This window comes from Thermococcus prieurii, assembly GCF_054657655.1.
In genome coordinates this window covers 1,263,636-1,480,923 of sequence record NZ_BAAHYH010000002.1, presented here as the reverse complement: position 1 = coordinate 1,480,923, position 217,288 = coordinate 1,263,636, and the positions used below count along the sequence as shown (strand labels likewise).

Here is a 217,288-nt window from a genome sequence, read left to right as displayed (position 1 = left end):
CCTCTTCTCAAGGAAGTGCCTCTTTCCTCCAGGAGTGTTGGTGGTCCAGGCTCCGTAGGGGGTTGAGCTCGAACGCTGAATCCCGGTGTTCATGTAAGCCTCGTTGTCGTACATTATGTAAACGGCATCGTGGCCCCTCTCGAGGAATCCACTCAAAGCCTGAAGGCCTATGTCAGCGGTTCCACCGTCGCCGGCCCAGCCGACGACCATAACCCCGTCGTCGCCCTTGACCTTTATTCCCCTCGCTTTGAGTGCCGCCTCGATACCGCTTATGACCGCTCCGGTGGTCTCGAAGGCGGTGTGGAAGAGGTTAGCGTCAAGCGCGGTGTAGGGCCAGGGACCGGCGATGATGGTCGAACAGCACGCTGGGATGACGAAGATGGTCTTCCTGCCGTAGGCCTTGAGGACGTACCTTATTCCGAGCGAGGCGCCACAGCCCTGGCAGGCCGTGTGGCCGGCAAAGAAGTGCTCCTCAGCTGGGATGCTCAGCCTTTTTCTAACGTTCTCGGGAATCTCCATCGTTCTCACCTCTTGAGGTGGTACCACTCAACCTCTCTATCGAGCTTTCCTGCCTCGATAACCTTCTTCATGTTCTCCGCTATGGCCCTGACGTCTCCAACCGTGAAGTCCCTGCCGCCGAGTCCTACGATGTAGTTCTTGATTATCGGCCTGGCGTCGGTGCTGTAGAGGACGCCCTTGGACTCGTTGAAGAGTATGCCCTCCTGGCCGAAGGAGTAGTTCCTGTCGAGGACAGCTATGCCCCTGACGCTCTCGGCTATCTCCCTCAGTTCTTCCTTCGGGAACGGCCTGAACCATCTAACCTTCGCGTAGCCGACCTTGTAGCCCTCTTTCCTGAGCAGCTCCACGGCTTCCTTAACGGTTCCCATGAGCGAGCCCATGCCCATGAAGACGAAGTCAGCATCGTCAACGTAGCCCTTCTCAATCATCTCGCTGTAGTCCCTGCCAAAGCGCTCGCCGAACTCCTTACCGACGTCCTTGATGACCTTGACTGCGTCCTCCATGGCCTTGGCAATCTTGTACCTGAACTCGTAGTAGTCGTTCGGCCCACCGAGGGCTCCGACCGAGAACGGCTGGCTGAAGTCCGCTAAGTCGTAGAGGGGCTTCCTCGGCGGAAGGAACTCGTCAACGAGCTCCTGCGGAATCATCTCGACGACGTCGTAGGTGTGGCTCAGTATGAAGGCGCTCTCCACTATCATCGCGGGAAGGTTGACCCTCTCGGCCACCTTGAAGGCCATCAGAACGCCATCGTAGACTTCCTGGTTGTTCTCGGCGTAGAACTGCATCCAGCCGGTGTCGCGCTGGGCGAGACTGTCGGTCTGGTCGTCCCAGACGCTCCATGGGGGAGCCATGGCCCTGTTAACGTCAACCATTACAACCGGGAGCCTCGCACCGCTCGCCCAGTGGAGCATCTCATGCATCAAAGCCAGACCCTGGGCGGAGGTTGCAGTGAAAGCTCTGGCGCCGGCGGCGGAAGCACCTATACAGGCCGCCATCGCGGAGTGCTCGCTCTCGACGGGGACGTACTGAATATCAGCTTCGCCGTTGGCTATAAACTCGGCTATCTTCTCGATGATGCTCGTCTGCGGGGTGATTGGGTAAGCGGCGACGACCTGAACGCGGGCGTGCTTGGCCGCGTAGGCAGCTGCATAGTTACCGCTCACAACCTTCCTAATCGGCTTGTACTCCGCCATATCACTTCTCCTCCTTTTCCATCGTTATCGCGTTGGTCGGGCACTCGTTCGCACAAATACCGCATCCCTTACAGTAGTCGTAGTCTATCCCTACGTAGCCGTCCTCGCGAATGTAGATTGCAGGCTCGGGGCAGAACTTCCAGCAGATGTAGCACTTGACGCACTTGTCGTCGTCCACGACGGGTATGAAGGTCCTCCAGTCACCTGTGAAGTTGCTGAGGGTCGTTCCAAGGGTTATAGGCGCCTCGGGGTACTGCTCCACTGAGGTGAAGACGAGTTTCTCAGCCTGGGCTTTCTTTTCTCCAAACAAGGTGTTCAACTTTACCACCACCCGCCTCGGTTAAGGAAGGGAAGAGAAGATTAGAGCTCGTAAACGGTAGTCTTGTTGAAGGCCTCTTCGGCGGCCTTAGCGTTCTTCTCGCCGAGGGTTCCTGAGAAGGTCTCTTTGATGGCCTCCTGGACGTACTTGAGCTCGACGACGCCGGTGGCCTTGGCGACGGCACCGAGGATGGCCGTGTTGGTAATCGGGAGGCCGAGTATGTCGAGAGCTATCGTGGTGGCGTCGACGAGGGCCAGCTTGGCCGGCTTCTTCTTGAGCTTCTCAAGGACCTCCTCCTTGCTCTTCTCGGTGTTGACGATAACGATTCCGCCCTCCTTAAGGCCGGCAGTGACGTCGACGGTGTCGAGAAGGCTCGGGTCGAGGACGACGACGATGTCGGGCTCGTAAATCTGGGTCTTAATCCTTATCGGCTTGTCGTCAATTCTGGTGAAGGCAGTAACCGGCGCTCCACGCCTCTCAACACCGAAGAAGGGGAACGCTTGGACGTACTTTCCCTGCTTGAAGGCAGCAGAGGCTAAGATGTTGGCGGCCGTAACGGCACCCTGTCCACCCCTACCGTGAAAACGTATCTCAATCATCTTCCCTGCCTCCTGTGGGTTTTTCACCCTCAGTTAGTCCGAAAGGTTTATTTAGGTTTCGGTATCGTGTTAAGGAACCCTAAACGGGATTTTCTGGGTAAGGGTGAACTTTGAATTCCTCCGATGGTTTTTTCCGCTCATCGATTCTCGAAAACTTTTTGAGTACTATATAGACTATATAGCCAGTGATGAGGGATGGAGGGACTTGCAATAGCCATACTGGCAGTGGCATTCTACATAGCGTGGAACATAGGCTCCAACGATTCAGCGAACGCCATGGGGACCGCGGTCGGCTCCGGGATACTGAGCTTCCGCCAGGCGACGCTCACGATAGCGATATTCGTGGTCCTCGGGGCTTACCTGAAGGGCTACAAGGTCATGAAGACCGTCGGAGAGGGCATAGTTCCGGAGGGCTTTCTCACGATGGAGATGGCATTGATAGCGCTCCTCGCCGCCGGAATCTGGGTCACGATAGCAACCGTGAGGGGCCTTCCAGTCTCCACGACCCAGTCGATAGTCGGCGGTGTTATAGGCGTCGGTCTCGCCATGAAGGCCCCGGTGAACTGGTTCACCCTCGGGAAGATAGCGGCCGCGTGGGTCATCTCACCGATACTCTCGGGAATCCTCGCCGCGATACTCTACAAGTTCTATTCCAAGGTGATTTCGGAAATCAAGAGCGTCTCGACGATTGAAGCCCTCTACAAGGCCCTCGCGATTCTCGGTGGCTCATACATGGCCTTCAACTTCGGAACCAACGAGGTCGCGAACGCCTCGGGCCCGATAGTGGGGGCGGGCTTTCTGGAGCCCAAGACGGCCGGCGTTCTCGTCGCGATAAGCCTGGCCATTGGCTCTCTTACCTTCAGCTACGCGGTGATGCACACCGTTGGAAAGAAGATAACCGCCCTCGGCCCGATTTCAGCCTTCGCGGCCCAGTTCGGTTCTGCAATATCGGTCAGCCTCGCGAACTTCCTCGGACTGCCTGTCAGCTCAAGCCAGTCAATAGTCGGCGGCGTTGTCGGGGTTGGCCTGCTCGCGGGTCAGGGCGTTGAAAAGAGAGTAATCAAGGACATCCTCTTCGGCTGGGTCGCGACGCCTTTAACGGCCATCGTGATTTCCTTCGTCCTCGTCAAGCTCTTCAGCATCGCCGGGATGCTTTGACCGCTCTATCCTCACCCCCATTCTCGTGAGCTCCTTCAGCATGCCGGTCTGGACGTAGGCCTTAATCCTCGTTACGTCGCTGTACTCAACCGACAGGACCTCACCAACCGAGCTCAGAAAGGCCATCACCGCCGGAACCCTTGAGGGGTCTTCAACAACTATCTCAAAGGCCCCGTACTTGGGGAGCTTGAGGAGAACCCGTTCGAGGAGAGAGTAGAGCTCGTCGAGCTGTTTCTCCTTGGCCGAAACTTTCGCCACTCCCTCAATCGAGACCCCGAGGTTCTCGCTCAGCTCAGTCAGGAGCCTCGCCTTCTCCTCGGCATCTTCCAGTTCAATCAGGTCAACCTTGTTGAGGACAACGACCAATGGCTTGTCGAGGGCCTTGAGCTCGCGGAGAACGTTTACCGACGCCCGGAACTTCCTCGCTATCTCGCGCCAGGGCTCGCTCGAATCGAGGACGAGAAGAACTATGTCGGCCTTGACAATCTCCTCCAGCGTCGAGTGAAAGGCCTCAACTATGAAAGGTGGCAGTCCGTCTATGAAGCCGACCGTGTCAGTGACGAGAACCCTCTTGCTCCCGAGCTTGAAGCGCCTCGTCGTCGTGTCGAGGGTCGTGAACATCTGGTTCCTCGCTTCCACGCTCTCCCCAGCTAAGGCGTTGAGGAGCGTTGACTTTCCAGCGTTCGTGTATCCGGCAAGAGAGACGAGGATAAAGCCGACCTCCTCGCGCTTCTTCCTCCTGACCTCGCGCTCGGCCTTGACCCGCTCAAGCTCCTTCCTTATCTTGCCCATTCTGTATCTGATGTGCTTGAGGTATTGCTGGGTCTGATACTCACCCATTCCCTTGAAACCGGCCCTGTCGCCGAGCTTTATCCGCCGTATTGCTTCCTTCACGAGCGGGACCTCGTACTGGAGGCTCGCGAGTTCCACCTGAAGTTTGGCCTCCTTTGAGTGGGCCCGCTTTTCGAAAATCTCAAGGACAAGCTGCCAGCGGTCGATGACCTCAACTTTAAGTTCTTTCCAGAGGTTGTAGGCTTGAGAAGGCGTTAAGCGGTTCGCAAAAACCACCTTGTCCGGTTTGAGCTCTCTGACGAGTTCCTTAAGCTCCTCCAGCTTCCCCTTTCCGATGTTGTAGCGCGGATGCTCCTCCCTGTTCTGCTCAAGAACGGCCAGAACCTCGTAACCGGCGCTCCTCAAGAGCTCCTCGAACTCCTCCCTGCTGAGCCTCTCCCTTCGCGAGTACCTTATGACGCCTACTGCCCTCATCGTCCACCCATCGGAGGGGCCCTTAATAACCTTTGGGCTAAGCTTAAATCCTAACGCACCGTAATAGAGAGGGGGGAGACTATGCTGGGTTTGACGCTTCTCGCCGTGCTAAAAGGTGGCGATATCATAGTTGACAAGGAGGGCCTTAGAAAAGATTTGCTCGCATGGCGCCTCAAGGAAGTTCGGGCGCTGGTCGAGGAGTACGACAAGGTCTTCAAGGTTCTGCTCGAACTGTTGAACGACGAGAACCCCCACGTGCGTGCCAACGTGGTTCAAGTGCTTATAGACATGCTCTCCGAGGGAAAGCTCGACGGTGAGAGGAAGAAGCTCGCGCTGGACACGGTTCTTGGGCTCGTGAAGGACGACGATGAGCGGGTGGCGCTGAAGGCGCTGGAGTTCATAAACGCACTCCTCGAAACCGGCGAGCTCACCGACGAGGAGTACGAGAGGGTCACCGGGGCCCTGAAGGACGTGGTGAAGTCCGGAATGCCCGTCCTCGGCGAGTACGCGGCAGAAGGACTTGGAAAGCTCGGCGCAAAGGTGGCGAAGATAGCGTACAAGATTATCCGCTGGCTGTTCTCGCTCATAGGGTCGAGCAAGAAGAGGGAAGTTCAGAGCGCGGCGATAACAGCCCTTACTGAAATGGCGATGAAGACCGACGATAGAAAGGTCCTGAACGAAGTTTTCGACGGGATAGCCGATTTACTTGCCCATCCCGACCCATACGTCGTTGAGAGGGCACTGTACTCTATCGAGAGGATGCTCTCCCGCGAGAAGGATATAAGCACGAGGAACAAGCTGAAGGCAATAACGAGGATAAAGGAGCTTAAGGGAGACGTCAAGCTCGGTGTCAAGGCGTCGCAGGTTCTTGAGAAGCTCGAGAAAAGCGCGGTAACGAGTGAGGAAGCAATGGACGAGACCGAAGCCAAGAAGAGGCTCGAAATAAGCCAGTACAGTATAGACGACATAGAGAGGCTCTTGGATGCTGGGAAAACCGAGATAGTGGCGGAGATGGCGAAGCTCGACCCAGAGGTCATGGACAGGGTTCTCGGCATGCTGGAGAGCGACGACTACAGCAGGAGAATGGACGCGCTCTGGATTGTGGCAAGGCTGACAAGCCATCTGACACCGAGCGACGCATACAGAATTCTCCCGGTCCTCGGTGACTTCCTGAAGAGCAAGAACCCCTGGGCAAGGGAAACGGCGGCAAAAGTCCTAGCGGACATCTACGCCCTCTACCCGGGAACCTCCAAGTTCTTCAGCAGTTTACTCGACACACTTCTAAAGTCTGGTAATGAGAGGGACATCGAGGGAGCCCTCGAGCTCATGGCAAGGCTAACGGACAGGGTGCCCTCTGAGGAAATGCTCTCGGGTATGCTCAAGCTCGTTCTAAAACTGCTTGAGGATGAGAAAACGAGGGGAATAACCCTCCGCGTGATTGCGAGGGAAGCCCAGAAGCTCCTCGACCTCGACACGGAGGACCTCTTCGCGCTGGAGGACAAGCTGAAGGAGCTCTACGGAAAGGACGGGGGCAAGTACGACCAGATAATAGCCGGGCTGATAGACGTTATAGACGACATCCTAAAGATGCGCAGGCAGGGAATCGTGGTAAACGAGTAGTTGGGAACGTTTCGTTCAAGAAAGCCTTTAAGATTTTTCCTCCCAACAAATAGCGGTGATTCCCATGGAGAACACAGAGGTTGAGGTCAAGCTTAAGGAGATTGAGGAGCTCCTTGACAGGCTTGGGAAGGAGCACCCGAAGGAGATTGCCGCGTTCTCAAGGTTCCTCCGCGAGACCCTCGACAACAAGGCCCTCACAACCAGGGAGAAGGAGCTCATAGCGCTTGCCCTCGGCATCGCCCAGGGCTGTGAGTGGTGCATCTACCTCCACACCCAGAAAGCTTTGGAGGCGGGGGCGAAGCCAGAGGAGCTCATAGAGGCCGGTTTGGTCGCAGTTCTCATGGCCGGAGGCCCGGCTCTGATGCACCTCATACCGCTCATGAAGGCAATAGAGAAGTTCAAGAAGGAGTGATTACTCCCCGCTCAGCTTGAGGATGGCCTCCGCTATGTCACCTTTCGTTTCTTTCAAGGTCTTAAGCGCGGTTTCCCTGTCAACGCCGGCCTGCTCCATGACGAGCTCGATGTCCTCCTCTGGAATCTCTATGACCTCCCTTACCTCCTCGCTTCCAGGAACAATCTGGTAGGTCTTCTCGCCCTGGACGACCATAACGGTAACGACGGGGTCCTTAAGGACGATTTCCTTGCCCTCAAGCTTAAGAACGACCTCCTTAACGCCCTCCATCTCCTCCATCTTTATTCCGAACTGGCGCATGAGCTTCTTCATCTGCCTGGGGTTCATTCCCATCATCTCAACCACCGGCTAAGGTTCGTTGCGACTCTTAAAAAGGTTGGCAGGGCAACGTTTAATTTAGGGTTCCACCAAGGAAACGCCGGCGAGTTAAAGTGGCTCCCGCCCCACTTCCCGATGGCTCATCACCACCGTCCGACCTGAGCTGGACAAAGGTCGTTCTGATGTTCGTGGTCGCGGTGATTTCAGGGGTTCTGATATACTTCGCGGGCGACCTGATGGAGCGCCACGCCCAGCGGAAAGAAAAGGAAATTGAAGAGGAACTAAAGGAGCTCGAAGACTCCGGAGACGTCTACTGACCCCTGAAGGTAAGCTTGAGGAGCGGTGGTGTAACGAGGGTGCTCAGGAATATCATCAAGACTATCACGAGGTAGGCGTCGCTCCCGACTATGCCGGCCTTCATCGCTATCGCCAGCATCGCGAGCTCGACGCCCATTCTCGGAATCATTCCAACGCCGACGCGCAGGGCTTCCCTCGGGCTTATGCCGCCGATTAGCGCCCCGATTCCACAGCCGATTACCTTGCTCGCTATCGCCACGAGGCTGAAGAGAATGGCAAAGAGGCCAGCACTCTTCAGGTCTTTAACGGGTATGTTCATGCCCACGTCGACGAAGAACAGGGGGACGAAGACCGAATGCGCTATTATCCTTGAGTGCTCGAAAATCGGCTTTCTGAACTCAGTTTCGCTCAGCGCGAGGCCGAGCAAGTAGGCACCCAAGATAGAGGCTAGGTTCATGTGCTCCGCAAGGTAGGCGAAAGCGAAGAGAGCGGCCATCGAGAGGGTAACCGTCGAATCTGCGAAGCCTATCCTCACGACCTTCCTAAGGGCGTAGTCGAGGACCCTCGGCATCGCGAAGACCATCAGGGCTATGAAAACGCCAACCTTAACGAGGATTTCCGCCAGGCTCAGGACACTGACGCCCCCGGAGACGAGGGACGATATCACAACGGTAAGGACGATTATGCCGAGTATGTCGTCAACTATCGCCGCGGTGAGGATTGTGGTCCCCTCCCGGCTCTTCAGCCTGTCCATTTCCATCAGAACCCTGACGGTAAGGCTGACGCTCGTCGGAGTCGTTAGGGCGCCGTAGAGGAGGGCCTGGTCGAAGCCCTTGAAGGGGTAAGCGATACCAAAGCCCATCGCGAAGGACACCAAAACCCCAAACACGGCCACAGAAATCCCGCTTCTGCCGGCTTCCCTCATCTCCTCCACGCTGCTCTCAAGGCCCGCGAGGAAGAGGAGCATCAAAACCCCTATCATGGAGATGTCCTTCACTTCCTCCGTCGGCGGGAACGCCAACCCGAGGAGGATTCCGCCGACTATCTGGCCGAGAACCACGGGCTGGCCAATCCTTGAGAACAGCCAGCCGAATGTTTCCGCCGTTAAAAGCATGAGCGCGAGGTAGAGGATTAGCTCGATCAACTTCCTCACCGCGCGAAGACCCTGAGCAAGCGTATGACGCTCTGAGCCGAGAAGGTTCCGACGACTTTCTTCTTCTCAACAACCGGGAACTGCCTCACGCCGGTTTCCATCATCATACTTAGGGCGTAGCCGAGCGTATCGTTCGGGGAGAGCGTTATGGGCCGGGTGTTCATTATCTCCTTCACCGGCCTCTCCCAGTCGAAGTGGGCCTCCCTGAGGGCGTCGATGCCGACGAGAACGTAATCGGACGGAGGAAGGAGGAGGTTTATTATCTCGTCAACGGATATGAAGCCGAGCAGTTTTCCGGATTCGTCGGTTACGACGGCGCAGGTTCTGTGCTCAAGGCCCTTGATTAGGTCCTCGACCCTGTCGTCCGGCTTGAGGCGGAGGAACTTCTCCTCCATCGCAAGCTTTATCGGCATCTTGGAGAGCTTCGCTATGTTCAGCTTTGGCTTTTCCTCGTCCAAGGCAATCCCCGAAGAAAAGGTAGGGAAGGAGAGCTTAAAAGGTTAATTCTCAGGGAAGTGCGAGGTCTCCTCGTTGGCCTTAAGGATTCTCTGTCTGTACTCCTCGTACTTTTTCCTCGCTTCTTCTGCCTTCTCCGCCTCGCCGAGGTACTCGTAGGCCTCTGCAACGTGCTTCCACCACATTGGGTCCTCCTCCGCCTCCTTGAGGCAGTACTCGAGGAACTTCTGGTAAGCCTCGCGGGCCAGCTCCTCTCTGCCGAGCTTCCTCGCTATGTTGCCGACGTCCTCCCAGAAGACGCCCTCCTCCTGGGCCTCCTTGGTGTAGTACTCAAGGGCCTTCTCCCAGGCTTCCCTGGCCTTCTCCTCGTTTCCAAGCTCCTCGTAGAGCTTGGCAACATCTTCCCAGAACCAGGGCTCCTCCTCGGCGTACTTTTCAAGCGCCTTGGCGGCCCTCTCCATGTTTCCAGCTTTCTTCCAGTACTCGTGGGCCTCCTTCAGGTAGTAGGTGTCCTTCTCCTTCTCGTAGAGCTTTTCGTAGAGCTCAGCGGCCTTCTCGTACTTCCCGGCCTTCTCGTAGGCCCACGCCGCGCTCTCAAGCCAGCCGAGCTTCAGGTACATCTCAGCCGCCTTCTCGTAGTTTCCAGCCTTCTCGTACTTCCTCGCGGCCTGCTTGTAGCGTCCCATCCTCTCAAGTTTTTCAGCAGAGCGGAAGCGGTCCGCTATGCTCAAATCGGGCTCGCTTATGTACCATATTCCAAAGGCAAAGAGTAGGATGAAGAAAGCTATTATAGCACCGACGATTTTGAGGTTCTGCCATGTGAGCACGAGATAGGAGCCGTAACCCGCTATCGCCGTCAGGACTGCCAGAACTGCCCCATACTTCCAGCTCTCGGCATAGAGGGTCAGCGCCGTGAAGAAGAGCAGCGCGAGCGTGAAACCGACGAAGCCTATCGCGAGGACCACTTGCACCAGCTTCCAGAAGCCCCATTCGTAGACTATGAAGCCGGCTACCGCCAAAACAGCAATGAGGAAGCCGGTTATGTAGGCTTTCAACTTGTCCATTCTTTCACCCCCTCAAGTTCGAGCAGGAACTTCTTCTCTTCAATCCCGGAGCTGTAGTAGCCTATGCCGTCGCTCGCCACCACCCGATGACAGGGGACGATTATCGGGTAAGGGTTCCTTTTCATCGCCCCACCGACGGCTCTCGGCGACGTTCCCAGGGCTTTTGCAAGGCTACCGTAGGTTATGACGGCTCCTCTTTTAACGTTTTTCGTGAGCCACTCGTAAACGCGTCTCTCAAAGGGCGTTACACCCTCGAAGGAGAGCTCGGGCAGGACTTTCTCGTTATCGAGCTCCCCAATCATAACGCGATAAACGAGCTCGGTGTAATTGCTCGGCTGGACGTCGAGGGAAACGCCAACGTTTCTCCTCCGCAGGAACTCGGCGAGGTTTCTAACCCGTCCCAAAAGCTCGCCCCTCGTGAAGGCGAAGCTTATTCCCTGAATCCTCCCGTGAAAGATTACCCCAATCCAGACGTCCCGGCCGTTGACCCTAAACCTCTCCACCGCGAGCATTCAGCATTCCTCCAGCCTCTTAACGGCCCTTCTCAGCGGGCCTATGAGAGTGTGCACCTCCCGGCCGTAGAGGAAAGCCTTACCAATAGCTTTCCTGAAGACCTTGACGAAGACAGCTCGCCTCTCCACATCCTTCGGATAGTTGAGAACGTTTAAAAGCTCGGCCCACACCCTAACGAGCGCCTCCTTTTCATCTCTCGTCGCAGGTTTTAAGGCTTCGACGGAGGGCTCGGGCCTGTTCTTTGAGAGCTCGTAGAGGATAACCGCGACCGCCTGAGCTAAGTTCATAACGGGATAATCCTCACTCGTCGGAATCGTGACGATTAGGTCGAGCCTCTCAAGCTCCTCGTTCTTCAAACCGATGCTCTCCCGGCCGAAGAAGAGACCGACCTCGCCGGTGTAGCCCTTCAGGGTTTCCCTCAGCCCCCAGGGGTAAAGCGGTGCGCGGTAGGGTATGAACCTCTTTCCCGGCTTTCCGGTGGTTCCGACGGTCAAATCGAACAGCTCTAAGGCTTCGTCAAAGGTATCCACGATGAGCGCGTTTTCGAGGACGTCCCTTGCGTGGACCGCATAGCTGTAGCTCTCCTCTGTCAGGTTTGGATTCACAAGGACTAACCGGGAGAAGCCGAAGTTCTTCATCGTCCGCGCCACCATGCCTATGTTCGCCGGCCCCTCAGGTTCGACGAGAACGACCGAGAGCATCGGTATGCATTTAAGGAGGACTCTTTAAACGCTTGCGGTGGGAGCATGGAGTGGATACCTTACCTGTACCTTCCGCTCATCGTTCCGGCGGTGAAGAAAAAGGCCAGACCCTTCTCGGCCGGTGCAGTTCTCGCCTTCGCGCTGATTTATCCGCTCGGGGAAGAGGAGAGGTACGCGCTAATGGCTCTCTCGGCCCTCATTCTGGCCCTTGGCTATCCCTACGAGAAACAGCCGGTGAAGTTCTGGGAGCGCTTCATCAACGCGGTAATCGGGGGAACTGGTCTCGCCATAGCGCTCGGCCTCTACAACCTCGGGAGCATGGAGGCGGTTCTCGGGGTTGCAGTTCCGTTCCTCCTCCTGAGGAACAGGGTTCTATCTTCCTTCGGACTCCTCCCGGCGTCGGCGCTCTACCTAATCGGGGCTTACCAGGTTTCCGAGAGGGTTAAGCTGGCCCTCTTCGCGCTGGTTTACGTTTACTCGCTCAACCACCTGAGAAAGCTCCTGAGGTGAGAGGATGAGGATTTACGTGCTCGGAGCTGGAAGCATAGGCTCCCTCTTAGGCGCGCTTTTGGCGAGGGCCGGAAACGACGTCCTGCTCATAGGACGAGAGGAGCAGGTTAAAGCCGTAAACGAGAACGGACTGAAGGTTACAGGAATAGAGGAGTTCGATGTGAAGGTCAAGGCTTCCCTCCACGCGCCGGACGAGCCACCGGACCTGCTCCTCCTCACTACCAAGTCCTACTCAACGAAGACCACCTTGGAGTGCGCGAGGAACTGCATAGGGCCGGAAACGTGGGTCCTGAGCGTCCAGAACGGCCTCGGAAACGAGGAGTTAGCCTTAAAGCTGACGCCCAACGTCATCGGGGGAATAACAACCAACGGCGCGATGCTCGTTGACTGGGGCGTCGTCAGGTGGACGGGGAAGGGGATAACCGTCATCGGGAAGTACCCGACGGGGAAGGCTGAATTCGTCGAGGAGGTCGCGAAAGTCTTCAACGAGGCAGGGGTAGAGACGAGCGTAACCGAGAACGCAATCGGCTGGAAGTGGGCCAAGGCGATAGTAAATTCCGTCATAAACGGACTCGGGACGGTTCTGGAGGTCAAGAACGGGGCCCTGCGCGACGTCCCGGAACTGGAGGGAATCTCGATAGAGATAGCGCGGGAAGGGTGTATGGTTGCGCAGCAACTCGGAATTGAGTTTGAAATCCACCCCCTCGAACTGCTCTGGGACACGATAGAGAGAACCCGGGAGAACTACAACTCGACGCTTCAGGACATAATGAGGGGCAGGAGAACCGAGGTGGACTACATTCACGGCAAAATCGTTGAATATGCTCACTCCGTCGGCCTCGAGGCCCCGAGGAACGAACTCCTGTGGGCACTCATCAAAGGGAAGGAAAACCTAAATAGGGGTAGCGGCAAAGTTTGAAACGGGGGTGTAAAGATGGCCATCTTCGGCGGTAAGGAGAGCAACGTTTTTGACGCCATAAACAGGCATCTCAACGTCGTTTACGAAACCGTCAAGGCCTTTGAGAGGCTCATCGAGGCTTACCTAGACGGTGATTTCGACGGTGCAAAGGACCTTGAGGAGAGGGTAACCCTGCTCGAGAGCGAGGCCGACAAGCTCAGGAGGAGCATCGAGCTCATGCTCTACGAGGGGGCCTTTCTGCCCGCCAGCAGGGGAGATTACGTAAGGCTGAGCGAGCTGGTAGACCAGGTGGCAGACGCGGCCGAAAGCGCGGCCCACACGTTGATTCTCGCCAAGCCGAGGGTTCCCGAGGAGCTCAAAGAGGAGATAATGGCCCTCGTGAAGGAGGCAGTAAAAACCTACGAGAGGCTCATGGAAGCGGTAAAGGCCCTCAACGAGGACGTTGACAGGGCTTTGGAGCTCTCAAAAGAAACTGAGGACCTGGAGGAGAACGCTGACAAGGTCGAGTACAAGCTCAAGGCGATGGTTTTTGACAGTGAGACGATAACAACCTACGCAAAACTAATATGGAACCAGGTCCTCACGAAGGTTGGCGACATAGCCGACCGAGCGGAGGATGCCTCCGACCAAGTAATGCTGATGGCAATAAAACGGAGGGGGTGAAAGCATGAAGGTTCTCGTTGCGGCGCCACTGCACGAGAAAGCTTTGGAGGTTTTGAAGAACGCCGGTTTTGAAGTTCTTTACGAGGAGTACCCGGACGAGGAAAGGTTAGTAGAGCTCGTCCGCGATGTTGACGCGATTATCGTTAGGAGCAAGCCGAAGGTGACGAGAAAGGTCATCGAAAACGCTCCCAAGCTCAAGGTCATCGGAAGAGCCGGCGTCGGCCTGGACAACATAGACCTCGAGGCCGCGAAGGAGAGGGGCATTAAGGTCGTCAACAGCCCCGGAGCGAGCTCAAGGAGCGTTGCCGAGCTCGTCTTTGGTCTGCTCTTTGCAGTTGCCAGAAAGGTGGCCTTCGCCGACAGGAAGATGAGGGAAGGCGTCTGGGCCAAGAAGCAGTGCCTTGGAATCGAGCTCGAGGGCAAGACGATGGGTATAATCGGCTTCGGAAGGATAGGCTACGAGGTGGCCAAGATAGCGAAGGCCTTCGGAATGAACGTTCTCCTCTACGACCCGAGGCCGAACGAGGAGCGCGCGAAGGAAGTCGGTGGAAGGTTCGTCGAGCTGGAGACGCTTTTGAAGGAGAGCGACGTGGTAACGCTCCACGTCCCGCTCATCGATGCCACCTACCACCTCATAAACGAGGAGAGGCTCAAGCTCATGAAGAAGACCGCTATCCTCATAAACGCCGCCCGTGGCCCCGTTGTTGACACCAACGCCCTCGTCAAGGCCCTTCAGGAGGGCTGGATTTACGGAGCGGGTCTTGACGTCTTCGAGGAGGAGCCTCTCCCGAAGGACCACCCACTAACTAAGCTCGACAACGTCGTTCTAACCCCGCACATCGGAGCCTCCACCGAGGAGGCCCAGATGAGGGCCGGCGTTCAGGTCGCGGAGCAGATAGTCGAGATTCTGAAGGGCTGAGGCCCTTTTCCTTATTACTTCCCAATTCTGACGCCCGCTAAGCAGGTTCGGTGCTCTGGAGCAGAAACTACCGGTGTGGTATGATAGTTTGGGTGAAATGTTTACCAGTATAGTGGTAGAGTTTTGAGGAAAAGTTTACCAGTATGGTGGTAAACTTTATAGGGAGTTCGCACCAGTTTAGACCATGAAGGCAGAGGAACTCAAGCGTGTTTTGGCGGACCAGTGGGAGACCCTCCGCGAGAAGCTCGAAAGGGAGAACATCGTCGAGAGGGAGCTGAAGGAGAAGATAGTGAAGAACTTCAGCCCAACGGCCCACATAATAACGGGGCCGAGGCGCTCTGGAAAGTCCGTTCTTTCGGCATCCCTGCCGGGCAGGCCACTCTACGTGAACTTCGAGGACCCCGCGATGGCAGGGTTCGGCGTGGGGGACTACAAGGAGTTACTCAAAGCTGGCTACGAGCTCCTCGGCGAGTTCGACTACATAGTCCTCGACGAGGTTCAGGAAGTTGAAGGCTGGGAGCGAATGGTCTCAATTCTGAGGGAGAGCTATCCCACCGTCGTTACGGGGAGCAACGCTCGCCTCCTCTCGCGGGAGTTCTCAACCTACCTAACCGGCCGATACCTAAGCTATACCCTCCTCCCGTTTTCGTTCAGGGAGTTCTTGGCTTACAGGGGGATTAAGCCTGAGGTAATGACTACGCGGGACGAGGCAAGGGTAAAGAGAGCCCTAACGGAGTACATCGAGCGCGGGGGATTTCCAGAGGCACTGCGCTTCGGCAGGGAGTACCTCGTGAACCTCTACAACGACATAATCACGAGGGACGTTATAGTCCGCTACGGCGTTAGAAACGTCCGCGAGCTGAAGGAGGTCGCGTTCTATCTCTTCTCGAACTTCGCGGGCAGGTTTACCTACAGCAAGACGAGGAACGTTCTTGGAATCGGCAACGTCGAGACGGTCAAGAACTACGTCGAGTACCTGCAGTCGGCCTACCTGATATTCGAGCTTCCTAAGTTCTCCTTCAAGCCGAAGGAAGTCGTGAGAAGCGATAAGAAAGTCTATGCAATCGACACTGGAATGCTCAACGCCGTTCTACCAAAGGTTTCCGAGAACATCGGCAGACTCATGGAGAACGTTGTTTTCCTCGAGCTCCTAAGGCTCAAACATTACTGGAGGCCAAGGCTTGAGCTCTACTACTACAGGGACGCCAAGGGCGAAGTGGACTTCGTCGCCAAGGAGAACGGAAGTGTTGAGTTAATTCAGGTCACCTACGCCTCGGACGAGGGAGAGATAGCAAAGAGGGAGCTGGAAAACCTATTCAGAGTTATGGAACTCTTCGGCGTGAAAACCGGGACGCTCGTGACGTGGGACTGCTCGGGAGAGATAACGGGGGACGGACTGAGGGTTAACGCCGTTCCCCTCTGGAAGTGGCTTTTAAATTCTCGCGTCAATCTTTTTAACTCTTGAACCCAGTCTTAGACAGGTGAGTGCCTATTGATAGAGGCAATCGTCGAGGCGATAAGACTGGCCGTTACGAGGATTCCGGACGACGTCGTTTCCGCTTTGAGGAAAGCCTACGAGCGTGAGGAAAACGGGGCCGCGCGCTTCAACCTTGAGAACATCCTGAGGGCGGTGGAGATTGGCAGAACCGAGTCCATACCCGTCTGCCAGGACACGGGGACGCTCACCTTCTTCGTGAAAGTCGGCCTGGACAGTCCGTTTCTGGGGGAAATCGAGGGGGCAATAGTGGAAGCCACGAGGCTCGCCACGAAGGAGGTCCCGCTCAGGCCCAACGCGGTAGACGTTCTCACGGGAAAGAACTCGGGCGACAACACGGGCAGGGGCGTTCCGGTAATCCACTGGGAGCTTGTTGAAGGTGATGAAATCGAGATGGCGGTTCTGCCGAAGGGCGGCGGGAGCGAGAACTGTTCGGCTTTAGCCATGCTCACCCCTGGCGAGGGCTGGGAAGGGGTTAGGCGCTTCGTGGTCGGGAGGGTTAAGGCCTGCGGCGGAAAGCCCTGTCCCCCGGTTGTTCTGGGCATAGGCGTCGGCGGAGGTGCCGATTACTCCCTCCTGCTGGCGAAGAAGGCCCTCCTCAGGAGGGTCGGCGAGAGGAACCCCGATGAAAGGATTGCGGAAATCGAGGGGGAGCTTTTGGAGGAAATCAACGCCATCGGAGTCGGCCCGATGGGAATGGGAGGAAGGACGACCGCTCTGGACGTGAAGATAGAGGTCGCCCACAGGCACCCGGCGAGCTTTCCCGTCGGCTTAATCGTCCAGTGCTGGGCCAACCGGAGGGCTTTTCTCAGGATAAAGCCCGACGGGAGGGTCGAGGTGTGGCAGTGAAGCTGAGAACACCGCTGAGCGAAGAGGAAATTCTAAAGCTGAATGCAGGGGACGTAGTTTACCTATCGGGAGAAATCGTCACCGCGAGGGACTCGGCCCACAGGCGGATTCTGAGCATGCAGAGGGAAGAGCTCCCGTTTAATCCAGAGGGGGCGGTGATCTACCACTGCGGGCCTGTCGTGAGGGAGACGGAGAGGGGCTACGAGATAGTGTCCGCCGGGCCGACGACGAGCGCGAGGATGAACCGCTACCTCGATGAAATTCTCGGCCTGGGCGTCAGGGGGATAATCGGGAAGGGTGGAATGAGCGTTGAGCCGTTCAGGGGCAGAGCCGTCTACTTCGCCTTCACCGGTGGAGCCGGCTCGCTCGCCGCCAAAAGCATAAAGCGCGTTAAGGCCGTCCACTGGCTCGACCTTGGAGTTCCAGAGGCGCTATGGGTCCTCGAGGTGGAGGACTTCCCCCTGATCGTGGCTATCGACGCGCACGGGAACTCGCTCTACTGAAGGAACTCTCCGAACTCGGGGAACCTCTTGAGCAGTTCCTCCAGGGTCTTTCCTTCCGCAAGCTCGAACTCGTCCCACTCGAAGGCCGGCGAGACCGTGCATCCAACGAGGACGTGTTCTGAAAGCGGTCTCGCCGCCTGCCACGCCCCGGCCGGGACGACGGCGAAAGCTTTAACGCCCTCCCTGACGCGGCCGAGACGCACCCTGTGGAGCTCCTTGTCGGCCCAGACCAGCTCGAGCTCGCCCTCGTAGACGTGCCATATCTCGTCCGAGAGAACCCTGTGCGGCCTGCTCACCTCGCCGCGGGGAAGGAGGAAGTAGATGGCGCTCACGGCGCCCCTCTCCCTCCCGTTCCGGAGGACCTTCACGGGTGAGCGGTAGACCTCGGCGTACCAGCCGCCCTCGGGGTGCTTCTCCATGTCCAAGAGGTTTATCAGCTCATCGGCGCGCGCCATAGGCCTTCCGCCCCTCGTTGAGGGGAACTATGTTTTCCTCGTAGAACTCCCTCCACCTTCTAACCCCCTCGGCGACCTCCTCCGGATTAACGCGAACCCTCGCAACGCCCTCCTTTATGGCTTCCTCCGCGACAGCCTTCGCCACCGCCGGATGAACGTCGGAGTGAAAAGGTGACGGGATTATCTCCTCCTCGCTCGGCTCTATCACGGAAGCCATCGCCTTCGAGGCTTCAATTATCATCCCGTCCGTTATCGTCCTAGCCCTCACGTCGAGAGCTCCCCTGAAAATCGCCGGAAAGCCGAGGAGGTTGTTTATCTGGTTTGGATAATCGCTCCTTCCCGTTGCCACAATCCTCGCGCCGGCCTTTTTGGCGTTTTCCGGCAGTATCTCCGGAACGGGATTGGCGAGGGGAAAGACTATCGCGTCGTCGACCATGCTCCTTATCCACTCGGGCTTTATGACGCCCGGCCCCGGCCTTGTGAAGGAGATGAGAACGTCCACCCCGTCAAGAGCCTCTGCCGGACCTCCCTCTACGGCCTCGCCGTTGGTCCTCGCGAGGAGTTCGCCCCTGTATGGAAACAGCTCCTCGAGGGGCAAATCCGGTGTCAGAATCCTCGGCTCCCCGTTCACGAGCTCGACGACCCGGACGTTTTCCGGCTTAACGCCGGCTTTTACAAGGAGTCTGAGCGTCGCGAAACCGGCCGCCCCAGCTCCGAAGAGCGCAACGCTTATCTCGTTAAGCCTCTTGCCGACTACCTTGAGGGCGTTGATTAAGCCGGCTAAAACGACGCTCGCCGTGCCCTGCTGGTCGTCGTGGAAGACCGGGATATCCAGCTCGTTGCGGAGTCTTTCGAGGATGTAGAAGCACTTCGGCGAGGCTATGTCTTCAAGGTTTATCCCGCCGAAGGACGGGGAGACGGTTTTAACGACCTCTATGAACCTTTCCGGGTCCTTCTCTGCTAAAACGAGCGGGAACGCGTCAACGCCGCCGAAGGCCTTGAAGAGCAGGGCCTTGCCCTCCATCACCGGGAGCGCGCCCAGAGGTCCGATGTCGCCGAGTCCTAAAACCCTCGTCCCGTCACTAATTACCGCTATCGTATTTCCTCTGTTGGTGTATTCAAAGGCTTTCTCGGGCTCCTCCGCTATCTCGCGCGAGACCTCGGCGACGCCGGGGGTGTAAGCTAAGGGGAGGGTTTCCCTCATGAGCGGGACCTTCGGGATTACCTCAACCTTCCCATTGCCGATGAAGTTACCCCTGTGAAAATCCCTCGCGTCCATTCGACCACCGAAAGGATTGGCATAGAGAAGTTAAAATGCCTTTCGATAGAAAGAAAAATTAACGAAAAAGCGTCAGGGGCCGATTAGCTCATCACGGCTCAGCCACCTACCCTCACATCATCCGCCGAGGCCGAGGGCGTCGCGAATCCAGAGCGGTATTAAGCCAATCTTGGGTATGACGAGCTCGGCCTTGGCCTCAACGGCGTAGGCGGGAGCACAACCGGCTATGTAGCCGTTCGGCAGCTGAACCTCAAGCATTCCCTCCGGAGTCGGATACGGGGGGTCCGGAACGGGGTTGTTGTCGCCCCAGGTTACGAAGCACTTCTCGGGCTTCCCGTTGATTTTAACCGTGTAAATGTAGCGGACGCGGTGGATTATCGGGTACTCGTAGCCTGGACGCTTGTAGACTATCACATCGCCGACCTTTACCTGGTCGGGATTCGTCACACCCTTGAGGAGAACCACATCTCCCCTGTAAAAGACGGGTTCCATCGAGCCGCTGACGACAATGACGAGGGGAGAGCTTGTGTGAAGGGCCACTTTAAGGCCCGCCTGGATTCCAAAGACGACCAAGATTGCCACCAAAAACCAAGCTACTTCCTTCTTCCACTCCTCCATTTCAAGGCCTCCATGTACGTGGCGATTCTAACGGCGATGGCCCCTATAGCGGTGCAGGTTTCGAGGCTGACCCTCTTCCCCGTGATGTCCATATGATGACGTGCCAACTTAAAGGTTTCCTTCGGCAGGCCGTGCCGTCCGAGTCCTATGAGGAGAAGAAAACGCTCACCGCTGAGGGCTCTCTCCGCCAGTTCAAGGGGTGTGATTTCTTTTTCTTCATATGGCTTTCTCGTAGTTGCCACTGGAGTTCCAAACTGGGGCGGAAATCCCCTCTTTGGAAAATCAAGAAGATGAAATCTGTTTCCTTGCGCGAGTTCGATGAGGTACCTGCCGCCCTCACCTATCGTCGTGTGCTCGCTGACCTCCTGGGCAACGTCGAGGGGCTTTCCATCGAGAGGGAAGCCGATTAGGGCCAGGTGAAAGCCGTAGGCGTAAGCTATAGGCGCGGAGCGGGCTATCGCACGCAGGTGGGCCTCGTGAAGCCTTCTGGCGTCGTATGTGTTGTAGAGGGCTAGAGTTAGCATAGGCATGTTGGACGAACTCCGGGAACGTTTATAAGGATTTGGAAATAAATTAAAAGTTGTCATGACCGACGTCGAAGAGATTAAAGCCTTGGCAGAGAGGGGGCAGTTTGAGGACGCGCTTGAGAGGGTGTGGGACTTAGAGGATGAGCTGGACCAGATTGAGGCCCTCATCAACGTTGCCCTCGCCATACGACGGAAAGGCGGTCCCGAGGACTGGATTCCGGGAATCCTCGAGGACGCAGAGTACATAGCCGAGCACTCGAAGGACCCATACGTTAGGGCCATAGGGTACGGCATAATTGCCTTCGCCTTCCACGCCCTCGGTTATTACAAGGAGGCAGCCGAGACCTTCAACACCGCCATAGAGGAGGCCGGCAAGATTAGGGATTCCCTGTTAAAAGGGGAAGCCATAGCGACGATAGCGTACTACGTTGCCACGACCGGCGATGCCAAAATGGCCATGGGCCTCTTCGACGTGGCCTTCGACGTTATAGCCAGGGCGGAGGTAGAATACAGGGCTAAAGTTGACGGCCTTCTCAAGACAGCCGAACTCATGGAGAACGCCGGCGATGCGCTGTTCTCTAAGAACGCAATAGGCTTTTACAGGACCGCATTTGACATCTTCGACAAGCTCCACGTGAACCAGAGGGCCGGCGTCACAGAAAAGAAGCTCCAGCTCGCCGAGATAATGAGCGAGACTGGGTTGCCGGAGATAAGGCGCGCCCTGCTCGAGGGACGCTACCACTACGCGCTGGCTTTGATAAGGAGGAAGTTCAAGGGTGCGTCGAAGCTCATTGGAGAACTCGAGGCGGCCCTTTGGATGAAGCGCGTAAACGAGCCGACTTACGTAGAGGTTATTGAAGAGGCACTCCGCGAAGCCGGTAACGTTGAGCTCTCACCGGCGAGCGCCCAGAGGGTGGCGATGCTCCTGACCCAGCTCGGAAGCCTCAGGGACGCGCTGACCTTCGCGGAGATGATAGATGACCCGGGAAGGAAGAGCAGTGCCCTCAGGGGAATAGCGATTGCCCTCGCCGAGAGGGAGGAGTACGACGAGGCCAAAAAGGTGGCCGAGTCAATACCCTTACCCGAGGTCAGGGCGGAAACCTTAAGGGACGTCGAGATGATGTCCCTTGGGTGAGCCCATGATTTTCGACGCACACTCGGATTTGCCCACCTTCATCTACGACGAGAGGAAGGCAGGGAAAACGCGCGTCCTCGAAGGGAACTGGCACTTCTTCAACGGCTGGGTTAGCTCAAGGGTTATGGCGATATGGACGAGGCCGGACAGGCGAAAGGACGCAACCACTTACGGTTTCGAGGTCCTGAACGCTTTTCTAAGGGACGTCGAGGAGAGCGAGCGCTTCGAGCTCGTGAGGAACGTTGAGGAGATGAGAAAAACCATAGAGGACGGAAGGGTCGCCCTCTGGCTCGGCCTCGAAGGGGGAGAGCCAATAGGCGAGAGTTTAGAGCTCCTCGAGGTCTTTTACCGCCTTGGACTCCGCGTTCTAACGCTTACTTGGAGCCTCAGAAACGCGATAGGCGACGGCGTCTTCGAGAGAACGAACGGAGGCCTTACCAACTTCGGCATTGAAGTCGTCGGCAAGGCCGAGGAGCTTGGAATAGTCATAGATCTCAGCCACATAAACGAGGCCGGCTTCTGGGACGCGCTGAGCGTTACTTCCTTCCCGGTCATAGCGTCACACTCCAACGCGAGAAAGCTCTGCGACCACCCGAGAAACCTGACCGACGAGCAGTTGAAGGCGATAGCTGAGAGGGACGGCGTCGTTGGGGCGGTTGCAATACCGAGCTTTATCGATAAGGAGAGGCCGACGCTGGAAAGGTACGTCGAGCACATAGCCTACATGGTCGACCTCATCGGCTACAAACACGTCGGCCTCGGCTTCGACTTCGTCTACTACCTGAGCGGCTGGAGCGGGAGGAGTGTCGAGGGCTTTGAGGATGAATCGAAGATTCCTGCGCTCATTGAAAAGCTGAGGGAAAACTTCAGCGAGAAAGAGGTGGAAGCGATAACCTTCAGGAACTTTGAGAGGGTTTTTGAGAGGGTGACCTAAGGCCTCCTAAGGAAAGGAGGTATCCCTAGGTGGTCCCTGCTGTTGGAGAAGCGCACGAAGCCGAGGAAACGCACCTCCCCAGTAAACCTCGTGGAGAGCATGCTGAAAATCCCCGACCGCTCAGCAGCAGAGCGGGCGGACTCCCTGGCGAATTCCACCTCAAGTACGGGGGGCCGGTAGACTCCAAGCATTATATCAAGCTCCCTGTCCGAGGCACCCTCAGTTCTTCCTTTTCTGAAGGAGTCGAGGGCCGGGCCGAGGACGTTCCTCGCCTCAGCCTCCCCAAGGACCCGCTCCTTGAGCTCCCTCGACCAGCCGCTCCAAGCCAAGTGACCGGAGTAGCCCAGAAAATAGCCGAGTAAATAGGCCTTTCTAACTGGATTTTCCTCCACCTGGATTTCTGCCACTGTCACAGGCTTTCTTCGGAACCTCCTCATATGAGCGGCCCCCTGACGGAGAGTCCGCGAGAACCGAACTCAACACGGTACATCCTGGTCTCGTGGTTCGTCCTGCGCATCTTGAGCACTTGGAGGGCCCTAACCATCTTGACCCCATCGAGGTAGTAGTGGAGCATTATGACGCCATCGACGAGGTAGTGCTCCTCGGTGTAGCGGTCGAGCTCAGTCAGCTCGGCAACGAGGACGCTTGTTATTTTTAGGTCCTCAATCGTCCTAAGAAACGTCGCCAGCTCGGCCCTCTTCTCAGCCGGGTCGGTTGTCGGGAAGTCTATGGCGGTAAGAGGGTCTATGACGAGACGCGAAATCTTCGCCTCCCTAGCGAGGTCTTTGATGCGGAACATGACACTACTCCACTGGGGTGGTTTGGCTGTAGAACCCCAGAGCTCCTTTCCGAGGTCGTAGAGGATTAGGTTTCCCCTGGCAACGTGGTCCCTCACCTCAGGGTCAAAGCGCTCGAAGTCCTTCAAAACCTCCTCGGGATTGTGGACGAGGGACATATAAGCGACCCTCTCGCCGTTTCTCGCACCTTCCACGAGGAACTGCATGGCAAAGGTGGTCTTCCCGCTTCCAGGAGGACCCGTGACAAGGTAAGCCTTCCCAGGGACGAAACCGCCCTCGATGAGCTCGTCAAAGCCGGGAATTCCCGTGCGAACCCTCTCGCCAACTTTCATCGTCCCATCCTCCCTCTTGTTAATGAATGGGCAAAACTATATAAAAAGGTGTCCCACCCTGTGTGAGGGAATACCATGGACAACTACTTCCTAACGGCCCAGGACGCGAGGAGGATGCTCCTTTCAAGGGGAACCATCAGGCTCAACCTCGACCTCAGGAGGACCAACAGGACGTGGGAGATAAAGCTGGAGAACAACGAGTTCATCTTCCCCGACGGAACGCGCGTTTCGAGAGACATCATCGAGAGGATAGCGAGGGACGAGGGGGCCGTTTACTTTGTGAGGGGAGGGGGCGTCTACAAGGCCGCCATCGCTGGAGAGCACTTCTACAAGCTCGTCCCGACGATTCCGCCGACGATTGAGATAAACGGCATCAGGATGCACAGGACGAAGGGAGTAAACCCGCTCCAGGACACGAGGAACAAGGTGAACGCTGTTAAGCCGAAGGAGGGCGAGACGGTCTTGGATACCTGCATGGGGCTCGGTTACACTGCTATAGAGGCCTCAAAGAGGGGAGCCTACGTCATAACAATCGAGAAGGACAAAAACGTCATCGAGCTGGCGAAGATAAACCCCTGGAGCCGGGAGCTCTTTACGGGCGGTAAAATCCAGGTGATTCACGGCGACGCCTTTGAAGTCGTGAAGAAGTTCAAGGACGAGAGCTTCGATGTAGTTATCCACGACCCACCGCGCTTTTCTTTAGCAGGCCAGCTCTACTCGGAGGAGTTCTACCGCGAGCTCTTCAGGGTTTTGAAGCCCGGCGGAAGGCTCTTCCACTACGTTGGAAATCCGGGGAAGAGATACCGCAGAAAGGACCTCCAGAAGGGCGTGATGGAACGGTTGAGGAGGGCGGGCTTCGTCGGCGTTAAGCGCGTTGAAGAGGCACTTGGAATCGTGGCGAGAAAACCGGAAAAGAAGGAGAAGTCATAGCCTTTGGAAAACGCGGTACATTACGGGGTCGGGAATCCTGTACTTCCCATGTCCAACAGACTCAAGGAAACCGTAGTCAATCAGCCGGTTGATGTAGTTCCTTAGGGATTTGTCGTCAACGCCAACTTTTCTTTTAATCTCTTCGAACCTTGCATAGCCAAACCCCTCGCTAAGCTCCGCGACTGCTTTCATTACGAGCTCGTACCTCGGGGACAGCTTGGTGAGTTCTCTAAACTCAGAGGTCACGTATGCCATCGCCTTCTCAAGAACCCTCTCAACGGCCTCATCGTGCGTCAGGCCATCAACCCTTGAAGCCCCGTAGTGAACGAGCCAACCGGGAACCCCGTCGAGGGTTTGAATAGCGGAGAGCAATTCCTTGTCATCAACGGGCTTACCAACCTCCTCAAAGCCCCGTTCAAGGAACTCAAGGCTTTCCGAGGGGTTAAAACGGGGAAGACGAATCCTGACCTCATACCTCCCAAACAACGGTGAAGAGCCGTCGTAGAGCTTCAAAAAGTTCTCAAGAACGCCAACCTGCGAGCCCGTGAAGACGAGGACAATGTTCTGAAGGGCATCGAGAACCCATGCAAAGAACCGAGTCATGTCTTCGTTTGAAAACCTGAGGTACTGGGCCTCGTCGAAGGCGACTATAACAGGATTTTCCACCCCGTTCAGGAGGGAGAAAACCTCAACGAGGTCCGGCTTATCGCCAATGTCGAACTCAACGGGACCGAGCTTAACGCCCCTTACCTTTGAGAGCACGCTACCTATGACGTTGCGTCCGAGGAGGGCCCTGTAGACCTGCTCGGCTATGACCTTCTGAGGATACCTTGAGTTCAGAGAAGTTGCCGCACGGGTATCTATTACTATGTGTGGAATTCCATCATCGGCGAATTCGTTGAGGGAAGCGTAGAGGAAGCTGGTCTTGCCTATCCTCCTCGGTCCGGTAATTAGAATGAAGTTCCTACCCTTTCTCACGGCATCTCTAAAAATCAAATACTCCGCCTTCCTGCCGAAGAGCTCGCGGATTGATGTCTTGGGACGAACATCAAACAACATTTAAGGACACCCCCCGAAAAGGGGGATGTCCAAAGGTGTATATTAAGGTTTCTCCTTCAGTATCTTCTCAACGTCGAAGCCCTCTTCGTACTTCCTGAGCTTCCTCTCGAAGAACTCGATGAAGAGCTTGTAGCGCTTCGAGCGGTGCTTCGGGCTTCCGCGGATGCTGTGGCCGTGCGGGCCCCTCTTGAAGACGGCTATGTAGGCTTCCTTGCCGAGGTCCTTCAGCACGTTGTAGAACATCAGGCTCTGGTCGAGCGGACAGCGGTAGTCCTCGAGCGAGTGTATGAGCAGTATCGGGGCCTTCACGTTCTTCGCGTAGAACAGCGGGCTGAGCTTCCTGAAGTTCTCGTTCTCCAGTGGATTCGGCCCTATGACCTCAACGTCGAACCAGAGGCCTATGTCCGAGAAAGCATAACTGGTCAGCCAGTAGCTTATGCCGTTCTCGCTGATTCCGGCCTTGAAGAGGTCGCTCTGCGTTAGCGCCCAGTTGGTCATGAAGCCGCCGTAGCTTATGCCTGTTATGCCAACCCTCTCCCTGTCGGCCTGGGGCTCGAGCTTGAGGAACTCCTCTATACCTGCCATTATGTCCTCGAAGTCCTCCAGGCCGGTCCTCTCGAGGACGCGGAGCGCGAAGTCCTCGTCGTAACCGTCGCTGCCGCGCGGGTTGACGTAGACAACATAGTAGCCCTTGTTCGCCATCAGCTGCATCTCGTAGACGAAGCGGTGGCCGTACATTCCCTTCGGCCCGCCGTGAACGAAGACTATCACCGGGGCCTTCTCGTCCTCCTTGAGCTCAGGTTTGAGGTACCAACCGTCTATCTCAAGGTCCTTGCTCTTAAAGCGGAAGTGCCTCGGCTCGAAGGTCCTGAGCTTCCTGAATATCGGCCCGTTGTAGTCGGTGACCTGCTTGAGCTCGCCGTCGTAGAGGTAGAGCTCGCCTATCCTCGTTGCCGTCATTATGAGGAGAAGAGCCTTCCCGTTGCTGACATCGAGACCGTAAATCCAGTGGTCGCCAACGACGACCCTCTCGGCCTTCCCGTCCCAGAGCCAGAGGTGAACGCTGCCAGCGTCTGGAGTTAGGAAGTAGACCTTGCCCTCGGTGAGCTTCGCGCCCCAGACGTCGAGCGGTCCCTCGTAAACGGGCTTAAGCTCGCCGTCGTAGATGTAAAGCCAGTCGTGCTCGCTGATGAACCGCTTTTCCTTTTTGCCCCTAAGGAGAATCACCTTTCCGTCGGAGTCAACCGCCTCGAAGGAAACGCGCTCGAAGAGCTTCTCCTCGTTTCCGTCCTTCCAGAGGTAGATGTCGTAGAACTTGAAGAGGGCAGGCTTACCGTCCTCGCGGTGCGGAACGTTGATGAGTATTCCATCCCCGTGCCATATGCCGGAACTGAAGCGGGGCTTCTCGAACTCCTCTATGATTTCCTCCGCCTCGGTGTCGAGGACCCAGAAGGTCGTCTTCTCGCCGTCGAGGAAGCCCATGCTGTCGAACCAGAAGGGAACGTCGTCGTCGAAGACGAAGTCGTCATCATCGTGCCTCTTGAAGCCGACTATCAATAGCCTCCTCGAGTCGTCGTTCCACTGGAGGGAGCGAATGTTCTTGGCGGAGAGAACCTTCTTGGCACTCATCGTCTCAAGCTCGGCAATCCAGACCTCTGTTTCCTTCTTCTCCTCGTTGGGCCTCGTGAAGGCAAGTTTGCTCCCGTCCGGTGAGAGCCTCGGCATGGAGGCGTTCTCAATGAAGCGCCTTGAGCTGGTCTCAAGGTCCTCAACGACTATCGTGCTCTCGTACCTGTTGTCTTTCATGTTGACCTTGGTCAGGGTGTACGCTATTCTGCTCCCTTCAATCCTCGGGTCGTTCAAGTAGGCGAACCGAGAAAAGGTCTTCTCGTTCCATTCGATACTGCTCATAACGCTATCACCGAATTATGATAAGCGCCTAGGTATATAAGCTTAACCCCAATGGACAGCAACGGACGCTGGGAACCTTTAAAAGGGGCCCACCGATAGTGCATGGACAGGTGGGAGAATGAAGGAAACGAGCGCCATAGCGATAATCCTCGCCGTGGGAATAGGCGTTTCATTGCTCCTGAAGAACTACATAGGAATCGCCATAGCGGCCTTCGGGATACCGGCGTACCTCGCCTACACCGCCCGTGAACAGAACATACTCGCGAAGTCGAGACTCTACGACAGGGACCTGTTCCTCATGATCGGCATCGCGGTTGTCGTGATTCTAATCTTCAACTACTTCCTCGACCCGAGGATTGGGCTCATAGCCCTCGCCATCATCGTTCCGCTCCTGGCTCTCTACGCCGACAGGCTAAAGGCCGGAAAGAAGGCCCAGAAGGCGTGAAAGCTTTCCGGTTCTCTTGTACTCCCTCAGCGCTTCTTTTACCTCCTCCCTGAAACCCTCGTCGAGATTGAACTTCACGTAGAGCCTCTCAGAAATCGCGTTTCTGCCGACGAAGAGCATCGAAAAGGCCGAGGTTAGGTTGTTCGGCTTCCTCCAGCCGGCCTTCTCAAAGTCTATGATGTAAACGCCCTTACCGACGATGATGTGCTTGCCACCCTGAATCTGGCCGTGGTCGAGGTAGAGCCTGTCGAGCAGGGCCGTTTTCTCGGCTATCCCGAAGAGGTGGGGCTTTTCAAGGTCGGCGTAGAGAACAGGCTCACCCTCGGCGAACTCCCTGACGAGGTATGGCAGACCTTCAAAAACTCCCGTGAAGAGGAGCGGGGGTGTGATTCCGAAGGGCTCTATAGTTTTTAGTATCCTCGCCTCCTTTTCGAAGTTGTTCCTCGGCGAATCCGGCCTCTGGAGCTTCACGAGGGCCTTTCTTCCTTTGAACTCGCCGAGGAAGACGAGACCCGTAGTGCCTTTGGAGAACGGCCTAACCTCCTCGAAGCCGAGGTCTCGCAGATGGTTTAGAAACCGCTCCAGTTTTTTACGACCGATGATGTTCTCGAACCCCATTCTCGATAAGCTTAAATAGGTCGCGGGTTAAATATTTTTGGTGATAGCCCATGGTGACGGCTTTTATTTTGATGGTTACGGCCGCTGGAAAGGAAAGGGAAGTTATGGAGAAGCTTCTCGCCATGCCAGAAGTTAAGGAGGCCTACGTTGTTTACGGCGAGTACGACTTGGTCGTTAAAGTCGAGACAGACACTCTCAAGGACCTCGACCAGTTCATAACCGAGAAGATAAGGCGCATGCCGGAAATCCAGATGACCTCGACGATGATAGCCATCTGATTCTCTCGTTCTTCTCTCGCATTATTCTCCGCAAAGCATTCTCAGAATGAAAAGAGGAAACAGTGGGAGTTACTTGTTCATCATCAGCCTTATCCTCTCGGCGGCGTCCTTGGCCTTGTCCGAGATGTTGCTGAGAGTTCTGGCGACGTTGAGCAGGTATATCCCAGTTCCCCAGTTGAACTTCTCGGCGTTCTCGAAAACGAGCCTCATCAACTGAGTGTCGAGTTCGTCTATGGTTTTTTCAACATCTTCGATGGCGTGGATTAACTCGTACTCTCTCTCAATTTCCTTCTCTGCGAAACCGCTTTCTATAACCCTATCCATCTGAACAATAGCCTCGTGGACAAGCTTCGCGGCGTTTATGCTCTCTGTTCCCATCGCCAACATGACATCTTTTATTTCCTTTGGAATCCCGTCCGGCTTTCCTACCAGCAACCACTTCGCGGTGTCCTCAGCGGAATCGGCAACCTTGTCCTGCATATGGAGGTAGATAAGGACGTCCTCTCGCGAGACCGCCATCATAAGCTTCGAGCTGAGCGAATCGCGGATTTCTTCCTTTATCCTGTCCGCTATGTCCTCAAGCCTATCCACCTCAATTGCCAGGTCCCGCATCTCCTCGTAGTTACCGCTGTACCATGCATTAAGGGCCTTTTCGAGTGTCTCTACCGTTTGGTAAACTACTTCCGAGTGCTTTATCAGAGGCTTGAAGGGGCTCTTCGCGAAGAGTTTGGTCCATACCTGCACGGTATCACCCCACGAGCATTAAGACCTTGAATATGACGGCGCTTATCGCGGCCGCCACAGGAACCGTCACAAACCATGAGATTATTATATCCTTCAGGATTGAAGTGTTTATCGCTTTGATTCCCCTGGCAAGACCGACGCCAACGACCGCACCGACGACAGTGTGGGTCGTTGAAATCGGCATTCCCAGCCAGCTGGCCACGAGTATGACCGTTGCCGCCGAGAAGTCTATGGAGAAGCCCCTTGTGTTCGTCAGCTCGGTAATCCTTTTCCCAACCGTCTCCATAACCTTGTAGCCGTACATGAAGATTCCAACCGCTATACCGAGACCACCCATGGCCATAATCCACTTCGGAACCGGAACCTTCATTCCGGCCATCCCCATCGTTATAACGGCGTAGGCGGCCGCTATCGGACCGACTGCGTTGGCGACGTCGTTCGAGCCGTGGGCAAGAGCAACGTAAGCGGAGGTAACGACCTGAACCTTTCGGAAGATGCTCTCGACTCCGATGTAGGGGTCGCTGGGTTTGAAGTGAAGCTTAATCAGGAGGTAGCTCAGAATAAAGACGACGATTCCAGTTGGAATCCCGTAGAAAAGGACGCCATGAACGAGGTTTTTGCCATGGAGAACCTTGATGTAGAACATGGTTCCTATTACGACAAAGGCCAGCCCAATCCAGAAGGGGGCCCAGTAGCGTGCGCTTTTCACCGGGTCCTTCCGAACGAGGATGCTTCGTCTAACGGCCTTGAAAACGAAGAACGCAACGATTGCACCGAATATCGGCGAGAGAATCCAGCTGAGAACGACCTGGCCGAGCTTACCCCAGTCCACTATGCTCGTGCCCGCGTAGACGAGTCCGTAGCCGACGACGCCGCCGATGATTGAGTGAGTCGTCGAGACGGGAAGGCCGTTGTAAGTGGCGAAGATTAGCCAGATGCTCGCCGCGAGGAGGGCCGCCAGCGACCCGTAAACTATCACCCAAGGGTCGTGAATCATGTTGACGTTTAGGATTCCCTTCCTTATCGTCTCCGCAACGCTCTTTCCAAAGAAGTACGCGCCCGTGAAGTTCATAACACCCGCTATAACCGCGGCCTGCTTCGGCGTTATGGCCTTCGCACCGACGGCGGTTCCCATTGAGTTGGCAACGTCGTTGGCACCGATGTTCCAGGCCATCCAGAATCCGAGGATGATTGTAGCGATCAGCCACGGGTCCATCCACACCACCGGGCGAAACTAAATTGAATCAAATAAATATCTTGCCGCAATAAAATATAGCCCACTAAATGTCTCTATATAGACACAAATAGAATAAATAAAAAAGTTCAAGTGGAAACCTTGACCACCTTTATGTCAATCCTTCCATCGGGTTCCATCGTCAGGATAACGTAGTGGTGGAAGCCGCCCTCGTTAGGCGGGGCGTAGAGAGGAGCACCGCCACCACCCGTTATGATAAAGTGAACGCCGTCGTAGGTTCCGTTCCAGTATAAGTGGATGTGGCTGAAGATTCCGAAGGCGTTGTACTCCTTCATAAGCTTTAGGAGTTCCTTCGCGCTCTCCTCGCTCATCGCGTGGTCGTCTCCCCCGGGTCTCGGGTCGTAGGGCGGTGCGTGCATAACGACGACCGGCCTCTCACCGCGCTCCTTGGCTACCTCAAACTGCTTCTTAAGCCAAGCGAACTGCTCGTCGGTCAGGCTGTAGTCGTTGTCCACATCGTCCGCGAAGATGTAGCGGTAGTTTCCGAGGCTGAAGGCGTAATCAGTCGGGCCGAAGAGGTAGTGGAAGATGCTCACCCCCTCACCCTGGTACTCGTGGTTTCCGGCCGCTATGAAGATGGGCTTGTTCCAGTGCCAGACCTTCATAAGCTCGGCCCACTGGTAGATTGTGCCGGAGTAAACGAGGTCGCCACCGTCTATGACGAAGGCCCCACTCTCCTTGTTGATGTCAGCCATTATCTTGAGGAAGACCGCCGGAGGCTTGTCGCCGCTCGCCGGCCTGTGGTCACCGAAAGCGAGGACGCGGTATTCGCTGACGTTCTTTGCGTGAATTGAGAAGCTCGGCTCACTCGTCCTGAACTCTATCGTGGTGTTGTCGAGGACTTTGGTTCCCTCGGGGAGAACCATGAGTTCTGGGTTGACGTTCTCGATGACGTAGGTCAGCTGGACGTTCTTCGGGTTCTCAACCTTCACGGTGACGTTGAAGCCGAGGGCCCTTATGTAGACCGTCGTGCCGTTGACGAGCCTTATGAAGCCGCCGCTGACGGTGACGTTCTCGCCTTTCACAACCCTCCAGTAGTAGTTGAAGGGCTCGTCGTAGAGGAGCTGGTAGAGCTCGTAGTGCTCGTCTTTATCCGGGACCCCATTGAAATTCACATCACCAATCTCCTTAAGGAGAATTCCCTCGAAGGAATCGGAGCGAACGACAGCGTTGGGGTCGACCGAAATCTTCCCGTCCTTAAGCTCCCTGAGGAAGTAAAGCGAAGCACCGACGCCGGCCCTGCTCGTCCCTGTGACGACCATGACGGAGCCGTTCTCGGAGTTGAGAACCGCTATCGCACCGAGCCAGGGACCGGGGAGATGGGTTCCGTACTTGTAGGCGATGTAGCCGAAGGGTTCAATCTCCCGAACCTGAACGGGTTTTCCGAAGAGTATCCTTGAACTGACCTCGTCCCCGGGCGAGAGAACGACTATACCGCTTCCCTTGAACTGGGAGAAGGGCTCGACCCTTGCGTTCGGGAAGTAGTGCTTAACCAGGCTTCCATAGCCGTCGCTGACGTAGAACGTCTCGTTGAAGAGCTTCCACCAGCCCCCAATGATCTTTCCTGTGGGATACTTGGCGAAGTTAATCCCAGTGGGCTGGGGGGTTGATGTTGTTGAGCTCTGCGTCTGGGTTGAACCTATGCATCCACCGGCCAGAACGACCAGAACCAAAACAAGTGCAATCAAACGCCTCATGCAACCACCCGCTGAAACTCTATGTTAGCCTTAAAAGCGTGAAGGTTTAAATATGAATCCGTCTAAATCTGAGCGGTGATACCATGTTCGTCGGGCACTACAAGGACGTCCCCGAGAAGGACACCGGTTTTGAAGGCGTGACCATAAGGTGGCTCGTTTCTCCGAAGCTCGGAGCGAAGAACTTCGCGATGCGCTACTTCGTCATGAAGAAGGGCGCCGAGATTCCGATACACCAGCACGACTGGGAGCACGAGATTTTCATCATGAAGGGAGAGGGAATAATAACCAACGGAAAGGAGGAGCACCACGTTAAAGCTGGAAACTTCCTCTACGTCCCGCCCAACGAGCCCCACGGCTACAAGGCCCTAACTGACACCTTCGAGTTCCTCTGCCTCATCCCGGCCAAGAAAGAAGCCATCCCCGAGGAGGAGTGGGCTTAACGGCGGTAGTACTTCTTCAGCTTTTTCCTTTTGATTGCGAGCAGTGAAGGTTTGGCCCACTTGGGCCTCGGAGGCTCTTCTTCAAGGAGTATGAGGGCAATCTCGTAGGCCAGGCTACCTATGATGAACAGGAAGATGAGGAGGACTATCAGGGGAGTGTAGTACCAGACCATGCCAATCTTCGGAATCACTAGAATTACCTTCCCTATAACCTGGTTCGGATAAACGCGCCAGGGGTCAGTGTACTTTCGGTTGTCACCCTTCGTCACGAAGTAGATTCTGCCGGATTCATCGGTTTTTATTGCCACGATTCGGTGAGAGATTCTATAAGTTGAGCTTCCTATGTGAACCTCGTAGAGTATCACGTCGCCGACGTGAAGCTCGGATGGAGAAACCGGCCTTGTAACCACGAGGTCGCCGGGGTTTATATGGGGCTTCATTGAGTCCGTCAAGATAACGACGTACTGGAAGCCGAAGACGAAGTGGAGGACTAACACAAGGACGAGGAAACCCACCAAAAGATAAGAGAGAAGAGAAAAGGGGTCGGGGCGATGGTTCATTTAAAACCCCCATCAGCTAACGGAAACCTGCTTGCCAGCGATGACAAGGGAGACCTTGGTTATGTAGTTACTCCCGAGGTTTATGTTGAGGTTTGAGACTGTTATTGTGGTCTGGTCTGCTTTGATTGAACCAGTTTGTGATATAACGTTTCCATTATCAAGCGTTACGTAGAACGTCCAGGTTCCATTCACACCAGGACCCTTGTCGAGGGTTATAGTAGCCCCAGTTATCACCGGCTCGTTCGATGAAAACACCCAGTTCACCGCGGCTTTGGTTGTATCAACGGCAACAGTACTGTTGGCACCGCCACCGACCTTCTGGACGGTTATGCCAATCCTCGGAACGGCGAGGGCGGTTCCGATTAGAGTGAGAACCAGCACAAACACAAGTGGAATTAAACGCTTCTTTGCGTTCCTCCTCATTCAAGCCACCTCCGTTTTAACCCTCAAAAGATGTGGAAACGGTGGTATAAATAGTTTTCTAAAATGAACCTTAATGGTTCGATTTCTGCATTAGATTGAACACAATTAAAACCAAAAGTTCTTGAGAAATCCCCAAAGAGACGTCAAGAAAACTCAATCCTCCACAGGAACGCCCCTTAGGTAAGTGGAGCCGGCCCAAGTGACCTTGACCTCAATGAACTCTCCTGCCTCCCCAGTATTGAGGATTACCTCCTTGTAGTTGAATGTTCTCCCCTCGACCCCACCCTTCTTGCCAGGACCGTGGACGAGAACCTCAACGGTCCTGCCGACGTAGGCCCTGTTTATCTCGTAGGATATCTGAAGCCTCAGGCGGTGCAAAAGCCTCGATCGCTCCTTGACGAGCCAGCCCGGCAACTGCTTCCACCTTGCCGCTATAGTTCCAGGCCTCGCTGAGTAGCGGGAGACGTTAATCTTGTCCGGCTTAATCCGCTTTACAAGCTCGACCGTGTTCCGGAAGGCCTCATCGGTCTCCCCCGGGAAGCCAACTATGATGTCGGTGTTGAGGTTCAAGTCCGGAATCTCCTTCCTGAAGGCACGAACTATCTCCTCGAACTCCTCAACGGTGTAGGTTCTCCCCATCCGTCTAAGAACTTCGTTATCGCCGCTCTGGACAGGCAGGTGGAGGAAGCGGTAAACCTTCTCGTCCCGATAGGCGTCAATCAGCTCGTCGAGGAACTTGAGAACGTGGTTGGGGTTCATCATGCCGACCCTAACTCGAAACTCCCCTTCGATGGCCGTTATCTCGTCGAGGAGCTCAGCCAAGTTCGTCCCGATGTCGAAGCCGTAGCAACCGGTGTCCTCGCTCGATAGAATAATCTCCCTGTAACCCCTCGCTAGGGCTTCCTTCACCCACTTGAGGACAAGTTCAGGCTTGTAACTCTTGAGGACCCCCCTTGCGAAGCGCGTCGCGCAGTATGTGCATGCATTAAGGCAACCCTCGCTTATCGGGACGACGAAGGCAACGCCGGGCTTCCAGAGGCGCGGGAGTTCGAGCTTGTCAGGGTTCCTCTCGCGCCAGCCCTCAACACTTACGAGCTTCCCACCGCGCTCGGCAACGTCAATTGCTTCAGCGATTCTGTCTATGCTCTTAACCCCCAAGATTCCGGAGACACGCGGGTCTATTACATCGGGGTTGACGTGGACGAGACAGCCGGTAACGATTACCCTCTTCCCGGAACCGAGGAGCTCCTTAATTCTTTTCGCCATCTTGAGCTCGGTCGGGTCTTTAACCGCGCAGGTGTTGACGACGACGTAAGCGGCCCGCTCCGGAGTCTCGACTAACTCGTGGCCCGCTTTCAGAAGAAGGGCCTCCATTATCTCGCCGTCTGCCTTGTTCCTTGAGCAACCGTAGCTCTCGACGTGAACTTTAACCATCGGTGGGCGCTCTAAGAACGGCCTTAAAAAATGTATGGTTCAGAAGTGAGAACTCGCGTTGGAATAATCAGGGGGAGGTCAGTATGTTTAGTAACACCCTGAGACGTAAGGACACATCGTTTTAGCTATAATTTTTGCCATCTCGTAGTTGTAGATGGGCTGAAGCGTTGGGTCCTCCGTGCGCAGTTTTATCATGGACTCCAAGACCGCGTCACCGTGCTTAAAGTACCATCCCACGGCGTCCCGAATGTAGAGAGACGTTAGTGGGTCCCGATGGCAGGCATTAATTGACTCCAAGGCCTCATGCCTCAGGCGAAGAACCATCCTGACTTTCTCCGCTGGAGTTTTCAGGGTGGCAAAAGTTGAATTGAGGGCCTCAAACTCGTCGAGATGCTCGTCTATCGCGATTGCGTACAGCAGGTGGTAAATGGCGGCTGAATAATAGCCTTTCTCAACTCCTAGGAGCCCCCGCTTTTTGTGGTAATCCTTCCAGTCACACGCCACCTTTAGCATTGTTTCCTCGAATTCGCACGGGACATCAACCCTTGAGAGATTACCCACGAGCGTGTGCACGTTATCTCTAAGCCCGGTGGGACTGTAGGTGCCAGGGGTTAAGTGGTTCATGAGAGCCTCCGAGTCCGTCAAAAAGCTCCTAGCGAACTCCAAGTAAGCCACCACCCAACTTCCGAGTATGCTCATGTTCTCAAACTCTTGGGGCGCTGTAGGGTTAGGTATCTCAGCAAGCTTTTTCAGAAAGTCGCGGGATTGGTTCAGGAAAATCTCAGCCTTGATGAGATTGTCCTCCACCACAAAGCCTGTTATAAGGTAGTCCGTGAAGTTAATCCCTCTTCCCAACGTTTGTTTCCACTTTTCGGCCGTTTTGTTCTGTAATGCTTCCACGCTTTGAAATTGTCCACGGATGTACTCAAGGAACTCCGTACGGTTTGAGAGTACAAGGGTTGAGCCCAAGTAGTCAGCGGCGAGTATTGCACAGCTCCTGCCCTCTGTGAGGGCAGCGTAAAACTGACCCCTGTGTTGATACGAATAGGTCTCGTTAAGGCAGACATTGATGTCTTTTATTTCATCATCTGAGGCATTTAGCTTGAGAAGCATCTCCCTAAGCTCCAGAACCCGCTCAATGGCACGTTCAACGTCTTCGTCATCCACCTTTTGATTCAGATACGCCCAATGAGTGGAATCGTAGCTCAGCTTAAACTTCTCAAGTTCCGTTTGAACCAGGTTAAGGGTGTTGTTGAGCTCTACTTTCTCCCTTACTGTCCTCTCGTGTTGAATATACTTTGAGTAGGCTAAGAACCCGAAAACCACCAGAAAAAGAAGGAAGAGGACCTTCGTTTTCATGATTATCCCCCTTCAATCCTGCCCGGATTGGCATAGTAGACTCTTGTCTTCACAGTTATACGGGCGATTCTTGTTGTTTTTCCAAGAACCGAAGTGGGACCAACACTTTTTCCTTCAGGGAAGATTGGAACGCTGTTATGGGAGTACTCCGCAACGTATAATGTCGCGCCGCCGCTTATTTCAAATTTATAATCCCCCTCCTCGGGATTTGTTATAATCCACGTTACCCCCATGCCATAATCGGTACCCCTAAATCTAGAGTCTCCGTAGAAGTTAATGGTTATTTTACTAACATCGAAAGCTACATCCCCAGAGGTCTTGATGGTGTAGCTATTTTTCTCACTCTTACCCAGACTTGATACAAGATCTGCAAAGCTTGGTAGTCCCAAGAGTTCAGCCAATTTATCCACAGCCTTTTTGAAGAACTCCGCATATGTATTCTCTAAGTCCGAGTGCCCATACCGGCATCAACGACAAAAATCCCGTTTCTTCCTGACACCACACCTACATAGGTGTCAGATGATGGCTTAGTGACTCTCACTGAAATCCAGTGACCACTGCTTACAGGGAAATAATAATGATTCCATCCACTTTTCCACCCGCTACCAAGTTTCACCCTTAGGAAAAAGACCTGCGGGAGTGTCACGACACCATCTTGATTAATCACCGCTACCTTCGGGAGATATGTAGAAGCAACCCCAACTTTGCCCACGAAATGGTCATATTGGTAGTATGGACTGGAGTCACTCACCCTTGTCTCCGGCTTAGCGGCACTGACTACTCCCCCGATAGAACCCAAAATCAGCAACCCATCAGCAAACCCAAAAGTTTCCTCCACATTATGGAGTCCCCCATATGCAAAGTTTTCGTTATAATATCACGTGTTAATCTTTATAAAATTTTCCTTAATGTACATTGTAATCAAATATTTTCATCTGAAGTAGCAAAAAGGAATACGTTCAACTCAAGACAAAAAGACTCAGGCTTACGCTTTAAACTTTAGAAGACAATCATAAAGGGCATACAAGGATAAGAGGAAAAGGGAAAAGAATCACTCGATGACCGAGGCGAAGGCGAACTTCCTCTTAACGGAGTTAATCACAATCTCAACCTCGTCTCCGACCTGGGTGTTCGGGACGAATATCACGAAGCCCTGAATCTTGGCGATTCCATCGCCGCCCTTTCCAAGGCTCTCAATCTTGACCTTGTAGCGCTCTCCAACCTTAACGGGGGCCTCGCTTCCATAGTCCCTTCCATATCCATATCTATCTCCGTACATTCACAACACAACCTACACATTTCTGGAACCCTCTCGAAAGACTCCGAGAAGAGTCCCATTGGGAAGTAGGTTCGAGGGTATATAAAGCTTTGCATAAACGTTAACGAACATTTAAGTCCATTGAGGGAGATTAACAACCCTTGTTCAAAACCAAAGCGTTAGACAACTGTTTTAAGCATCTACGACCAAGGTGGTTTGTGCAAATGCTAAAAATTCTCGGGGTGATAATGTGAAGGTCCCCATCGTGTGCCCCTACTGTGGCGTCGGCTGTCGGCTCTACATCGAGCGGACGCCGAGCGGTTACAGGCTGGATTACGCTGATGACATACCTGGCATCCCCAACGAGAACGGAAGCCTCTGTCCAAAGGGCAACGCCGTCCTCGATTTGCTCTCGAAGGACAGGCTCAGGAAACCCCTCAAGGCGAAGGAAGAAGGTAAGTTCGTCGAGGTGAGCTGGGATGAAGCCATCCGGGAGGTCGCCAAGAGGCTGAGGGAGATAGCTAAAGACGACCCGAATCAACTTATGTTCTTCGGCTCGGCAAAGACCTACAACGAGCCGAACTACCTCATTCAAAAGCTGGCCAGAATGCTCGGGACCAACAACATCGACCACTGCGCCCGCCTATGCCACTCCTCGACCGTTGCCGGACTGAAAGCTGTTTTCGGAGCGGGGGCGATGACGAACACCTACCGCGACATCGAGAGGGCGGACGTGATAATGATTTGGGGCCACAACTACGCCGAAACCCACCCCGTCGGCTTCCGCTACGTCATCAAGGCGAAGGAGAGGGGCGCGAAGGTCATCGTCGTCGACCCGAGGTTTACAAAAACTGCGTGGTTCTCCGACATCTTCCTCCAGCTTTACCCAGGAACGGACATAGCACTCGCCAACGGCCTGATGCACGTCATCATAAAGCATGGCCTCTACGACAAGGAGTTCGTTGAGAAGAGAACCGTTGGCTTTGCGGAGCTGAAGAAGACCGTCGAGGAGTATACGCCCGAGAGGGTCGAGGAGATAACCGGTGTCCCCGCGGAGCTGATAGAGGAGGCGGCGGTTACCTTTGCGAGAGCCGAGAACGCGGTGGTTACCTGGGCAATGGGGCTAACCCAGTCGGTTCACGGCTACGACAACGTCAGGGCAGTTGCGACGCTTATAGCAATCACCGGCCACATAGGGAAACCGGGAAACGGAGCCTCTCCAATGCGCGGCCAGAACAACGTCCAGGGAGCCTGCGACCTCGGCGTTCTCCCGAACGTCTTCCCCGGCTATCAGGCGGTAACAGACGAGGAAAAGAGGAGGTTCTTCGAGGAGTTCTGGGGAACTGAGCTGAGCGGTGAGGTCGGCCTTACGACGGTTGAGGCGACGCACGAGGCCCTGAGGGGGAAGCTGAAGGCCTACTACATTGTCGGCGAGAACCCGGTGATAAGCGAGGCAAACTCAAAGAACGCCGTCAAGGCCCTTAGAAAGCTCGAGTTCCTCGTCGTTCAGGACATATTCCCGACCGAGACGGCGAGGTTGGCGGACATCGTTCTGCCGGCAACTTCGATGCTCGAGAACGATGGCTCGCTAACCAACACCGAGAGGCGCGTGCAGTGGAGCTTCAAGGCAATCGAACCGCCGGGGGAGGCGAGGCCGGACTGGTGGATAGTGGGCGAGGTCGGAAAGGCCCTCGGTTTCACCGGAAGCGGGCCGAAGGGCTTCGTCTACCGCTCGGCGGAGGACGTTCTGAGGGAGATAAACGCCTGCACGCCCCAGTACAGGGGCATAACGCCTAAGAGGCTCAAGGCCAACCTGGCGGGAATCCACTGGCCGTGTCCGAGCGAGGAACACCCGGGAACGCCCCTGCTCTACACCGAGCGCTTCCTAACGCCGGACGGAAGGGCCCACCTTACCCCTGTGGAGCACAGACCCCCGGCCGAAACGCCCGACGAGGAATACCCGCTCATCCTGACGACGACGCGCTACGTCGGGCACTTCCACACGCTGACGATGACGGGGAGGAGCGAGCTCCTGAGGAAGCGCTGGAGGGAGCCGTTCCTTGAGGTCCACCCGGGCGATGCAAGACGTTTCGGGCTTGAGGATAACGGCTGGGCGCTCATAGAGACGAGGCGCGGGAGATACGTCGCGAGGGTGAAGGTTACCAAAGCTGTGAAGCCCGGAGTTGTCGCGATTCCCTGGCACTGGGGGGCCAACGTCCTGACCAACGACGCCCTAGATCCCGTTGCAAAGATTCCAGACACTAAAGCCTGCGCCTGCCGCGTTAAGCCCGTTGGAGAGGCCGAGGCGAGGCGGATTCTGGAGGGGCTGAAGGCCGAGGGGGTGGTAGCTTGAGCGGGATTCTAATCGACCCAGGCAGGTGCATAGCCTGCAGGGCCTGCGAGGTTGCCTGCGAGAGAGAACATGGAAGGAGCTTCATTACCGTTTTTGAGTTTGAAAGCTCGGCCGTTCCGCTGAACTGTCGCCACTGTGAGAAGGCGCCGTGCATAGATGCCTGTCCGACCGGGGCGCTCTTCAGGGACAAGGATGGGGCCGTTATGGTGGACGTCAAGAAGTGCATAGGCTGTGACATGTGCCTCCTGGCCTGTCCCTTCGGTATTCCGGAAATTGCCGGGAAGGTCATGGTGAAGTGCGACCTCTGTCCCGAAAGAAGGGCCGAGGGGAAGCTCCCGCTCTGCGTCCAGACCTGTCCGACGGGGGCTTTGAGCTACGTCGAGCCCAACGAATTCTCCGCGGGAAGAAGGAAGGCCTACGCCGAGAGGCTCGCCCTCAGGAGGGCTGAGAATGCGCCCGGTCTTTGACTGGGAGAGGTGCATAGGCTGTCTCGCCTGTGTGAGGGCCTGCAAAACCGGAGCCCTGAGCTACAGGGACGAAAACGGGGTTAGACGGATAGCCTTCGAGCCGAGGCTCTGCGACGGTGACCTGCTCTGCGTTGAGGTGTGCCCGGTAAACGCGGTGAAGGGCTTCCCAAACCACGAGAGCGGGGAGAGTTCGGTCACCTTCGAGCTGGCGCGCTGTGAGAACTGCGGAAGGCTGATGAATTTCACTGTTAAGGAGGTTGAATGGGCCAAAGGAAAAGGCTACTACGAGGTTTTTCTCTGTCGGGAGTGCAGAAAAGCTTTTTCGGTTGAAAAAATTCTCCTGGAGGGTTCCGTATGGAGGGTATGAACTTCGCCTTTCACTGCCTCAAAAGGCCCGAACTGACCGGAAAGAGGGTGGCGATAATAGGCGCCGGCCCCGCAGGTTTGGCGGCGGCCGGCTACCTCTCCTGTAAGGGCCACGAGGTTCACGTCTACGACAAACTGCCCGAGCCGGGTGGCTTGATGCTCTTCGGGATTCCCGAGTTCAGGATTCCCGTGGAGAGGGTCAGGCTCGGATACAGGGACCTTGCAGAGCGCATGGGCGTCGTTTTCCACACGGGAGTCAAGGTCGTCTCCGGTGGGAGGAAGGATGAGGGCGACGAGTTCGTCGAGAAGACCGTTGACTTTGAGGAGCTTGTGAGGAACTTCGACGCCGTTTTGATAGCAACTGGAACGTGGCGCTCCTGGGTGGCAGACATTCCGGGAACAGAGCTTGAAGGCGTCTTCAAGGCCCTTGAGTACCTCTTCAGGATAAAGAGCGCCAAGCTCGGCCACATGGACTGGAGCGAGGTGCCCGAGATAGAGGGCAGGAGGGTAATGGTCGTCGGAGCCGGCCATACTGCCTGCGACGCCGCTTTGGAGAGCCTCCTGATGGGGGCAGAGAAGGTCTACATGAGCTACCGCAGGACGATAAGGGAAGCTCCAGCTGGAAGCTACGAAATAAACCTCCTCCGTGAGAGGGGCGTTGAGTGGCTCGAGCTGACGATGCCGAAGAGAATCATCGGCGAGAACGGAAAGGTCAAAGCGGTGGAGCTCATAAGGACGAAGCTCAGCGAGCCGGACGAGAGCGGAAGGAGGAGGCCCGTCCCGGTAGAGGGAAGCGAGTTCACGGTCGACGTGGACTACATCGTCTTCGCGATAGGGCAGACGCCGACGCCACCCTTCGGCGAGAACTGCGGAATAGCGACCGACAGAAAGGGCAGAATCGTCGTGGATTCAAGGCACATGACGAGCAGGGAGGGAATCTTCGCGGCCGGAGACGTTGTTCTGGGTCCCTCACTCGTAGGCAGGGCAACGAAAGACGGCCTCTACGCCGGAAGAGACATGCACCTCTGGCTGATGGAGGTGAGAGCATGAAGCTCCTCGTGGATTTCAACGCCTGCATAGGTTGCGAGACCTGTGAAGGAGTGTGCGACTTCATTCACGACGGAAGGCCCAACATAAGGGTGGTTTTCGCGAGCAACGGTGTCGGCGTCCCGATTAACTGCCGTCACTGCGACGACGCACCCTGTATGGCGGTATGTCCAGTAAACGCCATCACCCGCGATAAAGACGGGGCCGTGATAATCAACGAGGAGAAGTGCATAGGTTGCCTGATGTGCCTCTCGGTCTGCCCGTTCGGGGCGATAGGCTACGAGCCGGTCGTTAAAGTTGTTTACAAGTGCGACATGTGCGCCGAGAGAAGGGCCGGGGGTTTGAAGCCGGCCTGCAATGAGATGTGTCCCGCCAATGCCATCTACTACGGCCCCGACGGCGGGGAGGAGAAGAGGGCAAAGGTTGCAGAACTTATAGCCATGGAAAGGGACGGTCAAGGTATTTAACCTTTGGTTTAAAACAAGCTGTTCCCTACCTTTGTTTTCAATTATAAGCTTTGGAAAAGCGTTTTAAGTAAAATAAAGAACTGAAAATCGAGAGCTAAAAGAAAACTCCGTTGGAGGTGGTAATTTGCCTTTCCTAGTCGCGTTCGTCTTCGCCTATATCCTGTGGCTCATCTTAACGGCAGGAACGAAGGGACTGCTCTGGAACACGCAGGAGCTGATAGCGGGGCTGATATTTGCCGTTATCGTCGGATACACCACGAAAGACATAGTTGGCGATAAGGCAACGCGTTTCCTGAACCCCAAAAAGTGGGTTCTGGGGATAGCCTACGCACCCGTTCTCTTCTGGGGCATGGTGAAGGCAAACCTCGACGTTGCCTACAGGGTCATAACAGGGAAGATAAGGCCCGGAATAGTCAGGGTTCCAGTCGACCTCGAAAACGACGCCCAGTACACGATTCTAGCGAACTCAATAACCCTCACCCCCGGAACACTCACCATAGACGCAATCCCGGAGGAGAAAGCACTCTACGTCCATTGGATTAACATCCCCGAAGGTCTTGAGAGGCCCCAGAACTCCGAGCCCGTTTCCGGGCCCTTCGAGAAGTGGGCGAGGAGGTTGGGAAGATGATTGCCCCGGAGTTCTTCTACGCCGCCGTGATAATAGCAATCGGGGGACTAATCTGCGTTCTACGGGCGATGATAGGACCAACTGTCCCAGACAGGGTCGTTGGGGTGGACACGCTCAACACCATAGTGGTCGCGTTAATGGTTCTCCTCGGAGCGGCCTACGACAGGACAATCTACATCGACATAGCCATCGTCTACGCATTCCTGAGTTACATAGGAACGCTCATAATCGCGAGATACCTTCAGGGGGGATTGGAATGAGCTCGGTTGATTACTTGGTTTACGCCTTCCTCGCCGTCAGCGTGACGTTCAACATGCTCGGGAGCATAGCCCTCCACCGCTTCCCGGACGTTTATACCAGACTTCACGGAGCTACCAAGTGCACGACCTTCGGAACGATATTTGCCGTTCTGGCCGTTGTAACCCACGCCCTCTACAGGCTTCACGTCACCGGCGACCCCAAGTACCTCCAGATGGCCCTCCACAGCCTCGTCGCGTTGATAGCGCTCCTCCTCACGAACCCCGTCGGAGCGCATGCAATAGCGAAAGCCGCGCACCTGAGCGGTTACAAGCCGGCTAAAGCGGTCGTTGACGCCTACGAGGAGAAGCTCGGGGGTGAGGAGGAATGAAGCCCATCACCATTGACATGACGATTCAGGCGATAATACTAATCGGCGTCCTCATCACGGCTTACCTCACGATTCGCTTTAGGGACCTGCTCGCCGCTGCACTCATGTCCGCGGCGATGAGCTTGCTACTCAGCCTTGAGTTCTACATGCTCCACGCGCCGGACGTTGCGATAGCCGAGGCAGCGGTTGGAGCCGGCGTGGTTACGGCGGTTGTGGTTTACGGCATAGCCAAGACCGACCGGTGGGAGGTGGAACCGTGAAGAGAACCATCGCTTACCTGTCACTGCTCTTCATCCTCGGGGTTCTACTCTACATAGCCAACCCCAACTACGGCCTCGTCTTCGGGCCAGGGGGAAAGGAGTGGCTAACACTCCGCTACACCGATAACTACTACATCCAGCACGGTGTCCAGGAAGTCGGCGGTATGAACATAGTCACCGACATAGTGTTCGATTACCGTGGGTACGATACGATTGGAGAGGCGACCGTCCTGTTCACGGCCATAGCCGGCGCGATTGCTCTTCTGAGGCCCTGGAGGAGGGATGAGAAATGAGGCCGAGGTGCGGTAGCGATATGGGGCTCATCGTCAGGACCTCGGCGAGGGCCATAATCCCGCTCATAGGCATCTTCGGAGCCTACATCGTCATGCACGGTCACCTGACACCGGGAGGTGGCTTCCAGGGAGGAGCGACGATAGCCGGTGCGGGAATACTGTTCCTCGTCTCCTTCGGCCTCGACGAGATGAAGAAGCACTACAACAAGAGCCTGTACTCAGCCCTTGAAGGCATCGGCGGTCTCGTCTTCCTCGGTGCCGCGATGCTCGGCATGAGCGTGGCGTTCTTCTACAACACGCTCTGGCACAACGGCCCGTTCTTCAACGGAAAGCCCGGAACGCTTCTCTCCGCCGGATTCCTGCCGATAATGAACCTCGCCGTTGGCCTTAAGGTCTTCACCGGCCTCGTCAGCGCGCTTACGGCCATAGCCATGTACAGGAGGTGGAAGTCATGATTCAGTTCCAGTTCATCACGGCATTCCTGCTCATAGTCCTCGGAGTTTATGCCTTCCTCGCGAAGAGGAACCTCATCAAGCTGATTCTTGCCCTGGACATCATAGACTCCGGAATACACCTGCTCCTCATAAGCCTCGGCTACCGCATAGAGCTCAACGAAATCCCGACCGCGCCGATTTACACCGGCTACGAGACGCTGAAGAGCCCGATGGTCGGCCCGCTTCCACAGGCCTTAGTCCTCACGAGCATAGTCATCGGCGTCTGTGTCCTCTCGCTCGCGGTCGCGCTCACGATAAACGCCTACCGCCACTACGGAACCCTTGACGTGAGAGCTCTAAGGAGGTTGAGGGGATGAACGGGCACGAGATACTTCCCTACCTCATAATCATCCCGCTCTTCGGAGCGTTCTCGATGCCGATAGTGAACCTCATCGGCAGGAAGGCGAGGGAGGCGTGGGCCGTCATAATCACCGGCGCCACCTTAGCGGTGGGCTCGGCGCTCTTCTACTCGGTCTGGGAGAACAAGAGCATAATCGTCTACACCCTCGGAGCCAAGAGCCCGCTCGGACAGGGCGTCAGCTTCCCGATAAGGATAGTCTGGGAGGTCGACCTCTTCGGCGCGATAATGGTTCTAATGGTAACGCTCGTGGGCTTCCTCGCGGTGGTTTACTCCCTCGGCTACATGAAGCACGACACCGGCCTCGACAAGTACTACACCCTCATCATAATCCTCGAGCTCGGAATGCTGGGCATAGCGATAACCGGCGACCTCTTCAACTTCTACGTCTTCCTTGAAATCATGAGCATAGCAAGCTACGCGCTGGTGGCCTTTAGGAACGACACCTGGGAGGGCATTGAAGCCGGCATCAAGTACATGTTCGTCGGCTCGATAGCGAGTTCGTTCATCTTACTCGGCATAGCGCTCCTTTACGGCCAGTACGGAACGCTGACGATGAGCTATCTGGCAGTTAAGCTCGCCCAGAACCCGACGGTCACGGCGAAGGTCGCGTTAGCTCTCTTCATCACGGGACTCCTCTTCAAGAGCGGTGCCTCTCCGGTCCACATGTGGCTGGCAGACGCGCACCCGGCCGCGCCGAGCTCGATAAGCGCGATGCTCTCGGGTCTCGTCATAAAGATAGGCGGAATCTACGCTTTAACCAGGATACTCTTCAGCATCTACGGACACAGCGTCAGCATGAAAACCGTCGGCTGGGTCATCATAATCTTCGCCTGCATAACCCTCATAGTCGGCAACGCGATGGCGGTAGTCCAGAACGACATGAAGCGTCTCTTAGCCTACTCCTCGGTCGGCCAGATAGGCTACATCCTCCTCGGCCTTGGAATCGGCTTAGCCGCTTATGGAAGCCAGACCGGCGAGATAGCGATGGCGGGAGCGATTTACCACACCTTCAACCACGCGCTCATGAAGGCCCTCCTCTTCCTGATTGCTGGCGTCGTGATTCACCAGCTCGGCACGAGGGACCTCAACGAGCTGAGCGGCTTAGCTAAGACCATGCCGAAGACAACTTTCGCCTTCCTCATCGGAGCGGCCGCGATAATAGGAATGCCTCCGCTCAACGGCTTCGCGAGCAAGTGGCTCATCTACGAGAGTTCAGCCATATTCAACCCGATACTCGGTGCGATAGCGATAATCGGAACGGCATTCTGTACGGCAGCATACGTCAAGGTGCTCTACACCTTCTTCGGCAGGCCGAACGAGAGGGTCATGAAGGCCAGAGACCCAGAGGGAAGCATGCTCTGGCCGATAATAATCCTCGCGGTCGCGATAGTCGTCATGGGACTCTTCCCCTGGCAGATAAGCGACAAGGTCATGATTCCTGCAGTTAAAGCCCTTGAGAACCAGCTGGCGTACATAAGCGCGGTCCTGGGAGGTGCGTGAAGATGTTCGGCTACTGGGATGCACTTTACTTCGTCCTCGTTTTCATCGTCGGGCTCATCTTGGCTTACCTCCTCGACCAGTGGGCGAAGAGGAGCGGAATGGGAACGAAGGAAGTCGGCGACGGGACGAAGATATTCATCAGCGGTGAGGACCCAGAGAAGGTTATTCCGGGCTTCGAGCACCTGGAGGGCCACTACACGGGAAGAAACGTTATGTGGGGGCTGACCTATGCCCTCAAGCGCTTCTTCACCATCCTCAAGGCCGACCACACCGGACTGCTGACCGACTACGTGAGCTACCTCGTCATCGTTACGGCCTTCGTGATGGGGGTATTGCTCATCTGGGGGTGAAGGAAAATGATGCTCATGCGTGGGTTTGAACGAGATAAAAGAAACCCAATCACGATTGGAGCGCTTGGGGAGACCCCAAAACTTCCGCGAGCGCTTGCGAAGGCAAGGGCTCATAGGGGGTGATTGAGAGTGAGCATCAAAGTTCCCGCCAACAACTCAAACTCATCGGAGCGCGAGAGGCTCGAGAAAAGAATCGCCCAGCTGTGCCGTTACATCGGAAAATCTCCCTGGGTCTTCCACGTGAACACGGGCTCGTGCAACGGCTGTGACATCGAAATCATAGCCGCGCTAACGCCACGCTACGACGCGGAGCGCTTCGGAGTCAAGCTCGTCGGCAGTCCGAGACATGCGGACATACTCCTCGTAACAGGGCCCGTAACCAATCAAAGCCTTGAGAGGGTCAAGCTCGTCTACGAGCAGACCCCAGAGCCGAAGATAGTTATAGCAGTCGGCTCGTGCCCAACGGGCGGAAGCGTGTTCTACGAGAGCCCCTTCACCAACGCACCGCTGAGCAATGTGATTCCGGTGGATGTTTACGTTCCGGGCTGTCCGCCGAGGCCAGAGGCGATACTTCACGGCGTCGTTCTCGCGCTTGAGAAGCTGGCCAAACTCTTGAAGGGGGGTTCCGAAGAATGACGCCGTTTGGGGAGGTTCACAATCATTACGCGCCCGAAGGGCGCTATAGAGAGGTGAACGCTGGAAAGTGGCCATTTAAAAAGCCCCCCGTCCGCCATAACGCCCAGTTGGTTAGTAAAAGGCTTTCCGCGAGCGCTTGCGCAAGCAAGGGCTCTTCGGAGGTGAAAGAATGAGTGAGATTAACGATAACGCTAACGTAGAGAAAGCTCAGGAGGAGGTTAAAGAACCAACCAAAGCCGAGAATGTCGCGAAGGCGATAGCGGAGCGCTTTCCAAACGCCCAGGTTGAGGTCAAGACCAACAAGTGGGGGCGCGAGAGGGTCTGGGTGAGAATCGACAGGGAAAGCTACCGCGAGCTGATGAGGTTCATAAAGGAGCTCGACGGCGAGGCCCACTACTCGATAGGCATCGAGCAGGACTGGGGGGATGACCTGGGCTTCCTCAGTCACCTTGTGATTTACTACGACGACGCCCCTGCCGTTTCACTGCTCATAGACGTCCACGCGCCGAAGGACGACCCAACGCTCCCCAACATCAGTGATATCTTCCCGATAGCGCTCCAGTTCGAGAGGGAAGGAATGGAGATGGTTGGCATAGACTTTGAAAATGCACCGGACAAGAGGAGGCTCTTCCTGCCGGAGGACTTCCCCGAAGGCATCTATCCACTCCGCCTCGACGACAAGGGCGTTCCCGAGGAGATGGTGCACAACGCGGGCCACCCCTATTACCCCAAGGGAGGTGCTAAGAAATGACAAAGGTTGAATACTGGGTCAAGATACCCTTCGGTCCGATTCACCCCGGTCTGGAGGAGCCCGAGAAGTTCATACTCACCCTCGACGGCGAGAGGATAGTTGACGTTGACGTCAAGCTCGGTTACAACCTGCGCGGAATCCAGTGGATAGCCCTCAGGAGGAACTACGTCCAGATAATGTACCTAGCCGAGAGGATGTGCGGGATATGCAGTTTCTCCCACAACCACACCTACACGAGGGCCGTTGAAGAAGCGGCCGGAATAGAGGTGCCAGAGAGGGCAGAGTACATCCGCGTAATCGTCGGCGAGCTTGAGAGGATTCACAGCCACCTGCTCAACCTCGGCGTTTTAGCTCACGACATAGGCTACGATACAGTGCTCCACCTCACCTGGCTCGCCCGTGAGAAGGTCATGGACACACTTGAGGCAGTTGCCGGAAACCGCGTCAACTACTCAATGGTAACCATCGGAGGCGTCAGGAGGGACATAGACGAGAAGAGGAGAAGAATAATCCTCGACATGATAAAGTACTACAAGGAGGTCTTCCCGCAGATTGAAGATATTTTCCTCCACGACCCGACGATAGAGGCCCGTTTCAGGGACACCGCTGTTATAAGCAAGCGCGTGGCGCTGGAACAGGGAGCCGTCGGGCCGACTGGAAGGGGAAGCGGAATCCGCGACGACGCGCGCTGGAGCGAGAGGCTCGGCGTTTATCCGGATTTGGGAATAAAGCCCGTCATGCCCCAGGATGTAACTGGAGAGAGGCCCAGAGGAGATGTATTCGACAGGATGGCGGTAAGGGTTGGCGAGCTGTGGCAGAGTTTGGAGCTCATAGAGCACGCCCTGGACCAGATGCCGGACGGAAAAATCAAGACCTTCCCCAAGGACAACGTTCTCGTCGCCAAGCTCAGGATAATGGTGGACGGGGAAGGCATTGGAAGGTACGAGGCTCCGAGGGGTGAGCTGATTCACTACGTCCGCGGAAAGAAGGGAAGCGACAAGCCCCTCCGCTGGAAGCCGAGGGAGCCGACGTTCCCGAACCTCTTCGCGGTCGCCGAGGGCGTCAAGGGAGACCAGGTTGCGGACTTCGTGGTGGCGGTTGCCTCAATAGACCCGTGCCTGAGCTGTACGGACAGGGTTGCAGTTGTGGAAGACGGAAAGAAGAGAATCCTAACCGAAAAGGACCTCCTGAAGGCCTCGATAAAGAAGACGCGCGAGATTAATCCGGAGATAAAGGGAGACCCGACCCCTGTGGGGTTCGGCTGTTCGAGGTGATGCTCATGGACGTGATGGGAAACATCGTTTACCCGATTGCGGGCCTGCTCGGGCTTTACGGCTTCGTCTCACTGGCCTCTCTCCTCTGGGAGGGAATAGACAGGAAGTTAGTTGCGAGAATGCAGAGGCGCGTTGGACCACCGCTGATACAGCCGTTCTACGACTTCCTCAAGCTGATGAGCAAGGAAACTATAGTCCCAAACACGGCAAACTACATGTTCAGGGCCGCGCCGGTTTTGGCACTGGCAACGGCGATAGCGCTCCTGGCTTACACGCCGATGGGCTTTACTCCGGTACTGGCTTCGAAGGGCGACGTCATCGTCTTCATCTACCTATTAGCACTCATCAGCTTCTTCAAGATAGTTGGAGCGATAAGCTCAGGCAGTCCCTACGCGAAAATCGGAGCGGCGAGGGAAGCGACGATAATGGTGTCCAGGGAACCGGCCATGATGCTGGCAATCTTTGCGATAATGTGGCGCCTCGGAAAGCTCGGCGTTGACAAGCCCTTCAGCATGGGAATCTTCTACCAGCACAACATCTGGGAGATAGGGACGCCGATGAGCTTCGTGGGAGCGATAATACTCCTCTACGTCTTCTGCGTCTGGCTGGCCAGCGAGATAGAGGTCGGGTTCTTCAACATACCGGATGCGGAGGAGGAGATAGCCGAGGGACTGCTCGTCGAGTACAGCGGAAGGTATCTGGCGTTGCTCAAGCTTACGAAGGCTCTCAAAGCCTACATAGCGGCTTCCCTGGTGGTTGCGATATTCTTCCCATGGGGAATAGCGGGCTACTTCGGCCTGACGGGCCTTTCAGCGGACGTCGTTAACCTGCTCTTCCACACGCTGAAGGTCTTCATCCTGCTCTTCGTCGTCGGAAGCGTCTTCAGGGCCGTAACCGGAAGGCTGAAGATAACCCAGGCGGTGGACTTCCTCTGGAGGAACGTCTTCCTGGCTTCGCTCGTCGGCTCCCTCCTCCTCGCGATGGAGGTGATAATGTGAGGGCACCTATCTTAGTTCCAACGGTGCTCAGGAACCTAGCCAAAAAGCCAGCGACCAACCTCTTTCCGAAGACCGAACCCGTGCCCGTGCCGGAGAACTTCAGGGGCCAGCTTAAGTACAACGTCGACAAGTGCGTTGGCTGTAGGATGTGCGTCACCGTCTGCCCGGCGGGGGTCTTCGTCTACTTGGCGGACATCAGGAAGGTGGCGCTGTGGACTGGAAGGTGCGTTTACTGTGCCCAGTGCGTTGACGTCTGCCCGACGGGAGCTCTGGAGATGAGCGACGAGTTTCTGCTCGCGAGCTACGACAACTACGACGACAAGTTCATCCCTCTAAAGGAGGAGAAGATAGAGGAGATACGGAAGAAACTGGAGGAGCAGAAGAAGGCCAAGGAAAAGGCCAAAGCCGAGAAGGCCAAGACCGAGAAAAAGGGGTCAAAGTAACCCCTTCTTTTTTCTCCACTCGTAGAGTGCCTTTAATGCCGAGTAATGGCCCTTCTCAACGTCCGCAAGGTAGAGGTAGACCTTTTTGAGCTCCTCGTTATCGGTTTCCTCCGCCAGCTTCCGATAAATCGTCTCGGCGAGCTTTTCAGCTTCCATAGCGTTAATGAGAACGTCCTCAAGGTCCTCGACCTTCCAGAACTTGCCGAGAACGTGGGTTCCCTCAACGCTCGGAACGTTCACCTCAATCAACTCGTCGCCGTATTTCTCCCGGTAAATCTTGTAGAGCTCGTCTCCGTGGCCCTTGGACTCCTTGCCGAGCCTTTCAAAGGTCTCGTAGACTTCCTTGGGAAGGCCGAGCTCCTTGGCTCTCTCCGCCAGCTTCAGGTAGGTCTCGGCCTCCTCGTATTCGCCCTTAATCCAGTAGCTGAGCAGTTCGCGCTCGTTGAGCTTCTTAATTTCCTCCAGAACCTCAACCACCATGTCAACCACCCAACCGTTCGTATTCCCTCTTCAGGGCCTCGTAGTGGCCCCTCTCCACGTCGGCGAGCTTGAGGTAGAGTTCTCTTAACCGCTCATCCCCAACTTTTTCGGCGAGGGCTTTGTAGGCGTTCATCGCTATGAGCTCGCTCTCCATAGCGGTTTCAAGGACCCCCTTAACCTGGTCGGCCCTTTCAAAGCGGTCGAGAACGGGCAGAACCTCAAGGGGAGGGATTTCCGTTGACGGCTCCCTGCCGAAAGAGGCTTTGAACTCCCCCCTGAGCTCAACTGCGTGCCTCTCTGAGTCCTCACTCAGCCTGAGAAAAGTCTCCACGAGGCTCTCTGGAAGCCCAAGGTTCTTAGCTCTCTCGGCCAGCTTGCGATAAAACTCGGCCTCCTCCAGCTCGCTGGCTATCCAGTAGGCCAAGGCCTCCTCGTAGCTCAGCTTCTGAAGTCTCTCGATGACATCATCGACGTCCAGCATTCCAACCCCCGGAATAATTTGTCGGCGGGCCTAATAAGCTTTTGTCAGCGAACGAGCCATATCGCCAGGAACATCGCGATGTAGGCTAGAAGGCCCAGGATAACGTGAACGTAGAGGAAGACCCGCTTCCACCTCGGCGAGAGAAAGTAGAGGGCGCCGGTAACGAGGGTTAGGGTCATGAGGGCGAAGCTGAGGTAGCCGAGAGTGTTGTGGTCAACCATGCCTCCCCACCGGAAAGACGTAGAGCGGAGCACCTTCAGTTCCAAGGAGCGAGGCAACCTCACCGTCGTGGAAAGCCCCGACCGCGACCGTTCCGAGGCCTAAAGCAGTTGCCTGAAGGTAGACGTTCTGGCCGATGTGGCCGGCCTCCATGTGAACGTACCGGATTCCCCTCTCACCGTAGACGTCAGTTGTTCTCTCGTAGAAGGCGACGAGAACGATGTCAACGGGGGCGCTACCGACCCATTCCTGGTCGAGGCAGGCCCTCTGGAGCTCCATCCGATAGTCACCGGGCTTTACCAGCTCAAGGGCGTGTTTCCCGGGGATGTAGCAGTAAATTCCTGGTTTAAGGCCCTCAACCTTGCCAACGACGACGTAGACCTCGAAGGGATAAGTAGCGCCCGCGCTCGGGGCCGAGCGATAGCCCTTTGAACTCGTTATTCCCTGAGCCGACCAGAGGAGCTGTGAGAGCTCTTCAAGGGTTAGGGGCTCGTCACGGTAGGAGCGGACGCTCCTCCTCTTCGCTATCGCCTCCTCAACGCTCATCTCACCCCTTAAACGGGGCTCTGGAAGGGACACAACCTCGCCCGAGGCCGTCTCAACGGTCTCAAACCTCGGGCCCGGCTTGAAGATTAGCAGTAGCGGGAGAACGAGGGCCAGCGCCAAGGTCATGTAGGCAACCTTCCGGAGCATGTGATTAGTTGGCACCCGAACTATTTATTCCTTCACCTCAAAGCGGAGAACCTCGCCCTTCCGGACGAGGCCGATTCCGGACCTTTTGCCAAGGACTTCGACGAGAACCGTGTAATCGGGCTCGCTCAGGTTGACCTTCAGGTTGTAGCGCTCGACGAGGAGCGAGCCGAGTTTGACTTCGAGCTCCCTCTGGGAGAGCCGTTTATTCCCGCGAACCCTGGCCCGGACGGCGAAGGTTCCGTCTATCGCTTTCCCCAGCTCGAGGACGGCCTTCTCTATCTCCTCCCACCTGGCCGGAACGAGCCTTTCGATGGGGATTACTCTCTGTATCGCCTGCGTCTCGAAGTTCCTCAGCCGTTCGAGGACCTCTTCCTTTGTTAGGGGGGTTTCAGCTAAAAGAACGCCCCGCCAGTCCGTTCCTTTAACTCTCACCTTTCCCAGTGCCCACTCCAGTTCGAGTATCGCGTCGCCCTCCCTGCCGGGCGGTGCCGTTACGAGGAGAATCATTTCCGCTCACCGATGAACAGGTTTTTATATTGAAAGGCCTTAAACACTTCGGTGGGTGAAATGGAGGGTCTTAAGCTTTACCAGTCATACGAGGTTTACGGCCTCTCGGCCAATCCCTTTGAACAGCTCGCCAGCGAAGGAATAACCGACGTCGAGAGCATTCACGTTTATCAGGAGATAGACATGCGCCTCCAGATGATTGTTTCGGAGGTAATAGGCAACAAAAGCTCGATAGCGCTCAGCATCGTCGGGCCTCTTGGAATGGGTAAAACGCAGAGGCTGAAAACGCTCGCGAAGGCGATAGATGAGAACAAAGGCAAGGCGATATACGTCAAGGTCGATACCAACGACATCCTCAAGCTCACGCGCGACATCTTCTACGCGCTAAAACCACCGAAGAGCAGGACGAACATATTCCTTGAGAACCTTTCGAGAAAGCTCGGCTTCATCGACAGGCTTGAGAAGATGCTCAGCGATTCGAAGGAGTACAAGAGCAGGGACATCGCTGAGCTCCTCGTCGAGCAGATGAGCAAGTATCCCTACTGCGCGCTCCTCCTGGACGAGCTGGAGAACATGGGGAGCGCGAGGGAGCACGAGAAGATTCAGTTCTTCGAGATGCTGAGGCACTTCATAAGCACGATGCCGAAGGGCTGTATCGTTGCCTTCGCCTGCGTCCCAGAGGCCTATGAGGAGTACACGAAGATATTCCCAGCCTTCTTCATGCGCCTTCACTACGAGTTCAAGCTCCGCCCGATGAGCCTCGACGAGACGTTTGAGCTCGTGAAGAAGAGGCTCAACCGCGTTCGCATAAGGGACACCGATGACCCTCTGTATCCCTTCACGGAGGAGGCAATAAGGCTAATCCACCAGCTCGGGAAGGGCAACCCGAGGCAGATTTTAAGGCTCCTCCACTACGTCCTCAGCGAGTCCGCGAAGCACAAGTTCGACCCGATTGACGATTACGTGGTCACAACGATTCTTGAGGAGCCCAAGAGCCTTGAGGAGTACCTGACGAGGATTCCGAAGGAGTACAAGGACCTGGTTGAGGCGATAGTGTTTGAGTTCAACGGCGGGCCGGTGAGCTACATACAGGTCGCCAAGGTCGTCAAGAAGCCGGGAATGCAGGTCTACGACAAGCTGAACGAGCTCATACGGCTGGGCTTCCTCGTCGGCGACCCGAAGGGCAACTACAAGGTTCCAGACTACGTCAGAAAGTTTTTAGAGGAGGGGCAGGCGGAGAAGCTGAAGGGTGAGTGAGTTGCCGAACTACGATACCCACGTGCTCAGCGGAATAGTGACCTACCCAATAGCGGTGCTCATCGGCGAGCTCCTGAAGGTCTACGCCAAGCTACCGATTGAGTTAACCGCAACGGCACTAATCCTTGGATATGCGTTCTACGTCCTGGGAAGCGATTTACCCGACATGGACCACCCGGACGCGCTGATTCACAGGGGCTCAAAGCCGATAGTCAGCGTCGCCGCTGGAAGCGCCGTCTTCCTATGGGCCAGGGGATTCGTTCACATGAACCCGGCGTGGCTCGACCCCGTCGTCTCGTGGGTCGCGGGTGCACTGGCAGGGCTCGTCGCGTGGTACGCCTTCACGTGGCTCATGCCGAAGCACAGAGGAATAGTCCACTCGCTACTCTTCGCGGGAATCTACGGGCTTCTAGCGTTCCTTTTGGTCGAGTACGGCCTCAAGATGTCAACGGGCGAGGGAATCTTCGTCGGTTTAAGTGCTTTCCTCGGCTACACCCTCCACCTAACCCTCGACCGCTCGGTTAAGCTGGTTTAGTTTTACCCATTTTTGGGCAACAATGCTTTTAAATAACCCACTTTAGGAAAGCGCGGAGGTGGGAGAGATGTTCAGCCTTGGAGGATTCTCACGCGGTGGTGAGTACGAGAAGAAGCTCTGGGACGTCCTCATCATCGGAGCTGGCCCAGCGGGCTTTACGGCGGCGATATACGCCAAGCGCTTCGGCCTCGACACGCTGATTATCAGCAAGGACCTGGGCGGAAACATGGCCCTTACAGACCTCATAGAGAACTACCCCGGCTTCCCCGAGGGAATCAGCGGTTCGGACCTGACCAACAGGATGCACGAGCACGTCAAGAGGCTCGGCGTTGATATAATCTTCGACGAGGTTGAGAGGATTGACCCGGCCGAGTGCGCCTACTACGAGGGCCCGTGCAAGTTCACCGTGAAGACCAAAAACGGCAAGGAGTACCGCGGAAAGACGATAATCATAGCGGTCGGAGCCTCGCCGAGGAAGCTCAAGGTTCCGGGCGAGGCCGAGCTCACGGGAAGGGGCGTTTCGTACTGCGCCACCTGCGACGGCCCGCTCTTCAAGGGCAAGAAAGTCATCGTCGTCGGTGGTGGAAACACGGCCCTTCAGGAGGCCCTCTACCTCAAGAGCATCGGCGTTGACGTCACCCTCGTACACAGGAGGCAGAAGTTCAGGGCTGACAAGATACTGCAGGACCGCTTCAAGGAGAGCGGGATTCCGGCGATACTCGACACCGTCGTCACCGAGATAATCGGAAAGGACAAGGTCGAGGCTGTGAGGCTGAAGAACGTCAAGACCGGCGAGGAGAAAGAGATGAAGGTCGATGGAGTCTTCATCTTCATCGGCTACGAGCCAAAAACGGATTTCGTCAAGCACCTCGGCATAACCGACGACTACGGCTACATTCCGGTTGACATGCACATGCGCACGAAGGTGCCAGGCATATTCGCGGCCGGCGACATAACCAACGTCTTCAAGCAGATAGCGGTCGCGGTCGGCCAGGGAGCCATCGCGGCAAATTCCGCCAAGGAGTTCCTCGAGAAGTGGGGAGAGAAGAACGGGGAGTGATTAACCTCTCTACTCTTTCATTCTCCGTGAGACGAAGAGAGTGCTATGCTCCAACACACCTTTAAACGCGGGCAGGGAAAGTTTTCTATCAAACGTTTTCGTTCTTCAGTTTTCACTACATAATAACCGAATTAAAATACCTACCAAAGCCCACTACTTTCGTCCCCCCATATTCATTCGGGACTTCCAGAATTCACAACTTTAGTGGAACTTATCGAAAAACTTTCGGTCAAAGATGTTCATTATTGAGCATAGAGTTATATAGCCGAACGTTGAGCTTCGGCCGGTGATTAACATGGTGGTTAGACCGAACGTTAAGGAACTCCCCGGGCCAAAGGCCAAGGAGGTAATCGAGAGGAACTTCAAGTACCTCGCCACTACAACCCAGGACCCCGAAAACCTTCCGATAGTCATCGAGCGCGGTGAGGGAATAAGGGTTTACGACGTTGACGGAAACGTCTTCTACGACTTCGCGAGCGGTGTTGGAGTTATAAACGTCGGCCACGCCCACCCGCGCGTCGTCGAGGCTATAAAGAAGCAGGCCGAGAAGTTCACCCACTACTCGCTCACCGACTTCTTCTACGAGAACGCCGTTGTTTTGGCCGAGAAGCTCACGAGCCTCGCCCCGGGCGACTTTGAGAAGAAGGTCGTTTACAGCAACAGCGGTGCCGAGGCCAACGAGGCCGCTATGAAGCTCGTCAAGTACGGAACCGGGAGGAAGCAGTTCTTAGCCTTTTACCACGCCTTCCACGGAAGGACCCAGGCCGTTCTCAGCCTTACCGCCAGCAAGTGGGTCCAGCAGGACGGCTTCTTCCCGACCATGCCGGGCGTTACCCACATACCCTACCCGAACCCCTACAGGAACACCTGGGGAATTGACGGTTACGACGAGCCCGACGAGCTCATAAACCGCGTTCTCGACTTCATAGAGGAGTACGTCTTCAGGCACGTCCCGCCCCACGAGGTTGGCGCGATATTCTTCGAGCCGATACAGGGTGAAGGTGGCTACGTCGTCCCGCCGAAGAACTTCTTCAAGGAGCTCAAGAAGTTCGCCGACGAGTACGGAATACTCCTCGCCGACGACGAGGTTCAGATGGGCATAGGCAGGACCGGAAAGTTCTGGGCCATCGAGCACTTCGGAGTCGAGCCCGACCTCATCCAGTTCGGCAAGGCCATCGGCGGTGGACTCCCGCTCGCCGGTGTCGTCCACAGGAAGGATATAAGCTTCGACAAGCCCGGAAGGCACGCGACCACCTTCGGTGGCAACCCCGTCGCGATAGCGGCTGGAATAGAGGTCGTCGAGATTGTTAAGGAGCTCCTCCCGCACGTCCAGGAGGTCGGCGACTACCTCCATAAGATACTCGAGGAGCTTAAGGAGAACTACGAGGTCATAGGAGACGCCCGTGGCCTCGGTCTCGCGCAGGCCGTCGAGATTGTCAAGAGCAAGGACACCAAGGAGAAGTACCCCGAGCTCAGGGACAGAATCGTCGGAGAGGCGGCGAAGCGCGGTCTCGTCCTCCTCGGCTGTGGCGACAACAGCATCCGCTTCATACCGCCACTCATCGTCACCAAGGAAGAGATAGACGTCGCGATGGAGATATTCGAGGACGCCCTCAAGGCCGCCCTCAAGTGAAGTTTTTAACCCCTTCCCCCTTTTCTACTTCGGTGGTTGGATGGACGAAGCCCTTAGAGAACTCGCCGGCTATGCCCCATACGCGTTTATTCTCGCAATAGCGGTCTTCGGTCTCTACCTGTGGCTTAACCGCTCTAAGTTCAGAAGTGTAAACATGATAGCGGTCGCAGGGATTTCAACGGCCCTCGTTGCGGTTGCAACGAAAGTAATCAACGTTCCAGTACCTGCCACGGGCGGGTACATAAACTTCGGTGACACCATGGTCATGTTCGTTGCAATGGTCTTCGGGCCCATCATTGGGGCCTTTGCCGGAGGCGTCGGCTCAGCCATTGGAGATGTCATCTCAGGTTATCCAGGTTGGTCCCCCATAACACTAATCATCAAGGGTATCGAAGGCCTCGCCGTCGGCTACATCGCCCAGAAGCTCGAAGGGACCGCCGGCCTCATAGTAGCAGGAACGATAGGCGGAATCCTCATGGTCTCGGGCTATTTCATCTTCGAGTACTACGCCTTTGGCTTCACCGCAGCGTACTCGGAACTCCCCGGAAACCTAGTGCAGGCTGTGACGGGAATAATCGTCGGAACCGGGCTCGCAAACGCAATAAAGAAAAGATATCCCGAGGTCGAGAGCCTGCTCTAAACGTCAAGCTTCTCTATTTCTTCCCAGACCCTCTTCTCCTCAAGGAAAGGCTCAACCGAGATTCTGCGCGAGGCCTTCTTTATCTGACCCAGGTAGGCCGAGTCAGCTACAACCGCATCATAGCCGAGCTCTTCTATGCGGTAAATGCGTAGACCGAGGGACGTGAGGAACTCCTTTGTATGCTCTATAAAACCCGGGCCGGCGAGCATTATGTCCGGGTTCATGCCCTCATTCTTAAGCTCCTCAATGGCCCGAACAACAACGTCCCCAATCTCCTTCATTTTGGGGCACCTTCCACGATTTTTACACCGCTCGACGTGCCAATCCTGTTGGCCCCGGCCTCAATCATCTCAACGGCCTTCTCGTAGGTCCTGATTCCACCAGCCGCTTTAACGCCCATCTCGGGACCAACTACCTTTCTCATCAGCATGACGTCCTCAACAGTCGCTCCCCCTGTTCCGAAGCCGGTGGAAGTTTTCACGAAGTCCGCTCCGGCCTCTTTTGCCAGCTCACAGGCCTTGACCTTCTCCTCCTCGGTGAGATAGCAGGTCTCGATTATGACCTTGACCTTTGCGCCGTTCTCGTGGGCGACCTTGACGACCTCCGCTATGTCCCTCTTCACGTAGTCGTAGTCTTTATCCTTAAGCGCGCCTACGTTGATGACCATATCCAGTTCATCGGCACCGTCTTCCAAAGCCCTCTTGGCCTCAAAGACCTTGACCTCCGTTGGAGTGGCACCGAGCGGGAAGCCTATGACGCTCGCGACCTTAACGTCTGCCTGCTTCTCGCGCAGGTAGTCCTTGGCGAGCTTGACGCGGTAGGGGTTCACGCAGACGGCGTAGAAACCGTACTGAATCGCCTCATCGCAGAGCCTGATGATGTCCTCCCTAGTTGCATAGGGCTTGAGGTTGGTGTGGTCAATATAACGAGCGATTTCTCGAGCGTTCATCAATGACCACCTAAAGTCGGTAGCTTGGAAGAACTATTTAGCGTTTTCCCCCGCTCATTTGGAGAAAAACCAGGACTATGGAGAATTTTCAAAGGGCATCGAGCTTCCTCAGGACCGAGACAAGGCGCTTCCCCATTTCAGGGTCTCCAAGGTCAGGCTCAACTTCACCCCTCGTTATCATCTCAAGAACCTTAACCGCGTTGTCCCAGCCCTCCTCGAGGGTTCTTCCCTTCGGGATAGGATTCCTAAGAACATGCCAGCGGCCGGTTTCCTCAGAGTAGACGAGGACCCTCGGGATGTAGTCGATATCCATGAACGTGTTGTCGAGACTCAGTTCGATTCTGAGGCCGTCCAGCTCGATGTAGCCTTCCTCAAGGAGCTTCCTCTTCCAGTCCATGTTCCGGCCTTGACGGGGCAGTTTAAAAGCCCATCGCCAACTTTATATTTGGGAAGGAAAAATATCACCCGAGGTGATTAGCATGGAGAACCCGTTCGAGATTACGGCGGTTATAGCGAGGGAAATCCTCGACAGCAGGGGAAACCCAACGGTCGAGGTTGAGGTTTACACGCCGGTCAGCATGGGGCGCGCTGCAGTTCCCAGCGGTGCCTCAACCGGAACCCACGAGGCGGTCGAGCTCCGCGACGGCGGAAAGCGCTACCACGGAAAGGGCGTCAAAAGGGCCGTTGAGAACGTCAACAAGATAATCGCCCCCGAAATCATCGGAATGGACGTCACCTGGCAGAGGGACATCGACACCCTCATGATTGAGCTCGACGGCACCGAGAACAAGAGCAACCTCGGAGCCAACGCAATCCTCGGTGTTTCTCTGGCCGTTGCCAAGGCCGCAGCGAACGCCCTCGGGTTGCCGCTCTACCAGTACATCGGCGGAACCAACGCCTACGTCATGCCGGTTCCGATGAGCAACGTCATCAACGGCGGTGTCCACGCGGGCAACGAGCTGGACTTCCAGGAGTTCATGATAATGCCCGTTGGGGCCGACTCCTTCAGGGAAGGCATAAGGTGGGTTTCCGAGACCTACCACACCCTCAAGAAGGTCATAGCCGAGAAGTACGGCAAGAACGCTGTCAACGTCGGCGACGAGGGTGGATTCGCCCCGCCCCTCAAGGAGCCGAGTGAAGCCCTCGACCTCCTCACCGAGGCCATTGAGGAGACCGGCTACAAGGTCGGCGACGAGATAGCCTTCGCCCTCGACCCCGCATCGAGCGAGTTCTACGACGAGAAGCTCGGCAAGTACGTCGTTGGTGGAAAGGAGTACGACCGTGGGGAACTCCTTGAACTCTACAGAGAGCTTGTGAGCAAGTACCCGATAGTCTCCCTCGAGGACCCGTTCCACGAGGAGGACTGGGAGGGCTTCGTCGAGATAACGAAGGAGCTCGGAAGAAAGATACAGATAGTCGGCGATGACATCTTCGTCACCAACCCCAAGAGGATAAGGAAGGCCATCGAGCTCGGCGCGGCAAACGCGCTCCTCCTCAAGGTCAACCAGATTGGAACGCTCAGCGAAGCTATCGACGCCGCTTACACCGCCTACCGCGCCGGCTACGGCGTCGTCGTCTCACACCGCTCGGGAGAGACCGACGACCCCTTCATAGCGGACCTCGCGGTCGCAATAAACGCCGGCCAGATAAAGACCGGCGCCCCAGCCAGGATGGACAGGAACGCCAAGTACAACCAGCTCATACGTATCGAGGAGGAACTCGAGGGAATAGCCTACTATCCGGGCAAGAAATTCCACAACCCGTTCCTCTGAAGCCTCCAGTTAGGGTTTTAACCCCCTCTTCTCATTTCATTTGGGTGCTTTGATGAGGGAAAGAAAGCTCAAAAGTATCCAAACCCTTCATTCTCATTACAACCCCCAACGGTGATTTAAATGAAAAAACTAAAAATCTACATCCCTGGAATCAAATTCCCCTCGCAGGACCGGGGGGTTTCACCCCCCACGTCCTTGCTAACCCCCTCCCCCCGAAGGTGGGGCTTCGCCCCACATAAGCCGGGAAACTACGTTTCCCGAACCCTTCCTTCTCCTTTAAACACCGGAGGGGGCTCCGCCCCCTACAACCACCAGGGGTGAGTTAAATGAAGAAACTAAAAATTTACATTCCTGGAGTTAAGTTTCCATCAATCTCTCTCACCGGAAACTACTGCGCGCTCAACTGCGCCCACTGCGGGAGGCACTACCTTGAGGGCATGAAGAAGCCAACGCGAAAGGAGCTCCTGAACTTCTGCCTCGACCTCGAGCGCTCCGGCGGGCGGGGCTGTCTGCTGAGCGGGGGGATGGATTCACGCCTGAAGGTGCCGATTGACAAGTACGCGGACGAAGTGAGGGAGATTAAGAGGAGAACGAACCTGAAGCTCAACGCCCACGTCGGATTCATAGACGAGAGCGATTTGGAGTGGTTGAAATACGTTGATGTCGTTTCCCTCGACTTCGTCGGCGATGACGGCGTGATAAGGCGAGTTTACAGGATAGATAAAACCGTAGAAGATTACATCCACATAGTTGAACTTCTGACTGAGAACGGAATTCGTGTGGCGCCCCACATAACGATAGGCCTCGACTTCGGGAGAATCCACTGGGAGTACCGGGCGATTGACCTCCTCGCTCAGTACCCGATAGACGTCCTAGTGCTGGACGTTCTCATCCCGACGAAGGGGACGGAGATGGAAAACGTCCCAAAACCGGGCGTTGAGGAGAGTCTGAAGGTCGTCGAGTACGCGCGCGAGCGCTTTAACGGGGAGCTGAGCATAGGCTGCATGCGGCCAACGGGAAGATGGCGGGTGGAATTCGACAGGGGGGCTGTTCTGAAAGGAGTTGACAGATTGACGAATCCGCCGAGGAAGGTCATCGAGTGGGCGAAAACAGTGAGGGACGTCGAGATAATCTACGAGTGCTGTGTTATGTGACCGCCCCAACGAACCGCTCGATGTATCGCACCGTCGCCCGGGCCAGTGACGAGCGGCCGTTAACGCGCTCAATCAGGGCGTTTATCGAATTCCTGCCCTCAACGAGAACCCCCAAGGCGAGTTCAATGAATTCTCGCGCGCCCATTCTGTAGGCCCTGCCATTGTCGAAAATCCAGGCCAAGAACTTACCTTCCCTGATGAGTGCCGCATGAACGGTCGGGTCAAAGGCTCCAAAGTCCATGTCCACGTAGAGTTTGACCTTCGGTCGTGTTCCCCCTGCCCAGTCGGGGAGCTCTCCGACGGGCTTCAGAATATTTTTGGGAACCATCCTGCCGTCCCCTGCAGGCGTTTTAACTCCAGGCCCTCCGATGAACTTCCTGAACTCGTTCTCCCTTCCGAGCGCGTATAAAATTCCAGCTATGAAGTTCCCAAGGAAGAGAGGGAAGCTTACGGTGGCGGAGAGAACGCTGATGTTCCTGGGAACCACGGTTAGGAGTGAAGGATTCCCAATCCAGTGACCCTTAACGGGCAGGTGGTGCTTGAGAACATTATCAAAGTCAAAGAGCACCTCTGTCCACTCCAAAAGCTCGTCCACGCTTTTAGCGGTTGAATACGGGCTCGTTCCTGGAAGATACCAGTACCAGCAAATCCCCAGAGCACTTTGAGGGGTCATGTCTCACACCCAGTTGTCCAGTTCCTTAGGTTTGACTTGTTTCACCAGCCATTCAATTCAATATGGATAACGGTTGTTGTACTCAAGCCTTAAGTATGCTAATCACAACCTCAGCATCTAAGGAAGTCTCCAAAGCCCTCCACTGGCTTTCTATCAAACATGAAGCAGATGTAGGTATCAACGCCCATCTTCTCCCGCCTGTGCTTTGAAGTATTCCTCAGCCCTCTTAAGCAGTTCTTCGTTCTCGACCTTCCGGCCGAGGGGTTTGAAGACGAGACTGGTGATGTCCGAACTGAACCAGTCCTCATACTCGAGCACTTCCCCGTAAAGGTCATCGTCCAATAACCCCTCTCCAACCGTGAGGAGCACTTTATACCCCTCTACACCCAAACCCCTGACAAAAACATATAAGCCAGACTCGCCAACCAGCTCGTAGAGACCATCCTCCAGCCCAAGAATGTCTTCCCTGATGACGGTTAAGTCCGAGGGAAGGACTTCGAGCTTTTTCCTCCTCACTATCTCAGCCAACCGCTCGTACAGGAGGAACTGGTTGTAGTCACCGAACACGTCCCTAAGCTTTTCATGCCCGTAGAGGTAACCGCAGATGAGAACTGCCCCTGTCCTCGCCAGTTTCTTGAGGAACTTCATAAGTTCGGAACTCAGGACAAAATCAAACCCGCTCGTCCACGCCTCAATCTGGACGAGTGTTATGCTTCCCCTCGAGTACGTTTCAACGCTGGCCAGGGCTATCACCCTTCCTCCCCACTCCCGCGTGGTCTTCATTCCATAATCAATGTCCCCAACTTCCACCAGTCGGAATCCCCTCGTATCATAAAACTTGAACCACTCCTTATTCCCCTCATCACCCCCGTACCGCTTTTTCCCAACGTACTTGAACTCGCGCGAGATGTTCTCAAGCACTTCCTCCCACGGTTTATCGAACACCGCAACGATGCTCTTACAATCTCCCATAGCAATCACTCGACGCTCCGGTTTGTGCCTTAAAGATACCCTCGGCCCGTTTGAGGAGGAACTTGTCCTCAATCCTCCGGCCGATACGTTTAAAGGGAAGTCCAACAAGTTTCAAACTGAACCATGCTTTGTCCTCTAAGAGGTCGCGATAGCACTCCTCGTCGGTTAAATCACTCTCCCTAATTGAAACGAGCAGTTTATAGCTGTCCAGACTTTTAATGAGCACGTACTCCCCCTCTTCCCTCCCGGGCCTTTCAAGTAACTCATAGAGCCCGTCCTCAAGGTCGAGGAGTTCTTTCTTCACTACAGTAAGGCCAGATGGAAGAACCTCAAGCTTTCCGAGCTTAACGGTTTTGACTAACCATTCGTACAGGAGGAACTGGTTGTCTTCTTCAAAGCCTGCATCTCTGAGGTCGTGGTCGTCCGTGTAACCGCAGATGAGGACCGCCCCAGCCCGCATCAGCTTTCCGAGGAACTTCATAAGTTCAGAACTCAGGACGAACATCCACCTGCCGGTGGAGACTCCAATCTGGAGGAGTGTTATGTCATCCTTCGAGTACGTTTCAACCTCAAGCCAGTCAAGGGAGTCTCCCTCGGTGGTTTTCAGCTCGTAGTGCAGTTCCCCCACTGCAACAAGTCTAAAGCCCCTCATGTCAAAGATGAACTTCAGGTGCTCCTCCCTTTCCTCCCGCTGGTACGCGAGTTCGCGGGTGTACCTGAACTCGCGGGGGAGGTTCTCAAGCACTTCCTCCCAAGGCTCATCAAACACGGCGAGGGTATAATACGTGGTCCCCATGTCACTCCCCCCCGATTCATAAACGGAAAGAAGGTAAAAAGGTTCAGTCGAATTCTGAAGCAAGGTAACGCACTTCAACGTCCACACCAAACCGGGACTTTATCTCCTTTGGCAGGTACTGGGTGTAGTAATAGTAGTCCCTTATGTTCTCAATGCCCCCTGCATAGTACACTTCAATCTTTCTGATTCCCTTACTGATGGCGTACTCAGCGTACTTTGCAAGCTGTTCCTCGCTTATTTTATGTGCGTTTCTCTTGCACTCTATCAGCACGGTCTCCGACCCTTTCTCCACGATTATGTCAATTTCAGTCTTTCCCGCTGATGTTACCACGTCCTTCTCAACCTCATCTATTGTCCACCCGCTCTTCTTGAGGTGGCTCACGACCTCTGCCTCGTAGAGGGGGCCTAAAGTTTTCTCATCTCTGAGGTCCGCATTGATTCTCTTAATTAGTTTTTTCCCTCCATTATCAATGTTACTCACGTCATCGAGTATTCTCTCAAGCTTTTTGACGTTCCAGCCCCTGTCAATGATATACTTACGGGCATCTTTGCTTTTTATCCCCAAGTCGTAGAGTTTCTGCATCGCTCCTACTACGCTGTCAAAGTCTTCTCCTTTCTTCAATCCTCCGTCCTTGACCACGTATTTTTCAACTATTTTTGAGATGTACTCGTTCCCAAGCTTGTTCGCCACCCATTCAGCTGCCTCCTTGGAGGCGTATGTGATTTCCTTGACGACTTTGTTGTCCTTGAACAGGCCGATTAGCACTTTATTGTGACTGATGACTTTAATTCCGAGTTTTGCCCCCTTAATTCCAAGCTTTTCTGCAATCTTCTCCGGGTCAATGAACATCGTGACAGCATCATAGACCGAGGCAACTTTGGGAGAAACATAACGCTCAAGGAACCAGTGTGCGGCCTGGTCAAGTACTATAATACCAATCGGAATCCACGCAAACTGCGGTTTGATATCGTTTCCCTTCTTTCCTTCCCCGCTGAAATTCTGCGGAACCTTTACTGTGTCGTTTACCGTGCTATTGTTCACAAGGTTTGCAGTTGCACTAGCCCCACTGACGCTCATTCCAAGGAATAGCAACACAAGAGCTAAAGCAAGAAACCGCTTCCAACCCATGTAGTCACCTCAAGTATTGTTCACATGGATAATAAATCCTAAACTTAAAAGTTTTTCTACAAAACATATTAACATAATAGAGACAATCAAAAAGAAATTACTGCTTCACATGAAGTTCAGATTACAACCATCAAAACAGGAAAATTAAAGAACCTCCAGAAGCCAGAAACCCCTAGAAATCCCAAGAAAATCACCGCATACAACTGGAGCAACTAAGCTCAAGAGGAAAATGCAGGGCTCATCAAACCTCGCATCATCACAAAATCAGAAAGGAGAACGCCAATCATCGCCCCTAAGGTTCCTCCTTAACCGTAACGAATGACACCATCGTAACGGTCTGCTCGATTCCCTTAATCTCTCTGAGCTTGTCAACGACTATTTTACCGACTTCCTCCGAGCTGGGGGCGCGGACCTTTATGAGGAGGTCCCACTCACCGGCTATGATGTGCACCTCGTAGACCCCTTCGAGCGCAGCTATCCTCTCGGCGACCTGCCTCTGGGTCAAGCCAGAGTCGGGGTCGTATCTGGCGAGTATGAAGGCCGTCGTGCCGAGGTTGAGCTTCTTGTAGTTGGGCTTGACCGTGAACTTCTCTATTATCCCCTCGTCGAGGAGCCGCCTAATCCGGTAGTGAACCGTCGTCCTCGGGATTCCGAGCTTCTTGCTGAGGCTCGCTATGTTCTCCCTCGCGTTCTCGCGCAGTTCCTTCAAAAGCCTAAGGTCGATGGCATCAAGGTTGCCCGTCATCGCGACCCCCTTCGTCATCTATTCAACTCCAATCGCATGGGATTGATGAGAAGGCTTATTTAAAGATTTTCCCTTAGCCATTGGGCAAAGGCCTTCAGCGCCCGTCCCCTGTGGGAGATTTCGTTCTTCTCCTCGGTTGTCATTTCGGCAAAGGTCTTACCGAATCCATCGGGCTTGAAGATTGGGTCGAAACCGAAACCGCCACTGCCCCTCGGCTCGGTCGTTATTTCACCGTCGACCCTCCCGGTGAAGATGTGAAGCTCGCCGTCCCAGTAGGCTATGACGCTCTTGAAGTAGGCTCTCCTGTTGGTTTCTCCCTTGAGGAGCTTGAGGATTCCGTTGTAGCCAAGGGTCTTGTAAACGTAGGCCGAGTAGACCCCAGGGAAGCCTTTGAGCGCCTCTACGAAGAGGCCCGAGTCGTCGAGGAAGAAGGGGCCCTCTATTCTCTCCGCCAGCCATTTCGCACCGTATTCGGCGACTTCCTCAAGGGTGTCCGCCTGTATCTCAGGATACTCAAAGTGGAGCTGGTAGACCTCAACTCCAAGGGGCTCGAAGTACTTCCGGACTTCCTCAACCTTGCCGGGGTTGGAGGTTATGAACGCCAGCCTCATAAGACCACCGGAGAAGAGGGGAAAAGAGGGGTTAAAAGGTTTAGTCAAGGGTGTAGCCAATTTTCTGAACGAGCTCCCTGCGCTCCTTCTTCTGCTCCTCGGTCTCTATTTTGTTGGCTGCCTTGCCGTCAACCACTCCAAGGACGCTCCGCCCGAGGTCGGTCTCGGCAACGATGACCTGGAAGGGGTTCTCGCTTGCCCCGTAGACCATAGCCACCGCTGGGTGGTTCTTGACGGTGTTGAGGACGTTTATCGGGAAGGCGTTCCTCATAAGGATTACGAAGACATGACCCGCGCCGATTTTCACGGCGTTCTTCGCCGCTAATTCTTCAAGCTCCTTGTCGTTTCCGGTGTATCTGGTAAGCTGTGGTTTCGCCTCGTTCATGGCTATGCCGAACTTTATTCCCGGGACGGCGGTAAGAAGGGCCCTCGCGAGGTCGTCAACGGTGAATATCGAGAAGTTGCCCTGTCCGATTATGACCTCGACCCCCTCGGGTTTTTCGATGTCGACAACCTCTATCTTCACCATGGGCACCACCGGAAGAATTTAATACTCCAGTGATATAACTTTTTCCGCCCCGGTGGTGCCGGTAATGGGAGGTATAAACACAGATGAAATAGAATTCCTTGTCGAGCTTCTTGAGAAGTACCCTCTTGAAAGCCTCCGAAGGATAGCGTCGGCTGAGGGGTTAGATTATTACAGGTTGAAAAGAATTTACGATAAGTATTATAGCAAATACCTCGTCGTGAGCGCGACGTACAACATAAGGCTCCTCGGTCTGAAAAGCTTCGTTGGGTTTCTGAGCGTTCCTTCTGACAGGCTCATTGAAGTCGCCGTTAGAATGACCAAAAACCCCTTCATCGGCTACGTCAACCCGGCCTTCGGCTTTAAAAACGGCCTGTCCGTGATATTCTACGTCCCAAAGGACCAGGTGAAGGATGTAGACGAGATGCTCTCAAAGTACTCCGATGACTTCGAGTACTACGAGGTCTGGGCCTATCCACCACCGGAGGAGCCCAAGGAGTGGGGTGACTGGGAGCTGAGCTACGACTACGCAATCCTCATGGACATCCTGAAGTGGGACGCGCGGACGCCTATGAAGAGGATAGCCGAGCGTCTCGGGAAGACGAGACCAACGATAAGGTACATGATTGAGCGGCTGAGGGAGAAGAACATCCTCATTGGGTTTTACCCACTCCTTGATATGAACATCCACGACAGGGGGGTTATAGGGATAACGAAGAAGCTGGACGAAGAGGTGTTGGAGAAGTTCAGGGAGTACGAGATTACCGTCGGCTACCTGCCGGGGGAGGGATACCTTCTTGAATGGCTCTTCTCATCGAAGGAGGACATGGGAAGCAAGATACTAGAGTTCAGCGGCTACGTGGAAAAGCTCCTGATAGAGTACTTCGAGCCGACTTTCAAGGAGCTCAACGACAACAACAAGAGGACCGCGTTTCAGAGGATGGTAAAAGAGGACGGGAGCGGATACCGCTCAATCGTTGAGTTTTAGAGGAGCATCTGACAGTACTCCATGCCGTCTATTTCACCGGTCGCCCGGTACTCAAGCGACCTGCAGTCATGGCAGATGTACCTAAACGGGCACGTGGAACACGCCTCTATCTTGTCCTTCGTCATCCTCCAGAACTGGCGGAGGCGCTTCTTCCTGACGGCCTCCTTGAGGGTCATTCTGGTAACGTCCCCAACCACGTAGTTCCTGAGGAGCGGGCAGGGAAGGACGTAGCCGTCGGCGGTAACTGCAACGGTTCCGGCGAGGCAGTCGTGGTAGCGCTCGGTGCTCGGATTGTGAATCCTGCGGAGCTCGATAACGTTGAAAGTGAGCGTCCTTGCCGACCCTGGGAACAGAACGTCCAGGTACACCTCACCGCTGAAGTTGCCGAGGAAGGGGCCGGCGCGGAATTCCTCGGGAGGAACCGTGACAAGGGCACCGAAAAGCCAGGGGTACGGTGAAAGCTCGTCAAGGGTGTGCTCGGGGTAACTGAGCTCGGCTATGAAGTTGACACCCTCAACAGGTGTGACCTCATCGAGGTCCTCAAGAAGAACCACCGCGTAGACCTCTGGAAACTCGAGCTCGCTCGCAAACACTACGAGAGCCATGAGCACATCTAAGCTGTCGTAGTTGGTCAGCCAGACTTCCTTTCCGCCGAGTTTCCTGAACTCGAGGAGCAGCTCCTTCATCCTCTCAAGGCTCATCGGCTCCCTGCGGAGGATGAACCTGTTGTTACCGATGCAACCGATGGAGCGGGGAATTCCCTCAACTTCCGAAAACTTTCCCCTACCAGCGCCAAGCTGGAGGATAAGCCTCTCAACTTTACCGTTGTGGGGCCTGTTACTCCACGGGGGTTTCCCGACGGATGTTACGGACAGCCTCGGGACCCCTTGGGACACACCTTTATACTCCACCCTCTCCATGATTGACACCAGTAGGATGGTAGAAGTCACCATATTTATACTTTTTCTATTCGAATTTTGCTAACTATCAACAAGAGTATGCAAAAAGTGGAGAAATCAGACCGGAACCTGCCTGTCACCCTCGACCCAGAAGGTCCCATCCTCAGTGACTTCCTTCTTCCACACGGGGACCCGTTTCTTAACCTCGTCTATCGCCCACGAACAGGCCTCAAAGGCCTCCTTTCTGTGCTTTGCGCTGGCCACTATCAGAATCGTGTCCTCTCCAACGGGCAACTCGCCGTAGCGGTGCCATATAAGCATGTCGAGAATCGGAAAACTCGACAGCGCCTCCTCCCTTATTCTGGCCATCTCCGCCTCAGCCATCTCCGGGTAGGCCTCGTAGATGAGCCTTTCAACTTTCTTACCGTGGCTCTCGTTCCTGACCTGGCCGAGGAAGACAACGTAGGCCCCGCTCTCAGGGACGCGGAGGAGTTTTACAGCCTCGTCGACGCTGAAAGGTTCCTTTGTCAGTCTGACCTTCACGACGACCACCTAAGGGAGTACCTCCGGAAAGTTTAAAGTTTTCATCTCTGAGCGGGGAGAGGTGAGAGCATGAAAAAACTTGCGATACTCCTCATCGCCCTCCTAGTTATCTCGGCTGGGTGTATAGGAAGCCAGGGAGGGGAAAAAGGAGGAAGCCAGACAAAATCACCAAGCCAAACCAATGTCGCTACTACTTCAAGCGGGCATGCGGGGGAGAAAAAACACGCGGAAATCACACCGATGGCTATCCTCACGTCGATACACCAGTACACCTACGAAGAGAACGCGAGTGTGCAGCTCAGAATAACGATTAAAACAGGGAACACAACCCAGAGGACCAACGCCAGCATGGGAATCCTGGAGAGGGGCTACGTAGACCTCCTCGGAAAAAGGGCCAAAATCGTCACCCGAACGGTAACCAAGCCGGACAACGTTACCCTGAAAATGACCAGGGTGATAATAGGTGGCACGGTCTACACAGAAACCCTTGGACGAACTGGAGTCAGCAACGACACGTCCTTCTGGAGAATAAACCCTGTAAGCTTAGCTAAGGAACTCCTGAAGCTCACACCGATAGGCAACTACACCGAGAACGGAACTCGTGTCCTCGTTTACTCCGTTCCTGGGGACGTACTGCTACCGATGGCCCGGCTCTACTTCACAAATCCCGGGATGAACACTACGGTGACGGATGCGACCGCAGAGCTGTACTTCTCAAACGGCGCCTTCAAGGGAATGAAACTCGTCTTCAGCGTTAGAGCGACGGCCGCGGTCGAAGGCATGAACGGAAAAATGACCGTCATTGAAGTCGGCTCGTGGAGAGGAACCGTTAGAATAACCTCGGTCAACAAAATGGAGGAAGTGAAAGCCCCGTCTACCTGAGCTCGACGACATCAAAGGTGTTGTAGGCCAGGTCCACGAGGAGGAGCTTGTTCATCAGGGGCTCGCCGAGACCCGTGAGGAGCTTTATGACCTCCATCGCCTGGATTGAGCCGATAACGCCTGCCGTTGCCCCGATTATGGGGAACTTTCCCTTCTTTTCCCTGACATTCGGAAAAATCTCGCGCAAGCTCTTCGTCTTTCCGGGAACTATCGTCGTTACCTGGCCGAACGTTCCTTCGACGGCACCGTGAACGAGAGGAACCCCCTTTTTCTGCGAGTACTCGTCGAGGAGAAAGCGCGTCTCGAAGTTATCGAGGCAGTCAACGATGACGTCAACGCCCTTAAGGACCTCCTCAACGTTCTCCACCGTGAGCTTCCCGACGAAAGTCTCTATCCTTATGTCGGAGTTGAAGCGTTCCAGCTTCCACTTTGCTGAGAGGGGCTTTGGGTTCCTTCCAACGTCCTCCTCCCAGTGGAGTATCTGCCTGTTGAGGTTGCTGAGCTCCGGCTTCTGGTCGTCTATGAGGAGGAGCGTCCCGATTCCGGCTGCCGCCAGGTAGTAGGCAACCGGACTCCCGAGACCGCCGACGCCGACGACGGCCACCTTGGCCTTCTTCAGCTTCTCCTGCCCCTCCGTTCCAAAAATCATTATCTGCCTGTCGTAGCGCTCAAGTTCCCTCTCGCTCAGCATCTCAACCACCGCTCACCGGGGGGAATATCGCAACGATGTCGCCGTCACGAAGAACTTCATCAAAGCGGACGTACCTTCCGTTCCGCGAGACGTTGACGTCGGCCAAGTCGTCGTCCTCGGCGAAGACCTCGTTCTTGAGAACCGGGTGCCTCTCCTTGAGGATTTCTATCAGCTCCCGCACCGTTATCCCGTCTGGGACTTCGAGTTCCTCCTCGCTCTTGCCGACGAGGGAGCGGTAGCGGGCGAAGTAGCGAACGGTAACCTTCATTTCGACCACCTGGGAAAGTTGGAGGGGAAGTTAAAAAGGGTTGCTGGAACCGAGTTGGGTAATTTCACAAGTCGTCGAACCATCGTATGGAATGGCCGAATCCATGCACGTCATGTTAGCAATCACGCTGCCCGTCGGCTCCACCTCCACCGTTGCAGTGCTCCTCTCCGACATTCTTCGGCTTGCCGTCGTAGTTATCCCAAGCGTTGCCTGTAAGTTTATTTCCCTCTTAGGGTATTCCTCACCTCCTCAAACATTAGATACACTCCGAATATCAGTAGTACTGAGGCACTCACCTCAATCCAATTGGAAGTGGAAACACCTTCTATGGATGGGTTTAAGGAAAAGAATCCTAAAAGAAGGACTCCAAAGTATCTCAGCCTCGAATCTGCGTTCTGAGCAACTGGCCCCCTGCTTAGACCGTAACGGACTAACAGCACAAAGCCATGGAGAACCAAGAGAACCGCTAACAGCAGGGCCGCCCCAACGGTTCCAATAAAGAAAACACTGACAAGTATTACTGCCAGATTAACCAAGAGAAGAATTTTAGCTGGAGTGGAGAGGCCACCAGCGTTCTTGCGACTTACCATCCATAGCATGACCACCCAAACGTAAAGCACTGAAAGGCTCACGCTGGCGAGAGTAAGCGCTACTTTTATATCAGTAGAAACATAGAGAAGAAAAAGGGAAATAAGGTAAATGATTACGCCTGTCCATTTCATTTTCTATCACCCCTATGGCCTACCCAAGACGCCATGCCATATGACACCATATAGAAATCCTAAAGTGCCCCCAATTGCTGCCCCTGCAGCGGCACCTGCTCCAGTTCCAGCGCCGGGCAGGATACTACCAACGATTGCTCCAACACTAGCCCCTATCACAACCCCTGCCACGGTGTCCGCAACAATGTGCTGGACAATGCTGTTTAATTCCACCGATATTCTCACATACTGAGTTGCACTATAAGCCAATGGCCACGTGTTGCCCTGGGAATCTACTATGTAGGGTTTGCCATTGGCATACACCGTAAAGTTCACCTGTACAGGGACCCTTGTTCCAGCCAAGTCTTTTAGTTCAACTCCAATACCCAGGACTCCATTCTCAGGAAGTGTATCATGGAAATTTAGTTTGAATTTTCCAGTACCCCCTGGTGGAACAGTGTGAATCATTATGTCTTTCGTATAAGAGGGTGTTAAATCTCTTGTATATTTTGTTCTAAGAACGTGGGCTTCAACATCAATACGGGTAACCTTCCAGCTAACGTCGGTGGGGTTCGTGAAGTACACATCGCACGTCATGTCCAGCACCAGATTTCCCTTCTTTGCAGATAATACCATGTTACTACAATCCATAGACGCTTTCTGAACCGTTGGAGGCTCCACCTCCACCGTCGCTGTGCTCTTCTCGACTTCCCCAGAGATGCTCGCAGTCAAAGTATAAGTGTGCTTCCCAACCCCATAAACCTTCAAACTGAAGGCATCAACCGAGTAATTACCCGCACCCTTAGGAACAAACCTGTTGAACTCTTTAATCACCGCTCCCCCATCGTCGGTTACCTTGAAATGAACGTTCAACCCACCACTCGCAAAGTTCCAGGCCTTCACTGTGAAATACACCGTCCCACCACCCTTGAGCTCCTCCGGAAACGCCTCAAGCTTCACCGCAAACTCATGAGAGGGACCCAGAACATTCACCTCCCCACTCCGCGAGTCCTCGAGGATGCTGTTCCCGTTGTTGGAGGTGTGGGCCTGGACGCTCCAAGCGTAATCCCCGTCACTGGACGGAACCCACGTGAACGTCACGGTGGCGGTTCCGCCGGAGGGGACGCCGACGGTCTTGTATTTCCTCCAGGAGTTGCCGACGGAGATTGAGACGTCCACGTTCTTTTTCTCCTTGTAGTTGTTCTTGAGCTTGACCGTGAACTTAACGGGCTTTCCCACCTTGGCAGGGCTTGGGGAGACCGACACGCCAAGGATTTAAACGCTGCCCCCCGAAACGGGCGTTGCCCTGACATCGAGAGTTCCCTGGGAGGTCTTGGAGTACTGGCCGAAGTAGAGGGTTCCGGAGTATCCGAAGCTTCCAGTACTGCTGAACGTGTTGGAGAACACTGTAATGGTTTCTCCGGAGTTGGGACCGAGGGAGAGGGAACCGGTTACGGTCTTGGTAAAGCTGTTGCCCGGGGATGTTGGGCACTGAACGTACAGGCGGTAGTTGAAGGAAACCGCTTTGTTGTTCCCGTTGTACACGTAAATCTTGAACTTCACGTTGGTGCCGACGAGTACGGGCGAGGCCGGGTCGGTGAAAACGGAAAACGTCACCTTTGAGGGGTCGATGGTGGACTTAAGGTTGATGACCTTGTGGTAGTCCTCGGTTACGGTAACGTTCCGTATACCCGCGCCTATGGCAGATGTGTTGAAACCCTCCGTCGGGCGCGGGGTGGGCACCGACTTGCCGGTTATGGTGACCGTTCCGGCAACGGAGACGGTTGAAGCGCCGTTCCCATAGATTCTGGAGCTCACAATGCTTGACACAGTTTTAACTTCATCATCCGGATGCACGTAGCCAACCGCAACCTGGTACGAAAGCCCGCTTCCGTGGAACATCACCTTCACGTCGCTGACCACGTTGTTGACCGCCCTGAAGTGCACAACGACGCGGTAGGTGGCGTAGGTTCCGGTAGCCTCAACGGGGATAACGTCCACTCCCTCAATTACTATGTACCCGTAGTTGCTGTCCACGTCCAGGGCAAACTTCTTCAGGAGGTCCTTACGGTTGTTGAGGTTACCGAAGGACGTCTTTGATGAACCGGACGGCTTGGAAGAAATGTCACCCACCAGACACCTTCCCCCAATGCAGGGGTTAGGTGGGTTGGGACTTGGATTCGGGTTAATACTAGTCTCATCATGGTAATACACCACCAGTGCATCCTTGAGCTCCGCGACCTTCTGGTTCAAAAGCCCCTTGAGCTCCGGATTTCTGTTCCCCATGCTCATAGCCTCGACGATGACGTAAACCTGACGGGTGAGGTTGTAGGCCTTCAGGGCAGAGGGCCAGTAGTAGGAGTATCCAAAAACAGAATTTCCAACCCTGTGAACGTTTTGTACTACAACGCCACCACTACTGACAAAGGTAGTTCCTGAAGAGTATAGTGGAGGCATCAATATACTGTGTATGTATCTGATGATATTCTTAAGGCTAGAGTTCATCCCCGAGACGTTGTCCTCGAGGTACGCGGTGTAGAATGACACCCAATCCCTGGAGATTCCGGGAAGGATTTTCTTGGGATAGCTACCGTACGCCTTTAAAGCCTGCTCCTTCGTCTCCTTTGGGTGCGCCCACTTCCATTTCTCGAGAGCCCAGCTCTCGTAGGAGGCGTACTTAAACCCGACTATCACGAACGCCCTAGAGAAGTTTGTGAGGAATGAGCCCATGTCAAAGCCAGTAGTTATGTTGTCTGCGTTCTTAGCTATGTACTCCTGAAGGGCTTTAATCTCTTCATCGGTCCAACCCTGAGATTTAAGCTCCTTAACGGTTTGGGAAGGAAGGCCGTTCTTCTTTATGTCCTCAGCCATCTTCCTGAGTTCCCCAGCGGAGTACTTGAGCTTTACCCCAGCTTTCCTGAGCTCCCCAAGGGCCAACATACCTGCGCCGAGACGTTCGCGGCGTTTTTCTCTCCAATCCGGGAGTTGTTGATGAGCTCCCTGGCGGCGGTTGCGTTGATGTGCCCTGCATTTGCGCTCTCGTTCACAACGCCAACGAGGTACGCTTCACGGTACAGAACGTTCCAGAACTGGGTGTAAGCGTCGTTCTTCGAGACTGGAGCCCCCAAGACTGTTCCCCCGACGGTTGCACTACTGAAAACAACCCCAAACATCAAACTTACCAACAGTATTGCGACAACACGACGCACGTGGAACCACCACATTGAATATAGTATTAAAGACTAAAAACTTTTTTTATACGGATTTTGCAAACTACTTGAAATAGTATGTAAAAACCGGAGAGTTGGGGAGCTACCAGGGGACGCTCTTCCAGCCCATCTTGTAGGCGAAGTAGTTGGCCCCCCAGTGGATGAAGGGTGAGACGACGAGGAGGAATATAATCTGCCCGCTGGAGAGGGTCTTGACAGGGTAGGCGAAGGCCAGGGCGCTTATGAGAAAGCCGAGCTGGTCAAGGCCTATCGCCGGGGCACCGCGCGGGAGGTTCGCGCGCCTTTTGAAGAAGCTACCCACGAGGTCACCGACGAGCGCACCAAAGGAGAGCAGGAAGGCCAGCTTAACCGCAGTCCCGAGGGAACCGTAGAAGTCAGGCGTTATGAAGTACTGAATTACCCCGACGAGCGTTCCAATCGCAACACCGCCTATGAAGCCTCGCCAGGTCTTCCCGTCGCCGAGAAGCCTTCTCCCATCCCTCCACTTCCGCCCACCGTCTATCGGCCTTCCCCCTCCAACGAGGACCGGGGAGGCGTTGGCAAAGTAAGCCGGAAGTATGTACCAGAACGCCCAAAATATGGACTCCAGCCCCATTCTACCACCAAGGAAATAAGCCGGGAACCTTTTATAAGGGTTGAGGGGGTAGAGCTAGAAAAGGTGGTTGCCATGATAAGGAAGCTCGTTGCAATAGTGCTCTTGGCGTTGCTCCTCTGGGGGGCTTACGTTACCTACGCATTCCTGAGCTCACCTCCAAAGTTCAAAGCCCACTGGGGCAACGTGACCGAGGCCACGACGGAGCTCATTATCACGGGCGAGTGGAGCAAACCCGTCATCCTTCCGGTCTCGATGAACAACGTAACCCTGAAGTTCATGGGCATTGAACTCGGGGGAACCAAAAACGTGTTCATATCATCCAAGAACAGCACGGTGGTTCTGAGTCTTGACAACAGGAACCTGGTGCGAGCTCTGTTCAAGTACCTTGACAGCGGGCAGAATGGAACGGCGCTGATTTCCTTCAGCGGCAGGTTTCTAAAGGTCATCCCGTTCAGGTTCACGGTGAAGAGGAAGATAACGTTAAACGTACTCAAGGAGCTTAACTTTACTTCAAAGAGCAGGCCAATCCTCGGCGGTCTCGTGTACACGCCGGCGTTGCTGGGAACGAAAGTCAGCTGGGGAGGAGAGAAAGGAAACGAGGGCATACTAATCGTGGACATGGACTTCTACAACCCCAACTCGTTCCCGATTCCGGTTGCGAACCTCACGTTCGACCTGTACGCTGACGGAATCAAGGTTGGAAGGGGCTACCTCCCAAAGGCCACGGTGATTCCCGCCAACGGATACGCAACCGTCAGGGCGGTGATAGAGCTCGACAAGACCGTGCTGCCGGAGGTCTGGGCCATCCACGTAAAGAACGGCGAGGAAAGCACCGTGCGTGTGGAGTTAAACCTCTCAGTAAACGTTCTTGGAAAAGCAATCCAAATACCTCTCCAGACTGAGGAGAAAGTCGTGAAGACCGACATAATCGGAGAGATAAACAGAGCCTTATCCCAACTAACGAGGGGATGAGCTTTTAAGGTCATGCCCTCCCTTCCCCTTTACGGTGAGGGATATGAACATCAAGGAAATCCACGAATTCCTGAACAGGATGTGGGACGACATCTTCACGCTCAACGAGGAGCTAAAGGGAGAGCTTCCGGGGAAGGGCTTCAAGGTAGAGGACGTTGAGGAAGCCTTCGGGGCCTACATCTTCATAGACGGCCGCTGGGAGCTCATGAAGTACCCACATCCGGCCTTCGAAATAAAGCCCCAGATTGAGGTCGGGGCAACCCCGGAGAGCTACTACTTCGTCGTCGCGATTCCGAAGGAGAGAATAAGCGAGGGGTTCCTGGGCATCTTCCTTGAACTCTTCCCGAGGAGCTTCATCTACGGCGCCAAGAACTTCCTGAGCGACGTCTACAACTGGAGGCGCGACGGAAGGGTCTCGCCGAGAGAAGTTCTTGAGAGGATTGAAGGGAGCGACGAGAAGGTCTTCCAGTTCGAGGCGAACTTCGGAAGTTTAGAGGCGCTCAAAAAAGGCCTTGAGAGGCTGATTGACGTTGGAAGGGAATGGGAAATCTTCGACCTTTGAGGCCTTTCCGGCGGAGCTTCAAGAGTACTACCGTAAGCTCTTCGGGAAAGAGGCAGAGGAAATAATGGCATCGCTCAGAACGCCGGTCGAGAAGTACTACATCCGCGTAAACACCCTCAAGACGAGCAGGGACAAGCTGATGCGAATCCTCAGGCGGGAGGGGCTGAAGCCGAAGAGGAGCCCCTACCTCAGGGAGGGCATCTACTTCGAGAGGGAAGGCCCCAACTTTCCAGACGACTACGAGCCGGGGCTGAAGGTCGTCAGGGCCAACAAGTTCGCGAGCGAGAGCGTCTACCAGGGGGCGAACCTCTACGCTCCCGGCGTCCTTCAGGCAGACAAGAGCATAAAGCCCGGCGACGAGGTCGAGATTAGGGACCCCAAGGGACTTCTCGTCGGGATTGGGATTGCCAAAATGAGCGCCAAGGAAATGATAGTTTCGACGAGGGGTTTGGCCGTTGAGGTTACGACTCCAAAGTTCAAACTTCCCAGTTTGAGCGAGCTGGAGAGCTTTAAGGAGGGCCTCTTCTACGCCCAGAGCCTGCCGTCCATGGTGGTCGCCCACGTCCTCGAGCCGAGCGAGGAAGAATTAATAATCGACATGGCGGCCGCTCCCGGCGGAAAGACGAGCCACATAGCGCAACTCCTCCAGAACAGGGGTGAAATCATCGCGATTGACAAATCCAGAAACAGGCTTAGGAAGATGGAGGAGGAACTCCAAAGGCTCGGCGTCAAGAACGTGAGGCTTGTGAGGATGGACGCGAGGAAACTGCCGGAGCTCGGGCTTCAGGCCGATAAGATACTCCTCGACGCCCCGTGCACCGCCCTGGGAATAAGGCCGAAGCTCTGGGAGAGCAGGACGCCGAGGGACATAATCGCGACGGCTCGATACCAGAGGGCCTTCATCTGGGCCGCGATAAAGTCCCTCCGCCCGGGTGGGGTTCTGGTTTACTCGACCTGCACACTCAGTTATGAGGAGAACGAGGCAAACGTTAAGTTCATGCTCGAGAAAGGCTTAAAGCTGGAGGAGCAGGCTATCTTCATAGGCTCAGAGGGGCTGGGACTCGAGAAGGTCCAGCGCTTCTATCCCAACAGGCATCTAACCCAAGGCTTCTTCATAGCAAGGCTCAGGAAGGTGTGAGCATGAAGAAGTACTCCCTCCTGGCCGTGGGAATAGCAATAATTGCGCTCCTCCTCTGGTGGGCCGGGATAAGGGACGTAGTGGAGATTCTAAGGGGGGCAAGGCTCGACTACTTCCTGCTCGCGGTTCTCATGTACGTCCTCGGGCTCCTGTCGTGGGGTCTGCGCTGGCGCGTTCTCCTCAACGCCCTTGGAGTGCGGGCGAGCTTCACGAAGATACTCCTGGCTTTGCTCGCGGGGATATTCGTCAACAACGTCACGCCGGGGGCGAGGGGCGGTGGAGAGCCCGTCAGGATGTACTTCCTGGCAAAGGAAACGGAGAAGCCCTACGGCCAGGTGTTCGCGACGGTTATGATGGACAGAATCCTCGACCTTATTCCGGTCGTTACAATGCTGGCCTTCTCAACGGCCTACGTCTACAGGCTCGGCTCGCTTTCGCTGACTGCAGTTTTGGTTCTCCTCGACATCGTCTTTGCAGGCATCATCCTGTTCACCCTCGGAATCCTGCTGAGCGAGAAGAAAACAAAGGGGGCCCTCTACTGGCTCTTCGGACTTTTCGAAAGACTCACACCGAGGAAAGCCGAGAAGTACCGCGACAAATTCCAGAGAGCTGTTGAAGTTGACGTACCGAGGTTCCAGAGCGATTTCCGATTCTTGATGGGGCACAAAGGCGTGTTCCTGCTCGCGCTGGTTTACTCAACGGCATCCTGGTTCTTCACGGTTCTGAGGACCTACTACTCCTTCAGGGCCATTAACTACCCGGTTTCCATCGTGGACGTTATGGTCGTCCAGATGGTCGGGATAGTGGTCGGAATGCTGAGCGTCATCCCCGGTGGGGCGGGCATAATCGAGACCGTGAACTCGGGAATCTACGTCCTCCTGGGGATAAACAAGGAGATAGCAGTCACCGCGACGCTCCTCGACAGGTTAATTTCATACTGGATTCCAACGGCCCTCGGGGCCCTCGTGACGACGCACTTCGGGACAAAGCTGAGGAGAAAAGGTTTAATTGGGAGAGACCGTAAATAAGGGGGATTGTCATGAGGTTCGGTGTCGTAGCCCGAAGGGACAGGGCAGAGGCTCTAAAGCTGGCCTACCGCGTCTACGATTTTCTCAAGGTCAGCGGTTACGATGTCGTGGTTGATGAGGACACCTACAGGCATCTAAGGGAGTTCGATGAGTCGGACGTTCTCCCCCTCGAGGACTTCGACGTGGACTTCATAATCGTCATAGGCGGGGACGGGACAATCCTGAGGGTAGAGCACAAAACGAGGAGGGACATACCAATCCTCGGTGTCAACATGGGTACCCTCGGCTTCCTCACGGAGGTCGAACCCCACGAGACGTTCTTCGCAATAAGCAAGCTGATTGAAGGGGAGTATCACATAGACGAGCGCATAAAGCTGAGAACTTACCTCGATGGGGAAGCCAGCGTCCCCGATGCCCTCAACGAGGTGGCAATACTCACGGGGATTCCAGGCAAGATAATCCACCTCCGCTACTACATTGATGGGGGCTTGGCGGACGAGATTCGCGCGGACGGGCTCATAATATCGACGCCCACAGGTTCCACTGGCTACGCGATGAGCGCTGGGGGGCCCTTTGTTGACCCGAGGCTCAGCGTTATGGTTATAGCTCCCCTCGCGCCAATAGCACTGAGCTCGAGGCCGATGGTAGTGCCGGCGGAGAGCAGGATAGACGTAAAAAATATGGCCCTAAAGAGGGAGATAGTGCTCGCCATAGACGGCCAGTTCTATACCTACCTGCCCCCCGAAACTGAGATAACGATAAGGCTCTCACCGAGGAAGGCAAAGTTCGTGCGCTTCACGGATGAAATCTACCCGAAGTACACCCTTAGGCTCAAGAAGAGGTTTTAAAGGGGCTCGAACTCCTTGAGGAGGAGCGCTTTCTCCTGCTCGCTCAGAACGGAGTCGTCAACGAAGATTACGAGACCAGAGCCGTGCTGGAGAACGACGTGGTCCTTGAGGTTCGTTAGGAACTTGAAGACAGTTCTGAAGTCGTTGTAGAGGAGCAGGTACTCCACACAGTCGATTAGAACCGCCGAGCCGGGGTTGTCGCGAACGAAGCGGAGAATGACGTCGTGGAGGACGTGAAGTGCGGTCGGATTGACGCCCTCAGAAACTTGGGTCACCCAGACGGTGGAAACGTTATCGAAACCCTCGTACATCCCGGGAGACCGAGTAACAGCCAGAACTGGAAAGTTGGCGCTCTTAAGGAGCTCTATAACGTCCAAGAGTCTGTTTTTGGAGAAGACAACGTGGGCGCCGAGGGCGGATTTCTGACCAACCTTCGGAGGGGACGGGATGTAGCGGCTCTCGACGAGCCGTATGTAGTAAAGGTTGGTGTAAATTATGCCCAGAATTGAGACCAGGTAGACGGCAATCTCAAAATACCACGCGGACCGCGCACAACAGAAATCATCAACTATATCAACGATTCTTCCCAGCTCCGCAAGTCCAAGGAAGATAACGGAGTACTTCACCATCGTGTTAAGCTCGGGGTCGTACCTGTTTCTTCGCCTCAACATGAACAGGAAGGCGTAACCTATCGCAAGGGCGAGGACGATGTCCATGATGAAAACGTAGTAAGGAACAATCAGCCCCATGTCACCTCGACCTCGTCCGTTCTGAACTTCTGCTTGACGACAGTTTCCTCTAGCGAGAACCTGATTCCGGCTTTGAACATCCTCAGGCCGGTGTAGGCTATCATCGCCCCGTTGTCCCTGCAGAGGTCGTAGGGGGGGACAAAGAACTCAATGCCCCTGTCCTCGGCCATGATTTTGAGCATCTCACGGAGGCGGTTGTTGGCGGCAACTCCACCGACGAGAACGACCTCATCTTTGCCGGTGTGGGCTATTGCTCTCTCAGTGACCTCAACGAGGGCAGAAAAGGCCGTCTCCTGGAAGGCGTAGGCCAAATCCTCGACGCGGTACTTGCCGGTGCGGTACTTCCTGACGGCCTCGGTCAGAACCCCGGAGAAGCTCAAATCCATTCCCTTGACCGCGTAGGGGAGCTCGATGTAGCGCTCACCTTTAAGCGCGAGCCTCTCAATCTTCGGACCGCCGGGAAAGCCGATGCCAAGTTCTCTCGCGAAGGTGTCTATCGCGTTGCCTATTCCGATGTCGAGGGTCTCGCCGAAGACGCGGTAGCGACCGCCTTCCAAAGCTAAAACCTGAGTGTTTCCGCCGCTCACGTAGAGCCCGACGGGGTCTTTAACCCCGAACATCTTGGTTATCTCGACGTGGGCTATGCAGTGGTTTACCCCAACGATTGGCTTGCCGTACTTTATCGCCAAAGCTCTAGCGGCCGTCGCCACAACCCTCAGAGCCGGACCGAGACCGGGCCCCTGGGAGAAGGCTATAACGTCAACGTCCTCCATCGTTATTCCAGCCCTCTGAAGGGCCTTTCTAAGAAGGGGCTTGAGAAGGCGCGCGTGATGCTCGGCGGCTTCCTTCGGGTGGATTCCGCCCTTTTCGGTTGTGAGAGTGTCGAATACGTTGGCAAGGACTTCCTTCTCAGTCACGATGCCTATGCCGAGAGTGTGTGCGGTTCCCTCTATACCGAGCGCTATCATGACGGTCGAAAAATGAAGGGTGAGAGTATAAAAGGCTACCGGATGGTGAACATTTCAAAACAAAAAGTAGAAAAATCATCCACGAAGCGCCAGCCACCTCAACGCTCTCGCGGCGCGCTCCGGTGTGGGGAAGTTCTTGATTCCATTCTCCTCAAGGAGCTTTACCCCGCCGCGGACCAGCTCACCGGCCATGAAGTTAACCACAACCGGCTTGTCGCAGTCGGCATTGATTACCGCCTTCGCTATCTCCTCGCTTGGAATGAAAATCGGCGGGACACAGATTACCAAGAAGGCATCAACGTTCTCGTCCTTACAAACGACCTCAATCGTTCTCTTATAGCGCTCGTAGTCCGCGTCCGCTATTAAGTCAATCGGATTTCTGATGGAGCACTGGGGCGGGAGGAAGGAGCGGAGCTTCTCGAGGGTCTCATCACTCAGCTTGGCTATTTCAAGGCCGAGCTTTTCCAGTTTGTCGGTGGCCAGAACGCCAGGTCCTCCCGAGTTTGTGATTACGGCAACGCGCCTTCCAGCTCTGGGATACATTTCAAATGCCTTCGCGGCATCAAAGAGTTCTTCCATCTCTTCGACCTCTATCGCCCCGGCCTGCTTAAATGCAGCCCGATAGATTTCGTAACTTCCAGCCAGGGAGCCAGTATGGCTTACCGCCGCTTTAGCCCCGCTCTCGCTCTTTCCGGCCTTGAGGACTATAACCGGCTTCCTCTCGCTCGCGTAGCGGAGGGCCCTCAGGAAGCGTCTGCCGTCCTTAACTCCCTCGATGTAGAGAGCTATCGCCCTGGTGTTCTCATCGTCCGCGAAGTACTCAAGGAAGTCGCTCTCGTTCAGGTCGGAGGCGTTTCCATAGGAAACGAAGGCGGAAAAGCCAATCCCCTCGTCGTTGCCCATAGCCAACGCCGCACCGCCGAAGGCACCGCTCTGGCTGATTAAGGCCAGTCCGCCGGGTTCAACTCTAACCTCAAAGGAGCCGAAGAACTTCCCGTGGACGCCGAAGATTCCGGCGCAGTTGGGACCTATAACGCGGACGCCGTGCTTCTTGGCTTTCTCAACGAGTTCGCGCTCGAGTTCATCGTTCCCGACCTCCGAGAAGCCCGCCGAGATGACGACGGCACCCCTGATCAGCGGGCCGATTTCATCGATTAGAGCAGGAACGAACCTGGCGGGAATCGCTATTATAGCGGTATCAACCGGCTCCTCAAGCCTCTCGCGGATTCGGAAGGTCCTTCCGGCGACTTCAACGGCCCCGCCCTTCGGGTTGACAGGAATGATTTCTCCCTCAAAGCCACCCTCGACGATGTTCCTGAGGATTTCGTAGGCTATCGCGCCTTTCTTGAAGGAACCGAAGACCGCAACGCTCCTGGGATAGAAAAAGAAGTCAAGACTCATCATCCTCACCTCCAGAAGGCTCTACCCCACCGTCCGACCGGGAATTGAGCTCGGACCCGTTTTCAGAGGGTTCCTCGAGCCCCGCGGACTCTCCAGAGGATACAGGCTCTTCCTCAGAAGCCCGGTCGGACTGGGATTCCTGAGGCTCCGATTCGCTTTCGGATGCCGTGCCGCCCCTCTTACGCCTCCACAGGAAAAAGCCGGCAATCCCCACACCGATACCCACGAGGATGAGTGCATAAAGCCTGTAATCCGTTCTCTCCTGCGTGAACGTCAGTATAACCGTCCCGTTGGGGCCGAGGATGTAGCTGCCGTGAACCACTGTAATGTTGTCAAAGGGGCCCGGAAACTTCAGCGTCACGGTCCAAATCCTCTTGTTACCCTTGTCGGTGTAAGCAGTTGGGCCCCAGACGACGCCAACGACACGAACGCCGTTTGTAATGTATTTGGCGGAGATGCCAACGACGTGCATGTGTTTCCTGAAGTCATCGATGAGCATCTCAACGACCGGAGCGGGAGGTTTAAGTCCAACGAACGTGGCGTTGAACTGAACGTAGTGCGTTGTCGGGTCAAACGTAAGAACGACGCTCTTCTTGGTTGAGTTAACGAAGTGAACGAAGAGGTACGTCATGCTGTAAACGCTCATGGAGGGTATGTAATCCCCCTTGAACCAAGTCAGGGTGTTCTGGTTAGTTTCCCCGGGCTTTGGAGAGGCCGAGTGAAGGTAGTACCCCGAGGGCAGGAACACCGTTAGCTTGCCCCAGCGGAGGGGATAAACGTGGCCTGAGACGTTGACCGTCAGGGGTCCCGCGAGGGGGGTTGATAGGTAAGTGCCGTTCGGGAAGAAAAACGGTGTCACGAGGAAGGAAACTATCGCTGACCAGTTCTTACCAACGTAAACCGGGTCGCCGCCCTGGGGCATATAAAACTTTGGTGAGATGCCGTGGGCCTTCAGGCGCTCCTCAAACGTGCTACGGAGAGGCTTATAGACGGAGTCGTAGATGAAGTCATGGAACTCCTTGCGGGCGAGCGTTTCGTTCTCCTTGGCGATTTCGTTGAAGTGCTCAATCAACGTTTTGTTCGAGAGTTGCAGGTAAACGTTTACGACGCCGTAGAGTTCAAACGTACCATTGACGGATGCTTGACCTGTCCGAATGTAGATGATTGTACTGAACGGACTCTGGGTCGCCTTGGTCGCACCAACACCGGGAAACCAAGACGTGAGGAGGATAAACGCCAAAAGAACGACTGCTAACTTACGCACCATCATTGTTTCCACCCCGACGGTGTTCGGCCGGCCGATAAAAAAGCTTATTGGTTCTCAAACCTAATGAAAATCATGAGAAAGTTCAGAAAAGTCGTCGTCGGCGGGACCTTCGACAGGCTCCACCTCGGTCACAAGGCCCTGCTGAGGAAGGCCTTCGAGGTCGGCAGAATAGTTTACGTCGGCCTAACTTCGGACGAGATGATTAGGGACAAACCCTACGCCGAGAAGATACTCCCATACGAACTCCGCTTGAGAGACTTGCTCAAGTTCTTCGACGTCAACGGCTACACGAACTACCGCGTTATCAAAATCCACAACGCGATAGGCTTCGCGGGAGAGATGAAGAGCCTCGAAGCCATAGTCGTCAGCGAGGAGACCTACAAGGGCGCCCTGATAGTGAACAGAGCCAGGGAGGAGCGCGGGCTTAAACCGCTCGAGATAGTCGTGATTCCGATAATAAGGAGCTCCCTCGGGCCGAAGATAAGCTCCTCTCTGATAAGGGCCGGTTTGATAGACCCCTTCGGGAGACCGCTCCAGTGGAAACAAAACTCCCCGAAAGACGTTTAAGGAGAAAGAACTTAACACCAACGGTGATACCCATGGTGAAGCTGAAGGAGCCTATTATAGCGATTAACTTCAAGACCTACATCGAGGCGACCGGGAAGAGGGCGCTGGAGATAGCGAAGGCCGCTGAGAAGGTCTACAAGGAGACCGGAATAACTATAGTTGTCGCGCCCCAGCTCGCGGACCTGAGGATGATAGCTGAGAACGTTGAAATTCCGGTTTTTGCCCAGCACATCGACCCGATTAAGCCCGGAAGTCACACCGGCCACGTCCTCCCCGAGGCGGTAAAGGAAGCCGGAGCCGTTGGAACGCTCCTCAACCACTCCGAGAACAGGATGATTCTGGCCGACCTTGAGGCGAGCATTAGAAGGGCGGAAGAAGTTGGTCTCATGACGATGGTCTGCTCCAACAACCCGGCCGTTTCCGCGGCGGTCGCAGCCCTCGGCCCGGACTACGTTGCCGTCGAGCCACCGGAGCTCATAGGAACGGGAATCCCCGTCAGCAAGGCCAAGCCGGAAGTCATAACCAACACCGTTGAGCTGGTCAAGAAGGTCAACCCCGAGGTTAAGGTCCTCACCGGGGCAGGAATCAGCACAGGCGAGGACGTGAAGAAGGCTCTGGAGCTTGGAAGCGTTGGGGTTCTCCTCGCGAGCGGTGTTACTAAAGCCAAAGACCCCGAGAAGGCGATAAGGGACTTGGTGTCGCTGATTCTCTGAGTTTACCGTTTCTATCATTTTCATTGACGAAAATCATCAAATTCCAGTTTAGAAAGAACCCTCAGAAAGTTTTCCATGAACGCCTGAAACTCAGATTCGGCCGGCCTTGTGAGAACCAGCTCAAGCTCCTTTTCCATGAGCTCAGAGGCAACGTTGAACTTGCCAGCCCGAATTGACGCCAGATTCACCCGGAGGTTTTCAGCCGTCCTTTCCGGACTGAACCTCATACTAAACCGTATCTTCTCAATGGCTTCATCAATAACATTAGAGTAATCATAACCAGCTCTGTAAAGCATGAAAACATCGTAGAAATCCCTCAACTTTTGAATCCTCCGGGTTAAAATAGCCCTAATCTTCTCGGCTAAGATTTCCTCGGGGCAATAAGCCGTGACGGGAAGCGCTGAGTACCGCTCAAGCTCCTCAAAGAAGTATGCCTTTTCGTCGTTAGTCAATTTAACACCCTCAAGAAGCGTCTTAGCCATTACCTCCTTCTCCTCAAACAGCACTGGTTCGAAAAAGTTGACCTCAATCTTCACGACCTCACCCGTTGGCATGAAGAGGTGGAAAAAGACTATCTTCCTGTTTTCGTTTCCCTCAAAGTGAACGAAGTTCCTATTGTAAGAGTTTCCTTCAAAAGGCCTAAAGTACAAGCCAAGTTCTTCAGCGGTGTAAGCGAGCTTCTCCGAGAGCCACCTCACCTCAGAGCTTATCAGCTTTCTTCTCTCCGAGCGAGAGGGCCTGCCTCTCAGCGGAAACGTGAAGTCGAGGTCAACGCTGAAACGGTAATAGCCCAAGTAACACTTGACCAAGCACGTTCCGCCCTTGAACAAGTACCGCCCGTGGAACCTCTCTTCTCCATAAAGTTCCCACAAGATTGCATGCAGGAGGACGTCTCTTTTCACAAGTAACGGTTTTTCAATGCCGGTCTTCCGGATTATGAAGCCCGTGAACTCATTGCCTGGAAACAATTGCTTCAACCTCCCGTTGAACTGACTTCGGGTATGCTTTAGAGTATTCCATCAGCTTTTCTTTTTTGGCCTTTGCAAGGTATTCCTGCACAACGGCATCTGCATTAAGGCGTTTATTATACCGTTTTAAGTAAATGAAGTCCAACAGAGTCTTTTCTAAGTCTGAATACTGGATTTTTCTGCGTTTAACCACTCCAAAGCCCAAGAGAGATTCCTTCAGCTTGACGAACTGAACCTCCTCGCCAAGAACTGTAATAGGTTTTGGCCTAGTTATCACAGGCGTTATTAGGAAAATCCGGGAGTAATACTCGTAGGTTGCCCCGTTCAGTCTCAGGGACGTGTACAGGCCGAAGTACCACTTTAGGTCCAGCTTATTCATTGCCTTTGCGATTAAAGTCATTGGGTCTGGTGTCCTTCCAAACTTGTATTCTTCAAGTGTCTTCACGTAGTAAACTCCGCGCAGGATTCTAACGAGGTAGCCTCGACTTATGTAGTAGTTCACAATGTATTCAAAGTTCTCTCCAAATCTTTCACAAACTTCTCTAAGCTCTTCCTTGGTGATTACCCTTCCACCGTACCTTGAGAGAATGTACTGAGTTATGAGCTTCATGTTTAGAGTTATCAACTAACCATTAAAAAAGTTAATGGTTGATTAATGAAAGATGAGACCACGGAAACATTGAGCTCAAGATTTATAAGCCTGGACTCGGCTTTTCTATCGGGCAGCCCCGTGGTGTAGCGGCCAAGCATGCGGGACTTTGGATCCCGCGACCCGGGTTCGAATCCCGGCGGGGCTACCATACCACTCGTTTTCACAATGCAAGAAAAGGATGAAGGAAAAAAAGGTAATTAGCGGGCTGTATACCCGCCATCAACTACCAGTTCCGCCCCTGTTATAAAGCGGGACTCATCGGATGCGAGGAACAGAACCGCATAGGCAACGTCTATAGGCTCACCCACGAAACCGATGGGGTTCTGCTGGGCAAAAATCGCCCTGCACCGCTCTTCATCATCGACCCCGAACTTTTTGCATGCCTTCTTGAGCATTGGCGTCCATATACTGCCAGGATGAACTGAGTTGACGCGTATTCCATACTTCGCATAGAGCAGGGCATCAGTCTTGGCCATCAATCGTATAGCTCCCTTTGAGGCATGGTACGGCGGAATCCCCGGAGAACCAACGATGCCGTAGATTGATGAGATGTTAACGATGCTACCCCCACCGTTTTTAATCATGTACGGAACGGCGTGTTTCGTGCAGAAGAACGTTCCCTTGACGTTGATGTTCATTACGTAGTCCCATTCCTCCTCGGTCAGCTCGTGAGTGGGCTTGTCGGGGCCGGAAACACCTGCATTGTTAACGAGGATGTCAAGCTTACCAAACTCGTCAACGACTTCCCGAAAAACCCTCTCAACTTCAGCCTCGTTGCTCACATCAAGCTTCCAGAACTTGGCAGTGCCTCCCTCCGCGAGTATATCTTCGACAACTTTCCTGCCCTTCTCCTCGCTTCTTCCGGTTACGGCCACTTTGGCACCTTCCTTGGCGAGTAGCTTTGCTATGGCCGCTCCAATACCTGACGTCGAGCCCGTAACTATTGCAACTTTGCCTTCAACCCGTCCCATACACAACACCACCTAAAGACAATATACATAATCCTCAGCCGAGAGGTATATAAAGATTACACAAGAAAAATATGAAGTTTAAATCAAGTAAGTTGAGGTTTCAAAACGCAAACTCCTCGACGCTGAACTGCTCGACGACCCTCTCGAAGTCGCTCTCCGGCGCGTAAACGAATCCGCAGCGGGTGCACTTCAAAACGCCGTTCTCCTCCGCGAGCGGCGAGAAGCAGACCGGACAGCGGTACTCCTCTCGCCTCAAAGAGTCATAAACTTCATCTCTCATGACGAGCAGGTTGAGCTCGCTCTCCCAGTCCTCGTGGAGCATTCCCCAGTAGGGGGTCTCGACGGGGTAGAAGTCCTCGAGGATTAGGGCCCTAATCCCTATCCCTCTGATTCCCGGCGGAAGTTTTTCAGCCGGCTCGATGGAAACGACGAACTGGTCGTAGAACTCGATGTTCTCCGCCCTAACGGTTAAACCCCTCGACAGCCTTGAACGGAGAGGAATCACCTGGAGGAACAGGCTTTCCCGCTCGACGTCCCAGCTCGCGCTTATCGAAACGCTCCCCTTCACGAAGAACTGGGTTACCGAGCGCTCGTCTCTCTGCTCGCCGGTGAAGGAAAAGCCCAGCTTCCTCATCGCCCTTCCGAGGAAGTTCGGCCTGGGGAGCTTTCCATAATTAATCAGATACTCCCCTACCCAGCCGGCCAGGGGCATGGAGTAGCCGACGAAGGTCTGCCTCTCGACGCGCAGGTAGGCGACGCTGGGGAGGAGCTTGAACTGGTCGAGCATCGGAAGAACTAAGGGGAGGAACTATAAATAGCTAACTCCCGAAGAACTCGTCAAGGCTTATGCGCTTCTTCCGCTTTGCCTTCGCCCTCTCCTTCTTGACTTCCTTCTTGAGGTCTTTCGACTTCTCGGCCCTGGGCTTCTTCTCCCTCTTGGCCTCGCTCTCTGCCTTCGCTTTCTTCGCCTTCCCGTTCTTCCCGTTGAAGCCGTCGAGGTAGCCGTTCTTTCCGTTCGAGGAGCCGGTGCGCTCCTTAATCATCTTCTCGCACACATCTGCCGAGAAGCCGAGTAAGGTCCTCTGCTTTTCAGGCAAGACCGTCTCAAAGAGCGTCTTTATGTCCTTCTCGGTCAGGCAAATCCTCTGCCTCGTGTAGTCCTTGACCTTGTAGCGGGTAACCAGCATCTTCGCTGTGGGCAGGTACTTCTCAACCGCGCCTTTGCTCACCGTCAGGACGATTTTTCCACCGCACTTCGGACAGCGCCCGATGAGCGGAGGCCTCCGATATTTCGTGTTGCACTTCACACAGCGGAACTCCTGCCTCGTAAAGCTCCTCAGGTTGCCCCTCAAATCTGGAATCAGGTGGGAGTTGAGTATTGTCTCAGCAACGTGGTGCTCATCGACCGCGCGAATGCGCTCCGCCAAAGCGAGCTGTCTCTCGACCTTCTCGACCATGTCGCCGAGCTGTTTGTACAGGCTCATCTTCGGGCCGAGGCCGATGTCGTCGGTGTCGTGGGTGAACTTTATGCCCTCGTACATCTCCGGCCTGCCGAGTCTATCTTCAACGCGCTCGATGAACTTGATTTCCTTCGGCGATTTCATCTCGTAGGTGGCTTCATAGAACTCAAGGGGATAATAGCGGACGACATCCATGTTGTGAACCTCGCTGTCCACCTCGCGCGGGTCGAGCCTCGTCGTAACGACCAGCGGTGCGTCCATCTTTCCACCGCGCTTCTCTGGGAGATAGTACTTGCTGAAGTTTAGGAGCGCATCGAGGAGGAGCATAACAGCATCCTCATCCCCGTCGCATTGATGTGTTACAATATTTTCATTTATTAGCACATTATGATAGCTTTTAGCATTCAATGAGAACACAAAGTCGTCTTTAGGCTTAAGATATTCGACGCGCTTAACTTTAACAATCCAGCCCATCTTGTGTGAGTATCTGTCCCTGTTGTTTGTTTTGGCCGAATGAGTTGAATAGACAGAACTCTTGCGCTTACTTATGAACCCTATTTCTCTAAAGAACACATGGTAGTGCTCACCCGCAATGTTCAACGCATAAACTGTTGAGACTGGAACTTCGCTTCCACGTTCAATGTGGTAGAGCCTGCCACGAGCGTTTCCCCTGTTGGCATTCTTATCGAGGGTATAATATCCCCTGATTCCGAATTTCGAAAGCAGTAACGTTTCAATGTCCTCAAGGAGGGCCTTATTGACGCTGTAAACTACTACCCTCGGGACTGTGCTGAGAGCACTTCCGTCGCCCTCAAAGTATGCCCTCAGCATCTCCGCAACGGCGTCTTTCGGTAGTGTGTAAACCAGAGAAGGAACGCGTTTTGTGTGGGCGTTTCTTCCAGCACTGAGAACCTCTGTGAAGAGCAGATAAAGAATACGCGAGCCGACGGTAACTTTCTCCCCGCGCTCGTATATCTTGAAGCCCTCTCCAAAGGCATCTCTCAGTGCCCTCTTGAGATCCTCGCGAACTTCATCGTCCACTATCGAGAAGCTTACCTGGTAAACGCTGTTGCTTTCCCTCGCGTAGCCCTCGGCGAGGTAATAGCCAAGAACCCGCATCAGGGGCTTTATTGGGACAAAGCGCTCGATTGTAACCTTATCCCTCTTGAAAGCGAGCCGGCAGTCGGGAACGTCTTTAATTGATAGGTCTCTCTCTTTGAGAACGTCGAGCAGTACTGAAAGCGGTAGGGAGTCCCTGCGGAGGTAATCGTATTTGACTTCAGCTCCAATCGAGGAAAGCCAGTTCGAAAGCCCGCGAACCATTATGGAGTCCCAGAGGGATTTGAACTTCTCGTCAGCGAAGGCCTCCAACAGGTCAAGGTTTTCAAGGGAAACTTCCTCGAACTCAAGTCTCGGAACGAGTATTCTATCGCCCTCCTTCACCTCGAAGGCCCTCTTCTCCACGAACTTACCGTTTTCGTAGACGAGAACCGGGTGGTCAACGGTCGTCTCGAAGCTCCTTCCAAGCTCAAGCTCGAAACGGATGAGATGGTCGGTGCTTGGAGCTTTTATGACGTCCTCGATGTCGGTGAGAACGACCTTCCCGCTCTCGGGGTCGAAGGAGTAGACCTTAACGTCCCTCTTCGGCGTCCTTCTCACGTAGACCATGTTCTCGTAGCTTTCCCCTTCAAACAGCTCGTAGAGCTCACGGAGCGTTATCCTTGCAGGTTTGCCGTCAATCTGGACCAAGATTCTCGTATCGCCCGGGAAGCAGTTCCTCCTCTTCGCCGCATGATAGTACGGGTGCGCGTAGCCGACCAAAACGTCGGAGAAGCCGATTATCCTGCCGATGATTCCGGCAGAGGTGTGTGGGGCAAGACCTATGACGAGGTGGCCTATCAAATCCTCCATCTTCTCGGCGTTGTAGAACCTCGGCAGGCCGTAGAACTTCTCGAGCAGGTCATCGACGAAGCGCGCGACCTTGAGGAGGTACTTCCCCGCCTCGTAGGAGAGGATTATGTCCTGGACCTTCAGCTCAACTATCTGGTCGTCCCGTTCAAGCGGTTTGCCCTCGAAGTCGTGCGTATAGCCGAGCTCGCGAAGCTTTTCAACGCTTACACCTATCTCCTTCGGCTTGAAGTGGGTTATTGGAGCATCTGTCGCGTCGAAACGGATTGTACCGTCCTTGAAAACGTAGACGTCGTTCTTAACCCTCAGAAGGCCCTTTTCAAGGGGTTCGGCCATTTTGTAGCCGGAGGTCATACCCTTGACGCCCTTGAGCCTGTCGATGCCGTAGACCTTGACGTTGTCCATGGCCCGTCTTAGCAGTTCGGAGGGCTTTATCTCCCGCTGGGCGTAGGGCTTCAGCTCGACGTCGCAACGCGGACAGCGGAAGCCGAACTCCTTCGCCTCGCTCTCGGGATAATCAACGTTGCACTTGGGGCAGTGCCAGAGGAGTTCCTTCCTCGTCCCGCAGACAGGACAGAGGTGCTCCGGGCCGGTATGACCACATTCGGGACACTTGAAGAAGGCTATCTCGACTCTGGCGGTTTTTCCTTCCTCCGCGGCCTTCTTGATGTCCCTGCTCTGGCCTCCAGCCAAACCAATCGGAAAGAGCACCTGGACGGGGGGCTTCATCTTCCTCTCCTTGGCCTTCTCGGGCCTGCCCATTCTCGCGCCAATCCAGCTTATTCCCCTGTCACGAAGCTTTATCGGGTTGTTCTCGTTGATGATGTCGATGACCGTGAAGAAGGGCCTGGCCTTGAACTCCCACTCGAGGTTGCCGAGGGGCGTTAGCAGGGCCGAGCTCCAAGGGTAGTCCACGACGATGACCTTTCTTCTGTCCTCAGTTCTTTCGAGCCTGTGGGGCAGGCCGAGGAGCTCAAGGTAGCGCTTGATTTGGGGGTCGTTTTCGAGGATTACCTTTCTCGCGAACTTCAGCTTTCTGAACTCGTCCCACTCGATTTGGGCGTTGAGAAGGGCCCTCTGGAGTTCTTCAACTTCCTCCGGCTTCAGCGTGTTCCAGTAGAGGGTGTAGTAGGGGTGGAAGGGTATGTCCAGAACCTTCGAGAGGTGTATCGCCAGCTCAACGCTCGGCCTAACCCTGAGCGGGTCCCTCAAAAGGCTCTCAAGGAAATCGGGGTCTATCTCAAGGTATTCGGCCGCTTCCTCAACGGCCTCGCGCGGGTTGTCGGAGAACGGCTTGAGCTCGACCTCGTAGAGCTCCTCGATTGCCTTGGCAAGCTCCTGAATCCACCACTCCTCGGCATAGTTCGCAGGAAGAAGCGTCTGGTTGTTCTCAACGAAGTCTCCGAAGTTGATGAGCGCGTCGCCAACGTACAGAATCTCATCAAGGTCGTTTCTGATCTTTAGAGCAGTCTCGTAGTCGTCAACCCGTATAACACTTCCGTCCTTGAGCTTGACTATCGGCCCTTCCACCGTTGTTGCAGGCGTTACGATACAGCCCTTTCCGGGCCTCTCGGTTTTCATCTGCGTGCCTATCGCTATGAACTCGTCGAGGATAAGCATCGTCGCTGGATTGACGCTCCACGTCGCGAAGCCGCTGACGCGACTCCTTCCATAGCGCAGGCGGAAGCCACCGTTGGTCGATGGCTCGGCGAAGAGGGGCCTGCCACCGATTATCTCCTTCGTGTACTTCTTGTTCGGGGCTATGTTTGCCTTAAACTTCTCGTAAAGCTCATAGTAGAAGCCCTTCTCGACCTTCTCGGCGACTTCCTCCTTTGCTCCGGAAGCTTCGGCCTTGGATTCATCCGCCTTGAGTTCCTCGGAGCTCTTGCCCTTCTCTTTGGCCTCCACGAACTCCTTTATCCAGTCCCAGCCTTCCACGCCCATCTTATCTATGTACTTGACGAGCTTCTTGGCCTTCTGGAGGACACCTTCGGCCAAAACGAGAATCGCTCCACCACGCAGGTGGTTGGTCTCAACGCCGGGAACGTTCCTGTGGGAGACCTCGACTTTATCTGTCTCTTCGCCGGTTATCTCGATGGGAATGTTCCTCATCGCGAGCCTTACCTCATCGGCTTCCGGATGATACTGCAGTCTCGTAACGGCCCTGTGGTAGAGGTCTATCTCCTCGACCATCCTCTCAATGTGCTCCTCGCTCGGCTTGAAGCGGTCGAGGCCGAGCTTTTTCCTCACGTAGTCTCCAACGAGGACGCTCAACGCCTGCGCCGTTCCGCCGGAGCTCCTTATCGGGCCGGCGTAGTAGAGGGCCAGGTACTCGCTGTTATCGGCCCAGGTGTTGCGCTTGATTTTGACGTCAGCTATTCCCTCGAGCGGAGCCGAGACGATACCCTCTGTGAGTATCGCGAGGGCAGTTCTGACGGCCTGCTCCGCGTACTTCTCCTTGCTCCCGAGGTCGCCGAACTTGCCCTCGATGATTTCATCAACGACCTTCAGCGCGGCGAGCTCCTTTCCGTACTCCTTGACGAGAACCCTAATCCTCTCGGCGACGCCCGGCGGGCCTACGAGGCTCTCAACACGGCCGGCCATGTCGGTTGCCTGAGGAACCTCAACGTCGAGACTGGGGTCCTTCCCCTGAGAGCGGGCCTTCCTCGCTATCTCATAGGCCCTGTCTATTTCGCTCTGGAGTGATTCGAAGTAAGCCTTCATCTCGGGTGAGTAGAGCTCCTCCCCCATTCAAACCCCCTCGCAGAACTGGTCAAAGCTCACAACGGCCCTCAAGCGGGCCGTCTCAACGTCTATTATTGGAACGCGCGCCGGAGTGGGGACTATGTTGACCATCTTCTGGAACTCGGTCTGGGCCTGCCAGGTTCCGCTGTTGATGACGAAGACTCCGTTGTAAACCCTGTGCTCCATAACGTGGACGTGGCCGGCCTGGAAGAGGTCCGGAACGCTCTCGATGACGAGCGTGTCCTCGGGGTCGGGAGCGATGGGAACCTTGTTTCCAAAGGTCGGCGCGAGGTGGCGGAGCTTGAGAAGGTCAACCATCGCCTCAGCGGGCTTGTGGTGCGTTCTTCCGGGGATGAAGTCAACGACGTCCTCTATGCCCCTTCCGTGGGCGATGAGGAACTCCCTGCCGTGAAGGTTTATTACCGCGGGGTTGCTGATGATGACGACGTTCTTGAGCTTGTATATGGGCTTGGCGTATTCTTCATAAAAGCCGGGCTGTGGAAGTGCGGTTCTCGCGGCGTCGTGGTTGCCCGGGCCGATGAACATGGTTATATGCTCCGGAACGTTGCGGAGGAGATTGGCCAACGCCTCGTACTGGTCAAAGATGTCTGGAATGGCCAGCTCGTTGTACTGGCCGGGATAGATGCCGACGCCGTCAACGACGTCACCGCCGATTATCATGTACTTAATCCTGCTCACGAGCTCCTCCTCGGCCCTGCTGTTGACCTCACCGTTGAGCCACTCGAGGAACTTCTCAAAGGCCTTCTCGCAGAACTTGTTCGAGCCGACGTGAATGTCGCTCAGCAGAATCGCGTAGACCTTCTCTTCCAGTGGAGGCTTCTGCTTTCTGAACTTCGGCACGTCGGGAAGGAAGACGCGGTTTGCGAAGAAGATTCCCCTGCCCGGCTGACCGCGGAAGGCAACGACCGAATCGGGCATTATCGCGTTGTAGGCCTGGGAAGCGTTCTCCTTGTCCCTGCCGAGGAAGACCTTAACCCGCCCGGTTGCATCTTCCACCTCGAACATGTATCCCTTCGCCGTTTCGCGCTTGTCGTTGACGAGACCGATTATCGTGACCTCGTCGTCCCGGACATAGCTCAGCTTCGCAATGTCTATGACAGTTCCAATTTCAGGGTTCTCGCGGAAGATTCTGCGCATCTTCCTGAGCCTCGACTTGAAGTAGCTCGAATAGGCTTGAATTATTATCTCGCCCTCTTTACTTGAAGCATTCTTGACCTTCGGGGCCTCGAACTTCACGTTCTTGACGTCGAAGGTGAGCTCCCACTCGTCGGGAATCTCCTTCGCGCGGTAGTGGAAGCCCTCCCTGGGCTTTATCACGACATCTTTGTATGTCGAGTAGCTCTTCTCACCCTCGACGTCCTCGCCGACGTACGCTATGGGAATCCCGTAGTCTCCGTAGACGATTTTGGGCTTCACCCCGTTTCCATTCTCGCCGTTCTCGTAGTACTCCTCACTGTCGGCGTAGTTTCCATAGCCGTTGCCGTTTCCATTAGACTCCAGTGGAAGTGAGTCCTCGACGACCCCGGTTAGTGGCTCATCTGAAGAGCCGACGGGCTCATCTTCGAGCTTCGCAGGTTCAAGAGTTCCAGTGGAAACAAAACTCTCCCCCTCAGAAATCTCGCTGGAGATTGGTTCTTCAACAAGATTATAGGTAGGAGATTGCTCCAATTCAGGGACAGTTCCAGTAGAAATCGAAGTCTCGCTAACAATTTCAGCGGGTTCAACGATTTCTTCCCCAGGAGAGGCCGTGGCAACCTCGCTTTCCACAACATCTCCAGTGGAAATAGAACCCGATGCTTCCGCGGATTCAACGTCTTCAGAAGAAGGAATTTCTTCGGGCCGAGAGGCTGTAACAGTTTCAGAAACGGGAGTTTCGGTAGATTCAGCAAAGTCCTCATGTATGTTCTCCTGAGAGGCCTCAAGAGGCTCTTCTTCAGAGACCTCAGCAGGGGTCTGCTCGGTGAGCTCTCCAGTGGAAAAGAGACCCTTCTCGGAGAGGAAGGCCTCGGCTATGGAGGAGTCTATGACGAAGGTCCCCCGAGCTTTGGCGAACTTTATCAGCTCTGCCAGAGTGAAGTCCCTCTTGTAGCGGGGTTCGAGGAGGTAGTAGGCTGATGGGGTTATCAGGTAGTTGTTCTTGATTAAATCCTCAATCAGCATCAGAACAACCTCCTCTGCTTGGAGAGGGTGAGGGTGAGCAGGCTCCTAACCTGCTCGTCGTGGCGGTAGATGTTCTTAACCATATAAGGGGTGACGTTTAGCCTTATCTCCTTGGTCCTGCCGTAGCGCCCCTTGCTCACGACCTTGGCGTTGATTATGCCGAGCATGTCGAGCTCGTTGATTAAATCGCTTACGCGCCTCTGGGTTAGGGGCTCAACGTCGAGATGGTCGCAGAGGGACTTGTAGACGGAGTAAACGTCGCCGGTGTTGGCAGGTAGCTCACCGTTCTCGTCGAGCATGACTATCGCGTAGAGGAGGACCTTCGAGTGAAGCGGGAGGGTCTTTATGACTTCCTCCATCGTGTCCTGCTCAATCTTCTCCTGTGCCTTCCAGACGTGTCGTTCAGTTACTTTGCTCGCCCCCTCGCGCTCCGCTATTTCACCAGCGACGCGGAGCAAATCCAGAGCCCTCCTCGCGTCGCCGTGCTCGCGAGCGGCCAAAGCGGCACAGAGTGGCACTACCGCATCGTCGAGAACGCCCTCGTAGAAGGCCTCCTTTGCGCGTTGCATGAGAATGTCCCGGAGCTGGTTGGCGTCGTAGGGCGGGAAAACGACTTCCTCCTCACTCAAACTTGACAGAACGCGGGCGTCGAGATACTCCTTGAACTTGAGGTCGTTTGAGATGCCGATTATGCTGACCTTCGCTTTTGAGAGTTCCGTGTTTATCCTCGTGAGGGAGTAGAGTATGTCGTCCCCGCTCTTCTTGATGAGCTTGTCTATCTCGTCCAGAACGATTATTACAAAGCGCTCCTTCGCGTCTATAACCTCCTTCAGCTTGGCGTAGACCTCATCGGTCGGCCAGCCGACGAGGGGAACCTCCACACCACTTTCAGCCTTGAAGTGGTTGACTATCCTCGCGAGAACGCGGTAGTGGGTGTCGACTATCTCGCAGTTGATGTAGATGACCTCGACGGGAATGTTGTACTTCTCGGATATCTTCTTTAGTTCTTCGGTTACGAATTTCACCGTCACGGTTTTACCGGTTCCGGTCTTGCCGTAGACGAAGACGTTCGAGGGCGTTTCACCCCGTAAAACCGGAACGAGAATATGGGCCAGCTCGTCAATCTGCTCATGCCTGTGAGGGAGTTCCTTTGGCGTGTAGCTGTGCCTCAGGACTTCCTTGTTCTTGAAAATCTTCTTGGCGTGGAGGTACTTCTCGAATATCGACGTCAGGTAGTCGCCCCTGTCTCCCATGGCTCCCATCTCCACCGGAAATCATACTCTAACGCCGTATTACCGTCGTAATCAGACGCATAAAGAGGAACATTTCGTCAACATATCCAATACTATCTGTATTTAATTCAACATATTTCCAGAGATTTCGTATATTGTACTAGGTCTCCACCGGAAGCACCGGATACAGTGGAAAGCATAGCAAGTGTGGAGTCCGGGTTTATATGCCTTGTTGAACAGGAGAATGTAAAAGAGAGCAGTAAGAAAAGGAAAGTTGTTCTTAGAGGTAGCCCCTATCCGGCTCTTCTGGGAGGACCTCAGCGAGGAGTGCCAGCGCGTCCTTTTCCTGCATCCCCACCCTTGAAACCAGGAAATCAAGAAGGTCGTCCCTGCTTGCACCCTTGCGAAGTCTCTCGTAGACCATCTCAAGCACGCGCTCCTTTAGCAGGGCCTCAAACTCCTCCTCGAGGTTGAGCGCCGAAACGGCTGAGAGCAGACCAACGAGAAGGGCCGAGAGGGCGTCGTTGAACTCCGCCTTGCCGAGGTCTGACGTGTCTAGGTCAACAGCCAGGTAAACGTCGTCGTTCATGCCCATGAGGAGGAACTTCATCAGGTTAATTTCAGCGTTCAGCCGAAGGAGCGCATGGTAGACCTTGAGCTTTTCGTCCTTGGTCATGGAAAACGTTTCAAGACCCATAGGGGCCAGCAGCCGTATGAAGCCCTCACCGAAGGATACCAGCAGGGTGAAGGGCATCTTTGGATGCTCTGCCACATAGAGGTTCGGTTCAAGTTGCTTAACCTCCCAGGGCAGGTCCACGATGTCGTTGGCGTCATCTCTGCCGGAGCGCAACCACTCAAGGACTACGTCCCTAATCTCCACGGGAACCACCAACTGAAATACGGCGTTGGTGAATTAATGGTTTGCCCTTCCAGAGGAAACGGAGAAATCAAATGCACAGAGATGTGCACGAAATTTTGCATTTGGAAACCCGAAACAAATTAAGATTGGTTATTTCCACTGAAAGAAAAATGAACATGTATGGCCATCGAAAGATGAACACCAAAGAACAGTTTAGTTCATTTTAATTAAACAGCAATGATTGCAAAATTGGAAAAGTTAAACAGTCCGTATCCCCCCCAGAGTTTTGTTTCCAGTGGAGCGGGCTTTTGAGGCTTCCCACAAGAGACCGACTTAAAGTTGACAAAAAGCTCCCATTTTTTTTGTAGGTGTCAGTTTTTATATCTTTCTATGAACAACCAACTAAATTAACGTGGATAATGCATAAGAATTTTGAACGATATAATAAAATTCCACACAATTAATTGAACGATTCAACAGCTACGTACTTAAACAATCTCCCTAAATCTCTGTTACCTTTAACTACTCCACTAAAACCGTCCTTTTTTCGAAAATGGGTTCCAGTGGAAATGAAACTCTGGGGGGTCTTTTCGATGAGTATCGAAAAAGACCTTTGTTTCCACTGGAAAAACTGTTCTAGGTGGTATTTTAATGACCATTGCTGAATCGTTTTGAGTATGGGGCACATTTTTAAGGTTCGAGTGGAAATGGAACCCATGCTTCCTGTTACCGTTGTGAGGCGACTGCTCCGCGTAAGGGTCAAGGTGAGCAGAAACCGGTTAATCCAGATAGCCTTTGCGGTCCTGCTCCTGGCAATAGCATTTGCAACCGCGTTTGCTTACTTTGAGGGCGTTGACTTCTTCACGGCCTTCTACTGGGCAGTCATAACGATGGCGACCATAGGCTACGGCGACGTTACGCCGAAGACCGAGGCGGGGAGAATCGTTGCGATGATTGCTTCTGTTGCCGGAATCTCGACTTTCACGGCCCTCGTTTCCCTTCTGGCCGAGAACTTTATTTCCTCATCCATTAGGAGGATGATGGGCATGCACCGGGTTAACTACTCCAACCACTACCTTGTAATTGGGCAGGGGAGTAGCGTTTCAACCTGCGTTAACGAACTTATCGGCGCAATCGAGCGCGGTGAGCTAAAGCTGGCCCCTCTTGTTGTTGTCTTCCCAAACGAGGAGGAGCGCAAGAAGGTTGAGCTTCCAGAGGAAATAGAGGTCCTCATAGGTGACCCCACCAACAGGGAGACACTCGAACGGGCCCGTGTTGAAACGGCTTCCCACGTAATCTTGGCCCTCGAAGACGACTCAAAGGCAGTCTTCGTGACCCTTATGGTAAAGAGAATGTCCAGCGCAAAGGTTCTCGTCGAGGTCCTGAGCGAGGAGAGCGTTGAGCTCCTTAGGGGTGCCGGTGCGGATAGGGTCATCGTGAGCAGAAGCTTGGCGGGAAGGCTTCTCGCGAGTTCCGTCTTCGAGCCTGAGGTGGTTGACGTTATAGACGACATAACGAGCTCGGTTAAGGGCTACGACGTCACCGTGATGGACGGACGGGACTTCTGGGGCAGGCCGTACATAGAAGCCCTCCGTGAGCTCAAGGAGACAAAGGACCTGTTTCTTCTGGGCTACTACCGGGATGGCCCGGTTCTCAATCCCCCGCTCGACGAGCCGATTCCTGAGGGTGCCAGACTGATAGTTCTGAGGGGCTCCATTTCCACTGGAAAATCCTGAGCTTGTGGTCTATCTTCCGTAGTTCTCTTTTTTCTGGGCTTTTCAGTAAAATCTGAGTGTTTTTAAAGTTCATTTTTCGAAACGGGCGAAAGTCTTAAAAGATTGTCTTCCCGATTTTTCCGGGAAAAGTTATTTAACCCCCGAACTTTACCTCACTTAAGGGTATTCCCGGGTGAGTCTTATGGCGAAGAAGAAGGTTGAAGAGGTTAAAGAGCTTGAGGAGTTCGAGGAGCTTGAAATAGCCGAAAGCTCACCGTCATCGTCCTCAAAGAAGAAAAAGGAAAAAGAAATCAGAACCCTTGAGGATTTGCCTGGTGTTGGTCCAGCCACCGCTGAGAAGCTTCGCGAGGCCGGCTACGACAGCATAGAGGCCATAGCCGTCGCTTCACCGCTCGAGCTCAAGGAGATAGCCGGAATTAGTGAAGGTGCCGCGCTCAAGATAATCCAGGCCGCTAGGGAAGCCGCGAACATCGGAACCTTCATGCGCGCCGACGAGTACATGGAGAAGAGAAAGACCATCGGCAAGATTTCCACTGGAAGCAAGAGCCTCGACAAGCTCCTCGGCGGTGGAATAGAGACGCAGGCCATAACCGAGGTCTTCGGTGAGTTCGGAAGCGGCAAGTGCTTCGCCAAGGACACCCTCGTCTACTACGAGAACGACACCCTCGTTCACTTCGAGACAATCGAGGAGATGTATGAGAAGTACCGCGCTTTGAACGGTGAAGTTCCATTCGACACTGGCTTTGCGGTTCCACTGGCAACGGTGAGCGTTTACACCTTCGACCCCTCAACCGGGAGAATAAGGCGCACCAAGGCGTCCTACCTGTACCGCGAGAGGGTTAGGAAGATACTTCAGCTCAACCTGTCCCGCGGAAGGACGTTCAGGATAACAGCGGTGCACCCGGTTCTCGTCTTCAGAAACGGCCTTGAGTGGGTTCGCGCTGGAGAGCTCAGGGAGGGCGATGTTGTAGTTGGCGTTCGCAAGGTTCCAGCGAATTCAAAGAAGGTGCCCGATGAGCGGGCCTATTTCCTCGGCCTCTTCGTTGCGGAGGGGACATCGAACCCGCTCTCCATAACGACGTCCTCTGAAGGGCTCAGGGATTTCGTAGTTGAGTTCATCAAGCGCCACGACGGCTACGAACCCAGGGTTGAAGTTAGGCGCGGCCTCTACAGGATACTCCTACGCAAGAAAACTGCCGAGTGGCTTGGGGAGCTCTCCTCCTCGAACGCTCAAAGCAAAGCAGTTCCGGAAGAAATACTCAATGGTGATGAGGACGCGATAGTGAGCTTCCTCGCAGGCTATCTTGATGGAGACGGCCACGTTGCAAAATCCCACGTTGAATTTGTAACGAAGAGCGGAGACCTCGCACATGGCCTGGTTTTCCTACTGAAGCGCCTTGGCATCTCGCCTGTGGTCTCGGAGAAGGAAATCAATGGCGAAACATACCACCGGATTTTCATAACCGGCGAGGACAGGGCCTCTTTCAGTGCGGTCCTTAGGGGTTCTCTGCTCAAGAACTCGGAGCTTCCTGACGGTGGCGTTGGAAGGTACCCCCCCGTCGTTGCCCGGTACTTGGCCGCTCTTTACAGGCACTTCAGACTGCCCAAGAGGGACAACGAAACCGCATACCACGTACTGACCCGCAGTAAGAACGTCTGGTTCACCGAGGCAACCCTGGAAAGAATCGAGGACTACTTCAGGGATGCTCTCAACAGGCTTGAGCTGGCAAAGAACGCTGTTGAACGCGGAGAAAAACCGGAACTTCCGTTCCCGTGGACTGCCCTTAGAAAGCACGGTTTCACCGAGAGGCAGATTGCCAACTATCGCATCAGAGGGCTTCCGAAGCGCGAGCCGCTGAGGGGCAAAGTAGTCTCCGCTCTCCTGCGTGAGATTGAAGGGCACGAGAAGATAGCCAGGAAAGCCCTTGAGTTCATTGAACTCGTCAAAAAGCTTGAGTTCTATGAGGTCAAGTCCGTTGAGCTCATCGACTACGACGATTGGGTTTACGACCTCGTCGTTCCGGAGACCCACAACTTCATAGCACCGAACGGTCTCGTCCTTCACAACACCCAGCTCGCACACACCCTCGCCGTTATGGTCCAGAAGCCACCTGAGGAAGGTGGCCTTGGCGGTTCTGTAATCTGGATTGACACAGAGAACACCTTCAGGCCCGAGAGGATAAGGCAGATAGCCGAGGCTCGCGGTTTGGACCCCGACGAGACGCTCAAGAACATCTACGTTGCGCGCGCCTTCAACAGCAACCACCAGATGCTTCTTGTGGAGAAGGCCGAGGAGATAATCAAGGAGAAGGCCTCAACCGACAGGCCGGTTAAGTTGCTCGTCGTCGACTCTCTCATGGCCCACTTCAGGAGCGAGTACGTCGGAAGGGGAACCCTCGCCGAGAGACAGCAGAAGTTAGCCAAGCACCTCTCCGACCTGCATCGTCTTGCCGACCTCTACGACATAGCGGTCTTCGTGACGAACCAGGTGCAGGCGAAGCCCGATGCCTTCTTCGGAGACCCGACGAGGCCCGTTGGTGGCCACATACTCGCTCATTCCGCGACGCTCAGAATCTACCTCCGGAAGGGCAAGGCCGGGAAGAGGGTTGCAAGGCTCATAGACAGCCCGCACCTTCCGGAGGGCGAGGCCGTCTTCAGGATTACCGAGAGGGGAGTTGAGGATTAATCTTTTTAATCCCCTCCCCAACTCTTCTCCATGCCCAAGGTTGAGCTCAGGGAGAACCCGTCTCCAGAGGAAATAAAGCTCCTCGTCGATTCAGCAGTTTCCTCCGAGGGAGTGCTTACAATCTTCGCCCGCTGTCGGGTTCACTACGACGGCAGGGCAAAGAGCGAACTCGGCCCCGGAGACAGGGTGATAATCGTCAAGCCCGACGGTTCGTTTCTGATACACCAGAAGGAGAAGCGCGAGCCCGTTAACTGGCAGCCGCCGGGGAGTGTGATTAGGCTGGAGCTCCGCGAAAAGCCGGTTCTCGTCTCGGTCAGGAGGAAGCCGAGGGAAACGCTGGAGGTCGAGCTTGAGGAAGTTTACCTCATCACGGTCTTCCACGCAGAGGATTACGAGGAGCTCGCTTTGACGGGTAGCGAGGCCGAGATGGCCGAGCTCATCTTCGAGAATCCCGAGGTTATAGAGCCCGGCTTCAAGCCCCTTTACCGCGAGAAGCCCATTAAGCACGGCATCGTTGACGTGCTCGGCGTTGATAAAGACGGAAACCTCGTCGTTCTCGAGTTGAAGCGCAGGAGGGCGGATTTGCACGCGGTCAGCCAGCTCAAGCGCTACGTCGAAACCCTCCGCGAGGAGCACGAGAACGTCAGAGGAATTCTCGTTGCCCCTTCGCTCACCTCCGGCGCCAAAAAACTGCTCGAAAAGGAGGGCCTTGAGTTCAGGAAGCTCGAACCGCCGAAGAGGGGCAGAAAATCGAGGGGAAAACAGCTCAAGCTGTTTTAGCCCATGCTCATCTCGTGCGGGAAGAGCTCCCTAACCCTCGCCACGAGGATTCCGTCCCTTCTCTCGACCTCTACAACCCGCCCTAAGCCGACCAGCTTCACCTTCGCCCTGCAGACGGTGATTTCTCTCTCGTCGCTCTCCTCCCAGGGGACCCTCGTCTCAAGCTCCTTTGCCTCAATCAGCTCCGCGAGGAGACCTTCGGTTCCAGTGGAGACGTCGTCGAAGGGGTCGTAGGTGAGGAACAGCCTGAGGGCCTCGTCTATCGCCTCTTCGATGGCCAAAACGTTCCTCGCGCTCCTGAGCTCTATCGTTCGGTATGGGTTCCTCAGGAGCTCGTCCAAAACCCGTCTCGCGATTCCGGCTAGAATTACCGCCTCCATGCTACCACCTCACAGGTAGATGCTCTCGTACTGCTTCATCTCCTTCTTCCTCGCCTGCTCCATCTGCTCGTGCATCTTCCTGAGCTGCTCCTCAATCATCTCCGCCTCCTTGATGAGCGGTTCCGTCGAGACGTCAATAGGCGTTAGCTTCTTGAGGACCTCGATGACGTTGGCAGCGGCCCTAGGGTCGGGCCTGTCTCCGAACGTCTCGCCGAGGAGCACGTAGGCGTTCAGCCCTCTCTTTCCGGCCTCCCAGAGGAGCTTTCCGCTCATTCCCATAATCGAGCCGTACTGAAGTATCTTCGCCCCGGCCTCTTCGAGCTCCCTGTTGAGCTCTTCCCTCGCGCCGACGCCCCAGACTTCCATCTTCTCCTTGAAGAAGCCTATGCCAATTCCGCCGATGGAGATTACCTTCTCGGCCTTCATCTCGCTGAGGTAGCTTGCCAGTTCCCGCGCTATCTCGTTAACGAGCGTCGGGGGCACGTAGACGTCTGCGATGGCCACGATTACGTTGTCCTTGCCGTAGAAGCGGAGCGGTGGGTTGGGCTTCCCCTCGAGGACTATGCTCATCGGCGGAATGAACGGACTCTCGACGTAGCCTATCATCTCCATTCCGAGTTCTTTAGCTAAGAAGTTGCCCGCAATGTGGCCCACGAGGCCTATTCCGGGATAGCCTTCGATGAATATCGGGTTCTTTACCTCTGGCAGGACGAGCTTGACGGGTTTCTCTTCCATCTCATCACCCCCGGAATATTTAGTTCCCAAAGGTTATTAAAGTTTCCGCCCTTCGTTTCCACTGGAAAGGCAACCCTTATATGAGTGGAGCGAGCATTTAACACGGTGATGACCATGCCAAGGATAGGCATCATAGGTGGTTCCGGGGTTTACGGCGTCTTCGAGCCGAAGGAGACGGTCAAGGTTCACACGCCCTACGGCAGGCCCTCTGCTCCGGTGGAAATCGGCGAAATAGAGGGCGTCGAGGTGGCATTCATACCCAGGCACGGCAAGCACCACGAGTTCCCGCCGCATGAAGTCCCCTACCGCGCGAACATCTGGGCGCTCAAGGAGCTCGGTGTCGAGCGCGTAATCGGCGTTACGGCAGTTGGCTCGCTCCGCGAGGAGTACAAGCCCGGCGACATAGTGATAACCGACCAGTTCATTGACTTCACGAAGAAGCGCGACTACACCTTCTACAACGGCCCGCGCGTGGCTCACGTCTCGATGGCCGACCCCTTCTGCCCCGAGATGAGGAAAATCTTCTACGAGACCGCCAAGGAGCTCGGCTTCCCCGTCCACGAGAAGGGCACCTATGTCTGCATTGAAGGTCCGAGGTTCTCAACGCGCGCTGAGAGCTTCATGTTCAGGCAGTACGCCCACATCATCGGAATGACGCTCGTTCCCGAGATAAACCTGGCTAGGGAGCTTGGAATGTGCTACGCCAACATCGCAACGGTCACCGACTACGACGTCTGGGCCGACAAGCCGGTTGATGCCCAGGAGGTTCTCAAGGTCATGGCCGAGAACAACCACAAGGTTCAGGAGCTTCTCAAAAAGGCCATCCCGAGGATTCCGGAGGAGAGGAAGTGCGGTTGCGCCGACGTGCTGAAGACGATGTTCGTTTGATTTTGGTATTTTTATTTTGTATTAAGGTGAAATTAAATGAGCTGGTCTTATGCACTAATAACCGCTATTGTCTCAGAATTAGTTGAGGCTCTATTTGCTCCCGTTAGAAAACTGATTGGCTCGGATAATACAGAAGCCAAGAGAGAGCATCTCAACCAAATTAAGCATGATTTGGTTGAACCATTGCTTAATGCCTTGAAATCAAAAGGGGAGATAACCCGGACAGAGGATATGATTTTAGTTTATAGTGATGGTAGAAGTGTTGATATCCCACTTACATTCTTTGAAAATGTTAAAAGATACCACTTTCCGAAGCTTTGTATCCTTGACGAGTACTTGTCAGTTCAGCGGAAACTACAAGACGTCAAACGAGAGATTGACGAACGCCTTAATTTCTCGTGAAGAGAATCATTGCAGACGCGCTTAGGGATTCACCGATACGTCAGGGCTTCCAAACTTGTACTTTAGACATTGATTTTGAGCTTGCACTCGAAAAGGCAGTGTATGATTTTTTACGTTCAAACCTACATCGATTAGACAAGTGGGACTGGCGACGAGATTTTAAAGGCTCTTTTAGAGCAAATTCTAGTTCAGGAAATTTGGAAATTCAGTTTAATCAGTATATTATTTACAAAGAACGTGTGCTGGGGAATTCTACTGCTGAAAATCGGGTAATGCAGGTTAGGACTCTAGTATACTCTATTCTCGCTCATATGGTTGAGAGGGGTACTATAAAATCTCCAGCTATGTCTTTGACTAAGGAATTAACTAGACTAGAACGGCAACGTTTCAAAAAACTAAAGGAACTCAAAGCGATTTTGGAAGAAATCAAGTATACCCAAAAGCTCCCACTTAAAAAACGGAAATGGGGAATCATTAAGGAGCCTTGTCCATGTCTGAGAGATTATTGACATTAATTAAAAATTATGATACTCTTGTAAGGAATAACTCTTAAATATGAATTTGCATCCATAACATAGCACGCCGTCCCCCTTGAACCTTGTGGAGGTTTGCTCTTGAACCTTCAAAGTCTTGGCTACAGGGCACTGCTGAAGAACGGCAACGTCAGAGCCCTTCTTTTAGCTTATTCTCTAAACGTTTTCGCGGTGTCGTATCTCATTGGCTACTACCTGAACATAACACTCGCCTCCATCGGCGGCCCGGCTCTCGTGGGACTCTTCGCGACAATTAGCAATGTCTTCGCCGGCTTCCTGCCCTTCGTTGCCGGCGCTTTCGCCGATTCGCACGGGAGGAAGTATGTGATTCTCGCCTCCGCTGTTCTTGAAACGCTGGCGTTACTTTTCCTCGCCCTCGCGGCCGGTTCTGGTGGTAAGTTAATCGTTCTGCCGGCCGTAATGCTCAGCGCCTCTTTTATCGCTTCCTCTCCGGCGCTCTTCTCCCTCATGGGCGAGTCCGTGCCGGAAGATAGCATGGGAAAGGCAATGTCGCTTCTCTTCATGGCAAGCAGTGCCTCCGGAATCCTGAGCTACATCGCCTTCGGCTCCATGATTGGGAGGATTAGTAATTCCTGTCTTTTCGCCCTCTCGGCCCTGTTTGTTCTGATTTCCATTCTTTTCTACCTTCGCGTTTCTGAAACCGCCGAAAGAAGGGCAGGCAGAACCATTGAGAGGTTTAAAAAAGCCCTTGAAGGGGTAACGTTGCTTAAAGAGCCTCTTCTGAAGCTTTTTATGGTTTACCTCTGCTTTGAGCTGTTCGTCAGCTCGATAGCCTCGCCCTTCGTTCCGCTGTTTCTTCAGAAGGTTTACTCGCTCAGCGTTTCCCAGATTTCTTGGCTTTACTCCGCCATAGGCTTCGCAACCCTTGTAGGGGCGTTTATCGCCGGCTATGTTGTAGACAGAATCGGCAGTTTGAACTCCCTAATACTGAAGGACTCCCTTTCAGTGCCTCTACTAATTCTCTTCGCACTCACCCCGTTTTCGGGCGCTTTCTTGGCCCTGGCAATTCTCGCCTTCGTCGAGCAACTCAACGTCTCCTCCAACAGATACGTGGTCGAGAACACCAGAAGGGAGCACAGGGGCCTTATTCTGGGTTTTAAATCATCTTTGGCGAAGCTCTCCGCGGTTCCGGGACCGGTTGTGGGAACCTTTCTCTGGGGCATCGGTCCGGGGTTGACGTTCCTCCTGCCCGCGTTGTTAACGCCCCTTGGAATCCTAATTCTCCTTAAACTCAAGTACCTACAAACGATGAGCCGAGGCTTTTGATTCAGGCTCTCCCGACACCTTTTTAACTTCCAGCGGAAACACACCCCTTTAAAAGGGGGTGGTTGGTGTGAGCATTCTCATCAGGAACGGTTACGTTCTCTACGGCGAGAACCTTGAGGTCGTTAAAGCGGACGTTCTAATCGATGGCAACAGAATCGTCGAGGTCAAGAAGGGAATCAACGAGTCCGCCGATACCGTCATAGACGCGACAGGAAAGGTTGTTTCTCCCGGTTTCGTTAACCTTCACACCCACTCGCCGATGGGTCTCCTTCGCGGTCTCGCCGATGATTTACCGTTGATGGAGTGGCTGGAGAAGCACATCTGGCCGAGGGAGGCAAAGCTGACGCGCGAGCACATCAAGGTCGGCGCCTATCTGGGGGCGCTCGAGATGATTAAGGCCGGCACGACGACCTTCCTCGACATGTACTTCCAGATGGACGCCGTTGCAGAGGCGGTTCTCGATTCGGGTCTGAGGGGTTACCTCAGCTACGGTATGATAGACCTCGGCGACCCGGAGAGGACCGAGAAGGAGCTCAACGAAGCCCTGCGCGAAATGAAGGCCATCGAGGACCTCAACTCGGAGAGGGTCCACTTTGTCTTCGGGCCTCACGCTCCCTACACTTGCTCCCTAGCTTTGCTGAAGGAGGTCAGGAAGCTCGCGGACGAGCACGGGAAGCTGATAACGATTCACGTGGCCGAGACGATGGCAGAGCTCGGAAAGATTCAGGAGCGCTATGGAAAGAGCCCCGTCGTTCTCCTCGACGAAATCGGCTTCTTCGGGAGCGATGTCATCATAGCGCACGGCGTCTGGCTCGACAGCAGGGACATCTCAATCCTCGCGAGGAACGGCGTCACGGTTGCCCACAACCCCGGCTCTAACATGAAGCTCGCCAGCGGTGTGATGCCCCTCCAGAGACTCCTCAATGCTGGTGTCAACGTTGGCCTCGGAACCGACGGAAGCGCGAGCAACAACAACCTCGACATGGTCGAGGAGATGAAGCTTGCCGCTCTGCTCCACAAGGTCCACAACCTCGACCCGACGGTTGCAGATGCAAGGACGGTTTTCAAGATGGCGACGGTGAACGGTGCAAAGGCGCTCCGCCTCAACGCCGGCGTTATAAAGCCCGGCTACCTGGCCGATTTGGTCATCTTCGACTTCAACAGGCCCCACCTGAGGCCGATTCACGACATAGTGAGCCACATAGTTTACTCCGCCAACGGCAACGACGTTGAGACGACGATAGTTGACGGAAAGGTTTTAATGCTCGACCGCGAAGTTCTTACGATGGATGAGGAGAAAATACTGAACAGGGCGGAGGAGGTGGCGCGTGAACTATCTTGACCTGTTCCTCGGCATCGCACTGCTCGTTTCCTACGTTCTCCTGTTTTACAACTACCACCTTACCGGTCGAAAGGCCCTGCTCCACTATTCCCTAGCCTGGCTGAGCCTCGCCGTCCCCATGTTTTCATTGGATAAGGCTGTTTACGCTGTCGGTCTTGCGTCTTTTTCGACCTTTCTTTGGGCCGGAAACGTCATGGCCATTGAGGAACTATCGATGGAGGATGAAACGAGACGGGACCTCCTCTATCTTTCGATACTTCCGATTCTCTTCGTAATCCTTCTTTATCCGGGGCATGAAACATCGACTTTCCTCCTCCTTGGCCTGTGGATATGTGCGTCTTCCGTTGTCCTCGGTTTGTTTGGGGGCAGGGATTTCCTCCCAATGGCGTTTCTTCAGGGGCTACTGGGTGTGGTCGTGGCGGCTTCGGCCTTTGTGCCGTTCCTCAGGTTTCATCTAATCCCTGCTGTTATCGCTGTTTTCATGGCGTTTGAGTCCGTTAGGACTTTCCTGAGGACGTCCTTCATTGGGGACTTTTCCATCGGTTCAATCAAGGACGTTGGCCTCGATGAAAGGCCGGGCCTTCTTCTCGTTCCCTCCGTCCCGGAGAACGTCCTCTCATCAGCCCTCGTGTTCTCGCGGGTTCCGAGGGATTGTCCCAACTGGTTCTGGATAACGACGGTTCACGACGAGCGGGCAATCTCGCCAACAAACCTCCCCAAAATCCTCGACATGGCGGTCAAGTTCATGAGGGAAGCTGGGGAAGCCGGCAAAAAGCCAATCATCGTCATTGATGGCCTCGACTACCTCGTCCTCGAAAACGGCTTCTCCAGCGTCCTCAAGTTCCTGTCGGCGCTCAGGGACTACGCCCTCGTCCACGGCGCCACGGTGTTTATAGTCGGGAGTGACGATTTCCTCTCCGAGAGGGAGAGAAAGCTTTTGAGGAGCATCGTGGGTGAGGGCAATGCTTGAGGTTGTTGAAGGCGACATCACCCGCTTTCCTGCCGAGGCGATTGTGAACGCCGCGAACCGCTACCTCGAGCACGGCGGTGGCGTTGCTTACGCCATAGCCAGGGCCGCCGCTGGAGACGCCCGCGAGTACATCAGGATAAGCAAGGAAGCCTTGAGGGAACAGCTCGGAAAGGACTCAATGGAGCACGGCGAGGTCGTTGTAACGCCGGCGATGAGACTCGAGCGCTATGGGATTAAGTACGTTATCCACACGGTCGGCCCATACTGCGGCGGCCGCTGGGACGGGGATAAGAAGGAGAAGCTCAGGAAGGCTATACTGGGAGCGCTCAGGAAGGCCGACGAGCTGGGTGTCAAAAGCATAGCGTTTCCGGCCATAAGCGCCGGAATCTACGGCTGTCCACTTGAGGAAGTCGTTAGAACTTTCAAAGAAACCGTTGAGGAGTTCTCGAGGGAAGCGAGAAGCGTGAAGAAGGTCTACTTGGTGCTGTACTCCGGGGATGCCTACCAAATCGCTCGAAAGGTTATTGACCTATTCTTCGACGACTGAAAACGATTTAATACGTTGGGCCCAACAATCAACGGTGATACCATGAGAATTGAGGACGTTTACGTCTGGGACATCAACGCTAAGTGGCTCGGGATAACCCCTTACCAGCTCATGGAGAACGCCGGCGCCGGCGTCGCGAGAACGATAGAGGAGCGCTTTGGGAAGGGCCTCAGGATTGCGGTATTCTCGGGAACCGGGAACAACGGCGGCGACGGCTTCGTTGCCGCGAGGCATCTTAGCTTCGAGAACGACGTTACGGTTTTTCTGGTGGGCGACGAGGCCAAGATAAGGAGCGAAGAAGCCAGACACAACTGGGGAATCCTGAAGGGCACTGAATTCGTGAAAATCAAGGTTCTGAAGGACTCCGCCTACATTAAGTCCCTCGACCTAAGTGGTTACGACGTCATCATGGATGCCCTCCTCGGAGCGGGCACGAAGGGCGAGCCGAGGGAACCGGTACGCTCGGCCATCGAGAAAATCAACGAGTACGCTGGAAAGGCGAAGATAGTCAGCGTTGACCTACCGAGCGGTTATCCATCGGAGGTTCACGTTAAAGCGGATTTCGCGGTGACTTTCCAGTGGGATAAGGAGGAGTACGAGGGATTTGAGAGGGTTATAGTGAAGATAGGCTACCCGAGGGAGCTCTACCATCTCGTCGGGCCCGGCGATGCTAAGTTCGCTTTGAGGAAGAAAGGCCAGCACAAGGGGCAGAACGGCAGGCTTTTGGTCATCGGTGGCAGTTCAAGCTATTACGGTGCCCCGTACCTTGCCTCCAGGGGGGCGAGCTACCTCGTCGACCTCGTTTACCTCGCGATGCCTGCTGAACCTGCGAAGAGGATAAGCGACCCGGACCTGATTCTGAGACCCTTCTCGGGCGAGAACTTCTCGAAGGAGCACCTTGATGACCTTCTCGAGCTGACCGAGAAAGTAGATGCGGTCGTCATCGGCCCTGGGATAGGTCTTGCTGAAGAAACAAAGGAGTTCGTTAGAGAGTTCGTGAGGCGCTGTGAGAAGCCAATGGTCATCGATGCGGACGGATTGAAGGCGATAGCCGAGGATTTGGGCGTTCTCGAAGGCAGGACCTTTGTTCTAACGCCTCACGCAGGTGAGTTCAGCGTTCTCTTTGGCGTCAAGCCACCTGGAGGATTAGTTGAGCGGGCCAGGCTGGTGCAGGAAAAGGCCCGGGAAATTGGTGGCGTGGTCCTCCTCAAAGGGGCATACGATATCATAAGCGACGGAAAAACTTGGAAGTACAACAGGACTGGTAACCGGGGAATGACGACGGGTGGAACGGGCGACGTTTTGGCCGGCCTAGTTGGGGCCCTGCTCGCGCTCGGAAACTCCCCACTGAGGTCTGCTTCGGTCGGTGCTTTTCTCAACGGTCTCGCCGGCGACATGGTGAAAGAAGAGCTCGGAGAAAATTTCACGGCCCTTGAGCTCGCGAAGCGGATTCCGAAGGCAGTAAAATGGGTGGAGGAGTTCTGAGCCAGGGGTGCTGGCGTGGCAGGGTTTAACTGGCGTTCTCTCTTTTATCTTCTCTTCGGTTTTCTCCTTGCGTTCCGCCTGCCGACCGGGGCTTTGGCCATCTTAATTGGCCTCCTCTTCGTGAGAATTGAAACGCGTTATGAGGTATTCTTTTCTCTTGGAGGTTTTGTAATTGGAACCCTCGCGGGAACATTCGCCTGGGGAAGTCTTGGATTTTTGAGGCCCTGGAGCAGGGCGTTTGGGGCTTTGTTGGAGGGCTTGTGGTTATCCTCGGACTGTCTCTCATCCTGGCACTGCTCCTTTCGTTCCTTAAAGGAAAAGGTGGTGGTGAGCCGTCTTAAGTTTTAAACCTCTATCAGCTTCTTCACTTCGTTTGCTTTTTCACAGAGCTCACAGCTCTGGAGGAAAACGAGCATGTTCAGGAAGTGGAGGAGCTCTATCTCTCCGAGCTCCACGTTTGCCTCAGAAATCTTCTTTATAATCGGCTGTGCGTTAATCTCGATTTCGTTGAGGATGTCCTTCACGAGTCCCCTCAGTCTTTCCCTATCTTTGATTTTTATCCCCGCTTTTTCAAGGACTTCAACGAGTCTCTCCGCCTCAACTTGAAGGTACATCTGGCGGAAGTTCTCAACGCTCTCATGGGGCTCGGCCTTTATGAGGAACAGCCTCGCGGTCCTGCCGTAGAGCTTTTCGTTGCCCTCACTGCCGAGTTCCTCGACGAGACCGGCCTTTTCAAGGACCTTGATATGCCTGTAAATCGTCGTCCTGTCTTTGCCTATCGCCATGCTGAGCTCCCATACCGTCATTGGTCTCTGCCGGAGAAGTCGAAGGATTTTAAAGCGTGTTTCATCTGAAAGAACCCTTACCTTTTCGGGTTGGGTTATTATGATAACTTCCTTCACTCAATACTCCTCCAGCTTGTCCTGCGGGGTCTCCTCTTCCTCGACGATTCTTCTCCCTGCGGCGACCATATCGATGCTGTGCACCACGCCACCGAATTCCTCGATGGTTCTGACTATCTCATCATAGTCGAGGTCATCGCCCATTATCGTTATCTTCACGTTCTCCGTTTCCTTGTCTATCTCCACCAGCGTGATGTTGACGCCCTCGACGCCCTCAAGCTCGCTCAGTCCAAGGGCCAGCTCCGTAACTATCGGCTGGTGGGGCTTGAGAACATCCAGAACGAGGAGCCTTATTCCCTTCGCCATCTTCATCACTTCTTCAGCAACTCACCGAGCTTTTTGAGGAGCTCGAGGCTCTCCTCGTCGCGGCCCATTCTGGCCATCGCGAGCCAGTCAATGGCGTGGATTATGTCCTCGTTTGAGAACTCCTTAAGCCTGTCCTCGTTGGCCTCAATCTCCTCCGAGATTTCTGTTTTAAACTCGTGCTCCTTCTTGAGTAGCTCATCCATGACATTGAGGAGTTCCTCATCCTTGAAGTCGTACCCGAGGGCCCTGAAGATGTCGAGCTTCGTCTTGAGCTTCGAGCGGGCGAAGTAGCGAAGCTCCTCGTCGCCGAGATAGAGGTTGATGTAGAACGCGTCGGCGGTTCTTCCGTAGTACTTCTCGACGAGGTTGCCCTTCATTTCGGTCCTTTTAACCTCGACGAGCCCGGCCTCCTTGAGCTTCTCGATGTGGTGATAGACGGTCTGTGGAGTTTTTCCGAGAATTTCGCTGAGCTGTGAAATAGTCATCTCTCTGTTCCTCAATAGAGCTAATATTTTTCTCCTCGTATCTTCAAGCATCAGCTTTATGACCTCTGGGTCTGTTATAACCTTCACCTTAGACATTATGACCACCCAATCTTAACGCTCCAACGTTTCTTTAAACGCTCAGGTGTTTTAACCTTTTCCCTCGGAAGGTTTATATATGTAAAGGGCAACTGCCTTTAAAAAGCTTCATGGATAAAACGTCCAACTTCGGAAGCCTTAAATAACCTCGGCCGAAAAAACTTCGGAGGTGGTCACATGGGGAGTCTCGACTTCCTGTTTTACCCCAAGAGCGTCGCTGTCATAGGAGCCTCCCACGTGCCCGGGAAGGTTGGAAACGCCATAATGCGCTCGATGACGCTCCGCTTTGACGGCAAGGTCTACGCGGTCAACGTCAAGGGCGGTGAAATTGAGGTTAATGGTAAGAAGTTCAAGGTTTATCGGAGCCTCAAGGAGATTCCCGACGAGATTGATGTGGCGGTCATCGCGGTTCCTGCCAAGTTCGTGCCGGACGTTATAGACGAGTGCGGTGAGAAGGGCGTCAAGGGTGCGATAGTTATCTCCGCCGGCTTCAAAGAGGCCGGAAGGGCCGACCTTGAGGAGGAACTCGTGAAGCGCGCCAGGAAGTGGGGAATAAGGCTCGTCGGTCCGAACTGTCTCGGCGTTACGAACCTAGAGAATGGCTTTGACTGTAACTTCAACCCGCCCGAGAGGCAGGCCAGACCGCCCTTCGGAAAAGTCGCCTTCATGAGCCAGAGCGGAGCCTTCGGAGCGGCAATCCTCGACTGGGCGGCCAGAGAGAAAATCGGAATGAGCAAGTTCATCAGCCTCGGCAACATGGCCGACCTCGACGAGAGCGACTTCATGGACTACCTCGGCGACGACGAGAAGACGGGCGTTATAACCGGCTACCTTGAGGGAGTGAAGGACGGAAGGAAGTTCCTTGAGACGGCAAAGCGCGTTACACTCAAGAAGCCCGTCGTAATCCTCAAGAGCGGAAGGACCGAGGCCGGTGCCAAAGCGGCCGCTTCTCACACCGGTTCCCTCGCGGGTTCCTACGCGATTTACAGGGCGGCCTTCGAGCAGAGCGGTGTTCTGGAAGCGACCACGATGAGACAGCTCTTTAACTACGCGAAGGTCCTGGCAATGCAGAAGCCGGCCAAAGGCGACCGCGTCGCGATAGTCACCAACGGCGGTGGAGCAGGAGTTATGATGAGTGACGGCCTGCTCGAGCGCGGTTTGGAGATGGCGGAGCTGAGCGAGGAGACGCTTAAGAAGTTCGAAGAGGACGTTAAGGCCGGAAAGCTTCCGGCTCACATGTCCTACAAGAACCCGATTGACGTCATAGGCGACGCCCCGTCGAGCAGGTATGAGATAGCCATGCGCTACGCCCTCGAAGACCCAAACGTTGACGTTCTCGTCGTCATCGCGCTCTTCCAGAGCCCGGCCCTCGACGAGGGAATCATTGACGCGGTCGAGAGAATGAAGGCCTACGGCAAGCCGATTGTCTTTGTCGCCCCCGGTGGAGACTTCCCGCACAAGATGGCGAGGAACATCGAGGGGAAGGGTATTCCGGTCTACGAGACCACCGAAGATGCCGTTGATGCCGTCTACGCCCTCGTCAAGTACGGTGAGTGGCTCAGGGAGAACGGGGAGCTCTGAGCCTGTTTTCTTTTCCTCTCACCCTCAGGTTTCTATATTCCTTGGAAAATGGCTTTTTGTAGGAGATTTTGCTCGGAACGGCGTTCTTATGCCGTTGGAAATCGATTTTTGCGTTTTCAAAATCGTGACGTTTTGTTCTATTTTTGATAACTAATGTAACGAATTTATCTCGCGATTCTGAACAGGGACTCCCCTGGTCCCAAATTTCTACGCGACCTGCTAAAAACGCTTTGTTTTCCCATTGAAGCTTTTTCAACATCGAATTTTTGAAACGCTCGCCTAATTAACCCCTAGAAATCTTATGTGTATTGTTGTCTATTCTGTTCTTCAGAAGGTTTTGGATTTGTACTGTCCTGTTTGGGGTGGCTCCCTTCTCCAATTCCAAGGCATTACAGGCGTCTTTTCCGGGGATTTTCAGAAAGGCTTAAATATTGGGAGGTCCTTCTTCCCTTGTTGGGCGAAAGAATGAATTTCGCGCCCTGTTGCAATAAGACTCGAAGAGAATTGAAAGACAACAACGTGAGCAACACGCTTATTTGAGATACTCTCGTTGCAATAAGACTCGAAGAGAATTGAAAGTGTAGACAACCTGCTTTGTCGTCGTGTAGGTCTTTGGTTGCAATAAGACTCGAAGAGAATTGAAAGATTCGAGAAATACAACACCATAACCACCGAAGAAGTCCAGAGTTGCAATAAGACTCGAAGAGAATTGAAAGCCCTAATACGTTTGTCGTTGGGGGACTGGGTAGTATCTGTTGCAATAAGACTCGAAGAGAATTGAAAGGCGTCGTGGACTATCTTGGCGATAGTCTCCTTGTCCATGTTGCAATAAGACTCGAAGAGAATTGAAAGCGCGAGAACCTTCTTCGTCTGCTCGTTGCAATCCTCGTTGCAATAAGACTCGAAGAGAATTGAAAGAACTGCCGCTCAAGCTCCCGCGCGTGGTCGAGCGGGATGTTGCAATAAGACTCGAAGAGAATTGAAAGTCATCGGGCGGACGGGCATCGTCATGACGGCCTCGGGTTGCAATAAGACTCGAAGAGAATTGAAAGCGGAGCACCTGGGCGAGGCTCTCACGGAAGTTGTCTTCGTTGCAATAAGACTCGAAGAGAATTGAAAGGCAGGGACGTACTATCACATCACGCTGGCCGAGAATCTGCCGGTTGCAATAAGACTCGAAGAGAATTGAAAGAATACCAGAATCAGCCCGATAGCGCCCATTCTTCAGTTGCAATAAGACTCGAAGAGAATTGAAAGGCATATAACGGGTGATGTTCTTTAGTCGGGTGTCAAGTTGCAATAAGACTCGAAGAGAATTGAAAGTATCCTCGCTGGCGTAATAAACGGTTTCTGGCTTCTCGGTTGCAATAAGACTCGAAGAGAATTGAAAGTTTCTTGAGCTGGCGTTGAGCAACTATTGGGCTATGCTGTTGCAATAAGACTCGAAGAGAATTGAAAGCTCGAAGCACTTCTTTGTCGTCACTGAAGAGCTCGACTTCGTTGCAATAAGACTCGAAGAGAATTGAAAGTATAAATGTTACGGTTTTTCAAGTTTTTTGCAAGGCGGTTGCAATAAGACTCGAAGAGAATTGAAAGCCTCGCTCACGAGCACTGCGTCAGCGCTGTCGAGCTGTTGCAATAAGACTCGAAGAGAATTGAAAGGCATATAACGATATACAGGCCCGCTGGGGATACGTTTGCGTTGCAATAAGACTCGAAGAGAATTGAAAGACTCGTCCCAAGACTCGTCGCGCCCGGAGCGGAGCTTCCACCCGGCGAAGGTTGCAATAAGACTCGAAGAGAATTGAAAGACACCCAAACTAAAACACACCACAACCCAACAACATGTTGCAATAAGACTCGAAGAGAATTGAAAGGCAACCCCAACTTTTGGGCAATCTTCGACGTCGAAGGTGTTGCAATAAGACTCGAAGAGAATTGAAAGACAAGAACGACTTCTACAACAAACTCTACGCTGGCATGTTGCAATAAGACTCGAAGAGAATTGAAAGCAAGTTGATAGGTTTCGGTCGTGCTGGCGTTTGTCTGGGTTGCAATAAGACTCGAAGAGAATTGAAAGGAGGTCTCTAAGACAGTCAAGAGCGTCAACGAGCGTCATGTTGCAATAAGACTCGAAGAGAATTGAAAGGAGCGTAGGCGATATAATAGTAATTGCCTTTCCTCACCGTTGCAATAAGACTCGAAGAGAATTGAAAGAGCATCTTGAATCACCTCAAACCAGCAACCTGATGAGGTTGCAATAAGACTCGAAGAGAATTGAAAGGGCGATGACGGCCCTTAGGGCCCTGGCAATGCTCGAGGAGTTGCAATAAGACTCGAAGAGAATTGAAAGCGAGCATGTCAACGCTCGCTTCGAGGGCGCGGACCTGTTGCAATAAGACTCGAAGAGAATTGAAAGCTGAGGAGAGCTCCGCCCCAGCCCAAAAGCCCGTCCGTTGCAATAAGACTCGAAGAGAATTGAAAGCAAAGAACTCTGGGACGAGCTCTCTGGCCTCCTCCTCCGCGTTGCAATAAGACTCGAAGAGAATTGAAAGGACAACGCCCTTTACCTCGCACGGAAGGGCTTCTCCGTGGTTGCAATAAGACTCGAAGAGAATTGAAAGCGAGTTCTCGTAGCGGACGGGGGCGTAGAAAGTGCAGGTTGCAATAAGACTCGAAGAGAATTGAAAGTTCATATTTTTGCACCGTGAACTAAAAGGTGCAGAGTTGCAATAAGACTCGAAGAGAATTGAAAGAAGGGGGTGAAGGTGTAATGTTTGAGGAGATTAGGCCAGTTGCAATAAGACTCGAAGAGAATTGAAAGGGGGGGTCGCTCATGAGGGCGAATGAGGTTTGGGTGAAGGTTGCAATAAGACTCGAAGAGAATTGAAAGCTTGAAAATTGGGTACTGGTTGACATCCTCGACCTCCGTTGCAATAAGACTCGAAGAGAATTGAAAGTGCTTCCTTTTCCGTTGCAACGAAAAAGTAAGGCTTAGTTGCAATAAGACTCGAAGAGAATTGAAAGGGCGAACGAGGAGCACTTCAACATCAGCTCTGTTCAAGGTTGCAATAAGACTCGAAGAGAATTGAAAGCTGGATTTTCCTCAACAACGTCTCAAGCGAGTCAGCCCAGTTGCAATAAGACTCGAAGAGAATTGAAAGATGCACATCATGTCAGGTCGTTATGAAAATGATTTTTGTTGCAATAAGACTCTAGGAGAATTGAAAGGTCCCGTTCGATTCGTCAAATGAGTACGTTGTTAACTGTTGCAATAAGACTCTAGGAGAATGCTCTCAACTTGGCCGGAGTGTGGAGACGATGGGGAAAGAGAAAGATGAGGATACCAAACGCAGTGGAATTGCGACTGCTGTGCAGGATCTAATTGAGCTGGCAAAAGATGGAGAAATCGATTTCAAGGAGGTTCTGAGACCAACGCGCTTTAAAGAGTATAAGATTGACTACTAAGGCCTAAACCTCAATCCACGTGAAGTCCCTCGCGACCTCGCCCGGAATCCCGGCTTCCCTGACTTTCTTCTCCAGAACCTCGTGTGGGTAGTTGCTGTGGCTTATGTGTGCGAAGACGGTGTAGCCTGCTCCAACCCTCTTTGCCAGCTCTATCGCCTCTCGGACTCCAAGATGCGAGCCGGCAATGGCTTTCCTGTGGGTCATCTCGGCTATCAAAAGGTCGGCACCTTCCATGAGCTTTATTGCTCTTTCATCCCTCAGAATCTCCGGCCCGGTGTCGCCGGTTATCGCTATCCTCTTTCCCTTCACCTCGATGACGAAGCCCCCGGCAGTTACCGTGTGAGTAACAGGAAAGTGAACTACTCTCATCTTCCCGATTATCGTCTCCTTCCAGAACTCAAGCTCGTTGTAGGCCCACTTGTGTCCTTCCGGGCTTTCTGAGCCGAATGCCAGTCTCGCTAAGCTTTTCGCAACTTCAAGTGCCTCCCTGTGGGAGTAGAAAGAGATGCGCTTGAAGACCTGAAGGTCAGGCAGGCCAAAAACGTGGTCGAAGTGGCCGTGGGTGATGAGAACCCGTTCCACCTCCCTGTTCAGTCTCTCCAGGTGGTAGTGTAGGTCTGGACTCGGGTCGATGAGCGTCTTATCGAAGTAGAGCGAGAACCGCGTTCTCCTCAAGGCTGGATTAATCCTCGCCCGCGAGCAGTTCTCGCAGGTGCAGAGGGGCTTCGGCGTCCCGCTGTATGAACCCGAGCCGAGAATCACGACCTTCATTCCCTCACCCCGCTCTCCTCTCTGCTCACCGTTAAAGTTCCAAGGGTTATTAAGGCTAAGCCCGCGAGATGGTAGGGCGTTACACTCTCGCCGAGGAGCGCAATCGAGACGAGCACCGTCAGAGCGGGCGCGGGCGTTAAAATGGCCGTCGCCTTCGAGAGGTTAATCCGGGCTATCGCCAAGTACCAGAGGCTCTGGGTGAGCGCTATTATCAGTCCCTCCGCCAATGCGAGCTTCGTGAAGGCGAAGCCGGTAATAAAGGCAGGAATGAGGAGAAGAAGCCCGCCGAAGGTGTTTCTCAGCGTCGCTATCGTCACTGGACTGTAATCGGTTCTCTTGGCTATTGCGTGTCCGAGTTGCCAGAAGAGGGGAGTCAGGAGAAGCAGGACGTCGCCCTTCAAAAGTTCAGGTCTCTTTCCCTGCGCGACCACGAGGAAGACGCCCGCGATTAGAGTTAGGGCCGAAACTACCGCCCTCCGGGTTATCCTCTCCCTCAGGAGGAGCCACGAGATGAGGAAGGAGTAGAAGACTTCGAAGCGCGTGAGTATCGCCGAGTTTACAGCGGTGCTCAGCCTCGTTCCGTAGGAGAAGAGTGAGTAAGCTATTGCCGTCGCGAAAAGGCCCGTTAGAAAGGTCTTCTTCAGCTCGGCTGGCCTCTCAAGGATTTCTCTTGCCTGACCGCCGAGCAGTATAACCGGCCAGAGGATTAGCGAAGCTATTAGAGCCGACAGCGAGGCGAAGGCAAATGGATTAACCGGGTTGGCCTTGATTACAGCCGGCTCGAGGCCGAGCAGGACCAGCACAACAAACGCTAACAGCGTCCCCTCGATTTCGCGGTTCATGGGTGGAGTTAGAAGGTGGGGTTTTTATGGGCTTCTCCAAAAACTTTAAATTATCCTCTCCCCTTTCTTTTCCCATGCTCGGTGGTCGTTTTTGGCTTTGGTGAAGTCCTTCTCTTCTGCACCGCCTTAGCCACGAGCTTCGTTTCCACTGGAAATGGAGGTGTTGGAATTGGAGTTTAAGGTTACCCCCTGGGACGTTGAAGGTCTCGTCGACTACGACAAGTTAATAGAGCAGTTCGGAACCAGCCCGCTGACGGACGAGCTGCTTGAGAAGACGGCAAGGCTCACGAAGAGCGAACTGCCGATTTACTTCCGCAGGCGCTTCTTCTTCTCCCACAGGGACTACGACAAGGTTCTGGCCGACTACGAGAGCGGAAAGGGCTTCTTCCTCTACACTGGCAGGGGTCCGAGCGGGCCGATGCACATAGGCCACATAATCCCCTTCTACGCCACCAAGTGGCTCCAGGAGAAGTTCGGCGTCAACCTCTACATACAGATAACCGACGACGAGAAGTTCCTCTTCAAGAACCTAACCTTAGATGAAACCAAGCGCTGGGCATACGAGAACATCCTCGACATCATAGCGGTTGGCTTCGATTCGGACAAGACCTTCATCTTCCAGGACAGCGAGTTCACGAAGATTTACGAGATGGCCCTCCCGATAGCGAAGAAGATAAACTACTCGATGGCCAAAGCGGTCTTCGGCTTCAACGAGCAGAGCAAGATTGGAATGATTTTCTACCCGGCCATACAGGCCGCGCCGACTTTCTTCGAGAAGAAGCGCTGTTTAATTCCGGCAGCAATTGACCAGGACCCCTACTGGAGGCTCCAGAGGGACTTCGCCGAGAGCCTCGGCTACTACAAGACCGCCGCTTTGCACTCGAAGTTCGTTCCACCGCTTACTGGCCTCGAGGGCAAGATGAGCGCGTCCAAACCTGAAACGGCGGTTTACCTCACCGACGACCCTGAGGAAGCTGGAAAGAAAATCTGGAAGTTCGCCTTAACTGGCGGTCAGCCGACGCTCAAAGAGCAGAGGGAGAAGGGCGGAAACCCGGAGAAGTGCGTCGTCTTCAAGTGGCTGGAGATTTTCTTCGAAGAGGACGACAAGAAGCTCATGGAGCGCTATCACGCGTGTAAAGCCGGCGAACTGACCTGTGGAGAGTGCAAGCGCTACCTCATCAAGAAGGTGCAGGAGTTCCTGAAGGAGCACCAGAAGAAGAGGAAAGAAGCCGAGAAGAAGGTAGAGAAGTTCAAGTACACCGGCGAGCTTGCCAGGGAGCAGTGGGAGAAGGCTATCCCGGAGCCACTCCGCTAATCCCAGAACCCCACTCCTCCTCAAACTCGCTCCTTTCCCTCTTTTCCACCTTCCCCTCCTTCTTCAGTTCAACCCGAAATTCAGCCTTCTCAACGACGTCCCTCGCGAGCGGAACGTCCAGCACCGCCTTGAGCTCAAACGCTCCGTGACCGAGCACGGTGGAGTCCTTCCAAAGGGCCTTGACGAGCGACATGGGACTTACTGTCTTGTAGTTGGCGAAGACTACAGTTTTCTCCTCGGGGAGGGGCGAAAACGTGAAGTCGAAGCTCTGCCCTTCGGCTATCCTCTTCCAGACCTTTCCCGAGCCGACTTCGATTCTCACCTTCCTCGCCTTCGACAGCTCGGCCTGCACGCTCCCCCTCAGCTCCCTGCCCTCCCCCCGGAACGTCACCGTCGCGACGTCGCTCCCCTTACTCAGGGTAAGGCTTCCCGAGCCGGTAACCTCCCCCTCGGCCGTGAGGAAAATCAGGAGGACGTCCCTGTAGGGGCCGCTGAGGATTCTTACCGCTGGTGCCTCAACTCTACCCGTTCCGTCGCGGAGCACCTGGACTCTGAAGGGCTCGTCCGGAAACTCCACGAACGTGCCAGTTTTCCTCTCCCGGGCCTCAAAGCTCCTCCTGACGTGGTAGCTCCTGCTCCGCCCGGTGCTCGTCCAGTAGCCGTCGAGGGTTACTCTACCGGTCTCGTATTCGAGCTCCTCCGGAAACGTAACTCCGCTTTCCGCTATGGAGGAACTCTCAAAGAGTGCCGAGGCCCTTTTGTTGCCGGTGAAGACGCTCGTTCCCTTCGCGAGGGCGATGAGGATGAACAGAACAGGCATGGCCAGAAAGAGGAGTGCGAACCACGTCGGCGCGAAGCTCAGCATTCCGATGGCAATCCAGATGAAAAAGACCGCAAACACCACAACCGCGAAGACCGCGAGCGTTCCGCTCTCCTTCACGAGGACCTTTTGCAACCCCATCACCTCTCAATCTTTGGCGGTTCCCTTTATTACTTTTGTCCCTCGTATAACAAGGTTTAATTCGCCTCCCGGGAACTCGGAACGGTGATGGCATGGTCCGGTTACCTTACATGGACGGCTTCTACGAGTTGCGCCCGAGCAAAATAATAGCCCTCGCCAAGAACTACGCCGAGCACGCGAGGGAGATGGAGAGCGACGTTCCGGAGAAGCCCGTCTTCTTCCTCAAGCCTCCGAGTGCGCTCATCGGCCCCGGCGAGCCGATAATTCTGCCCAGAATGAGCAAGAGGGTTGACCACGAGGTCGAGTTGGCAGTTATAATCGGGAAGCGCGCGAAGAGAGTTCCGGCGGAGAAAGCCTTTGATTACGTCCTCGGCTACACGATACTGCTCGACATTACGGCGAGAGACCTCCAGGCCGAGGCGAGGAAAAAGGGCCTTCCCTGGACGATTGCGAAGGGCTTCGACACCTTCGCTCCCGTCGGTCCAAGGGTCGTGGATAAGCGCGAGCTGAAAATAGACGACCTCGAAATCGGCCTAAAGGTGAACGGAGAACTCAGACAGCTCGGAAGAACCAATGAGATGGTCTTTAAGGTTCCCGAGTTGATAGAGTACATAAGCTCCGTTATGACGCTCGAGCCCGGGGACATAATAGCGACAGGAACGCCGGCAGGAATCGGCCCGCTGAGGCACGGCGATAAGGTTGAGGCCTGGATTGAGGGCATCGGAAAGGTCGAGTTCGACGTCCTGAGCGAGGACTCGATTTTGTGCTGATTTCACTTTTTGTCCACCAGCTTGACGGAAATCCACTGCATTCCCTTCTCCTCGTTTTTGATGACAAGGAGATAGTCCCTATCGGGAATCTTGACGTCGTTGAGCTCGACAGTCTTCACGTGCTCCCAGGCTTTGTAATAGCTGAAGGGCTCGCCCTCTTTGAGCCGCTTGAAGTCCTCCTTCGTCAGGATATAGACGCTTACCTCGCCGTCGGCCTTCACGTAGCCGTTCAGCGTCGAGTTCCCGATGAGCCGGTACACCTTGTAGTTCATGAAGCCGCTCTTCCACTCGTAGTCCCGGAATCCGTAGTGGGAAACCGCGTAGTTTACCCCGAGGCCTATAATGACTATCAGCACCACCGTCAGCAGGATTGTTGAACCTTTTTTCATGCTATCACCGAGGAATTTCGGGTTAATCAGCTTAAAAGTATTACTCGACCACGTAGGTGTGCACCATCAGCCCGCCATGGCCTATGAGTCGGTGGTGCTTGATTTCAAATCCGTTCTCATCTATCGCCCTCTCTATCGCCTTCTTTTCCGTCGTTATGAAGACCCCGCGCTTTTCAAGGACCTTCGCAAGCTCCCCAAAAAAGTCCATGTAGAGCTTCGGAATGGCGCTCTTCCTTCCGATTTTGAGGCCGTAGGGCAGATTGCTGACCGTGAAGTCCACGCTCTCGACGTGTTCGCTCAGCCTCGTCGCATCGCCGAGAACGAACTCTATTCTATCCAGCACTCCGGCGGAGAGGGCGTTCATCTTTGCTCCGTTGATGTGCTTCCTGAACTTCTCGAGGCCGATTATCCGTCCTTCGTAGCCCCTTAGGGCCAGCTCTATCGGAATCGTTCCGCTACCGCAGAAGGGGTCTATGAACGACCCGCCGTCCGGTTCGGCCAGCTCAATCAGCGCGTTCGCTATGCTGGCCTTTAAATGGGCCGGGTGGTCGTAGACGCGCCAGGGCCTCTTGTGGAGAGAGCTGTCGCCGGTCGTGTCAATCCCGAGGAAGAAGGCCTCGCCAATCAGCTCGGCCCTGAAGATTACCGCTGGGTGGTCGAGATTAACCTTGGGACTTCCGAAGCGCTCTAAGCGCTCGAATATTGCCTTTCCAACGGTTTTTGCGATATCAACGCTCGTAATCCTGTGCTCGCCCTTGCGAAAACTCCTCACCGCGAAGCTCTCGCTGACCTTAACATACCTTTCCACCGGAAGCGAAGCCACGAACTCCTCAATCCTCTTCAACGCTTTCTCCGGCTCCTCCTCGGTTATCCCCTCGAAGCGCTCGCTCGCTACCTCGACTATAACCCTGTGGAGAAGCCTTGAACGTTCGTTCAGGTAAGTCGAAACGCTCAGCTCCCTCTTCCGTCCCTTCTCGTCGGTGTAAAACGCTTTATCGACCTCTACCAAGACCCTTCCCTCGACGCCGAGGGGCTTTTCCTCCACCCGAAACGGAACTCCAATGTTGGAGAGGAGCCTCTCAACCTCGGCCCTCGCGAAGTCCTCTATTCCCCGCGATGTCGTCAGGATTAGCCTCATGGTTGTGGCTTCCCCTTGGGGTTTAAATGACCTTCGAAACAAAGCTTTTGGGTTTAGTGTTGTAATGGATGTTGGTGGGGGCAGTGAACTCATGGCGCTTCCGAAAGCTTTTCATTCCGGCCTTCTTCTTCATCGTGACCGTTGTTTCAGCGCTCTGGAGCTTCCGCCTACCCGATAAGATTGTCCCCATCATGCGTTTCATCGGGCTTGTTCTGATTGTCCTCTCAACAGCATTGGCCTTCTACGTCCACTCGCTGTTTCCAAAGAGGCACGACCTGCCGGAGGATTTTGATGAACTCCTGACGGACGGGCCTTACCGCTACGTCAGGCATCCCTTCTACTCGGCCCTGATTCTCATCGGCTTTGGGATAGCCCTCTTCTTTGAGAGCGTCCCCGGTCTTATTGCCGTAATCCTCATGCTCCCGCTCTGGGAAAAACTGGCCGAGCTTGAGGAGAGGGAACTCCTCGGCTACTGGAGAGAGGAGTACCGGCGCTTCATGGAGAAGAGGGGACGGTTCGTGCCGAAGCTGAGGAACCCATTGAGGAAAATTCGTTAGTCGAGAATCGCCACAACCCCTTTCCACTTCTTCCCGAAGCACTCGCTCGCGATTGCGCTCTTCCCTGTCAGCTCCTCGAGGAACTTCAAAGCCGAATCGCACTTCTTGAAACCCGTCGCTATGCCCACCGTTACCCCCTCTATCTCTCTCACCCCTGCCCTCTTCTGGTTGTCGAGCCTCTCCCTCAGCTCATCCCCATAGCGCCATAGGATTCTCCTTGGGTCGAGGAGGAGTTCCCTCTCAACGCCTTCAAGGATCTCCTTGAAGTCCCAAACGAAATCCCTGCTTTTTTCCTCCTCGCTCGCGAACAGCGTGAAGCGACCCGTCTGCCACTCGCGGAGGAGCCACCTGGCGGTTTCTTCCAAGTCGACCTCTCCGCCGGCCTTTATGAGGCCCCTTTTTTCCCCTATCCGCCTGAGGATTTCCTCCTCACTTTCGGCTTCGATGCCGAACTTCTCAGTTATGGCTTCCCTCCTCGTCTCGAGGATTCTGGAGATTAGCTTTAAGGCCGGTCTGACGGGCTCCTCAATCTTATCCGCCGGGAAGCCTCCTTTAATGACCAGCTCGTCGAAGTCGTCTATCGGAACGACTCCGGGGCTGTCGAGGAGCCAGAGCCTCTTGCTGAGCCTTATCAGTTGTTTCCCTTTGGTGTAGCCCGGTATCGGGGCGGTTCCGACGGCCCTTTTTCCTTTCAGGGTGTTGATTATCGTGCTCTTGCCGACATTGGGGTAGCCTATTAGGGCGACCTTCACCCTCTCCTTCTCGTCAAGGAGGGGCTTTGCGAGCTTTTTGAGTTCCCTCCTCAGGATTCCGGTTCCCTTCCTCTCCCTCGCGGATATGAAGACCACCGGTACCTCGCTCTTCCGCTTGTAGTCCTCGGCCCACTCCTTCGGCACCAAATCGGCCTTGTTCATAACTATGAGTAGCGGTTTGCCTTCCTCCTGTACGAGCCTCTCAAGCTTTCTGTTGCGCGTCCCTATTGGGTCCCTGGCGTCGACTACCTCGACTATCACGTCGGCCTCGTCTATGACTTCCCTAACGACCTTCCAGGCTTTTCTCTGCTTCATCTCTGACCACCGTTATCTCGAAGATTACAGTTCCACCGTCCGTGTAGGGCGGTCCAGGGTCGAGGCACTGGACGTAGGCTTTCTCTCCCCTTCCGAGGCCTAGCTCGCTCGGTTTAATACCCTTTCGCAGGGCCACTATGTAGGGAAGCAGTGAGGCGAAGGCGTGGGTGCATATGGCGTCAGTTTCGTCCAGTTTTACCATTGGGCCTTCTACAACGATTCTATCGCCAACGTTGAATACAGGGCACCTTCCCTTAATCTCCTTGACAACTATTTCCAACCGTTCCACGTTCTCACCGAAACTTAAATAAGGATTAATGCTCAAAAACTATTCGAGACATTAATAACTTAGCGATAACTCTGATGGTGGTGCTTAAAGTGGCAGAGGATATTGAGGCGAAAATTCGTCGTTTGAGGGAGCTCGGGAAGGTAACGGCAGAACCCGAGACTCCCCCCGTTAAACCGCCGACGGCTTCACCAAAGAAGCCACCTCGTAGACCCCGCTCAATCAGTAGTATTCGCGAGAGGGAAAGACGCAAGAGGATTTTAATCGGAGCATCGATTTTAATCATCGTAATCCTGATAATCTCCATAGGTGCCTATTCATACCTCCAGAGCAGAAGTGCCAACGAACTCAAAAACCTGCGCTCGAAGAAGATTGGTGAGGTGAACTACTACTTCTCGCATTACAACTTCTCAAACAAGGAATGTGCCCAGAAGGCTTTCCAAGTCAGGAGTCTCGTCCTTAGCAAGATTGAGTCTGCCAAAACCGTGGACCAGTTGCGCTCCATAGACGTGAAAATATATTTTGACAAGGCGGTTCAGGTGTACAAGGCGTGTGTCGAGGAGCAGCAGAGAGTCGCGTATGAAAAACAACTGAACCAGACCAAACAGCAAAAGATCCAGTCAATAGAGATTGCGTTCCAGCCACTACTGTCAATGCCTCTTCCAGACAGTATCAGAGCAAAGGTCATATCGGCTATGAAGACACTTGAGCAGCAAGTTAAGAGCGCCAAGACAATCGAGGAAGTTAATTCGATAAGCCCGGACTCGTACCTCCTCTCCCTCTGGAGAGACTACTACTTCTGGAAGATTGACAACATCCCGACCAACGACGTCATCCTCGAGAGGAACGGGGTCAAGCAGCTCGTCTCCAAGTCCGAGGCGAAGTCAATTCTAAGCGCCGTTACCAGCTACACCGAGTTGCTCCAGTACAAAGTCTACAAGGTTCAGTACGTTGAGATTGCACTCGTTCTGCCGAGGGATAGGATTGCCGGCGGTTTCATTAAGCCCGGGGACGTTGTCATGTTCTTCGCCAAGAACGGTACAAAGGGCCAGTACAAAGAGATAGTTAACCAGGGTTACGTTGAGCTCGTTCTGTTACCAACGAACGTCGGCCAGATTTCGGTCAGTGAGTCGCAGAGCCAGAGCAGTTCAACGAGCTCGTCAACCTCAACGACTTACAACGAGAACCAGGCTTCCACGTACAATCCTGGAGATACCCAGTTCTCGAACGGAACCTCTGTCACCGACACGTACTCTAACTCAGAGAGTGCCAGCCAGAGTTCCTCTGCCAGCTACTCGTACAACGTCAACCTCGCCGAAATACTGAAGGCCATAGCGGCTGGGAAGATACAGGCGAGTGAACAGGTTAAGGAGGAGCTTCAGAACTACGGGTGGAAGGTCATAACCCTCGAGCAGACATCTGACATGCTCGTGCTACCACCGAACACGGAATTCCTTATAATCGTCAAGGTTCCCTCAATATTCGTGCCCGACATACTCCAAAACCAGCAGTACCTGTACGTAGCGAGAGTAACCACGTGAGGTGATGCCCGTGAGGAAGGTCCTCTCACTTCTTTTCGTTTTCATCCTAACCTTATCCCTTCCTAGCTTCGTAGTTGCGGATGACTACACCCTCCCCGGTTCAATCTCGGGGGGCATGACCTACAATAACATTGGTCTGCTCGGTGAAATAATGGTGAACCTCAACGTTACCCTTGTCAACACCGCTCCATATCCGAAGTTCATAGTTGTTAATCCAAGGTATGATTTCAAGGTTCTCCGGGGTAACGGCACCGAATACCTCTACAACAATAGGACACCAAACGGTGACATCGTTGGGCACGTCTCCTGGGAGGCCCTCTACCGGTCCGTGAACTACCTCATAGGCTTCTGGATAGCCCCATATGAAACCGTTGTCGTTAACTTCAGAATAAATTCAAACGCGTCCTACGTTGTTCCATTGCTTGATTACAAGGACTCTTGCGGTGGCCTTGGTCGCATAACCCAGCTGACTTACAACGACGGCAACCTGACGAGCATGGTCATCAACAACAAGGGCAACCTACAGGACCTTGTCTGTGGCTCGGTCTATCCTCAGCTCATAAACAGGCCGATTTTCCTCAGCCTCAGAACAATGTTCCCTCTCCTCGACAAGGACATTGAAGTTCTCGGATACCGGGGTAAGGTGACTTTTAGGATAACTAACGTCCCCAACCACTACAACAGGGACAAGGTCTTCCACGTGTTCTTCGCCGTGGCGCAACCGGTTATCTTCCTAGGTGCTAAAACCTACGACTACTATCCAAATTACACGATGACGTATCACCAGTACATCTCGGAGTTCATATGGAAGTACAGGGGCCTTCAGCCTCCAAAGAGGGAGAACGTTAGTGTCAGCCTTCCCCAAAATGACCTCTTCAAGCTGACGAACTCACTTTTATCTGGAGTCAAGGTGGGAGCCACACCCAAGGTTGAGAGAAAACCCTATAAAGGTCCGGACTTCCCTGTGTGGATAATATTTATGGGTGACCAGGTTAATCTAACGTACAGTGTGAGCTGGAATAACAACTCCGGACGGTGAGAGTTCGTGTTCGGTGAGAAAAAGAAGAAGGGGGAGGGGTTTTCCTGGATAGACGAGATACTCTCCGGTGGTGAGGACCCCCTTGAGAAGGTACTTAAGAAGAAGGAGGAAGAGCCACCCCTCCCGTTTGCATCTTCCGGGGGTAGCCTTGAAGACATCCTAAGTGGTGCATCCGGAGGAAAATCCGAAGAACCAAAAAAAACACCGGAACCTTCAAACGAAACCGGCGCTGACTTTTTGAGTTCAATACTCGGTAAGGGGGAAGAACCATCCCCTGCAATGAAATCAGAGCCCTCGGGAGGAGCAGAGACTGGTGCTGACCTCTTGAGCTCCCTTTTGGGGGGCTCAACCCCTCAGCCGAAGCCTAAACCGAAGCCAGTTAAATCAAAGCCCTCTCGCTCGGTTCCGGCTTCAGAGGATAAGGGCGGTGAGACCGGTGCTGATTTCCTCAGCGAGATTTTGGCCAAGCCCGCGTCTTCCTCTACCACACCTCCAGTAGGAACCCCTTCCGCTCCACCGAAGAGGCCGTCTCCCAACCTTCGGGACATCCTTGGCGCCTCAACTTCCGAGGAAGTCTCTTTTGCCGGTAGGGGAGAGGTTCTCGATGCCTACGGCAACGTCCGTATACTCAAAGTAAAGGGAGAGCCGGTACCAATCTACGAGGTTCGCTTTCCAAAGCTCAGTAGTGATGAGCTGAGACTCTTCAAGCGCATTAAGGAAAGGGCCATCACTGAAATTCAGATAGACCCCACCGCGATACCCAATCCAGAAGAGCGCAGAAAAGTTTTCCTCAACGCGGTAAAGAAGATGATTAAGGAGGAAGCTCCCCAATACTCCGAAGGGAGAATTGAGGTCTTGGCCGATATGATAGTCCAGCAGATGATAGGCTACGGCAAGCTCGACCCGCTCGTCAGAGACGACAACCTTGAGGAAATTATGGTCATAGGGACGGGAAAGCCGGTCTACGTCTGGCACAGGCGCTTCAACATGTGTAAGACCAACATAACGTTTCCCGAGGAGAAGGAGATACTCAACATCATCGAGAGGATAGCGAGGGAAGTCGGCAGGAGGATTGACCAGCAGAGCCCACTCCTTGACGCCCGTCTCCCGGACGGAAGCCGTGTCAACGCAACGATTCCACCGATAAGCCTTGACGGTCCGACGATAACCATCCGTAAGTTCAAGAAGGACCCGCTCACCATAATCGACCTCATCAAGTATGGGACTATAAACTCTGAGATAGCAGCCCTGCTCTGGGTCTTCGTCGATGGTCTTGGTGTTAAGCCGGCTAACGTTCTCGTTGCCGGTGGAACGGGTTCCGGAAAGACGACGACCCTCAACTCCCTTGGAATGTTCATCCCGCCGAGCGAGCGCGTCATAAGCATAGAGGATACGGCCGAGCTCCAGCTTCCGGTGGAGCACTGGATAAGGCTTGAGACGAGGCCACCGAACCTCGAGGGCAAGGGAGAGGTCACGATGGATGACCTCGTCAAGAACACCCTCCGTATGCGTCCCGACAGAATCATCGTCGGTGAGGTTCGTGGTCCCGAGGCAAGAACGATGTTCACGGCTATGAACACGGGCCACAATGGAGCCCTCTACGACTTCTCGGTTATCCAGCTCTCGGACGGCCGCTTCGTCCTCATTGGCGACTTACTTGAGGAGCTCTTCCAGAAGTACTCCGACAGGGTTGAAACCTATAAGGATTTGGAGTACGTGGTTCTCGACGAGGAGGACAGGTTCGAGGTTGTGAGCGTTGGCCCGGACCTCAAGGCAGGAAAGCACGTCGTTTCGAGGGTCTGGAGGAGGAAGGTCAGAGAAGGAGAAAAGCTCATCCGCGTGAGAACGAGGACGGGCAACGAGGTGATACTCACAAAGACCCACCCGTTCTTCGTGTTCTCCGACGGCGACGTGGTGAGGAAGGAAGCTGAAAAGCTCAAGCCCGGTGACAGAGTGGCAGTGATGAGGAAGCCTCCAAGGCCGCCGCAGAGGAGGGCAATCATCAACCCCGAGGTCTACGCGGGGATAAGCGACTACTACCTTGTCCCCAACGGAAACGGCCTCGTAAAGATTCCGAACGATGGCATTCCTCCCGAGATGGCCCAGTACCTCCTCTCAATCAACTCGAAGCCTGTGAAGCTCCTCCGCGAGGTGAACGAGAGCCTATCCTACGCCGTTGGAGTCCTCCTTGGAGACGGCTACATATCCTCGGACGGCTACTACATTTCGGCCACCTTCGATGATGAATCCTACATGAAGGCCTTCACCTCTGCCATCTCGGAGTTCCTTCCCGAGAGCGAGCCGCAGGTAAGGCGTGAACCCGCCTACACGGTGGTAACCTACGGCTCAAGGCCCTTCGCCGAGTTCCTCCACAGGGCCTTCGGAATACCCAAGGGGCGCAAGGAGAGCCTCGACGTCCCCGACCTGGTTCTCTCGAACGACGACCTGCTGAGGCACTTCATAGCGGGTCTCTTCGATGCCGATGCATACATAGACGAGAACGGTCCGGCGGTTGTCCTGACAACAAGGAGCGAGAACCTCGCAAGGAAGGTCTGGTACGCCCTCCAGAGGCTTGGAATAATAAGCACCGTCTCCCGCGTGAGGAACAGAGGTTACAAGGAGGGTGTAATATTCAGGGTCACGGTCAGGGGAGTTGAAGACCTGATTAGATTCCACCGCTCAATACCGCTCAGGCACTCTCGGAAGAGGGAGAGGCTTGAGGAGCTCATCAGAAAGTACCGCTCCTATCGTGGAAAGAGAACCGACCGCGTTCCGATTTCACCGGCAATGCTCGAACCCCTCAGGAGAAGGCTTAACCTCACGGTTTCGGAGCTTTCGAAGCTCGCCTCAAGCCATGCCGGCGAGAAGGTCTCGGAGAGCCTCATAAGGCACGTTGAGAAGGGAAGGATGAAGGAAATCAGGCGTTCCGCTCTCAGGGGCATAGCGCTCGCCCTCCAGCAGGTTGCGAGCGACCTTGGGGACGAAGAGACATGGGTTCAGGCGAAGAGGCTTGAGCTAATCGCCGACGGCGACGTCTACTGGGACGAGGTTGTGAGCGTCGAGGAAGTCGAGCCCGAGGAACTCGGCATAGAGTACCTCTACGACCTGACCGTTGAGGAGGACCATAACTACGTCGCCAACGGAATCCTTGTGTCGAACTGTATGGGAACAATCCACGCCAACAGTGCCCGTGAGACGATAGTCAGGTTGGAGAGCCCGCCGATGAACGTTCCGAGGATTATGATTCCTGCCCTTGATATAATCATCATGCAGGTCCGCTTCCACAGCAGGAAGAAGGGAACGATAAGGCGCGTCACGGAGATAGCGGAGGTTTCAGGAATAGAGGGGGAGAGCATACAGCTCAACAAGCTCTACAAGTACGACCCTGCTAAAGATGAGCTCGTTCCGACCGGCGTTCCGAGCAGGACCCTTAACACTCTCGCTCACCATACCGGAATGAGCATGAGGGAGATAGAGCTTGAAATCGAGAAGCGCAAGATAATCCTTGAATGGATGATTGAGAACGGAATCAGAAGCATAGACAAGGTCGGCTATTACATCAGACAGTTCTACATTGATGAAGAGGGCCTCATGAAAAAGATAGCCTCCGAGAGTAGCATGGAAACCAGCAAACAGGTTCAAAGAATGATGTGAGGTGTTGACATGGGGTTCATAGAGTTCCTTGAGAGGTTGGGTGGGAAGACGATAGAGATTACCGAAAAGCCAATGCGTCGTGTTCCTAAGGGCAAGTCGATTCAGGAGAGACTCCGCGCCCTCAAGGAGCTTCAAAAGGAGATAGAAGAGGAGAGACGAGAGAGTGAACAGGAAAAACTCGTTGAGGAGGTCATTGAGTGGCGTAAGGAGGAAATAAGCCAGCCTTTCTCAGAGAGACTCGCAGAGGTAGTACTCAAGTACTTTAAGGGGCCCGTTGAAGCGCTGACTACCTCTATCAAGGGGCTTGACAGGGACCTTTACAGGGCCAACATATTCATGCCTAAGGAGAAGTACGTAGCTTATATGCTCGGTGTTGCCATGATGGCAGCGTTCTTTGGTTTCCTTTTTGCTTATCTTCTCTACATGCCCCTGAGTACTTCTCTCCTCATAGGACTTCTCGGGTTCTTTGGTGGATTCTTCTACATGAGACAGTACCCCAAGATGGTGTGGCGCAAGCGCGTGGCGGAAGTTGAGAGAACGATGCCCTATGCCCTAAGGCACATGGCATCCCTCCTCAGTGCCGGCGTTGGTATAGCCGAGGCCATACTCTCAGTTGCCAAAGCTGATTACGGCGTTCTCTCAGAGGAGTTCGAATTAATCTTGAGGGACATGAGAACTGGTTCATCCTTTGAGGATGCCCTGACCAAGTTCGAGGAGAAAATGGCATCTGAGAACATAAGCAGGGTTACCAAGCAGATTCTGAGGGCCGTTAAATTCGGCGGAAACCTAGCGGAGATACTCTACAAGCTCGCTGAGGACTTCTCCTTTGAGTACAGGATGAAGCTCGTGGAATACGTCCAGAAGGTCAACGGTATAGCTTTCATCTACATGTTCATGACCATAGTCATGCCGACTATGTTCGTCGTTGGTGTCTTGGCAGGTTCTGTCATGGCCCAGCAGCTCATCTTCAACGTTCAAACCTTGGCGATTATACTAATCCTTGCATTCCCCGCGATGTCGCTGATTATCATCAACATGATTAAGAAGGCTGAGCCGAGGTGAAACCATGGCGAGAAGGGGTGTCACATCACTCTTGGTGTCCCTCGTTGAGAGACTGATACCTGAGAGGCATTTAAAACGCTACGAACTCTACATCTACTCCGCCGGAATCAACTTTCTCGCAACGGAGTACCTGGTGATTTCATTCCTCATGGGTGTCATAGTCGGATTGCTCGTTGCTTTGCTGACTACGGGTCTCTATGGCCTCGTTGCATTCGTTGGCGGTTTCATCGGTATGGCTTTCGTGTACCCCTACTGGAGGATATCCAAGAGGATTGAGGACATGGAGAAGAACCTTCCAGACGCGTTCTTCTACCTTGCCAGCTCCCTCAGGGCGGGCATATCCTTTTCAGAAGCCCTCGAAGAGCTAACGACTGCTAAATTCGGGGCCCTCACCGAGGAATTTAAGAAGACAGTTGCTGAGATAAAGAAGGGTCGTCCCACAGTTGACGCCCTCAGGGCTTTTGCCATAAGGAACAGGAAATCTCAGGTCATCTACCGTTCTATGATGATTATCATTGAGGCCCTGGAAAGGGGAGCCCCGATGAGCGACGTCTTGGTCTTTGTGGGAAACGATGTGCGTGAAATCCTGAGGATAAAGCAGGAGAGAAGGGCATCAACAGGAATGCAGGCGATGTTCTTTATAGTGACGAGCGGGTTCGTCGGTCCGATGATCCTCGGGATAGTCACGAAAGTCATGGCGTCGATGAGCGGCCCGGGTACGGGGGTTCACCTTCCCGTGGCAACAATGACTAATATCCTTTTTGTCTTCATAATAGCTCAAGCACTTGTCTCGGGCCTTGGAATCGGGGTAATAAGAGAAGGGAGCTACAGCGCCGGCCTAAAGTATGCGGCACTGCTCGTTGCGATGGGCTCAGTTATCTTCAAGGGCGCCGCCCTGCTCAACATCGGCTTCTGACTTCTTTACCTCTATTACCTCAACCTCAAAGACCAGTGTCTTTCCCGTAAGCGGATGGTTGAAGTCGAGGGAAACGAGGTTCTCCTCTATTTTTAGTATCTTGGCTATTCCTGAATCGGTCATGACGTAGAGCCCTTCCTGAGGCTCGAGGCCTGCCTTGGTGAACTCTTCAACGGGGACCTTAATGATTAACTCCGGGTTGGGCATGCCATAGGCTTTCTCCGGTGGAACCGTTACGGTTTTCTTCTCCCCGGGTTCCATTCCGATAATGGCCTCGTCGAGGCCCGGAATAATCTCGCCAACTCCAATTCTCGCCCACATGGGACCGTACTCTCTGTCCTCAACGTAAACTCCGTGTTCCTTTGCGAGCTCCTCTATGCTCGTGTCAAAAACCTCGCCGTTCTCAAACCTTCCAACGTAGTTGAACAGAACGTAATCGCCAGCTTCAACCTTCATTTCCTTCAACTCCAAAATTGCTTCAGTGGGACTTACTTCGGTCCCTTATAACCCTTTTGGTCTCCGTCTTTCCCGTGCGGTAGGTATATAAGGAACCTTGCCCAGTGTTATAATGGTGATTGATATGGGATACCTTTCTGACGTCCTCCGGGATGAGTATGGTAACCTCGAGGTTCGTGAGGTCTACACTTCGAAGCTCGGGGAAACGGACGTGGAGATAGTCGAGGTGAGCTCTGGCGGTGAGAAGTTCATAGCGATGTTCCAGAGTGTCCCAGTTAAGGATGGCCTCTACAAGTGGTCGTTAATCATAACCAGCGCCCACAACACTCGCACAATCAAGGGGATGGACAGACTCGATGCCATAAACCTAGCGCTGAGGTCAAGCATTGACGCGATGATAAAGGGGATAGAGGGCGAGTGACTACTCCTCTGGGAGGATGTAGTAGACGTAGTGCGGTCTGTTCGTTATCTCGTCAATGAAGACCACGGTGCCGTTCCTCGGGGGCTTTAAGTAGTGAACCTCTCCCTTTCTCGTTGTTACAGCCGCAAATGCATCGCCCGTTCTAACCCTGTTCCCAACGTTGGCTATCAGCGTTTTGGTGAAGCCCTCAACGGGGAGAAGCATCAGCTCGTCGCCCTTCCTGAGGTAAATCCTCGTCCTGCCGTCTGGGAGGACTAGAACCGCGTCGGCGTTCATCCTGCTGGTGGTTCTGTCGACGTAGAGGTAAAAGCGGTCGTAGACCTCCTTGATTAGGAACTTTGCATTCTTCCCTATGAACTCCGGAACGGTGTCCCCCTTCTTAAGCCATACCTCAACGTTGTCGTCAATTATCACACAGTCCTTCGTGGCTCTTCCTTTCTCAATGCACTCCCCTTCCCTACCCTCAACGTAGAGCTTTGGAACCCTTTCCATACTCTCACCTAAATTTTACTGGCCCGTAAACCTTTTAAACCTCTCCCCTTACTTTGTTCCGTGGCGCAAAATGTCCACTAAGGTCAAGTTCGTTGCGTTGCTGACAATAACGGTCGTTCTCCTTGCTTTTGTGATGAACAGTCATGCGTTTTCAGCCCCCCATCGCAGGTCCACCTCAGAGCTCCCCCTGGATTTTCTAACGGTTGTCGTCCTCGTTGGCATCTCCGCTGGTCTTGTGTTTATAATCATGATGGCCTTCTATTTTCGGGAGTTTAAAGGCTTCAAGATGCGCTTTGATAAGGAGGAGGGAGCCTCCTCATTGTTGAACTCCATCGTCTCGGCAATCCTCTCCCTGATTTTCATAGCATCCCTCAAGTTGGTTGGGAGACCGGGCCCCCGTCCTTCCCCTATCAACTGCACTCTTCTGAACAACGTTAGTTACGCGAGCTCCTTCTCCAAGTGTCCTGTTGTGATGACGTCTAACCTGTCTAACTCTACTCCAAGTCTTTCGGTGAACCTCTCTGGGATTGACTCCATCTTGGGTGGCCTCAACACCGGCTTTCACTGCCCAATCACCAACGCTACTCCCCTTGCCACCTCCTACGGTACGTCGACGGCGAGGTTCTCAAAGAGTGCGGTAACTTCTCACCTCTGGATTGTTTTCATGCTCCCGGTGCTCCTCAGCTTCGTTTACGCGGGTTATCATTACTACCGGCTCGGGCGGGATGAGGTTAGGAGGAAGAGAAAGCTCCAGAAGGCCATTGAGTTCGATGAGAAGCTTGATGAGTTCGGCCTCGAGAGGTTCTCCGACCCCAAGGAAGCAATCGTGGAGATTTACAAGAACGCAGTGCTGTGGCTTGAGGGCCTTGGAATTCCGTACAGGGAGAGCTGGACCCACTGGGAGCACGCGGAGCACGTCAAGTACATGCACGAGGCCTTCGTGAAGCTTGCGAGGCTCTTCGAGAAGGCGAAGTACGCCCCGGAGAGGCTTGAGTGGAAAGACGCTGAAAAGGCCCTTGAGATTTACAACGAGCTGAGGGGGAGGGCCCGTGAGCTTGCGGAGCTTGAGTGAGAAGTTCAAAGGCAGGGTTGTCCTCCTGGGTGTTCTCTTGTTCTTCTCAATCGTACCCGGAGAATACTACATCAGGTGGATTGCCTCGGTGGCCCTGGCGGCGACCCTCGCGCTCATCTTGGTTGGCTACGACGTTAGGATTCCCTACCGTAGGGAGGCGTCCGAAGAGTTTAAGCGCCCCCTGAAGCCCGAGTTCGAGAGGGCCCTTACAATCGTTGAGAGGTCTAAGAAAGGGGGTTCGAGGAAGCTGGTTGAAGAGGACCTGTTGGAGATACTTTACATCCTCTACGATGGGAAGTTCAACTATCAGGAGCTCCGCTCCAATCCGCCCCCGGCTTTGAAGGCGTTCTACTCATCCCCCAATCCCTATGAGGGCCTTAAGGAGGCCCTAAAAATACTGGAGGCTGAGCTGAATGAAGATAGAGGAAGTTCACGAGAAGTCTAACCTCGTCCTGAGGGAAGTTGAAAAGGCGATAGTTGGCAAGGAAAACGTGCTGAAGATGATACTCACGACGATTTTAGCGGATGGCCACATCCTAATAGAGGACCTCCCGGGACTCGCGAAAACGCTGATGGCTAAGAGCTTTGCGAGTGCCCTCGGCCTGCAGTTCAAGCGCGTTCAGTTCACCTCCGACCTCCTTCCGAGCGACATACTTGGCGTCTCGGTCTTCAACCAGAAGACCCTTGAGTTCGAGTTCAGGAAGGGGCCAATCTTCACAAACATCCTCCTCGCGGACGAGATAAACCGCTCGCCGCCGAAGACGCAGAGCGCTCTGCTCGAGGCGATGCAGGAGAGGCAGGTGACGATAGAGGGCAACACCTACGAGCTTCCAAAGCCCTTCATCGTCATAGCGACGCAGAACCCCATAGAGCAGGAGGGAACGTACCCCCTCCCAGAGGCCCAGCTCGACCGTTTCCTCGTTCGCCTCCGCGTCGGTTACCCAACGAAAGAGGAGGAGAAGGAAATCCTGCGGAGGAGAATGGAGCGCAAGAAGGAGGACGTGGACATAACGCCTGTTGTGACCCCGGAGGAGGTCCTTGAGATGCAGAGGGCCATCGAGGACGTCTACATCAGCGAGCCGATAATTGACTACATCGTTGCCATCGTTGAGGCAACCCGGAGGGACAAGAGGAGCGTTGAAATCGGCGCCTCTCCCAGGGGGAGCTTGGCCCTGATGAAGCTTTCGAGGGCCTACGCCGCAATAGAGGGCAGGGACTACGTGATTCCCGACGACGTTAAGGCCGTTGCCGTTCCAGCCCTGAGCCACAGGCTAATCCTAAAGCGCGAACTCTGGTACACGAAGGTCTCGCAGGAGAGCGTCATGGAGAAGCTCCTCGAGAAGGTTCCCGTTCCCAAGTTCGAGTGAGGGGTCGGCATGTTAGGCTTCGAGGGAATTCCATATCAGCCTTCGATTATTCCCCTCGAGGAGGAAGGTGAGGAAGCGGAAGTTTCTCCGACCTCAAAGCTTGCCCTCTACCTGATTTCGCTCTGGGTCATCCCCCTTGTCTCGTTCCTTCTCCTCCGTTGGGAGATGGTCTACTTGGTGCTACCGTATCTGACGCTCCTCTCAGTCTCGTACCTCTTCTTCAAGCCGACCGGAAACGTTGAGGTTTGGCGCGTCGTTTCCCACAACCGCTTTTTGGAGGGTCAGGAGGCTGAAATCGAGGTTCACGTCAAAACGGACTTCCGCGTTGATTACTTTCGGGTCAGAGACCTCGTTCCCGACCTTGAGGTCGTTGGGAAACCTGAGAAGGTCTTCTCCCTTGGACCCGGGGAGGAGGGTGTTCTTAGGTACCGGGTCAAGGTGAAGCGAGGCATCTACCGATTCGAGGGCGTTCGGGTCTCCTACCGCGACCCCTTCGGCTTTTTCTCCTCAGACCGCATCGTGGACCACTTCACCGAGATAGTTGGGGTTCCAATCCTTTACGAGGTTCAGACACCCTACTCAACCAAGGGAACTAAGATAACGATAGGTCCGCTCCCATCTCCCCTCATCGGAGGCGGCCTCGAGTTCCACGCCATCAGAGAGTACCAGCCCGGCGACCCGCTCAAGGTCATCAACTGGAAGGCCACCGCGAGAACCGGGAGGATAATGGCCAACGAGTTTGAGAGCGAGAGGAAAGTTGACGTCGTCTTCGTCATCGATGCCTCCAGAATGAACGAGCCGGTCTTTGACTACCTAATCCGCGCCGCTGCATCGCTCATGCTCAACGCCCTGAACGACGGCACGAGCTTCGGCCTCCTCATGGCGGAGAGAATACCCCTGTGGGTCCGCGTTGACTACGGCAAGAGGCACTTCTTCAAGTGTATCGATTTCCTCAGCACCGCGAGGCCCGACGAGAACAACTTCATCGCCTACCAGGTCGAGCACCTCGTCAAGACCTCCCTCCCACCCCGGGCTCAGATTATCTACTTCTCACCTCTCGTAACCGAGGAGAGCAGGAAGGCACTGAAAATACTCGCTGAGTTCGGCTACAAGGTCGTTGTTATAAGCCCGAACCCGAACAGCTTATACGAACCGAAAACCGAGGATGAGGAGCTCGCGATGAAGCTCGTCCAGCTCAAGAGAAAGGCCATCCTCAACAGTCTCGTGGGCTACGGACTCATAATCGACTGGGACGTCAGAAAGCCCCTTAAAGCGGCAATCGCGGAGGTGCTTGGGGTATGATTAGGAAACTCGTTTCACTGGGTACCCTCGCCATTACCTCCATATTCGTCTACCTCGCCTTTGGGCCGGGGCTTGAGACCCTCGTCGTGCTCGTCCCGGCGCTCCTCACCTTTCTCTGGGAGCCCGCGGGCTACCTGTCCCTCTCCGTCCTGGGAATCCTGCTGGTTTACCGCTCCGTTGGCGGTTTCTGGGGGTTGATAACGCTTGTATTCGCAATCGAGTACGTTGAGTTGGTTTACCTTACAAAGAGGAACGCTCCGGCGGAGCACTACTACGTCCTCTTCGCCGGAACGATGCTCGCCGTCCCCATCTACTACTTCGCTTACTTCCTCTCGTTCTACGTTCCGAGCCTCGTGAACACCGTCGTTGCGGCCCTCTTCGCCGTTTTCCTCTACGTTCTGTTCTACATCGTCGTTAAACGCTGATGCTCCAGCTCCCCCTTTTCTTCAGGACTTCCCTCGCCCGCTCAAGGCCCATCCTCACGCACTCATCTAGCTTTTTACCCTTCACGAGTCCGGCCAGAAAGCCCCCCGCGAAGGCATCTCCGGCACCGGTGGGGTCAATTTCCCCCTCAACGGGAAGCGCCGGAAACTCGTGGGAGTCGCCGTCGTAAATCAGAACTCCCTTCTCTCCCCTCGTTATCACAACAAGCTCTGCTCCCCATGAGTACAGCTCCTCGGCAGATTTTTCCACGTCATCGAGGCCGGTTATCAGCCTCGCCTCCCGTTCGTTGGGCGAAACCATGTAGCTCCTAGAGACGAGCTCCCTCACGAGGTCGGGCTTTCTCAGGTAATCTTCGTAGTATGTCGGGTTGAAGTCGAGGCTCACTCTCCTCCTTTCAAGCCTCTTGAGGACCTTCAACTGCTCCTCGGGCGGAATCGGAGCCACGTGGAAGATTTTTGCCTTGAGGTAATCCTCGGGAATCGGTGTCTCGCCCATTCTCTCAGCAACGCCCATCTCGACCGGCGACTCGACGCTTCCGTCGGGTTTGTAGATAACCCAGATGTGAATGGTCTTTCCGGGCAGGATTTGAACTCCCCTGATGTCAACGTATTGAGCTAATTTTTCAAGCCACCCCCGCGGAAAATCCTCGCCAACTTTCGTGACGAGACCGACCTCAGCGCCGGCCAGAGAGGCTGAGGTGGCAACGGCCGCCGCGGCACCGCCGGGCATCTCGATTCTCATCCCGTCCGGGAAAACTATCGTGTCTATCGAGACGTGACCGAGGACAACGAGCTCGACCATTCTACCACCCCTGACCCTGATTGGAGTCGTTACGTTGCCTTGGGTTTTAAGCCAAACGGTGGAGTTGGATGAGTGGTAAGTGGTTACTACTCAATTAAATGGACAAAATATAAAACGTATTGAATTGTTTATTGGGGTATAGTGTAACCAAAATCTTTTTATGAGCTTTGATTATTTTGTCAATTGTCCGTGTGAAACCCTGGGAGCCACATGAGATTCGGTGGGGGGCATGTCAAAAGTTATTCCCAACGTGGCCTTGGTAATCCCTGTGCTCTCACTGCTTTTTCTCCCGGCCGTCTCGGCCGATTGCTCGCCGTACAACATCTATTCCGTGGATTCAATCGGCATTATCAACGGCTGGCTTCTCCTTGGAATCGGAGAAAACACGTACACCTGCGAGATGATAGCGGGGGAGTGGACGCCCGTGCTGATAGGGGTGCCGAGTGAATATTACATCCTTACCGACGGGGACAAGGCCGTCTTTCTTGGGGGTACTGACATCGGCCGGGAAACCTTCCCCGGTTTCGTGAACGGAACGCTCTACGTTCTAACCGTCAACATGGCTCACGTTCCGTACAAAAACGTGACAATCACGATTGAAGGCGTGCCTCATAACTTCACGCTCCTCAAGAACGTGACCGTGAAGGCGCTCTACCGGTTCAATGGGGTCTGTTTTGAAAACGTTTCAGCTTGTAAAATCGTCTCGTATCCCAACGGGACAAAGATAAACACCTGCAATTGGTTCATCTGGAACGTCTCCAACTACAAAATCCCCGGCGGTTCTTTAACCGGCGTTCCCGTGAGGATTGAGAACGGAACGGTTCACTTCAGGTTGGGAAGAGGTTACTCCCTTGCGCTCCCGGAAGGGGTCAATACTTCGGTTCTGAAGCTGGAAGCGTTTAAGGCAGAACACGGACTCGTTCTGGTTAACAGGGGAGCAATCAAAGTTCCCGCGGGGAAAGGTGTTGAGGACATTCCCGTACTTTTCCTTGTTGATGGCAAAACCGTCCGCTCACCTAAATTCGTGGATTTGGAAAAGTTCGTCTGCGCTAAAGGTGGTGCGAATACTACCAGCTCAACTGCTAACTCCGTGGTTGAGAATATGAGCAAAAAGAGCATCTGCGGGCCTGGATTTGTAGTCCTCTTGGCAGTTCTTGGTTTGTTAACGGTGAGAATCTTGAGGAGGTGGTAGAGTGTCCCGATGGGGAGTATATATCGCCGTCGTTACGTTGCTGTTACTCGTCGCTCCTGGACTCGTTTCGGGCCAGGAGGTTGATGAGGTTAAGTACGCCGTGATGTCCAATGGAAGTGATGCCCTCATACCTCTACTGTTTCTCTCTTACTGGCCCTACTGTCCCCCACTCTCAGGAATAGATTGCAACAATGCCACGACGGGAGAAGTCCTTGGTGGCAGTAGCTACCTCCTTTATTTCAACGGCTCTAGGCTTTACCTCCTCAACTTCACGCCTGCTTTCACAACACTCTACCCAAACTACACATCACTTCTGGACCTTCACCTTCACGGTGCACGCTTCATAAACGGAAGCTGGTACCTCAACATCACGTTTTATCCGCCAATGGCAGAGGTTTCGGGTGTTTACCGCTTCAACCCGAGCAAATTCTGCATCGAGCCGACAAACATCAGCTGGTTCCAACTTTCCACGGGGGAAATCAAGGACGAGATAGACGGCTGGAGGATTGAACTCCAATCAAAGAGCTTTGAAAACTGGGATTACGCCAACGTGAGCGATATCTGGGTAACTATGAGTAAGACCGCACTTAGGTGGTCCCCAGGCCCGACTGAGGTCGTCAATTCGAGCGTTTTTCCGATTTACTTCATTCTGAAAAAGGGGAAGCAGGTCTGGAACATCACGCTCCTCTACCTGAACTTGAACACAACCCGGGAGGATTTTACGGGCCCTGCAAAAGCCTACTGGTTCCCAAAGAACGTTGAAATTGCAAACGTGACGGTCTGCAGAAGCGCCAACGTTGAATTTCCCATCACGGCGCTTCGTGTGGATGGTGTTTATCGGGGACGGCGGGGTGTTATCCTCGTTGTTAACTACGAGGTCCTCAGTCCGAAAACGCGCCCGTGGAAGCCCCTTAACAATACCCTCGTCCCGAACTTGGTTTCTTACTACCTCTTCTACGTCTCTAAGGACGGCCCTTACTTCCTCAGTGACTATCCCGAAGAGCCAGTGGTGAAGTTCGAAGACGGCTTCTGGAGGTTTAAGCTCCACCTCTGGAACGGTAGCGTTGAGAACGTGACCTTTAACCCCGCGTCTCTTAATAAGCCGAACGTGAGTCCCGTTGAAGTGCCGAACGTTTCCATTGAGTGGGCTTCCGTAAGGGCTGGAAACCTCACGGTGAGCTATCCAGCGGAATTCTTGGGTTACTCCTGGGGCTGTAACTACACCCTTGAGATTCAAAATAGAAAGATTCTAAGGGTTCTCCCGTACGTTCCCTTCGCCGTAGGAGTGAACGGAAGGTTCTACCCCCTGTTCAAACCTGCTAAGGTGACTTCCCAGCCGGTTCCTCCAAAGGTTGACTTGAACTTCACCACTGCAATGAGCACAACCCTAGGAAAAACGACGGCCAAAACCATCTGCGGACCCGGGTTTATGGTTATCCTCGCCGTTGCCGCGATTGTCCTCAAACGACTGCGGAAATGGGGTGAGTAAGTCCCTTCCAACGCCTCCGTTTAGATGTCCATCGAAAAAGGTTTAAAGGTTAGGCCACCAAAATTCTCCGGTGGTGTTTATGGAGAGCGTCTTCCAGAACGAGACGATTAAGGAGATTCTGGCCAAGTACAGGAGGATATGGGCGATAGGCCACGCGCAGAGCGTGCTCGGCTGGGACATGGAAGTGAACATGCCCAAGGAGGGAATCCTCGAGCGCTCGGTTGCGCAGGGTGAGCTTTCCGTTCTCAGCCAGGAGTTCCTTCTCAAGCCGGACTTCGTCGAGCTCGTTGAGAAGGCGAAAGGTTTGGAGGACCTCAACGAGTACGAGCGCGGTGTCGTTAGGGTTCTCGACCGCTCGATAAGAATCAGCAAGGCCTTCCCGCCCGAGTTCCTCAGGGAGATGAGCGAGGTCACGAGCCAGGCAACGAAGGCCTGGGAGGAGGCTAAGAGGACCAACGACTACTCCAAGTTCGAGCCCTGGCTCGACAAAATTATAGATTTGGCCAAGAGGGCGGCTGAATACCTCGGCTACGAGGATGAGCCCTACGACGCTCTTTTGGACATGTTCGAGGAGGGCCTCACCACCAAGGAAGTCGAGAGGATGTTCGACAAGCTCGAGAAGGAGCTCAAGCCCCTCCTCGAGAAGATAATGGAGGAGGGCAAGGTTCCGAGAGAACACCCGCTTGAGAAGGAGAAGTATGCGAGAGAGCAGATGGAGAAGGTCAACCTCTGGATTCTCCAGAAGTTCGGCTTCCCGCTTGGCGTCCGCTCCCGCTTGGACGTCTCCGCCCACCCGTTCACGACCGAGTTCGGAATCAGGGACGTGAGGATAACCACGCGCTACGAGGGCTACGACTTCAGGAGGACGATACTTAGCACGGTCCACGAGTTCGGACATGCCCTCTACGAGCTCCAGCAGGACGAGCGCTTCATGTTCAGCCCCATAGCCGGTGGCGTCTCCCTTGGAATCCACGAGAGCCAGAGCAGGTTCTGGGAGAACATCATCGGTAGGAGCAGAGAGTTCGCGGGGCTAATCCACCCCGTCCTGAAGGAGAACCTGCCCTTCATGGCCAACTACACGCCGGAGGACGTCTACCTGTACTTCAACATCGTTCGCCCGGACTTCATCAGAACGGAAGCCGACGTGGTAACCTACAACTTCCACATACTCCTCCGCTTCAAGCTCGAGAGGATGATGCTCAACGAGGGCGTCAAGGCGAAGGATTTACCGGAGCTCTGGAACGAGGAGATGGAGAAGCTCCTTGGAATAAGGCCGAAGACCTACGCGGAGGGAATCCTCCAGGACATCCACTGGGCGCACGGGACAATAGGCTACTTCCCGACCTACAGCATCGGAACGCTCCTCGCGAGCCAGCTCTACTACCACATGAAGAAGGACATCCCGGACTTCGAAGACAAGGTTGCAAGGGCCGAGTTCGAGCCCATCAAGGCCTGGCTGAGGGAGAAGATACACCGCTGGGGAAGCATCTACCCGCCGAAGGAGCTGTTAAAGAAGGCCATCGGCGAGGAGCTGAACCCGGACTACTTCATCAGATGGGTGAAGGAGAGGTATCTTTGAGTTACAGCTTTGCCATTCTTACTTTTTCTTCAAAGGATAAAAGAAAAGGCTGTATCAGCTCTTATCGGCAGAGTCTATGCAGAGTCCAGTCCTCGGATCACAACTTCCAGAGGATTTCCCGTTCGTCACCGTAACTAAAAGTATTGGGACGTCAACGTGACGGTAATTGCTTGTGTTTACCTTCATTATGTACACCAACGCGTAACAATCGTGCTCGGGAGTCCCCTTGATGGAGTAAAGAAACCCAGACTGTTCTCCAGAGTAATAGTGGAATCCGAACGTGAGCGATATTGAATTCAGAACCTTGATGAGGTTCGGGTACTTGGATATGAGGCCCGTTTCCTGTAGGGCCTTAACGATTCCCGGCCCAATCGGAACGGAGAGGCTTGACTCTGAGGTGAAGTTATCACTTGAATGGCCCCTCATGTAAACTATCGTCTGTTCTCCACTCGAGGACAACCAGATTCTTTGCACTTGGGAGGAGTCAGGAACGCGGTAGTAATGGGGCTCTGAGGAAATGAAGGGGGACCATAACCCTTTCGTTCCCTCAACGAACTTGGGCCCATTGGATGTTTCTTCGATAGTGTACCTGCCTTCGGAGATGATTTCAAGGGGATACGTGGCCATTACAGGTAGCTTTGTGAACTTTCCCGTGTAGCGGTCGTAGGCGAGGACGCCAAAAACCACCACTTGATACTTGACATAAAGATTAACGTAACGCGACCAGACCGAGTCTTCGGGGTGGATGTTACCTGGAGTACGGTAGCCTATGTCAATGCCCTTTCCCTCAAAGTGTTCGCCGAGTTTTTTCGTGTAGACCGTAATGGGTCCAACGTTTAATCCCACTGTCCAGTAGGCGTACGTTGAGCGGTGGAGGAACAGCCACATTTCAAATTCAAGTTTCCTGAGGACGTTGTTTTCAACGCGGATTCCGATGAAGGATATTGGTTCCGTGATTGTTTTTGATTCGAGGACTTCGACCCAGTTCGTGGTGACATCGTTTGGAACGCAGTACCTAGGTCCCTCGGGAACGTAGCCCTTTGGGCAGGCTTTCGTAGTCATAACGCTTGGGTTGTTGGGGACTTCAATCGGCTTGAGTATGATTTTGCTTCCCCTGAGGGTGGCGAAGCCGAGTCCTTTATCGTTCACAAATATCACGAGGGGAACTGGCTGTGTTCTGAGAACGTTGTTGTTTTCCGCTGAGAATGCTCTCAGCCATTCTTCCCGGGGGATTTTGATGAGGGTTGGGAGGAGTCCCACTTTTCCAGTTTTCAAGAGTTTGGCCGAACCGTTTGGGAGGGGGTAGAAGACGGCGTAGTGTCCGGAGCCCTCGAATTTGTAGAGGTTATAACCGAGGATTTCAATGGTGGTGTTTTCATCGGGTAGCCACGCTGTTGCCACAACGATGGATGTAACGCTTCCCGTGAGTAATAACAGGAACAGTAACAGTCCAAGTTTCCGCGGGCTTCGCATATAGACACCTCCTCAGGATGGTTCAACAAAGACTAACTACTAAGAATATAAAAAATTTTTGATATTAATTGTTTATAAATACGCTTTGCATTTTTAAAATAATGGTTAAAAAAGCCGGTATTGTTTACTCGGTAAATCGTGATGGTTTTAACGTTTTCAGCGGAAGATAATGCTTAAATCTGATGTATACAATGCACTGGTGAGAGTATGGTCAAAACGATAACGATTTCAGACGATGTTTATAACGAACTCGTCCGGATTAAGGGTAAGAAGTCCTTCAGCGAGCTGTTCCGGGAGCTTTTGAGAGAGAAAGGGGAATGTAGATGCCCTGCGTCATCTTAAGGGAATACTAAGTGAGGAGGAGTATTGGGAGACAAAGAGAAGTCCCTAAATGACATGGGGCTCCCTTTCCCTCAGTTTCTTGTGAAGATATGCCGCCATCTCCGCACATTTCCCGTCGAACGGAAGCTCAATGAGGGTTTCAAGCCATATTAGCTCGTCTTTTCGGGGCATTCCGGTGAGAATCTCGAACTTTGTTATGGGAGCTATGTAGAAGGTGTTGTCCAAAGCCGTGACTTTGTCAAAGACTTCGTCGTTGTCCCTGGCGATTTTAATTATCACATTTGTGTCAAGGACTGCCCCCATTTTTTAAACTCCTCCTCAATTTCTCTGAGCTTTATTCATAGTATCAATTGCGATTGTTAATGGCCTGCCGATAATAACCTTGGACAGCGATTTTGAGGTTTTGAAGGAATTGGGCTTTAAAGTCTATATCATCTAGACTCCCCAATCCACGCTACTGGCTCGACCTCTATCGCGACCACGCCGTACTTCCTCTCCTTCTCCTCGGAATAAAAGCGACTGTAGACCTTAACGCCCTCCTCGATACTCTTCACTCCCGGCAGGACGTTCTCCAATCCTTCTTTCTCCAGCATTTCCCTAAAGGACGAGTAGACTCTCAGGTCCTTCACGACGCAGACGAGCTTGTTCTCGAAGACTATCTCGTCGCCCGGCTTTATGGCCTGCCTCTTCTCGTCGTACAATCTGCCTTCAATCCGCTTCTTCCCCTCGGCTATCGCCTTTAAGTACTCCTCCTGAAGGCCCATCTTCCACCTCATGCTCCCACCTCACAGCAGGGCTTTAATCAGGCTCGGGCTGACCTTTATGAGCTTTGCGAGGAGCTTGGGCCTCTTGAGTATAGCCTTCGCCGTCCTCAGGTGGTCGTCGAAGTCCGCCTGCGTTTCAATTACCTCCCTCGCCTCTTCACTCCCTAGGACCTCGAAGATTCTCTCTATCGCCTCCTGGTCGAGGCCGAGGAAGAGCTTTCTGAACCTGAGGCCAAAGCTTATCTGCCTCCTCACCCACGAGCAGTAGCTCCAGTAGTTCTCGGGCCTGCCCTCGAGTAGGGCCTTCCGCAGGCCCTCGGCGCAGAGCATCCCGTAGACTATCCCTCCAGCGGTGGTCGGTTTTATCTGAAGGGCGGAATCACCGACGAGTGCCACGTTGCCCCGCACCCAGGGCTTCCTCCAGCCGAAGCCGACGGTTCCGGCCTTGAACTCGAGAATCCTCGTGGGTTCTAACCTTCTGAGCCGTAGAAACCTGTTTAGAGCCTCTATGCTCCCGAAGGTTCCAACCCTGGCAGTTTCGCCATCTATTGGAGCGACCCACGCGAAGAAGTCGGGCGTTATCTCCTTGTTCACCCAGACCTCAACGCTCTTTCTCGGGAACTCGCCAAGGACCTCAACCTCGTAACCGCTGAGGAACTCGGCCTTCGTCTTCGCTCCCATAGCCTTCGCCACCGTGCTGTTCACGCCGTCGGCCCCGACGTAGAAGTCCGCCTTTACCTCGAGCGTCTCCCCGAGGTGCTGGAGAACTGCCTTCCCGTTTTTGAAGCCCTTAAAGGTCGTGCTCATCAGGTAATCGGCGCCCCTCTTCATCGCCCTTTTCGCGAGCTCCCGCTCAAGCGTCTTCCTGTCAACGAGGTACGCTTGGGGACTTTTCCTCCCAATCGAAAAGCTCTGGATTCGCGAGTAGAAAGTTGCCCCGTAAAGCTCGTTCAGGACGGCTTTTTTCGGCAGTCCGAGCCTCTCGTAGTTTTCGGCTCCGATTATGCCGGTGCAGGCCTTTCCTCCGAAGGAGTTCTTTCTCTCGACGACGGCAACGCTGTAGTCCCTCGCGAGAAGGTTAGCGAGATAATTGCCAACGGGGCCACCTCCAATGATTAGGACGTCGTACCTCATCCTCACCCCTCGTCCGGAGTAGCTTTTAAACCCTAAAAACCTACCCTTTCCGGTGGTCCCATGAAGGTTCTGGTTACTGGCTTCGAGCCCTTCGGCGGTGAGGAGATAAACCCATCGTGGGAGGCCGTCAAGGCACTTCCCGAGGAACTCAACGGCGCAACGCTCCTGAAGGTTCAGCTACCGGTTTCGTTCAAGAGGGTTAGAGAAATTCTGCCGAGGCTAATCTCCAAGGAGAGGCCCGACATCGTTCTCCTGACCGGCCAGGCCGGCGGAAGGCCGAACGTGACCGTCGAGAGGGTCGCGATAAACGTGATGGACTCCACGATGCCCGACAACGACGGCTTTAAGCCGGAGGACGAGCCTGTCTTCGAGGGTGCTCCAGATGCATACTTTGCCACGATACCGGTAAAAGAAGTCGTGAAGGCCCTGAGAGAGGCCGGAATCCCGGCCGGCGTTTCCAACACTGCTGGAACCTACGTCTGCAACACCGCGATGTTCACGGCCCTGCACACGATAGCGGTCGCTGGAATGGAAACGAAAGCGGGCTTCATCCATGTGCCTTTCAGCCACGCCCAGGCCCTCGAGAAGCCGAGGCCGTCTATGGCGCAGGAGACGATAAACGAGGCGATAAGGAAAGCGCTGGAGATGCTCGTTACTCCTTGAACAGCTCGTTGAAGTCAATCTCGTAGACGACGGAGCCGTTGAAGCTCTGGGCCTCCTTGAAGCGGGCTATGAGTGAGCTGAAGGTCTCGACGAGGGCTCCCCTTATCTCACTCATTATTTTCTCCGCGTCCTCTCTCGTGCCTGCCTTGAAGACCTTCTCGGTCAGCTCGTTGAGGCCGAGCTCCTCGCCCCTAATCCTGACCTTGGGGTCGAAGCCGTCGACTATAGCCTTTAGCTCATCGTCCAGGTCGAGTTCCCTGACCCTGACGATGTACTCCCCGCTCACGATGTCGTACTTTTTGTCAAAGACGAGGCGCATCTTCACCCTATCACCCCGGGGTTGAATATAACCTAAGGGTTAAATAATCGTTTTGGTTATGGTTCAAAACTTGTTGACCAAACCATTAAAAAGTCGCTTGGGCCACTCCCTGTGGAGGGTGGTGCTCATTCTCATCATCGGCCTTGACGTCGTCGGCGAGAACCCGAAGCGCTTCGCGGTCGTGAGCTGGTACAACGGAAAGCTCGAGCGAAAGGGTGAGTTCACACTCTACAGGCTAATTCGCTTCATCCAGGCGAAGAGGCCTGATATTGTTGCAATAGACAGCGTCACCGAACTCGGAGAGGACTTGAGGAAGTTCCTCCGCGCCCTCCCGCCGGGCACGAAGCTTGTCCAGGTAACGGGAAGACCCGGCGAGCAGAGGAGCTTACAGAGCCTCGCGAGGGAGCACGGGATAAGAACGACCGACAGGTTCGACCCCTACGAGGAGGCCAAGCTCTCCGCCCTGCTCGCGAGTAAAGGGGTCGGCTACGAGGTTCTGGCCTTCGAGGACGAGGTCATAGTCAAAGTTGTAAGGGGCAGGAGCCACGGAAAAGGTGGCTGGAGTCAGGACCGCTATCGGAAGCGCGTCCACAACCTCGTCCGCGACAAGGTGAGGGAAATAGAGGACAGGCTGAGAAGGGCTGATATCCCCTTCGACCTCGAGACAGAGGAGAAAGACTACGGCTTGGCGAGGGGCGAGTTCAGAATCTACGCGAGCAGGGAAGAGTTAGCTGGAATCGTGAGGCCTATGAGAGGTGGCGACGTTGAAGTCAGGATTTACCCAGTCGAGAGGGCAGAACTCGGCTTCGCCCCGCTTAAGGGCGAGGAGGCAGTAAGGGAGAGGCGGAGCGTCATCGTTGGCATAGATCCGGGGATAACGGTTGGAATAGCGGTCATAGACCTCAACGGCAACGTGGTGGCGCTCTACAGCGAGAGGAACATGCCGGTCGGCGAGGTCTTCAGGTTCATAAGCGAGATTGGACATCCCGTCATTGTGGCGACCGACGTTTCCCCGGCCCCGGGCTTCGTCGAGAAGATAGCCCGCTCATTCAAGGCTCAGCTCTTCGTCCCGAGGGAGAGCCTCCGCGTCGAGGAGAAGAACGAGCTGTTGAGGAGCCTTGGCATCAAGGTCGACGACGACCACCAGCGCGACGCCCTGGCGGCCGCCTACAAGGCCTACCTCAGGCTCAAGCCCAAGCTTGAGCACGTCGAGGCGAAGCTCCGCGAGGCGGGATTGAGCAAGAGGGCCGACGAGGTGAAGGCTTTAGTGATTCAGGGCTACAACCTTGGCGAGGCCATGCAGAAGGTTGCGAGGCGCGAGAGGCCGAGGGAGGAACCGGAGGGAGAGGGTGGGACGAGTGTTGACGTCAGGCCCTACGTGAGGAAAATCCGCGAGCTTGAGGAGAGGATAGTGCTTCTTGAGAGGGAGAACGAGGAGCTCAGGGGAATAATCCGTGAGCAGAGGAGAACCATCGAGAGGCTTGAGCGCAGAATAGCGGACTACGATGAGGAGGTCAGGAGAAAGGTCCTCCGTGAGAGGGAGCTTGAGGCGAAGGTGAAGCGCATAGAGGTCCTTGAAAAACAGCTGAGGGAAGCGAAGGCCCTAATCGAGAGGCTGAGCAGGGATTTGGTCAAAGTCAAGAGGATGAACGTGGTCGAAATCCGCGGTAGCGCGGTTCCGCTGAAGGTTCTTAGGGTCCTCAGCTGGCGCGAGCTTGAGAGGATAGAGCGCGAGGTCGGATTGAGGAGGGGCGACGTTCTCTTTGTAATCAACCCTGCCGGAGCCGGGAAGGCCATAGCGGAGGAGCTGGTCGAGAAGGGAATTAAAGCCTTGATAACCGAGAAACCCCTTCCAGGGCCCGTTAGAGAGGTTCTCCGCGAGGCCCACGTGCCCTTCTTCACAAGTGAAGAGCTCGACGTAAAGCGCGTTGACGAGTTCGCGGTCGTTGAGCGGGAGACGCTGGAGCGGGCCATCGAGGAGCTTTTGAAGCGCTGGGGGAAGGAGGACGAGGAGAGGGAGGCGGAGAAGTTCCTCAAGCTGGTCGAGGAGTACAGGATTGAGCGCATAAAGGAGCTGAAGAGAAAGGCCGAGGAAGAGCTTAGAGGGAATTGAGAACTTCCTTCAGGGTCCTCAAGTACCTTCCCGTTTCTACCGCTCCCCTCTCTGTTATTCTCACCGCCGTTCTCGGCCTGTCAGCGAAGACCTTGTAGAGCCTTACGTAGCCCGCTTTCTCAAGCGCTCTAAGGTGGGAGTCGAGGTTTCCGGGAGTTACCTCCAGAACCTCCAAAAGCTCCTTGAAGAGAACCCTCTCCCTGGGCAGGAGGTACAGCATGATTCCCAGCCTCACCGGATTCCCGAGCACGTGGTTCTTCGTGAGTTCCCTCAGCGGCTCCATTCTATCACCGTTCTATTGCCTTGAACGCCGAGAGGAGGTAGAGGGCTATCGTGAGGCTGAACCCGAAGGCGGCAACAAACCCCGCCCAGAGGGTCGCTTGATTTCCAGCTACCGGAACGAGCGGTATTCCAAGGAGCGGCCCGAGGAATGACGGTATCTCCTCCCTGTCTCCAGTTACAAGCGCCTGTCCGGCCAGGGAAATCCCCAGAAAGCTGAGTATTGCAACCGCCACGGTTTCCTCGGGGGTCGTGGTGAGCCCGAGGCGTGGAACTATCCCCCAGCCGATCAAACTTCCGATAATCCACGAAGCCAGAATCTCAAGCCTAATCCCCCTCCCCTTTCCCGTCTCTGAAACTAGTACTGCAATGTATCTGTCCCAGACCTTTTTGGTTGCGTAGCTCACGATGACGGCTCCGATGGCCCAGTAAACCAGTGATTCCACGTAGCCGTTACCGAACAGCCCAGAGAGGACGTAGTAGCCCATCATCGCCGTCAGCCATGCGGAGAAGGTTAGCGCCCCGTAGATCTTCCTGCTCGCTATCAGCTTGCCCTCGACCCTCTCGAGGACGCTCTTCAGCTCCTCAACATCCTCCATTCACCCCACCGAAGGGATTTGGTCTTCTTCCTATTTATACAGTCACCTCTCTCTGAAATACAGAACAACGAGTCCGGCTAGATTGGCCGAGGCGTGTAGCGCAAAGGCCGGAACTATGCCGCCGAGGGCGAAGAAGTAGCCTGCCAGCGTTCCGAGGACAAAGGCCCCGGCAACAATCGAAACCCTGTCCAAAGCGCCCCCTCCAAAGGCCCTCCAGTGGGGCAGTGCAAACAGGAGAGCCGCGAAGAGTACCGCGCTCCAGAAGTGACCGTAGCTGAGTAAGTAACCTTCCACAAGGCCCCTGTGGAGGAGTTCCTCGCTCAACGGCGCCAGAAGGAGAATGAGGGGATACCTTCTCCAGTCTCCGGGAAGGAACTCCGGTTCGTCGGCGGTCTCGTTTCTTGGGTCGATGACGTTCAGCACGAGGGAAACCGTGAAGCCAGCCAAGAATGCCCGCGGCAGGTAGCCCAGGTTGAGAAAGAGTCCTGAGCCTTTCGGTCCGTTCACGACCCAGAGAAGTGGAAGCGAGAGCAGGAGCATGGAAACCTGAATCAGACGGGCCGCCCTCTTGGGGCTTTCCCTTGATACCGATGAGCCGATGGTCATGGCCGGAATAAATACCGCAAGCCACATGAGGAGCGCCTTGATGAACTCAATCATTTCTAACCGCCTCCCTCAGGATTCTGAGGGCCTCGCCCAGCTCTTTTACCCCTTCATCAGTCAGCTCGACGAACTTCCGCGGCCTCCTTCCGAACCCGTAGTAGGTCCTCACGATTCCGGCCTCTTCAAGCGCCTTCAGGTGGAACTCAAGGTTTCCCGCGGTTAGGTTCAGCGCCTCCCTCAGGCTCGAGAAGGTTGCCCTATTCCTTGACAGCAGGTATAGGGCTATCGCTAACCTCGTGGGGTTGCCGAGCGGTGACTTCGAGAGCTCAGCGAGCTTTTCGAGCATATCACTCCCTCATTGCCTTCATGAGCACCATGTAAGCACCGAGAGCGAAGGCCAGCGACAGTACGAGCGTAGTGTATGCGCCCTTGGCGATGGATACCCTTCCGTAAGGAACGCTGAGGAGCAGAATCGTTGCCCCGATGACGGCCTTATCCCAGCCCCTTCGGAGGAAAACGTAATCTATAACTGCGAGGGCGAGCATTCCGGAGCCTATTGCAAGGAGTGGTGAAAGCCAGGCCTCGTTAACCTTCAACCCCACGGTCACGATGACTACGGGCCAGACGATGAGCTGGGCGAGGAGGTACCTCAGGTTGAGTGGCGTTTTTCTCCCGAGAACCTTCTCTATCTCCTGCACCTTGCCTATGGCCCGTCCCTCCTCCACGGCAAAGAGCAGTATCGCGAGGGCCGAGAGGAGAACCGTTGTGGATTCGATTGAAATCCCGGCGTACGCTGAGAGAATCACCGAGGTAATGTAGATGGCCGGGAACGCTACCGCCCAGTAGAGGTAGACTATCGAGTTGTAAGCCTTCTTCGCGAGGTTCAGCTCCCGCTCCACCGCCTTGAGGGCCTCACCAATCTCCTCCATGCTCCCACCGAGAAAAGTTCTCCGACCTCCTTAAATACCCGCCCGGAAGTTTGCGCTCCAAACTAACCGCCGGCCCTCGCCAGGCGGAGCTTCTCCATGAAGCGCTCGATTTCCTCCGGAGAACCTTCCACGAGAACCCGGCTAAGGGTTATCCCGCTCCTCTCGATGGTTCCGAGGAGAGTCAAGCCAACTCCTGCACCGCTCTTTTTCCTTATCCCCTCGAGCTCATCAAAGGGAATGGCCGTCTCGATAATCAAGGGGAACACCTGAAGACCTGGTGAAGTTTAACGGGTTGTTTAATATACTAAACAGGTCTTTATAAATAGCTGTTCAGTTTATTACTCAACCCTGAACGTCAGCCCCTTTTCCCTCGCCTTCCGCTCGACCTGAATGCGGAACTGGCAGGCCTTGCATATCTCTCCAGTTGTGGGCTGGCCACATATCTTACAGCGGTTCAGCTCGCCCGTCCTCTTCGTGTAGGTCTTCGCTATCAGCGGAAAGAGTTTGTCGTAGCTCCTGAGTATCTGGTACTTCGTTCCCGGGTGTCTCTCCTCCATCTCGTTGAGCCAGTCGCGGATTTCCGCTCTGAAGGCCTCGACCGCGTAGGGGCACTCGCTCAGGTCAACTTCAATGTTGTTCAGAACCGCGTAGAGGACTATCTCCTTCTCGGGAATCTCGCGGAGGGGCTTTATCCTCGGGACGAGCTCGGGGTGGATTTCCTCGTAGTAGGGGCCCGTTCTTCCCAGTCTCGCTATATCGCCCCTCAGAATGTTCATTATGAACATCTGAACCTCGTCGTCAAGGTTGTGGCCTACGGCCAGCTTGTCGGCGCCGACGTCTTTGGAAGCGTAGTTGAGGAGCCAGCGCCTCCAGACACCGCAGTAGGAGCAGGCACCTACCCTTTCCTTCTTCTCGAAGCTCCCCATTATCTCAACTGTCTCGTCGAGGGTGAATCCGAGGTATTTCTTGAAGGAATAAACGCGGTGCTCTATACCGAGTTTCTTCGCGTTCCTCTTCGCTATCTCAACGCTTGGGGGCCTGTAGCCGGCTATGCCCTCGTCTATGGTTATCGCGACGAGTTCAAACGGAAACTTCTCGCGGAGCTTGGCCAGAAGGTGCATGAGGACGACGCTGTCCTTTCCTCCGCTAACGCCTACCGCTATTCGCTCGCCCTTCTCTATGAGGCGGTACTTCTTCACGGTCTCCTTGAACTTCTTCTCCACCATCTCATTGAAGTGCTTGTGGCAGTAGTAGCGACCGGTGTAGCGCGCGTGGTAGACCGCTGGACGACCACACTTGGAGCAGACCGCTGGCATGGGTTGCCCTAAGAAAAGGCTTTTAAAAAGGTTGGGTGTTACCCTCTCTGTTGATGAAAATGGGGTACAAGGTGTTTAGGACGGGTATTGATGCCCTTGACAAGATGCTTGGTGGAGGCATAATTGAGGATGGAATCCTTCTGATAGTATACAACACGGGTTCCTACGGTTGGGCCCTTGGTGTTGAAGTTTTTAAAAAGTTCATTGAACGTGGATGGTACGGTGTCATTACAAGCTACTCGCTCCCGTATAGGCTGCTCATGAAGTATTCCACTGCCGTTCGCTTTGGGTTTCATACGTTCGGAACCGAAGGTCGCCTTGCCGTGATTGATGTCTTCGGCTCCGTAAACGGGGTACAACCCAGGGAGCCTTACGTTTACTCCCTCGGCTACGTTGATGGAAGCACGTTTCTTCCCAAAATCCTTACACTTTACAAGCGCCTCATCCTCGGCAAACCTAAGAGAATAGGCCTTACCGTTACGATGGACGGTTTTGTTGAAATCTTTGGTGAGGACGCGGGCATGAGGATTCTAAAGAAGAACATAGCCCTGAAGGAAAGTTACCCCCGTTCCGATGTGGATGAGGTCCTCAACGTCTTCCTCATAAACAGGGATAGGGTTTCTTCGAGGTTCCTCTCGTGGCTTTCCCAGTACGCGGAGCACATAGTCGAGTTCAGGCCAACTGAAAGGCCCGGCGTTGAGAACCTTGTTGTGCTTAAGTCCCTCCTTCCCGAGTTCGAGCCTTCGACTGGAATCTTTAAATTCAAAAAAGGAAGAGTGGGAATACGTTTACTTAGCGAGATTGAGAACCGCGGGCAGAACGTTTAGGGCCAGGAGGAACAGACCGATTCCTATCGTTGCATACCTTATGGGTCTTGCGATTCTCTCAGGCAGGTACTCCTTTATCACGTCGTCGAGCATCCTTCCTCCATCGAGGGGAACCAGCGGGAAGAGGTTCATGAGGCCTATCCCTATGTTGAGGAGGTAAATCCAGTAGAGCGAGAAGAACAGCGGCAGGATTATTCCCTCGTGTCCTACTCTGGACTTTACGTACTGGGTGGGATGGATTCCTATAAAGCCCTTTCCGGGTTTATCTGGGTTCTCTCCCAGGGTTAGCTTGAGGTCCAGCTCCTTCCCGTTCCTGAGGACGATGAGCGTTATCGTTTCTCCCGGCTTCGTTTTGTTCATAACCTTTATGAACTCGTCCATGGTCTTTACGCTCTGCCCGTTTATCGCGATTATTACGTCCCCCTTGTGGAGGACCCCGTCGGCGGGGGCTCCTTTTATGACATCCCCAACCTGTATCCCGCTGGGGACTAAAAGGGGGGTTATGGCATAGCTCAGGATTAGGGCGGTGATTATCGCGGTGGTGACGTTTGCCATCGAACCGGCACCGTAGACGCGGAGCCTAGAGCGGAGGGGTGCCTTCGAAAGCTTCTCCTCGTCGGGCTCGACGAAAGCGCCGGGAATCACCGCGAGGAGAACCAGACCGACTGACTTCAGGGGGAGCCCCTCAGCCCTTGCGACCACTCCGTGACTGAGCTCATGCACAATCATGACGACGGCGAGACCGATGAGCCCGTACCACAGGGGAATCGTCACACCCGGAATGACGAGCTGGACTCCGCTCGGAGCGCTCTTGGTTCTGAGCGTTTCCATGGCAGTTTTTAGAAGGGCATAGAAGACGTAGGCCATTCCCAGGTAGCCGAGGGCGATTCCAATATCGCTGTACACCCTCCAAAAACGTCTGTTGACCCCGGAAAGCCGGTCTATGAACCCGAGGAGTCTCTTTGTTCTCCACATTGCCACGAGGAAATCCACGCTGAGTCCCTCTTCCTTCTCTATGGGCTCTCCTGTTTCGGGGTCTATCTCCTTCTTTCCGAAGAGGGTGTAGAGGACCAGCCAGAACGCCGCGATGCCAATGAGTACCGTAACGAGAGTACTTGCCATGGTTCAACACCCTTTTTCCGCTGGGCTAACTTCATTAGATGGTCTTATAAACGTTAGCGGACAACCATGTGGCGATGGAAAGCCTCAGGATAGCCTTCGTCTACGATGTGGTCTACCCATGGGTCAAAGGCGGGGTCGAGAAGCGGATTTACGAGCTGGCTAGAAGGTTAGCTCGAAAACATGAGGTTCACGTCTACGGCTACAAACACTGGGAAGGTGAGAAGGACATCGAGCGCGATGGGATTCACTATCACGGAACCGTTCGCGTTGGCAACCTGTACTCCGGCGGGAGGCGTTCAATTCTCCCTCCTCTGCTCCATTCCATCTCGCTTGTCTCCCTTCTTAAGGGCGAGCGCTTCGACGTCGTAGACTGCCAGGCGAGCCCTTACCTTCCTGCCTACTCCCTCGGGCTCCTCGGCATGGAGAACGTCCTCATAACCTGGCACGAGTTCTGGGGTGATTATTGGCTCGACTACCTCGGCCGGGCCGGTCTGGCAGGGAAAACCCTTGAGCGGGGCCTGTTCTCCTTCGAGAGGCACGTCTCCGTCTCTCAGAAGACGAGGCTCGACCTCTTAAACGCTGGCCTCAGAAAGTCCGTCTACCTCGTCCCCAACGGCATAGATATTGCTCTTATTCGCTCGGTGAAGCCATCGCCGCTGGAATTTGATTTTCTCTTCGTCGGCAGGCTGATTCCCGAGAAAGGGGTTGACTTTCTCCTCCGTGCACTTGCTCTGCTGAGGGAAGAGTTCCCCGACTTCAAAGCTGTTATAGCCGGCGACGGCCCCGAGCGGAGAAAACTTGAGCGCCTCGCGCGGGAACTGGGAATCAGTGACAACGTCACGTTTACGGGCTTTTTGAAGGATTACAGAGACGTTATCGCGCTCATGAAAGCGTCGAGGGTCTTCGCGTTCCCCTCGCGGAGAGAGGGCTTTGGCATGGTCGTCGTTGAGGCTATGGCCTCCAGCGTTCCTGTGGTCACCGTTGAGCACCCGATGAATGCCTCGATGCACCTCGTTGAGAACGGCAAAACGGGCTTCGTCGTTCCTCTGAAGGAGGAATCCTTCGCCCGGGCGCTGATGCTCGCCCACGAAGACTCTGCAAGGCTGGGAAGAATCGCGAAGAGGAATGCCGAACACTATGACTGGGACGAGATTGTTAGGGAGCTTCTCACGGTCTACGGGGTGGTTGAATGAAGGTCTGCCTAATCGTCCGGCGCTTGAGCACCAAAGCTGGGGGAATAGCGGTCTACACAAGGAACTTAATCAGGACCCTCGAGCGTGAGAGGCACGAGGTCGAGCTGTCGCCCGGCGAGAGGTTTTCGTACTTCCTCTGGCAGTTCTTCAAGGTTCCCCTCTGGCTCGTCCGTTCGAAATGCGACGCCTACCACGCCGTTGGCGTTATAGAGGGTATAACGCTCCCATTCTTCAAGCCGAAGGCGGAAAAGCGGGTCACGATACACGATTTAATCCCCTTGAAGCACCCGAGAAAGGGGTTTAAGGGTCTATTCGAGCGCTTCTTCATCCGCCTCGGCTTGTTCTCAGCGGGGAAATGCGACGTGGTCTACGCAGTTTCACACCTGACGAAGGTCGATTTGGTTCGCTTCGCGGGGATTTCAGAGGATAAGATAAAGGTCGTTCACCAGCCGATAGACGAGCGCTTCCTCCTCGAGCCGCCCCGCGCCGGAAAGTTCAGGGAGAAGGGGAAGTTCATGGTGGGCTACATCTCGAGGATGGACTACCACAAGAGGCACGCCCTCCTCGTTGAACTGTTTAAGCAGTGGGACAACCCGAACGCGAGGCTCCTCTTGGCTGGAACCGGGGAGGAGTTCGAGCGCGTTAAAAAGCTGGCCGAAGGTGACGAGAGGATAAAGCTCCTCGGTTTTATACCAGATGAGGAGCTGGTTGAGTTCTACGACTCGCTCGACGTCTACGTTCATGCATCAAAGTACGAGGGCTGGGGCCTGCCGATTGTTGAGGCCCTTGCCAGAGGGAAGCCAGTTATCGTTTTTGACGATGCTGAGATACCTAGGGAAGTTAAGGGACGGTGCGTAAGTGCATCCCCTAGGGGGTTCCCTACTACCCTTAACGGATTTTATTTTGAGAAAAAGGTTCTTAGGAAACTTTCCATTTTAGGGTTAAGAGTTGTGAAAACTCTCTTTCAGTGATATGTCTCTTTATCCGCCTTCTTTCTCGAAAAACCATTGGAAGGGTACGAAGTAGCATTATGTATCCCTTTGCAACTGACCTAATTTTTCTCCTGCGAACCACGTTGTACATTGCGTAGAGTAAGTTTCCGAGGGTATAAAGCGGGGCGTACTTAAGGGGAAGGTTTAGAACTGCACAGACGAGGTGTCCCTTTAGGGAGTGCGAAATTGCAAGGTCGCTCATCTCAAGGCCACCGGTGCTCTTTCCACCATAGTGGTATGCCTTTGCCGAGGGCTCATAGATTAACTTAAATCCTGCCCACCGAATTCTCGACGCAAGGTCAGTGTCTTCGTAGTAGAGGAAAAACAGGTCCCCGTTGAATAAACCGGCCTCAAGTAGTGCCCTTGAAGAATACAGGGCACAGGCAGCGCAGAGGGTGGAGACTTCATCTCGATTTGGGAACTTAGTGAACGGTTGAAATTTTCCCCTGTCAAAACTGTATCCATTTTTTGAGTACTCCCCCCCTGCACTATCGATGAGTTCTGGGTTTCTTGCCCACAGGATTTTGGGGGCAACGGCTCCGGAGTTTAATGCTTCCGCAGTCTCAACGAGTTTGGGAATAGTTTCGGGCATCACAATGGCATCATTGTTAAGGAGAAGGATGTAATCGGCATCCAGAACCGTGAGCGCAAATTTTATTCCAACGTTGTTGCCGCCACCAAATCCATAGTTTCTCGCGTTCTCAATCAGAATCAGCCTTCTATCAGGGTCTATCTTCTCGTACAATGGCCTGTTGAAGCGCCCTCTTAGGGCTTCTCTCTCCGATAGGTGGAAGATGACCAAAGGTTTAGTGAGGGGGTTGTCCTCGATGTACTCTGAACTGATTTTAACTTCTCCCAGGGCGTACCTTTTAATCATCTCGATGGACTCATCTGTTGAGTTGTTGTCCACCACGATTACATCATAGTTATCAAACTTGGACCTGTAAACTGATTCAATGGCCTCGACTGTGGCCCTCCAGTTGTTCCAGTTGAGGATTACCACAGTTACTCTACGTGGTTTGACCATAACATATCCTCCTTCAATAATATTTATCTTCCAGCTCTCTATATGTATCTATGGTTTTTTTTGCAATAACTTCCCAAGAATATCTTTTGAGTTGATTTCGAGGAATTTCCTTTTTTATTCTCCGCGAGTCATTCAATATGTCTAATGCTTTATAAGCAAACTCTTCTGGTTTTGTTGGGTTTTTGATGAAGATTCCCTTAATTTTTTCTTTGTAATACCATCTAGGTATGGCACCAACAGGGCTAGCTAGTACAGGGGTTTTACACGCTAGTGCTTCTAATGGTGCGATTGGCCAGTTTTCATAGAGGCTAGGGAAAGTAAACAAATCCGTAGCGTTGTAATATAGGGGTAGTTCTTTTTGGGATTTCCACGGAAGGAGTATTATATCTTTTTCATGTCTGCTGATATTTTGAAGTATCGGCTTATATGGCCCCTCCCCCACTAGAACTAACTTGACATTTCCAAGAATTTTATGTACAATACGAAACATGGACACTAATAAATGTATGCCTTTTCTTTTTTCAAATCTTCCGACATAAAGAATGTGTTGGTTGGACCTATTAAATCCAACAGCGTCTTGGGCTTTTTTCATGTTGGTAGGTTTGAATAGATTCATGTCGATTCCCATTGGCATGATCTTAACGTTATCTTCTCCGAATAGTTTTGATAGAATTTCTTTGTCAGTATCCCTTAGAACAAAAAACTTATCTATATTTTTTAAAGAACCCCAAAATTCGATTATATAATTTAATATATAGTATGGATACTCAATGGGCTTACCTATCTCTTTATACTGAGCTAATGGAAATGTTCTTCCATGTGCTTGGATTATTATTGGGACGTTCTTCGTATATTTTTTTAATTGTATTAGTAACTGGTCCACATTGGGATTGTATAACCCATGGATATGCAGTAGAATATCGTTTTGTCTTATTTCTTTGATGAGTTCTTTGGTTAGTTCTCTTGATATCTCAATAGTAGCACCAATTGCAATTCGAGTCGAAGGAAAGACCCTATATTTTATGTTGTCTCTTTCGGTCTCTCTGGGTACTCTTTCTTTTTGATCTATTCTCCAGCATTCAATTGTATATCTCTTGGTCCTTGCCCTTATTTGTTTTGCAACTTTGACGTGCCAATCTCCATCATAGTAGAGTGGATCTTTATGAGGCAAGTAAGGAGTTAACGAGTTGAGCATTAAATGAATGACTTTCATTGGGCATCCCCCTATTTGTTAATTAATTTCTTTTCGATAATTTCTATTAATCTTTCCAGATCTATTCCTGCTTTTTTTGTTAGACTATTTAATAATCTAATGTCCTCTTCAGTGAATGTGCCAAAGATTATTAACATTATATAAAATCCTACTGTGACCCCTATTGTGTATATAATAGCTTTTAATATATCATTTGTTGGAAATATCAACCCTAATATTGTGAATCCAATACCGATGCATATTACTTTGTAATATTCTTTGTTGAATGGCTTAATATTCATGTTAAATAACACGACTTGTTTATACATGCTCGAGATTATATATGATACCGCGGTTGCAATAGATGCCCCTGTCATACCATATTGTGGAATTAAAATAATATTTAAAACTACATTTAATAATGCTCCTATTATATTTCCTATCATTTCTTTTTTTGGATAGCCTATTGCTACGAGGGTTAATCCGTTTGGACCGAGTAATGAATGAAACATAAACCCTACGGACAAGATTACCAATGAAACTTGAGCTTCTACATATTTTAATCCAAATAATTCCCTCAATACTGCTACTGGATATGCGAACAATAAAATAAACAATGGAAATGTTAGCAGAAATACCCATTTTGTTATTGATAAGTATAATTTGTTGATCTCATCTTTTTTTCCCTGAGCATATAACATCGTTGCTATTGGACTGTATATCACAGTAAATGCTACAAGGAACACGGGTATGAACCTCGCCAGGGGGGACGCCGCGTTGTATATCCCGACCACGGTGCTCCCGTAGTAGTGGCCGAGCATGAGGGTGTCGGTCCACGTCATGATGAACCACACGATGTTTGAGAGCACGAGGGGTGCCGAAAAGGTGACTAGAATCCTCCCAATCTTTGCCGAGAACGCGGGCTGTTTGGGCAGTATTCCTGCCTTCAGGAGGTCACGAGAGATTAAAATTAGTCCCGTGAGCTGTACCAGCACGTACGCAGTGACCACTTTTGAAATCCCTGCCCTAAACACAACCGCTACAAGACCAGCTGAGATGAAGTACAGGACCGGCACGAGCATTTTTCCATAGAACACGTACTCCCTAACGCGTTTGAACCCTTGACTCACCGAGATTAGAACGTTGAACGAAGCCGATAGGGGCAGGCTGAGTGCGAGTATCCCTATGAGCTGGGAGAGCAGGAGCCTGTCGGTGCTGGGGCCGCCCCCGATGTACCTGGGTATGATGCCTCTCGTGGCTTCGAGGAGGATGAGCCCGGTCAGGGACGTGCCCAGAATTATCGCGAGCGCTGTTGAGACGAGAATCCCGGTGTCCTTGGGTCTCTTTGTGAGAAAGTATGAAATCTGCCTCTGAATGCCCATAGGAAATCCGAGCATCACCACGATCAGCGTGATGTTGAAGACCGTAAACGCGAGGTTGTACGTTCCGTATTGGCTTGGTCCGTATATCCTTCCCACGAGGGCTCTCACGAGAAAACCAAAGACAGCAGAGACCATGAGACCGACCAGGGCTATTACCCCACCCCTAGCGGCTCGTCCGAGCTCTCCCACAACCTCATCCGCCATGCTCTCACCGCGCGCTGTTTTTCAGCTTAATCTCGTCCCTGGCCAGTATTGATAGGAGTTTTTTCCTCATAACTTCAACGAGCTCCCTGTCGGTTATCGGTTTGGTCTCGCCGGGGTCCCTCTCCAGCAGGAACACCCACTCAACGCCGTCCTCAGGTGCGTACAGTAACTTCACACCGCCAACGGTTAGGGCCTTCTTTTCGTAGCCGTATCCGGTGGCCTCACTGAGGAGGAATTTCCGGGGTTTTCTGCTCAGGGAGCGCCCATCAAGTTCGTAGGGTGGTTCGACTCCCCACACCTCGAGAATCGTCGGCGCTAAATCCACGAGGGAGCGGTTCTCCATCCTCATGCTCTTCACAGGTCCCTCAACAGCTAGCGGGACTTCCAGTATCTCGTTGAACACGTTGTGCCCGTGTCCAACCCCGTATACCCCGCGGGGGTCGTAGAAGTTTCCGGCCTCGAGCTCTGCGTGCTCCCAGAACTCCTCCCCATGGTCGGCGGTGAATACCAAGAGCGTACTTTCAAGAAGTCCGCGGCGTTCGAGTTCCCTGTACAGCCTTTCAAAAAGCCAGTCGACGTACCTAATCGTGTTGTCGTACAGGAGAAGCTTGTTTCGTTTGAACTCTTCGAATTTCTTTCCCCTCTGCTCCTCCGGTCTCTGAAAGGACCATCTGTCAATGTTTCTGATTCTCTTTATCCTCCCAAAGTAGTCCCTGAACTCCCTTGGTGGATTGAGGGGCTCGTGGGTGTCCCCTAGGTGAAGGTACGCGAAGAAGTTTCTTTCCCTCAGTCCCTCGAGCCATTTCAGGAAGTCGTTTATTATCTTCTCCCCCCTTGTTTCGGCGGGATAAACCCTGACCGGAGTTCGACCCCTCAGGGGGAACGTCGCAACGTCTATGGACGTTGCAAAGTAAACCCCGTACCCGTTCGCACCCGCTATCTCTGGAAGGGTTAAAAGCTTCCGGCGTATGCCTTTGATATTCCTAGGGTTGTTGAAGTCTCTGACTTTTGAGTGAATGTACGCGCCGTGGTTGTGAGGGTACAGCCCCGTCATGATGGATGCAACTGAGGGATGTGTCCAGGGCGCCGTGGCCGCCGCCTTTCCAGAGTTTCTCAGCGATGAGAGAAACGGGGTCGTGTCCCTCTCGTATCCGCTCAAACTGGTGTTCTTGAAGCGGAGACAGTCTGCGACCACCACGAGGACGTTAAGGCGGTCGCGTATCTCAATGTTGAGGGACTCGAGTTCTTTGAGGCGTTTTTTGAACGCAGCCTCATAGTCGCTCTCCTTTCTTCGCTTGTACATCGGATAGAGCATCCTCTTCAACGGCCCAACCCTTGCCACAACTCCCTCAATGTTCATTCCGTTCACCCTGCTCCCAAACGTTTCATCAGTATCACTATGCCAATTAGCAGGATTATGACGTTGATAACCCTCTTGAGTCTCTCCTTATCAACCTTGGCGTTCACGGCAGTCCCGAGGTAAACGCCCGGAATAGTTCCGGCTATGAGCGTCCCGGCTAGGATGTAGTCCACGCTTCCCATGCTCGCGTAGCTCAGGAAGCTCATCGCCGATAAAGCCAAGCCGTAGAGTATCGTCGTCCCGACGACCTCGCGCGGGTTAATCCGGGCAACGTTCATGAGCGTGAAGCTGATTATGACGCCGGCTCCAACCGAGGTGAACTGAACCGTCAGTCCAACAATGAAGCCGAGCAGGTAGACGTAGGCCCACCTCGGCCTTAAGGGAAGCCTTATCTCGCCCTTGAGCAGGCTCAGAACGGCCGTAACGACCAGAATGACGCCGAGGACGAGGGTTAAATATTGGTTCAGAACGTCCTTGGGGATGTGCCTCACGGCGTAACCGCCAATCAGGACGGCTGGAACGCTACCTGCCAAGAGGCGGAATGCTATGTCCTTTCTCACGTGGCCCTTCTTTCCATGGAAGAGAACGCCGAAGACCCTCGTTACGGTCGCGTAGAGCAAATCGGTTCCCACCGCCGTTAAAGGCTCGACGCCGAGGAAAATCAGGGAGGGAGTCATGAGCGAACCCCCGCCCACGCCGGTCAGCCCTATGAGAAACCCGACGACGAAGCCGAGGCCGACGAAGGCGGGGTTCATGGAATCACCTCACGGAAGGTAGCCCAGCTCCCTGGCCTTCGCTATTACCGCCTCCACCTCTTCCTCCGGCGTCATCTTGGAGCTGTCCACCTTTACCTCAGGATTCTCCGGCTCCTCGTAGACGCCGTCGTAGCCGGTGAGGCCCTTTATCTCGCCTCTCAGAGCCTTGGCATAGAGACCCTTCGGGTCGCGCTGAATCCTGACCTCGAGGGGAGCGTAGACGTAGACCTCGATGAAATCGCCGATTTCCTTCCTCGCGTACTCTCTGACGGCTTTGTACGGCGAGATAAGAGAGACAATCGCTATGACCCCGTTCCTGCTGAGGAGCTTTGCCATGTGGATTACAACCCTGTTGTGCATCTCCCTGGCCTCTTTGCTGAAGCCGAGGTTTGGGTAGAGCGTTTTCCTTATGGTATCTCCGTCGAGTATCTCAACGCGGTAGCCCATCTCCCTGAGCTTCCTCGCGAGCTTCACCGCTAAAGTCGTCTTCCCAGCACCGCTCGGCCCGGTGAGCCAGATTGTAAAGCCCTTCTCGAGGTTCTTAACGGTCACGTCCTTCCCTCCTCACGTTGTGGCGCTTTCTATCTTGACGGTTATCTCGTTAAGAGGGTGAGTGTGAGTTCTCGCAGATGCGTTGATAATCTCGATGCCTATAATTTCGCCGTTCTCGCCGTAGTCGATAATCACGCCCTCCTCAACCTCAACGCTCTCGACTATCCGCCCATCGGAGAACTTTATATACATGACGTCGTGTTTCGGGTCGTACGATATCTTCAAGCCCTTTCACCCCCGTATTTCCTAACCTTAGACGTCACGTAGGCAGTTATTACGACGACGTCCTCTCCCTCCTCCTCGAAGATGACCCTTATCAACTTACCGTTCAGTCTCTTCTGGGCAACCTTCCTCTCGCAGTAGCCGTCTCTAACCTCGTCGGGATTTTTGACGGCCTCTTCAACGAGTTCTCTGGGAATCCCTCTCTCCTCGAGTCTCTGAAGCGCATGGGGTATGAACATGATTTCCATTGACAGATCCTCTCAAAAAATTAAGGGACTCACGGGAGAATGCTCTCTCCCCTGAGCTTCTCGGCTTCCTCCCTCAGGTCGAAGAGTGTAAGCACCGTTGGGGCCACGTCGTAGATTGTCAGCTGTGTCTGCTTTGCCTCGTCGAAGCCCGGAAGGTAGAGCGAGAACACGCCGATTTCCGAGTGGTTCGCGTCGTCCGGTCCGGTGTCGTTCTCGGGCAGGTAGTTGCTCGGGTGTCCAACGGTTCCCGCCGCGCGCCAGTTGAGGTTGTCAAAGTAGACCATTATGTCGGGCTTGTTGCCCCTCGCGACCGGGTAGATGTCCTCCGGGAAGTAGACGCGGTTGTCCCACTTCTCGCCGTTCGGACCGCGTATAGAGCGTATAAGCTCGGCCACTTCTTCTCTAACCTCGTCGAACCTGCTCTTCGGGACTCTGCCAAACAGCTCCCTGCCCTTCACGTTGAGGAAAACGCGCGAGTAGTAGCCTCCCCAGCCCCACGCTACCGTCTCCTTCCAGTCGACCTTTATCTGCTCGAAGCGCTTGATTTTCCCGTCGTGGAGGACCTCGGGGTTCCTGACCTTGAGGAGGCCCTCTTCGGCCAGCCACTGGTTGACCGCGAAGTTGCCGTGCATCGCCTTTATGCCGTGGTCGGAAACTATCATCACGGCCGTCTCGTCGAGGTCTATGAGCTCGAGCGTCTTTCCGATTTCCTTATCCAAGAGCTTCCAGTAGTCGGGGATGACGTTCTCGTACTCGTTGCCCTTTCCGGGATAGAGGTGATGGTTGGGGTCGAAGTATCTCCAAAAGGCGTGGTGAACCCTGTCTAGGCCAATCTCGACGAAGTGGAAGTAGTCCCACTCCTTCTCGCTCAAAAGGTAGCGGATTACCTCGAATCTCTTTTCCGTCATCTCCCAGAGGCCTTCCTTGACTTCATCTTTGGCCTCCTTCCTGAAGGGGACGTCGAAGATGTACTCGCCGACGAGGCGCTCAATCTCGCCCTTGAGCTCCTTCGGGTAGGTGTAGTCCACGCTGGCATCGGGGGTTATGAAACAGCTGACGAGGTGGCCGTTTATCGGCTTCGGTGGGTAGGTTGGCGGAACACCCACTATTATCGACTTCTTTCCCCTCGCCCCGAGGTAGTCCCAGAGCGTCGGCTCTTTCACCTTCTTGCTGTGGGCAATCCAGTACTCGGTGTAGCTGTGGCCCTTCCTGTGCCTGAAGCCGTAGAGGCCTAACTCTCCTGGCGTTTTGCCGGTGACCATCACCATCCACATAGGAATCGTTATCGCCGGAATGCCCGTCTTCATCGGCCCGTGAATCGAGCGCTCTATGAGCTTCCTCAGGTTCGGCAGTTCGTCGTAGAACTTCCCGAAGAGTAGCTCAGGCGGAGCCGAGTCGAGACCGATGACGAAGAGCTTTTTGGTTCTTTCCATACCCTCCTTAACCTTCTCCTCGAACATCTCACCACCCCAGTTGCTCCTCAATCAGCTTCAAAACCTCATCAACCTTTCCCCTCTCGCAGACGCAACCGAGAACTTCCCTCTTGCCACCGGCGTTCGCGCCTATTTTCTTAACCCGCTCTATCAGGGCCTTCATGTCAATCTTTTCGGCCGTTTCAGGGGAGATTCTGAAGTAAAGCTGGGCCTTTCCGTGGAAGCTCCGGTTGATGACAACCGCTCCACTATAGTTCATCTCCCACACGAGTTTTCTGGCGACTTTGGAGATTATGTTGTAGGGACTCTCAAAGCGGACGAAGGCGAAGCCGTTTCTCTCCTCAACTCTGGAAATGGCTTCCTCGATTGACTCCCTTATCGCCTCCGCCTTTCTAACCCACGGCTCGTAGTCGAGGAGTTCTTTGAGCGGATTGCTCAGGAGAACTTTCACAGCTTCCTCAACGCCATTCCTGTCCATGGTTATGTAGTTTGAATCCATGAGCTCAACGAGTCTGAGGGCTTCCCCTCTCGAGAGCCCTTCCCCCTCCAGGAGCCTTCCGACCCACTCAAGCTCGAACGCCCTCTCGCCGATGTCGCCGATTGCCCCGAGGGCGGTCCACGCGTTGAAGAGGTTGAAGCGCTCCGAGACGACGAGGGAGCACGAGGTATAATAGCTCCCTTCGAGCGACGGGTTAACCTGCTCCACGAGCGGGTTTTCTATTCTCGGCTGGCTGTGGTGGTCGATGAAGAGCGTGGGGACTTTAACCCTCTCGACCTCGCCCGGAACGTTGAAGTCCAGAACGTAGAGCCTCTCGGCCCTTCCAATTGCCCTCCAGATTCTCTCGTCGAAGCGGAACTCTCCTATCTCCGAGGTCATGTTGGTAAAGTCATCGAGGTTCAAGGCTTTCACAAGAAGTGCCGTCGAGGTTATCCCGTCCGTGTCCCAGTGGTGGACGATTAGGTTCACCTAACTCACCTCATTGGATTCAAGGGATTCATTATTTAAAACCTCTCTTCAAGGAACTCCCTGAGGGCGTCTTTTTCAACTTTCTCGCCGAACTTCTCAATGATGTCCGCCAATCCAAGCTCGACGATTACCTTACCGTGAGTTCCCTCCTTGAGGTTCACCTTCTTCAACGGCTTGAAGACGCCGTTCTCATAAACCACCTCAACTTCCTCCATCAGTCCCACCGATAAAAGATGGATGAGAAGGGTAATAACGTTTCTCCTCATTCCACGAAGGGGTTCTCGAAGCTCCTGACGACCTCGTAAACCTCCGGGCGCATCATGTACTCCGGCGGTTGCTCGCCGGCCATTATCATCTTCCTTAGCTTGGTTCCGCTTATGTGGACGTGGAATTCCTCGCCGTGCGGGCATATCTTGGCGTTGACCATTCCGCCACACTTCTTGCAGTAGAAGGCTTCCCTTATGAACATCGGGGTTATTCCGAGGTCGGGGAACTCATCAAAGAGGTCCCAGGCCTCGTAGGGGCCGTAGTAGTCGCCAACGCCCGCGTGGTCGCGACCGACGATGAAGTGCGTCGCCCCCATGTTCTTCCTCATTATGGCGTGGTGTATGGCCTCCCTTGGGCCTGCATACCTCATCTCGTAGCGAACCGTCGCGAGGGTTGCGCTGTCCTTCGGGTAGTAGTGCCTGAACAGGGCCTCATAGGCCTTTATTATGACCTCGTCCTTGTAGTCACCTTTCTTCTTCCTCCCGAGGACTGGGTTGATGAACAGGCCGTCCACGAAGGTTAGCGCCGCTTTCTGCACGTACTCGTGGCCGAGGTGCGGGACGTTCCTCGTCTGGAAGGCCACTATCGTCTTCCAGCCGAGCTCCTTGAAGAGAACCCTCGTTTCAACGGGCCTCAGGGTGTACTTCGCGAACGGATTCGGTAGCTCGTTGAGGAGCTCAATCTCACCGCCGACCAGGTAATCCCCCATGTTCATGACCCTTGCCACGCCGGGGTGAGCCGGGTCGTCGGTCTTGAAGACCTTCACAGAGAACTCCTTCTTATCGTAGGTGTAGATTTCCTCGACGTGCATCCTCGCTACCGGGAGGTTCTCATAGTAGAGAAGGATTGCGTCTCCCTCGTCGAAGTTTGGCTTTTCAACGTCGAGGACAATCGGAATCGTCCAGGGCAAATCGTTGCTCAGGCGCATGTTGTCGAGGACGCTCTGGAAGTCGTCGCTCGTGAGGAAGCCTTTGAGCGGAGAGTAAACGCCGTGGGCGATGTTCTCAATGTCTATAGCGCGACCGTGCTCAATCTGAACGCGGGGGTATTCGTTCTGCTCGCTCAAAATCCTCTCGCGGGTTCTCTCGGCGACGATACGCCTGACGAGTTTTCCGCCGTGGGGCTTTGAAACCATTCTACCACCTCATCTGCGGGTTGAAAAATGGTGAGAATCAGTCGAGGTAGCCGAGGGCCCTGAGGCGCTCCTTGACCTTCTCTTCCTCCTCCTCGCTGAAGACTTCCTCCTCTTCCTCCTCGAGGCTTGCCAGTACCTCCCTGAGGACGTAGGTAACGTACTCGTCCACGCTGTCGAATCCGGCTTCCTCGACGCGCTCCTTTATCCTGTCGTAGAGGCTCTTCGGAATCTTGACCTCGACGAACTCCTCCATAGGCACCACCGCTATCCTTAAGGGCGTTGACTTTAAACCCTTTGCTTTTTTGGACTGAAACCTTTTTATATTCTGACCATTGATTATAAATCCAACGATGATTATAATTGAGGTGGTGTACATGTTTGAGGACGTGAACGACTTTGAGATGGCTTTCAGGAGGCTCCTCGACGAGGTTCTCGAGTTCGACCTGAGCAACCCCTTCGACGAGGTGGATAAAATCCTCTGTATCGAGCCCCACCCAGACGACTGCGTAATCGGCCTGGGTGGAACGATAAGGAAGCTGACCGAGGCTGGTAAGGAGGTGGTCTACCTCTGTCTCACGGACGGCTCGATGGGAACGACCGAGGAGAACGTGAGCGCCCACGAGCTGGCGTTAATCAGGAAGCGCGAGGAGGAAGAGAGCGCTAAGATGCTCGGTGTGAACAAAATCATTTGGCTCGGCTACAAGGATACGGAGCTCCCCTACACCATCGAGGCGAGGAACCAGATAATAAAGGTTCTCAGGCAGGAGAAGCCCGACGCCGTACTCGCCCCCGACCCCTGGTTGCCCTACGAGGCTCATCCTGACCACGTGACCGCTGGAAGGCTCGCCCTCGAGGCGGTATCGTTCTCCCCGTTGCCAAACGTCGTCCCGAGCGACGTCCAGCTAGGCATAAAACCACATCAGGTCGAGGTTTTCGGCTTCTACTACACCGCCAAGCCCAACTACTTCGTCGACATCACGGACGTCATGGAGCTCAAGCTGAAGGCCGTGAGGGCTCATAAGAGCCAGTTTACCGACGATATCTGGGAGCAGTGGGAGCCCTTCCTCAGGACGGTGGCGCTCTACTACGGGAAAAAAGCGGGAACGAAGTATGCGGAAGGTCTGCGCTTCATGCCCGGCCTGTTCCTGCACATAACTCCCTTCGCGGAGCTCATTTGAGTTCTTTCTTCACTATCCTTTCGAGCTCGCCAAGGAACTTCTCAAGGGGCATCGTGTCAAGGCCGAACTGCCTCATCGGCTCGTAGCGCTTCGGGTTGTCCGTTACGAGGAGGCTGTTCGTCACTATCGCCGTCGAGGCCGTAAGCACGTCCTCAAGGTCGAGCATGACGCCCCTCTGGAGGAGCTGGCCCTCAATCTGGGCCCCCTTCGCTATTATCCTGTCGTCGAGGGGGACTACGTTGTAGATGTCCTTGAGGATTTCGAGTTCTCTCTCGACGTTCCTCTTGAGGTAGGCCTTGGCCGAGAGGTAGCGGTAGACGGTGATGATTGACAGGGAGACGTTGAACTTGGCGAGGGTTATCTCGAGTTGTCTCTTCCTTCTGGCGGTATGCATCTTGAGGAGCGTTATGCTGTCGAAGGTTATATCCGGTGGCAGTGGCATGGCTAACTCCCCTTCTTCTTTTCGAGTATGCTAATCAGAGTCTCGGCCTCTTCCTCGTCAACGACGACGTTGTCGACCTTCTTGTCGAGCTCGACGAGGTGCCAGGTTTCTATGAGCTTCTGGAGGACTTCGTCGTAGGACCTCGCTTCCAGCTTGTCCTTGAGCATCTTAATCTTCTTCCAGGTGGTCTCGTCAACGGCTATCGTCTTCATTCCACTCCCTCCCTCACGACCTTACGGTAGGTTTCAACGCTGTTCCTCCTCGGTATGCGCTCCTTGGTTATCATATCGACCTCGTAAAGGCCGAAGCGAATCTTGAAGCCCATCGCCCACTCGTAGTTATCAGTTAGAGCCCAGTGGAAGTAGCCCCTGACGTCTACACCGTTTTCGAGCAGTCTCTTCACTTCCTCCACGTGCTCGATTATGTACCTCGGGCGGAGTATGTCCTTGGAATCGGCCACGCCGTTCTCGGTTATGTAAACCGGCCTTCCATATTCCGCTCCCTCGGCGGTGGAGTCGTATAAACCTTTCGGATAGACCTCCCAGCCGAAGTCGCTCGTCGGGTTGTTGTCCGGGGAAACGCCGTTCGGGTTCCCGGAGTAGCCGTAGCCCTCTACGCCGACGAAAGTAACCATTGGAAGCTCCTCGAAGCGCGGCTCGGTCCACTTCACGACTTCCCTCGTGTAGTAGTTGTTGCCGACCCAGTCGTTCCTCTCGAGGTGGGGAATCTTCACAGGATTCCAGTCGAGCTCCAGGTCAATCCTTCCCCTGTTTAGGGCCTCTAAGAAGAGCCTATTGTGGAAGTAGTCGTAGTTTTCAGCAGCTTTAACGTCCCTCGCGTCGTGGGGGTTGAGCGGATAGGCTGGAATTATGTTGAGGATTATTCCCACCGGCGCCTTCGTGTGCTCCTTTATGGCGTCGTAGGCCCTCGCGTGGGCCACCATCTGGTTGATGATGACCTTCTTGGCCGCCTTCGGGTTAAGGATTCCCGGGGGCCAGCCGACGTAGGGAGCCAAATAACCGAGCTCAACCGTAACCATCGGCTCGTCGAAGGTGGCCCAGAAATCAACCAGCTCGCCGAACTTCCAGGCGGAGTAGGCTGAGAACTTGACGAACTCGATGATGTTCCTCTCGTCAACCCAGCCTCTCGCTCTGCTTCCCTCGAAGTCGCTCCTCGTCCAGAGCGGGTCGTGAACCCATACAGGCAACGTCTGGTGGTTTAGCGTGACGAAGGTCGTGAAGCCGAGCTTCTTCAGGTTTTTAAGGACTGCTAAGTAGTGGAGAACCTCCCTCCTGTTCGCCAGGCCATCGAGTTCCTCAAGTGCCTCCTTCGGAACCTTCACGCGCTTTATCAGCCCGTAAGAGTCCCTTTCGACCTTCACTTCTACGCCCCAGGTCGGGCAGGGAAAGATTCTGCTCCACTCGATGGTGAGCTGGTAGGCGTTCAGCCCGAGGTCTTTCGCAAGACGGTGGTCTATCTCGTAGAGCTCGTAGTTGTTTATGCCCTCCTCGGGCAAATCCCCGCTCACGAGGTCGTTCTTGATGTTGAAGGGGTCGCGAACCCAGTGCCACCAGTCGCTCCGTGTGTCGATGCTTCTCCGAAGGGAATCCCCCATCTCGAACTGAAAGGCCGACTGCACAACTCCCCAGATGAAATTGGACATGCCTGTTCACCGCTCCCCTGCTTTATAACTTTGTATTGATTTGTGGTTTTCATGGTTTTTATAGTTTTTGAGGTGCTCCCCCGCACAGACTTGTAATTTGCGCACAGTTTATACATCCGGGGACAGTAGCGTCCACCAAAAAGCTTATATAGAATCCTCGAATGTTATAAAATTGACATCCTTTATAATGAGGTGACGAACTATGAAACGGTACCTGGCCGTGGCCGTTGTGGCCATAATGCTCGGGAGTCTTTTTGGTTTTGCCTCGGTTAGCGCCGCTTCGACGTACCCGAGGAACGAAACGCTGTACACAGCGAACAGCGCTCCGCCGACCAACGCCAACCCCTTCTCGGGCGGCAACATCATTGGTCTCGACGGTCTTATATTTGAACCCCTTGCAATGCTGAACTTTATGACAGGCCAACTTAAGCCCTGGCTTGCCGAGAGCTGGAAGTGGGTCAAACCAAACGTTTTTGAGGTTAAACTCAGGCCCGGACTCAAGTGGCAGGACGGCAAGCCGTTGACGGCCGAGGACGTTAAGTTCTCCTACGAGTACTATCAGGAGATGGGTCTCAGGAACTGGACCAAGCTTGGTCTCAAGGAGATAAAGGTCGTTGACAACAGGACCGTGGACTTCATATTCTCAGGAACTCCGAACTACCAGCTCTGGCAGCTCCAGCTCTTCTACGGCTGGGGACAGGGTGCCCTCATAATCCCCGAGCACATCTTCAAGAACCTCGACCCCAAGAAGGTCGCTAAGATGACCTTCCTCGGTGACGAGATGAAGTACCTCGTCGGCTCCGGCCCGTACAAGCTCTACAAGGTCGTCCAGGGCCAGAAGGCCATTCTCATAAGGAATGACGACTGGTGGGGCAACAAGGTCTTCGGCAAGCCTGCCCCTAAGTACATCATCCAGCTTTACATAAAGGACAACGCCCAGGCCGCCAACGCCTTCATCAAGGGCGATCTTGACGTTGGAACCTACTACATTGACATCGTCCAGGCCAAGAAGCAGAACCCGTACCTCGTCAGCTGGCTTGACAAGCCGCCCTACTTCCCGCCCGTTGCCCCCGTTCTGCTCTACTTCAACACCAAGAAGCCCCCGATGAACAACCCGCAGTTCAGGCGCGCTATTGCGATGGCAATCAACCCGAAGCAGATAATCACCAACGGGCCGATAGGTGGAATGCCTTCTGAGATACCATTTGGAACGGGTCTCCTCAAGAAGTGGGCCAACAAGATAGACCTCGACAGTCTCATCAAGGAGTACGGCTGGCAGTACGGCAACATCGCCGAGGCCAACAAGATACTCGACCAGCTTGGCATGAAGAAGGACTCCAACGGCTGGAGGACCTACAACGGTAAGGAGATAGTCCTCCACCTCGTCACCTGTGCCGGCTGTTCCGACTGGATTTCAACCGCTCAGATAATCCAGAACCAGCTCAGGGCCCTTGGCATCAAGGTCGTCATCGACAAGTACAACTGGGGTACCATGATGAGCAAGTACCACAACGGTGACTTCGACCTCGGTCTCCACTGGGCTGGAACCTTCCAGCCGACCGCCTACGCGGTTTACAACGCCCTCCTCGCCAAGGATGGTGTTGCCAACTTCGGCAACTACACCAACCCGAAGGCCCAGCAGATTCTCGACGAGTTCGCCAAGACCACCGACCCGAACAAGGAGGCCCAGTACATAAAGGAGCTCAGCGAGATATGGCTCAAGGACGTTCCGGCCGTTCCGGTTTACATGGCAACGCTCTTCTACGAGGCCAACACCAAGTACTGGACCAACTGGCCCAACGAGAAGAATCCCTACGGCGTCCCAATATTCTGGGCCAAGTACGGAACCTGGGGAACGGCTCTAGCGTTGCTCGGTGTCAAGCCAACCGGAGGTAGCGCGACCGTGACCCACACCAGCAGCCAGACCCAGACCAGCACCAACACTGCCACCAGCACTCAGGCTCCGACGAGCAGCACTACCACTTCGAAGAGCAGCAAGGGCATCTGCGGTCCGGCCGCAATAGTTGGCCTTGCCGTTGTCCCGCTGTTGTTGAGACGCCGTAGAAGGTGATGCCTCCTTTCCTTTCTCTCAACTTTGTTGAAAACCAAAGCGGCGGAGGGTAGGCAATGGGGTTCAAGAAGTACCTTGCACGCAAAATCTTCGTGTATGGAATTACGTTCATATTTGCCGTGACCCTTAACTGGCTGTTGCCCAGACTCATGCCGGGCAATCCGATAGAGGCCATGATGTCGAGGAGCGGCAGTGCTGCCAGCGCTCAGCTCGTAAAGTTCTACGAGCAACTCTACGGCTTAAACCAGCCCATGTGGAAGCAGTTTCTCAACTTCTGGGTTAACCTCTTCCATGGCAACCTCGGTTACAGCATGCTTTACCACGCCCCCGTTTCGAGTATAATCAGGCACGCTCTTCCGTATGATATAGCCATCCTCCTCCCCGCGATAGTCCTCAGCTGGCTCGTTGGTAACTGGCTCGGTGCAATCGCGGGTAAAAACAAGAAGTATGATAAGTACACGATGCCGGTATTCTACTTCCTCGCGAGCATGCCCTACTTCTGGTTCGCGATGATTCTCGTCTACGTTGTGGGGGTTAAGCTTGGGTGGCTCCCATACTCGGGGGCCTACGCCGAGAACCTCGTCCCAAGCCTTTCTTGGGCTTTTATCAAGAGCTTCCTCTCACACTGGATTCTGCCTTTCCTGAGCCTGTTCATAGTCATGATTGGTAGCTGGGCGATAGGAATGCGCAACATGATAATCTACGAGCTCGAGGCAGACTACGTCCGCTACCTTGAGGCCCTCGGAGCCAGCGAGAAGCTCATGACCAAACACGCCTACAGGAACGCCATCCTGCCCCAGGTAACGGGTCTGGCCCTGCAGCTGGGAATGATGGTTGCCGGGGCTATTGCAACGGAGATAGTCTTCAACTACCCGGGGATAGGCGTTCTCATAATGAACGCGGCACTCAGCCAGGACTACTTCCTCCTCCAGGGAGCGTTCCTCATCGTCGTCGTCTCAGTTCTCGCGGCAAACTTCCTGATTGACATAATCTACGCCTTCATTGACCCGCGCGTCAGGGCGAGCTACACGGAGGGTTGAAGATGGCGAGGAGAAGCAAGTTCGAGATGGTTAGAATCGCCTTCAAGAACAGGAAGTTCCAGTTCGGCTTCGGCCTCCTCATGTTCTTTGTAATCTTTGCCCTAATCGGCCCGCTCTTCACACCCTTCGCGTGGGACGGCCTCTACTACGAGAAAGTCGGGGGAGTTAAAATAGCCTCCTACGGAACGAAGACGCTTCCCCCGATGAGCCACGAGGTCATAACGACCTACACGGGCAAACAGGTCAAGGTCCTCCACATCCTCGGAACGAACATCAACGGTCAGGACCTCTACGCGAGGCTCGTTTACGGTCTCAGGACCAGCCTGTGGATAGCCCTCCTTGCGGCCCTGCTCGGAACGGCGCTGGGCATAACCATAGGCCTCGTTGCAGGATACAAGGGTGGCTGGGTCGATGAGATACTGATGATGTTCACGAACATAATGCTGGTGATTCCGTCCATAGTACTCCTGGTGCTCGTTGCGGCTTATCTCTCCGCCAGAACACCGGGAATTCAGGCGCTCATCATAGGTCTCACCGGCTGGCCGTGGGTCGCGAGGGCCGTGAGAAGCCAGACCCTCTCGCTCAAGAACAGAGAGTTCGTGCACTTAGCCAAGCTCGCCGGGCTGAGCGACTTCAAGATTATCTTCACCGAGGTAATGCCCAACATGATTTCCTACATCTTCATGGCCGGAATCCTGCAGTTCAGCGGTGCAATCCTCGCCTCTGCAACCCTCGACTTCATCGGCCTCGGACCGACGACAATGGTTTCCCTTGGAAACATCCTCCAGAGGGCGATAGCCTACAACGCCCTTCAGTTCGGCTGGTGGTGGTGGTTCATCCCGCCAGGGCTGATTATCACCCTCATCATCACGGCGTTGTTCTTCATCAACATAGGCATGGAGGAAGTCTTCAACCCGCGCCTCAGGAGGGAGTGAGATGGCAATGCTCACCGTTGAAAACCTTAAAATCTACTACTCAACCCCACTCGGCCACGTAAAGGCCGTTGACGGGGTTTCCTTTGAGGTTAGGGAGGGCGAGGTCTTCGGTGTGGCCGGTGAGAGCGGTTGCGGGAAGTCAACGCTCGTCCACTCCTTAATCCTCAGGAAACCTCCGATGGTGCACATGGGTGGCAAAGCCCTCTTCAAGGGCAAGGACCTCATGACTATGAGGCCGGAGGAATCCAGAAAAATCCGCTACACGGAGCTCTCGATTATTCCCCAGTACGCCATGAACGCCCTCAACCCAACGAAGAAAATCAAGGACATCGTCTGGGACTTGGCTAAGGAGCACGGCTACACCGACAGGGAGGAGATAGAGAAACTCCTACGTGAGAGGCTCGAGATGGTAAAGCTCTCGCCCAAGGTCGCCGACATGTATCCCGTCGAGCTGAGCGGTGGAATGCGCCAGCGCGCAACGATGGTTGTTTCTACCCTCCTCAACCCGGACCTGCTCATCGCGGACGAGGTCACCTCTGCCCTCGACGTCACGACCCAGCGCGTCGTCATTGAGCTCCTCCACCACTTCATGAAGGAGGGAATCGTCAAGTCAATCATCTTCGTCACCCACGACTTGGCCCTTCTCGACAAGATAGCCGACAGGATAATGATAATGTACGCTGGCAAGGTGGCCGAGATTGGTCCCACCGAGGAAGTCATCAACGAACCGAGCCATCCCTACACCCAGCTTCTCCTTAACTCCCTGCCGAGGATGGGAGTGCAGTACAAGAAGCAGAAGCTCAAGGGAATCCCTGGGTATCCGATAAGCCTTCTCAACCCGCCGAAGGGCTTGCCGCTTCTACACCCGCTGTCCGTATGCCCTCGATAAGTGCCAGCACGTTGAACCAAGGCTCGTGAAGGTCGGCGAGGAGCACTACGCGGCCTGTCATCTCCTCGGGGGTGAAAGCCAATGAGCGAACTTCTCAGGGTTGAACACCTCACAAAGATATTCACGTCCGGTCTCATCGGCGGCTTTGAGATTAGGGCGGTTGATGACGTCAGCTTCACCATGAAGACCGGTGAAATCGTGTCTTTGGTTGGGGAGAGCGGTAGCGGAAAGACGACAACAGGAAAGCTCATCCTCCGCCTCATCCAGCCAACCAGCGGAAGGATACTCTTCGAAGGTAGGGACATCCTCCAGATGAGCAAGAAGGAGCTTAAGAAGAACTACTACCGTCAGGTTCAGGCGGTTTTTCAGGACCCGTTCGCGAGCTTTAATCCCCTTCACCCGATAGACAGGGCCTTCGACCTGATATTCGACTCCTACCTCCCCGACGTCAGCAAGGGCGAACGCGATGAGATGATTGACAAGGCCCTCATCCAGGTCGGCCTCAACCCGGACCAGATTCGCGGAAAGTTCCCGCACCAGCTCAGCGGCGGCCAGCTCCAGAGAATCCTCATAGCGAGGGCCTTACTGCTGAAGCCGAAGCTCCTCATAGCGGACGAGGCGGTTTCGATGCTCGACGCCTCGACGAGGATTGACGTCCTAAACTTACTCGGCGACTTCAGGGACAAGTACGGAACCTCGGTTCTCTTCGTTACCCACGATTTGGCTCTGGGCTACTACATCAGCGACACGACCATCATCATGTACCGCGGGACGATAGTGGAGATGGGGGACACTGAGAAGGTCTTCCACAACCCGCTCCACCCATACACCCAGATGCTCCTTGAGAGCGTCCCCGATTTGAACGTCAAGTGGGAGTTCAAGGGAATCGAGCCCGAAAAGGAGGAGGGGACCGTTTACTCCATCGAGGGCTGTCGCTACGCCCCGAGATGTCCCAAGGCCAAGGAGGAGTGCTTCAAGGTTCGCCCAGCTCTCCACGAGGTTGAGAAGAATCACTGGGTTGCCTGTCATCTTTACGGAGGTGAGTGAGATGCACTCGACGATTAGGGAGATTAGGAAGACTCCAGAGGGAATAATGAAGGCCCAAAAGGCCTTTGAAGATTTCACGACAAGTCACGACTTCCGGTTACCGAGAGAGATAGTTTACACTGGCTGTGGCAGTTCACACTTCCTGTCGCAGCCGCTGGCCATGGCAACCACCCGCCTCGGGGGCAGGGGAGTGGCCCTCCCCTGCTCCGAACTTCTTTATTCGCGCGAATGGTACCGCATAGGAAACCCTGAGCTTCTCGTGGCAATCTCACGCTCCGGCGAAACGACTGAAGCTATTAAAGCCCTAAAAGCCCTTGACGTTCTCAGGTTCGCTCTCACGGCCTACGAGAGCACCCTTTCGAGGGAAGCGGACTACGCGCTAATCGTTCCCGCCCACGAGGAGAGCGTCGTAATGACTCACTCTTTCCCGGCCTTCTACTTCGCCTACCTCCAGCTACTCCTCCACTCGTACGGGAGGGAAACCTTGGACGCCGGGCACGTATCTTCCCTCACGGAGGAGGTCCTCAAGAACGAGAACCACGTGAGGGAGATTGTGGAAGGCTTTGACTTCAGGAACGTCATCTTCCTCGGCTCGGGGATACTCTATCCAATAGCCCTTGAGGCCATGCTCAAGATGAAGGAGATGGCCCTCTTCTGGAGCGAGGCTTATCCAACGTTCGAGGTCAGGCACGGCTTCAAGTCCATCGCTGACGAGGGAACGCTCGTCGTCCTCCTCGTGAACGAGCCCTTCGACTGGCACGAGAAGCTGACGAAGGAATTCCAGGGGCAAAAGGCCAGGGTTCTCACCGTCGGAAGGCGCGACACCGGGGCGGACTACTTCATTGAAATCCCAGAACTGGACGAGCTTGCAAGTCCCGTCCTTTACCTCCCGATAATTCAGTTCCTCGCTTACTACAAGGCCGTATCGCACGGTTTGAATCCGGACAATCCAAGGTTCCTCAGCAAGGTGGTCAAGTGGTGATGGTGATGAAAGTTGGCCACGATGGTAAGACTTACCTACTGGATGGGGAGCGCTTCCAGGTCTACGGGGGAACGCTCCAGTTCTTCAGAGTCCCAAGGGAGAGCTGGAAGGAAAGGCTGGAGAGGATGAAGAGGCACGGCCTCAACACGGTAGACACCTACGTCGCCTGGAACTGGCACGAGCCCGAGAAGGGAAAGTTCGACTTCACCGGCGAGACACACCCCCAGAGGGACTTAATAGGCTTCCTTGAGCTGGCAGATAAAGTCGGCCTGAAGGTCATCATAAGGCCCGGCCCCTACATCTGCGGCGAGTGGAGGAACGGCGGGATACCCGAGTGGCTCATCGACGAGCACCCGGAAATCCTTGCGAAAGGCCCCAACGGACCCCTGCCGAGGGACATCTACTATCCCCCTATTACCTACCTCCACCCTACATACCTCAAGGCCGTCTCTGAGTGGTACGATGAAGTTCTCCCGATAATCAGGGACTACCTCTACACCAACGGCGGGCCGATAATAAGCGTCTCCATAGACGACGAGCCGTCCTACTGGGAGACCATCTTCCAGCCCTTCCTCACCGACTACAACGAGGTCATCACCCGTCCGGGCGGCCTGTGGGAGGAGTGGCTTCGCTCTAACTACTCCCTCGACGAGCTGAGCGAGCGCTATGGAACGCCAATAAATGGTTACTCCGAGGTCTACGCGCCGGCGAGCGAGAACGAGCCCCTGCCAAAGATACTCGACTGGCACCACTTCAAGATATGGATGACCAACCGCTACGTGGAAATCCTCTACGACCACCTCAGGCGCTACATCGACGTCCCGATAAGCATCCTCGACCCCTACCTGCTCCTCGCGGCCTGGAGACACTTCTACCGCTACGTTAAGAAGAGAAACCTCGACATCCACCTCTGGACAGAGTTCTGGTACTCCTTCTACCGCTCTTTCGACCTGAAGGAAGACAGGCTCGGCCACATCTACTACAAAACCGGGGTCTACCGCTTCTACCAGAGGAGGCTCGGAACGCCGCCCCTCAGCATAGAGACGCAGGTTTCCCTCGCCCACACCATCGAGCCCGATGAAGCGGAGCACCTCTACTCGCTGATAGCCTCGCTCGGAATCCACAACATCAACTACTACCTCTACGTCGGCGGTGAAAATCCAAAAGGCTACGAGTCCCACAACGGCGTGACTTGGGATGTTTACTCGCCGATAGGCCTCGACGGAAGCGAGAGGCCCCACATTGAGCCGATAAAGTGGCTCGGCGAGTTCCTGCTCAACAACCCTGCCTTTTCCGATGCCGAGCTGAGGCCGAAGGTGGCCTTCGGGACCTACGAGCCCTACGAGGCTATAGCCACCTTCGGCTTGAGGAAGGGCCTGACCGAGAGCGTGAACCTCAACGAATACCTCCTCGGCGAGAGGGGCCTTTTAACGCTCCTCGCCATGAGCAACGTTCCCTTCGACGTCCTCGACCTTGAGGAGGCGAGCGTTGAGGAGATGCTCTCCTACGGCCAGCTCTGGGTATACAGCCTCGACTTCATGTCCCGGGAGGTCCAGGACAAGCTCGTGGAGTTCGTTGCGAGGGGCGGAAACCTCGTAATCCTGCCGATGCTTCCATATCTCGACGAGAACATGAAGCCCTACTCCGCCCTCGCCGAGTTCCTCGGCGTCGAGGTTGAGAGGGCCGAGGCGAGGGACAATCCGAGACTGATTCAGTTCACGAGCGTCGAGAGCGAGGGAATAGACAGAATGCTCGTCAGGAACACCGTCAGAGAGGTTAAAGGCGGTGAGCCGTTCGTCTTCCACTACGGCAGGCCCGTCGGAACGCTCATCAGGAAGGGAAAGGGGAGCGCCGTCGTCCTCGGCTTCAGGCTCCAGTACTACAACAGCTACCACGACCTCCACAGGAAGTTCGTTGACAAACTGCTTGAGATGCAGAACGTGAAGAGGGACTTCGAGGTCACGGACAGGGACATGATAGCGATTCCGCGCGGTAACTACCTCGTCCTGCTCAATCCGCGCGGCCACAGGGTCTTCGGAAAAGTGAGGTACAGGGGAATCAAAGTTCCCCAGCTCCTCGACGGCATCGAGATGAAAAAGCGCGGTGCCCTCTTCCTGCCCTTCGGCGTTAGGGTCGGAGACGTTGAGGTGGTCTACGCAACGGCCACACCCCTCAGTGGGGACGGAAAAACGCTCCGCTTCAGGAACCACCTGAGCGGTTCCAGCGAGGTCGCTTTGCGGGGCGTTGAGGAAGTCAATGCGATTGAGGGTAGAATCGTGGACGAGAGCTTTGAGAACGGAATCCTGAGGGTCGTCGTCGAGCATGATAATGAGTTCGAGCTGGGCCTCTGACTCCACTGCCTCCTTCACTTTTTGCTTTTGAAACCTTTTTAAGGTCCCTCCTCCTATTTTTCCCCGCGATGATGAGTGATGGGCGAACCGAAGGGTGAGGAAGGAAAGGTGATCGCTGAGCACTCATTTTCCTTCTTCGAGGAGCTTTCTCAGGTCCATGCCCTGGAACTTTCCGTGAAGCTTCTTCGTCACGTACTCAATCTCTATCTCCCGCTCCACCATTCGCCTTATTCTGTTGAGGTCAATGCTCCTCAGAACATCATCGGGGACGTTAAGCTCAACGGTTATCTTTCCCATTCTCTCACCGATGGAGTTTTGCATTGTGAATAAATAACGTTTTTGTTCCCTTTGATTAACTTTTTAAGCGCCCGTTCCAACTTTTTTCGGGATGATGAGTTCAGCCTTGTCCGAGCTGTGACGAGGGAGTGACGGACTGACCGCCACTTTTTTTAAATTAGCCTAATTGAATTCGAAAACCTAATAACATTAGGGAGCTGAAGGGAATTAGAAAGGTTTAAATATTTTGTGCATATGCACAAAAAGGTGATACGATGGAGGAGATTTACAAGCCCATATGGGTCAGCATAATCGGCAACGTTCTCCTCGCTATCATGAAGCTCAGTGTGGGATTCATCTACTCGAGCATAGCCCTCATCTCCGACGGCGTTCACTCCCTCAGCGACGTCGTCACGAGCGTCGCCGGCTACTTCGGCATAAAGGTGGCGTCAAAACCGCCGGATAAAGACCACCCATTCGGCCACTCCCGCTTTGAACCCCTCGTGGCCCTACTAATTGGTGAGGCCCTGCTAGTAGTGGCTTATGAAATCGGCAGGGACTCGGTCGAGAGGCTCCTCCATGGGGAGCACATAACTGTGAACTCGATAATGCTCGGAGTTACTGTAGTGTCAATCCTCGCGAAGGAACTGATGTTCCGCTACTCGGTTTACGTGGGCAGGAAGCTCAACAGCCAAATTCTGATTGCCGACGCCTACCACCACAGGAGCGACGTTTTGAGTAGTGTTGCCGTCTTAGTAGGTCTCGGCCTCCAGAAGTTCGGCTTTCAGTACGGCGACGCTTTAGCTGGTCTCGTCGTCGCGGTCTTCCTCGTGAAGGTGTCCTTTGAGATAATCCTCGAGAACGTGGGCTACCTGACCGGAAGGGCCCCCTCCTTCGAAATCTGTGAGGAAATCAAGAGGCGTGCGCTGAGCGTTCCCAACGTCCTTGGAATCCACGATTTAAGGGCCCACTACGTTGGAAACAAGCTCCACGTTGAGCTCCACATAGAAGTTCCGCCGGGGCTGTCCCTGAAAGAAGCCCACGACGTCAGCGAAGAGGTGAAGAAGAGGATAGAGGAGATTCCCGAGGTTGAGAGGGTCTTTGTCCACGTGGACATCAAGGGGGTTACGGAGTAGCGCAAAGTTTATTTATGGACCCCCCAAACTGGTTTGGGGGGTATTGGTGAAGGGAGTCAAATTCTTTGACCAGAGGCCCAGAAAAGACCCGAAAGCGCTCTTTGGTAGGGAAATGGAGATTTCAAAAGTTGTTCGCGCTTTTGAAGCCAACAGCTGGGTTGCTATACTCGGCCCGAGAATGGCAGGGAAAACAAGTCTCGCAATTGCGAGTTCTCACATGTTTTCAAAGAACAACGGATACAACGTTGTGTTCGTCGATTTGAGAAATTCAACAACCTCTCGTCAGGCTACGGAAAGGATACTCTCTCGCCTGCCCGAATCCATTATCAACAGGGTTGCCAAGTATCTCTCGGGTGTTAGCCTGGGAGCTGGTGGTCTTTCCGGCTCGATACGGCTAAGACAGCACGCCTCAGCTTCCCGCGCCCTTGAAGATGCACTCTTTGAACTTGATAGAACTATCCTGATACTCGATGAGATTCAGAACATCGTTCAGGGAGTTGTGCCGTTTATGCGTGCCCTTGCAACGGCCTTTAATGAAAACGACACCCTGCTCGTGGTTTTCACGGGTTCGTACGCTGGCGTTCTCAGGAAGCTCTTTGAAACCTCGCCCCGCGATGAACCCTATGGGCGACCTCCAATTCAGATTACTGTTTCTCCGTGGCCCGAGTTTACGGCGCTGGACTTTCTGAGAAAGGGTTTGACGGAATGCGGGGTGGGGTACACGAATAACGAGCTCGGAATGGTTCTCTGGAAACTCGGAACCCTTCCCGGCTGGCTAAACCTTTATGGACTCAGGAGGTGCTTGGGGGATTCGCATGAAGAAGCCCTCAGCTCAGTCTTCTCTATGGGGATAAAGGACGCCCGCAGGGAGCTTGAGAACTTCATTGCGGGCAGAACCCCAAAAGCTCGCACTGCCCTTAAAATGCTCTCCTACGGTGCAACTTGGGGAGAGTTGCTTAGAAAAACAGCAATGTCGAAGGAGACCCTGAGCAGACTTTTGGATGCCTTAATGAACGAGCTTTTTATTGTATCAAAGGACGAGGTTGGAGTGTACCGTATATCCGACCCTCTGTATCGGTATTCCGCTGAGAGGCTGTGAAGTGGCTTTTTCATTTACCCCTTACAACCTCCCCCAAATCCCTCAAAAACTCCTCCAGATGCTCCCGCCTCACGTGGGGCATCAGGACAATTCTGATGTAGCCCCTGTGCGCGCTGATTCCCCAGCCCCTCCTCTTCAGCTCCTCCTCGACCCACTCAAGGTTCTCAGTGCCGAAGGAGACGATGTTGAGAACCGGCTCGCGGATGAGGTAAACGCCCGGTATCTTCTTCAGCTCTCCCGCGAACCACCGGCTCAGCTCCATGGCCTTCCTCACGATTTCCTTGTAGCCCTCGAAGCCGAGGCGCTTAATCATCGCCCAGACCGCTAATGCGTTTGCCCCGGGCCTCGTTCCCGTTATAGTGGCCTGCCATATCCTTCCTCCTGCTAAGTAAGGGGCCAAAACGCTTATCGCGTCTATATACTTCTTCTCGCGGAAGATTATCCCGCCCGCTGGAATCGGCACCATGCCCATCTTGTGGGGGTCTATGGTTACGCTCTTCACGCCTTTAAGCCGGAAGTCAAAGTCCGGGATATCGTAGCCTAAAGCCTTCGCGAAGGGAATGACGAAACCGCCAAATGCCGCATCGACGTGGAGCGGAAGCCCGTAGTCCAAAGCCAAATCGCTCAAAGCTGGTATGTCATCAACAACCCCGAGGCCCGTCGTTCCCGCTATTCCAACGATTCCAATCGTGTTGTCCGTAATCTTCTCTTCAACGTCCCTCACGTTGACGGTATAATCATCGTTTAGCTCCGCCCAGACGAGCTTGACGCCGAGCATCTCGCCGGCCTTGATGAAAGAGAAGTGAGCGCTTTTCGGAAGAATCAGTTCCGGCTTTTCCACTTCCGCCAGGTTGCGGAAGGCCCTCACAGCCAGGATGTTCGCCTCTGTTCCGCCCGAGACTATGTGCCCGTAGCCCCTTTCGAGACCGAGGAGGTTGGAGAGCATCTCGACGGCCTCTTCCTCGACTTTACGGCTCCCCGTGTGCAGGCCGGGGTCGCCGAGGTTCCTGTCTATGAACTCGGTGATAACTTTCACGGCAAAGGGATGAGGGTACGTGCACATCGAGCCGAGAATCTTTCCGGAGTCGAAGGTCAGGTCTTTGGCAGTCTTCCGCCGTAGCTCCTCAAGCACTTCATCCTCGTCCGCTCCCCTCTCTGGAAACATGCTCTCACCTGGGGGCGGTAGGGTTCGTTGAATTTAAGCTTTCCTCCTTTCGATGTACTTCTTAAAGAATATCGGTGTCGTCAGCGCCGTCAGCATCGAGACCGTTACGACGCTCGCGAAGAGGGCCTGGTCTATTATCCCACTGCTGAGTCCGAAAGTGAGTATCGCGAGCTCAAGGCTTCCCCTTCCGCCCATTCCTATGCCGACGGTGATGGAATCGTTCCAGTCGAGGCCCGAGAGTTTTGCGCCAAGACCGCACCCGATAAGCTTCCCGAGAACGGCCGAGACGTAGAGGAGGCCTATGAGGGCGGGGCTGAGGGCATTTACCGGCGGGTTGAAGACGAGACCGACGTAGATGAAGAACAGGGGTATGAAGAACTCAGTGAGAACGACCTGCAGGTCCTCAATAAGCTCGTTGAGCTTAATCCTCGTGACGACGAGCGGGTCCTTCCTCTCGCGGAGCCTGCTTATGGTGAGTCCCGCCAGGTATGCCCCGATTATCTGGTTTAAGCCAACCCATTCCGCTATTATGGCCAGAGTGAACGTGAGGATAAGGGTGAATGTGAAAAAAACGTTGAGGTTTTTGACTATGGAGTAGAACCACTTGGACCTCTTAAAGACCAGTTCGGAAACGAGCAGGGCTGAGACTATGAAGGCGAATATTTTGACGGTTAAAACGCCGAGGAAGGGCGCGCTGAGGCTTCCCTTGGTCATTCCGGTGATTATTCCTATGAGGTAAACCGCTATTATGTCGTCAACGAAGGCCGCACCCATTAGAATCGAGGAAACTTCCCGCTTCACCCGCTCTCTGACAAGGACGCCACTTGTAACCTCTATGGCCGTGTTTCCAAGAACAGCGCCTATGAAGATTGCCGCGGCAGTTCCCTTTCCAAACGAATAGACCGTCATGAACCCGAAGAGGAACGAAAACGCAACGCCGAGGGACGCCACGAGCACGGCCTTCCCTGTGTTCTGGGCTATCGCCGAGAAGTTGCTGGTTAGACCCATGTAGAGCATCATCATTATGAGCCCGAACTCCGCTAAAACTTTGAGCTCCTCTCCCGGTTGAACGATTCCGAGGATGAACGGACCCAAGACTATGCCCGTGACGACGTGGGCTATTATGGGGTGTATTTCAATTCTCTCAAACGCCCACTCGAGGCTCTTGGCAACGACCAGGAGAAGGGCGAGGTAGCCGAGGTACACTTCATCCCCTCCTGACGAGGAGAACACCAACTATCCAGAGGAGCATGAGAACGAGCGCGATTATTGAGGCCACCGTTACCGCGTTTCTGTTCGTGCCGAAGACTATCGGGATGGGGCCAATCATTACCACCCCTCCCCCCTCAACGTCTCCCCCACTCCCAAACGCCGAGACGAGAGTCCCCACGAAGACCAACAGAAAGCCTATGAGTATCAGCACGATGCCGGCCCCTATCAATACCTCTCCCTTCATCGCCGTGAAGTTAATCCTTCTTTTTTTAAACTTTCCCACCGGAAGGGTTTAAAGCGCAAAACCCAACTTTTAACATGCTCGTGCTCGTGGACCTTGACGATACCCTTTGCAACACGTGGGAAGCTGGAAAGAGGACAATACTCCGAGCGGTTCCTTTTCTCGTTCGTCGGGGCAAGCTCAGGGCCCTCCTTTACCTCTTGGTAGCTAAGTACCGGGGTCTGGAGGACTCTGAAAGACTCCATACCCTTGACCTTCACGAGCTCGTTGAGGAGCTCTTTGGGAGGATATACCCTGAAATCACGGAGAAGGAGCTTGTTGAGCTGTCTACTTTCGTTGAAAATCATTTTTTCAGGCATCTAAGGCTCTACGATGATGCCGTTCCCTTCTTGGAGGGCATTAAGGAGCTCGGTGCGAGGGTTGTCCTTATAACCGATTCCTCAACAAACTGGCAGAGGAAGAAGCTTGAGGTTCTGGGGATAATGGATTACTTCGACGACGTAATCATAAGCGGTGAAACCGGCCACAGCAAGTTCGAGAGCCACAACTTCCGCCTCGCCCTAAAACGGTTTCCGGACAAAGAGGTATACGTCGTTGGCGACCGCGACGAGACCGATATGGCGGGTGCACGGGCCATAGGGGCGGTGGGTATACTCGTGAGGCGGGGTTACTTCAGCGGGAAGAGGGTCAGGAACGCCGACTACATTGTGGGGAACCTTCTTGAAGCCCTGGAGGTGATTAAACGTGAGCATCAAGCGAGAGCTCAAGCGTAAGGCCCTTCACCTCACTGGACTTCTAATCCCGGCCTTCTATCTCCTCCTGGGCAGGGACTTCACGATATCCTTCATCGGCGTATCGTTCCTCACGTTCGTCGTTCTCGAACCCTTCCGAGTAATTGAGGAGTGGCGTGACTCCATAAAGCGGCGTCTCGGTGTCTACGCTCCCCCAGAGGTCATGAGCAGGATAGAGCAGATTGAAAACCACATAGACGACATCACCCGCTCCCACGAGAGGAACCGTGTCGCGGCACACATCTACTTCGCGGCGGCTTCCTTCATCGTCGTTTACTTCTTCCCCGAGAGGATAGCCATAGGTGCGATAGCCCTCGCCACCCTCGGCGACGCGCTCGCGGCTATAATCGGGAAAACCTTCGGCAGGCACCGCTTCTCCAACGGGAAGAGCGTCGAGGGAAGCCTCGCCTACTTCCTCACAGGGATTGTTCTATTGACCCCCCTCGTGGGTCCGGTTCCAGCCTTCGTGGGTTCTCTCGCAGGGATGATAGCGGAGTTCTACAACCTCCCACCGGACGACAACTTCTCCAACCAGCTCGCGGTGGCGCTCGCGCTCTACTTCTTCCTCCAGCTCTGAGGGAAAAGGTTATATCACCTTAGGTGATACTGGTACTGGTGGGGGGCGTGAAGTTCATATTCGGAATCCACAACCACCAGCCCCTCGGGAACTTCGGGTGGGTGTTCGAGAGCGCCTACGAGAGGGCTTACAAACCGTTCCTTGAGACGCTCGAAGAGTATCCAAACATGAAGGTTGCCGTCCACTACTCCGGCCCGCTCCTGGAGTGGATAGCCGACAACAGACCCGAGCACCTCGGCCTCCTCAAAAGCCTCGTGAGGAGGGGTCAAGTCGAGATTATCGTGGCTGGCTTCTACGAGCCGGTTCTGGCATCAATTCCAGAGGAAGACCGGGTCGAGCAGATTAACCTCCTGAAGGACTTTGCGAGAAAGCTCGGCTACGAGGCGAAAGGTCTCTGGCTGACCGAGAGGGTCTGGGAGCCCGAACTCGTGAGGACACTGAGGAGGGCGGGGATAGAATACGTCGTCGTTGACGACTACCACTTCATGAGCGCCGGCCTGCCGAAGGAAAGCCTCTACTGGCCCTACTACACGGAGGACGGCGGTGAAACTGTGGTGGTCTTCCCGATTGACGAGAGGCTCAGGTACCTCATCCCCTTCCGTCCGGTGGAGAAGACGATTGACTACCTCCACTCCCTCGATGACGGTGACGAGAGCAAGGTAGCGGTCTTCCACGACGACGGCGAGAAGTTCGGCGTCTGGCCCGGAACCTACGAGTGGGTTCACGAGAAAGGCTGGCTCAGGGAGTTCTTTGACAGGATTTCGAGCGACGAGAAGATAGAGGTTCTCCTCTACTCCGAGTACCTGAGGCAATTCAGGCCGAGGGGCCTCGTCTACCTGCCGATAGCTTCCTACTTCGAGATGAGCGAGTGGTCCCTACCTGCTGAGCAGGCAAGGCTTTTCGTCGAGTTCGTGAACCGGCTGAAGGCCGAGGGGATTTTTGAGCGCTACCGCGTCTTCGTAAGGGGAGGAATCTGGAAGAACTTCTTCTTCAAGTACCCCGAGGGCAACTACATCCACAAGAGGATGCTCATGGTGAGCGGGCTCGTGAGGAACAACCCCGAGGCGAGGCGGTTCCTGCTGAAGGCCCAGTGCAACGACGCCTACTGGCACGGCGTCTTCGGCGGAATCTACCTCCCCCACCTCCGCAGGGCCGTCTGGGAGAACCTGATACGGGCGAACAGCTACGTTTCCACTGGAACTTTCGTCCGCGACATTGACTTCGACGGCCACGAGGAGGTCTTCATCGAGGGCGAGGTCTTCTATTACTCCTTCAAGCCCGGCCTCGGGGGTTCCCTCGTCGAGCTGAGCTCGAAAGAACGGGCAGTTAACTACGCCGACGTCCTGGCAAGGCGCTACGAGCACTACCACTCCACAGGAAGCGCCGTTCCCGAGGAAGAGGGCGATGGTGTCGAGAGCATTCACGAGCTTTCGGGCGAGGTTCCCGAGGAGATTAGGGGGGAGGTCGCCTACGATTCCGTCAGGAGGGCGCTCCTCCAGGACAAGTTTTTAAGGCCCGAAACGACCCTCGACGACTTCAGGCTGAACCGCTACGAACCCCTCGCGGACTTCTCAGGAAAGCCCTACGGGTATTCGCTCAACGGAAACGAGCTGAGGCTCTGGAGAAATGAGGAAGACTTCTCGGTCGTCAAGGTCTTCAGGCCGGATGAGAAGGGCTTCACCGTTGACTACGCCGTCTCCGGAAGGGGAACTTTCGCGGTCGAGCTGAACCTTGCAGTCCACAGCGTGATGGAGATACCCGGGGAGCTGGAAGGCTCGAGGATTGAGGTGAACGACCGCTACGCCGTCGGGAGGTTCTCCGTTGAGCTCGATAGAAAAGCGAGGATATGGAAGTTCCCGGTAAAAACACTGAGCAAGAGCGAAAGCGGGTGGGACTTCATCCAGCAGGGAGTGAGCTACACCTTCCTGTTCCCGCTCGACGGGGAGCTGAAGTTCAGACTCCGCTTTTCGGAGCTTTGAGTTTTATATTCTTATGGAAACCCCTTCCATGTCCTTCTTTATTGACTTCACAACTTTAAACTCGGTCATCTTGCCGTTTGAGGAAACCCTGATTACTGTCGTGGCTATGTCTTCCAGGAGGTTCAGCAGGAACCGCCTGCTCTCGTCGAGGAGGCCCGTCTTTACGAAGTGAACGGCGAGTCTCCTGTCATCTCCAACGTACCTTGAAACGAGACTCAGAACAAGGTGAACGTTCTTTGGTAGCACCTCTGAGGCGACGAACAGCTTCTCGACTCCGAGCGCTATCGTGAGAACCGGTGCGTTCTCCTCGACGAACTTCTCGTAGGCTTCTCTAAACTTCCCAGCCACTATTACGGGCTCACTCAGGTCGCTTATCCACGCAACGACGTTTCCAACCTTGGTCTTTCCTCCTATCTTTATGACGCTGACTTTCTCGAAGGTCTCCCCGTCAAAGCCGGCCAGTTTTGCCTTGGCCTTGAGGAGGTGAAGGGAATCAACGACATCAACAACGAGTATCGAGTAGCCCTTTGAGAGTCCCCACGTTATGAGCTGATACAGTCCCCGGTACTGGTCCTTGACATCGGAGCGTTCCAGTATGACGACCTCTCCCCTCTTGAGGGATTCCCATAGCCCGGAGATGATGTCATCCAGCATGGGCGTCACCTTTGGTTACTTTGGGTTATTTTATATTGGTAGGGTATATAAACGATTCGAAATACCACTGTTGGAACTAAAAACTGACCTCCTCCTCTGCCAAGGTGAGGGTTCCAACGGTTTAACCCCTCGCCATGGGCAGGGAGGTTTGAGGGGTTTCATTCAAACCCACTAAAAAGTGGGTCTTCGACCCCTCGGGGAGGGCCTTCCCCCCGTTACCCCTCCTCTGAGCGTAAAGCCCGCTCAGATTCGGGGTTATGGTCTTCACAACCTTCTTCAAAATATTAAACGCTCCAACCAAGTCCGCGTTGAAAACAAGCCCCGTTGCGGGACACTTAAATAACCCACGAACAAAGCGAGCCCCTCGTGGGGCTTCCCGCAAACGGGACAGGTTTTCGAAGTGAAAGCCTCATTAACAACCACAACACGAATACCATACTCTTCAGCAACCTCTGTGAGGCGTTTAATAACGTAATTAAACCGCCAAACGTGAGAAAGGATAAAATTCTGCTTTTTGCCCTTATCAGAGTTCCGAGCTATGCCCTTAGGATGACCAACGACAATCTTAGAAACACCTAAATCATAAAGCTTCTTAACCGTTTGTCTAACGGCAGTGTTAATGTAGTGTCTTGCCTGAAGTTTGGCCTTCCCATGCATTCTCCTGAGTTTTCTACTCGTTTTAGCTCCGCTCTTGTTGAGTTTAGACTGATACTCAGCGATTTTTCTTCTCCAGTAAAAGTCAATGCTCTTTAACGGTCTTCCGTTCACGAGAAAGCTTTCCCCGTTTTCCACGTAAACGGCCAGGAGATTGTTCACACCCAAGTCTATTCCTGCCGAGAGGTGTCCTCTTGGAGTTCTTGGAAGTTTAACCCACTCCCCACCCTCAAGTTTTTCCTCGACTGTGAGGCTTACGTGACCATACCATTTCCGCTTTACGGAGTCGTAGATTATTTCTAAGCGACCTTGCTTACCATTCAAGTGTATTCTTCCCTTGAATTGGATTTCGAGGCGTTTGAATTTCCCAAGACCTTTTAGAATAAGCTTGTTCCCTTCAATCTTGTACTGGTCTTTCCTGAGGACGATTAAGGGTTTTCTCCTCCCGTCCTCTTTGAGATAGTTTGGCGGTTTGGGCTTGAGCCAAGAGGGAAGTTCCCCGTTGCGTTTTTTGCGAAGGAGCGAGAAGAAACTCCTCCAAGCTTCAGCGTTTTTGCGGCATATTTGCTGGACGGTTGCAGAGCCGATTTCCCGTTTAAATTCCTCATAAACGGTTTTTTCGGTTTTATTGAAGTCCACGATTTGCTCTTTGAAAAATTGTTGTCTTCTCAAGTAGTTTACTCGGTTCCAGACTTTAGCTCCAGTATCGGCTAACTGATTGAGGGTTTTCTCCTGTTCTTTTGAGGGCTGGAGTTTTACTGTTACCGTTCGCTTCATTTCAAAGTATGGTATGATTTTTTGGGCTTTAAAAGAGCGTTGCTTTCCCGCTTAAAGGCGGTTGGGTTGTTACCGCATCCCGCCCCTTTAGAGCGGAGAGGGGTCAGGCCTCGGATAGGGTGGCCCTCATCACAGCTCAGGGCCCGAAAGTCTCCTCATCGGCGCGAACTTCATCAGAGCGTAGAGAGCCAGTATTGCCCAAGCGAGTGCTGAATAGTAGCGGAGTCGCTCAAGAGGGTCCTTAAAAACAGCACTTACCTCTGAAGCGCCCTTCCCAACGTTTATTAGCGTCAGTCCCGTCCTGTCATCCCGGGTGACCTTAACTTCATGTCCATTCACGCGGACATTCCAGTACGGGAAGTACGCCTCCGAAACGCGGAGGAGAGCCGACCCTTCGGTGGTGACCTCGAAGGAGTAGCTACCCTCTCCACGGGTGAGTCTCTCTATCTTGATTTTTTCTGGGGGTATCAAGTCCCGCAGTATTCTCAGCTCGTATCTTGAGCCTGTGTACGCGATGTGGTAGAGGAAGTTGCCGCCGAGGGCGTAGAGAGTCCCCCTTCCGACCCGTTTAACGCCGATGAGCGTCCAGTTGCCCATTCTAACAAGCGGCGTGACGTTGGTGAACACCGGTCCGTACCATGGGGAGTTTCCATACCTGAACTGTGCGAAGCGTGAGACGTTGTAAACCGCCGATGATAACTCTGAGGAGTTTATCATCCTCACAGATGCGTTGACCCCGAAGAGCACACCGGCCTTATTTGGAACCCATACGAGGGTTCCACCTCCTTTCAGGAATTTGAGGAGTCTCTTCGCCGTTTCGTTGTCCGGGTTGCCGGAGTATATTATAACGTTCACCCCCGAGATGTTGAGGGGGAGTCTCTTCGTATAAGCATAGTCAAGGGGTAGGTCGTAGAAATGACCGACCATCAAGGCTGACACCGGCTGGACGAAGCTGACGTTGGCTTCATAGACCCTGTACCTTCCAATCCTCGCCACTTCAACGTAGCCCGGCTCCTCGGCGTTGATTAGGTACCTCACGTCGTAGGCTTTCAGGTAGGGGCTCGCGTTACCATTGGTTGCAATCAGGTACCAGAGCCTGTTCATCTCCCTGTCGGCTGGGTTGCCCTCATGGTACCAGCCGTTGAGCGTGTCCTTTCCTGAGAGGGCCGGCAGGTAGCTGTAAACCGCCCCGGGGTTGTTCACAAGAAAGCGCCAACCACTCCCAGGTTGTTCCGCGAGGTATCCCGCAAGTTGAAGCGTGTCCTGGGGAATGCTACCAATGGCAGGAATCTCCCCTGTGAACGGCACGAGCAACACGACGAGGGTGATTAGCCCCGCGGCCGTTGCTTTCCTAACTTCCAGCCCACTTAGCGCGTCGGCTACGATGAGGGGAACGAGAACGTTCGTGACATCGAGCCACCTGTACGGGGGAATCAGGGAAACAATCGGGAGTGAGTACAGCCAGGGGGTTGGTGAGTAATAGCCGAGGCTGAGGTAAACGGCGGCTGCAAGGAGGGCCATCTTCCTAATGTCGCCCCTTCCTAACTTCCGAGCCATCCCCCAGAGAAGGATTGTTAGGACGAGTGGTATGGCCATTTCTGGCCTCGTGAGGTAACTTGGGCTGAGGCTGTAGTGCTTAAACAGCCACGGGCTCATGTCCATCCTCCAGAAGTCGGCCCATTTTCTGTCGTAGAAGAACGGGATGTACCAGAACGCCGTTAGGAAAATCACCGCGCCAGCGACCCTCAGGGAGTTTCCTATGACGCGGAGCTCTCCGAGACTCTCCCAGTGAAGTGCGAGCGCGAGAATCAGGAGCGGAATCACAATCGAATGGTGCGTTAGGAGGACGAGCGAAATGGAGAGTGCCGAAAGGATGAGGTACCTCTCCCTGTGCTCCGACAGGAGGAGAACTCCAAGGAGAAAAAGCGGGGAGAGGTTTATGGCGTTCGCCCTCGGGAAGTTGCCCTCAATGTACGCAACTCCGAGGTGCCAGGGGAAGAGAAGGAAAACGAGAGGCGCCGTGTACGGTTCTCTCTTGAGCCTCTTGAGGTAGAAGTGGAGGGCGAGCGCCCCAAGGAACGCGCTCAGCATCAGTGTAACCGCGTAGCCCCTGAGGGCGCTCCCGAGAAGTTTCCCAAAGAACGCCGCGGTTAGGTAGGATGCGGGGGGATAAAACCTGAGGAATGGGAAGCCCGCGTACCACTCCTCTATCCAAGGTTTCCAGCCGACATCCATGAGCTCGTGGACCTTGAAGAGGTGTCCGAGGTTGTCCCCCCTTAGGGCCGGCTGGGTAGGGGCTAGGAACAGGGGTAGGAACTCAAGTACCGAGACCGTCAGTAGGAGCAGGACGTACCCCCTCCTCACGGTTCCGCCCCCAGGATTTCGATGAGCTCAGCTATTCCCTGCACCGTCGCGGAGAAGAACCAGTTTGTCCCGTCCCAGCCAATCCATAGTCCCTCTCCAGCGTGGACAACCCCTATTCTCCCGCCCGGGACCTCGATGAACGCCTCTCCCCTTATCTCCCTCCCGGGCAGAACGCCAACGGCGAGTGCCCTCCCGAGGTACCTTGTGAGCTTTAGAATCCTCCTCAGAACGTCCACGGTCGCCTCATCCTCGAACCAGACGAGGACCTCTCCAGTTGAGTAGTTATGGACGACCCTGCACCTGTGCTTCCCTATTGTGAACTCTGCGGAGTACCTCTCCGTGCTTTCTCCCTCGACCGCTCCCTCTCCAGCAAGTTCCCTTGTGAACCTGCCCGGGTGAGATGCTCCCACGATTTTTATCCCGGCCATTTTAACCAGTGGCTATTTATATACCCCTACCTAAAACTCTTATGATGAAGCCCTCCCTCAAATTCCAATCCGTGCTTTACCTATACATCCTCCTGCTCGCGGGGTTTTCCGTGTTAGTTCCGGTTCCCTACATACTTGAGGCCGTTCTCCTGTTTCTCTTTTTGATGGTCTCGTCCGGCCTTATCTTTTACACCCTTCTGATTCTGGCCACCCGCAGGGGTTACCCAATGAAGTCAAAACCCGTCCCCAGGGGCTTCTTTGAACCGACCGTTTACGTCCTTATTCCCGCTCACAACGAGGAGGCCGTCATAGAGAGAACGGCCCGCTCCGTGCTCAACCAGGACTACTCGAACTTCAAGGTTTTCCTGATAAACGACAACTCCACCGACGGAACGCTGGAGGTCATGAGAAAGATTGAGTCCTCATGGCATGAAAAGGTTTTCGTCATCAACATCCCTCCCCACAGGGGCAGGAGCAAGCCGAGGGCCATTAACTACGCTCTCGAACTCATTGAGAAGGCATTTAAACGGCCAGACTACGTTTTCCTCCTCGACGCGGACTACCTCATTGGCCCGAGCGCTTTGAGAACTCTCGTTGGTATCATGGAGGGAGCGCCGAACTACGTCATCGGCGTTCAGGGCAACGTCAGGCCGAGGAACTGGAACAGGAACTTCATCACGCGCTTTATAACTCTCGAGAGGCTGGTGGGCTTCAACGTGGCTATTGAGGGGGACATGAAGCTCAACGAGAACGGCAAATACGGGGGAACCGTGGCGTTGCTCCGCTTCTCGCACCTCCTGCGCCTCGGTAAGTTCCGCGAGGACTCCGTCACTGAAGACACGGACCTCTGGGCGAGGGCGCTCATCGAGGGCTACCGCTTCTGGTACTACCACGGCATCGTCGGCTGGGAGGAAGCCGTCGAAACGCTCAGGGACTACGTCAGACAGCGCTCCCGCTGGGCCCAGGGGCACCTTCAGGTCATGCTCGACTACTACTGGCCGGTTCTGAGGAGTTGCTCTGGCCTCGTGGAGGCCTTCATAGAGCACTTCTACATGATGAGCTACCTCGTTCCGGTCTTCTGGTTCCTGTCCGTCGTCCTCAACGGCTACCTCGTCCTCTCCGGAGGCGTCCCGCTGACCCTTGCTAGGCCCCGACTCTTCCTATCTGTTTCGATTCTTGCGTTCCTTGTCTTCTGGTTCTCCGTTGCTTATGCCAACTGGCTTGAGCGGAGGAGAACGGGTTTTGGTGTCCAGTGGTGGTTCGTGGTTGCCTACCCTCTCTACTTCCTCCTCTTTGTTATTGCGGGCGTTGTATACACGATGCGCGGCCTGCTGAGACTCCTCGCTGGCAGACTTCACTGGGAGAAGACGAGGCGCTTCACTTGAAGGGGTCCTTGAGTGCGAGCTTGTCGAGCTCTCCGTTCAGGACTTCAGAGTAGAGAAATGAGGCCGCCTTCAGGTTGTCCACAAATCCCTGAAGTGCGTGCTCGAAAATACCCTTCAGGATGAGCATGACCGCGAGGAACGCGTAGCCTCCCCCTAAGACGTCGGCGGTTATGAAGACCAGCCCCGTGAGAATATGGAGCATTGCGTAGCCGCCGAGGGGAGGAGAGTAACGACTGAAGAACCGCCAGTACGCCGTAAATCTCATCTTCCCAAGCTCTCCCTTTAAATCCGAGTACATGAGCGCTGAGGTTGTAAAGAAAGCCCACGAGGTGAGGTATATTAGGGCAGGAGCCAACCGGCCATCCGCGGTCTTCACTCCCGTTATCACCACAGAGACGGCTGAACACAGCCAGAGGAAGATAGTGTACGCTTTCATAACTGTAATGAAGGTCCTCCTTAGCTTTGGGAAGGTTGCAACGGTTCTCATTGCCTCACCCTGAAGTCTATCGGCTCTTCAAGGCGCCAGAACCTGCAGAACGAGCAGACCTCACCGCTCGACGGCATTCCGCAGACTCTGCATTCCCTCAACTCCGCCTCCTGGAGCTCTGCCTCGAAGAGGTGCTTCTTTCTTAGAAAGCCCTTGACGAAGTTGATTTTCGTCCCGGGCCTCTTCTCCTCCATCTCGTTGAGTATCTCCTTGTACTCAATCGTCGTCGCCCCGACCGCGTGCGGGCACTCCTCCATCATGTAGTCGATGCCGTTGGCGAGGGCGTATGCAACAACCTCCCTCTCGGTGACCTCGTAGAGCGGTTTGACCTTCTTCACGAGCTTTCCGTTGAACTGACTCGGCGTCACCGGCCCCTGCTTGGCCAGATACTGCGTGTTCCAGTGCATCATGTTCGAGAAGATGAAGCTCGCCTCGTCGTCGAGGTTGTGGCCGGTCGCTACGGCGTCGAAGCCGTTGTCGTAGGCGAACTTGTTGAAGATGTACCTCTTCGTCAGACCGCAGTAGGAGCACGTCGGCCTTCTCGTCCTGACCTCGCCGATTCCCTTCCCTAGGAGCTCCTTAACGCGGACGATGTGGAGCGGAACTCCGAGCTCTTCGCACTGCTTTTTGGCGTAGCTCTCGCTCTTCTCGCTGTACTCGCCGATGCCGAGGTTTATGTGGAGGCACTCTATATTGTAGCCGAGCTTCTTGAGGATGTAAGCGGTAACGGCCGAGTCCTTGCCACCGCTGACGACAACTAAAACCCTCTCGTCAGGTTTGAGCATCTTGTAGCGCTCTATCGTTCGCCTGACCTTTCTCTCGAAGTATTCTTTGAAGTGCTCCGGACAGAGGTACATTTTTGGGTAATGGAGCTTGATGAAGGCCGGTTTCTCACAGAACTTGCATCTCATCGGCATTCTTTCCACCGGAAATAGAAGAGAGGGGTGGCTTTTAACGTTAACCTTTGGCCGATTCTCGATGGCGCCCCCTTCTCGCGAGAAGCGCGGCGCTCAATGCAATAACCATTATCAGCCCGGGCCCGCAGATGCTTTTTTCTTTTGTGGCCGGTGATGGTGGGGTTGTAGTTGCGGTTTTCTCGATGCTCTCTGTGTGAACGGTCGTTTGAGTCATGGTTTCATTTGACTTTGAAGTGGCAGTTGTCTCGGCCTGGGTTTTAGTATGCTTGGCTTGCGTTTGTGTTTCAGCACTGCACAACCCAAAGGTTACGCTCGAATTGAAGGGATTCGGTAAGCCCCTAACCAAATCCCCCTTCAGACTCATAAGCCTGAGCAGGTCAAAAGCCGGCTTTAAAGTCCCGTTCACGTAATACAGCGCGTAAACACCGGAGGAATCGTCAATAGGCAGAAGAACATCACTCCGACCAAGGATTACTCCTCCAAAAGTAAAACGTCCACCGTAGTCGAATCCTGCGGTGGGGATTATTAAATAACCCTTTCCATCCTTTGCCGCGGCAAGCTTCCACCCCCAAACCTTTGGCGGGTAATACTTCGCCAGCTCAGTGAGGGGAATTTTTAGGGTTGTTCTGTTAAAGTGAAAAACCATGTAGTTCCCTTCAACGGTTCCGTTGGTGACAAAGCCGGGGGAGTTGTGGAAGTTGTTAATTAACTTCCAGCATGTTCCGTTGAGATAATAAGCGATTGAGGAGTTTATAACTGGAGGGGAATTCTCCCAAAGGAGTTCGTAGTGGTTCTTCCAGACGCTGAACTTTAACTCGTAAAGCCACCAGTCCGAGAGGTTGAACTGCTCAACGGTTGGCGAGAGATTGAAAAACCTTGGAATACTGTTCACGACAAGATAAGGATGAGGCGCCGGGGGAAATTCCATAAGCGCCCCGCCCTCCGTGAGAAAAGTATCGTTCCGTTCGATTGTAAGTACTGCGGAAGTGCCGTTTGATACAATGGAGAAATGGAGTTTGTAGTACTGGGTGAAGTTTTCAAAAAACTCCTGTGCTGATATGGGTGTTATCCACCTTTGGGGTGTCATCGTGATTACAGGGTTTTTCAGGTTTCTGAGAGGGTCGCCCTGGGGAGTGATTAACCTTAGAACATCCATGAGGGGTTTTAACGTTCTCTTCGAGTACAGGAGGATTGGAATTGATTGAGTGGCGTTCAGCTCAACGCCCTTTGAGAAGTTAACGCCCACGTAAACTTTCCCGTTTATCTTCCAGTAGCTCAAGCGGAGCGGGTAGATGAGGAGGGCCTCTCTGTGGATTGACATGTACGAAGCCGTTGTTGAGTTCCAGATGTAAACCACGTCCCTGTAGAGGACTCCACCAAGGTCCTTTAAGAACTGCTCCGGGTAGTATTTCAAGAGTTCCCTCACTGAAATCTTGAGGGTTGTGTTTGAACCGTTGAAAACCACGTAGTTTCCTTCTAATCTTCCAGTCAGCCGGGAATTTTTCGTGTAGTGCAGCACAACCACGGGTATTGTGTAGTTGCAAACCCAGAGGTATTTGTAGATTGTGCCGTTTTCTGCCTGCCAGTGGATTATTGGGAAACCGTCGTAGGAGTGGATTGTGAAGTTGTTCGTTGGCCAGGGTAGTGTCGTGTTTCCGAGCTTGTGGGCAACTCCAGGGAGGTTCGTTAGGTTAACGTACTCAAAAGTCCAGTTGGTAATGTCACGGTAAGAGGGGTACTCAGTGTAGAGGAGGCGGTATTCGCCGGGGGACGAGTCGTTTACTTTCCAGTAGGGTTTTACGGTTAGTAGGAACGTGTCCGAGAGTGCTCCGTTGATGGTGATTTGATAAGCCTGGAATTCCTTGACACTTGTCGCGTTGGTTTCATGAAGAAAAATCGGAGTCAAAAGGAGGAAAGTTAAAAGAACCGCTACCACTCTGGACATGTTTCCCTCACCTTGTCAATTACCGTGAAGTCCGTGCCGAAGTAGTAGGCCCTGTCCGGGAAGAGGGTGTCAATGGCACGGTCAGGGGGAATGGGTGGCCGCCTATTAAAAACCTCCGAGTACACTTCCAGTATCGCCCAAACGTACTGACAGGCACGTTCGCGGCATTTTTCATTGTTGCACTGAACGCACTTGTTGTTTTTGTATTCACAATCAGCACAATGACCACATTGGCCGAGAAGAACGGCTCTGTCGGCTTCCATTTCTATTGAGACTGTTGTTTTGGCATTTGGGTTGTGTTCTCTAATTTTCTTGGGGAGTTCTTCGTAAACCCAGCGAACCATCTCCACAAGCTTCTCGTAGGTATAGGGTAAGTGGGGATTCCCTTCTTCATCGACCTTTGAGTACTCGTAGTAGTTTGGCTGGACGAAAACGTAGTCAAAGTAGCCCCCAATTGTAAGAATCCCGTCGTAATCCGGGTCATTCAAATAGGACACGCCCCTAACCGAGCTTCCGCTTCCTGTTGCGGGAATCCAGATGAATTCCTGGTTGTGATTATGGATGTACCTCGACATTTCCCGAATAAACTCCTCAGTAACGTTGGCTTCATCATGGGGAGTTGCTTGGAGGCAGCTCTCGTAACTCCAGTAGAAGCCGAGCCTGTTACTGTCAAAGACACTAAGAACACCGTCAATCCAGTCCCTCCAGTAGGAGTTGGCGAAACCCTCGGATGGGTCATCTCTCAGCTTTTTACTCCCGTACTGGGAGAACGGTATCGTGACGTAGTACTTTATTGAGCTGATATGGGACATAATCCAGAGAGCCAGATAGCGACCATCCTCGTACCCATTGCCGGTGTAGTTAATTCCTCTCCCTTCCCCACTAAGGAACACGACCCTGTCAAAACCCCTACTCTTGAACCAATGGGCAACCTCATCATAGGAGGTCGGTACCCTGCCCCTAAGGGTCATTCGTGATAAGTACACACCATTGTCCCACTTAACCCCCCGCAAACCAAACTTCGACATAAGGAACCACTAATTGCAAGTAGTTAGTCGACAATATAAAAACCTTTCTGTTAACTAAATACGTTTAAATAGGATAAAAAGTTCCAAAATAAACCAAATTTAAACAGTAGTAACCACTTACAATCCCCCTGTTCATGAACTCGGTTTCACCTACTCAAGCGTCTCGACTTTTTCCTTCCAGTTGCCGGGCTTCCTGAAGTCCTTCTCCGTGTATAACCCTTCTTTCTTGAGTATTCCCCTCGCCGCCAGAAGCCCAGTCGCGGCGGCGTTGACGATGTCCCTGCTCAAACCTGCTCCATCGCCGGCGGCGAAGATTCCCTCGATGCTGGTCTCGAGGTTCTCGTCGACCTCGACCTTCATGGCGTAGTACTTGATTTCGGGAGCATAGAGGAGCGTGTGGTCGCTCGCTACTCCCGGCAGGACCTTATCGAGCTTCTCCAAACCTTCGATTATGTTGGTAACAACGCGGTGCGGTAAAGCCATCGCTATGTCGCCGGGCGTCACGTTCTTCAGCGTCGGCTCGACGTCGCTCCTCCTTATCCTCGCCCACGTGCTCCTCCTTCCCCTCCTCAGGTCGCCGAGGCGCTGAATCAGGGGCTTTCCACCGCCTATCGTTGTTGCCAGCTGAGCTATGCTCTTGCCGTAGGCCGTTGTGTCCTCAACCGGCTCGGTGAGCTCTATCCTGCTCAGGAAGGCGAAGTTTGTGTTGTTGCTCTTCTTCTCGTGCATCGAGTGGCCGTTTACACCGACGTAGCCGTCGTAGCGCTCCTCGACGACGAAGCCGTTCGGGTTGGTGCAGAAGGTCCTCACGAAGTCGTCGTAGGTGTCGGTGTAGATGTGGAACTTGGGGTCGTGGTTTATGCTCGTTATGGGCTCCATGACTATCGCGGGAACCTCGACGCGGACGCCAACGTCAATCGGGCCGTGACGGGCCTTGAGGCCTATCTTCTGAGCCACCTCGTGGAACCAGTCCGCTCCACCCCTGCCGGGGGCGACGATTATGTACTTCGCCTTAATCTCGAAGACGTCCTTTCCTCGTTTTACCTTCACCCAGCCCTTCCCGAACTCCAGAGCTTTAGTCCAGAGGAGGAACTTCACACCTTTGCCCTCGAGGTGCCTCTTGATGTCGTCTATGACGTCTGGCGTCCTGTCCGAACCGATGTGCCTCTGGATTATCGGGATGAACTTGACGCCGGCCTGCGCCGCCCTCTGCTCCCAGTATCTGACCTGCTCGGGGTCGCCCTTGTAGAGGTTCCTCGGTGCCTTGTGCCTCAGAAAAATCTGGTCGACCTCCCAGACGAGTTGCCAGGCGTAGTTCTCGTCGTTCGTCAGCTCGCTTAAATCGCCTCCGATGTCCGGGCGGAGGTTTATAGTGCCGTCGCTCAGGCCGCCGGCACCGCCGACGCCGCTCATTATGTGGCAGGGCTTGCACTCTATGCAGTAGCCGAGCTCGAACATGGGGCAGACTCTCTGCTTGACGTCGCCACCTTCGTCGATGACGAGAACGCTCAGGTTGCTCTTTTCAGCCAGCTCGTAGGCCGCGAAAAGCCCGGCCGGGCCGGCTCCGATAATAACAACGTCGTAGAACTTTCCGCTTCCGTTTTCGGAGACCATATTTCCCTTACCGAGTTCTATGGCTTTTCCCTTAAAAACCTTTTGGCAAGTTTTTGGTTAATTTTTGGATTGTTTTGCCATGATTTTAGCATATTCAAGTCCAACCCAGAACCAAAGCGTTTAATACCTTCGGAGAGGAACTAACCGGGATGTGATACCATGGAGCGCCCCCTGCGAGTTAAGGCCAAGAAGGCGAGGGTTCTCCACACGAAGAAGAGGCTCCTGAAGCTCAAGCGCAAGGAGGAGCTGAGCCACAACGTTCGCTACATCGGGAAGGTCCCCGTTGAGATAGTGATGGACCGCGATTTCGTCCGGGTTGGGCAGACGGATTCCCTCGCGACCCTCATCGCCCTCCTCCGGGACGATGAAAGCTCCGCCGTCGTCGTGGACGAATCCGGAAAGCTCGTTGGCTTCGTGACGATGAAGGACATACTTCACCTCTTCGCCCCGCCGAGGCATCACTCCGTCGTCGGCCTCTCGCTCCTCAAGCGCTACGCGAGGAACCGCGCCACGCTCGTCGAGGACGTGATGGTGACGAGGCCGATAACGGTCAGGGCAAGCGACACGCTCGGCCACGCTATAGGCGTCATGCTCGAGAGTGGAAAGCACCATCTCCCAGTCGTTGACGACGAGAACCGCGTCGTCGGTCTGCTGGAGGTCAAGGACATCATACGGCTCATAAGGCTCGTCTCCCTGTGAGGTGTTCGGATGGACCCGTTCCTTGAACTGGCCGTGATACTGATAACTGCCAAGCTCTCCGGATACCTGAGCTCAAAGGTCGGCCTCCCGGCGGCGATGGGTCAGATACTCGGCGGAATACTGATAGGTGTCAGCTTTCTCGACATCGTGGCCTACGACGAGGGCGTCCGGCTGATATCCGACATAGGCGTCGTGATGTTGCTCTTCCTGGCCGGCCTTGAGACCGACATCGAGGAGTTCAAGCGCGTTGGGCTTCCTTCCTTCGTGATAGCGAGCCTTGGCGTTGCCCTGCCCTTCGTTTTCGGCTACGTTCTCGCCCTGAGGTGGGGCTACCCCAACATGGAGGCACTGTTCCTCGGCGGTGTGATGACGGCCACGAGCGTCAGCTTAACCGCCAACGTGCTCCTTGAGATGAAGCGCCTCCGCTCGAAGGTGGGCTCGACGATTTTGGCGGCCGCCGTCGTCGACGACGTCCTCGGCATAATAATCCTGACGATTCTCGTTGCCATGAGCACGAAGGGAAGCGTTTCTCCCTTTGACGTTGGTGTAATCCTTGCCGAGGTCTCGGCGTTCTTCCTTCTCAGCTACCTCCTCGGCAGGGGTGTTGTAAAGCGGGTCCTACGCTCATCCCATAGGATAAACCTCCCTGAGACGGTGACGAGTGTCGCGCTCGTTATAATGCTTTTCTTCGCCTACCTCGCGGAGCGCTTCGAGATAGCGGCCATAACCGGGGCTTACCTGGCCGGCGTTCTCGTCGCCGGAAGCGAGGACGCGAAGAAGATAACCGACAAGATTGTGACCCTCGGATACTCCCTCTTCATACCCGTGTTCCTCGTCGGAGTCGGGGCCGAGACCGATGTTAGTGTTCTACTCGTCGCCGGCTCCTTCACGCTCATCTACTCCTTCCTCGCGGTGGTTGGCAAGGTTCTCGGCTGTGGGGCCGGCGCGCTCCTGACAGGCTTCAGGAAGCTTGAGGCCCTCCAGATAGGCGTTGGGATGATTCCGAGGATGGAGGTAGGCTTAATAATGGCCAATATAGGCCTCGCCGAGGGCGTTCTGACGCCCGAGAGCTTCTCAATAGCGATAGCGATGGTCCTCGTGACGACCCTTGTGACGCCGCCGTTGCTTAAGGTGGTTTTCTCCGCAGGTCGCTGATTCTTTCTATGACGTTGGTCATTTATGTTACGTTCTGACCGTTAGAGCTCCGTATTGATTACAAACTTTTATAAATTCTTGTTCCATAACTCCGTTACCGGGGGTGGTGGTATGGAGGCGAGACTCGTTGGTGAGCTGTCGCTCGTCATGAGTGCCTCGGAGAGGGAGATACTTGAGGCAATCAGAAGGGTGCGGCTTCGGCCTCGCGTGTCCGGTCTGCGGTTCGAGGGAAGTGGTTAGGATAGGCTACGTTGGCAGGGGAAGCTTTAGAGTCCAGCGCTTCCAGTGCAGGCGCTGTGGCAGGACGTTCACTGAACTCGAGGGTACCCCCTTCAAGGGCGTCCACGACCCCAAGGCCCTAGTGGCGGTTGCTTACCTGCGCCTCAGGGCAGGTCTCAGCGAGTTCAGTATAGCCAGGCTCCTCGGGATTCCGTATCCAACCGTAAGGAGACTGTCAAAGCGAGTGATTGAGTACAGAGACTTTATGGAGAGGTTGCTGAGGGTGTTACTCAAGGTTCGAGAGGGAGAAACTCCGTAAAAATTCTGTTTACCGTTTTCGTTTTTTCTGTTTTTCTTCGCTTTTGCCCGTTGCGGGTTTTTGATGCGTCTAATGAATATCGCTATGGTTCTCTTTACAGTTTGAACGTTGAAACTCCAACATTTTTTGGAGTGCCGGTTTTATGGTGTAATTTTAGGCTTAAAACAAAATTTTTGTTCTAATTTTATTTAATTTTATGTCTAAAAATGACAATAAAAGCTAAAAAATGTTAACTTAAGCCCGGGAGGGTGAGAACCTTGAGGGAGGGTGGAGTCCTGAGGGTGCTTAGGAGGCTTCTCTCGACGCCTGAGGAGATTATAGTTGCAAGGGCCCTGGAGATTTCCCCGCCGAGGTGCCCCGAGTGCGGCTCCGGGTCGCTCGTGAGAATCGGTGGCATCGTGAAGGCGTGCGGTCTCAGAATCCAGAGGTTCAGGTGCAAGGTCTGTGGGAGAACCTTTACCGAGCTCGAAGGAACTCCATTGAAAGGTCTTCATGACATTAAATTCGCCGTCGTTGTGGCGTACCTGGTTCTTTGCCTTGGAATGGAGCCTAAAACGATAGCGAGGGTTACCGGGCGCCCGTACTCAACTGTGATACGGCTCTCAAGAAAGGCCAGAGAAAATGAAGCTTTCTTCAGGAAACTTTTCAGGGCTCTGGGTGTTACATCTGTAACGAGGTATCCAAATCAATAACGAATTCTGTTGACTGCCCGCGTTGAATTATTCCTACGGATGGTGAGTGTTTGTGGTGTTTGGGAAAACGTTACGATTCCAGAGCTTTTAGGGTCCTTTGTCGAACCCCTACACATCTTTTGATGTCATCTGCTATTTGTGCTGTTTTAAAAATTTTTTATTCAATTACGCGAATAATTGGATGTTTTCTATAACAAATATACGCAAAAATGTTTAAAAACGTTACCTAATATCCAACAATATCAAAGATGGAGGGTGATGTGAAGTGGGAATCGCGGAGATAGTGATGAGCCGAAGGACGAGCGCTCTCGTTGAGCACACCTCGGAGGATATAGTGGGTTACGCTCTCGTGAGGTTCCTCCGAGATGTTGCAGAGCGTTACAACGGTTCGATGGACATAATCATAACTGACTTCGTCGATGCCCTTCCTGTGTACCTCTACCAGGCCGAGCTCCTGGGATTGGACACGGACTTCTTCAGCGATGTCTCAGTCATCAAGGTCGGGGGTAAGATAAACGTCGGAAACGTCCTCTACAAGGTGCCGATATCGCCCTATCCTGTTTACAAGACCCGCTACGAGGATGCGCTCTCAAAGATAGTCGAGAGCAGGGCCGGCAGGGTTCAGCTCAACGTACAGCTCGGCATCGAGATGGTCATGAACCTCTTCGACAGGAAGGAGCTAATCGAGCAGATACACGACATCGGCAGGCAGATAATCCAGAACAAGGACGTAATCAACGTGGTTTTCATCAACGTCGAGGCCGTTGAGCGGGCCTCCTCCGAAGCCCTGCCCCTTCTGAGGGTCATGTTTCCAATGGTAGTCCAGCTCAGGGGAGGCGGTGAGACGTTTACGGTGAGAAAGAGTGTTTTTCCGAGACTTAGGGGAATAAGCGGGGAGGTGTGACCTATGAACTTCCGAAGAAAGCTTCTCCTGTCCATCGCCCTTCCCCTCGTCCTCGTGCTCGTGAGTGCAATCCTCACCCAGCAGTTCGCCATGAGGGAGCTTACGGAGTCCCTGGCTTCATCGGGGGCCTCTGTGCAGTCCGCCCTCAGCTCTCATGAGCACGTTCTCTGGATGAGCGTTGGAGTGATGGCCCTCACGGCCCTCATCTCGGGGGGGATAGCCTACAAACTAATGGGCTCTGCCCTCGAACCGGTCGTCGAGGTGACGCGCGTCGCCGGTGCAATCTCAGAGGGCCGGCTCAAAGAGGCTGAGAGGATGATAGAGAGAATCCGCTACCACGAGAGGGACGAGATAGGCAGGCTCCTCGATGCCTTCAGAGTTATCTCGAGTGACGTCCTTGAGACTCTTGAGCTCATTGCTGAGAAGATGGAAAAGCTAGCGGAGGGTGACGTCTCGGAGGAGCTGACCGCCCACGCCAGGGGGGACTTTGAGGAAATTCTCAACTCTATGCGCTCTGCCATAGGAAACCTGAAGAACCTGATGTTGACGGTAAAGGAGCTGGCAACGACGTTGGAAAAGAGAGCCGATGAGCTCACCAGAATTACCGCGGAGATAAGCGAGGCCGTCAACCAGGTCGCCGAGGCGATAAGCCAGGTAAGTGTCGAGGCCCAGAGACAGCAGGAGAGCATCACGATGGTTATGGACAGTGTGAACCTGACGGCAGACTTAACGAGGAAGACCATGGACGCAGTTGAGGAGTTCAGCGGTGTCGTCAACGAGGTTCTCAGCATAGCGAGGGATGGGGAGGAGAAGGGAGACAGGGCGATATCCCAGATTGAGCAGATTCAGAGTTCGATGCGCTCCATAAGCGAGGCCGTTTCGGAGGTCGCCGACAGGAGCAGGCGGATTGACGAGATAATAAACGCAATCAGCGCAATAGCTGAGCAAACCAACCTCCTGGCGCTCAACGCGGCGGTGGAAGCGGCCAGGGCGGGAGAGCTCGGAAAGGGCTTTGCGGTCGTTGCAGATGAGATTAGGAAGCTCGCCGAGGAGAGCAAGCAGGCGGCCGAGAGGATAAAGAGTATCGTCAACGAGATTCAGGACAAGGTGGAGAACGCGGTCGTTGAGACCAGAAACGGCTCCAGGGTTATAGACGAGTCGGTGGACTTCCTGAGGGAGACCGTTGGATACCTCGTTAACATCGGCGAGCTCCTGCGGGACGTTGAGGAGCGCTTCTCCGAGCTCAAGTCCGAGATAGAGCGGACGAGCGAGGAGGTTGACGAGGCCAAGAAGGCCCTTGAGAACCTCGCCGCAAGCGCCGAAGAAACCACCGCCAGCGCCCAGCAGGTCAGCGCGAGCGCCCAGGAGCAGGCCTCCGCCCTTGAGGAGGTCAGGAGGAACATCCTCGACCTGAGGAAGATAGTCGGTGAGCTCAGGGGTGCCGTGGACTTCATAAAAGTGGAGGCCTGAGAGCATGGAGCACGTTGTCGGTGTGGACGTGATAAACGAGCTCCTTCGGGGGAGCGTGGAAAACGGCTCCGTGATGTCCATACTCTACGACGCCTACTCCCTTGGCTGGGTACTCGGCTTTGAGGTTTTCAGGGCCCTCCTCGATGAGGGCTTCTTTGGTGTTATCCACAATTATTCCCTTCCCGTCCCAAGGCTCGTCTCCAGGGCTTCTTTTGTGGGTTTAAACATCCCAGAACTCGCCAAGAAGGATTCTTTGAGAATCGTTGACATCTTTGGCTCTCGCTACGGCATTCCCCCCGCTGACTCGTACGTTATCAAGGTGGACAACCCGAGCGAGGACACACTGACGCCCAAGATAGAGAAGGTCTACCAGGACGTTGTGTACCCCCTCTCGGGGGGCAGGGGTATAATCAAGCTAATCTACACCCTCGACGGAGCGGTTATAATGTTCGGGGAAAGGCCGACGCTTCGGCTCCTTAACTCGGAGGTGGCCTTCCTCGCAAGGGAGTCCCTCAGTCGGCGGATTTCAACTGTGCTCCTCCTCAACACGGACGTCGTCTCCGAGCGCCTCGTTGCGTGGGTTTCGAGCATTTCGGACACGATGGTCGCCTTCAGGTCCAGCATAAGGGAAGACACGCTCGTTGAGAGAATGCTCATACTCAAAACACCGAGCCCGAGCTTCGAGCCAACGACCTACGAGTTCCGGCTCTCAACAAGGAACGGCAAGGTTCACCTGCTCCACTTCGAGAGGCTCAACTAGCTCCGCCAACCGAGTGTCATTGTCTATCATGAGTTTTTAGTGAATTTACGCCCCACCAGCCAACGACGAATGCTGACGAAGAGTGAGCATCTAATCCCAACCTCCAAGCCAACTCCCGTCCCAACTTTGAGGAACCAGAGGGATTAACCAGAAACACTTCAAAACCCATCTTCAACGCCATAACGACACCATGTTCGAGGAGCTCCCTCTTAGCAAAATTCGACGCCTTCCGATTTCCTTTCCTTGAAGTCGTTGCTCGTCCATTTCTCCTTTTAATTCTTCCTAAATCCTCAAAGAACACCACTCCAACGCCATGATAAAATGCATAATCCAACAGGCGAGCGAGGGCTTTTATCCTTAAATCCCTCGCCTTCTTTTTTGAGAACCCTGGAGAATTGACCTCAGGAAAGTGCTCAACTCTAACGTCCCGAATAATACCGTTCTCATCGAGAATAACCATATTTATCCTGTCAGAGTTCAAATCAAACCCAGCATAAAGTTTTCCATTGGTTACCCTCCCGTAGTGTCTCAGATAAATCTCAAACGGCACCTGAATGTGGAGGTAAACTTTTCCATTCTTCAGGACAACCTGAGCACCGTATTTGAACTTTTGAGCATCAAGAATAACCGAAAGAAACTTCTCGGCAGTTTTCATATTAAAGTTTAGCCATTCACTATTCGAGCGTATTTTGACACTCGGCCATTCAATCCTCACGTTTCTATTTCCATTCTCGTTCTCCTTGGGTTTGCTGATGAGGAATTTCGACTTCAAGTGAATGTGTCTCGGATTCCCACCGTTTTGCTCTGCCCCCTTTAACAGCATTTTAGCATAATCCCACGCACTATCGGAATACCACCAGTTGTTGAGAACCAGTCGGGAGACTTCTTTTACGCCTTCACTCTTTTTAATGTCCTTGAGCTGGAGTCTTATCGCCAGTTCGACGGCTCTTTTGAATTTTTCTGCTAGGAGTGCGAGTTTTAGGTAGTCTTCCGATGTTTTTGGTTCAAGCTTTGTCTTGATGGTTACGTAGTTTACTTCTGCTCGACGGGTCGTTCGTGTTTTTCGAGCCATAACTCGATAGCCTCCGTTATGGCCATTCCAAGAGCACCTTTTTTAACTCCATAAACGTCGAGGATTTTCTTTCGGAACTTAACTTCGAGGTCGTCGGGGATTTTCACGGTTATGATTCCCATTGTATTCACCAAAATTCTTAAATACTTGTTTTCTTAAATAGTTTCTGGTTGTGAGACCAGTCCGGTGAAGTTGATGAGCTATGCGAGGTGGAGGGCTGGTTGAGCCCTGTGGGTGTTCGGGCGACCCGTTCCGCCGGAGTGTGCTGAAAGAGTAAGGAGAGTTGGGCGGGGCGGTCTAAGTCTGGGCACCCGCAGAACCTCGGGGAATGAGCCCTCACGTGGGTTTACGAAAACTCACGTGGGAACGACCCCGGTCTCGTCATTGCCATCCCTAGTTGGCATAGCTTTTTAAATCGCTTTCCCCAGCTTTCGGTATGAGCGAGCTGTCAACGATACTTAGCTCAGCGTTGCTGATGCTCATCATGATTGACCCGAGCGACAAGATACTCCTCGTCAGCTTCCTGCGCGAGGACTTCCAGATTGACGACATTAAAGCCCTTATCGTGAGGGCAAACCTGATAGGCTTCCTTCTCTTGGCGACTTTCGCGATAGCGGGCCAGATAATCCTCCAGGAGATTTTCCACATCAACATAAACGCCCTGAAAGTTGCCGGGGGCTTCGTTCTCTTCAAAATCGGTCTCGAGGCTTTGGAAGGCGGTGGAATGTTCACCCTCAAGAGGGAGCGCGACATTCTCGCTTTAGCGGCAGTCCCGGTCGCGATGCCTCTTATAGCCGGTCCCGCGGCAATAACCGCGGTAATAACCCTCACCGCCGAGTACGGCTACCTCGTCTCGCTCTCTGCAACGGCCATAGCGATAGCAATCGTTGCGCTCTCGATGTTCGTGGCGCTCTACATGATGAAGTCCGTGAACAAGACACTTCTGAGCGTCACAATCAGGATAATCGGTCTCTTCATAATGGCCATTGGAGCTCAGATGATGGTCGAGGGCGTCGTCGGGATATACCTCCTTATGACCTCGGCTGGATAAACGTCAAAACCGGCCGGGATAACCTTTTAACTTCTCCCTCCTCTCTTCCGAAAAGGTGAGAGGGATGAAGGTTGAGCGCGTTAAGGGAACGAGGGATTTCCTGCCCGAGGAGATGGCAAAGAGGAGATGGGTCTTCGAGAGGATTCGCGAAACCTTTGAGCGCTACAACTTCCACGAGGTTCTAACTCCAACCTTCGAGTACACCGAGCTCTTCAAGCTCAGGAGCGGTGAAGAGGTCGTAAAACAGCTCTACGCCTTCCTCGACAAGGGCGGGAGGGACATCTCCCTGAGACCTGACATGACGTCGAGCGTCGCGAGGCTCTACGTTGCTTCCTTCCAGACGGCCCCGAAGCCAATCAAGTGGTACTACATGGCCAACATGTTCCGCTACGAGGAACCTCAGAGCGGCCGGTATAGGGAATTCTGGCAGGCCGGCGTTGAGCTCATCGGGAGCGATAAGGTTGAGGCTGATGCTGAGGTTATAGCGCTCTTCACCGAGAGCTACCTCGCGACCGGTTTGGAGGACTTCACCGTCAACATCGGTGACCGCGTTCTGCTCGACGAGTTCGCCAAGATGCTCGGCGTCAAAGACGACATCGGGCTCATGAGGCTCATAGACAAGAAGGACAAGCTTACCAGGGAGGAGTTCGTAAATGCTTTGAAGGACTTCGGGCTGAGCGATGAAGGAGTCGAGAAGGTCCTCTCGCTGGTTGAAATCAAAGGCGAGCCGAACGAGGTTCTCCCGAAGGCCGAGGAGCTGTTCACGAGCGAGGAAGCTAAAGCCGAGATAAAGCGCCTCTACGAGCTCGTCGATTTACTCGACGCCTACGGTGTCTCGAAGTGGATTAGGATTGACCTCGGAATAGCGAGGGGCTTCGACTACTACACGAGCGTCGTCTTTGAGGCGATAGCGCCGAACGACCTCGGAATCGGCTCGATTGGCGGCGGCGGTCGTTACGACAACCTCATCGAGGTCTTTGGCGGAAAGCCAACCCCGGCGACGGGCTTCGCCATCGGCGTCGAGAGGCTCATTCCAATCCTTGAGTGGAAAGGTCTCATTCCGGAAATCAAGCTCAGACCCGACGTTTACGTGATTCCCATCGGAAAAGACACTGAGCTCAGGAAGACGGCCGTCGAGGTGGTATCTTCCCTCAGGAGGGCGGGCGTTAGGGCCGACGTCGAGCTGACGGGAAGGAAGCTGAGAAAGGCCCTCGACTACGCGGGCAGGCTCAACGTCCCCTATGTCGTCCTCATCGGGAAGCGGGACCTTGAGAACGGCAACGTCACGATAAGGGACATGGAAACGGGCGAGCAGAGGGTCGTGAAGAAAGAAGACGTTGTGAAGGAGCTCGTGGAAGCGCTGGGGCTTTAAAGCTTGAATTCTTTTGCCTTCCTCTTCATCCTCCACTCCTCAAGCCTTCGGACGAAGGGACAGCGGGCGCGCCACTTCTGTATTGCCCTCCTCAGAAACTCGCACATCTTGACCACCAGAGTTTATAAGAGGCAACCGTTAAAACCCTTTGTGCCGTAGGGATGATGACTCTGGAGCCCCCTGATTGGTGATGACGTTTCGCGGGGCTGACCGGCATGAAGAGGCGTCTCTGCCGTGAGTACATCGAGGAGATTGAGAGGCTCGAGCGCTCGATTCGCGAGCTTGAGGAGGAGATAATAGAGCTGAGGATGCAGCTGAAGCTCAAGGTTGATGAAGCCAACAGGCTTGCCATCGAGAACGCGAGCCTGAGGCACAAGCTTGAGATGATGGAGAGGCGCGAAAAGAGGCTTGTGGAGTTCCTCAAGAAAATGAAGGTCCCGCTAATTTACATCGATGAAGAGCAGTTCGAAGACGTTGACGTCGACCTGTCCCTCGATTCGAAGGAGTGAGGGAAAGGTTAATTAGGAGCGCCCCTCTTCTTAGGTCAGCTTAAGGGGTGAGGTTAATGAGCATGGATATGACGACTCGCATGTTCAAGGAGGAAGGATGGATAAGGAAGCGGTGCCCCAAGTGTGGCAAATACTTCTGGACGCTCGACCCTGACAGGGAAACCTGCGGCGACCCGCCCTGTGATGAGTATCAGTTCATAGGAAAGCCCGGCATACCGAAGAAGTACACCCTCGACGAGATGCGCGAGAAGTTCCTGAGCTTCTTCGAAAAGCACGGCCATGGGAGGGTCAAGCGCTACCCGGTTCTTCCGCGCTGGAGGGACGACGTCCTCCTCGTCGGCGCTTCAATCATGGACTTCCAGCCCTGGGTCATCAGCGGAGAGGCTGACCCGCCGGCGAACCCGCTCACGATTTCCCAGCCATCGATTCGCTTTACAGATATCGACAACGTTGGAATAACGGGCAGGCACTTCACGATTTTCGAGATGATGGCCCACCACGCCTTCAACTACCCCGGCAAGCCGATTTACTGGATGGACGAGACGGTTGAGCTCGCCTTCGAGTTCTTCACCAAGGAGCTGAAGATGAAACCGGAAGATATAACCTTCAAGGAGAACCCTTGGGCCGGTGGAGGAAACGCCGGACCGGCGTTCGAGGTCCTCTACCGCGGTCTGGAAGTGGCAACGCTCGTCTTCATGCAGTACAAGAAGGCCCCTGAAAACGCCGA

The 217,288-nt window shown here is 54.2% G+C and carries 236 protein-coding genes, 1 tRNA gene, 2 pseudogenes and 1 CRISPR repeat array (2 of these 240 only partly in view); of the genes and pseudogenes, 114 read left to right on the top strand and 125 right to left on the bottom strand.

What is annotated here, in order from left to right; translation table 11 throughout:
• The 4 genes in view from ACYQ04_RS11410 to ACYQ04_RS11395 are tightly spaced (at most 41 nt apart) and all read right to left on the bottom strand, a layout consistent with a single transcriptional unit that may run on beyond the window.
• Positions 1–519, bottom strand: partial view of a 3-methyl-2-oxobutanoate dehydrogenase subunit beta gene (locus ACYQ04_RS11410; protein WP_460129659.1) — the 5' portion only. 417 nt of this gene lie to the left of the window's left edge; 519 of the gene's 936 nt are visible here — the first part of the coding sequence; its start codon is at positions 517–519; its stop codon lies beyond the left edge, outside the window.
• 5 nt (positions 520–524) lie between these two features.
• Entirely contained in the window at positions 525–1,712 is a 1,188-nt protein-coding gene (porA, locus tag ACYQ04_RS11405) for a pyruvate ferredoxin oxidoreductase (RefSeq protein WP_460129656.1), read from the bottom strand.
• A 1-nt stretch (position 1,713) separates the two neighbouring features.
• Positions 1,714–2,031 (bottom strand): 3-methyl-2-oxobutanoate dehydrogenase subunit delta, encoded by a 318-nt coding sequence (locus tag ACYQ04_RS11400; protein ID WP_042692334.1) that lies wholly within the window; start codon positions 2,029–2,031, stop codon positions 1,714–1,716.
• A 41-nt stretch (positions 2,032–2,072) separates the two neighbouring features.
• Positions 2,073–2,630, bottom strand: coding sequence for a pyruvate/ketoisovalerate ferredoxin oxidoreductase subunit gamma (locus ACYQ04_RS11395; protein ID WP_099209303.1), 558 nt, complete (start codon positions 2,628–2,630; stop codon positions 2,073–2,075).
• Positions 2,631–2,825: 195 nt separating this feature from the next.
• Between ACYQ04_RS11395 and ACYQ04_RS11390 the strand changes: the two genes are divergently transcribed.
• Positions 2,826–3,788, top strand: a complete 963-nt coding sequence (locus tag ACYQ04_RS11390; RefSeq protein WP_460129653.1) for an inorganic phosphate transporter — start codon at positions 2,826–2,828, stop codon at positions 3,786–3,788.
• Here ACYQ04_RS11390 and hflX read toward each other — a convergent pair.
• Positions 3,726–5,054 carry a GTPase HflX gene (gene hflX, locus ACYQ04_RS11385; RefSeq protein ID WP_460129651.1) on the bottom strand — a complete coding sequence of 443 codons (1,329 nt, stop codon included), beginning with the start codon at positions 5,052–5,054 and terminating at the stop codon, positions 3,726–3,728. The genes ACYQ04_RS11390 and hflX overlap by 63 nt on opposite strands.
• 81 nt (positions 5,055–5,135) lie before the next feature.
• On the opposite strand from hflX, the gene ACYQ04_RS11380 reads away from it, so the two are divergent.
• Together ACYQ04_RS11380 and ACYQ04_RS11375 are read left to right on the top strand one after the other, a co-directional pair.
• Positions 5,136–6,674 carry a hypothetical protein gene (locus tag ACYQ04_RS11380; RefSeq protein ID WP_460129648.1) on the top strand — a complete coding sequence of 513 codons (1,539 nt, stop codon included), beginning with the start codon at positions 5,136–5,138 and terminating at the stop codon, positions 6,672–6,674.
• A gap of 64 nt (positions 6,675–6,738) precedes the next feature.
• Positions 6,739–7,086: a carboxymuconolactone decarboxylase family protein gene (locus ACYQ04_RS11375; RefSeq protein WP_099209307.1), complete on the top strand. Its 348-nt coding sequence runs from the start codon at positions 6,739–6,741 to the stop codon at positions 7,084–7,086.
• Here the strand turns inward: ACYQ04_RS11375 and ACYQ04_RS11370 are convergent, their stop codons facing one another.
• Complete coding sequence (locus ACYQ04_RS11370) at positions 7,087–7,422, bottom strand: nascent polypeptide-associated complex protein (RefSeq protein ID WP_460130215.1); 336 nt, start codon at positions 7,420–7,422, stop codon at positions 7,087–7,089.
• A gap of 95 nt (positions 7,423–7,517) precedes the next feature.
• On the opposite strand from ACYQ04_RS11370, the gene ACYQ04_RS11365 reads away from it, so the two are divergent.
• Positions 7,518–7,721: a hypothetical protein gene (locus ACYQ04_RS11365; RefSeq protein ID WP_460129645.1), complete on the top strand. Its 204-nt coding sequence runs from the start codon at positions 7,518–7,520 to the stop codon at positions 7,719–7,721.
• Here the strand turns inward: ACYQ04_RS11365 and ACYQ04_RS11360 are convergent.
• The 5 genes from ACYQ04_RS11360 to ACYQ04_RS11340 are packed head-to-tail and all read right to left on the bottom strand — an operon-like array spanning position 7,715 to position 11,588.
• Complete coding sequence (locus ACYQ04_RS11360) at positions 7,715–8,845, bottom strand: cation:proton antiporter (protein WP_460130213.1); 1,131 nt, start codon at positions 8,843–8,845, stop codon at positions 7,715–7,717. The genes ACYQ04_RS11365 and ACYQ04_RS11360 overlap by 7 nt on opposite strands.
• 5 nt (positions 8,846–8,850) lie before the next feature.
• Positions 8,851–9,312, bottom strand: coding sequence for a CBS domain-containing protein (locus tag ACYQ04_RS11355; RefSeq protein WP_460129642.1), 462 nt, complete (start codon positions 9,310–9,312; stop codon positions 8,851–8,853).
• Positions 9,313–9,354: 42 nt separating this feature from the next.
• Complete coding sequence (locus ACYQ04_RS11350) at positions 9,355–10,374, bottom strand: tetratricopeptide repeat protein (RefSeq protein WP_460129639.1); 1,020 nt, start codon at positions 10,372–10,374, stop codon at positions 9,355–9,357.
• Positions 10,362–10,886 (bottom strand): methylated-DNA--protein-cysteine methyltransferase, encoded by a 525-nt coding sequence (gene otg, locus ACYQ04_RS11345; protein WP_460129636.1) that lies wholly within the window; start codon positions 10,884–10,886, stop codon positions 10,362–10,364. Before otg ends, ACYQ04_RS11350 begins: the two co-directional genes overlap by 13 nt.
• The gene (locus ACYQ04_RS11340) at positions 10,887–11,588 is read right to left on the bottom strand and encodes an RNA methyltransferase (RefSeq protein ID WP_460129633.1); all 702 of its coding nucleotides are present in this window, start codon (positions 11,586–11,588) and stop codon (positions 10,887–10,889) included.
• A gap of 45 nt (positions 11,589–11,633) precedes the next feature.
• Here ACYQ04_RS11340 and ACYQ04_RS11335 point away from each other — a divergent pair, with 45 nt between their 5' ends.
• The 7 genes from ACYQ04_RS11335 to ACYQ04_RS11305 all read left to right on the top strand — a co-directional run bounded on the left by ACYQ04_RS11335 (position 11,634) and on the right by ACYQ04_RS11305 (position 17,446).
• Positions 11,634–12,098, top strand: a complete 465-nt coding sequence (locus tag ACYQ04_RS11335; RefSeq protein WP_460129631.1) for a hypothetical protein — start codon at positions 11,634–11,636, stop codon at positions 12,096–12,098.
• Positions 12,099–12,102: 4 nt separating this feature from the next.
• Entirely contained in the window at positions 12,103–13,017 is a 915-nt protein-coding gene (locus ACYQ04_RS11330; protein ID WP_460129628.1) for a 2-dehydropantoate 2-reductase, read from the top strand.
• Positions 13,018–13,032: 15 nt separating this feature from the next.
• Positions 13,033–13,680, top strand: coding sequence for a TIGR00153 family protein (locus ACYQ04_RS11325; protein ID WP_460129625.1), 648 nt, complete (start codon positions 13,033–13,035; stop codon positions 13,678–13,680).
• Between the two features lie 4 nt (positions 13,681–13,684).
• Positions 13,685–14,599, top strand: coding sequence for a hydroxyacid dehydrogenase (locus ACYQ04_RS11320; protein WP_460129624.1), 915 nt, complete (start codon positions 13,685–13,687; stop codon positions 14,597–14,599).
• Between the two features lie 184 nt (positions 14,600–14,783).
• Positions 14,784–16,064, top strand: a complete 1,281-nt coding sequence (locus ACYQ04_RS11315; protein ID WP_460129622.1) for an ATP-binding protein — start codon at positions 14,784–14,786, stop codon at positions 16,062–16,064.
• A 27-nt stretch (positions 16,065–16,091) separates the two neighbouring features.
• Positions 16,092–16,943 (top strand): fumarate hydratase, encoded by an 852-nt coding sequence (locus ACYQ04_RS11310; RefSeq protein WP_460129620.1) that lies wholly within the window; start codon positions 16,092–16,094, stop codon positions 16,941–16,943.
• Positions 16,934–17,446 carry a FumA C-terminus/TtdB family hydratase beta subunit gene (locus tag ACYQ04_RS11305; RefSeq protein ID WP_460129618.1) on the top strand — a complete coding sequence of 171 codons (513 nt, stop codon included), beginning with the start codon at positions 16,934–16,936 and terminating at the stop codon, positions 17,444–17,446. Before ACYQ04_RS11310 ends, ACYQ04_RS11305 begins: the two co-directional genes overlap by 10 nt.
• Here the strand turns inward: ACYQ04_RS11305 and ACYQ04_RS11300 are convergent.
• The 4 genes from ACYQ04_RS11300 to ACYQ04_RS11285 all read right to left on the bottom strand — a co-directional run bounded on the left by ACYQ04_RS11300 (position 17,440) and on the right by ACYQ04_RS11285 (position 20,322).
• Positions 17,440–17,901: a cupin domain-containing protein gene (locus tag ACYQ04_RS11300; protein ID WP_460129617.1), complete on the bottom strand. Its 462-nt coding sequence runs from the start codon at positions 17,899–17,901 to the stop codon at positions 17,440–17,442. The two genes, ACYQ04_RS11305 and ACYQ04_RS11300, sit on opposite strands and share 7 nt — an antisense overlap.
• Positions 17,885–19,180, bottom strand: coding sequence for an NAD(P)-dependent malic enzyme (locus ACYQ04_RS11295; RefSeq protein WP_460129615.1), 1,296 nt, complete (start codon positions 19,178–19,180; stop codon positions 17,885–17,887). Before ACYQ04_RS11295 ends, ACYQ04_RS11300 begins: the two co-directional genes overlap by 17 nt.
• Before the next feature lie 117 nt (positions 19,181–19,297).
• The gene (locus ACYQ04_RS11290) at positions 19,298–19,798 is read right to left on the bottom strand and encodes a signal peptidase I (protein WP_460129613.1); all 501 of its coding nucleotides are present in this window, start codon (positions 19,796–19,798) and stop codon (positions 19,298–19,300) included.
• Complete coding sequence (locus tag ACYQ04_RS11285; RefSeq protein WP_460130212.1) at positions 19,774–20,322, bottom strand: DUF531 domain-containing protein; 549 nt, start codon at positions 20,320–20,322, stop codon at positions 19,774–19,776. The genes ACYQ04_RS11290 and ACYQ04_RS11285 overlap by 25 nt, the downstream gene beginning before the upstream one ends.
• Before the next feature lie 61 nt (positions 20,323–20,383).
• On the opposite strand from ACYQ04_RS11285, the gene ACYQ04_RS11280 reads away from it, so the two are divergent.
• Both ACYQ04_RS11280 and ACYQ04_RS11275 read left to right on the top strand, forming a co-directional pair.
• Positions 20,384–21,460: a hypothetical protein gene (locus tag ACYQ04_RS11280; protein ID WP_460129612.1), complete on the top strand. Its 1,077-nt coding sequence runs from the start codon at positions 20,384–20,386 to the stop codon at positions 21,458–21,460.
• Positions 21,461–21,464: 4 nt separating this feature from the next.
• Positions 21,465–22,394: a dipeptidase gene (locus ACYQ04_RS11275; protein ID WP_460129610.1), complete on the top strand. Its 930-nt coding sequence runs from the start codon at positions 21,465–21,467 to the stop codon at positions 22,392–22,394.
• On the opposite strand, the gene ACYQ04_RS11270 is transcribed toward ACYQ04_RS11275, so the two are convergent.
• Together ACYQ04_RS11270 and ACYQ04_RS11265 are read right to left on the bottom strand one after the other, a co-directional pair.
• A complete protein-coding gene (locus ACYQ04_RS11270; RefSeq protein WP_460129608.1) occupies positions 22,391–22,831 on the bottom strand; it encodes a hypothetical protein in 441 nt (146 codons plus the stop codon). The genes ACYQ04_RS11275 and ACYQ04_RS11270 overlap by 4 nt on opposite strands.
• Positions 22,828–23,523, bottom strand: coding sequence for an RAD55 family ATPase (locus ACYQ04_RS11265; RefSeq protein WP_460129606.1), 696 nt, complete (start codon positions 23,521–23,523; stop codon positions 22,828–22,830). The genes ACYQ04_RS11270 and ACYQ04_RS11265 overlap by 4 nt, the downstream gene beginning before the upstream one ends.
• Before the next feature lie 75 nt (positions 23,524–23,598).
• On the opposite strand from ACYQ04_RS11265, the gene ACYQ04_RS11260 reads away from it, so the two are divergent.
• Positions 23,599–24,453: a class I SAM-dependent methyltransferase gene (locus tag ACYQ04_RS11260; RefSeq protein WP_460129604.1), complete on the top strand. Its 855-nt coding sequence runs from the start codon at positions 23,599–23,601 to the stop codon at positions 24,451–24,453.
• On the opposite strand, the gene ACYQ04_RS11255 is transcribed toward ACYQ04_RS11260, so the two are convergent.
• A complete protein-coding gene (locus ACYQ04_RS11255; protein ID WP_460129602.1) occupies positions 24,448–25,512 on the bottom strand; it encodes an AAA family ATPase in 1,065 nt (354 codons plus the stop codon). The two genes, ACYQ04_RS11260 and ACYQ04_RS11255, sit on opposite strands and share 6 nt — an antisense overlap.
• 42 nt (positions 25,513–25,554) lie before the next feature.
• Positions 25,555–27,423, bottom strand: a complete 1,869-nt coding sequence (locus tag ACYQ04_RS11250) for an alpha/beta hydrolase family protein (RefSeq protein WP_460129600.1) — start codon at positions 27,421–27,423, stop codon at positions 25,555–25,557.
• 118 nt (positions 27,424–27,541) lie between these two features.
• Between ACYQ04_RS11250 and ACYQ04_RS11245 the strand changes: the two genes are divergently transcribed.
• Positions 27,542–27,868, top strand: a complete 327-nt coding sequence (locus ACYQ04_RS11245; RefSeq protein ID WP_460129598.1) for a hypothetical protein — start codon at positions 27,542–27,544, stop codon at positions 27,866–27,868.
• Here ACYQ04_RS11245 and ACYQ04_RS11240 read toward each other — a convergent pair.
• Positions 27,836–28,486 (bottom strand): serine/threonine protein kinase, encoded by a 651-nt coding sequence (locus ACYQ04_RS11240; protein WP_460129597.1) that lies wholly within the window; start codon positions 28,484–28,486, stop codon positions 27,836–27,838. The genes ACYQ04_RS11245 and ACYQ04_RS11240 overlap by 33 nt on opposite strands.
• Positions 28,487–28,536: 50 nt before the next feature.
• Between ACYQ04_RS11240 and ACYQ04_RS11235 the strand changes: the two genes are divergently transcribed.
• Complete coding sequence (locus ACYQ04_RS11235; RefSeq protein ID WP_014122803.1) at positions 28,537–28,764, top strand: Lrp/AsnC family transcriptional regulator; 228 nt, start codon at positions 28,537–28,539, stop codon at positions 28,762–28,764.
• A 69-nt stretch (positions 28,765–28,833) separates the two neighbouring features.
• Here ACYQ04_RS11235 and ACYQ04_RS11230 read toward each other — a convergent pair whose 3' ends face one another.
• From ACYQ04_RS11230 to ACYQ04_RS11220, 3 genes are all read right to left on the bottom strand, one after another.
• Positions 28,834–29,508, bottom strand: a complete 675-nt coding sequence (locus ACYQ04_RS11230) for a TIGR00153 family protein (protein WP_460129595.1) — start codon at positions 29,506–29,508, stop codon at positions 28,834–28,836.
• A 4-nt stretch (positions 29,509–29,512) separates the two neighbouring features.
• Entirely contained in the window at positions 29,513–30,724 is a 1,212-nt protein-coding gene (locus ACYQ04_RS11225) for an inorganic phosphate transporter (RefSeq protein ID WP_460129594.1), read from the bottom strand.
• A gap of 107 nt (positions 30,725–30,831) precedes the next feature.
• Entirely contained in the window at positions 30,832–32,460 is a 1,629-nt protein-coding gene (locus ACYQ04_RS11220; RefSeq protein WP_460129591.1) for a metallophosphoesterase family protein, read from the bottom strand.
• A gap of 83 nt (positions 32,461–32,543) precedes the next feature.
• Between ACYQ04_RS11220 and ACYQ04_RS11215 the strand changes: the two genes are divergently transcribed.
• Positions 32,544–32,900, top strand: coding sequence for a cupin domain-containing protein (locus tag ACYQ04_RS11215; protein WP_099209332.1), 357 nt, complete (start codon positions 32,544–32,546; stop codon positions 32,898–32,900).
• Here the strand turns inward: ACYQ04_RS11215 and ACYQ04_RS11210 are convergent.
• From ACYQ04_RS11210 to ACYQ04_RS11185, 6 genes are all read right to left on the bottom strand, one after another.
• Positions 32,897–33,415, bottom strand: a complete 519-nt coding sequence (locus ACYQ04_RS11210; RefSeq protein ID WP_460129589.1) for a signal peptidase I — start codon at positions 33,413–33,415, stop codon at positions 32,897–32,899. The genes ACYQ04_RS11215 and ACYQ04_RS11210 overlap by 4 nt on opposite strands.
• Before the next feature lie 57 nt (positions 33,416–33,472).
• Positions 33,473–33,883, bottom strand: a complete 411-nt coding sequence (locus ACYQ04_RS11205) for a hypothetical protein (RefSeq protein WP_460129587.1) — start codon at positions 33,881–33,883, stop codon at positions 33,473–33,475.
• Between the two features lie 153 nt (positions 33,884–34,036).
• Positions 34,037–35,317: a tRNA (N(6)-L-threonylcarbamoyladenosine(37)-C(2))-methylthiotransferase gene (locus ACYQ04_RS11200; protein WP_460129585.1), complete on the bottom strand. Its 1,281-nt coding sequence runs from the start codon at positions 35,315–35,317 to the stop codon at positions 34,037–34,039.
• A gap of 87 nt (positions 35,318–35,404) precedes the next feature.
• Entirely contained in the window at positions 35,405–36,676 is a 1,272-nt protein-coding gene (locus tag ACYQ04_RS11195; RefSeq protein ID WP_460129583.1) for a 1-deoxy-D-xylulose-5-phosphate synthase, read from the bottom strand.
• Positions 36,677–36,678: 2 nt separating this feature from the next.
• The gene (locus ACYQ04_RS11190; protein ID WP_460129581.1) at positions 36,679–37,077 is read right to left on the bottom strand and encodes a hypothetical protein; all 399 of its coding nucleotides are present in this window, start codon (positions 37,075–37,077) and stop codon (positions 36,679–36,681) included.
• A 650-nt stretch (positions 37,078–37,727) separates the two neighbouring features.
• Positions 37,728–37,955 (bottom strand): TRAM domain-containing RNA chaperone, encoded by a 228-nt coding sequence (locus ACYQ04_RS11185; protein WP_099209339.1) that lies wholly within the window; start codon positions 37,953–37,955, stop codon positions 37,728–37,730.
• Positions 37,956–38,184: 229 nt separating this feature from the next.
• Between ACYQ04_RS11185 and fdhF the strand changes: the two genes are divergently transcribed.
• From fdhF to ACYQ04_RS11090, 19 genes are all read left to right on the top strand, one after another.
• On the top strand, positions 38,185–40,287 hold the full coding sequence (fdhF, locus tag ACYQ04_RS11180; RefSeq protein ID WP_460129579.1) for a formate dehydrogenase subunit alpha: 2,103 nt from the start codon (positions 38,185–38,187) through the stop codon (positions 40,285–40,287).
• On the top strand, positions 40,284–40,754 hold the full coding sequence (locus tag ACYQ04_RS11175) for a 4Fe-4S dicluster domain-containing protein (RefSeq protein WP_460129578.1): 471 nt from the start codon (positions 40,284–40,286) through the stop codon (positions 40,752–40,754). The genes fdhF and ACYQ04_RS11175 overlap by 4 nt, the downstream gene beginning before the upstream one ends.
• The gene (locus tag ACYQ04_RS11170) at positions 40,738–41,121 is read left to right on the top strand and encodes a 4Fe-4S binding protein (RefSeq protein WP_460129576.1); all 384 of its coding nucleotides are present in this window, start codon (positions 40,738–40,740) and stop codon (positions 41,119–41,121) included. Before ACYQ04_RS11175 ends, ACYQ04_RS11170 begins: the two co-directional genes overlap by 17 nt.
• Positions 41,109–42,170, top strand: coding sequence for an FAD-dependent oxidoreductase (locus ACYQ04_RS11165; protein ID WP_460129575.1), 1,062 nt, complete (start codon positions 41,109–41,111; stop codon positions 42,168–42,170). The genes ACYQ04_RS11170 and ACYQ04_RS11165 overlap by 13 nt, the downstream gene beginning before the upstream one ends.
• Entirely contained in the window at positions 42,167–42,634 is a 468-nt protein-coding gene (locus ACYQ04_RS11160; protein WP_460129572.1) for a 4Fe-4S dicluster domain-containing protein, read from the top strand. Before ACYQ04_RS11165 ends, ACYQ04_RS11160 begins: the two co-directional genes overlap by 4 nt.
• Before the next feature lie 124 nt (positions 42,635–42,758).
• Positions 42,759–43,262 (top strand): monovalent cation/H+ antiporter subunit E, encoded by a 504-nt coding sequence (locus tag ACYQ04_RS11155; protein WP_099209344.1) that lies wholly within the window; start codon positions 42,759–42,761, stop codon positions 43,260–43,262.
• Positions 43,259–43,522, top strand: coding sequence for a cation:proton antiporter (locus ACYQ04_RS11150; RefSeq protein WP_099209345.1), 264 nt, complete (start codon positions 43,259–43,261; stop codon positions 43,520–43,522). Before ACYQ04_RS11155 ends, ACYQ04_RS11150 begins: the two co-directional genes overlap by 4 nt.
• Positions 43,519–43,890 carry a monovalent cation/H(+) antiporter subunit G gene (gene mnhG / locus ACYQ04_RS11145; protein WP_460129569.1) on the top strand — a complete coding sequence of 124 codons (372 nt, stop codon included), beginning with the start codon at positions 43,519–43,521 and terminating at the stop codon, positions 43,888–43,890. The genes ACYQ04_RS11150 and mnhG overlap by 4 nt, the downstream gene beginning before the upstream one ends.
• The gene (locus tag ACYQ04_RS11140) at positions 43,887–44,150 is read left to right on the top strand and encodes a hydrogenase subunit MbhD domain-containing protein (RefSeq protein WP_460129566.1); all 264 of its coding nucleotides are present in this window, start codon (positions 43,887–43,889) and stop codon (positions 44,148–44,150) included. Before mnhG ends, ACYQ04_RS11140 begins: the two co-directional genes overlap by 4 nt.
• Positions 44,147–44,443: a hydrogen gas-evolving membrane-bound hydrogenase subunit E gene (gene mbhE, locus ACYQ04_RS11135; RefSeq protein ID WP_099209347.1), complete on the top strand. Its 297-nt coding sequence runs from the start codon at positions 44,147–44,149 to the stop codon at positions 44,441–44,443. The genes ACYQ04_RS11140 and mbhE overlap by 4 nt, the downstream gene beginning before the upstream one ends.
• Complete coding sequence (locus ACYQ04_RS11130) at positions 44,440–44,898, top strand: Na(+)/H(+) antiporter subunit B (protein ID WP_460129563.1); 459 nt, start codon at positions 44,440–44,442, stop codon at positions 44,896–44,898. The genes mbhE and ACYQ04_RS11130 overlap by 4 nt, the downstream gene beginning before the upstream one ends.
• Entirely contained in the window at positions 44,895–45,254 is a 360-nt protein-coding gene (locus ACYQ04_RS11125) for an NADH-quinone oxidoreductase subunit K (protein ID WP_460129561.1), read from the top strand. The genes ACYQ04_RS11130 and ACYQ04_RS11125 overlap by 4 nt, the downstream gene beginning before the upstream one ends.
• Positions 45,251–46,798, top strand: a complete 1,548-nt coding sequence (locus ACYQ04_RS11120; protein WP_460129559.1) for a proton-conducting transporter transmembrane domain-containing protein — start codon at positions 45,251–45,253, stop codon at positions 46,796–46,798. Before ACYQ04_RS11125 ends, ACYQ04_RS11120 begins: the two co-directional genes overlap by 4 nt.
• A gap of 2 nt (positions 46,799–46,800) precedes the next feature.
• Positions 46,801–47,148: a membrane-bound hydrogenase complex subunit MbhI gene (gene mbhI, locus ACYQ04_RS11115; protein ID WP_460129557.1), complete on the top strand. Its 348-nt coding sequence runs from the start codon at positions 46,801–46,803 to the stop codon at positions 47,146–47,148.
• A gap of 129 nt (positions 47,149–47,277) precedes the next feature.
• Positions 47,278–47,784 (top strand): NADH-quinone oxidoreductase subunit B family protein, encoded by a 507-nt coding sequence (locus ACYQ04_RS11110; RefSeq protein ID WP_460129555.1) that lies wholly within the window; start codon positions 47,278–47,280, stop codon positions 47,782–47,784.
• 169 nt (positions 47,785–47,953) lie between these two features.
• Positions 47,954–48,535 carry an NADH-quinone oxidoreductase subunit C gene (locus tag ACYQ04_RS11105; protein WP_460129553.1) on the top strand — a complete coding sequence of 194 codons (582 nt, stop codon included), beginning with the start codon at positions 47,954–47,956 and terminating at the stop codon, positions 48,533–48,535.
• Positions 48,532–49,809: a hydrogenase large subunit gene (locus ACYQ04_RS11100; RefSeq protein WP_460129551.1), complete on the top strand. Its 1,278-nt coding sequence runs from the start codon at positions 48,532–48,534 to the stop codon at positions 49,807–49,809. The genes ACYQ04_RS11105 and ACYQ04_RS11100 overlap by 4 nt, the downstream gene beginning before the upstream one ends.
• 5 nt (positions 49,810–49,814) lie before the next feature.
• The gene (locus tag ACYQ04_RS11095) at positions 49,815–50,807 is read left to right on the top strand and encodes a respiratory chain complex I subunit 1 family protein (protein WP_167915179.1); all 993 of its coding nucleotides are present in this window, start codon (positions 49,815–49,817) and stop codon (positions 50,805–50,807) included.
• Entirely contained in the window at positions 50,804–51,250 is a 447-nt protein-coding gene (locus tag ACYQ04_RS11090; protein WP_460129549.1) for a 4Fe-4S dicluster domain-containing protein, read from the top strand. Before ACYQ04_RS11095 ends, ACYQ04_RS11090 begins: the two co-directional genes overlap by 4 nt.
• Here ACYQ04_RS11090 and ACYQ04_RS11085 read toward each other — a convergent pair.
• From ACYQ04_RS11085 to ACYQ04_RS11065, 5 genes are read right to left on the bottom strand one after another with little or no spacing between them, the layout of a single operon-like run.
• Complete coding sequence (locus ACYQ04_RS11085; protein ID WP_042692202.1) at positions 51,242–51,730, bottom strand: ferritin-like domain-containing protein; 489 nt, start codon at positions 51,728–51,730, stop codon at positions 51,242–51,244. The two genes, ACYQ04_RS11090 and ACYQ04_RS11085, sit on opposite strands and share 9 nt — an antisense overlap.
• Before the next feature lies 1 nt (position 51,731).
• Positions 51,732–52,211, bottom strand: coding sequence for a ferritin family protein (locus tag ACYQ04_RS11080; RefSeq protein ID WP_460129547.1), 480 nt, complete (start codon positions 52,209–52,211; stop codon positions 51,732–51,734).
• A gap of 44 nt (positions 52,212–52,255) precedes the next feature.
• Complete coding sequence (locus ACYQ04_RS11075; RefSeq protein WP_167914067.1) at positions 52,256–52,432, bottom strand: hypothetical protein; 177 nt, start codon at positions 52,430–52,432, stop codon at positions 52,256–52,258.
• Positions 52,425–53,123 (bottom strand): SagB/ThcOx family dehydrogenase, encoded by a 699-nt coding sequence (locus ACYQ04_RS11070; protein WP_460129543.1) that lies wholly within the window; start codon positions 53,121–53,123, stop codon positions 52,425–52,427. The genes ACYQ04_RS11075 and ACYQ04_RS11070 overlap by 8 nt, the downstream gene beginning before the upstream one ends.
• Before the next feature lie 24 nt (positions 53,124–53,147).
• Positions 53,148–53,630 carry a THUMP domain-containing protein gene (locus tag ACYQ04_RS11065; protein WP_460129541.1) on the bottom strand — a complete coding sequence of 161 codons (483 nt, stop codon included), beginning with the start codon at positions 53,628–53,630 and terminating at the stop codon, positions 53,148–53,150.
• A 60-nt stretch (positions 53,631–53,690) separates the two neighbouring features.
• On the opposite strand from ACYQ04_RS11065, the gene ACYQ04_RS11060 reads away from it, so the two are divergent.
• The 5 genes from ACYQ04_RS11060 (at position 53,691) to ACYQ04_RS11040 (ending at position 58,755) form a co-directional block, all read left to right on the top strand.
• Positions 53,691–54,887, top strand: a complete 1,197-nt coding sequence (locus tag ACYQ04_RS11060) for an AAA family ATPase (protein ID WP_460130210.1) — start codon at positions 53,691–53,693, stop codon at positions 54,885–54,887.
• A gap of 1 nt (position 54,888) precedes the next feature.
• On the top strand, positions 54,889–55,422 hold the full coding sequence (locus ACYQ04_RS11055; protein WP_099209359.1) for a metal-dependent hydrolase: 534 nt from the start codon (positions 54,889–54,891) through the stop codon (positions 55,420–55,422).
• Between the two features lie 67 nt (positions 55,423–55,489).
• A complete protein-coding gene (gene trxB, locus ACYQ04_RS11050) occupies positions 55,490–56,482 on the top strand; it encodes a thioredoxin-disulfide reductase (protein WP_460130208.1) in 993 nt (330 codons plus the stop codon).
• 295 nt (positions 56,483–56,777) lie between these two features.
• Complete coding sequence (locus ACYQ04_RS11045; protein ID WP_460130206.1) at positions 56,778–58,115, top strand: ornithine aminotransferase; 1,338 nt, start codon at positions 56,778–56,780, stop codon at positions 58,113–58,115.
• Between the two features lie 40 nt (positions 58,116–58,155).
• Positions 58,156–58,755 (top strand): ECF transporter S component, encoded by a 600-nt coding sequence (locus ACYQ04_RS11040; protein ID WP_460129539.1) that lies wholly within the window; start codon positions 58,156–58,158, stop codon positions 58,753–58,755.
• Here the strand turns inward: ACYQ04_RS11040 and ACYQ04_RS11035 are convergent.
• The 3 genes from ACYQ04_RS11035 to ACYQ04_RS11025 all read right to left on the bottom strand — a co-directional run bounded on the left by ACYQ04_RS11035 (position 58,752) and on the right by ACYQ04_RS11025 (position 60,101).
• Positions 58,752–59,036 (bottom strand): family 4B encapsulin nanocompartment shell protein, encoded by a 285-nt coding sequence (locus ACYQ04_RS11035; RefSeq protein WP_460129537.1) that lies wholly within the window; start codon positions 59,034–59,036, stop codon positions 58,752–58,754. The genes ACYQ04_RS11040 and ACYQ04_RS11035 overlap by 4 nt on opposite strands.
• On the bottom strand, positions 59,033–59,704 hold the full coding sequence (gene deoC, locus ACYQ04_RS11030; protein ID WP_460129535.1) for a deoxyribose-phosphate aldolase: 672 nt from the start codon (positions 59,702–59,704) through the stop codon (positions 59,033–59,035). The genes ACYQ04_RS11035 and deoC overlap by 4 nt, the downstream gene beginning before the upstream one ends.
• An 88-nt stretch (positions 59,705–59,792) precedes the next feature.
• On the bottom strand, positions 59,793–60,101 hold the full coding sequence (locus ACYQ04_RS11025) for a hypothetical protein (RefSeq protein WP_460129533.1): 309 nt from the start codon (positions 60,099–60,101) through the stop codon (positions 59,793–59,795).
• Between the two features lie 82 nt (positions 60,102–60,183).
• Here ACYQ04_RS11025 and eno point away from each other — a divergent pair, with 82 nt between their 5' ends.
• Both eno and lipS1 read left to right on the top strand, forming a co-directional pair.
• On the top strand, positions 60,184–61,476 hold the full coding sequence (eno, locus tag ACYQ04_RS11020) for a phosphopyruvate hydratase (protein ID WP_460129531.1): 1,293 nt from the start codon (positions 60,184–60,186) through the stop codon (positions 61,474–61,476).
• Positions 61,477–61,802: 326 nt separating this feature from the next.
• On the top strand, positions 61,803–62,630 hold the full coding sequence (lipS1, locus tag ACYQ04_RS11015; protein WP_460129529.1) for a LipS1 family lipoyl synthase: 828 nt from the start codon (positions 61,803–61,805) through the stop codon (positions 62,628–62,630).
• Here the strand turns inward: lipS1 and ACYQ04_RS11010 are convergent.
• The 7 genes from ACYQ04_RS11010 to ACYQ04_RS10980 form a co-directional block, all read right to left on the bottom strand.
• A complete protein-coding gene (locus tag ACYQ04_RS11010; RefSeq protein WP_460129527.1) occupies positions 62,623–63,303 on the bottom strand; it encodes a hypothetical protein in 681 nt (226 codons plus the stop codon). The genes lipS1 and ACYQ04_RS11010 overlap by 8 nt on opposite strands.
• 177 nt (positions 63,304–63,480) lie before the next feature.
• On the bottom strand, positions 63,481–64,275 hold the full coding sequence (locus tag ACYQ04_RS11005) for a hypothetical protein (RefSeq protein ID WP_460130204.1): 795 nt from the start codon (positions 64,273–64,275) through the stop codon (positions 63,481–63,483).
• Complete coding sequence (locus tag ACYQ04_RS11000; RefSeq protein ID WP_460129525.1) at positions 64,262–65,071, bottom strand: hypothetical protein; 810 nt, start codon at positions 65,069–65,071, stop codon at positions 64,262–64,264. The genes ACYQ04_RS11005 and ACYQ04_RS11000 overlap by 14 nt, the downstream gene beginning before the upstream one ends.
• A gap of 43 nt (positions 65,072–65,114) precedes the next feature.
• Positions 65,115–66,200 carry an ATP-binding protein gene (locus tag ACYQ04_RS10995; RefSeq protein ID WP_460129523.1) on the bottom strand — a complete coding sequence of 362 codons (1,086 nt, stop codon included), beginning with the start codon at positions 66,198–66,200 and terminating at the stop codon, positions 65,115–65,117.
• 292 nt (positions 66,201–66,492) lie between these two features.
• Complete coding sequence (locus ACYQ04_RS10990) at positions 66,493–66,945, bottom strand: Lrp/AsnC family transcriptional regulator (protein WP_460130201.1); 453 nt, start codon at positions 66,943–66,945, stop codon at positions 66,493–66,495.
• A gap of 59 nt (positions 66,946–67,004) precedes the next feature.
• Positions 67,005–67,556 carry an XTP/dITP diphosphatase gene (locus ACYQ04_RS10985; protein ID WP_460129521.1) on the bottom strand — a complete coding sequence of 184 codons (552 nt, stop codon included), beginning with the start codon at positions 67,554–67,556 and terminating at the stop codon, positions 67,005–67,007.
• 40 nt (positions 67,557–67,596) lie between these two features.
• The gene (locus ACYQ04_RS10980; RefSeq protein ID WP_460130200.1) at positions 67,597–68,085 is read right to left on the bottom strand and encodes an adenosine-specific kinase; all 489 of its coding nucleotides are present in this window, start codon (positions 68,083–68,085) and stop codon (positions 67,597–67,599) included.
• Between the two features lie 64 nt (positions 68,086–68,149).
• Here ACYQ04_RS10980 and ACYQ04_RS10975 point away from each other — a divergent pair, with 64 nt between their 5' ends.
• Complete coding sequence (locus ACYQ04_RS10975) at positions 68,150–69,070, top strand: Lrp/AsnC family transcriptional regulator (RefSeq protein ID WP_460130199.1); 921 nt, start codon at positions 68,150–68,152, stop codon at positions 69,068–69,070.
• Here ACYQ04_RS10975 and ACYQ04_RS10970 read toward each other — a convergent pair.
• A complete protein-coding gene (locus ACYQ04_RS10970; RefSeq protein ID WP_460130197.1) occupies positions 69,067–69,990 on the bottom strand; it encodes an SPASM domain-containing protein in 924 nt (307 codons plus the stop codon). The two genes, ACYQ04_RS10975 and ACYQ04_RS10970, sit on opposite strands and share 4 nt — an antisense overlap.
• A gap of 96 nt (positions 69,991–70,086) precedes the next feature.
• A complete protein-coding gene (locus ACYQ04_RS10965) occupies positions 70,087–70,512 on the bottom strand; it encodes a molybdenum cofactor biosynthesis protein MoaE (protein WP_460130196.1) in 426 nt (141 codons plus the stop codon).
• A gap of 69 nt (positions 70,513–70,581) precedes the next feature.
• Between ACYQ04_RS10965 and ACYQ04_RS10960 the strand changes: the two genes are divergently transcribed.
• Complete coding sequence (locus ACYQ04_RS10960; RefSeq protein ID WP_460129519.1) at positions 70,582–71,394, top strand: hypothetical protein; 813 nt, start codon at positions 70,582–70,584, stop codon at positions 71,392–71,394.
• Here ACYQ04_RS10960 and ACYQ04_RS10955 read toward each other — a convergent pair.
• From ACYQ04_RS10955 to ACYQ04_RS10925, 7 genes are all read right to left on the bottom strand, one after another.
• Positions 71,387–72,085, bottom strand: a complete 699-nt coding sequence (locus tag ACYQ04_RS10955; RefSeq protein WP_460129518.1) for a ThiF family adenylyltransferase — start codon at positions 72,083–72,085, stop codon at positions 71,387–71,389. The genes ACYQ04_RS10960 and ACYQ04_RS10955 overlap by 8 nt on opposite strands.
• Position 72,086: 1 nt before the next feature.
• The gene (locus tag ACYQ04_RS10950) at positions 72,087–72,353 is read right to left on the bottom strand and encodes a ubiquitin-like small modifier protein 1 (protein WP_460130194.1); all 267 of its coding nucleotides are present in this window, start codon (positions 72,351–72,353) and stop codon (positions 72,087–72,089) included.
• A 218-nt stretch (positions 72,354–72,571) separates the two neighbouring features.
• Positions 72,572–73,075: a hypothetical protein gene (locus tag ACYQ04_RS10945; RefSeq protein ID WP_460129516.1), complete on the bottom strand. Its 504-nt coding sequence runs from the start codon at positions 73,073–73,075 to the stop codon at positions 72,572–72,574.
• 12 nt (positions 73,076–73,087) lie between these two features.
• Complete coding sequence (locus ACYQ04_RS10940) at positions 73,088–74,320, bottom strand: YMGG-like glycine zipper-containing protein (protein ID WP_460129514.1); 1,233 nt, start codon at positions 74,318–74,320, stop codon at positions 73,088–73,090.
• Between the two features lie 9 nt (positions 74,321–74,329).
• Positions 74,330–75,994, bottom strand: coding sequence for a hypothetical protein (locus ACYQ04_RS10935; RefSeq protein WP_460129511.1), 1,665 nt, complete (start codon positions 75,992–75,994; stop codon positions 74,330–74,332).
• Positions 75,958–76,278: a hypothetical protein gene (locus ACYQ04_RS10930; protein WP_460129509.1), complete on the bottom strand. Its 321-nt coding sequence runs from the start codon at positions 76,276–76,278 to the stop codon at positions 75,958–75,960. Before ACYQ04_RS10930 ends, ACYQ04_RS10935 begins: the two co-directional genes overlap by 37 nt.
• Before the next feature lie 88 nt (positions 76,279–76,366).
• A complete protein-coding gene (locus ACYQ04_RS10925; RefSeq protein ID WP_460129507.1) occupies positions 76,367–76,879 on the bottom strand; it encodes a CDP-2,3-bis-(O-geranylgeranyl)-sn-glycerol synthase in 513 nt (170 codons plus the stop codon).
• 72 nt (positions 76,880–76,951) lie between these two features.
• Between ACYQ04_RS10925 and ACYQ04_RS10920 the strand changes: the two genes are divergently transcribed.
• Genes ACYQ04_RS10920 through ACYQ04_RS10900 form a run of 5 tightly spaced genes read left to right on the top strand, consistent with a single transcriptional unit; the run spans position 76,952 to position 81,427 of the window.
• Positions 76,952–77,851, top strand: a complete 900-nt coding sequence (locus ACYQ04_RS10920) for an LEA/WHy family protein (RefSeq protein ID WP_460130192.1) — start codon at positions 76,952–76,954, stop codon at positions 77,849–77,851.
• A gap of 43 nt (positions 77,852–77,894) precedes the next feature.
• On the top strand, positions 77,895–78,413 hold the full coding sequence (locus ACYQ04_RS10915) for a DUF3201 domain-containing protein (protein ID WP_460130191.1): 519 nt from the start codon (positions 77,895–77,897) through the stop codon (positions 78,411–78,413).
• Entirely contained in the window at positions 78,382–79,551 is a 1,170-nt protein-coding gene (locus tag ACYQ04_RS10910; RefSeq protein WP_460129505.1) for an NOL1/NOP2/sun family putative RNA methylase, read from the top strand. Before ACYQ04_RS10915 ends, ACYQ04_RS10910 begins: the two co-directional genes overlap by 32 nt.
• A 2-nt stretch (positions 79,552–79,553) precedes the next feature.
• Positions 79,554–80,579, top strand: coding sequence for a flippase-like domain-containing protein (locus ACYQ04_RS10905; RefSeq protein WP_460129503.1), 1,026 nt, complete (start codon positions 79,554–79,556; stop codon positions 80,577–80,579).
• A gap of 11 nt (positions 80,580–80,590) precedes the next feature.
• Positions 80,591–81,427 carry an NAD(+) kinase gene (locus tag ACYQ04_RS10900; RefSeq protein WP_460129501.1) on the top strand — a complete coding sequence of 279 codons (837 nt, stop codon included), beginning with the start codon at positions 80,591–80,593 and terminating at the stop codon, positions 81,425–81,427.
• On the opposite strand, the gene ACYQ04_RS10895 is transcribed toward ACYQ04_RS10900, so the two are convergent.
• The 4 genes from ACYQ04_RS10895 to ACYQ04_RS10880 form a co-directional block, all read right to left on the bottom strand.
• Positions 81,424–82,176, bottom strand: a complete 753-nt coding sequence (locus tag ACYQ04_RS10895) for a DUF835 domain-containing protein (RefSeq protein ID WP_460129499.1) — start codon at positions 82,174–82,176, stop codon at positions 81,424–81,426. The two genes, ACYQ04_RS10900 and ACYQ04_RS10895, sit on opposite strands and share 4 nt — an antisense overlap.
• On the bottom strand, positions 82,167–83,144 hold the full coding sequence (locus tag ACYQ04_RS10890) for a bifunctional N(6)-L-threonylcarbamoyladenine synthase/serine/threonine protein kinase (RefSeq protein WP_460129497.1): 978 nt from the start codon (positions 83,142–83,144) through the stop codon (positions 82,167–82,169). The genes ACYQ04_RS10895 and ACYQ04_RS10890 overlap by 10 nt, the downstream gene beginning before the upstream one ends.
• Positions 83,145–83,219: 75 nt before the next feature.
• Positions 83,220–84,545, bottom strand: coding sequence for an acetate--CoA ligase family protein (locus tag ACYQ04_RS10885; RefSeq protein WP_460129495.1), 1,326 nt, complete (start codon positions 84,543–84,545; stop codon positions 83,220–83,222).
• Positions 84,535–85,824: a hypothetical protein gene (locus ACYQ04_RS10880; protein WP_460129493.1), complete on the bottom strand. Its 1,290-nt coding sequence runs from the start codon at positions 85,822–85,824 to the stop codon at positions 84,535–84,537. The genes ACYQ04_RS10885 and ACYQ04_RS10880 overlap by 11 nt, the downstream gene beginning before the upstream one ends.
• Before the next feature lie 60 nt (positions 85,825–85,884).
• On the opposite strand from ACYQ04_RS10880, the gene coaD reads away from it, so the two are divergent.
• Positions 85,885–86,379 (top strand): phosphopantetheine adenylyltransferase, encoded by a 495-nt coding sequence (gene coaD, locus ACYQ04_RS10875; RefSeq protein WP_460129491.1) that lies wholly within the window; start codon positions 85,885–85,887, stop codon positions 86,377–86,379.
• 32 nt (positions 86,380–86,411) lie between these two features.
• A complete protein-coding gene (tpiA, locus tag ACYQ04_RS10870; protein WP_460130190.1) occupies positions 86,412–87,092 on the top strand; it encodes a triose-phosphate isomerase in 681 nt (226 codons plus the stop codon).
• A 20-nt stretch (positions 87,093–87,112) separates the two neighbouring features.
• Here the strand turns inward: tpiA and ACYQ04_RS10865 are convergent, their stop codons facing one another.
• Complete coding sequence (locus tag ACYQ04_RS10865) at positions 87,113–88,060, bottom strand: nucleotidyl transferase AbiEii/AbiGii toxin family protein (RefSeq protein WP_460129489.1); 948 nt, start codon at positions 88,058–88,060, stop codon at positions 87,113–87,115.
• A complete protein-coding gene (locus ACYQ04_RS10860; RefSeq protein ID WP_460129487.1) occupies positions 88,044–88,670 on the bottom strand; it encodes a type IV toxin-antitoxin system AbiEi family antitoxin domain-containing protein in 627 nt (208 codons plus the stop codon). The genes ACYQ04_RS10865 and ACYQ04_RS10860 overlap by 17 nt, the downstream gene beginning before the upstream one ends.
• A 114-nt stretch (positions 88,671–88,784) precedes the next feature.
• Here ACYQ04_RS10860 and ACYQ04_RS10855 point away from each other — a divergent pair.
• Positions 88,785–88,860 (top strand) — tRNA-Gln (locus tag ACYQ04_RS10855).
• A 49-nt stretch (positions 88,861–88,909) separates the two neighbouring features.
• Here the strand turns inward: ACYQ04_RS10855 and ACYQ04_RS10850 are convergent.
• The 6 genes from ACYQ04_RS10850 to ACYQ04_RS10825 form a co-directional block, all read right to left on the bottom strand.
• On the bottom strand, positions 88,910–89,683 hold the full coding sequence (locus tag ACYQ04_RS10850) for an SDR family NAD(P)-dependent oxidoreductase (RefSeq protein WP_460129485.1): 774 nt from the start codon (positions 89,681–89,683) through the stop codon (positions 88,910–88,912).
• Between the two features lie 100 nt (positions 89,684–89,783).
• On the bottom strand, positions 89,784–90,470 hold the full coding sequence (locus ACYQ04_RS10845) for a hypothetical protein (RefSeq protein WP_460129483.1): 687 nt from the start codon (positions 90,468–90,470) through the stop codon (positions 89,784–89,786).
• A gap of 31 nt (positions 90,471–90,501) precedes the next feature.
• Positions 90,502–95,802, bottom strand: a complete 5,301-nt coding sequence (locus tag ACYQ04_RS10840) for a DNA-directed DNA polymerase II large subunit (protein ID WP_460129481.1) — start codon at positions 95,800–95,802, stop codon at positions 90,502–90,504.
• Positions 95,803–97,977 carry a DNA-directed DNA polymerase II small subunit gene (locus ACYQ04_RS10835; RefSeq protein ID WP_460129479.1) on the bottom strand — a complete coding sequence of 725 codons (2,175 nt, stop codon included), beginning with the start codon at positions 97,975–97,977 and terminating at the stop codon, positions 95,803–95,805.
• A complete protein-coding gene (locus ACYQ04_RS10830) occupies positions 97,977–99,230 on the bottom strand; it encodes an ORC1-type DNA replication protein (RefSeq protein ID WP_099209407.1) in 1,254 nt (417 codons plus the stop codon). The genes ACYQ04_RS10835 and ACYQ04_RS10830 overlap by 1 nt, the downstream gene beginning before the upstream one ends.
• 259 nt (positions 99,231–99,489) lie before the next feature.
• Positions 99,490–100,098, bottom strand: coding sequence for a DUF8183 domain-containing protein (locus ACYQ04_RS10825; RefSeq protein ID WP_460129477.1), 609 nt, complete (start codon positions 100,096–100,098; stop codon positions 99,490–99,492).
• Between the two features lie 686 nt (positions 100,099–100,784).
• Between ACYQ04_RS10825 and ACYQ04_RS10820 the strand changes: the two genes are divergently transcribed.
• The 3 genes from ACYQ04_RS10820 to nucS all read left to right on the top strand — a co-directional run bounded on the left by ACYQ04_RS10820 (position 100,785) and on the right by nucS (position 105,270).
• Positions 100,785–101,804 carry a potassium channel family protein gene (locus ACYQ04_RS10820; RefSeq protein WP_460130188.1) on the top strand — a complete coding sequence of 340 codons (1,020 nt, stop codon included), beginning with the start codon at positions 100,785–100,787 and terminating at the stop codon, positions 101,802–101,804.
• Between the two features lie 181 nt (positions 101,805–101,985).
• A complete protein-coding gene (gene radA, locus ACYQ04_RS10815) occupies positions 101,986–104,490 on the top strand; it encodes a DNA repair and recombination protein RadA (RefSeq protein WP_460129475.1) in 2,505 nt (834 codons plus the stop codon).
• 30 nt (positions 104,491–104,520) lie between these two features.
• A complete protein-coding gene (gene nucS / locus ACYQ04_RS10810) occupies positions 104,521–105,270 on the top strand; it encodes an endonuclease NucS (RefSeq protein ID WP_460129471.1) in 750 nt (249 codons plus the stop codon).
• Here nucS and ACYQ04_RS10805 read toward each other — a convergent pair.
• Together ACYQ04_RS10805 and ACYQ04_RS10800 are read right to left on the bottom strand one after the other, a co-directional pair.
• On the bottom strand, positions 105,267–105,650 hold the full coding sequence (locus ACYQ04_RS10805) for a DUF473 domain-containing protein (RefSeq protein ID WP_014122819.1): 384 nt from the start codon (positions 105,648–105,650) through the stop codon (positions 105,267–105,269). The two genes, nucS and ACYQ04_RS10805, sit on opposite strands and share 4 nt — an antisense overlap.
• Before the next feature lie 9 nt (positions 105,651–105,659).
• On the bottom strand, positions 105,660–106,385 hold the full coding sequence (locus ACYQ04_RS10800; protein WP_460129469.1) for a proteasome assembly chaperone family protein: 726 nt from the start codon (positions 106,383–106,385) through the stop codon (positions 105,660–105,662).
• Between the two features lie 114 nt (positions 106,386–106,499).
• On the opposite strand from ACYQ04_RS10800, the gene ACYQ04_RS10795 reads away from it, so the two are divergent.
• From ACYQ04_RS10795 to ACYQ04_RS10760, 8 genes are all read left to right on the top strand, one after another.
• Positions 106,500–107,273 (top strand): S-methyl-5'-thioadenosine phosphorylase, encoded by a 774-nt coding sequence (locus tag ACYQ04_RS10795; protein ID WP_460130187.1) that lies wholly within the window; start codon positions 106,500–106,502, stop codon positions 107,271–107,273.
• 36 nt (positions 107,274–107,309) lie between these two features.
• Positions 107,310–107,675, top strand: a complete 366-nt coding sequence (locus ACYQ04_RS10790) for a hypothetical protein (RefSeq protein WP_460129468.1) — start codon at positions 107,310–107,312, stop codon at positions 107,673–107,675.
• 614 nt (positions 107,676–108,289) lie between these two features.
• Positions 108,290–109,495 carry an MFS transporter gene (locus ACYQ04_RS10785; RefSeq protein WP_460129466.1) on the top strand — a complete coding sequence of 402 codons (1,206 nt, stop codon included), beginning with the start codon at positions 108,290–108,292 and terminating at the stop codon, positions 109,493–109,495.
• Positions 109,496–109,562: 67 nt separating this feature from the next.
• A complete protein-coding gene (locus ACYQ04_RS10780; protein WP_460129464.1) occupies positions 109,563–110,837 on the top strand; it encodes an amidohydrolase family protein in 1,275 nt (424 codons plus the stop codon).
• The gene (locus tag ACYQ04_RS10775) at positions 110,824–111,807 is read left to right on the top strand and encodes a DUF835 domain-containing protein (protein WP_460129462.1); all 984 of its coding nucleotides are present in this window, start codon (positions 110,824–110,826) and stop codon (positions 111,805–111,807) included. Before ACYQ04_RS10780 ends, ACYQ04_RS10775 begins: the two co-directional genes overlap by 14 nt.
• Positions 111,800–112,354: a [protein ADP-ribosylglutamate] hydrolase gene (locus ACYQ04_RS10770; RefSeq protein WP_460129460.1), complete on the top strand. Its 555-nt coding sequence runs from the start codon at positions 111,800–111,802 to the stop codon at positions 112,352–112,354. The genes ACYQ04_RS10775 and ACYQ04_RS10770 overlap by 8 nt, the downstream gene beginning before the upstream one ends.
• A gap of 42 nt (positions 112,355–112,396) precedes the next feature.
• On the top strand, positions 112,397–113,839 hold the full coding sequence (locus ACYQ04_RS10765; protein ID WP_460129458.1) for an NAD(P)H-hydrate dehydratase: 1,443 nt from the start codon (positions 112,397–112,399) through the stop codon (positions 113,837–113,839).
• 15 nt (positions 113,840–113,854) lie between these two features.
• The gene (locus ACYQ04_RS10760) at positions 113,855–114,187 is read left to right on the top strand and encodes a hypothetical protein (protein ID WP_460129457.1); all 333 of its coding nucleotides are present in this window, start codon (positions 113,855–113,857) and stop codon (positions 114,185–114,187) included.
• Here the strand turns inward: ACYQ04_RS10760 and ACYQ04_RS10755 are convergent.
• The 3 genes from ACYQ04_RS10755 to ACYQ04_RS10745 are packed head-to-tail and all read right to left on the bottom strand — an operon-like array spanning position 114,184 to position 115,628.
• A complete protein-coding gene (locus ACYQ04_RS10755; RefSeq protein ID WP_460129455.1) occupies positions 114,184–114,741 on the bottom strand; it encodes an ArsR/SmtB family transcription factor in 558 nt (185 codons plus the stop codon). The genes ACYQ04_RS10760 and ACYQ04_RS10755 overlap by 4 nt on opposite strands.
• Entirely contained in the window at positions 114,742–115,047 is a 306-nt protein-coding gene (locus ACYQ04_RS10750) for a DUF211 domain-containing protein (RefSeq protein WP_099212356.1), read from the bottom strand.
• 5 nt (positions 115,048–115,052) lie between these two features.
• Positions 115,053–115,628, bottom strand: coding sequence for a winged helix-turn-helix domain-containing protein (locus ACYQ04_RS10745; protein ID WP_460129453.1), 576 nt, complete (start codon positions 115,626–115,628; stop codon positions 115,053–115,055).
• 177 nt (positions 115,629–115,805) lie between these two features.
• Here ACYQ04_RS10745 and ACYQ04_RS10740 point away from each other — a divergent pair, with 177 nt between their 5' ends.
• Entirely contained in the window at positions 115,806–117,209 is a 1,404-nt protein-coding gene (locus tag ACYQ04_RS10740; RefSeq protein ID WP_460129450.1) for an acetate--CoA ligase family protein, read from the top strand.
• On the opposite strand, the gene ACYQ04_RS10735 is transcribed toward ACYQ04_RS10740, so the two are convergent.
• The gene (locus tag ACYQ04_RS10735) at positions 117,187–117,468 is read right to left on the bottom strand and encodes a hypothetical protein (protein ID WP_460129447.1); all 282 of its coding nucleotides are present in this window, start codon (positions 117,466–117,468) and stop codon (positions 117,187–117,189) included. The two genes, ACYQ04_RS10740 and ACYQ04_RS10735, sit on opposite strands and share 23 nt — an antisense overlap.
• Positions 117,469–117,690: 222 nt before the next feature.
• Positions 117,691–120,440: direct repeats of the CRISPR family, unit length 30 nt; unit sequence GTTGCAATAAGACTCGAAGAGAATTGAAAG.
• 81 nt (positions 120,441–120,521) lie between these two features.
• Here ACYQ04_RS10735 and ACYQ04_RS10730 point away from each other — a divergent pair.
• Positions 120,522–120,677 carry a hypothetical protein gene (locus ACYQ04_RS10730; RefSeq protein ID WP_460129445.1) on the top strand — a complete coding sequence of 52 codons (156 nt, stop codon included), beginning with the start codon at positions 120,522–120,524 and terminating at the stop codon, positions 120,675–120,677.
• A gap of 3 nt (positions 120,678–120,680) precedes the next feature.
• Here the strand turns inward: ACYQ04_RS10730 and ACYQ04_RS10725 are convergent, their stop codons facing one another.
• Both ACYQ04_RS10725 and ACYQ04_RS10720 read right to left on the bottom strand, forming a co-directional pair.
• Positions 120,681–121,448 carry an MBL fold metallo-hydrolase gene (locus tag ACYQ04_RS10725; RefSeq protein ID WP_460129443.1) on the bottom strand — a complete coding sequence of 256 codons (768 nt, stop codon included), beginning with the start codon at positions 121,446–121,448 and terminating at the stop codon, positions 120,681–120,683.
• The gene (locus ACYQ04_RS10720) at positions 121,445–122,290 is read right to left on the bottom strand and encodes a DMT family transporter (RefSeq protein ID WP_460129441.1); all 846 of its coding nucleotides are present in this window, start codon (positions 122,288–122,290) and stop codon (positions 121,445–121,447) included. Before ACYQ04_RS10720 ends, ACYQ04_RS10725 begins: the two co-directional genes overlap by 4 nt.
• A 163-nt stretch (positions 122,291–122,453) precedes the next feature.
• On the opposite strand from ACYQ04_RS10720, the gene ACYQ04_RS10715 reads away from it, so the two are divergent.
• On the top strand, positions 122,454–123,605 hold the full coding sequence (locus ACYQ04_RS10715; protein WP_460129440.1) for a tryptophan--tRNA ligase: 1,152 nt from the start codon (positions 122,454–122,456) through the stop codon (positions 123,603–123,605).
• Here ACYQ04_RS10715 and ACYQ04_RS10710 read toward each other — a convergent pair.
• On the bottom strand, positions 123,583–124,566 hold the full coding sequence (locus tag ACYQ04_RS10710; RefSeq protein ID WP_460129438.1) for a hypothetical protein: 984 nt from the start codon (positions 124,564–124,566) through the stop codon (positions 123,583–123,585). The two genes, ACYQ04_RS10715 and ACYQ04_RS10710, sit on opposite strands and share 23 nt — an antisense overlap.
• Positions 124,567–124,658: 92 nt before the next feature.
• On the opposite strand from ACYQ04_RS10710, the gene ACYQ04_RS10705 reads away from it, so the two are divergent.
• Positions 124,659–125,336, top strand: coding sequence for a fumarylacetoacetate hydrolase family protein (locus ACYQ04_RS10705; RefSeq protein ID WP_460129437.1), 678 nt, complete (start codon positions 124,659–124,661; stop codon positions 125,334–125,336).
• A gap of 2 nt (positions 125,337–125,338) precedes the next feature.
• On the opposite strand, the gene ACYQ04_RS10700 is transcribed toward ACYQ04_RS10705, so the two are convergent.
• The gene (locus ACYQ04_RS10700) at positions 125,339–125,725 is read right to left on the bottom strand and encodes a hypothetical protein (protein WP_460129435.1); all 387 of its coding nucleotides are present in this window, start codon (positions 125,723–125,725) and stop codon (positions 125,339–125,341) included.
• A gap of 40 nt (positions 125,726–125,765) precedes the next feature.
• Positions 125,766–126,863, bottom strand: a complete 1,098-nt coding sequence (trm14, locus tag ACYQ04_RS10695) for a tRNA (guanine(6)-N2)-methyltransferase (RefSeq protein WP_460129434.1) — start codon at positions 126,861–126,863, stop codon at positions 125,766–125,768.
• Positions 126,864–126,937: 74 nt separating this feature from the next.
• On the opposite strand from trm14, the gene ACYQ04_RS10690 reads away from it, so the two are divergent.
• Positions 126,938–127,420 carry a methyltransferase family protein gene (locus tag ACYQ04_RS10690; protein ID WP_460129432.1) on the top strand — a complete coding sequence of 161 codons (483 nt, stop codon included), beginning with the start codon at positions 126,938–126,940 and terminating at the stop codon, positions 127,418–127,420.
• On the opposite strand, the gene ACYQ04_RS10685 is transcribed toward ACYQ04_RS10690, so the two are convergent.
• The gene (locus ACYQ04_RS10685; protein ID WP_460129430.1) at positions 127,417–128,487 is read right to left on the bottom strand and encodes a GTPase; all 1,071 of its coding nucleotides are present in this window, start codon (positions 128,485–128,487) and stop codon (positions 127,417–127,419) included. The genes ACYQ04_RS10690 and ACYQ04_RS10685 overlap by 4 nt on opposite strands.
• Positions 128,456–128,776 carry a TIGR04076 family protein gene (locus ACYQ04_RS10680; RefSeq protein WP_460129429.1) on the bottom strand — a complete coding sequence of 107 codons (321 nt, stop codon included), beginning with the start codon at positions 128,774–128,776 and terminating at the stop codon, positions 128,456–128,458. The genes ACYQ04_RS10685 and ACYQ04_RS10680 overlap by 32 nt, the downstream gene beginning before the upstream one ends.
• Before the next feature lie 89 nt (positions 128,777–128,865).
• Here ACYQ04_RS10680 and ACYQ04_RS10675 point away from each other — a divergent pair, with 89 nt between their 5' ends.
• From ACYQ04_RS10675 to ACYQ04_RS10655, 5 genes are read left to right on the top strand one after another with little or no spacing between them, the layout of a single operon-like run.
• On the top strand, positions 128,866–130,314 hold the full coding sequence (locus ACYQ04_RS10675) for a DUF515 domain-containing protein (RefSeq protein WP_460129423.1): 1,449 nt from the start codon (positions 128,866–128,868) through the stop codon (positions 130,312–130,314).
• Positions 130,315–130,318: 4 nt separating this feature from the next.
• Positions 130,319–131,353 (top strand): hypothetical protein, encoded by a 1,035-nt coding sequence (locus tag ACYQ04_RS10670; protein ID WP_460129417.1) that lies wholly within the window; start codon positions 130,319–130,321, stop codon positions 131,351–131,353.
• A 6-nt stretch (positions 131,354–131,359) separates the two neighbouring features.
• Positions 131,360–135,007 (top strand): ATPase, T2SS/T4P/T4SS family, encoded by a 3,648-nt coding sequence (locus tag ACYQ04_RS10665; protein ID WP_460129415.1) that lies wholly within the window; start codon positions 131,360–131,362, stop codon positions 135,005–135,007.
• Positions 135,008–135,016: 9 nt separating this feature from the next.
• The gene (locus ACYQ04_RS10660; RefSeq protein ID WP_460129413.1) at positions 135,017–136,069 is read left to right on the top strand and encodes a type II secretion system F family protein; all 1,053 of its coding nucleotides are present in this window, start codon (positions 135,017–135,019) and stop codon (positions 136,067–136,069) included.
• Positions 136,070–136,073: 4 nt separating this feature from the next.
• Positions 136,074–136,985, top strand: a complete 912-nt coding sequence (locus ACYQ04_RS10655; protein ID WP_460129411.1) for a type II secretion system F family protein — start codon at positions 136,074–136,076, stop codon at positions 136,983–136,985.
• Here ACYQ04_RS10655 and ACYQ04_RS10650 read toward each other — a convergent pair.
• Entirely contained in the window at positions 136,941–137,441 is a 501-nt protein-coding gene (locus ACYQ04_RS10650) for an FKBP-type peptidyl-prolyl cis-trans isomerase (RefSeq protein WP_460129409.1), read from the bottom strand. The two genes, ACYQ04_RS10655 and ACYQ04_RS10650, sit on opposite strands and share 45 nt — an antisense overlap.
• A gap of 124 nt (positions 137,442–137,565) precedes the next feature.
• On the opposite strand from ACYQ04_RS10650, the gene ACYQ04_RS10645 reads away from it, so the two are divergent.
• Positions 137,566–137,862 (top strand): hypothetical protein, encoded by a 297-nt coding sequence (locus ACYQ04_RS10645; RefSeq protein WP_460130185.1) that lies wholly within the window; start codon positions 137,566–137,568, stop codon positions 137,860–137,862.
• On the opposite strand, the gene ACYQ04_RS10640 is transcribed toward ACYQ04_RS10645, so the two are convergent.
• Positions 137,863–138,354 (bottom strand): DUF2118 family protein, encoded by a 492-nt coding sequence (locus ACYQ04_RS10640; protein WP_460129408.1) that lies wholly within the window; start codon positions 138,352–138,354, stop codon positions 137,863–137,865.
• Positions 138,355–138,424: 70 nt separating this feature from the next.
• Between ACYQ04_RS10640 and ACYQ04_RS10635 the strand changes: the two genes are divergently transcribed.
• The 5 genes from ACYQ04_RS10635 to ACYQ04_RS10615 are packed head-to-tail and all read left to right on the top strand — an operon-like array spanning position 138,425 to position 142,520.
• Positions 138,425–139,426 (top strand): DUF4129 domain-containing protein, encoded by a 1,002-nt coding sequence (locus ACYQ04_RS10635; RefSeq protein ID WP_460129406.1) that lies wholly within the window; start codon positions 138,425–138,427, stop codon positions 139,424–139,426.
• Complete coding sequence (locus ACYQ04_RS10630; RefSeq protein ID WP_460129405.1) at positions 139,404–139,871, top strand: hypothetical protein; 468 nt, start codon at positions 139,404–139,406, stop codon at positions 139,869–139,871. Before ACYQ04_RS10635 ends, ACYQ04_RS10630 begins: the two co-directional genes overlap by 23 nt.
• A complete protein-coding gene (locus ACYQ04_RS10625) occupies positions 139,840–140,793 on the top strand; it encodes an AAA family ATPase (protein ID WP_460129403.1) in 954 nt (317 codons plus the stop codon). The genes ACYQ04_RS10630 and ACYQ04_RS10625 overlap by 32 nt, the downstream gene beginning before the upstream one ends.
• 9 nt (positions 140,794–140,802) lie before the next feature.
• Positions 140,803–142,095, top strand: a complete 1,293-nt coding sequence (locus ACYQ04_RS10620; RefSeq protein ID WP_460129401.1) for a DUF58 domain-containing protein — start codon at positions 140,803–140,805, stop codon at positions 142,093–142,095.
• On the top strand, positions 142,092–142,520 hold the full coding sequence (locus tag ACYQ04_RS10615; protein WP_460129399.1) for a hypothetical protein: 429 nt from the start codon (positions 142,092–142,094) through the stop codon (positions 142,518–142,520). The genes ACYQ04_RS10620 and ACYQ04_RS10615 overlap by 4 nt, the downstream gene beginning before the upstream one ends.
• Here ACYQ04_RS10615 and ACYQ04_RS10610 read toward each other — a convergent pair.
• Positions 142,510–143,340: a carbohydrate kinase family protein gene (locus tag ACYQ04_RS10610; protein WP_460129397.1), complete on the bottom strand. Its 831-nt coding sequence runs from the start codon at positions 143,338–143,340 to the stop codon at positions 142,510–142,512. The genes ACYQ04_RS10615 and ACYQ04_RS10610 overlap by 11 nt on opposite strands.
• 229 nt (positions 143,341–143,569) lie before the next feature.
• Between ACYQ04_RS10610 and ACYQ04_RS10605 the strand changes: the two genes are divergently transcribed.
• The 3 genes from ACYQ04_RS10605 (at position 143,570) to ACYQ04_RS10595 (ending at position 147,600) form a co-directional block, all read left to right on the top strand.
• Positions 143,570–144,532, top strand: coding sequence for a hypothetical protein (locus ACYQ04_RS10605; RefSeq protein WP_460129395.1), 963 nt, complete (start codon positions 143,570–143,572; stop codon positions 144,530–144,532).
• A 1-nt stretch (position 144,533) separates the two neighbouring features.
• Entirely contained in the window at positions 144,534–146,021 is a 1,488-nt protein-coding gene (locus ACYQ04_RS10600) for a hypothetical protein (protein WP_460129393.1), read from the top strand.
• A gap of 79 nt (positions 146,022–146,100) precedes the next feature.
• Positions 146,101–147,600, top strand: a complete 1,500-nt coding sequence (locus tag ACYQ04_RS10595) for a carboxypeptidase M32 (RefSeq protein WP_460130183.1) — start codon at positions 146,101–146,103, stop codon at positions 147,598–147,600.
• A 54-nt stretch (positions 147,601–147,654) separates the two neighbouring features.
• Here ACYQ04_RS10595 and ACYQ04_RS10590 read toward each other — a convergent pair whose 3' ends face one another.
• Positions 147,655–149,073 carry a hypothetical protein gene (locus ACYQ04_RS10590; RefSeq protein WP_460129392.1) on the bottom strand — a complete coding sequence of 473 codons (1,419 nt, stop codon included), beginning with the start codon at positions 149,071–149,073 and terminating at the stop codon, positions 147,655–147,657.
• A gap of 207 nt (positions 149,074–149,280) precedes the next feature.
• Here ACYQ04_RS10590 and ACYQ04_RS10585 point away from each other — a divergent pair.
• Positions 149,281–149,464 (top strand): annotated as a pseudogene (locus ACYQ04_RS10585) (antitoxin VapB family protein).
• On the opposite strand, the gene ACYQ04_RS10580 reads toward ACYQ04_RS10585, so the two are convergent.
• From ACYQ04_RS10580 to ACYQ04_RS10570, 3 genes are all read right to left on the bottom strand, one after another.
• Positions 149,461–149,718, bottom strand: a complete 258-nt coding sequence (locus ACYQ04_RS10580) for a type II toxin-antitoxin system VapC family toxin (protein ID WP_460129391.1) — start codon at positions 149,716–149,718, stop codon at positions 149,461–149,463. The pseudogene ACYQ04_RS10585 and the gene ACYQ04_RS10580 sit on opposite strands and share 4 nt — an antisense overlap.
• Positions 149,719–149,846: 128 nt before the next feature.
• On the bottom strand, positions 149,847–150,191 hold the full coding sequence (locus ACYQ04_RS10575; protein WP_460129390.1) for an ASCH domain-containing protein: 345 nt from the start codon (positions 150,189–150,191) through the stop codon (positions 149,847–149,849).
• Positions 150,192–150,200: 9 nt separating this feature from the next.
• Positions 150,201–151,313 (bottom strand): geranylgeranyl reductase family protein, encoded by a 1,113-nt coding sequence (locus tag ACYQ04_RS10570; RefSeq protein WP_460129388.1) that lies wholly within the window; start codon positions 151,311–151,313, stop codon positions 150,201–150,203.
• Between the two features lie 60 nt (positions 151,314–151,373).
• On the opposite strand from ACYQ04_RS10570, the gene pcp reads away from it, so the two are divergent.
• The gene (pcp, locus tag ACYQ04_RS10565; protein ID WP_460129387.1) at positions 151,374–151,976 is read left to right on the top strand and encodes a pyroglutamyl-peptidase I; all 603 of its coding nucleotides are present in this window, start codon (positions 151,374–151,376) and stop codon (positions 151,974–151,976) included.
• Here pcp and ACYQ04_RS10560 read toward each other — a convergent pair.
• Complete coding sequence (locus tag ACYQ04_RS10560) at positions 151,966–152,295, bottom strand: hypothetical protein (protein ID WP_206203857.1); 330 nt, start codon at positions 152,293–152,295, stop codon at positions 151,966–151,968. The two genes, pcp and ACYQ04_RS10560, sit on opposite strands and share 11 nt — an antisense overlap.
• Positions 152,296–152,413: 118 nt before the next feature.
• Here ACYQ04_RS10560 and ACYQ04_RS10555 point away from each other — a divergent pair, with 118 nt between their 5' ends.
• Positions 152,414–154,408, top strand: coding sequence for a DUF460 domain-containing protein (locus ACYQ04_RS10555; protein WP_460129385.1), 1,995 nt, complete (start codon positions 152,414–152,416; stop codon positions 154,406–154,408).
• Here the strand turns inward: ACYQ04_RS10555 and ACYQ04_RS10550 are convergent.
• The 7 genes from ACYQ04_RS10550 to ACYQ04_RS10520 form a co-directional block, all read right to left on the bottom strand.
• Positions 154,395–154,691, bottom strand: coding sequence for a transcriptional regulator (locus tag ACYQ04_RS10550; RefSeq protein ID WP_460129383.1), 297 nt, complete (start codon positions 154,689–154,691; stop codon positions 154,395–154,397). The genes ACYQ04_RS10555 and ACYQ04_RS10550 overlap by 14 nt on opposite strands.
• A 4-nt stretch (positions 154,692–154,695) precedes the next feature.
• A complete protein-coding gene (locus ACYQ04_RS10545) occupies positions 154,696–155,286 on the bottom strand; it encodes a hypothetical protein (protein WP_460129381.1) in 591 nt (196 codons plus the stop codon).
• A gap of 42 nt (positions 155,287–155,328) precedes the next feature.
• A complete protein-coding gene (locus tag ACYQ04_RS10540) occupies positions 155,329–155,946 on the bottom strand; it encodes a CPBP family intramembrane glutamic endopeptidase (RefSeq protein ID WP_460129380.1) in 618 nt (205 codons plus the stop codon).
• Entirely contained in the window at positions 155,939–156,235 is a 297-nt protein-coding gene (locus tag ACYQ04_RS10535) for a transcriptional regulator (RefSeq protein WP_460129378.1), read from the bottom strand. The genes ACYQ04_RS10540 and ACYQ04_RS10535 overlap by 8 nt, the downstream gene beginning before the upstream one ends.
• A 1-nt stretch (position 156,236) precedes the next feature.
• Complete coding sequence (locus ACYQ04_RS10530) at positions 156,237–156,818, bottom strand: hypothetical protein (RefSeq protein ID WP_460129376.1); 582 nt, start codon at positions 156,816–156,818, stop codon at positions 156,237–156,239.
• Between the two features lie 62 nt (positions 156,819–156,880).
• Positions 156,881–157,084 (bottom strand): TIGR04140 family protein, encoded by a 204-nt coding sequence (locus ACYQ04_RS10525; RefSeq protein WP_460129374.1) that lies wholly within the window; start codon positions 157,082–157,084, stop codon positions 156,881–156,883.
• 72 nt (positions 157,085–157,156) lie between these two features.
• Positions 157,157–158,134 (bottom strand): TIGR00269 family protein, encoded by a 978-nt coding sequence (locus tag ACYQ04_RS10520; RefSeq protein WP_460129372.1) that lies wholly within the window; start codon positions 158,132–158,134, stop codon positions 157,157–157,159.
• Between the two features lie 50 nt (positions 158,135–158,184).
• On the opposite strand from ACYQ04_RS10520, the gene ACYQ04_RS10515 reads away from it, so the two are divergent.
• Positions 158,185–158,961 (top strand): hypothetical protein, encoded by a 777-nt coding sequence (locus ACYQ04_RS10515; protein ID WP_460129370.1) that lies wholly within the window; start codon positions 158,185–158,187, stop codon positions 158,959–158,961.
• On the opposite strand, the gene ACYQ04_RS10510 is transcribed toward ACYQ04_RS10515, so the two are convergent.
• Positions 158,923–160,083, bottom strand: coding sequence for a site-2 protease family protein (locus tag ACYQ04_RS10510; RefSeq protein ID WP_460129368.1), 1,161 nt, complete (start codon positions 160,081–160,083; stop codon positions 158,923–158,925). The two genes, ACYQ04_RS10515 and ACYQ04_RS10510, sit on opposite strands and share 39 nt — an antisense overlap.
• 74 nt (positions 160,084–160,157) lie before the next feature.
• On the opposite strand from ACYQ04_RS10510, the gene ACYQ04_RS10505 reads away from it, so the two are divergent.
• Together ACYQ04_RS10505 and ACYQ04_RS10500 are read left to right on the top strand one after the other, a co-directional pair.
• Positions 160,158–161,276, top strand: a complete 1,119-nt coding sequence (locus tag ACYQ04_RS10505) for a glycosyltransferase family 4 protein (RefSeq protein WP_460130180.1) — start codon at positions 160,158–160,160, stop codon at positions 161,274–161,276.
• On the top strand, positions 161,273–162,247 hold the full coding sequence (locus tag ACYQ04_RS10500; RefSeq protein ID WP_460129366.1) for a glycosyltransferase: 975 nt from the start codon (positions 161,273–161,275) through the stop codon (positions 162,245–162,247). The genes ACYQ04_RS10505 and ACYQ04_RS10500 overlap by 4 nt, the downstream gene beginning before the upstream one ends.
• Here the strand turns inward: ACYQ04_RS10500 and ACYQ04_RS10495 are convergent.
• Genes ACYQ04_RS10495 through ACYQ04_RS10435 form a run of 13 tightly spaced genes read right to left on the bottom strand, consistent with a single transcriptional unit; the run spans position 162,195 to position 173,265 of the window.
• Positions 162,195–163,295 carry a glycosyltransferase family 2 protein gene (locus tag ACYQ04_RS10495; RefSeq protein ID WP_460129364.1) on the bottom strand — a complete coding sequence of 367 codons (1,101 nt, stop codon included), beginning with the start codon at positions 163,293–163,295 and terminating at the stop codon, positions 162,195–162,197. The two genes, ACYQ04_RS10500 and ACYQ04_RS10495, sit on opposite strands and share 53 nt — an antisense overlap.
• 13 nt (positions 163,296–163,308) lie before the next feature.
• Positions 163,309–164,508 (bottom strand): glycosyltransferase family 4 protein, encoded by a 1,200-nt coding sequence (locus ACYQ04_RS10490; RefSeq protein ID WP_460129362.1) that lies wholly within the window; start codon positions 164,506–164,508, stop codon positions 163,309–163,311.
• A gap of 11 nt (positions 164,509–164,519) precedes the next feature.
• Positions 164,520–166,073 carry a flippase gene (locus tag ACYQ04_RS10485; RefSeq protein WP_460129360.1) on the bottom strand — a complete coding sequence of 518 codons (1,554 nt, stop codon included), beginning with the start codon at positions 166,071–166,073 and terminating at the stop codon, positions 164,520–164,522.
• A gap of 4 nt (positions 166,074–166,077) precedes the next feature.
• Positions 166,078–167,433, bottom strand: coding sequence for a sulfatase (locus ACYQ04_RS10480; RefSeq protein WP_460129358.1), 1,356 nt, complete (start codon positions 167,431–167,433; stop codon positions 166,078–166,080).
• A 5-nt stretch (positions 167,434–167,438) separates the two neighbouring features.
• Complete coding sequence (locus tag ACYQ04_RS10475; RefSeq protein WP_460129357.1) at positions 167,439–168,188, bottom strand: sulfite exporter TauE/SafE family protein; 750 nt, start codon at positions 168,186–168,188, stop codon at positions 167,439–167,441.
• A 9-nt stretch (positions 168,189–168,197) separates the two neighbouring features.
• Positions 168,198–168,740: an adenylyl-sulfate kinase gene (gene cysC, locus ACYQ04_RS10470; protein ID WP_460129355.1), complete on the bottom strand. Its 543-nt coding sequence runs from the start codon at positions 168,738–168,740 to the stop codon at positions 168,198–168,200.
• Positions 168,741–168,752: 12 nt separating this feature from the next.
• Positions 168,753–168,965, bottom strand: coding sequence for a DUF2283 domain-containing protein (locus tag ACYQ04_RS10465; protein WP_099209479.1), 213 nt, complete (start codon positions 168,963–168,965; stop codon positions 168,753–168,755).
• Complete coding sequence (locus ACYQ04_RS10460; protein WP_460129353.1) at positions 168,962–169,210, bottom strand: DUF4258 domain-containing protein; 249 nt, start codon at positions 169,208–169,210, stop codon at positions 168,962–168,964. Before ACYQ04_RS10460 ends, ACYQ04_RS10465 begins: the two co-directional genes overlap by 4 nt.
• 29 nt (positions 169,211–169,239) lie before the next feature.
• Positions 169,240–170,670, bottom strand: a complete 1,431-nt coding sequence (locus ACYQ04_RS10455; protein WP_460129351.1) for an alkaline phosphatase family protein — start codon at positions 170,668–170,670, stop codon at positions 169,240–169,242.
• Position 170,671: 1 nt separating this feature from the next.
• Positions 170,672–171,610 carry a DHH family phosphoesterase gene (locus tag ACYQ04_RS10450; RefSeq protein ID WP_460129349.1) on the bottom strand — a complete coding sequence of 313 codons (939 nt, stop codon included), beginning with the start codon at positions 171,608–171,610 and terminating at the stop codon, positions 170,672–170,674.
• A 35-nt stretch (positions 171,611–171,645) separates the two neighbouring features.
• Positions 171,646–171,825, bottom strand: coding sequence for an antitoxin family protein (locus tag ACYQ04_RS10445; protein WP_460130178.1), 180 nt, complete (start codon positions 171,823–171,825; stop codon positions 171,646–171,648).
• A 47-nt stretch (positions 171,826–171,872) separates the two neighbouring features.
• Positions 171,873–173,012 (bottom strand): sulfate adenylyltransferase, encoded by a 1,140-nt coding sequence (gene sat / locus ACYQ04_RS10440; RefSeq protein WP_460129347.1) that lies wholly within the window; start codon positions 173,010–173,012, stop codon positions 171,873–171,875.
• A 37-nt stretch (positions 173,013–173,049) separates the two neighbouring features.
• Complete coding sequence (locus ACYQ04_RS10435; RefSeq protein ID WP_173866261.1) at positions 173,050–173,265, bottom strand: CopG family transcriptional regulator; 216 nt, start codon at positions 173,263–173,265, stop codon at positions 173,050–173,052.
• Positions 173,266–173,386: 121 nt separating this feature from the next.
• On the opposite strand from ACYQ04_RS10435, the gene ACYQ04_RS10430 reads away from it, so the two are divergent.
• Positions 173,387–174,190, top strand: a complete 804-nt coding sequence (locus ACYQ04_RS10430) for a PIG-L deacetylase family protein (protein ID WP_460130176.1) — start codon at positions 173,387–173,389, stop codon at positions 174,188–174,190.
• Here ACYQ04_RS10430 and ACYQ04_RS10425 read toward each other — a convergent pair.
• From ACYQ04_RS10425 to bgaS, 3 genes are read right to left on the bottom strand one after another with little or no spacing between them, the layout of a single operon-like run.
• Positions 174,183–174,632, bottom strand: a complete 450-nt coding sequence (locus ACYQ04_RS10425; RefSeq protein WP_460129346.1) for a type II toxin-antitoxin system VapC family toxin — start codon at positions 174,630–174,632, stop codon at positions 174,183–174,185. The genes ACYQ04_RS10430 and ACYQ04_RS10425 overlap by 8 nt on opposite strands.
• Before the next feature lie 2 nt (positions 174,633–174,634).
• Entirely contained in the window at positions 174,635–174,844 is a 210-nt protein-coding gene (locus ACYQ04_RS10420; RefSeq protein ID WP_042691091.1) for a hypothetical protein, read from the bottom strand.
• Positions 174,841–176,295 (bottom strand): beta-galactosidase BgaS, encoded by a 1,455-nt coding sequence (gene bgaS, locus ACYQ04_RS10415; protein ID WP_460129344.1) that lies wholly within the window; start codon positions 176,293–176,295, stop codon positions 174,841–174,843. The genes ACYQ04_RS10420 and bgaS overlap by 4 nt, the downstream gene beginning before the upstream one ends.
• 202 nt (positions 176,296–176,497) lie before the next feature.
• Here bgaS and ACYQ04_RS10410 point away from each other — a divergent pair, with 202 nt between their 5' ends.
• The 7 genes and pseudogenes from ACYQ04_RS10410 to glmA all read left to right on the top strand — a co-directional run bounded on the left by ACYQ04_RS10410 (position 176,498) and on the right by glmA (position 185,610).
• On the top strand, positions 176,498–178,366 hold the full coding sequence (locus ACYQ04_RS10410; protein ID WP_460129342.1) for an ABC transporter substrate-binding protein: 1,869 nt from the start codon (positions 176,498–176,500) through the stop codon (positions 178,364–178,366).
• Between the two features lie 56 nt (positions 178,367–178,422).
• Positions 178,423–179,406, top strand: a complete 984-nt coding sequence (locus ACYQ04_RS10405) for an ABC transporter permease (protein WP_460129340.1) — start codon at positions 178,423–178,425, stop codon at positions 179,404–179,406.
• Positions 179,407–179,408: 2 nt separating this feature from the next.
• Entirely contained in the window at positions 179,409–180,341 is a 933-nt protein-coding gene (locus ACYQ04_RS10400) for an ABC transporter permease (RefSeq protein WP_099209466.1), read from the top strand.
• A 1-nt stretch (position 180,342) separates the two neighbouring features.
• Positions 180,343–181,315: pseudogene (locus ACYQ04_RS10395) on the top strand (ABC transporter ATP-binding protein).
• Positions 181,312–182,277: an ABC transporter ATP-binding protein gene (locus ACYQ04_RS10390; protein WP_460129336.1), complete on the top strand. Its 966-nt coding sequence runs from the start codon at positions 181,312–181,314 to the stop codon at positions 182,275–182,277. The pseudogene ACYQ04_RS10395 and the gene ACYQ04_RS10390 overlap by 4 nt, the downstream one beginning before the upstream one ends.
• Before the next feature lies 1 nt (position 182,278).
• Positions 182,279–183,259 (top strand): glucosamine-6-phosphate deaminase, encoded by a 981-nt coding sequence (glmD, locus tag ACYQ04_RS10385; protein ID WP_460129334.1) that lies wholly within the window; start codon positions 182,279–182,281, stop codon positions 183,257–183,259.
• A 5-nt stretch (positions 183,260–183,264) separates the two neighbouring features.
• Positions 183,265–185,610, top strand: a complete 2,346-nt coding sequence (gene glmA / locus ACYQ04_RS10380; RefSeq protein ID WP_460130173.1) for an exo-beta-D-glucosaminidase — start codon at positions 183,265–183,267, stop codon at positions 185,608–185,610.
• Between the two features lie 123 nt (positions 185,611–185,733).
• Here glmA and ACYQ04_RS10375 read toward each other — a convergent pair whose 3' ends face one another.
• The gene (locus ACYQ04_RS10375) at positions 185,734–185,907 is read right to left on the bottom strand and encodes a hypothetical protein (RefSeq protein WP_460129332.1); all 174 of its coding nucleotides are present in this window, start codon (positions 185,905–185,907) and stop codon (positions 185,734–185,736) included.
• 254 nt (positions 185,908–186,161) lie between these two features.
• Between ACYQ04_RS10375 and ACYQ04_RS10370 the strand changes: the two genes are divergently transcribed.
• Both ACYQ04_RS10370 and ACYQ04_RS10365 read left to right on the top strand, forming a co-directional pair.
• On the top strand, positions 186,162–187,022 hold the full coding sequence (locus ACYQ04_RS10370) for a cation diffusion facilitator family transporter (RefSeq protein ID WP_460129329.1): 861 nt from the start codon (positions 186,162–186,164) through the stop codon (positions 187,020–187,022).
• 46 nt (positions 187,023–187,068) lie between these two features.
• Positions 187,069–188,121, top strand: coding sequence for an AAA family ATPase (locus tag ACYQ04_RS10365; RefSeq protein ID WP_460129327.1), 1,053 nt, complete (start codon positions 187,069–187,071; stop codon positions 188,119–188,121).
• Positions 188,122–188,131: 10 nt separating this feature from the next.
• Here ACYQ04_RS10365 and mfnA read toward each other — a convergent pair whose 3' ends face one another.
• Genes mfnA through ACYQ04_RS10350 form a run of 3 tightly spaced genes read right to left on the bottom strand, consistent with a single transcriptional unit; the run spans position 188,132 to position 190,742 of the window.
• On the bottom strand, positions 188,132–189,286 hold the full coding sequence (gene mfnA / locus ACYQ04_RS10360; protein WP_460129325.1) for a tyrosine decarboxylase MfnA: 1,155 nt from the start codon (positions 189,284–189,286) through the stop codon (positions 188,132–188,134).
• Between the two features lie 33 nt (positions 189,287–189,319).
• Entirely contained in the window at positions 189,320–190,492 is a 1,173-nt protein-coding gene (locus tag ACYQ04_RS10355) for a cation:proton antiporter (RefSeq protein ID WP_460129323.1), read from the bottom strand.
• A gap of 1 nt (position 190,493) precedes the next feature.
• Positions 190,494–190,742 (bottom strand): TIGR00304 family membrane protein, encoded by a 249-nt coding sequence (locus ACYQ04_RS10350; RefSeq protein ID WP_460129321.1) that lies wholly within the window; start codon positions 190,740–190,742, stop codon positions 190,494–190,496.
• 74 nt (positions 190,743–190,816) lie between these two features.
• Here ACYQ04_RS10350 and ACYQ04_RS10345 point away from each other — a divergent pair, with 74 nt between their 5' ends.
• The 3 genes from ACYQ04_RS10345 to ACYQ04_RS10335 are packed head-to-tail and all read left to right on the top strand — an operon-like array spanning position 190,817 to position 194,086.
• Entirely contained in the window at positions 190,817–191,512 is a 696-nt protein-coding gene (locus tag ACYQ04_RS10345) for an HAD family hydrolase (protein WP_460129320.1), read from the top strand.
• Positions 191,484–192,107: a diacylglycerol/polyprenol kinase family protein gene (locus ACYQ04_RS10340; protein WP_460129318.1), complete on the top strand. Its 624-nt coding sequence runs from the start codon at positions 191,484–191,486 to the stop codon at positions 192,105–192,107. The genes ACYQ04_RS10345 and ACYQ04_RS10340 overlap by 29 nt, the downstream gene beginning before the upstream one ends.
• Before the next feature lie 38 nt (positions 192,108–192,145).
• The gene (locus tag ACYQ04_RS10335) at positions 192,146–194,086 is read left to right on the top strand and encodes an alpha-amylase/4-alpha-glucanotransferase domain-containing protein (protein ID WP_460129317.1); all 1,941 of its coding nucleotides are present in this window, start codon (positions 192,146–192,148) and stop codon (positions 194,084–194,086) included.
• Positions 194,087–194,089: 3 nt separating this feature from the next.
• On the opposite strand, the gene ACYQ04_RS10330 is transcribed toward ACYQ04_RS10335, so the two are convergent.
• From ACYQ04_RS10330 to ACYQ04_RS10315, 4 genes are all read right to left on the bottom strand, one after another.
• Positions 194,090–194,740, bottom strand: a complete 651-nt coding sequence (locus ACYQ04_RS10330) for a DUF257 family protein (RefSeq protein ID WP_099209452.1) — start codon at positions 194,738–194,740, stop codon at positions 194,090–194,092.
• A gap of 276 nt (positions 194,741–195,016) precedes the next feature.
• The gene (locus tag ACYQ04_RS10325) at positions 195,017–196,171 is read right to left on the bottom strand and encodes an RNA-guided endonuclease InsQ/TnpB family protein (protein ID WP_460129315.1); all 1,155 of its coding nucleotides are present in this window, start codon (positions 196,169–196,171) and stop codon (positions 195,017–195,019) included.
• A 129-nt stretch (positions 196,172–196,300) separates the two neighbouring features.
• Positions 196,301–198,535 carry a 6-pyruvoyl-tetrahydropterin synthase-related protein gene (locus ACYQ04_RS10320; RefSeq protein ID WP_460129312.1) on the bottom strand — a complete coding sequence of 745 codons (2,235 nt, stop codon included), beginning with the start codon at positions 198,533–198,535 and terminating at the stop codon, positions 196,301–196,303.
• Positions 198,532–198,963, bottom strand: a complete 432-nt coding sequence (locus tag ACYQ04_RS10315) for a hypothetical protein (RefSeq protein ID WP_460129310.1) — start codon at positions 198,961–198,963, stop codon at positions 198,532–198,534. Before ACYQ04_RS10315 ends, ACYQ04_RS10320 begins: the two co-directional genes overlap by 4 nt.
• A 110-nt stretch (positions 198,964–199,073) precedes the next feature.
• Between ACYQ04_RS10315 and ACYQ04_RS10310 the strand changes: the two genes are divergently transcribed.
• Positions 199,074–200,348, top strand: coding sequence for a glycosyltransferase family 2 protein (locus tag ACYQ04_RS10310; protein WP_460129308.1), 1,275 nt, complete (start codon positions 199,074–199,076; stop codon positions 200,346–200,348).
• Here ACYQ04_RS10310 and ACYQ04_RS10305 read toward each other — a convergent pair.
• From ACYQ04_RS10305 to ACYQ04_RS10285, 5 genes are all read right to left on the bottom strand, one after another.
• The gene (locus ACYQ04_RS10305) at positions 200,341–200,835 is read right to left on the bottom strand and encodes a hypothetical protein (RefSeq protein WP_460129306.1); all 495 of its coding nucleotides are present in this window, start codon (positions 200,833–200,835) and stop codon (positions 200,341–200,343) included. The two genes, ACYQ04_RS10310 and ACYQ04_RS10305, sit on opposite strands and share 8 nt — an antisense overlap.
• Positions 200,832–201,746, bottom strand: coding sequence for a tRNA-5-methyluridine(54) 2-sulfurtransferase (ttuA, locus tag ACYQ04_RS10300; RefSeq protein WP_460130171.1), 915 nt, complete (start codon positions 201,744–201,746; stop codon positions 200,832–200,834). The genes ACYQ04_RS10305 and ttuA overlap by 4 nt, the downstream gene beginning before the upstream one ends.
• A gap of 46 nt (positions 201,747–201,792) precedes the next feature.
• Positions 201,793–203,697 carry a hypothetical protein gene (locus ACYQ04_RS10295; protein ID WP_460129304.1) on the bottom strand — a complete coding sequence of 635 codons (1,905 nt, stop codon included), beginning with the start codon at positions 203,695–203,697 and terminating at the stop codon, positions 201,793–201,795.
• On the bottom strand, positions 203,682–204,683 hold the full coding sequence (locus ACYQ04_RS10290; protein ID WP_460129302.1) for a DUF4855 domain-containing protein: 1,002 nt from the start codon (positions 204,681–204,683) through the stop codon (positions 203,682–203,684). The genes ACYQ04_RS10295 and ACYQ04_RS10290 overlap by 16 nt, the downstream gene beginning before the upstream one ends.
• 192 nt (positions 204,684–204,875) lie before the next feature.
• Positions 204,876–206,339 carry an NAD(P)/FAD-dependent oxidoreductase gene (locus ACYQ04_RS10285; RefSeq protein ID WP_460129301.1) on the bottom strand — a complete coding sequence of 488 codons (1,464 nt, stop codon included), beginning with the start codon at positions 206,337–206,339 and terminating at the stop codon, positions 204,876–204,878.
• A 159-nt stretch (positions 206,340–206,498) separates the two neighbouring features.
• Here ACYQ04_RS10285 and ACYQ04_RS10280 point away from each other — a divergent pair, with 159 nt between their 5' ends.
• From ACYQ04_RS10280 to ACYQ04_RS10250, 7 genes are all read left to right on the top strand, one after another.
• Positions 206,499–207,038, top strand: a complete 540-nt coding sequence (locus tag ACYQ04_RS10280; RefSeq protein ID WP_460129299.1) for a CBS domain-containing protein — start codon at positions 206,499–206,501, stop codon at positions 207,036–207,038.
• A 9-nt stretch (positions 207,039–207,047) separates the two neighbouring features.
• Positions 207,048–208,193: a cation:proton antiporter gene (locus ACYQ04_RS10275; RefSeq protein WP_460129297.1), complete on the top strand. Its 1,146-nt coding sequence runs from the start codon at positions 207,048–207,050 to the stop codon at positions 208,191–208,193.
• Positions 208,194–208,365: 172 nt separating this feature from the next.
• A complete protein-coding gene (locus ACYQ04_RS10270) occupies positions 208,366–208,731 on the top strand; it encodes a transposase (protein ID WP_460129295.1) in 366 nt (121 codons plus the stop codon).
• Positions 208,732–208,979: 248 nt separating this feature from the next.
• Positions 208,980–209,423 (top strand): transposase, encoded by a 444-nt coding sequence (locus tag ACYQ04_RS10265; protein ID WP_460129293.1) that lies wholly within the window; start codon positions 208,980–208,982, stop codon positions 209,421–209,423.
• A 265-nt stretch (positions 209,424–209,688) separates the two neighbouring features.
• Complete coding sequence (locus tag ACYQ04_RS10260) at positions 209,689–210,327, top strand: DUF257 family protein (protein ID WP_460129292.1); 639 nt, start codon at positions 209,689–209,691, stop codon at positions 210,325–210,327.
• 3 nt (positions 210,328–210,330) lie between these two features.
• Complete coding sequence (locus ACYQ04_RS10255) at positions 210,331–211,797, top strand: methyl-accepting chemotaxis protein (protein ID WP_460129290.1); 1,467 nt, start codon at positions 210,331–210,333, stop codon at positions 211,795–211,797.
• Between the two features lie 4 nt (positions 211,798–211,801).
• Positions 211,802–212,557, top strand: coding sequence for a hypothetical protein (locus ACYQ04_RS10250; RefSeq protein ID WP_460129288.1), 756 nt, complete (start codon positions 211,802–211,804; stop codon positions 212,555–212,557).
• A 16-nt stretch (positions 212,558–212,573) separates the two neighbouring features.
• Here the strand turns inward: ACYQ04_RS10250 and ACYQ04_RS10245 are convergent, their stop codons facing one another.
• Positions 212,574–213,629 carry a transposase gene (locus ACYQ04_RS10245; RefSeq protein WP_460129286.1) on the bottom strand — a complete coding sequence of 352 codons (1,056 nt, stop codon included), beginning with the start codon at positions 213,627–213,629 and terminating at the stop codon, positions 212,574–212,576.
• Positions 213,590–213,760, bottom strand: a complete 171-nt coding sequence (locus ACYQ04_RS10240) for a hypothetical protein (RefSeq protein WP_460130233.1) — start codon at positions 213,758–213,760, stop codon at positions 213,590–213,592. Before ACYQ04_RS10240 ends, ACYQ04_RS10245 begins: the two co-directional genes overlap by 40 nt.
• Positions 213,761–214,065: 305 nt before the next feature.
• Here ACYQ04_RS10240 and ACYQ04_RS10235 point away from each other — a divergent pair, with 305 nt between their 5' ends.
• From ACYQ04_RS10235 to alaS, 4 genes are all read left to right on the top strand, one after another.
• Entirely contained in the window at positions 214,066–214,680 is a 615-nt protein-coding gene (locus ACYQ04_RS10235; protein ID WP_460129284.1) for a MarC family protein, read from the top strand.
• 64 nt (positions 214,681–214,744) lie between these two features.
• A complete protein-coding gene (gene hisS, locus ACYQ04_RS10230) occupies positions 214,745–216,052 on the top strand; it encodes a histidine--tRNA ligase (protein ID WP_460130169.1) in 1,308 nt (435 codons plus the stop codon).
• 215 nt (positions 216,053–216,267) lie between these two features.
• Entirely contained in the window at positions 216,268–216,561 is a 294-nt protein-coding gene (locus ACYQ04_RS10225) for a hypothetical protein (RefSeq protein ID WP_460129282.1), read from the top strand.
• Between the two features lie 56 nt (positions 216,562–216,617).
• On the top strand, positions 216,618–217,288 hold the 5' end (the start) of the coding sequence (gene alaS / locus ACYQ04_RS10220; RefSeq protein ID WP_460129280.1) for an alanine--tRNA ligase. 2,071 nt of this gene lie beyond the right edge of the window; the window shows 671 of its 2,742 coding nt (coding positions 1–671); the start codon lies at positions 216,618–216,620; its stop codon lies beyond the right edge, outside the window.

What these genes read in the sequence shown, in the direction of transcription:
- porA (WP_460129656.1), bottom strand. Translation starts at nt 1,712, where the DNA reads ATGGCGGAGTACAAGCCGATTAGGAAGGTTGTGAGCGGTAACTATGCA.
- ACYQ04_RS11395 (WP_099209303.1), bottom strand. Translation starts at nt 2,630, where the DNA reads ATGATTGAGATACGTTTTCACGGTAGGGGTGGACAGGGTGCCGTTACG.
- ACYQ04_RS11390 (WP_460129653.1), top strand. Translation starts at nt 2,826, where the DNA reads ATGGAGGGACTTGCAATAGCCATACTGGCAGTGGCATTCTACATAGCG.
- hflX (WP_460129651.1), bottom strand. Translation starts at nt 5,054, where the DNA reads ATGAGGGCAGTAGGCGTCATAAGGTACTCGCGAAGGGAGAGGCTCAGC.
- ACYQ04_RS11380 (WP_460129648.1), top strand. Translation starts at nt 5,136, where the DNA reads ATGCTGGGTTTGACGCTTCTCGCCGTGCTAAAAGGTGGCGATATCATA.
- ACYQ04_RS11375 (WP_099209307.1), top strand. Translation starts at nt 6,739, where the DNA reads ATGGAGAACACAGAGGTTGAGGTCAAGCTTAAGGAGATTGAGGAGCTC.
- ACYQ04_RS11370 (WP_460130215.1), bottom strand. Translation starts at nt 7,422, where the DNA reads ATGATGGGAATGAACCCCAGGCAGATGAAGAAGCTCATGCGCCAGTTC.
- ACYQ04_RS11350 (WP_460129639.1), bottom strand. Translation starts at nt 10,374, where the DNA reads ATGGACAAGTTGAAAGCCTACATAACCGGCTTCCTCATTGCTGTTTTG.
- otg (WP_460129636.1), bottom strand. Translation starts at nt 10,886, where the DNA reads ATGCTCGCGGTGGAGAGGTTTAGGGTCAACGGCCGGGACGTCTGGATT.
- ACYQ04_RS11340 (WP_460129633.1), bottom strand. Translation starts at nt 11,588, where the DNA reads ATGCTCTCGGTCGTTCTCGTCGAACCTGAGGGGCCGGCGAACATAGGC.
- ACYQ04_RS11335 (WP_460129631.1), top strand. Translation starts at nt 11,634, where the DNA reads ATGGAGTGGATACCTTACCTGTACCTTCCGCTCATCGTTCCGGCGGTG.
- ACYQ04_RS11330 (WP_460129628.1), top strand. Translation starts at nt 12,103, where the DNA reads ATGAGGATTTACGTGCTCGGAGCTGGAAGCATAGGCTCCCTCTTAGGC.
- ACYQ04_RS11325 (WP_460129625.1), top strand. Translation starts at nt 13,033, where the DNA reads ATGGCCATCTTCGGCGGTAAGGAGAGCAACGTTTTTGACGCCATAAAC.
- ACYQ04_RS11320 (WP_460129624.1), top strand. Translation starts at nt 13,685, where the DNA reads ATGAAGGTTCTCGTTGCGGCGCCACTGCACGAGAAAGCTTTGGAGGTT.
- ACYQ04_RS11315 (WP_460129622.1), top strand. Translation starts at nt 14,784, where the DNA reads ATGAAGGCAGAGGAACTCAAGCGTGTTTTGGCGGACCAGTGGGAGACC.
- ACYQ04_RS11300 (WP_460129617.1), bottom strand. Translation starts at nt 17,901, where the DNA reads ATGGCGCGCGCCGATGAGCTGATAAACCTCTTGGACATGGAGAAGCAC.
- ACYQ04_RS11295 (WP_460129615.1), bottom strand. Translation starts at nt 19,180, where the DNA reads ATGGACGCGAGGGATTTTCACAGGGGTAACTTCATCGGCAATGGGAAG.
- ACYQ04_RS11290 (WP_460129613.1), bottom strand. Translation starts at nt 19,798, where the DNA reads ATGGAGGAGTGGAAGAAGGAAGTAGCTTGGTTTTTGGTGGCAATCTTG.
- ACYQ04_RS11285 (WP_460130212.1), bottom strand. Translation starts at nt 20,322, where the DNA reads ATGCTAACTCTAGCCCTCTACAACACATACGACGCCAGAAGGCTTCAC.
- ACYQ04_RS11280 (WP_460129612.1), top strand. Translation starts at nt 20,384, where the DNA reads ATGACCGACGTCGAAGAGATTAAAGCCTTGGCAGAGAGGGGGCAGTTT.
- ACYQ04_RS11275 (WP_460129610.1), top strand. Translation starts at nt 21,465, where the DNA reads ATGATTTTCGACGCACACTCGGATTTGCCCACCTTCATCTACGACGAG.
- ACYQ04_RS11270 (WP_460129608.1), bottom strand. Translation starts at nt 22,831, where the DNA reads ATGAGGAGGTTCCGAAGAAAGCCTGTGACAGTGGCAGAAATCCAGGTG.
- ACYQ04_RS11265 (WP_460129606.1), bottom strand. Translation starts at nt 23,523, where the DNA reads ATGAAAGTTGGCGAGAGGGTTCGCACGGGAATTCCCGGCTTTGACGAG.
- ACYQ04_RS11260 (WP_460129604.1), top strand. Translation starts at nt 23,599, where the DNA reads ATGGACAACTACTTCCTAACGGCCCAGGACGCGAGGAGGATGCTCCTT.
- ACYQ04_RS11255 (WP_460129602.1), bottom strand. Translation starts at nt 25,512, where the DNA reads ATGTTGTTTGATGTTCGTCCCAAGACATCAATCCGCGAGCTCTTCGGC.
- ACYQ04_RS11250 (WP_460129600.1), bottom strand. Translation starts at nt 27,423, where the DNA reads ATGAGCAGTATCGAATGGAACGAGAAGACCTTTTCTCGGTTCGCCTAC.
- ACYQ04_RS11245 (WP_460129598.1), top strand. Translation starts at nt 27,542, where the DNA reads ATGAAGGAAACGAGCGCCATAGCGATAATCCTCGCCGTGGGAATAGGC.
- ACYQ04_RS11240 (WP_460129597.1), bottom strand. Translation starts at nt 28,486, where the DNA reads ATGGGGTTCGAGAACATCATCGGTCGTAAAAAACTGGAGCGGTTTCTA.
- ACYQ04_RS11235 (WP_014122803.1), top strand. Translation starts at nt 28,537, where the DNA reads ATGGTGACGGCTTTTATTTTGATGGTTACGGCCGCTGGAAAGGAAAGG.
- ACYQ04_RS11225 (WP_460129594.1), bottom strand. Translation starts at nt 30,724, where the DNA reads ATGGACCCGTGGCTGATCGCTACAATCATCCTCGGATTCTGGATGGCC.
- ACYQ04_RS11220 (WP_460129591.1), bottom strand. Translation starts at nt 32,460, where the DNA reads ATGAGGCGTTTGATTGCACTTGTTTTGGTTCTGGTCGTTCTGGCCGGT.
- ACYQ04_RS11215 (WP_099209332.1), top strand. Translation starts at nt 32,544, where the DNA reads ATGTTCGTCGGGCACTACAAGGACGTCCCCGAGAAGGACACCGGTTTT.
- ACYQ04_RS11205 (WP_460129587.1), bottom strand. Translation starts at nt 33,883, where the DNA reads ATGAGGAGGAACGCAAAGAAGCGTTTAATTCCACTTGTGTTTGTGCTG.
- ACYQ04_RS11200 (WP_460129585.1), bottom strand. Translation starts at nt 35,317, where the DNA reads ATGGTTAAAGTTCACGTCGAGAGCTACGGTTGCTCAAGGAACAAGGCA.
- ACYQ04_RS11195 (WP_460129583.1), bottom strand. Translation starts at nt 36,676, where the DNA reads ATGAAAACGAAGGTCCTCTTCCTTCTTTTTCTGGTGGTTTTCGGGTTC.
- ACYQ04_RS11185 (WP_099209339.1), bottom strand. Translation starts at nt 37,955, where the DNA reads ATGTACGGAGATAGATATGGATATGGAAGGGACTATGGAAGCGAGGCC.
- ACYQ04_RS11170 (WP_460129576.1), top strand. Translation starts at nt 40,738, where the DNA reads ATGCGCCCGGTCTTTGACTGGGAGAGGTGCATAGGCTGTCTCGCCTGT.
- ACYQ04_RS11165 (WP_460129575.1), top strand. Translation starts at nt 41,109, where the DNA reads ATGGAGGGTATGAACTTCGCCTTTCACTGCCTCAAAAGGCCCGAACTG.
- ACYQ04_RS11160 (WP_460129572.1), top strand. Translation starts at nt 42,167, where the DNA reads ATGAAGCTCCTCGTGGATTTCAACGCCTGCATAGGTTGCGAGACCTGT.
- ACYQ04_RS11150 (WP_099209345.1), top strand. Translation starts at nt 43,259, where the DNA reads ATGATTGCCCCGGAGTTCTTCTACGCCGCCGTGATAATAGCAATCGGG.
- mnhG (WP_460129569.1), top strand. Translation starts at nt 43,519, where the DNA reads ATGAGCTCGGTTGATTACTTGGTTTACGCCTTCCTCGCCGTCAGCGTG.
- ACYQ04_RS11140 (WP_460129566.1), top strand. Translation starts at nt 43,887, where the DNA reads ATGAAGCCCATCACCATTGACATGACGATTCAGGCGATAATACTAATC.
- ACYQ04_RS11130 (WP_460129563.1), top strand. Translation starts at nt 44,440, where the DNA reads ATGAGGCCGAGGTGCGGTAGCGATATGGGGCTCATCGTCAGGACCTCG.
- ACYQ04_RS11125 (WP_460129561.1), top strand. Translation starts at nt 44,895, where the DNA reads ATGATTCAGTTCCAGTTCATCACGGCATTCCTGCTCATAGTCCTCGGA.
- ACYQ04_RS11120 (WP_460129559.1), top strand. Translation starts at nt 45,251, where the DNA reads ATGAACGGGCACGAGATACTTCCCTACCTCATAATCATCCCGCTCTTC.
- mbhI (WP_460129557.1), top strand. Translation starts at nt 46,801, where the DNA reads ATGTTCGGCTACTGGGATGCACTTTACTTCGTCCTCGTTTTCATCGTC.
- ACYQ04_RS11105 (WP_460129553.1), top strand. Translation starts at nt 47,954, where the DNA reads ATGAGTGAGATTAACGATAACGCTAACGTAGAGAAAGCTCAGGAGGAG.
- ACYQ04_RS11100 (WP_460129551.1), top strand. Translation starts at nt 48,532, where the DNA reads ATGACAAAGGTTGAATACTGGGTCAAGATACCCTTCGGTCCGATTCAC.
- ACYQ04_RS11095 (WP_167915179.1), top strand. Translation starts at nt 49,815, where the DNA reads ATGGACGTGATGGGAAACATCGTTTACCCGATTGCGGGCCTGCTCGGG.
- ACYQ04_RS11085 (WP_042692202.1), bottom strand. Translation starts at nt 51,730, where the DNA reads ATGGTGGTTGAGGTTCTGGAGGAAATTAAGAAGCTCAACGAGCGCGAA.
- ACYQ04_RS11080 (WP_460129547.1), bottom strand. Translation starts at nt 52,211, where the DNA reads ATGCTGGACGTCGATGATGTCATCGAGAGACTTCAGAAGCTGAGCTAC.
- ACYQ04_RS11075 (WP_167914067.1), bottom strand. Translation starts at nt 52,432, where the DNA reads ATGGTTGACCACAACACTCTCGGCTACCTCAGCTTCGCCCTCATGACC.
- ACYQ04_RS11070 (WP_460129543.1), bottom strand. Translation starts at nt 53,123, where the DNA reads ATGCTCCGGAAGGTTGCCTACATGACCTTGGCGCTGGCCCTCGTTCTC.
- ACYQ04_RS11065 (WP_460129541.1), bottom strand. Translation starts at nt 53,630, where the DNA reads ATGATTCTCCTCGTAACGGCACCGCCCGGCAGGGAGGGCGACGCGATA.
- ACYQ04_RS11060 (WP_460130210.1), top strand. Translation starts at nt 53,691, where the DNA reads ATGGAGGGTCTTAAGCTTTACCAGTCATACGAGGTTTACGGCCTCTCG.
- trxB (WP_460130208.1), top strand. Translation starts at nt 55,490, where the DNA reads ATGTTCAGCCTTGGAGGATTCTCACGCGGTGGTGAGTACGAGAAGAAG.
- ACYQ04_RS11045 (WP_460130206.1), top strand. Translation starts at nt 56,778, where the DNA reads ATGGTGGTTAGACCGAACGTTAAGGAACTCCCCGGGCCAAAGGCCAAG.
- ACYQ04_RS11040 (WP_460129539.1), top strand. Translation starts at nt 58,156, where the DNA reads ATGGACGAAGCCCTTAGAGAACTCGCCGGCTATGCCCCATACGCGTTT.
- ACYQ04_RS11035 (WP_460129537.1), bottom strand. Translation starts at nt 59,036, where the DNA reads ATGAAGGAGATTGGGGACGTTGTTGTTCGGGCCATTGAGGAGCTTAAG.
- deoC (WP_460129535.1), bottom strand. Translation starts at nt 59,704, where the DNA reads ATGAACGCTCGAGAAATCGCTCGTTATATTGACCACACCAACCTCAAG.
- ACYQ04_RS11025 (WP_460129533.1), bottom strand. Translation starts at nt 60,101, where the DNA reads ATGGACTGGAAGAGGAAGCTCCTTGAGGAAGGCTACATCGAGCTGGAC.
- eno (WP_460129531.1), top strand. Translation starts at nt 60,184, where the DNA reads ATGGAGAACCCGTTCGAGATTACGGCGGTTATAGCGAGGGAAATCCTC.
- lipS1 (WP_460129529.1), top strand. Translation starts at nt 61,803, where the DNA reads ATGAAGAAACTAAAAATTTACATTCCTGGAGTTAAGTTTCCATCAATC.
- ACYQ04_RS11010 (WP_460129527.1), bottom strand. Translation starts at nt 63,303, where the DNA reads ATGACCCCTCAAAGTGCTCTGGGGATTTGCTGGTACTGGTATCTTCCA.
- ACYQ04_RS11005 (WP_460130204.1), bottom strand. Translation starts at nt 64,275, where the DNA reads ATGGGAGATTGTAAGAGCATCGTTGCGGTGTTCGATAAACCGTGGGAG.
- ACYQ04_RS11000 (WP_460129525.1), bottom strand. Translation starts at nt 65,071, where the DNA reads ATGGGGACCACGTATTATACCCTCGCCGTGTTTGATGAGCCTTGGGAG.
- ACYQ04_RS10995 (WP_460129523.1), bottom strand. Translation starts at nt 66,200, where the DNA reads ATGGGTTGGAAGCGGTTTCTTGCTTTAGCTCTTGTGTTGCTATTCCTT.
- ACYQ04_RS10990 (WP_460130201.1), bottom strand. Translation starts at nt 66,945, where the DNA reads ATGACGGGCAACCTTGATGCCATCGACCTTAGGCTTTTGAAGGAACTG.
- ACYQ04_RS10985 (WP_460129521.1), bottom strand. Translation starts at nt 67,556, where the DNA reads ATGAGGCTGGCGTTCATAACCTCCAACCCCGGCAAGGTTGAGGAAGTC.
- ACYQ04_RS10980 (WP_460130200.1), bottom strand. Translation starts at nt 68,085, where the DNA reads ATGGTGAAGATAGAGGTTGTCGACATCGAAAAACCCGAGGGGGTCGAG.
- ACYQ04_RS10975 (WP_460130199.1), top strand. Translation starts at nt 68,150, where the DNA reads ATGGGAGGTATAAACACAGATGAAATAGAATTCCTTGTCGAGCTTCTT.
- ACYQ04_RS10970 (WP_460130197.1), bottom strand. Translation starts at nt 69,990, where the DNA reads ATGGAGAGGGTGGAGTATAAAGGTGTGTCCCAAGGGGTCCCGAGGCTG.
- ACYQ04_RS10960 (WP_460129519.1), top strand. Translation starts at nt 70,582, where the DNA reads ATGAAAAAACTTGCGATACTCCTCATCGCCCTCCTAGTTATCTCGGCT.
- ACYQ04_RS10955 (WP_460129518.1), bottom strand. Translation starts at nt 72,085, where the DNA reads ATGCTGAGCGAGAGGGAACTTGAGCGCTACGACAGGCAGATAATGATT.
- ACYQ04_RS10950 (WP_460130194.1), bottom strand. Translation starts at nt 72,353, where the DNA reads ATGAAGGTTACCGTTCGCTACTTCGCCCGCTACCGCTCCCTCGTCGGC.
- ACYQ04_RS10945 (WP_460129516.1), bottom strand. Translation starts at nt 73,075, where the DNA reads ATGAAATGGACAGGCGTAATCATTTACCTTATTTCCCTTTTTCTTCTC.
- ACYQ04_RS10935 (WP_460129511.1), bottom strand. Translation starts at nt 75,994, where the DNA reads ATGTTGGCCCTTGGGGAGCTCAGGAAAGCTGGGGTAAAGCTCAAGTAC.
- ACYQ04_RS10930 (WP_460129509.1), bottom strand. Translation starts at nt 76,278, where the DNA reads ATGTGGTGGTTCCACGTGCGTCGTGTTGTCGCAATACTGTTGGTAAGT.
- ACYQ04_RS10925 (WP_460129507.1), bottom strand. Translation starts at nt 76,879, where the DNA reads ATGGGGCTGGAGTCCATATTTTGGGCGTTCTGGTACATACTTCCGGCT.
- ACYQ04_RS10920 (WP_460130192.1), top strand. Translation starts at nt 76,952, where the DNA reads ATGATAAGGAAGCTCGTTGCAATAGTGCTCTTGGCGTTGCTCCTCTGG.
- ACYQ04_RS10915 (WP_460130191.1), top strand. Translation starts at nt 77,895, where the DNA reads ATGAACATCAAGGAAATCCACGAATTCCTGAACAGGATGTGGGACGAC.
- ACYQ04_RS10905 (WP_460129503.1), top strand. Translation starts at nt 79,554, where the DNA reads ATGAAGAAGTACTCCCTCCTGGCCGTGGGAATAGCAATAATTGCGCTC.
- ACYQ04_RS10900 (WP_460129501.1), top strand. Translation starts at nt 80,591, where the DNA reads ATGAGGTTCGGTGTCGTAGCCCGAAGGGACAGGGCAGAGGCTCTAAAG.
- ACYQ04_RS10895 (WP_460129499.1), bottom strand. Translation starts at nt 82,176, where the DNA reads ATGGGGCTGATTGTTCCTTACTACGTTTTCATCATGGACATCGTCCTC.
- ACYQ04_RS10890 (WP_460129497.1), bottom strand. Translation starts at nt 83,144, where the DNA reads ATGATAGCGCTCGGTATAGAGGGAACCGCACACACTCTCGGCATAGGC.
- ACYQ04_RS10885 (WP_460129495.1), bottom strand. Translation starts at nt 84,545, where the DNA reads ATGAGTCTTGACTTCTTTTTCTATCCCAGGAGCGTTGCGGTCTTCGGT.
- coaD (WP_460129491.1), top strand. Translation starts at nt 85,885, where the DNA reads ATGAGAAAGTTCAGAAAAGTCGTCGTCGGCGGGACCTTCGACAGGCTC.
- tpiA (WP_460130190.1), top strand. Translation starts at nt 86,412, where the DNA reads ATGGTGAAGCTGAAGGAGCCTATTATAGCGATTAACTTCAAGACCTAC.
- ACYQ04_RS10860 (WP_460129487.1), bottom strand. Translation starts at nt 88,670, where the DNA reads ATGAAGCTCATAACTCAGTACATTCTCTCAAGGTACGGTGGAAGGGTA.
- ACYQ04_RS10850 (WP_460129485.1), bottom strand. Translation starts at nt 89,683, where the DNA reads ATGGGACGGGTTGAAGGCAAAGTTGCAATAGTTACGGGCTCGACGTCA.
- ACYQ04_RS10845 (WP_460129483.1), bottom strand. Translation starts at nt 90,470, where the DNA reads ATGCTCGACCAGTTCAAGCTCCTCCCCAGCGTCGCCTACCTGCGCGTC.
- ACYQ04_RS10840 (WP_460129481.1), bottom strand. Translation starts at nt 95,802, where the DNA reads ATGGGGGAGGAGCTCTACTCACCCGAGATGAAGGCTTACTTCGAATCA.
- ACYQ04_RS10835 (WP_460129479.1), bottom strand. Translation starts at nt 97,977, where the DNA reads ATGCTGATTGAGGATTTAATCAAGAACAACTACCTGATAACCCCATCA.
- ACYQ04_RS10830 (WP_099209407.1), bottom strand. Translation starts at nt 99,230, where the DNA reads ATGGGAGACAGGGGCGACTACCTGACGTCGATATTCGAGAAGTACCTC.
- ACYQ04_RS10820 (WP_460130188.1), top strand. Translation starts at nt 100,785, where the DNA reads ATGCTTCCTGTTACCGTTGTGAGGCGACTGCTCCGCGTAAGGGTCAAG.
- radA (WP_460129475.1), top strand. Translation starts at nt 101,986, where the DNA reads ATGGCGAAGAAGAAGGTTGAAGAGGTTAAAGAGCTTGAGGAGTTCGAG.
- nucS (WP_460129471.1), top strand. Translation starts at nt 104,521, where the DNA reads ATGCCCAAGGTTGAGCTCAGGGAGAACCCGTCTCCAGAGGAAATAAAG.
- ACYQ04_RS10805 (WP_014122819.1), bottom strand. Translation starts at nt 105,650, where the DNA reads ATGGAGGCGGTAATTCTAGCCGGAATCGCGAGACGGGTTTTGGACGAG.
- ACYQ04_RS10800 (WP_460129469.1), bottom strand. Translation starts at nt 106,385, where the DNA reads ATGGAAGAGAAACCCGTCAAGCTCGTCCTGCCAGAGGTAAAGAACCCG.
- ACYQ04_RS10795 (WP_460130187.1), top strand. Translation starts at nt 106,500, where the DNA reads ATGCCAAGGATAGGCATCATAGGTGGTTCCGGGGTTTACGGCGTCTTC.
- ACYQ04_RS10790 (WP_460129468.1), top strand. Translation starts at nt 107,310, where the DNA reads ATGAGCTGGTCTTATGCACTAATAACCGCTATTGTCTCAGAATTAGTT.
- ACYQ04_RS10770 (WP_460129460.1), top strand. Translation starts at nt 111,800, where the DNA reads ATGCTTGAGGTTGTTGAAGGCGACATCACCCGCTTTCCTGCCGAGGCG.
- ACYQ04_RS10765 (WP_460129458.1), top strand. Translation starts at nt 112,397, where the DNA reads ATGAGAATTGAGGACGTTTACGTCTGGGACATCAACGCTAAGTGGCTC.
- ACYQ04_RS10750 (WP_099212356.1), bottom strand. Translation starts at nt 115,047, where the DNA reads ATGGCGAAGGGAATAAGGCTCCTCGTTCTGGATGTTCTCAAGCCCCAC.
- ACYQ04_RS10745 (WP_460129453.1), bottom strand. Translation starts at nt 115,628, where the DNA reads ATGTCTAAGGTGAAGGTTATAACAGACCCAGAGGTCATAAAGCTGATG.
- ACYQ04_RS10740 (WP_460129450.1), top strand. Translation starts at nt 115,806, where the DNA reads ATGGGGAGTCTCGACTTCCTGTTTTACCCCAAGAGCGTCGCTGTCATA.
- ACYQ04_RS10735 (WP_460129447.1), bottom strand. Translation starts at nt 117,468, where the DNA reads ATGTTGAAAAAGCTTCAATGGGAAAACAAAGCGTTTTTAGCAGGTCGC.
- ACYQ04_RS10725 (WP_460129443.1), bottom strand. Translation starts at nt 121,448, where the DNA reads ATGAAGGTCGTGATTCTCGGCTCGGGTTCATACAGCGGGACGCCGAAG.
- ACYQ04_RS10720 (WP_460129441.1), bottom strand. Translation starts at nt 122,290, where the DNA reads ATGAACCGCGAAATCGAGGGGACGCTGTTAGCGTTTGTTGTGCTGGTC.
- ACYQ04_RS10710 (WP_460129438.1), bottom strand. Translation starts at nt 124,566, where the DNA reads ATGGGGTTGCAAAAGGTCCTCGTGAAGGAGAGCGGAACGCTCGCGGTC.
- ACYQ04_RS10705 (WP_460129437.1), top strand. Translation starts at nt 124,659, where the DNA reads ATGGTCCGGTTACCTTACATGGACGGCTTCTACGAGTTGCGCCCGAGC.
- ACYQ04_RS10700 (WP_460129435.1), bottom strand. Translation starts at nt 125,725, where the DNA reads ATGAAAAAAGGTTCAACAATCCTGCTGACGGTGGTGCTGATAGTCATT.
- trm14 (WP_460129434.1), bottom strand. Translation starts at nt 126,863, where the DNA reads ATGAGGCTAATCCTGACGACATCGCGGGGAATAGAGGACTTCGCGAGG.
- ACYQ04_RS10685 (WP_460129430.1), bottom strand. Translation starts at nt 128,487, where the DNA reads ATGAAGCAGAGAAAAGCCTGGAAGGTCGTTAGGGAAGTCATAGACGAG.
- ACYQ04_RS10670 (WP_460129417.1), top strand. Translation starts at nt 130,319, where the DNA reads ATGCCCGTGAGGAAGGTCCTCTCACTTCTTTTCGTTTTCATCCTAACC.
- ACYQ04_RS10660 (WP_460129413.1), top strand. Translation starts at nt 135,017, where the DNA reads ATGGGGTTCATAGAGTTCCTTGAGAGGTTGGGTGGGAAGACGATAGAG.
- ACYQ04_RS10655 (WP_460129411.1), top strand. Translation starts at nt 136,074, where the DNA reads ATGGCGAGAAGGGGTGTCACATCACTCTTGGTGTCCCTCGTTGAGAGA.
- ACYQ04_RS10650 (WP_460129409.1), bottom strand. Translation starts at nt 137,441, where the DNA reads ATGAAGGTTGAAGCTGGCGATTACGTTCTGTTCAACTACGTTGGAAGG.
- ACYQ04_RS10645 (WP_460130185.1), top strand. Translation starts at nt 137,566, where the DNA reads ATGGGATACCTTTCTGACGTCCTCCGGGATGAGTATGGTAACCTCGAG.
- ACYQ04_RS10640 (WP_460129408.1), bottom strand. Translation starts at nt 138,354, where the DNA reads ATGGAAAGGGTTCCAAAGCTCTACGTTGAGGGTAGGGAAGGGGAGTGC.
- ACYQ04_RS10635 (WP_460129406.1), top strand. Translation starts at nt 138,425, where the DNA reads ATGTCCACTAAGGTCAAGTTCGTTGCGTTGCTGACAATAACGGTCGTT.
- ACYQ04_RS10625 (WP_460129403.1), top strand. Translation starts at nt 139,840, where the DNA reads ATGAAGATAGAGGAAGTTCACGAGAAGTCTAACCTCGTCCTGAGGGAA.
- ACYQ04_RS10620 (WP_460129401.1), top strand. Translation starts at nt 140,803, where the DNA reads ATGTTAGGCTTCGAGGGAATTCCATATCAGCCTTCGATTATTCCCCTC.
- ACYQ04_RS10615 (WP_460129399.1), top strand. Translation starts at nt 142,092, where the DNA reads ATGATTAGGAAACTCGTTTCACTGGGTACCCTCGCCATTACCTCCATA.
- ACYQ04_RS10610 (WP_460129397.1), bottom strand. Translation starts at nt 143,340, where the DNA reads ATGGTCGAGCTCGTTGTCCTCGGTCACGTCTCGATAGACACGATAGTT.
- ACYQ04_RS10605 (WP_460129395.1), top strand. Translation starts at nt 143,570, where the DNA reads ATGTCAAAAGTTATTCCCAACGTGGCCTTGGTAATCCCTGTGCTCTCA.
- ACYQ04_RS10595 (WP_460130183.1), top strand. Translation starts at nt 146,101, where the DNA reads ATGGAGAGCGTCTTCCAGAACGAGACGATTAAGGAGATTCTGGCCAAG.
- ACYQ04_RS10590 (WP_460129392.1), bottom strand. Translation starts at nt 149,073, where the DNA reads ATGCGAAGCCCGCGGAAACTTGGACTGTTACTGTTCCTGTTATTACTC.
- ACYQ04_RS10580 (WP_460129391.1), bottom strand. Translation starts at nt 149,718, where the DNA reads ATGGGGGCAGTCCTTGACACAAATGTGATAATTAAAATCGCCAGGGAC.
- ACYQ04_RS10575 (WP_460129390.1), bottom strand. Translation starts at nt 150,191, where the DNA reads ATGAGGTGGAAGATGGGCCTTCAGGAGGAGTACTTAAAGGCGATAGCC.
- ACYQ04_RS10570 (WP_460129388.1), bottom strand. Translation starts at nt 151,313, where the DNA reads ATGAGGTACGACGTCCTAATCATTGGAGGTGGCCCCGTTGGCAATTAT.
- pcp (WP_460129387.1), top strand. Translation starts at nt 151,374, where the DNA reads ATGAAGGTTCTGGTTACTGGCTTCGAGCCCTTCGGCGGTGAGGAGATA.
- ACYQ04_RS10560 (WP_206203857.1), bottom strand. Translation starts at nt 152,295, where the DNA reads ATGCGCCTCGTCTTTGACAAAAAGTACGACATCGTGAGCGGGGAGTAC.
- ACYQ04_RS10550 (WP_460129383.1), bottom strand. Translation starts at nt 154,691, where the DNA reads ATGGAGCCGCTGAGGGAACTCACGAAGAACCACGTGCTCGGGAATCCG.
- ACYQ04_RS10545 (WP_460129381.1), bottom strand. Translation starts at nt 155,286, where the DNA reads ATGGAGGATGTTGAGGAGCTGAAGAGCGTCCTCGAGAGGGTCGAGGGC.
- ACYQ04_RS10540 (WP_460129380.1), bottom strand. Translation starts at nt 155,946, where the DNA reads ATGATTGAGTTCATCAAGGCGCTCCTCATGTGGCTTGCGGTATTTATT.
- ACYQ04_RS10535 (WP_460129378.1), bottom strand. Translation starts at nt 156,235, where the DNA reads ATGCTCGAAAAGCTCGCTGAGCTCTCGAAGTCACCGCTCGGCAACCCC.
- ACYQ04_RS10530 (WP_460129376.1), bottom strand. Translation starts at nt 156,818, where the DNA reads ATGGAGGAGATTGGTGAGGCCCTCAAGGCGGTGGAGCGGGAGCTGAAC.
- ACYQ04_RS10520 (WP_460129372.1), bottom strand. Translation starts at nt 158,134, where the DNA reads ATGCCAGCGGTCTGCTCCAAGTGTGGTCGTCCAGCGGTCTACCACGCG.
- ACYQ04_RS10510 (WP_460129368.1), bottom strand. Translation starts at nt 160,083, where the DNA reads ATGGCAAGTACTCTCGTTACGGTACTCATTGGCATCGCGGCGTTCTGG.
- ACYQ04_RS10505 (WP_460130180.1), top strand. Translation starts at nt 160,158, where the DNA reads ATGGAAAGCCTCAGGATAGCCTTCGTCTACGATGTGGTCTACCCATGG.
- ACYQ04_RS10500 (WP_460129366.1), top strand. Translation starts at nt 161,273, where the DNA reads ATGAAGGTCTGCCTAATCGTCCGGCGCTTGAGCACCAAAGCTGGGGGA.
- ACYQ04_RS10495 (WP_460129364.1), bottom strand. Translation starts at nt 163,295, where the DNA reads ATGGTCAAACCACGTAGAGTAACTGTGGTAATCCTCAACTGGAACAAC.
- ACYQ04_RS10490 (WP_460129362.1), bottom strand. Translation starts at nt 164,508, where the DNA reads ATGAAAGTCATTCATTTAATGCTCAACTCGTTAACTCCTTACTTGCCT.
- ACYQ04_RS10485 (WP_460129360.1), bottom strand. Translation starts at nt 166,073, where the DNA reads ATGGCGGATGAGGTTGTGGGAGAGCTCGGACGAGCCGCTAGGGGTGGG.
- ACYQ04_RS10480 (WP_460129358.1), bottom strand. Translation starts at nt 167,433, where the DNA reads ATGAACATTGAGGGAGTTGTGGCAAGGGTTGGGCCGTTGAAGAGGATG.
- ACYQ04_RS10475 (WP_460129357.1), bottom strand. Translation starts at nt 168,188, where the DNA reads ATGAACCCCGCCTTCGTCGGCCTCGGCTTCGTCGTCGGGTTTCTCATA.
- ACYQ04_RS10460 (WP_460129353.1), bottom strand. Translation starts at nt 169,210, where the DNA reads ATGGAAATCATGTTCATACCCCATGCGCTTCAGAGACTCGAGGAGAGA.
- ACYQ04_RS10455 (WP_460129351.1), bottom strand. Translation starts at nt 170,670, where the DNA reads ATGTTCGAGGAGAAGGTTAAGGAGGGTATGGAAAGAACCAAAAAGCTC.
- ACYQ04_RS10445 (WP_460130178.1), bottom strand. Translation starts at nt 171,825, where the DNA reads ATGGAGGAAGTTGAGGTGGTTTATGAGAACGGCGTCTTCAAGCCGTTG.
- sat (WP_460129347.1), bottom strand. Translation starts at nt 173,012, where the DNA reads ATGGTTTCAAAGCCCCACGGCGGAAAACTCGTCAGGCGTATCGTCGCC.
- ACYQ04_RS10435 (WP_173866261.1), bottom strand. Translation starts at nt 173,265, where the DNA reads ATGGAGGAGTTCGTCGAGGTCAAGATTCCGAAGAGCCTCTACGACAGG.
- ACYQ04_RS10430 (WP_460130176.1), top strand. Translation starts at nt 173,387, where the DNA reads ATGTTTGAGGACGTGAACGACTTTGAGATGGCTTTCAGGAGGCTCCTC.
- ACYQ04_RS10425 (WP_460129346.1), bottom strand. Translation starts at nt 174,632, where the DNA reads ATGCCACTGCCACCGGATATAACCTTCGACAGCATAACGCTCCTCAAG.
- ACYQ04_RS10420 (WP_042691091.1), bottom strand. Translation starts at nt 174,844, where the DNA reads ATGAAGACGATAGCCGTTGACGAGACCACCTGGAAGAAGATTAAGATG.
- bgaS (WP_460129344.1), bottom strand. Translation starts at nt 176,295, where the DNA reads ATGTCCAATTTCATCTGGGGAGTTGTGCAGTCGGCCTTTCAGTTCGAG.
- ACYQ04_RS10410 (WP_460129342.1), top strand. Translation starts at nt 176,498, where the DNA reads ATGAAACGGTACCTGGCCGTGGCCGTTGTGGCCATAATGCTCGGGAGT.
- ACYQ04_RS10405 (WP_460129340.1), top strand. Translation starts at nt 178,423, where the DNA reads ATGGGGTTCAAGAAGTACCTTGCACGCAAAATCTTCGTGTATGGAATT.
- ACYQ04_RS10400 (WP_099209466.1), top strand. Translation starts at nt 179,409, where the DNA reads ATGGCGAGGAGAAGCAAGTTCGAGATGGTTAGAATCGCCTTCAAGAAC.
- ACYQ04_RS10390 (WP_460129336.1), top strand. Translation starts at nt 181,312, where the DNA reads ATGAGCGAACTTCTCAGGGTTGAACACCTCACAAAGATATTCACGTCC.
- glmD (WP_460129334.1), top strand. Translation starts at nt 182,279, where the DNA reads ATGCACTCGACGATTAGGGAGATTAGGAAGACTCCAGAGGGAATAATG.
- glmA (WP_460130173.1), top strand. Translation starts at nt 183,265, where the DNA reads ATGAAAGTTGGCCACGATGGTAAGACTTACCTACTGGATGGGGAGCGC.
- ACYQ04_RS10375 (WP_460129332.1), bottom strand. Translation starts at nt 185,907, where the DNA reads ATGGGAAAGATAACCGTTGAGCTTAACGTCCCCGATGATGTTCTGAGG.
- ACYQ04_RS10370 (WP_460129329.1), top strand. Translation starts at nt 186,162, where the DNA reads ATGGAGGAGATTTACAAGCCCATATGGGTCAGCATAATCGGCAACGTT.
- mfnA (WP_460129325.1), bottom strand. Translation starts at nt 189,286, where the DNA reads ATGTTTCCAGAGAGGGGAGCGGACGAGGATGAAGTGCTTGAGGAGCTA.
- ACYQ04_RS10350 (WP_460129321.1), bottom strand. Translation starts at nt 190,742, where the DNA reads ATGAAGGGAGAGGTATTGATAGGGGCCGGCATCGTGCTGATACTCATA.
- ACYQ04_RS10345 (WP_460129320.1), top strand. Translation starts at nt 190,817, where the DNA reads ATGCTCGTGCTCGTGGACCTTGACGATACCCTTTGCAACACGTGGGAA.
- ACYQ04_RS10330 (WP_099209452.1), bottom strand. Translation starts at nt 194,740, where the DNA reads ATGCTGGATGACATCATCTCCGGGCTATGGGAATCCCTCAAGAGGGGA.
- ACYQ04_RS10325 (WP_460129315.1), bottom strand. Translation starts at nt 196,171, where the DNA reads ATGAAGCGAACGGTAACAGTAAAACTCCAGCCCTCAAAAGAACAGGAG.
- ACYQ04_RS10315 (WP_460129310.1), bottom strand. Translation starts at nt 198,963, where the DNA reads ATGGCCGGGATAAAAATCGTGGGAGCATCTCACCCGGGCAGGTTCACA.
- ACYQ04_RS10305 (WP_460129306.1), bottom strand. Translation starts at nt 200,835, where the DNA reads ATGAGAACCGTTGCAACCTTCCCAAAGCTAAGGAGGACCTTCATTACA.
- ttuA (WP_460130171.1), bottom strand. Translation starts at nt 201,746, where the DNA reads ATGAGATGCAAGTTCTGTGAGAAACCGGCCTTCATCAAGCTCCATTAC.
- ACYQ04_RS10295 (WP_460129304.1), bottom strand. Translation starts at nt 203,697, where the DNA reads ATGTCCAGAGTGGTAGCGGTTCTTTTAACTTTCCTCCTTTTGACTCCG.
- ACYQ04_RS10285 (WP_460129301.1), bottom strand. Translation starts at nt 206,339, where the DNA reads ATGGTCTCCGAAAACGGAAGCGGAAAGTTCTACGACGTTGTTATTATC.
- ACYQ04_RS10280 (WP_460129299.1), top strand. Translation starts at nt 206,499, where the DNA reads ATGGAGCGCCCCCTGCGAGTTAAGGCCAAGAAGGCGAGGGTTCTCCAC.
- ACYQ04_RS10275 (WP_460129297.1), top strand. Translation starts at nt 207,048, where the DNA reads ATGGACCCGTTCCTTGAACTGGCCGTGATACTGATAACTGCCAAGCTC.
- ACYQ04_RS10255 (WP_460129290.1), top strand. Translation starts at nt 210,331, where the DNA reads ATGAACTTCCGAAGAAAGCTTCTCCTGTCCATCGCCCTTCCCCTCGTC.
- ACYQ04_RS10250 (WP_460129288.1), top strand. Translation starts at nt 211,802, where the DNA reads ATGGAGCACGTTGTCGGTGTGGACGTGATAAACGAGCTCCTTCGGGGG.
- ACYQ04_RS10245 (WP_460129286.1), bottom strand. Translation starts at nt 213,629, where the DNA reads ATGGCTCGAAAAACACGAACGACCCGTCGAGCAGAAGTAAACTACGTA.
- ACYQ04_RS10235 (WP_460129284.1), top strand. Translation starts at nt 214,066, where the DNA reads ATGAGCGAGCTGTCAACGATACTTAGCTCAGCGTTGCTGATGCTCATC.
- hisS (WP_460130169.1), top strand. Translation starts at nt 214,745, where the DNA reads ATGAAGGTTGAGCGCGTTAAGGGAACGAGGGATTTCCTGCCCGAGGAG.
- ACYQ04_RS10225 (WP_460129282.1), top strand. Translation starts at nt 216,268, where the DNA reads ATGAAGAGGCGTCTCTGCCGTGAGTACATCGAGGAGATTGAGAGGCTC.